Source organism: Mucilaginibacter sp. Mucisp73, assembly GCF_059491465.1.
The window spans coordinates 5,536,323-5,767,008 of the sequence record NZ_CP168507.1 but is presented as its reverse complement, the minus strand read 5'-3'; the positions used below and the strand labels follow the sequence as shown (position 1 = coordinate 5,767,008).

Genomic DNA, 230,686 nt, shown 5'->3' with positions numbered 1-230,686 from the left:
TACAAATATTGCCGGCTTATGAAGATTGAGCTTTTCAAGGATATCTTTTTGGGTAAGCTTATCGGCTGTAGCTGTAAGCGCAATAACGGGGATCTTTGGAAATTCCTCCTTAAGGCCTGCGAGCATTAAATATTCGGGCCTGAAGTCATGGCCCCAAGAGGAGATACAATGTGCCTCGTCAATAGCTATCTGTGCAACTTTCAGCGTTTTTAAAAAAGGAATAAGCTTACTTTCTTTATTTTCTTTGCTTTCGGCACTGAACAAACGTTCGGGGGCAAGGTAAAGTAGTTTGATCTCATTATTTCGGAGCCGGTTTACCAGCACCCTCGTTTCCTCGGGATTTAACGACGAATTGAGGAAAGCCGCAGGGATGCCGTTAACGTTCAGGCTATCTACCTGGTCTTTCATCAGCGCAATAAGCGGTGATATTACAATGGTCAGCCCATCGAGCAGAATAGCAGGTAACTGGTAGCACAATGATTTGCCGCCACCGGTAGGCATCAGCGCCATTACATCCTGCCCCTTAAGTATATTTTGAATGATAGCCTCCTGCTCATGCCTGAAGGTACTATAACCAAAGTATTTTTGCAGGGCCTGGATAGGTGTCATGTTTGTTAATTGCAGATATGCAAATGTGCAGATTTCAGATTATAAATGTGCGGATTTCAGATGTGCAAATTTTAAATTATAGATGTGCTAATTCCAGATGTGCGGTTCTCTTCTACCTTAACTAACTGTAATTACATTTATCATTTACATATCTGCACATCTGAAATTTGCACATCTAACAATTTGCCAATATTTTTCTGCATATTAGCTTATCTCTTTTCTCCTATATCTCTATTATTTATTTATGATAAAAAAACATTTACTCCTTTTTGTATTGGTAAGTTTTTTTTGCCCGGCCTTTGCGCAAAAGATCCAATCGCCGCAGGAGTTCCTGGGTTATAAACTGGGTGAGCATTTTACTCCACATTATCGTATCGCCGAATATTTTAGATACGTTGCGTCGGTTTCAAAAAATGTAAAACTTCAGCAGTTTGGTACTACCAACGAGGGCCGGCCTTTACTGGCGATGTTCATCGCTTCTGATGAAAATATTGGCAGGCTGGAAGAGATCCGTCATAATAACCTTAAACTGGCCGGGATTGAAAGCGGTGGCGGCAGCACTGCCATGCCTGTTGTTACCTGGCTAAGCTATAATGTACATGGTAACGAGCCTGCATCAAGCGAAGCTTCGATGTGGACTTTGTTTGACATGGTTGATCCGGCAAATGCTGCTACTAAGGCCTGGCTTAAAAATATGGTTGTTGTTATCGATCCTTGTTTAAACCCCGATGGGCGCGACCGCTATGTTAATTTTTATAATTCGGTAGTTGGCGCTGCGCCAGATCCCAGCCCAACATCTCGCGAGCACGTTGAACCATGGCCGGGAGGCAGGGTAAACCATTTTTATTTTGACCTTAACCGCGATTGGGCCTGGCAGCAGCAAAAAGAAACCCAGGCCCGCGTAGGCTTATACAACCAATGGCTGCCGCAGGTTCATGTTGACTACCATGAGCAGGGTTACAACGCACCTTATTACTTTGCCCCTGCTGCCGAGCCTTACCATAAAGATATTACCCAATGGCAACGCCAGTTCCAGATCACCATTGGTAAAAACAATGCCAAGTACTTTGACCAGAACGGCTGGATGTATTTTACAAAATACGAGTTTGATTTGCTGTACCCATCATATGGCGATACTTATCCTTTATACAATGGCTCTATCGGCATGACGTATGAACAGGGTGGCATCAGTGCCGGTTTGGCTGTGGTTACCCGCAGCGGCGATACCCTTACCTTGGTGCAACGTGTGGCCCATCACCATTCAACAAGTTTAAGCACGCTTGAAATAGCCGCGTTAAATACTCAAAAGCTTTTGGATGAGTATAAAAAGTTTTTTGACAACAGCCGGGCCAATCCCCCGGGCGATTACAAAACCTATGTTATTAAAAACGATAACAATAATAAAATTAACGCGTTGGCAAAAATGCTGGGCCGCAACGGCATCCAGTATGGTTTTGGCTTAGGTAATAAAACCGTTACCGGCTTTAACTACGTTACCCAAAAAACGGAGCAATATAATGTTGGCGCAAACGATCTGGTAGTTAATGCCTATCAGCCTAAAGCAGTATTACTGCATGTGCTTTTGGAGCCCAAAACTTTTATCCCGGACTCTAATACATATGACATCACGGCATGGTCGCTTCCGTATGCTTATGGATTGAAAGCTTACGGATTGAAGGAATCATTTAAACCTGCCAGTACCGAATGGAGCGTGGCTGAACCTAAGCCGCTGGTAAATACACATGCTTATGCTTATGTATCGGCATGGCAATCGGTTAATGATGTGAGGTTTTTGGCCGCTTTGCTTAAAAAGAAGATTAAAGTGCGTTATGCCGAGAAACCTTTTGAAGCAGGGGGAAAACAATTTACAGCAGGTTCGTTAATTGTTACCCGTGCAGGCAACGATCTTGCTGATTTTGACCAGGTGGTTACTCAAACCGCTGCATCACTTAATCAGGAGATCATCCCTATTTCAACAGGCTTTGTTGATAAAGGATCGGATATCGGTTCGGACGCGGTAAGGTATATCCATCAACCTAAAATAGCATTGATTGCCGGCGATGGTGTTAATTCGGAAGCTATGGGCGAGGTTTGGCATTTGTTTGAGGCGCAAATTGGATATCCGGTTACTTTAATAAGGTACCAGGATTTAAGTCGCACAAAACTGGGTGAGTTTGACGTAGTGATTTGCCCCGATGGTCGTTATGAAGATTTCCCTTCAGAGAAATTGCAGAACTGGATCCGTGATGGGGGCAAGCTGATAGCTGTGGATAATGCCGTATCCTTACTGGTTGATAAAAAAGGCTTCCTGATTAAGCGTAAGGAAGAGAAAAAAGAAGACAAGGATAAAGAAAAAGACAAGGATAAAACTGTTAAGTTATATGGAGATCGTGACCGCCTGGCGCTTAGCGAATCCATCCCGGGTGCAATTTATAAGCTGAACCTTGATAATACTCACCCGCTTGGCTTTGGCTTGCCTGATTATTACTATTCGTTAAAGCTGAATGACGATATCTACGATCTTTTTTCGGGCGATGACGGGTGGAACGTGGGTACCATAAAAAAGGATGGCTATGTATCGGGCTTCGTTGGTGCGGAATCAAAAAAGAAGATCAACAATGGCTTGCTGCTTGGCGTACAACCCATGGGGCGTGGTTCGGTAGTTTATATGGTTGATGACCCGCTGTTCCGCAGCTTCTGGGAAAACGGTAAGTTGTTATTCAGTAATGCCGTATTTATGGTGGGGCAGTAGCAGCTCTCGCCCCCCAGCCCCCTAAAGGGGGAGTTTTTGATTAGCATGGTCTTAATAAATACAAAAGGCCTGTTTCCCAAAATGAAAACAGGCCTTTTAATTATAAATGCGATGTAGCTGCTCCCCCTTTAGGGGGTCGGGGGGCGAGACTAATTATTCCCCTTCACCCTTCCTTTTTCATCGTCGGCGCCGCTGCGGTGCTGACGCATTTTGATGGAGCTGTTACCAAAGTTATAAGTAAAAGTAAGGCGCATTACCCGGGTATCATTTTTTTGTTTGATGACAAAGTTATTGTTCACCACCTGGCTGCTCAAATCATTGCGGCGAATGTTGAAGATGTCATCGCATGAAGCTTTGATGTTGAATTTCTTTTCCATGAATGATTTACTGACACCCATATCTACCGAGTAGCGCGGCCTGATCTTGTAAATGCCGTAGGTTAATGATGATTGATAATCGCCGGTTACTTCAAAGCGGTAGCCTGCAAACTTGAATGTTTGTGTTGTACGGCCCTGGAAAGCCCATTGCCCATCATTGAACTTTTGACCGGCAAGGGTATCCGACTTAAAGCCCAGGTAAAACGCGGTTGCGTTAACATTGCCCTCCCACCATTTGGTAATGGTGAATGGTGTGTTGATGTTGACATTGTAACCGGTTTGTGTTTGCAGGTTTTGATGTGTTTCAAATGAACGTTTGCCTTCTGTTAAAATCAGCTCTGTAATAGCATCGGTTGTGTGACTGTAACCAAGGCTTACATTGATAGTTTTATTATAAGTATAATTAAGCTCAAAATTTTGAGTGTATTGCGGGTTCAGGAATGCATTACCTTGCGAATAAGTGTAAGGGTCAAGGTAATAAACAAAAGGGTTCAGGTCGTCATAGCCCGGACGGTCGATCCGGCGGCTGTATGAAAAGCTTACCTCGTTTTTATCATTAATGGTTTGGTTAATGAATACGCTTGGGAAAAGGTTTAAATAGCTCCTCTTAACCGGAGTACTACCAATAAGGTTACCTGTAGATCGGGTTTGTTCGGCACGTAAGCCTAATTGTACAGAGAATTTTTTGAATTGCTTATTCAGGTTCAAATACCCGGCATTAATTTTTTCGGTATAAATAAACCGGTTGGTACGTGTAGTATCATTAATATAAGCACCGTTGCTGAAGATCTGCGCTTGCAGGTCATTATCGGTTTTAACACTGCTGAATTTTACCCCGGCTTCCAGTTTGATGGTTTTGGTAAGCGGTTTGGTGTAGTCAGCCTTACCGGTGTAGATGCTTATGGTTGAAGGTGTTTGGTTACGCAGCATTTGTGGTTCATGCTGTATACTTCCATCAGGTAAAAAATAATCGGTATTGTACATGGCATTGGAGTTGTTTTTGAATTTAGAGTAATCCAAATCAATGCTCAGTTCCTGGCCGCTGGTATCAAGCTTAAGCCTGTCGTTAAGGTTAAGGGCAAAGTTTTTATAGGTTTGCCTGATATCTGATGTAGTGCGCAACGATGAATCAGGCACCCCAAATTGTTTGCCGATAATTGTGCGGTTATCATTCAAGTCTTTTTCGCTGTTTGAATAACCACTTACTACAAAACCGATAGTATGTTTTGGGGTTAGGTCATAATCGGCACCTAAACGATAGTTGTTGTAATGGTTGATGCTTGGCAGGCTTGATTTCTGGTTGAAATAAGTTTTATTGCCAAGCGAATCAGTAATGATACGGTCAATGCCAATATCGTGGCCACGTTTGTTATCACCCCTGCTTAATGAGGTAAATACATTGAGATTGCCTTGTTTGTGATTAAGGTTTAGGCTGCTGTTATCGCGCCAGTATTTGCTTTTGGCACCACCTACAGTGATACTGCCGTTTGTGCCCGATTGTGTATTCTTTTTTAATTTGATGTTGATGATCCCTGAGTTGCCTGCTGCATCATATTTTGCCGATGGGTTGGTAATGATCTCGATAGATTTAATGGTATTGCCATCAGTTGAACGCAGTAAAGTAGCCAGCTGCGCTGCCGTAAGATAGGTTAGCTTGTCATTGATCATGACAGTTACGCCTTGTTTGCCTTTCAGGCTGATGTTATCGTCCTTATCAACAGTAACGCCCGGTGCACGTTCCAAAATTTCCATGGCTGTGTTGCCAGCTGCAAGTACGCTGTTTTCAACGTTCATTACCGTACGGTCAATTTTACGTTCAATGAGCGGTTTGGTAGCAGTAATAGTTACTCCCTTTAATTCGGTACTGCCTGTGTGCAGGTTTAAAGCAGGAGCTGTAACATGCGGTGTATTTGCAGGCACGGTGAAGCTTTTGCTTACAGCTTTTTGATAGCCAACAACAGTGGCTTTAATAATATAGTTGCCCGCTTTTATGTTGTCAAAAACATAAACACCGGCATCGTTACTTAAGGCTCCTTTAACCACGGTTGAATCAGATGCGCGCAAAAGGCTTACAGTTGCATAATCAAGTGGTTTGCCCTGTTCATTGAGTAAGGCCCCGGATACCTTGGCGGCAGGCGCGGCCTGCTGGGCAAAGGATACACTACAGCTGATAGCAACAAGCAGCAGTGTATAAAATATGTTGTGTATGATAGCTTTCATTTTTAGTTCGGTTTAAAAGTAAGGGCAATACAATGCCGTTAAAGGATTGCCCCTTTTTAAAAATTTGTAAATAAGTGTTTTTAGTTTCCGGCGTGCTTTTTCCGGTTTTTTAGGGTTTAGTAATTATGAGATATAGGCGATTGTTTTCATAGTATTCATGCTTTTGATTTAAATTTTTAGCAAAACAATCCCACCTGGCTTTTAGGCCATTTTTTAACGATTATTAAATTTATGTTGCCGGATCACCCGGAAATGGTAACTGTGTTGCTTTTTATAGTAAGATGCAAAAACAGGGGTGTTGGTTACAGATTATTTTCACTTTTTAATGCAGGCATTAAATTTTTTGCCATATTCTTAATAATCCGGAAGGTAATTGGCATTTCATTTTGGCGAATAATCTTTGATTTGAGGTTTGTTACCCTGCTGTTTAAAAGCGGGTTACCGCTTGTTTGAAGCAGGAAATAGAAGGGTATAATAAGCCCGCTAAAAATTAGCAGGCTTATATATTTAAAAAGTGTTTTCACAGGGAAATGGTTTATTGTGCTTTTGCTGTATCGGCGGGGCTTGCCGGTAAGGTATCCTGTTCCTGTTTGAGCGCCTTTAGGCTATCTGCTTTGAATTTGGCTGCCTTTATCGGGTCAACTTTGCATTCCAGCCCATTGGTGGTCATGATATAGGTGGCTGTGGTAATGCCATCACCATCGCTTTTGCACTCATATATGTTAAAGTTGATGTTACGGTCGAGTTTTTGATCAATGATGATCTTAGCGTTAAGCGGTACTTTTAGGGTTAGATGTAATTCCTGCCCGCGCCATAAAAAGCCTTTAGGCATTTCCAGGTGACGATCGAAATTTAAAACAGAATCTTTTTGCTCAAAACGATAGGAAGCGCTGCGGGCGTTGATCAAGGCTTCCTCAAGGTTGCTGCCACGGGCGCTGAAGGTTTCGACCAGTACAGGTTGCGGCACATCGCTTTTTTCGATATCGATAGTAACATTACGGTTCGGCATATCATTGCCATTAAAATCGTCATCTAAAATGATCATGCCTTTAAAGCGTTCATTTATTTTAAGGCGGGTGCTATCCTCATTGCTTAAATACTTGGTGTCATTCAGCTGTAGGTAATACGTGTTGTTTGTAGTTGGCTTAAGTTTAACTGTTTGCGTAAACTTACCACCCTCACGGAAGCTGGCCGCTGTTTTTACGCCATAGTATGAAACCGCGCCCAGCGAGGCCAACCAGATACATAATAAGGTAGTACCAATTGAACGGTTAAATGAAGCTTTTTTAAACAGGAAGCCTATCGTTGATAAAATAATAGCTAATAAAGGTATAGATAACACTAAAAAGCCGCTCGCCATGAAAATACCATTAGCCTGGTGATTAGTGATGTTGAATGGGAACAGGTTATAGATTCCCATATTACCTGCGGCAAATAAACCGATAAGCGAAACTATGAGCGCTATGGTCATGCCAAGGCAGGTTAATAAAATGGCTGCGGCTAATAGTTTACCCAGTAAACTGCCCGTACCTCTTAAAAAGGCGCCAAGATGTTCAAAGATATCGCTGATCAGATCGCGCACCTGGTAAATGAACGGTTTGGCTTCATGCTTAAAGTTTTGAAGGTTTTCGCGTACAGTGCTCAACTCTTCTTCAAAGTTCTTTTTAAAACCCTTCAAATCCTGCTTTTCACCCTTCATAGCCATACGGTCGGCACGGGTTATGGCTTTCGGCACAACCATCCATAATATAATATATATAACAAGGCCCATGGCGGCAAAAGGCACTAGGATAACAAAGGCCAACCTTACCCAGGCCGGGTTAATGTCAAAATAATTGGCAATGCCGGCGCATACACCACTGATGAGGTGATCGTCCGGATCGCGGAAAAGCCTGCGGCGTTCGGTATTGTACTCAAACGGATTGCCACCTGCAGTTTTGGCGTCGGTTTCGGCGGTTTCAAAATCCTGTACGCTGCCCATTTGTTCTGTAACTTCCTTAACGTCGGTCTCAACAATAACTTGTTTGGCGTCTCGTGCCAGGATCTCGTTAAACATTTCGGCAATGCGGTTTTCAATGTCGGTTGTGATCTCCAGGCTATCGGCCGAAGTAGAAAAATGACGCTTTACATCCGTCATATAGTTCTTCAACACTTCGTAGGCATCTTCTTCAATGTGAAAAACCATGCCGTTTATATTTATGATAATTGTTTTGTTCATGATTATAGTGAGTTTGTAGGTTTTTCTATTTTCTATCGCCGATAGCTGTTTGAACAGCAAATACCAGCTCCTGCCAGGTTTTATCTAATTGTTCAAGTACGGCACGGCCTTCGTCCGAGAGCACATAGTACTTTCGGGGCGGCCCTGAAATTGACTCCACCCAGTTATAGGTGAGCAGTCCGTTATTTTTTAAACGGGTTAAAAGAGGATACAGAGTACCCTCAACTACAAGCAGTTGGGCTTTCTTAAGTTCAGCAATTATGTCTGATGCATATGTTTCGCCCTTTGCTATGATGGAGAGGATGCAATACTCCAGTATGCCTTTCCTCATTTGGGTTTGGGTGTTTTCGACGATCATAATACAAAGATATATGTTTTAGATTGTATTATGCAATACATAGTACTATAATTATTATTCTTTTAGCTGAAACTTGGCTTTTTGAAAAAAAAATGACGTTTTCAAAGAAATTACTTGACTTTTTGATAACGTAACATTACTTTTATGATTAATTAACTATTAACTGATCTTATTATTAACGAAATGAAAAAACTTCTACTCGTAAGTTTGTGCTTACTTGTGTTGTCTATGACGCAAGTATTCGCGCAAAATCGTACAGTTACTGGTACAGTTACGGCCAAAGATGACGGCCTTCCCATCCCTGGGGTAACAGTAAAAGTAAAGGGTTCAACAATCGGGACCCAAACCAACGCAGCCGGTAAATTTTCTCTAAGTATCCCGGAAAATGCGGTCCTTGTTTTCTCTTTTATCAGCTACGAAAGCCAGGAAATCTCTTCAGTTCAGCGTTCTACTTTCAATGTTGTGTTGGTTAGCGCCAGCAGGCAGTTAGGTGAGGTTGTTGTGCAGGCGGCTTACGGCGTTCAAAAGCAAGCACGTGCGGTTGGTTATGCTTCAACTACTGTTGACAGCAAATTATTAACCGAATCAAAAGTAACCAACATTGCTAACGGCTTAACCGGTAAAGTAGCCGGTTTGCAGATCAACACTGTGAATAACGGTGTTAACCCCGACGTTCGTATCGTGTTACGTGGTAACAGAAGTATCAACGGTAACAACCAGGCTTTGGTTGTTGTTGACGGTACGCCGGTATCAAGCAACTTCCTTAACCAGATCAACCCTAACGATATTGATAACGTTACTGTACTGAAAGGTGCAGGCGCGTCAGCAATCTATGGTTCTGAAGGTTCAAACGGTGTGCTTTTGGTAACTACCAAACGTGGTTCTGGTGTTCCAACCATTACTTACAGTAACACTACTCAAATCGAAAACTTCTCTTACTTCCCTAAATTACAAAGGCAATTTGGTGGTGGCGCAGGTGAGGTGATCGATCCTAACACTGGTTTCTACGGTTATGTTCCTTACGAAAACCAGTCTTACGGTCCTAAATACGATGGCTCTACTGTAGATATCGGTTTACCAACAGCAGATGGCAGCCAGCAAAAAGGTGTTTATGCTTCAACAGGCAAAGATCCTCGTATGGCTTTTTTTGATACCGGTTTAACCGAGCAAAATGATATTTCGTATTCAACAGGTGATGCAAATAGTAGTTTTTACATGTCTGCTCAGGATGTTTATACTAAAGGTGTAGTTCCGAATGATAGGAATCGTAGAACAGGTCTTAGAGTGGCGGCTATGAGAAAATTCGGTATCTTCAAAACCGATTATTCAATTGGTTACACCCGTACAAATACTAACGTAGCAGGTCCCGACTTTTTCCAGGGAAGAGGTGTTTATTGGAACGTACTTAACCAGCAAGCTAACGTTGACTTAAGGAAATATCAAAACCTTACTGATAAATATTCTGATGTAAACGGTTACTATAACTCTTATTATCCAAACCCTTACTGGCAAACAGTAAACTCACGCCAGGTAACCAGGAAAGACGCGTTAGTAGGTAACGTTACTTTCTCGGTTTCTCCAACCAAATGGTTTGATGCTTCTTATAAAGTGTCTGCATCTTACGGATGGCAACAATATAGGGCTACCAACGCCGAAGTTGATTTTAGTCCGTATGCATTAAGCGATCCGGGAGGTACCCACAATATCGCTTCTCAGGTTAAATTTAAACCAGGTAGCGTAGCCGATGCTGATTATTTTGGCGATGGTGGTAATGGTTACTCTCGTTTACAAGGTGACTTTTTCTTAACCTTTAAACACAAAATCGGTGATTTTGCCGGCAACTTATTATTAGGAAATTCAATCAATACGCAATATGTTAAGTACGTATCAAACGGCTCCAACAACTTGCTTATTAAAGATTTCTATAACTTAAGCTACAGAACAGGTGAGCCATTGGCGGGGGAAGGCGAATTCAGGAAAAACCTTATCGGTTTATTTGCTGATTTGAACTTATCTTACAAAGATTGGGCATTTTTAGAGGTAACCGGTCGTAATGACTGGAGCTCTTTACTTTCAAGTGCAAATCGCTCATTCTTCTATCCATCAGCTAAATTAACTGTTGTTTTAACCGATGCTATCCCTGCATTGAAAGACAACAAATGGTTATCATATGCCAAAGTAAGAGGAAGCTATAGTAAAGTTGGTCAGGTAAATATTGATCCATACTCATTACAAAATGTATTTGCAAGTACTTTAGGTGCCCCATTCGGTTCAACACCGGCGCTTTCATTAAGCTCAAAATTGAATAACCCTAACCTTAAACCAGAGCTTTCATATGAGCAGGAATATGGTTTGGAGTTAGGCTTCCTCGACAACCGTTTTTACCTTGCGTCAACTTACTATAATACACACACTAAAAACCAAACATTCCCTGTAGCTATTTCTCCTGCTTCTGGTTATTCATCAGCAGTACAAAACTTAGGTGAAGTACAAAACAAAGGCTTTGAGTTTGAAGTAAAAGGCTCGTTGATCAAATCAACTGACTTTTCATGGGATTTAGGTGGTAACTTAGCTTTATTGCGTAACAAAGTATTATCCTTACAAGAAGGCACTACCGAATTCCAGTTATTATATAACAGTGGTGCTGCAAGTAATAGCTATGCTATTGTTGGTCAGCCATTCCCTTATATTAAAGGTTCTGACCTGGTACGTGATCCTCAGGGCCATGTTATTATCGACGCTTCAACCGGCTTACCAAGTTTAACCGCAGGTGTAGTGCCTTTGGGTAATGCTGCTCCAAAAACAATTTTGGGTGTTAATACAGCAGTGAGGTATAAATTCATTACATTATCGGCCGTTGCTGAATATCGTGGTGGTTACTTTATCAATAACATAGTAGGTCAGGCCTTAAACTTTACAGGTACTTCTTATGTATCTGCAACTGCCGGCCGTCAGCGTTTTATTTATCCTAACTCAGTTATTCAAACAGGTCCTAATACTTATGTTCCTAATACCAGTATTTCAATTCCTGATGGTAACTCTGGCTTCTGGACAAGCTCTGCATATTACAATGCTACCAGTACTTATGTAAACAGCGCTGCATTCTGGAAATTAAGGGAGGTTGCTTTAAACTTTGATTTAACCCGTTTCATCAAAGGTCAAAAGGTTATTAAAGGCTTGCAATTTGGCTTAGTGGGTCGTAACTTGTTATTGTTCAGGCCTAAGAGCAACCCATGGACAGATCCTGAGTATAGCATAGATAATTCGAATGCTGTAGGTACAACCAACGAAAATCAAACGCCGCCTACCAGGATCTACGGTGCTAACCTTACAGTTAAATTTTAATTTGTATAATCATGAAAAAATATATAGCATATTCACTGATTTTACTTACTGCCACGCTTAGCAGTTGTAAGAAAAGTTTTCTTGACCAAACCGTAAACCCTAACCAGCCAACTGTTGCTACACCTGCGTTAGTATTAACCGGTGCATTAACAACAACGGCCCGTAACATCAATACAGGTTTTACGCTTGAAGGGTATTTGATGGGGTATTGGTCGCCGGCTGCGGGTTACGCTCCAAGCAACTCATTGCTTACCTATAACTACACCACAGCCGATTACCAGGTATTTACTCCGTATTACCTGAACCTGGCTAACTACGATTATATCATTAAACAGGCATCTGCAGATAAGTCGCAGGTTTATTATGTAGCTATCGCACAAGTTATGGAGGCCTATAACTTCCAGATTTTGGTTGATAATTATAATAATGTTCCTTATAGCGATGCTTTTCAAGGGGCAAAAGGACTTACCCCTAAATATGACAAGGGTACAGATATCTATAAAAGCCTGATCGCAAAAGTTGATGCAGCTATTGCCGCTATAAACGGTGCCGACGCCTCTGTTGCAGTAACGCCTAAAGCTTCGGAAGACGTAATGTTTAAAGGTGATATGACCAAATGGAAAAAGTTTGCCAATACCTTAAAGCTACGTTTGGTAATGAGGCAGGTTCCAAATGTTATAGATGCGGCGGCAGCCAAAACTTTGATGGCCAATAACTTATCAGAAGGGTTCCTTGGAGCTGGTGAAGATGCTACTGTAAACCCAGGTTACACTAATATTGATTCTAAGCAAAGCCCTTTCTGGGAACGATATGGCGCTAACCAGGCTGGCTCTAACGCTGCACCGAATATTACTGCCGGAGATTTTGCCGTTAAATTCCTTAACAACAATAATGACCCAAGAGCTACTGCATTTTACCAGCCACTTTCAAATGGTAGTGTAGTGGGTAACGTGTTTGGTACACTTGTTCCAGTCACCGCAAGTAATATTGGTAGGGTTGATCTTTATGGAAGCAATGCCTCTAATAATATAGGTTTGTTGAAAAACCCATCTATGAACGCCGTGGTTCTTTCTGCTGCTGAAGCCTTATTTTTACAGGCAGAAGGGGTTCAACGAGGAATTATTACTTCCAGCCTTAGCGCTCAGGCTCTTTACGAGGCAGGTATCACCGCATCATTTGTTTATGCAGGTTTGACCGCAGCTCAGGCTACTACCTATTATCAACAGGCTACTACAAACGTTGGATGGAATTCGTCAACCGATAAAATTCAGGCAATCATTGTTCAAAAATGGGTTTCATTAAATGGTTATGGTAACCTTGAAGCTTACAACGAATATAGAAGAACTGGTTTTCCTAACCCTCCGGTTTCAATTTATACAGGTGTAACTACTAAAGTTATACCAAGCAGAATCCTTTATCCTTCTTCTGAGTATTCTCAAAACGCTGTTAATGTTCAGGCGCAGGGAAGTATAAATCAATTTACGTCGAAAATATTTTGGGCGAAATATTAAACTGACTTTTAATCTAAAAAGAAATGAAAAAGAAATATATAACCCTATACTCGGTACTGGCTTTTCTGACTGTGCTTTTTAGCTCATGTCTGAAAAATGAAGCTAACTACACAGATTTTAGTAAAGTAGGAGCTTTAGTGGAGTTGCCATTATCTGCATACACGGGTGCTGGAAAACTTACACCTGTAGCATTGCCTATACAAGCCGCGGCACAACCTATTTCTATAGTTGTTAACCTTGCGGCGCCACAACCACTTAAAAGCAATCTAACGGTAACTTTAGCATTAGATCCGGCTGCATTGAAAGCTTACAACGATAAGAATATAGCTCAATACAAAGCTGATAGTACTGCAGCAGCTAACGATGCTACAGGCGGTACTGCAGAGCCAACTTATCCTACAATTTATACAATGCTGCCATCAACTTTTTTTACGTTGAGCGCTCTTACCGCGGTGATTCCAGCTAATCAAAATACTGCTTCAATCACTGCAAATGTTGTTACTAAAGATTTTGACTTATCTGCTAATTATGTTTTGCCTATTAGTATTACTGACGCAAGCGGTCAAAAAATCAGCAACTATAAAACAATCTTATTTAACGTACAGGCAAAAAATAAATATGATGGTGTATACACCGTTACCGGTACGTTGAGTGATGCTAACGTCGGAACTATTACGGGTAAATATCCATTGACAGGCGTGTATCTGAAGACACAAAGCGCTACAACCGCGGTGATGTTTGATCCAGGATTGAACGGTGGTACTTACGGACACCAGATACTGAACAATGGTGCCGGAAGTTACTACGGTAATTTTGCCCCTATTTTCACATTTGGTGCTAATGATGTAATTACTACCGTAACAAATTATTATGGGCAGGGTACTAACTCTTCATCAAGAGCTGCTCAACTTGCAACCGGAAGCACTCCAACAGCAACAGGTACTCCTGGAACTACCGGATTTTCTTTCACTGTTAAATATATTATGGTACAAGGTGGTAGTCCAAGAACAACTATAACCGAAACTTGGAAATACACAGGCGCAAGACCGTAAGAATATTATTATTTCAAACTTTTACAAGCCTCACATTTTGTGGGGCTTGTTTGTTTAAACAACAACAATTGAATTTTTATATTTGATAATATCATCCTATTTTAAAGCATCTATAACTAAAATAAAATATGAAAGCAATCCTAACCTCAACGCTGGCCTTATTTATTGGCGCTAACAGCTTTGCACAATCACAAAACATTAAAGGTGTAGTAAATGATCAGCAGGGTGAACATGTGCCCTATGCTTTTTTGGTTGACGTGGAACATAAGAATGCTACTTATGCTGACTCAACCGGAGCGTTCAACATGCAGGTCGCTCCTGAGGCAAAAATCGTTGTAATTGCCGGTGGCCATAAAGAATATACGTTTAGTCCGGACAATAAAGCCAATTATAACATTGTTTTAGAAGGAAAAAATGAGGGAGCAAATAGCGATACAAAAATCAAAAGGTCTATAGTTCAAAATTTTGATACGTTCAATTCACGGGTTAACACCATGAACGCGACCGGAAATGGTACTGTATCAGTGACTACGCGTCAGGAAGCTACTCAGGGCAGCAGGTATTTATATGATTATTGGGTACACGGTTATGTGATCAGTGCTGCTGACTCAATAGTGCAAAACACGCATTACCTGTTTAACTACGACAAGATGAATGGCAGCTTAATGGTGAACAAAGACAATAACACCGTGCTTCAGATAGACGGTAACAGCTTTAAATCATTCGTATTGTTTGATAAACAGGTTAGCAACCATGTTTTTGTGAAGGTGCCTGCTATTTCGCTACAACGCTATGTTGAAGTCATTGCTGATGGCCCTAAATACAAAATATATAAAGATGTTGCTACCAAATTCCATAAGGCCGATTTTTCGACAAATGGCATTGCCTCAACAGGAAATAACTACGATGAGTATATAGATCAGAATTTTTATTATGTTATTAAAGATGGCGGACAACCTGTTAAACTTCAATTGAAAAAGAAGGCGCTTAAAGAAGCCTTTGCGGCTGATGCCGATAAATTGAACAAGTTTATGTCAGCATCGGGAGGCGGTGATATTGATGAGAATTATTTGAAACAGTTGGGAGAAGCGATGAATAAATAATGTTCATAGACTAATTTAAACAAACATGCCCGGTATTTCACCGGGCATGTTTGTTTGAATTACGATAAATCCATAGTTTGTCCTATATAGGAAAAGGTGGTACCATCTGTCCTGACAATAGTTACATTGACATTAAATATAAATTGATTTCCTGTCGCCGTGTAAGTTCCTGTTGCTGATTTGCCATCGCTCGCATTTAGCTTTGTTATATTGCCGCTAACTCCGTATATATGATAGAGTTTATTGGGATTAAGAGGGTCAGAGACACCTCCAAGAAATATCGGATTGGCAGAGGATGGAGGGGCAATTGCAGGCGTTGGGTAATCCACAGGAGCCAGAGCCAAATGTGATCCCGTAGTAACCCTGATTAATTTCCCTGTTACATTTACCATACCGGTATTGGGGTCGGTGTACGTGGGTTTAATATAATCATACGATAACGGATATGGATTAAGCGGGAAAAATGCCGGATCAACGGAATTCTTTGCATTCCAGACATCTATTGCATGGTTATATTTCTGAATATCGTCATGCAATGCCGTGATATTGGGTACCGATACCGTTGCAATAGAAAGGGTAAAAAAGTCTTCATCATAAGAGGTGTAAAAAGTTACCGTATTAGGATAGGGTGCAGAGTACCCCAGTCCAAAAGCGGGTACACCGTTGGTAAGCGTAGGGTATTTTATAGTACTCCATGAAGCTGAGCCAGTTACTGTAATTTCTGTTCCCGAAAAAACGCATTTGTAAGTGTCGTAGGTTACACCTGGTTGTCGCGGCTGTAATACAAGATCTACATAATCGTGTTGCACCACATTTACCTTAGTGCTTTTGCCTTTACCGTTTTCATCATTAACGGATTTAAAAGAGTCCTTTTGGCACGAGCTAAACCCTGCCATTAACAGCAGCATGCCCCATAATAATTGTTTTTTCATATTGATTTGTGATATATTTTTTATAAATATATGATATCAATATGTTTCGTAGCAATAGGTGTTTTAACGGTATTTGATAAATATTTAATTGATAATAGCGGAGATGGTTGCTTTAATATTAAATTAATGTAATTATTTTTTATCAACACTATATTTCCCCGGCCCAATAAATATTAAACCGGCAAACGTAACAGCATCTTCAATGGCATGAGCGGCACCGCCCAGCCCGTCGCCGGTACCCAGGTGCATTAAGGCCGCAACTATAAGGTTGATAAGCATTAGGATACAAACCGGCCTGAATGCCAGCCCGATGATCAGCAGAAAGCCTCCAAAACATTCTGTAACAGCTGCAAGTAATCCCCAAACTACAGGCCAGAAATGGATTCCTACATATTTCATTGATTCGCCAATATCTTTCCAGTTTTGGGTACCACCCATTAGTTTGGGATAGCCATGATAGATAAACATAATACCCAACCCGATGCGGATGACCAGAAGTCCAAGATTTTTGTAATTGCTTAAATTGCCTAAAAGTGCCATTTAAAGATATTTTGTTGATATGAGGGCTTAAGGTAATAAAAATGTTGGAGGGTAGTAAAATATGGGACTTAATTCCCAGGGAAATCGCGTTTAAAATAATTCGATCTGTTTTACTAATCTCATACTGAGAAATTTTTACACTAATGCATTGCAAGTTCTCTACAATTAATCGAATTACACAAATCTTAACTTAATTCAATTCGTGTAATTTGATTAATACGTAAAAATTAGTGTCAAAATTTCTCATTTATTGTTTTTCAATCCACATGTGGTTAAAAGCGATTTTCTTGACTTAATTCCGTTTTTGAACGGACATAAGCTTCTTAATGGGAGCTACGCAGTTCTGCGCTTTTTCTTCCTTAAGTTAACGGCTACCCGGCTCCGGTTCATCAACGAATTAGGTAACCCTGTGTTTTTGTTAAATGTTTGATTGTTAGTATTTTATATATTAAAAATCGAAATTGTGTTAACCCTGTTAACCCCCTTTTAGCCCTGAGTTAACGGCTATGTACTCGCATAAAAAGAATCGTGCTTGCCTGCTTTTTTGATTGTGGCTCATAGCCGGTGCCTCTCAATCTACCATATTTAAACTATTGTGCTTATATTACTATCTCCAAACAACCCGTATGAAAGCAAGCCTTATTTTATCACTATGTGTGTGTGCGCTGCAAGCTATAGCTCAAAAAAATGCCTTACGTACACAGGTAAATACCAAAGCCGATGCCCTGCAGGAACAGGTAATAACCTGGCGGCGTGATTTTCATGAACATCCCGAACTGGGTAACCATGAGGTACGCACTTCGGCCATTATCGCCAAACATTTACAATCATTAGGTATTGAGGTAAAAACAGGCATAGCCACTACCGGTGTGGTTGGGGTGTTGAAAGGCGGGCATCCGGGCCCGGTTGTGGCTCTGAGGGCGGATATGGACGGGTTGCCGGTTATTGAGCGTACACCTGTGCCATTTGCATCTAAAGTAAAAACTACTTATAACGGACAGGAGGTTGGCGTGATGCATGCCTGTGGGCACGATTCGCACATGGCCATACTGATGGCGGTTGCGCAGGTGCTATCGTCAATGAAGGCAGACTTGCACGGAACCGTAAAATTCATTTTTCAACCCGCCGAAGAGGGCGTTGAACCCGGTCAGAAAGGCGGGGCAGAGCAAATGGTAAAAGAGGGCGTGCTGGAAAACCCCAAAGTGGATGTGGTTTTTGGTTTGCACATTAATTCGCAAACAGAGGTTGGTAAAATTACCTATCGTCCAGGTGGTACCATGGCGGGGGTTAATGATATGCAGATCATCGTAAAAGGGCGGTCGGCCCACGGAGCTTATCCATGGTCGAGCGTTGACCCTATCGTAACCTCGGTCCAGATCATCAATAACCTGCAAACCATAGTGAGCCGCAATATCAATATAACCGAAAACCCGGCAGTGGTTACCATTGGTGCCATAAAGGGAGGCAACCGCTCAAACATTATCCCCGAATCTGTTGAGATGCTGGGTACGCTCCGCTCCTTCACCCCTGCCGACGAAAGATTACTGATTGCGCGGGTAACAGAAATAGCCACTAAAACTGCCGAAGCACAGGGAGCTACAGCTACGGTAAAAATACCCTACAGCAACCACTATCCAGTAACTTATAACGACCCTGAGCTCACTCAAAAAATGCTGCCGAGCCTGCAGCAAACTGCCGGTGCCGCTAATGTGTTGTTGCGCCCCCCTGTAACGGGCGCCGAAGATTTTAGCTTTTACCAGGAAAAGGTACCGGGCTTGTTCATATTTTTGGGCGGTATGCCAAAGGGGGGCGATCCGCTGAAAGCACCATCGCACCATACACCCGATTTTTATATTGATGAAAGCGGCTTTAGTTTAGGTGTAAAAGCCTTGTGTAATATGACCATTGATTACATGAACAACAAGAAATAAGTATTCAGTATCCGATAGTTCTTTTTAATTGCAGCTGAAACAATAGCGATCAAAAAGTATTTTTACAGTGGCTTATTCGTATATTGAACGGCTTTAATAGCATAGTGTGAAATCGTTAAGATCATGAAAAAGCATTTACTACCCCTTTTATGCCTGTGCATGTTTATGAGCAGTTTGCCTGGTATTGCAGCTTCGGCAAAAATGATGCTGCCTGCCGATACGGTAGCTAAATTAAAGCCCGAGGTACGCCAGGTTGTTGAAACGGTAATAAAAGCTTCCGGCACTTTCAGTATCGAAGCAGTATCCGATCTTTATGCTCCTAATGCCGTAGTGGCCGATGAACAGCCTCCTTTTTCGTGGAACGGGCAACTGGCCGGTGTGCAATGGATAAATTCGGTACAAAAAGCGGTTAAGGATTTTAAGATCAGGGATTTTAAAGTCGATTTGCAGCGTATCAAAACTTTTCAGCAAACCGACGAAATAGTTTACCTCATAGCTCCTGTTGAATATACCGGCCTTGTGAACGGTGAGCATTTTGAAGAACAGGGGGCCTTTTCGTTCGTATTAAGGATAGTGAGCGGTAAATGGCTCATTAAAAGCCAGGCCTGGGTACCGCGTAACGGCATGTAAAACACCAGTCTGTATCATAAGCCGGCCTACTTTTGCAATCTGAATTTAAAATTAAGATTGACAAACTTCCCTTTAGAAAAGGCCTTGGTTTTATTTATAACTTAGCTTTCATGAACGCTATCCTGCATATATTAAATGGCGATGCCGCGTTAGATGGTTTTGATCAAACCGGACTCGACGGGGATGTTATGGTTTGGCGCGAGATGTTTTCTGAAGGCCCTTTACAGGAAAATATCCTTTCAGGAAGTTTCTGGAGCGCACGCCGCGATTGGATTGGGAGAACATTCGATGCCCCGGCAGATGAATATCAGCATAAAGTGATAGATGAGCTTGGCAAACTAAACAGCCGGTATACCGAGATTAACCTGTGGTTTGAATTTGATTTGCATTGCCAGGTAAACCTGTTGGGCGTATTGGAAATGCTTTCGCTGAAAACCGATATGTCGCCCCCGGCCATTTACCTCATTTGCCTGGCCGATTGTGTTCAGTTTGATAATAAGAAAGGCCTGGGCGAATTAACCGGCGAACAATTTGAAGAATTGTATGATGCCCGCGAGCGCCTGAACGAATGGGAACTCGGCCTGGCCGCTGATGCCTGGAGGCTATATGTTAATAATGACCTCGCCGGGTTAGAAAAATGGCTCAATGAAAATACCTTTTGGGGCGGCCTCCCGCTGCTTAAGCCCGCACTACAGGCACACCTTAAACGGATGCAAACCAATGCGGACGGGTTGAGCTATATCGAACAAAAACTACTGGATATTTATAAGGGCGGCGCTAAAACCCCAACGGCCATTTACCACGCCTTTTGGAAAAATGAAAGTATTTTTGGCATGGGTGATAGTGAGATCGATATCTACCTCAATAAACTGAAGGACAAAGGGTTGATTGAGGTATAAATTGTGTCATTTCCTGACTGAGCAGAGAGAGGCTGAACATTGGGCGAAAGAGAAATTATATACCCGGCTTAAACGCCTTGCATAGCCGCTTGATATAGTGCATAGGAGATTTCTCACTCGTTCCTCGTTTCGAAATGACAACGGGATATTAACGTATTATGGAACCGTGACCGCTATTGTTGGCGACCTTTCACTCTCATTCTTCATCCTATCTAATGCTGTGATTACATAGAAATAGGTTTTACCCCTAATAACAGTATTATCGTCGTATCCAAGCGTGGGATCATATTTGATTTTGAGAATGTTTTTAGGATTGTCGATGTCTATCTTTTCACCATCGTTAAAGCGGTAGATCACATAGCCGTAAACCGGCTCTTCGTCTTTAGCTAAAGTTGGAGTAAGCCACCTCACTGCTACACTTTTACCTACGGCTTTGGCCGTAACCTGTTGAGGGGCGTTAGGCGGTATCGAATCGCGCCATAGCATTACCGGCGGCAGTGCAGGGTATTGATAATAATTGTCGCGGAGCGAGTCGGTAAAGCCAAGCGGGTTGCTGGTGAGCGAATTGGAACTAAAGTAAACACTGCCCTGAACCCTTGGGTTGTTGCGAATAAGTTCTATTTGCTGAGGTAGCTGAGCCGGGTTTCTGAAAGCCTGAACTTTGCGCTCATTGATGCGGTAAGCCGCCTGGCCTACATACAAATGCCTGCCATAAGTATTGTCGCCCCACCAGTCGAGCAGCTTTTGAAAATCGGCAGCACGGTTGCCTATCTGCCAGTAAAGCTGCGGATTGATATAATCTATCCAGCCTTCTTTTACCCACTTGCGGGTATCGGCGTAGTTTTCATAATATGAGGAACCGCCATTGGTTTCGGAACCTTCCTCATTTTGCGCTTTATTAGCCCAGATGCCAAAAGGACTTACGCCAAATTTGATGTTAGGATCATGCGCATGAACGCTGTCGGCAATCATATGTATCAGCAGGTCCACATTGTGGCGGCGCCAGTCTTTAATATTATCGTAACCTTCGCCGTACTTTCTAAATGTTTCCTCATCGTTTATTTTTTGACCTGCAATTGGATAGGGATAAAAATAATCGTCCATGTGTACGCCGTCTATGTCGTAATTATCTACAACATCCAGTATTACCTGTACAATATAGTCACGCACTTCGGGCAGGCCGGGGTTAAAAGTTTTAATGCCGCCGTAGGTAAAGAACCATTCAGGCTTTATTTTGGTAATATGCTGCGGACTAAGCGCTGCAAAGTTGCCGTCAAAAGTAGCACGGTAAGGGTTAAACCAGGCGTGCAGTTCCATGCCGCGTTTATGTGCTTCGGTGATGGCAAATTCAAGCGGGTCATAGTTAGGGCTTGGGGCCTGGCCCTGTTTACCGGTTAAATATTTCGACCATGGCTCACGGCTTTTGGCATAAAATGCATCGGCAGCGGGCCGCACCTGTAGCATAACCGCATTGATCCCGGTTTCCTGGTGCGAGTTTAGTATATCTATAAGCTCTTGTTTCTGCTTTTCTGAAGGGGATTTGGAGTTGGTTGGCCAGTCGATGTTAACCACGGTGGCTATCCATACTCCCCTGAATTCGCGCTTAGGCTGCATTTTTACATCAACCGGTGCCGGTACAAGATCGGCCGGCTGCGCATTAACTGTTAAACTTGTAAACAGGATTATAATCAGGAGTATGAACCGTTGGTATATATGCATCAAATAGAATTAAATTGAAAGTTGCAAAGATATAAACTCATAACGTAGCAGGTTTATTATGAAGTATAAAAATTGAAGCCTTATTGTGTTTTAAACATTTTGTAGCTATTTTAGCTCAACGCCTAAAACAATTGATGTAATAATTTTTTAAAAAATCATATTTTTAGTGTTTTAACGTTCAATATGTTAACCATTAAGGATAAACGCATCTGTATATACTTGCAGGAAAGCGCTTTACATCAATTAACAGTTGATATTTCGTTAAAAACTAAACACTATAGCTAAGCTTTTGTTATACCACTTGCTTAACTATGCTAAAACTTAACATTTAATTGCTATGGAAAACCAATCTGGGCAACAACAACCTAAGAAAAACTCAAACGTCATTTATTTTCTTATTGTAGTAGTGCTTGCTTTATTGGGTACCGATGTGTATCTGTACCTGCAAAAAAACAACTCCGATAAAAAAATAGTTTATCAGCATGATGAGCAAACAAGGCTGCAAACCGAGCTCGACAGTCTTGAATCGCAGGTTGAACAGGTCACTGCAGGCAAAGCCAAGATGACCGCGGCACTAACCGCCAAAAACGATTCGTTAAAATCTACCATTAAAGTTTTGAGGGCTAAACTGGCCAAAGGTAAACTTACCGCACAAGAACTTGCCAAAGTACAGGAGGATGTAAAACAACTCCGTTATTTTGTAACCAAGTATACTGCCGACATTGATGAGCTCAAAAAACAGAACACATCGCTCACCACCGAAAGGGACACTTTAAAAACCAATTTGGCAACGGTTGCCAAAAAGGTGGATACGCTATCCAAACAAAATGAGGATCTTGGTGCTAAGGTAAAAGTAGCCCAGGCTCTCAAGCTTGCAACTTCGGATGTGGTGGCCTATAAAATAAAAGGGAGCGGAAAAGAGGTTGACGTAACCCGTGCAAACCCAGCCAAAAAACTGAAGATCAACTTCACTGTGGCCAGCAATACTTTGGCTACAAAAACTATGCATGATATTTATGTACGCGTCATTGATCCAACCGGAAACCTGATCACAGCACCTGATTCAGGAACTTTCAGCGCCGATGGCCAGGACCTGCAATACACCTACAAAACATCCATTGATTTTAAGGATGATGGCACACAATACACCATCGACTGGATAAACCCAACCCTGCCATTCCAGAAAGGCACTTATACCATTATGCTTTATGCTGATGGTGGTACTATGGGTAAAACAGGTATTACACTTAAATAATCATCGGCACTAATTTTCGAATTAAGTCGAATTTTACGAATACACACAAAGAGGCCCGGTTTGCTGCTGCAATCCGGGCCTCTTCTTGTGTTTGATATTCCAAAAGCACGTTATTGCAATTATGGATTATTCCAATTCTTATACTTGGTCGTAATTCGAAAAATTAGGGATCATTACATTTTCATCAATGCAGGGCTTATCCTTAAATAAACTTCAAAGCCAATAGGTACGCTACCGTAAATCGGCTTTAACGCCGATGGTGAAACATTGAGCGTAGCCTGTACGCCGCCGGTAACATTGGTGTTTTTGAAGCTGCTTAAAATACGGGTTGCTCCCAGGGTTAAAGCATTGATATTAAAGTTGGGGTTAAGCGGGTAGGCATCGTGCATGTCCAGTTCTTCGGCGTCTTTTTGCACAAATTCATATCGGCCATAAACAGCGGTTTTATTGAGCTGTAAAGTATTCTCCAATAAAACGGACGGCTGCGTTTTATGATTGTCCGAATAATGGTTTTGTCCGTAAACCAGTGTAGTTGCTACATAGCTGTTTTTGCTTAGCATTTTGGTATGGATGGCTGATGCAGTGAACCTGTTGACGTTTTGCCCCGGCTCAGCTTCTTCCGCGCTGTGGATCCATCCGTCTGATACCTGCACGGCCCACTCTTTGGATGGATTATAGGATAAACGGGCCGAGTATGAGTCAAACCGCATTTTATCAAAATCATAGCGGTGCTCATCCGGCTCACGGCCGGTAAATATGGATCCTTCAAGCTTTACATTTTTGATACGGAAGCCCAATGTTGCGACACCAAAGGTGATATGTGTAGCATCCTGATAATGGTGACCAAGCGGCGCATCGGGGTCATTGATGGCCGAAAGGCGGTGCATAAACACCGGCGGACCTAAAGCCGGCTCTCCCGGGTAGCCGAACGAGAGATAGAGGTCAGCATCCTTAGCCACGCGCTGGGTATAAGCTATACTCAACTCAGCAAAGAGATCATGCGGGTGCTGTTTGTCGACCAATTTTTGTCCTTGGTATGATTCGCCGGTTTGATACAGGAGGGGATAACCGCCGTTGCCCACCAAAAAGGGATCGAACGAGAACATGGTATTAATGGAGAACAGCCCATTATTGCCTACTTTTCGTTGGGTCATGAACATAAGCCAGTTGGGTACATCAATCCTGTTACTGCCACCTCTCTTGCCCGAATTAAACAGGTCCTGGTTGTTATACCGCGCAAAAAAGCTACCATGTACCATGCTCATCCATTTTTTACCATGGATCATGTAGGCATACAGTGGAGTTTCGTCAGGCACCCATGAGGTACCCGAACCGTCGCGGTTCATGGGGAGATCGCGCGAGAACTGGCTCGTCATCATCATATGGTGCATGGACGTATCCATTTTCATATTGCCCATATCCATACCATCCATAACCATAGGTTTGGTGCTGTTCATGCGCATATTCTTTTTTGTGGTATCGCTCATCTTCATATCGTGATGGTGCTGGGCGGATGCGCCCACGACAGCTAGGCTTAAGGCAACGAACACAATATATGCTTTCATAGTAGTGTAGGGTTAAAGATTAAAAAAGTTGTACTCCAGCCTGATGAGGTACATGTTTTTAGTATTCCGTTGCATATCATTATAGATAGGTGTACGGTACGAGAAATCAAGCCGGCAGGTACTGTTAAAGATCAGTTGCAAAGCGGGTGCAACATCCAGATAACTTTCGCTATGGCCCGGGTTGGTTTTGCCCAGCAGTTCACAATACAAGTTTAAATTTACCTGCTTGTAGTCGCGATAATTACGTGGCAAAAGCAAATAGCCGCCAGATAAGGTATAAGCCGTGGCATTACGTACTCTATTGGTTGAAATTTCATAGTTACCACTGTTATTAAACGCCCGCAAATAGCTTGCCGAACCTGAAAGCGCCAGCTTATGCAGTAGCTGGGTGAAAACCACACCGCCCTGTGCACCGCTGTTATCACCTTCTAAAGTGATCTCCCGGTTCACTATAGGATTGTTAATACTTGATAGCTTGGCAAAAAATGCGCCCCTGAAATGCTTTTGAACGGTATCGATAGATAGGAACCGGTACTTGGCGTACACGCTGCCACCTTCAAAGTGCTGGCTCGAATTATAATAATCAGACATGTAAACCGAGCCATGCACCATCAAATGTCGGCTAACACCATACATGGCCTCAATAGTACTGCGGTTTTTGTACGATGGCTTAAAGTATCCCTGGTTTTCCACGCGAATGCCCAATGAGCCGGTTGCCATATTGCTGGCAGGTTCTGTATTTACATACAGTTCCTGCGCCAATACAGGGCGTGCCATTGCCATAAGGCAAACAGCCAATAATATCCTCTTCATAAAAAATGATGTTAAATGAAGAACTTAGATAGCTAAATGATAAACGCGGCCGCTTGCAGGGGCAGTATCGGTAACCTGGCTAAGGTATTTTTTTGATACCGATTTGGGTGCGAAACCGTTGTCAACCACGGTAAAGCTCACATCGCCGGTAAATGATTTATCGGCAGCGTTAAGCAGGCGGTAAGTATCGCCCCCGTAGTTAAATGTATTCTCGGTAACTTTGGTATTGGCAAAATTATAAGTAGCTTTTAAACTGTTAACCGAAAATCCCGAGCCCTGAACCTTTTTGCTGATTTGCTCGAAATTTACCGGAACGTCATTTTTAAAGGTAATGAGGTAAGTGTTACGGATCAGATCAGTTTTGATCTCGCCAATAAACGGCAGTGTGCGTAATGCTTTTTCGGTTGATTTGGCACATAAGGCGCAGGTAAGGCCGCTAACCTGGAGTTCAGCCTTGGTAAATTGAGCTTTAGCTGCTGTTACAGAAAGCGCAAATATGATGATGAATATTTTTAAAGTTTTCATGTTGATCGTGAATTAATTGTTAGAGAATAAACTGTTGATAAGGTTTACCGGGTTTAACAATTAACAGATCAAATGCGGAAGATACAGTTGCGGATAAATGTGGCGATGCCCTGAACCGATGGATCGGGAGGGCTGCGGTCATAAAATTTGTCGGAAGAAGAAGATGGCAAGGCCGGAAACAGGCTATCGAACGACCAGCTTGGCAGTTCAAAGCCAAATATCTTTGCTAAAAACGATGTTGATTCGCTCTGGTGAGCGTCTTTTACTTTTACTTCAACCTGTTTATCCTTGCAGCATTTCATTTTGCCGCCTTTTTGGTCCATTTTGCAGTTAACAGCCGGGGCATCAATTTTTACAGATGCAACATAGTCGCCGCAAATATGGAAATTAAGAGCAAAGCCCAATACTGTAACTGTGTACAGCATAGTGAGTAATATCGCTCCTGATCTTTTTACCATACTGCAAAAGTAGGTGATTAACTTGTTGATTACAAAATGTTTTTATCGGTTGGGACAACACATTGCTTAACAAATGTGCGAATAGTGATTTTGGCATATACCAAAAAGCCCCGGCTTTGCGCCGGGGACTTCTTCTTTAAACTATTAACTGATCTTATTATTAATTCACTGTGTTACTGGGCAGCTTGTTTAGCCTGCTCCTTCATTTTTTCGTTTGCCACAATGGTGATCTCAACCCTGCGGTTTTGTGCGCGGCCATCGGCAGTGGTATTATCGGCAATTGGTTCGCTTTCGCCTTTACCGGTCACTGTCATACGTGATGAAGCTACATTACCCGCAACTAAATATGATTTTACAGCATCCGCCCTCTTTACTGAAAGTGTTTGATTATAACTGTCAGATCCGGTATTATCGGTATGGCCGATGATGGTAATGTTAGTTTCAGGGTTTTTCTGTAATGAGGCAGCCAGGTTTTGCAGGTTAGTTTCCGCAGCGGGTTTCAAATCTGATTTATTGGTGTCAAATAAAATACCTGAATCAAATTTAACCAAAATGCCTTCACCTTCGCGGGTTACTGTGGCGCCAGGCACTGTTTGTTTAATCTCGGCAGCTTGCCTGTCCATGTTACGGCCGATAAAAGCACCTGCGGTACCACCTACAGCACCACCTATAATAGCACCTAAAGCGGTATTACCGGCAGCTTTACCAATAAAAGCACCTACTGTACCACCGGCACCCGCACCAATAGCAGCACCTTTTTGTGTTTTTGTAAGTGAATTACATCCTGAGCCTAATATGCCTGCTGTAGCTAATGCTATACCAAGGGTGGCTACTTTTAATTTAAGCGTTCTCATCGTACTTGTATATTATGTTATACCGTACTTTTTACAAAGCAGATGCCAAAAAAAGCGGATGGCAGTATTATGCGCCGCTTCTATCAAAAGAATATCTCCCATCAATCATAGCAACATTTTTTTAATGATAAGTAAAGTTAATTTCAATGAAGTAAAGAATACGGGATTATTGATTTTTGCAACACTGCCCGATTTTTAGTACAAAGCAGCAGTAAAATTTTTGCTACAGTACAATTTGGCATGCCTTTTTGAAGTTTAGGAAATTACTATCAACGTGGCCGGGAAAATAAGTTTAAAGGTGCTCCCTTTATCTTTTTCAGAAATTACATTGATTTCAATATCATGAAAGGCCGCTATTGATTTTACAATAGGCAGGCCCAATCCAAAGCTGTCTTGTTGTAATGACTGTCTGAATTTTTTAAAGCGGTTAAAGATCAGCGGGATGGCGTCTTCATCTATACCGATGCCGGTATCAGCTATACTGATCATATACTTATCATTTACAGCAATGCCTGTTACCTTAATGCTGCCGCCCTCATGATTGTATTTAATGGCATTGTTGATAAGATTAAAGAACAGGTTAAAGAGTAAAAATTTATTGATGTTGACAAAATGCCAGTTCTCTGGCATCAACATTTCATAGCTGATGTTTTTATCCTGCAGACGAATGGAGATCTCATCATAAACCTCTTGCAACAGTTCGGATACCGATACTTTGTCTTCTTTTAAAAACTGTTCGTTCTCTATCTGGGAAATGAGCAGCAGCGTTTTCGTAATGCTCTTCAACCGGTTCAGGATCTTTTGCATCTCCAATAACCTGCCTTTAAGCTCATCGTTGATATCCTCCTCCTCAAACATATTCTCGATTTTTGACTGAAGAATAGAGATGGGTGTCATAAGCTCATGCGATGCGTTGGAAATAAACTCCCGCTCTTTATGAAACTTATCGGCAATGGTTTCAATCATGTTATGGATACTGATATCCAGGTGCTGAAAATCTGATGTGGTAGTACGTACCTGCCGGTAGGTATGAAAATTAGGAAACTTTTGTCCTACAAGCTTAGTTTTAATAATAAGCCGTAAAGGCTTAAGTACGTAGGTTGAATATACCTGGTCGGCCAGTACGGTCAACAAGATCATTCCCAGCAATACCTGGAAAGCTATATTTTGCAGTGGGACGCTGGTTTCATCCAAAGTATCTACACTTTTGCCAATTTCCAGCAGGTAATTTTTGTTCTTAACCTTAAAGGTGTGGCTTAGTATGCGATACTCTAAAGTATCCCCTTCACTAAAAAGGCGCTTGCCTCTTTTTATAGTATCCAGGAAATAATCGGGATCAACTTCGTCCAGGCTGATATATTCCTCTTTAAGCGGGAGGTAGCTGCCGTAGCCTTCGCCGTTTTCGATGTAGGTTTCAATGCCCTTGCTTTTTACAATTTGCAGCAGCTTGTTTTTTTGTTTGATAAGCTTGCTGTCGACATAATTACGGCTGATATTTTTGATCAATACAGGAACAAGCAATACAAACAGTATCACGATAACCAGCTTGGAGATGGCGTTAAAAAGGGTAAGTTTTGTTCCTAATTTCAAATACTCAGGCGTTGATCTTTATTTTATAACCCAAACCACGTACCGTTTCCAGCCAGTCGGGCGGGGCATAGGCATTTAATTTTTTACGGATATTTTTAATATGCGCGTCAATATAATTGCTGTCATAATCATTATTTACCACGCTGCCCCAAATATGCTCGCTCAGCTGCATGCGGGTAAGCGTACGGTTTTTATGTAATATCAGATAGGCTATGAGGTCAAATTCTTTTTTGGTAATGGTATTAACAACGCTGTTATAATGGGATATAGTACGTGCGGTAAGGTCGATCAGGAAACCACCCAGTTCAACAATGTTATTTTTAACACCAAACTTACGCCTGATGATGGCCTGCATACGGCTTTGCAGCTCAAGCAATGAAAAAGGCTTAGGCAGATAATCGTCGGCGCCAAGGTCGAGGCCTTTGATCCGGTCGTTGATCTCTGCACGGGCGGTGAGTATAATACATGCCGCCTCCGAATTAGTCTTTTTTGATTCCCTAAGCAGATCAAGGCCGTCATAATCGGGCAGGCCCAGGTCTATCAATATAAAATCATACAGATTTGTGGCAATTTTTTCGGATGCCGAAGTGCCGTCAAAACAAACCTCGCAGATATAGTTATAGTTTGAAAGAAAAATTTCAAGTTCGTGGGCAAGTGCTGTTTCGTCTTCTATTATTAAAACATTCATGTATTATGACTAATAAAAAACGTAGTAAAAAGTTAAATTATAAAATGACTCGCGCCGGTTAAGCAATACTCCTTCTACGTTAACTGGGATAGAATATTTGTACGAAAATTCAAACGTATAATGTGGCCGGTTATAAGCCACCGGGATTTTGAAGCTGTAATTAAGCATGTTGAACCGGCGGTTACGGCTCGCATAACGCGGGTCATATTGTATAGAAATATTGGCGGCCTCATCCCTGAAATGATGATCAAGTGAATAGCGCTGAACAAAATTCTGCGTGCCCAAGATAAAATTAAAGGAAGGATTAAAGGAAAGAAAATCCTGGTCGTCAAAAATGCTCCAGCTGCTTTCCCAGTATTTTGAATTGCTTATCGTTAAAAAAATGTCGTTCGATTTGCCGAAAAGATAATCAAGCACAGCACTTGTTTTCAGGTAATGCCAATCGTATGAATTTTTAAAATTGATATCATTTGAGGAGGCCGACTTGATAACCTGTGCTGCATCCCTGGCAAAAAAGAACCGCGTATAACTTACTGAGCCGGAAAAGGCTTTCGAAAATTTGTAAAAATACCCTCCGCCCAAATCAACCTCATCAACAGGGGCATACCCCAAAACTTTAAAGGCCGAGCCATATAAAAAGATACCCGACTTGGTATTATAAATCAGATCGGCAGTAACAAAAGGATATTTTACCGGGCCGGTACGACCAAAAAACAGCACGTCGCTGCCATAACTTACCCCGGCCGAAATTGACCGCTTACGAATAATGGTATCAGTATCGGCTACTAAGGGGTGCTTACCGGCAAAAAGGCGCAAATCAGTATCCGCACCAAATACGGTACCGCTTGCAGCCATAAAAAAAAGTAAGCAAAAGTATTTCATCAATATGGTAAATTGTTTAACCGGTTTAACTGCCATTTCTCCTCGGTATTTCGGGCGGCCGCTCCATGCCTTCGGGGCGGCGCTGCCTTTTGGGTTTGGGCTTAGGCGGTACGGCATCATCGTCAACAGTAGCCGGCTTAGCCTGCCGCTTTGCTTTGGCTATTTCTTTGATTTTTTTCTTTTCATCCTCCAGTTGCTTTTTGGTTTTGGTAGTAGTATCAGCCGCTAATAAAGTATAAGACAACGCACCCGGTTTTTTGTTACCGGCATGAGCAAGCGCATCAATGTTTTTTGTAAGGGCATTGGCAAATGATATACGTGTTGCAAATATCAATAACAGGACAATATACGCAAACCACTTTATCATTGAGGAGAAGAAAAGGTAAAAATAAGGCTCAAATAAAGGACAATTTAAATGTTTACACCAAAATGAGAAAGGTACAACAAATAACAATTCATTTGCAGGAGCACTTGTAAAAATGCCGATGCAAATGAATTATCCGAATCACAATTATGATGAAAGGTTTATGAGTGTACTTTAATGTTTGAAAGTCAGAGAGCGATGTCTTTTGACGGATAAACCCGGTTTTGATCATCAATAATAACGCAGGCCACCTGGTTAAGCTGATTGATCATGTATAGGCCGGCGTTAACACCTATGGTGAGTATTGGTGTGGCCAAAGCGTCGGCAAATTCGGCGGTAGGGCTAAGGATGCTTACGCTTGTAATACCGCTAACCGGAAAACCTTTTTTAGGGTTAAATACGTTGGTGAATTTTTTATTGCTGATACTTGCATATTTTTCGGCATTAACCGATGTTGCAAAAGCAAGATTACTGATCTCCAAATCAGCAAAGGGTTGGTTTAGCTGGCTAATGTCGGCATCGGCAACAGTCCAGGGCTGCAGGTTTGGCTGTAAGCCCCATGCAAGCAGGTCACCACCAAAATTGATCACGCCGCTGCTTACACCGTTCATTTGCAATACATATTTGGCCCTGTCGGCGGCGTAACCTTTGCCGTTTGCGCCAAAACCTATGCGCATCCCTTTTTCTTTCAGAAAAACAGTTTGTTTTACAGCATCAAGCACTATGTTTTTATAGCTGGCCAGTGGAAGCGTACGTTTGGCGGTTTTTACCGAATTGTTTTCGGCTGTGGTTTCGTTAAACGCGTTATCAGCCAGGTAAGTAATATCAAAAGCACCGTAAGTAAGTTCTGATATTTGCAGTGCCCTGTTAATGAGCCTGAATGTTTCACCATCGGCTTTAACCGGGGCAACACCGGCATTACGGTTTATGTGGTTGATGCTGCTGTCATCGCTAAAAGCCGAAAGCAATTTTTCAACCCTGTTAATTTCATCAATGGCAATGTCAATTTGCTCATCGGCCAGCAGGGGGTTATTGCCCACTACACTAATCTCAAATTTATCGCCCATTAAACGTATGTTGCGTTTGTAGACTGTTAAATTATCGGTTAAAGTTTTTATAGCCAGCATAATAATAATCTTTTAAGTATCTAAAAATGAACACACAATGCACCGTAAATTACCTTACGCGAGTTTGATCAATTACGCTACATCACTCCTTTACAAAAACTAAAGTAGCGGCGCTTTATGAAATTGAGATGAAAAAGGCTTTTTAATTAATATAATTAACTGACTTTGACATTTTTTAACACTTAAATGATAAAAAGAGTTAAAGCGGACAGAAGCGCTAACTGAAGAGGGCAGTGTTGAAGCAACATCGAAATAAAATATCTTTTTTCCTCTGCTTTTATAAATCTTCAGCAGGATATGGTGTTGAAGATCCTGAAAGTAATATAGTCCATATAAAACCTGATTATGTCCATTTATCAGCTTGTTTTATTATCGAAAATTACGGACCAATTATCAATCAAAGAAAAGTTTATGAGAAAGAATCAAATCCTTTCAGCGATAGCTGTGACACTGGCTTGCGCTGTTTTGTCCTGTCGTAAAAATGCTGTCCCTCCTGCACAGCAACGCGTGAATCAGCCAGTTATAAATTCCGTTCAAAGCGGGGGAAGCATAACTGTAGGAATAGGAAGCCCCCTCCAGAAGATTGACCTTATAGGGGCGGGCTGCTATTTTTATAGTGGGCACCTGGTAAACGGGATAACTAATTTTACTGATGCAAGCAACTGGCTTTGGCATGACCTTAATGTAAATGTTTTTAAAATTGTACTTAGAGCTGATGGAGTGGAGGATGTGAATGATAACACAGACCCGAATAACACAGATTTTTCTAAATTTAATTTTACCGGCAATTCTAACCTGGTTGATCAGATAACAGCGTTAAAAAAAGCGCAGCTTATAAATCCGGCTATTAAAGTTTGGGCTATTGTATTATCTCCGCCTAAATATTTGAAGACTAACAATAGCGTTAATAATGGAGGAACGCTTAATGCCAGTGTAACCAATGCTTATAGCGAGTTCGGCGAATTTTTGTACGCTCATATTAAAAATCTAAAAGACAATGGAATAACTGTTAATTATTTGAGCTTAATGAATGAGCCCGATTATCCGTCTTCGGGTATAGCATATGAATCGGCGGAGTTTACCACAGCGCAAGCCCAAAGTGTATATACAAGCACTGCCGGATGGTTTAAAACTAAATTACAGTCATTGAGTATCTCTGTACCTGTTTTTGCATCTCCGGATTGTATTGATGTAACCCATACCGGATCATATGTTTCGGGGCTTAATGCCTCGGGGAACGTAAGTCTTTTCACCACTCATCAATATTTAAATAGTTCGGCTGCTAACTTTTCAGCAGCCTCTTCATCAGCGGGTGCCAAGGGCCTGTATATGACGGAGTGGCACGCTGGCTTTGGTATGGGAACTACACCGGATGAATTAACGGCTGCCCTTGACCTTGTTAATAAATTTCACGATGCCTTTAGGGGCGGAGCGAAAGGCTGGCTGTATTTTGAATGGGGTAATCCTGAAACTAATTTTGGCGGGCTGCTGTATACTCCCTGGGGAGCACCGGCGGTACGAAAGAAAAATTACTATGTTTTTCAACAATATACGGCTAACCTGCTTAACGAAAATTATATTCCTACAACCTTAACCGGCATAACTAACTTTGGAGCGGATAACGTAAGCGCTTTTACAACCTCAAACAAGGCCGATATTAATGTAGTTAACTGGAATGCCGATCCCCAAAACAGGGTTAGGCTGTACTTTGGCGGCAATATAAGTACAATAAGGATTTACAGGACCAGTGCAACGGAAAATAACGTGTTGATTTGGAGCCAGGATAATGTGAATCAAAATTATTACGATGTTGATTATGCCGGAAAATCTTTCACTACAGTAAGGGTGACATGGTAATCGGGTCATGAATTTTCCCTTTTCACGTTCAATGGTCCGTTTTTTGGGTAATTCAATTTAAGGTTTTCATAAAACAAACGCCTATAGCCCGGTAAAAACCAGGCTGTAGGCGTTTCAATAATTTGAGTAAAATTTATTCCAGCGTTATTTGCCTCCTGATACTTTCTTCAAGCGAAATGAAGGTTTCGGTACGTTGAATGCCTCTTACACCCTGGATCTGCTCGTTCAAAACTTCACGCAGGTGAGTGGTATCATGACATACAATTTTAGCAAAAATGCTCCATTCGCCGGTAGTGTAATGCAACTCGACAATTTCTTTAATTGTTTTTAATTGCTTTACAGCTTCATTATACTGTGATCCTTTTTCGAGGTAAATACCCAGGAATGCAGTGATGTCATATCCTAACTTTTGCGGATCTACCTCAAGGCTGGCCCCTTTTATTACACCCATCTCCTCTAACTTTTTCATCCGCACGTGTATGGTTCCGCCAGAAACAATCAACTCTTTAGCTATCTCGGTGTATGGAGTGGTAGCATTTTTCATTAATATTGATAAAATCTGGATGTCAAGATTATCAATTTCTAAATTTTGAGCTTTTCTGTGGGACATAAATTTGAATATCTATATTGAAATACAAGTTTAATTAAAATTCGATTAAAAATAAAATATTTTTGTTGAAATATTTGCAAGAAATAGATAGTCCTATTAAATTTGTATCAAGCAAAAGGGAAATGCTTAATGTTCTTTAAAGTAAAAACAATGTTGGGTGGTGAAATTTTTGGCAGACACACCTCCTTGTCCCGGTGGCGGAGATCATGGAAAACCCGAAGCGGGCTAACCACTCTGTGAAGGTTCGAATCCTTCCCCAACAGCGAGTTTAAGTACAAAGTCAGAAGTCTTAAGTCAAAAGACTTAGAACTTCAGACTAACGACTTAAGACTTACAACACTGTAGGATGGTGAAATTTTTGGCAGACACACCTCCTTGTCGCGGTGGCGGAGAAATTGGGAAACTTTTAGCAATAAAAATAACCACTCCGTGAAGGTTCGACTCCTTCTCCTACAGCTCTTCTCATAATTTAGGTTTATAATTGGTTAGTAAAGGCCCCTGCCCATCAGGGGCTTTGCTGTTTTTATAGCTTTTTTATTTTGCATTCGCCAAAATATTGTGATCAGCCTAAGCCAATTGCATAACCTCATCCTGATATCTTCAGGGGCATCTGTCGAAAAAAGCAGGAAAAGAAATGGCCTTTCTGTATATATGACCGGGCGCAACAAAAACCGTCAAGATTACAGTAAAAAATAATGTGTCATTTTTACACATTGGATATTGTTTCGTAAAGATTTAGTTATAAATTTGGTTGGCAACAATTTATTGCAATCGATTGTGGTATATTGCTGCCTTAAGTCCTGAAACCGATCCGAACACCAATTAACCCAATCTGCAATTAAGTCGATATGAAAAAAATCGTCCTGATGGTTCTTGTGGCATTCAGCTGCATTTACTTATCCTGTAACAAAACACGCCCCAATAAACCGCGCGTGCTTATCTTTTCAAAAACCATGGGCTTTCACCATGCATCCATCGATGCAGGCATAGCCGCTATTAAAAAGCTTGGCGCCGAAAATGGCTTTGAGGTAGACACTACAAAAAACTCGGCAATGTTTAACGAGGATACCCTCAAAAAGTATTCAACTGTTATTTTCTTGAGCACCACCGCCGATGTACTTGATTACAGGCAGGAAGCGGCTTTTGAACGTTATATTCAGGCGGGAGGCGGTTATGTAGGCATTCACGCCGCCGCCGATACAGAATATGACTGGGGGTGGTATGGTCGCCTGGTTGGCGCCTGGTTTTATGACCACCCGGGTATCCATGATAAAAACCCGAATGTACAGCCCGGCACTTATAATATAGTTGATGCCAACAACGATGCAACTAAAGATCTGCCTAAAGTATGGAAACGCACCGATGAGTTTTATAGTTTCCGCAAGCCATTAGCCACAGATGTACATGTACTCATTACCCTTGATGAAAACAGTTACAAAGGAGGGAAGCGTATGGGTAACCACCCTGCCACCTGGTATCATGATTTTGACGGGGGCCGTGCATTTTATACAGCCATGGGCCATACCGACGAAAGTTATAAAGAAACAGGCTACCTGAAAATGCTGCTTGCCGGTATTAAATATGCCATAGGCGAAAATAAGGAATTGGATTACAGCAAGGCTAAAACCCAACTGCCACCCGATGAGGATCGCTTTAAAAAGACACAATTATCAACCGGCGAATTTTTTGAGCCAACCGAGATGACCATATTGCCGAACCTGGATATTATGGTGATCCAGCGCCGCGGCGAGATCATGCTGTACAAGCACGATACCCAGAAGGTAAAGCAGGTTGGTTTTTTTGACGTGTATTGGAAAGCCCATGTGCCCAATGTAAATGCCGAAGAAGGGATGCTTGGCCTGGCCAAAGACCCTGAGTTTGAAAAAAACAACTGGATTTACATTTATTACAGTCCTGCCGATAGTTCGGTAAACCGCCTTTCAAGGTTTACGTTTAAAAACGACACACTGGATAAAAAAACCGAGAAAGTTATTTTGGAGGTAAAGGCACAGCGCGAGATCTGTTGCCACACAGGGGGCTCGATAGCCTTTGGTCCGGGACCTGATAAAACCCTGTTCTTCTCGGCCGGGGATAATTCAACTCCGTTTAATGAAAAAGGACAGAAATATGTAAGCAGTGGTTATGCTCCGCTTGATGACAGGCCGGGTCACCTGCAGTTTGATGCACGCCGCTCGGCCGGTAATACCAATGACCTTCGCGGTAAAATTATGCGTATCAACCTTAAGGATGATGGTACATATGAAATCCCCGAAGGCAACCTGTTCCCGAAAGGTACGCCAAAAACCCGCCCGGAGATTTATGTAATGGGCGACAGGAATCCATACCGGATTTCGGTAGATCAGAAAAACGGCTACCTGTACTGGGGCGAAGTGGGTCCGGATGCGCATAATGACAGCCTTGACAACCGTGGCCCCATGGGATACGACGAGGTTAACCAGGCTAAAAAAGCGGGTAACTTTGGCTGGCCATATTTTGTAGGCGATAACAAACCGTACCACCTTTATGATTATGCCACAGGCAAATCGGGCCCGGCGTTTGATCCTAAGCACCCGGTTAACAACTCGCGTAATAACACAGGTTTAACCGATCTGCCGCCGGCGCAACCTGCATTTATCTGGTACCCTTATGGTCCATCGGCAGATTTTCCGCAGGTTGGCGCAGGTGGCAGGAACGCTATGGCTGGTCCGGTTTATTATACCGATATGTTCCCCGAAGAAACCCGCCTGCCTGATTACTATAACGGCAAGTTTTTAGCATACGATTGGATGCGCGGTTGGATAAAAGCCATCACGCTAACTCCTGAAGGTGATTTTGACAAAATGGAACCTTTCTTCCCTAAATTGAAGGTAAACTCCATGATTGATATGGAAGTTGGTCCCGATGGCAGGCTTTATGGTTTGGAGTACGGCAGCGGCTGGTTCTCGCATAACCCGGATGCTGGCCTGTTCCGGATTGACTATATTTCAGGCAACCGTCCTCCCGAAATTTCATCTTTCAAGGCTGATAAAACATCTGGCGTACTGCCTTTTACTATTAAGCTGACTGCCAAAGCCGCTGATCCGGAAAAAGATAATATTTCTTACACCTGGAACCTGGGTAATGGTGTAACTAAAGAAACAACCACCCCATCGCTTAGCTATACTTACACAACAGTTGGCGATTACAAAATTACTGTTGAAGCAAAAGACGATAAAGGTGCAGCAAGCAAAAGCGCGCCGGTTAATATTTACGCGGGTAATGAGCAACCAACTGTTACTATCGCTATTACAGGCGGCAATAAGTCATTTTACCTGCCTGGTGTGCCGTTCAAATACGCGGTTAACGTAACCGATGGACCTGACACCAAAGCGATAGATCCAAAACGCATTTATGTTGGGCTTGATTATATCGAAGGCTTCGATAAAGCACAATCAGCCACGCAGCATGAGCAGGGTGAGCCCGAAAATCGTGGTAAAACCCTCATGCTAACTATGGATTGCAAAAGCTGCCATAAGGAAGACGGTAAATCAATAGGCCCGTCATTTGTACAGGTTGCCGCCAAATACAAAAAAGATCCTAATGCCATGGCCAAACTCACCCAAAAGGTAATTAAAGGTGGTGCCGGTGTTTGGGGTGAAACAGCAATGTCTGCCCATCCAAACATTAAGCAGGGCGACCTTGATCAGATCATTAACTGGGTGCTTTCCCTCGATAACAGCAATCAGAAACCTTCGTTAGCTGCATCTGGCACTATTATGCCTGCTCCGCCTGAAAAACAACAAGCGGCGGCGCTGGTACTATCGGCCAAATACACAGATGACGGCGGTAATGACATTAAGAAGTTGACCGGAAGCGCCATTGTATCATTAAACAGCAGTACTTACCAGTTTAAAGGCACCGAGAAATTCAACGGGTTTACCGCCTTTAAATACAATGGCATTAACCTGATGATCTATCCGGGTACCGACGGTTGGTTTGCATTGGAGAATATCGATTTAACAGGCGTACGCTCCATTAACCTAACCAACTTCTGGCAAGCACCACCTACTGCTCCGCTTAATTTTGAATTAAGGCTCGATTCGGAAACAGGAACCCTTGCAGGTAAAGGAAGTATGCCTGTGCCTGCTAAGGATGCTAAAGGCGGTGCTGTTCACCTGGTACTTACGCCGGTAACTGACGGTAAAACGCATAAGCTGTTCTTCATATACAAACCGGCAAGTAAAGCCGCTATGACAGCAGGGGTAACATCAGTTGTGTTTAGTGCGAAGTAGATGCCCCCTCTAAATCTCCCCCTAAAAGGGGAGACTTTAAAGAATGCAACTCTTTTTTCGGAGAGAGCCTTATAAAACAAAACGGCCCGGCAGGTTAACCTGCCGGGCCGTTTTACATTCCCAAAGTTCGTGTTCCCACGAACTCTCGATAAATCTTTAAAAAATCTTAAAGCCCACACTCAGTGCCCAAAGGTTTTGGCGTTTAGCAAAGCTATCGCTAACTTTGGTTAAACCGCCTTCGTAACGCAAATCGGCAGTGATTGAACCTATATCAACACCGGCCCCGGCTTGGAAACCAATATTGCTTTTGTTAAAATCATTGAATGCATTACCCACGTTATTACTTACGCTGGTGCTTTGATCAAGCGTGTAAGTATAAATAGGCCCTGCCATAATGCGGAAGTTCAGATCTTTTTGACCAAATGACTTACCTACCAATAACGGCACATTCAGGTTAGTGAACCTTACCTTGCCACTAAATGCGGTATTATTATCATTTGATTCAAATTTACCGCCGGTGCCGCTCAGGTAAAGCTCTGGCTGTAAGTAAACGCCGTTGCCTACGCGGGCAAATAAACCAGCCTGGTAACCGGTCAGGTTTTTGTCGTTAAAATTATCGGAGCCAATTTTTGAAAAATTGACACCCCCCTTTACGCCTAAAGAAAATTGTGCTTTTGCACTGATGCTTACAGCTATCAGCAATACTGCACTTAATAGATACTTTTTCATGATTTTCGATGTTAAATGTAAAGCCATAAACGCACGTTATCCTTTAAATTGTATACGGCCCTACGCTATTAATTTACTTTGGTTATAAATCCGGCCCATATTTGAGCCGTATTACGTATTATCAAGACACGAGCCAAACAATTAGCAGTAGCAACTTGGTATTTTTTATATTTTTGCTGAAAATAAATTGAACATGGCTGAAATCAGTATTACCAACAAGGATTGGGAACGCGTAAAAATTAAGATTCAACGTAAATACAACCACCTTACAGACGAGCAGTTAAAATACAGCGAAGGACAGGAAGAAAGCTTGATTACCAAACTGATGGACCTGGTAAACCGCGACCGCAAATACGTGGTTTTCACCCTAAAAAAGGCCCTGGTTAATATTGATACCAACCGACTGTAAAATAGACACTGCGGTTATACAAACTGGATAGCTTTTTTGTATTTTTATTTTTTTCGAGGATAAATGATGAAACAGGGTTTAGTGTTCAAAAAAGAATACAAAAGAGCAGGCTTATTTGCAGGTATTGCATTGCTGGCCGCGGGCATAGTGGGTTTTAATGACGACCTGTTCCAGATCTCGAAGAACCTTGATGTTTTTGCCTCTGTTTATAAAGAGGTTAATATCAATTATGTTGATGATATCAATTCGGCCAAGCTGGTAAAAACCGGTGTTGATGCTATGCTCGACGGTCTTGACCCTTATACCGAGTTTGTGCCCGAATCGGAAATTGAAGATTATAAGCTGCATTACGTAAGTACCCAGTATGGCGGCATTGGCGCCAGTATTTTTTTGCGTAACGGTAAAGTATTTGTATCGGAAGTGTTTGCGGGCTTCCCGGCCCAAAAAGGAGATGTACACCCCGGCGATCAACTCCTGAAGATAAACGATGTTGACCTTAACGGCAAAAATAATGACCAGGTGAGCCAGCTGCTGAAAGGCTCAAAGGGCGCAGCCATAAAACTGTTCATCAAACGGGATAACACACCTCAGCCATTTGAAAAGAACCTGGTTCGTGACGAGATCAAGCAGCCCAACGTATCATACTTTGGCATGGTTGATGGCAACATGGGGTACATTAAACTGGATAAATTCCTTGAAAATTCAGCTGCCGAAGTTACCAATGCGCTCGTCGAGCTAAAAAAGAAAAATCCCAACGGTATCATCCTTGATCTTCGCTCAAATGGCGGGGGCATACTACAGGAAGCCGTAAAAATAGTGAACCTTTTTGTGCAGAAAGATGTGGAGATCGTATCGCAAAAAGGAAAGATAAAGGAAAAGAACTTTACTTACAGCACCATCAGCGCACCGCTCGAACCCGATTTACCTTTAGTTGTATTGGTAAACAGCCATTCGGCATCGGCAAGTGAAATTGTCGCCGGCGCCCTGCAGGACCTCGACCGAGCGGTGATCATCGGGCAGCGCAGTTATGGCAAAGGCCTGGTACAGCAAACTTTCAATTTACCATACAATAGCCTGGTAAAAATTACCATCGCCAAATACTATGTGCCTTCGGGCCGTTGTATCCAGGAGCTGGATTATACCCACCGTAAGGATGATGGCAGTGTGGTAAAAGTGGCCGATTCGCTGATCCATGAATTTAAAACAAAGAACGGCCGTTCTGTTTATGACGGCAGCGGCATTTACCCGGACCTGTTTATCAAACAGGAAAAATTTGCCAATGTTACCCAGGCATTGGTGGGCAAACTGCTGATATTTGATTATGCCACCGTTTACCACGATAAGCACGCTAAAATTGCCGATGCCCGTTCGTTTACGCTATCTGACGGTGAATACAATGACTTTATAAAATACCTGGCCGATAAAAACTATAGCTACATCACCGCATCCGAAAAATTGTTAAGCTCCTTAAAAGTTGAAGCCACAAAGGATAAACAGTTCAACGATATCCAGGCCGAGTATGAAGGCTTAAAAACCAAACTTATTGCCAGCAAAAAGAATGACCTCATTCAACACAAGGACGAAATAAAACAAGTACTTGAAAACGAAATAGCGTCACGCTATTACTACGAAAAAGGACGCTACGAAACCAACTTTAAATACGATAAGGAACTTGCGCAGAGCGTAAAAACCATGCAGGACAAGGCTCAGCTGGCGTCAATACTAAAAGGCGAAGGCACCTATAAAGTTATCGGGAAACCTGTATTGGCCATGGCAGCTAAAAAAGCAGCCGATAAAGATAACGACGACGAATAGGCTGAACACCAGTCTGTTTCAATTCAAAATACACATTGTATCTAATTAGTTAACCGTTGCAACATGTAGCGGGTTAAACTTTTATGCACGGTTATTGTCATACCTACAAACAAAACAATAACACAACATGAAAAAGATAATTTTAACAGCTGCTATTTTATTAAGCAGCTTAACTGTAAAAATAGCCAGTGCCCAAATAAGCTTAAATATTAATATCGGTAGCCAACCTGCCTGGGGCCCCGTAGGTTATGACCATGTAGATTATTATTACCTGCCCGATATTGACACCTATTACGATATCAATGCCCACCAGTATGTTTATTTTGATAATAATGTTTGGGTTCATGGGGCTATGTTGCCGCCACGTTTTGGTAACTATGATGTATATCGCAGCTACAAGGTAGTAGTTAACGAGCGCACCCCTTGGGTAAGGAACGATGTTTACAAACGTAAATATGCTTCATACAAAGGCCGTCATGATCAGGCAATAATTCGCGATAGCCACGATGAAAAATACCGTAACCATTGGGTTGAACGTAAAACCGTGCGCAGGGTTGACGTAAAACAAAAATCAAATGGTAATAAACGCGGACATGATGGTCATGACAATCACGGCAATGGCCACCGCGATTAAGTTTTTATATTGTTATAATTTTGATTGTTTTTATAAAGGACTGTCCTTTTTGGGGGACAGTCCTTTTTTCTTGCAATTCCCCTTATATCTTCCCTTAGGGGCATAGTTGGCCTTCGGCACAAAAGTTGCCCGTTTATGTCACATTTGGGTTAACTTTTATAGTTTGTTTACTTAGGTTTAGCTATAAACAAACATTATATTCGTTACTTAGTTAACCGATTTATTGTTAAACGATTTAAATCAAATTACACCATGAAATACCGAATATCCATTTTGGCACTGCTTGTAACAGCAGTATTAGGCCAAAGTTGTGTAAGCAGCAAAAAGTACAAAGAACTGGATGCTAATTACACCCAATTACAAAACAGTACCAAAGACCTAAGCATTAAGTACCAAACCAGCGAACAGGCCCTTGCCGTAGCACGTAGCCGTAACAAAAGCCTTGAAGAGCAAATTGAGCAGCAAAAAACAAATGTAACCGCTTTGCAGGATGCTTTGAACAAATGTTTAAACTCAAGCAGCCAGGGCAATGTGAATATATCAAAGCTGGTTGATGAGATCAATGCTTCAAACCGCTATATACAGCAACTGGTTAACGCTAAAAACAAAAGCGATTCGCTCAATATGGTGTTGACCAACAACCTTACCCGCTCATTAACTCCGCAGGAAACCCAGGATGTTGATGTAAAGGTTTTAAAAGGAGTTGTGTACATCTCATTATCTGATAACATGTTGTATAAATCGGGCAGTTATGAAATATCTGATAAGGCAGGTGCTACTTTAAGCAAGATAGCCAAGATCATTATGGACTATAGCAATTATGACGTGCTGATTGAAGGTAACACAGATAATGTCCCTATTTCGCAGAAAAATATCCGTAACAACTGGGATTTAAGTGCTTTACGTGCCTCATCAGTAGTGCAGGCCCTGCAAACCACTTACCAGGTTGATCCTAAACGTTTAACTGCCGGTGGCCGTGGTGAGTATAATCCTATCGCGGATAATTCAACCCCGAGTGGTAAAGCACAAAACAGGCGTACTCAAATTATCATAACACCAAAATTGGATCAGTTTATGGACCTGATAGGCAAAGCACCAGCCGATCAGCCCGCGCCGCCTAAACAATAATTGTAGTTTAGCTATCAATATTTCAAGCCACCCGGTTAGGGTGGCTTTTTTTATGCAGCTATTTTCGTATGTTTTTGCATACAGTATTGCAAGGGCTGAAGCAGGGCTCGGGGAATCCCGGAAAGCTTTTATTTGCCATATAATTATTAACCGAATGATAACAAAAAAACAGTTTTTTTAATTTGGAATATTGCTCATTTAATTAAGACAGAAAATAACTAACATTTGCTGTGTTACAATTAATTGAGCTTGCTTCATTACACTAAGGTTGCCATTACAATGGCATTTGTTTTGAATAAATGGAGCAACAGATATTAAGACAGGTTAAACCATGGGCTTTAACCATAGTCATATAAATATAACTTATTACACGCGTTATGAAAAAGATGATTTTATCGGCAGTTATTTTGTTAAGCTGCTTCTCTGCAAAAATAGCTTCTGCACAGGTTAGTATTGGTTTAGGGATCAACATAGGCAGTCAGCCCGATTGGGGGCCTGTAGGCTATGATCATGTTGACTACTATTACATGCCTGACATTGATGCTTACTACGATGTGCCAACCCATAATTATATTTACTATGAAAACAACGTATGGGTACACCGCAGGTATTTACCTGTAAGGTATCGTAACTATAATGTTTACAATGGATATAAAGTTGTGGTAAATGAGCGTAACCCATGGATACGCAACGCGTACTACAGGGATCATTATTCCGGCTATCGCGGCCGTCATGATCAGGTGATCATCCGCAACAGCCGTGATGTAAGATATGCCAATCACTGGCGCGGCGGCGACCGCGGATGGCATGGCGGTAACCCAAACAGAGGCGGATGGCACGGTGGCGGTGATCATGGTCATGGTGGCGGTCACGGTGGTGACGGCGGACATGGTCACGGCGGTGGTCACGGACATCACTAATAAACATTATTATATAGCATAGGCTTCCTGAAAAGGAGGCCTATTTTGTTTCCATGGCATATCTATAAGTTCATTGAGGCTCAGTTTAAGGCATATTTACCTTCCAGCCTTCAAATGGTTTGACCGTAGCACAAATGGGACTGCCGTCTTTTGCTGTTCCCGGAAAGCTCGTTATAAGGAATGCAGTTGGATGATGGCTAAGCTGGGTTATCATGTCCCAGGTTACTCCGGAAAGTGGAATTTTAACTCTGCGGCTCCAGCCTCCCACCTGGCCTGCATATTCACCCACGTCAATATAAAGGAATTGGCTTGCGGGCTTTCCCTGTACAAACGGCCCCGAAAATCGAGGTTCATTAATCTTCTGTGGATCGCTTTTTAATTGAATCGTCAGATTAAATTGCATATCCAGCCCATCGGACCGTTGTGTTTGGATTGTCTCATATCTGTTTCCGCTACCCTTTTGAATTCCGAAATCTACCCCCACCGGAGGATTTTGAAGAAGAATACAAAGTTGAATATCCATATACAATTATAATACAAACCAATCTTCAAAAGTTTTATCCGGAGTATTTTCTTTTAAGCTGAGGCACTACCTAACGTTCAGGATGTAATAAGCGTTTTACTTTTGCTTATGTTTGTATTTTATCAAATTGAATACTGATGTATACGCTTTCGGAAGAAAACTATTTAAAAGCTATTTATCGCCTTGCATTACAAGGGAAGGATTTTAAAATAACGCCCACCGCCATTGCCGAATCACTCAGCAATAACCCAGCCTCGGTGGTAGATATGATCCGTAAGCTTACCGAAAAGCAATTGATAGAATATGATAAAAAGAATGGTGTAAGGTTAACCCAGCAGGGCTTAAAGGATGCTACATTAATTGTACGTCGCCATCGACTCTGGGAAGTTTTTTTACTGGAGAAATTAGGCTATCACTGGGATGAGATCCACGATATTGCCGAAGAACTGGAACACATTAACGACGCCACCCTTGCCGACAGGCTGGATAAATTCCTGGGCTTTCCCGAATATGACCCGCATGGCGACCCTATACCAAAGGCGAACGGTAAAGTGCCTAAATCCTATTCCGTAAGCCTTTCTGAGCTTAAACCTGGTGCCCAAAGTCATGTTGCCGCCGTGCGCGACACCAGCAGTTCATTTTTGCAATACCTTCAACGGTTGAACATCGGAATAGGCACAAAAATTCAGTTGATTGAAAAAATTCCGTACGACAGTTCGCTGGTGATAAAAATTGAAAACCGCGGGGATACCACGGTTTCGCAAAAGTTTGGCGAGAATATATTAGTAGATTAAGCTTAAAGCAGAAAGCCGAAGGCTTAAAGCTTTGGAGAAAAAGAGCAGAATGCTTAAAGCTAATCTGTAAGTTTAAAAGCTTTTAGCTTTCTGCCTTCGGCTTTCAGCTCAAACTAAGGTTTCCCCGTTACTCTTGATGATTCGGCAAGTTCACCATCAACGTCTACATCAAAGTAGAGGCGGTAGATCTCCCATTCATTTTTGGGTTTGTAAAACATAAACGTCATGCGGGCCGGTTGGCCTTCGTGTTTAAGCAGATAGCTGTACAGTACCAGGCTATTTGAAGCCTTGCGTTGCATGATCAGGTCCTTGCCGAGATATTTGCCTATTACACTTCGCATGGAATCTATTTTGACAATAATCCCGGTAAGCCGGGTTGAATCCATCTGCTTGTTGCTTTTAAAAATATCAATCACTGCACGGGCTGTGCCTTGCTTGTCGTATTCTTTAAAAAACTTATCAATAAAGGTTTGTACCCCGGTTACCGGAGCCGCAGCTGGAGCTGCGGTGGCAGCAGTCGCCTGGGTTTGTGCCGAGGCAACATTGCCAGTAAATACCAGCGCCGATACAATAAAAAATAAGGGTTTAAATGCTTTAAAGTAGGTGTATCGCATGTTCAAAAATGTTAATTTTTAAAAGTAGGTATTTTTACAGAAATACTTTTAGCGCCGGCATAAAATTTTAGTCGGGTAACACAGTAATGGCCTTTTCAAGTTCAAGAAAGAAATAATCCTCCCTTAGCTTTTTATCAAGCGTTGCCTTATCAGCCTTGAATGACGGTGCACCGGACTCAAAGTGCCATTGCCCGAGATATGTGAGTGTATTTTTATCAATCTTGAAAACAATGCGGTGCAGGTCTTCCCGTTTGATGATGCCGCTATCCACTTTGTTTTTAAGGTTGATCTCAAAATCAATACCTCTAAAAACGGGCCTTATATTATTCTCGATTCCGTACCATTTGCTTTTTGAATAGTAAAAGTTTACTATTTCATATGTGCCCGGCTTTATAAAAAAGCAAAATGGATTCTCTTTTCTTGATCTGAGTGGGGGCTTTACTTCAAATGAAAATACTTCGTTTGTTTCCAAATTTCTGACTCTGATCGTTTGCTGATAGCCTGTTTGCCAAAAGGTAAGGCGTTGGATAAAACTCCCGTAAATAATGGCTTGATTTTCTTTTAAAATAGTTCCGGGATACACATACTCCAATGGGATTATTTTTGTTTTTTGCCCGTATCCAAACAGGCCTGCTAATAAAAAAATACAAGCAAAAAGGTACTTCATAATGATAAGGAACTTTAAAATTTAGGTTGGGGGTGATGAAAAATAAAGAGCCCGGTATTCTCATATCGGGCTCTTACATATTTTATATTAAAATGATTACTTGGTAACGTACATTACTTCTTTAACCGCTTTGATCACCCTTTCAGGGTTTGGCAGGTACTCCTGGATCAAAGTTGGAGCGTAAGGAAGCGGAACATCGCCACCCATGATACGCAGGATAGGAGCGTCAAGGTAATCGAACGCATCTTTTTGAACTTTGAAAGCAACCTCGGTAGCAATTGAACCTAACGGCCAGCTTTCTTCAATAATTACCAGGCGGTTTGTTTTCTTTACCGATTCGATAACTGTAGCATAATCGATAGGGCGTACAGTACGCAGGTCGATCACTTCAGCGTGGATACCTTCTTTTTCAAGTTCGGCAGCAGCAGCGATAACCACTTTCATGATCTTGCCAAAGCCAACTAAAGTAACGTCAGCACCTTCTTTAACAACTTTTGCTTTACCCAATGGGATATAGTAAGTTTCTTCAGGCACTTCACCTTTATCGCCATACATTAATTCCGACTCCATAAAAATAACCGGATCGGGATCAAGGATGGCTGATTTTAATAAACCTTTAGCATCGTATGGGTTTGATGGTACAACCACTTTTAAGCCAGGGCAGTTGGCATACCAGTTTTCAAAGCACTGGCTGTGCTGTGAGCTAAGCATACCTGCATTACCGGTAGGGCCGCGGAAAACAATCGGCACCGAAAACTGGCCGCCGCTCATTGACATCATTTTGGCAGCGCCATTGATGATCTGGTCGATAGCCACCAGTGAAAAGTTGAAAGTCATGAACTCGATGATAGGGCGTAAGCCGTTCATTGCCGAGCCGATGCCGATACCGGCGAAACCCAATTCAGAGATGGGCGTATCTATAACACGCTTTGCGCCAAATTCGTCCAGCATTCCCTGGCTCACCTTGTACGCGCCGTTATATTCGGCAACCTCTTCACCCATCAGGTATATATTCTCGTCGCTGCGCATTTCTTCGACCATGGCCTCTCTTAGCGCTTCTCTGAATTGTATTTCTCTCATTATAGTAAAATGATGTTTTTTTGCGAACGCAAATATAAACACTAATGTGTTAAATGCAATTAACCGTGGTATTGGTTTGATTTTTAATACATATATTTTACATTTTCATCATACTGCAAGAAGTAAAACCTCAAACCGAACCTCAAAAACACAAATAAATACTACATTAGTTCCTAAACCTCACACAAATGAAATTCCCGTCATTAAAAAACCTGTTGCAAAGCGCGGTAAATACCATTAAACGTTATCCGTTTGAAACACTTTTTGCCTTAGCTGGCACCATAGCAGCTACTATAGAGATCGAACTTAATCACCTTAACCGTATAAGCGAAAACTGGTGCATGCGCACTATCATGATAGCCAGCCTTGGTTTCCTGCTTAGTCTTTCAGCTACGCTGTACACGCGAAGCAAAGGATGGAAAACAACCAAAATAGTATTAGCAAAAATTGCAGCGGCTGTGATAGCTGTACTGTTTATATTTATTATTAATCCCCCGGAGCGACAGGCTGATTATACCCGATTCTTTCTGCTTAGCCTGGCTTTTCACTTGATGGTTTCTTTTGCTGCCTTTACCGGCAAAGGCCAGATACAAGGCTTTTGGCAGTTTAATAAAACTCTTTTTTTACGCTTTTTGGCATGTATGCTGTATGGCGTAGTATTGTTTGCTGGGCTGGCCGCAGCAATAGGAGCTACCAACTTTCTGTTTAATTTTAAGTTTGAGTGGGATACTTATCAGATTTTATGGGTATGGATCACAGGGATGTTCACCACTACCTTCTTTTTAGCGGGAGTACCAACAAACACTCGCGCGCTTAATGAAGATGAAAGCTACCCCAAAGGCCTGAAGATCTTCACCCAATATGTACTCATCCCGCTATCAACAGTATATGTGCTCATTTTACTGGCTTATGAAATCAAAATTCTCATTGAATGGAAGCTCCCTAAAGGCCTTGTATCAAACCTGATATTAGGTTATGCCGTATTTGGCATATTATCGCTCCTGTTGGTATACCCCATCCGCGAGCAAAACGAAAATAAATGGCTTAAAACCTATACCCGTAGTTTCTACTTTTTGCTTATTCCTTTACAGATATTGCTATTTGTGGCCGTTGGTACAAGAGTATTTAGTTATGGCGTTACAGAGTTTAGGTATTTTTTGATAGCACTCGCTTTGTGGCTGCTGTTCATTTCGCTTTATTTTTTATTATTTAAAAAGCAGAATATTAAAATCATTCCAATCTCACTCTGTATACTAACCCTGCTTAGTATTTATGGGCCACAAAGTGCATTTACCATGAGTATGTATTCGCAAAGGGGTATGGTGATTAGCTTTTTTAAAAAGCATAATGGATTTAAAGATGGAAAGCTGATACTTGTTGATAGCACAAAAATCAACATGAAGGAAGGAAGCCTCGGCGCAAGCAGGCTCAGCTATTTCATTTATCATTACGACCTAAAGGGCTTGCAACCCTATTTTAAAAGAGATTTAAACATAGTTGCTGATTCATTAGCAAAACAAAAGGGGGAGTACAACAACCTGCTGGTTGACAGGGAGGGGTTAAGGACTTTAAAATATCAATGGGCAAAAAAACAATTGGGCCTAGGCCGTTTCAGTGATTATTATTATCCCTTTGCCGAGACAACAACCGATTTTTCAGAGAGCGAAAGCTATATGTTTAGTCAAAAAGAGAATATCACGGTTGTTAAAGGATATGATATTGAACTTGCAAGCAACCTGGGGGCAGATACTGTGATTAATAACTATAATGGCATCACTATAAAGCAAGTTCATTTTTCCGAAACACACAGGTGCAGCTTAATGCTTAATAACGATATAGTTAAATTTGATCCCATTGAGATTGTGAATAAAATGATGACCGATACTACTACCCTCGAAAAATATCGTAGCAAAAAGAATAAAGATAACCTTTATATGCCAAAAGGCTATGAGCTGCCAGCAAATATGATGCAGGTAACCAGACAAACGCCCGGTTATACTGTAGTATTTCAATTCAGCAGTATTTACTTTGATCGTTCAAAAAAAGGAAACCCAGATATAAAAAACTTTAGTGGAACATATCTCATCAAAATAAAGTAAACAGTCAGCTTATATCTTAATCCTAATATTGATTTTATCCAGCAACCCCGTGAGCCATACCATTACAAAAGCAAATACAATACACTTGATTAGGCCGCCGGTACCCTGGCTCAGGTATTCGGGGTAGCCTATCCTGCTCATTTCATATATGGGATAAAACAGGAAGGGCACTATGTAACAGGTAAAAGTGTTGGTGCCGGCGGGCTCTATCACCTTAAACCAGTTGTATTTATTTTTAACATCAACCAGAAAAATAAAGAAAGCATATACCACCAAACTAATGCCGGTACAAATGAGCACCCATGAAGGGGTATCGCGCTCTTTGGAAATGCCGCCACTAAAATAGCGCACTATAAAGCCCAGGTTAAACAAAATTATTGCAATCAGGATCATGGCCACCCAAAGCATCTTCATTTCGTTATTGGCCTTGAGGCGCATATACAATACCGAAATAAATACCCCCGCCATGGTGAACGACTGCATAGCGCCGTTGCCGGCTATCCAGATATAGCCCTGCAGCTTATCGATAAAATCAAGAAAGCCGAAGTGCACATCCAGGTTAAAGAAAATGAAGAACATCCAGGCCGCCAGTTGTACCCATAAATGCCCATCAGAATAGTAATAGATAAGCGCACAAAGCATGTATGACCATCCTATCAGGCCTAAAATACCCCACCAGGTAAAGTGAAGCCAGGTATGCCCGGGGTCGCTGGTACGATACAGAGCCGCCATGCCTGCAAGTAACAATATACCGAAGCCCTGCAACATATAGCGTTTAGTGGCTGACGTATCCTTGCTGTAATCTAAAAAAATAAAGAAGAAGCTGAATGTAACCAGGCTTTCCCAAACTGGTTTGGGTAACAGGGTGGTAGCTTCATTGTAGGTTTCCATGTTGGCATGAAAGAAACCTATAAAAATGAGCGCGAATGAGCGGCTCACTATCCGTGATAATAATTTGAAATTATCGCCCTGCTTTAACCTGTTTTGAAAAGCAAAGGGAATTGAAAGCCCGACTATAAATAAAAACGCGGGGAAAATAGTATCTGCCAAACCCAGCGCATCAACATTTGAGCCCGCGTGTTTAAGCCATGTTGGGGTATTCGGAATGCCATCCAGGTCATTCACAAATATCATGAGGAACATTGTTACAGCGCGGAATGCATCTATTGAACGTATGCGGCTAAGAAAATTATTCATTCAGTCATGTAAATGCAACAAGCAGCGTAAATGTTTTAATTTAACGGTAATTAAATTGAAACATTACTATTACAAGGCTTTTTTAATCTCTGTCGCGGCTTAGCTTGCTGAATAAAAGTGGATTTTCATTAAGTTCCAGCCCTTCCCTGCGGTTCTTTACAATGTGGATAGCTGTAAACAGCGCTTCGCGGAAGGAGACCTCAGAAGCCTGGTTTTTTCCTGCTATATCATACGCTGTGCCATGATCGGGCGAAGTGCGCACAAAGTTTAGCCCGGCTGTAAAATTAACACCTGTTTCAAAGGCGATCTGTTTAAAAGGGATCAGGCCTTGGTCGTGATACATAGCCAGTACAGCGTCAAACTGCAGGTAAGTGCCATTGGCAAAAAAGCCATCGGCCGAGTACGGGCCAAATGCCAGGATATTGTTTGTGCGGGCTTCTTCAATAGCAGGTATAATGATATCTTTTTCTTCGCTGCCGATAAGGCCGTTATCGCCGGCATGCGGGTTAAGCCCCAATACCGCAATTTTTGGCTTGCGCACCCAGAAATCATTTTGCAGGCTTGTGTTCATTAGCTTCAGCTTGGCCAATATTTTTTCGGCGGTAATGCTTTCGGCAATTTTTGATACCGGGATATGACCTGTAACCACGCCAACACGTAAAGTATCGCTCACCAGAAACATCAGCGATTCGGCAGCACCATCGTATTGCTGTAAATATTCGGTATGGCCGGGAAAGTGGAATTTATCGTTCTGTATATTATCCTTGTTAATAGGAGCCGTTACCAGGGCATCTATATAACCTTCCTTCAGGTCATAAACAGCGCGCTCCAATGATTTGAAGGCGTACTTACCGCCCGCTTCCGTAACCTGCCCTATATCAATCTTTACATCTTCCTCCCAACAGTTGATCATGTTAGGTTTGCGGAAATGAGTTTGCGAAGGATCATTGATCACCAAAAAATTAAGCTCATTAACCTGGGTTGCACGGCGGTGGAACGAAGCCACTTTGGTATGCCCGTAAACAATAGGCGTACAATAATCATAAATCTTACTATCGGCCAAAGTTTTAATAATTATCTCTAAACCGATGCCGTTTACATCGCCAATGCTGATCCCAATTTTTAATTTATCGCTCATTATTTTTTTATGATTTCACCGAGTTTTATGATTTCACCGATTTTTTTAAGCGGTGATTTCAATATTTTAACAGTGATGATTATTAATGGTTTATAAAGCTAAACGGCCTTTGGCCTTTTGCTTTTCGCCTTTAACCTTCAACTTAGGCAAACCTTTTACCTTTAACCTTTCGCCTTTAACCTATCTTTACACCTGCAAATAAAAGATTTTAAGCTTATAGTTCCTGATAAAAGCACAAATATGATTTAATTTGCTCAAATATTTGATTAATAATGACATTGGTAAGGGCAAAAAAACATTTAGGGCAACATTTTCTTACTGATAAAAACATAGCAGCAAAGATAGTGGACAGCCTGAAACCCGAAGGGCGTTTCGGCTATGTGCTTGAGGTGGGGCCGGGCATGGGTGTACTGTCTGATTTTCTGCTGCAAAAAAGCGAGTACGAAACATCACTCATTGATATTGATACCGAATCGTACGATTTTCTGAAAAAAAAATACCCGCAATTAGGTGCCCGCCTTATCAATGCGGATTTTCTGGAGCTTGATTTTAAAAGCATTTTCCCGGAAAACTTTGCCATTATCGGTAATTTCCCCTATAACATCTCATCGCAAATACTTTTTAAGGTGCTTGACAACCGCCAGCAGGTGGTTGAGGTAGTGGGCATGTTCCAGAAAGAGGTTGCTGAACGCTGTGCCGCCAAACCAGGCAGCAAGGAGTATGGTATACTCAGCGTGTTTTTACAAGCTTACTATAAAGTGGAATACCTGTTTACGGTGAAGGCCGGTGTATTTAATCCTCCGCCCAAGGTGCTTTCGGCAGTGATCAGGCTTACACGCAACGATAAGCATACGCTTGATTGCGACGAGAAACTGTTTTGGCAAATTGTAAAAGCCGGGTTTAATCAGCGCCGCAAAACCCTGCGCAACGCCATATCATCGCTCATCAACAAAGAAAAATTGACTGATGAGCCTGTCCTCGATCTGCGTGCGGAAAGATTGAGTGTGGAGGATTTTGTTAAACTTACTAACGCTGTTTCAGCGAGCAGGTAGGTAATTGATGTTTAGCCCTTTAATCTCCCATCAATTAGCGACTACTAAAGCCTGCAAACGCTGCTAAAAAATCAATGTTTATTGCCAAATCCAAACTCCCTGTATGAATTTGGTACGTCATCGGTATTACTGAAGGCAAAGGTGAAGGTAGTGCTCCAGTTTTCATAATCGGCTTTTTTATCCTGCGATGGTTCAACATGGGTTGAACTGACCATATATACCCCCTCCCGGCTCAGTTTAAAAAACACCAGGCCATTGCTGTCGCTCAATAATTTTTGCGGAACGATGGTGCCGTTCAAAGTGCGTACATATTGCATTACCACAGCGTCCTTCATAGGTTTACCTTTAAAAAGCACCTGAGCGGTAACATCATCGCCATAGCTTGATTTATAGGGATTTTGCTGTATTACAATTTCATATTCCTCACCCAGGGGTTTATCAAAGTCCTTACCGTTAGCTTTATCAACAGAAATAAGGGTTTTGCTTGACTGGTGATACTTTTCAACGAAGTATTGCTGGCTGCTGGCCCGGGCTTCTTCGGCCATTTTATCGAGGCCTTCACTTTCAAGCGCCCTGATAAATTTATTCCTTTCCGATTCTGTTTCGTCATCCCTTACCAGTTCAAAAAGGGCAAGCCCGGAGTTTTGCAACTCATAAGTAAGCAGACTGCTATCGGCGGAGTTACTGACTTTTGAAAGATCTGTTTTCTTTGAGCCTTCATACAGCATAAATTTAGTTGCCTTTGCTGTGGCAAATTTAAATTCATTTTCGGGTTTAAACTCATTGCCGCTCAACAAGTGCAGGTTAAGCTTATCGCCTTTGTGAACGTAAAAATTATGTGGCAATAAAAAAAAATCCTGCGAACTGGCCGCAAAGCCGATCATGAGCAGTAATATAATGATGAAAATAGAGGTGCGCTTCATAGTTTTTGGATAGTATCACCAAACATACAAAGTTTTAAAAACTTCAGTAGTTTTACGTTATGATTTTTGACAGGAAAAACCTCGATAATGATACTTTGCTGGCATTTTATAAAAAATTGCTGTTTCCGCGCATGGTTGAAGAGAAGATGCTGATCCTGCTGAGGCAGGGCCGCATTGGCAAATGGTTTTCGGGTATTGGCCAGGAAGCCATAGCAGTTGGCAGCGTCCTTGCTATGAATGCCGACGAATATATTTTGCCTATGCACCGCAACCTCGGTATTTTTACATCGAGAAATATCCCCTTGTCGCGGTTAATGGCGCAATGGCAGGGCAAACCTTCGGGCTTTACTAAAGGGCGCGATCGCTCCTTCCACTTCGGCACCCAAGAGTATAAGATCATTGGGATGATATCCCATCTCGGTCCGCAGCTTGCCCTGGCCGATGGCATTGCCTTAGCGGATGTATTATCGGGTAAAAAAAAATCAACCCTTGTTTTTACCGGCGAGGGTGCTACCAGTGAAGGGGATTTTCACGAAGCACTTAACATAGCCTCTGTTTGGAAACTGCCGGTAATATTTCTGATCGAAAATAATGGCTATGCCCTTTCAACCCCAACCAACGAACAATATAATTGCCGCGAACTGGTTGATAAAGCCGTAGGCTACGGTATTGAAGGCCGCCGTATTGACGGCAATAACCTGCTTGAAGTTTATAACACCATAACCTCACTTAATAAAGCTATTCGTGAAAATCCGCGCCCTGTTTTGCTGGAATGTATGACCTTCAGGATGCGTGGCCATGAGGAAGCATCAGGCACCAAATATGTTCCCACTAATTTATTTGAGTGGTGGGCAGGAAAGGACCCGGTTACAAACTTTGAAAAGTACCTGATTACCGAAGGGGTTTTGTTTAAAGACATGATCTCTCTTATCCGTAAGGAGTTCGCCGCCCTTATTGAAACCGAAATTGAAAAGGCTTATGCCGAAACAGATATTATACCGGATGTGGACACCGAAGTGCGGGATATGTACAAGCCTTACAGCTTTCCTGCTGTACAGCCAAAATCATCGCCGGTTACCAGTAAGCGCTATATCGATGCCATTAGCGACGGGCTTAAACAAGCTATGCGCAAACACCCCAACCTGGTGATCATGGGGCAGGACATTGCCGAATACGGCGGCGCATTTAAAATTACCCAGGGCTTTGTTGAGGAATTTGGTAAGGCCCGTGTACGTAATACCCCCATTTGCGAATCAGCAATTGTTGGTGCAGGCATGGGACTTGCACTTAACGGTTACAAAGCTGTGGTTGAAATGCAATTTGCCGATTTTGTTACCTGCGGCTTTAACCAGGTTATTAACAACCTGGCAAAAACGCATTATCGCTGGGGGCAGAGCGTTGATGTGGTAATACGGATGCCCGCGGGTGCAGGTACCGGGGCAGGCCCCTTCCACTCGCAAAGCAATGAAGCCTGGTTTACCAAAACTCCTGGCTTAAAAGTGGTTTATGCGGCTTTCCCGGCAGATGCCAAAGCGCTGCTGCTTGCCGCTATTGACGATCCTAACCCGGTAATTTATTTCGAACACAAATACCTGTACCGCAGTATCAGCGCCGATGTGCCTGATAATGATGTAATGATAGAGATAGGCAAGGCTAATGTGATTAAGCAAGGCGAAAAGGCCACTATAATTACATTTGGCCTTGGTGTACACTGGGCATTGGAGTATGCAAACAAACATCCCGATCAATCCATAGAGATCGTCGATCTGCGCAGTCTGCAACCCTGGGACCAGGAAGCAGTGGAAACCAGTGTTAAAAAAACAGGCCGGGTGCTGATTTTGCATGAAGATACGCTTACCAACGGTTTCGGCGCCGAAATTGCGGCCCATTTGGCCGAACATTGCTTTAAATATCTCGATGCCCCCGTAATGCGCTGTGGTAGCCTCGATACAGCCATCCCCATGAACAAAGCTTTGGAAGATCAGTTTTTGGCCAAGGCACGATTGGAAGAAAGCATGGAACGGCTGCTGGCTTATTAGGCAGGGCCCCCGAGCTATACTTCTATTCCTTTAGAGTTTCATGTTACGCTGAGCAGCACCGGAAATATTGATCTTAACTGATTATTGGCGATTAATTTGGGGTATAATGAAAGACTATACTGCTTATCCCGTTGCCTTTGGGTTTAAGTGAACCACATTGAGTTTTTAGAGGAAGCATAACTACGGTTAATATTTTAAGTGTTTCAATTATTTTTCAATAAAAAAAGATTGTTCAACGGGTATTGCTGTTTGCAGTTTAGGCTCATGGCTATTACCATATTGCCAGGCCACTACCGTAACCTTTACCGGGAAACGGCTGCGCGGGGGAATAGCTGTAATATTTAATGTATTGCCTGATAGCTCTGCAGGGCCTTCTAATACATAAAACCCTACAGGCACCTGTGCATCTGAGCTGGCATCCAATTTTATTCCCTTTGCATGTGCCTTTTGGTTGGGGACCGGTAAAAATGTAATATGCTGCTCCTTCCCCGCTGTATTGTGTGGCGGCACAAGCATCTGTGATTGCTGTACGGCCGGTTTATACTCGGCATCTCCAGGATGGGTAGCAGCAAACCACAACTCATAACTATGCGGGTTCTCCCAAAAACCGGCCTGCGGGCTCAATCTGAAAGTGGAGTCATTTAACTTAATAACCGGGCCTGTAATGCGGTTAATGGCAATAGGAATATTCCCGGCAGCATGCCCTATAGCGGAACCAACCGGCATGCCAGCCCAAACAGGTAAGCGGGGACTGCCCCCGGGTACGGTATCATAAAATGCAGCATGGAGTTTAAAAGTGATGCCATCGGCCTCAGGTTCAAATTTCAGGTTTACCTGCTGGTGCGTATTACGCTGTTCAACCATTTGGCCATGCTGTACATAACCTATTAACTGGGGTTTTTGATTGCGATGTTTTGCCTGGTAGGTTATTGTTGCCCGAGCTGTTTCTTCATCAAAATACCAAAAGGCTTTTGAAGCATCCTCCTTATACCTTCCTACAGGTGCTGCATCCGCGGCGGGCAATTCATTATAGCGCCATTTATCAACCAGCCAGCCGGTTTTTGTCGGATCGATATCAATCAATTTCGGAACATTACCCGGAGGTGCATTTTTTGGCAAGCGGTACTCCATGGCTTTTTTAATGTAGAAGGCCAGATAGCCGGTTTTTTCAGGCGTGGCAGCGAAATGCCCCTGTGCCGGGTTGGATAGCATACTCAACGGCAGCAGCGGATGTTCCTGTCTTTCTTTTAATCCCTCATCGCTCCAGGTGTTTGCAGCTTCGTATTCGCCCATTGTTTCCAAACAAGGGACATAATCCAGGCTTTGATCTTTACTCCAGATATCGGGAGCAAAAATGTTTCTTACATATGGCCATTGCCCGCTTACCGAGATGCAAGCAAGCGTACGCGAAGGGTTCCATACACCGAAATAATAAGGCGCGCTTGCCGCTGCCGAATGCCCGATAGGGATCACCGGCGCTGTTTTCAATTCGCTATAACCTGAAATATCAGCGAGGTCATTGATCAACGCGTTAAACTGATCTCCGGCGCCTTCGTTAAATAAAAACTTAAGATTGAAAGCCGGGCTAACCCAGATTTCCGCAACACCCAGCTTGCCCATCTCCCCTCTGAATTGAGGATCTTCCAATATGGATTGCTCCTCCATATTGTTTTGGGCGAATATGACGGCCTTCACTTGCTTACAATTCGGCGATATCCATAAGAAAGCCCTTGACGGGTCCCGCTTAGTACCAGCAGGCTTAACCGGCATCGACCATTGCCAAACAGCAGCTTGTGCCATCTGCCGATCCGCCAACATCAGCGAACTTAAAAAAATAAAATAAAGACAATACCTTTTCATAATTCTAATTCAATACAATTTCAGTATCGGCGCTTGCCGGCATATTAAACACCATTGTTTATTGAAGCCCTCGTTTACCGGATCGCCTTTTATCGTTACATTATTGAGTGTGATAGTATGGGGGGCAGGTAATATGAGGGTTGATATAATTCTCCGGGCGCTTTCCATTAATGCTTAACTTTATAAAATTTGGCACCGAATAAAAAGATCACTGCGTAGCAGATGATCGGAAGGTAATATGCATGAGCCACGCTATGGTTGGCTATCAGACCCATTACCATTGGAAATACCGCGCCGCCTACTACCCCCATCGCTATAAAAGATGAAGCCTGTTGTGTATGACTGCCCAGGTTTTTGATCCCCAAGCTAAAAATGGTGGGGAACATAATGCTAAAAAAGAAGTTGATCATCAGCAGGGCGATGTATGATGTCCAGCCCAGGCTCTGTGCAACTATCAGGCACATTAAGATGCTGCCGCAGGCAAATGCCGCTAATAATTTATTGGGTGCGATATAGGTCATTAACGAAGTGCCCACAATACGCCCTAACGCCATCATCCCCATAAAAATAATCATAAAGTAACCGGCCTTTTCATTACTGAAATGCATAATATCCACACCGTAGTTGATAAAATATGCCCAGGTGCCGGCCTGTGCCGCCACGTTAAAAAACTGTGCCGTAACCGCCCATACGAAATGCGAATGCTGATATAGTTTTTTTGACGGCTCCACGTCTATGTTAACCGCATCAGGATCGATGGCCGAAGTTTCTGCATGAGGATCTGTTAAAACCGGAATTTTCAAAAACATAAAAGCAACTGCTATAAGTATAATCACGCAGCCGATGGCCACATACAGCGCTTTTACTGAGCTTAGGTCGGTTGTGTGGATAGCTTTAGGTCCGAATAAAAAATACGTGCCAATACCGGGACCAATCATAGTACCCAATGCATTAAAGGTTTGCGCAAAATTTACCCGCTGGTCGCTTCGGCGCTGATCGCCCAGGGCAGCCGCAAATGGATGCGCAACAGTTTCTAAAGTAGCCATACCGCAGCCCATAATAAATAAAGCTATCCTGAAAAAAGTAAATGAAGCCGCGTTGGCCGCAGGCACAAACAGGAATAAGCCCGAGGCAAATAAAATCAGCCCCAGGATTACGCCGGGTTTATAGCCAAACTTCTTTAAAAAATATCCTGCGGGGATACTCATAATAAAATAAGCCCCAAACATGGAGAACTGGATTAAGCCGGATTGGGATTTGGAGAGATTAAGCACATTTTGAAAATGCTTGTTCAGGATATCGCTCATGGAATGCAGTAAGCCCCACATTAAAAATAGTGAGGTTACAAATACAAAGGTTACGATGAATTTTTTCTCGGTAAAAGCTGGTTTATTGGTCATATTGTTATTAAAATTAATTACCCGGATGATTGGCGTTAAATAAGATATTAAGTCCTCGCCTGCTATCAAAAGCCGTAGCAGCACCCATCAGCGCCGCGTCTTCTCCCAATAAAGCTAATTTTATTTTTAAACTTTCAGCATATGCTGTTAACCTGATGGTAAGTTCATCCAGAAACATGCCCGACGCTTTTGCAATATTGCCACCGATAACAATTACATCAGGACCTTCGGTTTGGATAATATCCCGGAGGAATAAAGACAGGTTGACCGTAAACTCATCAAAGATGTTCCGGACCACAGCGCTGTGTTTGGACATTGATATCAGCGCGCTCACCCCGGTAGCAGACAGCCCGGTTATTTCATGATATCGCCGTAAGAACCATCTTGTTGAGAAACAATCATCTGCAATGCTATCTTTATAAGGTCCGCTGCCCAGGTTTAAATCGTTCACAATACCATCAACACTCAAAGCTGAACCAAATCCTGTGCCCAGCGTAAGCCCAAGAACCTTACGGGAGCCGGTGCCTGCTCCCGCCACAACTTCCCCTTGTAAAAATGCTTCGGCATCATTTCGGAACAGGATATCTGCAGCATCTATCCTCAGCTCTTCCGACAGGTATAACTTAATATTTAAACCATAAATGGCCTCATACTTATGCAGGTCTTTGATCAGTGAAATCCCATTTTCATAATCAAATGGGCCAGGCATGGCCAGGGCAACCTGCTGAGCCGGAGATCCGAATTTTTCATAAGCCTGTGTTAATGCTTCCGCCCAGGTTTTAAGTATTTCAGTTGCCGTTCCATGGGAGTCCACAGTTAACCTGGTACGGGTATCTTCAATGATCATTTTTTTTTCCAGATCAATGACCGCTGCCGTAATATGCGTACCGCCGATATCTGCACTGATTACATAATTATTTTTATTCTGTTGGCTCATGTATGCTATATATATTATGGATTATTTTTCCGGGGTAAGATACACCGCCTCGCCGCCTGATGGCAGCAGGGCAAATTTTAATACTGTTTTACTATTAACAGTTTTACTGCTGACCCTAACATGTGTCTCAGTGTTCACCGATGGGTCATCGCTGTAAATAGTCGCTTTATACTTTTTACCGGGCTCTAAAAAATTTAGGTCAAGTTTAATTTCACGTGCATCATTGTTGGTGATAATGCCTACAAACCAATCTTTTCCGCTTCTGCGGGCTGTAGAAATGTATTCGCCGGGTGTTCCCTGCACTATTTTCGTTTCGTCCCATGTGGTTGGGATCTTGTCCCAAAATTCCAGTTCGGGCTCATTATGCTCCGCCGAAGGCTTATCATACCAATACAGCGTTTGCAGCGGGCTGTAATAAATTGCGGCCAGCGCTAATTGATGGGCATGAGTAGTTTTAATACGTTTATCAAAATAACAGATGGTATAATCGGCTGCTCCGGCAATGTACCGCGTAAAAGGCAGCACGGTATTGTGCGTAGCATCGGGCATTTCCTCGTTACCACGGATCCCTTCGGCCGACATCAGGTTTGGCCAGGTACGCTGCTCGCCGGTTGGCCGCCAGTCGTCATGAATGTTTACCATGATCTGGGCAGCTGCCGCCTGCTGAATTGCCTTTTCCACCCAGGTTGTCCAGCGGTGGGATCCCTGCTGCACAAAACCAAATTTTACGCCTTTAACTCCCCATTTATGGTAGATGGTAAATAAACTATCACTTTGAGCTAATAAACCCTGCTGATTAACATATAACCAAACACCAACACCCTTATCCTTGCCATATTTGATTATACCGGGCAGGTCAAAATGAGGTATAGCAACCTTGGTAGCATCCGAGCTGAAGCTAAACGCCGGTCCGTACCATTTCCAATCAAACAGAATATATTGCAGGTTATGCTTTACCGCGAAATCAATAGTTGTTTTTGCATCATTTGTTGTCAGGGCCATTGCCCGCATGATCTTACCGGGTTTAATCCAATTGGTATTGGCTATTGCCGATGACTCATTAAGATTCAATATCATATAATTATGTTCAATCAGGTCACCCGGTTTTTCAGCTATTATGATTGCCCGCCATGGTGTGCCTACCGGCGAGATGAGCTGCGCCCCGCCAAACATAGAGGTTACCAGGGTAGATGGTTTATCGGCACTCAGCTTAAATTTGGTGCGTGCATAATCAATTAGTTGTGCTTCCCCCAGCGCTGCAAAAAGGCCGTTAGGTAATTCGATGGTTAATGGCCGTTCGCTTTCGCCGGGCCAGTTTTTTAGCGGCAGTTTGTAATATGGCGCTTGTGCCCAATTGGCAAACCAGGCTTGGGTGCCTTCAGGCAGGTGAAACTCGGTATTTTCCGCAGTGATGTTGTAGTAGGTTCCTTTAGGGTTTTCGGGGAAATAATACCGGAATGCAACCCCCTCGTTATAAACCCTTACCTGAACCTGCATCACATAAATGGGATTGTCATCCTTTACCAGCGTAATATTCATTGCGTTGTAATGATCCCGGATCATAGCCCGCTCTCCGGTAACTGGTGCCCATGTGGTATCATGCCGGGATGAATCAACTCCGGTGGTCAACAGGTTTTCGCACCAGTTTTTATGCTGATCTACCTTCAGCGCCATTGCTTTTTCTGAAAGGTCATTATCCAGTTGCAGATCGAGGACAGACTCCAGAATTACCGGTTTGTTTTTATAATCCACGCTATAGTACACGGCACGTTTCCCGGCCTCAACTTTTTGACGGAACCTGAATGTTATATTTTTATCCGGCGACCGAAGGCTAAGTACAGAATCTGTTATTCCCTGTCCCCGAACCACACTGATAAAGCAGCTTAACCATAAACCCGTAATCAATATTATTGCGTTTTTTTTCATGTCAGCTAGTATTTATCCAGGTAAGACAAATAATTTCACGATTTATAATCATATGAAAAGCAATTAGCAGTAATAATTATAAAGAGGATTCGGATCTTACTGATAGATAGTATATTACAGATAGGTAAGGGTAGGTAAATAGGAGCTAAAAAAGTGAGAGCCTGACCTGTGCGAGCATGTGCAAATTGAACCGGACACTTTTAACCGCCCATTGGCAGCCTTCAAGGTTGAATTTCGGCCCATGGTATGATTCTCCTTCCGGAGAGTTCATCAAACTCTCATCTTAAATGCCCGGGCTTGCCATAAGCTCTTAACGTTGCAAAAGCCTAACCGGGAGGAGCGTTGTTTCATGCACGATTCAAGGTTTGCCCGATAGGTAAACGTAATGGGCAACAGTGCCACCCTTGCTTCCTGAATAAAAATAATTTGATAAGCACTTACGCAGCATTCGAAATATACTTCACCAGGCTTCTTTTGGCCACCGGCAGCAGCGTTTGCTCAAGCGGAAAAGTGATATCGCTGTGTACGTAATAAACCGCAGGATTGGGCATAAACTTGTTCCGGTTTATGAGATGCAGTTTAATGCTTTCGGGGGTATTGGTGATACTTTGCTCGTAGGCATCAACAAAAGCTACGTTAATGCCGCGGTATTTATCATCCTTGCCTTCAAAAATAGTGATCTGGTACTCGTAGATCCGGTTGGTGCGTTCCTTGCCATTCTGTAACGAAAAATAACCGTGATAGGGCATTAAAGGGATAATGCCCACCGGATCAATATTCACATGGCTTTCTACAAAATCATAAATGTCCCTGCCGGTTTTTATAGCCGGGTCCATTTTGCCTAAGGCATAGGTAATGATCTGCTCTATCTCCTGCATGCTTTGATCATCCATAATGATCTTTTGATAGGTAAGCTTTACGGCGTCGATATCAGCCTGTGTTAAGCGTTGCGGAAAAGCCTGCTGTAACAGCGATTTATTCTTTTTAAAATCGATGAGGTTATTGTAATGAAATATCAGGTCGGCCAGGTTGGGATATAACCGGCTGTTATCGAAGTGACTGTTAATCTCCTGAAGGTAACTTAACAGGATATATTTTTTGTATTCAAAATCAATATGACCTTCAATAAACCAGTTTGCGCCTAATTGCCTCATTTTTCAGACTCCTTTTGATAGCTTAAATTAAACAAAAAACACCAACTTTGCAATATGCCCTATGGAACCCTTTATTTAATTCCCGTACCGCTGGCCGATGACGCGGCTGCAAAATCATTTACACCATACCTTACTGATACCATAAACAGTATCAAGGAGTACATCGTGGAGAATGAAAAAACCGCCCGTCGCTTTTTAAAAGAGGCCGGCTTGAAAACCCCGCAAAGCGAGCTTTTGATCCATGATTATGGCAAGCATAACCGCGACATGGGTAAGGCTGACTTTTTTAAAGGCCTGCAAGCAGGTAATGATGTGGGTTTGATGAGTGAAGCTGGCTGTCCCGGTGTTGCTGATCCCGGTGCCGAGATTGTGGATAAAGCCCACCGCATGGGCATTAAGGTTGTACCCCTGGTTGGCCCAAGTTCTATTTTGCTGGCGCTGATGGCTTCAGGCTTCAGCGGACAAAGTTTTGCATTTCACGGCTATCTGCCTATTGATAAGGTGCTTCGTGCTAAAAAGATCAAAGAGCTGGAAAGCACAGCCATAAAGCTTGATCAAACCCAGCTATTTATCGAAACACCTTTCCGCAATAACCCCATGCTTGAGGAGATCCTGAAAACAGGCAATCCCAAAACCAAGCTTTGTATAGCCTGCGACCTGACCGCTGCAACCGAGTTTGTGCAAACTAAAACCATTGCCGAATGGCAAAAGAAAGTGCCTGATCTGCACAAGCGCCCAACCATCTTTTTACTCTATCACGGCAATAAATGACCATAAGCCAGCAGCATACCCCGGTTGTAATAGTAGGCGCGGGCCCATCAGGTTTGATGATGGCCGCCCAGCTTTTGCGCTATGGTGTGCAGCCGGTAATTGTTGATAGCAAGCAGGGACCAACCACCCATTCAAAGGCGCTTGCAGTTCAGGCACGGTCTATGGAGATTTACCGGCAGATGGGCATTGTCGATAAAGTGCTCAATGATGGTAAACGGGGAGGAGGTGTACAGTTTAACCAGGACGGTGAAGAGGTTGCCAGTCTTTCGCTTGCCAATGTTGGCGAAATGCAAACGGCTTTTCCATTTATCCAGATGTACCCGCAGAGCAAAAACGAGCGGTTATTGCTGGATTTTATTACCCTCAACTGCTGCCCGGTATACTGGAACACATCGCTGCTGTCACTAAGCCAGGATGCTGATAAGGTAACACTGAAACTGCAAAGCGGCGAGGATAAAGAAACCATTACCTGCGATTGGCTGGTTGCGGCAGATGGTGCCCATAGCACTGTGCGCAAGCAACTGAATATTCCTTTTAATGGGGATACCTACCAGCACCAATTTTATTTGGCCGATATAAAAATAAACGCCGACTTTGGCGATAAGGTTAACCTGTTCCTCTCAAAAAAAGGTTTCGCGGGCTTTTTTCCCATGCCCGATGAACGGAGTTATCGTGTGGTAGGCAGCCTGCCCGATGAGTTTGATAAAAAAGACGAGCTTCAAATTGGCGAGGTGTTACCTCATTTGCGGGATGTAGCCCAACAACAGATCATTGTTGAACATACCAACTGGTTCACTACCTACCGTCTGCATCACCGCATGGCCGATAAATTCAGGCAGCAGCGCTGCTTTTTAATTGGTGACGCCGCGCATATCCACTCGCCGGTTGGCGGACAGGGAATGAACACCGGCTTGCAGGACGCCTATAACCTGGCCTGGAAACTGGCAGGTGTGGTTAATAACCAGCTTAAAGTATCGGTGTTAGATAGCTATGCGCAGGAAAGGATGCCGGTAGCAAAAGAGCTCCTTAATACTACTGACCGGATCTTTAAAATGATCCTGTCGCATAACTGGTTTATTAACTTACTAAAGAAATATTTGCTGCCTATTGTTTTAAAATGGGCATGGGGGAAACCCAACCTTCGCGAAGCTTTTTTTAAACGGGTATCGCAAACCGGTATCTCCTATCGCGACAGCACCATAAACCTTAACTTAAGCCATGCCGGCCAGATCAAAGCAGGCGACAGGCTGCCTTACCTCAAAGTGTTCGACGAAAAACGGGAGGTGGAAACCGACCTGCATGAATGGTGCAGCAAACCGGGTTTTACGCTCATCTGCTTAGGCAAGCTCAAAGAGCTCGACCTGTTTACCATCGCCAAATGGATAACCCAAAACTATGGGGCCAGTCTCAACTTTTTTTACCTGCCGCCTTCGACAAAAAATCAACACATTTTCGATGCTTTCGCCATGAAAGAAAACCAAAAAAAAGCGCTCATCACCCGTCCGGATATGCATATCGGTTTTTTAAATGATGTGGTGGATATTGATATGATGGATAATTATTTGCTGAATGTAGCGGGGGTGAAGTCCATAGACGATGGTCAATAGTCCATAGCTCTTGAAGTTAAAAGTCACCTGTAGAAGTCAAAGCCTCATTTCTGTCACATTTACCATGGACTATCGACTATTGGCCATGGACTAATAAACCACCATCACCCAGCCGCTCATTACATTCCCATTCTTCAAATCTATTACATAATAATATGTTCCTGACGGAATACCCTGGCCGTTAGATCTGCCATCCCAGGCTTCAGGATAGCCTGTGCTTTTAAACACCAGTCCGCCATAGCGGTTAAATACCTGCGTTGTCGAGGTTTGGTAAGTATTCAACGCCTCTATCGCCCAGGTATCATTAACCCCGTCACCATTGGGTGTAAAAGTATTGGGGATAACTACTTTTTTATAAACACGCACAAATACCTGGTCGGTTGCTTCGTCACCGCAGCCTGAGTTTGATACCACGTGCAGGGTGTAGGTGATATCTTCCATTGGTGAAGCTGTAGGCGTAAGCTCAAGGCTGCTGCTCAGGTTATCGGTCGGTGTCCAGTAATAGCTTACGTTGGTTCCTTTGGTGCTGCCGTTAAGTGTTGTTGACTGGCCCTGGGTAATGTACCTGTTGGGCCCGGCATTGGCCACAGGCTTTTTTATAACATCTACTTGTACTGTGGCTGTCGAGATACAAGTGCCGTTACTTACTGTTACAGTATAAAGTGTATTATCTGTTGGGCTGGCTACCGGGTTAGCGATACTGGCATCTGAAAGGCCCGTTGCCGGCAACCATGAATAGGTTGAGCCTCCGCTGGCATTTAATGTAACCGAACTCCCCTCGCAAATTGGCTCAACAGCATCAACAGCCGCAACGGGCTGGGCGTTTACTACAACCGGCACCGTTGCTGTGACTTGGCAACCTGATGATGACTTAACAATAACTGAGTATGTACCCGCAGCAGCAGCAGTAACGTTATCGATAGTTGGGCTTTGAATGGCCGATGTAAAACCATTTGGCCCTGTCCATTGATAGCTCACCCCGGTTGACGCACTTAGCGTTAACGTTGTGCCTGCGCAAACCGGTGTATTGGCCGTTGCTGTTGATTGAGGTGGTGCGCCAACCGTAAGTGTAAGCACATTTGATGCAGACCGGCAAAGTGCCGAATTAATATTACCCGCCTGCGCCGTTACTGCCCGGTAGTAATAAGTACCAGCCACTGATGGCGATGTTATCTGGTAATTTGAACTGGTGCTGTTTGCTCCGGTAAGATCCGTCCAGGCCCCACTGCCGTTTTTGTATTGCCATAAAACGGTATAGCCACTGGGGATGGTCGTATTGAGTGTATAGGTCTGCGGAACATTTGAACAGGCCGATGCTGTATTGGCTGAGCTTGAAGTGCTGAAGCTGGCCTCTATCACAGGACCATAAGGTCTGAAAACAATATCATCAATGGCAAGGTCATTGGCAGGGGCACCGCCGGCGCTGTTATTGATCATTTTGATCACCACATCGCCGACACCAGCCGGTAGTGTAAAATTGAACGACTCCTGCACCCATTGATAATTGTTGCTTGTGCGGGCAATAGTGCCGGTATTAAAGCTTTGAATAATTGTTCCGTCAGTTTTTTCGATGGCGAAAGTGATGTTAGGCGGGCTGATATCATTGCTTCTTAACAAATTCACTACCCAGGCCGAAAACTGGTAAGTTGTATTAGAGCATAAACCGGTAATGGTGCGCTTATAAAAATAGTCGGTTTTGGATACGCTGGCATTTACCACCATCATATAGCCGCCTGTGTTGCCTGTATGGTCTGTGGCCGACCACCAGACATTGCCTGCACCCGCGGTAGTATTTTCAATGGTATAAGAGCCGTCGCTGGGGAAATTGGCACTGCTATATGTATAACTGGTTGAGCCTGAATCGGCAGGCAAGGCACCCGAATGTGTTGAACTGCCTGAGCCAAAGGTGATGCTCACCACAGGATCGCCAAGGCTTTGCGCGTTTGTTTTACGAACTAATAAAATGAGAAAAAAGCTGATTAGGGGGAGTAACTTTTTTGCTTCCAACGGAATACTGTTTTTAAAAAAGCGCCTGCATGTAACTACTAACATACAGACGCTACTATCGCAACTATTATGAAAAGGGGTATTAATAAACCATTTATGGGGTTATAATTGGTTTATGATATAAATATGGGGACAAAGCCGGGTTTCATCAATAATGTATCGATGAATAGCGCTTTTGTATTGGTGAATGTGAAAAGGAGTGGAAAATAGTTTAAAACGCCTGTAAATAACCGGTTAATCAGTATCTGATCCGTTTGGATAACCGTAAACAGGGCAGCTCCACCAGGCGATAAAACAGGTAAGCAAAACTGATACTCACAGCAATGCCTGTTAAAAATTCAAACGCCCTGAATCCAAATGTTTTTGGCAGGTGCATACCCATAAAAGCTACAAGACTACTCCCAACAACATCATGAGTAAGGTATAGCGAAAAAGAGATTTTGGAAAAAAACGCAATAACCGGATAGCGTTTTAACGGCAGTATTAAAAGGACAAGTGCCAGAAGGCCGGCAGCCATAGGAAGCCACCCCGCACTATAAAAACCATAAGCGCTTACAGCTACACCGTATATCGAAACTTCAGCTACCCCCTTTTTACCTGTAAGGTACAGGTAATATAATATCCCAAGAGCAAAAAAAGGAAAAACGTTTAACAGTGTTGATCCGGGCACGGGTATAAATAAAGGCAATAAGCAAATCAGGGGCAGGGAGATGGCGCCCCATTTTTTTATAATAATTGGAAAGAAAACGCCGATGAACAGGTAATATTGAAACTCAATCCCCAGCGTCCAGTAAACGGGGTTCAAATACGGGCGACCAATAAAATTGTTGATATAAGCTAAGTGGGTTAATATGTTACTGATATCAGGCCGATAATTTGCGTTTAATAAATACCCGGCCAAAATGGTCAATAATATGGAGGCTATGTAAGGGGGCTCAATGCGTGTAATTCTTTTTAAAATGTATTTGGGAAATAAGGCCCAGCTATAATTTTCAGGAATAGCCCAGCAAATTATAAAGCCTGACAGCAGGAAAAACATTTGAACGCCCAGCCAGCCATAGTGCAAGCCGGGCAATGATTTGCCGCCAAGATGAAACAAAGCTACTGCCAATGAAGCTATTGCCCTGATATAATCAACCTGCTGAATATGTTGCCTTGTTTTATTGTTTGCTAAAGTCATTTATATAAAAGCTAAATGCGTAAAGCTTAAAGTCAATTGATTAATTTTATTGATAAGCCAATCAAGAGAATTGCGTTCATTTTACTTCTGTTTTGACCAGTTGCGTGCAAAATCATTATAGCTTTCGCTTACCGGGAGCTCAACATTTGTAAGCCGCACCTTACGGTTTTGGATAGACCGGATCTTATTAACAGGTACGATATAGCTGCGGTGAATGCGCTGAAATTTGGCGGAGGGCAATTTCTCCAATACCTTTTTCATGGGTATCAGCGTAAGGACGGTTTTATCATTAGTGATATGGATCTTGATATAATCCTCCATACTTTCAATATATTCAATAGTATCCAGGTCTATTTTAACCATGCGGTATTCGGAGTATACATACAGGCTTTCTTCAGCTTCGTCGTCGGTGGGCTTGTTTTTGTACTTGTAGTAATCAATGGCCTTTTCAACGGCTTTGGTAAAGCGTTTAATATCTATCGGTTTTAAAATAAAATCAATCGCTTCCAGTTCAAAACCCTCATACGCAAACTTTTTATAGGCGGTAGTAAATATTACCATGGGTTTTGCCTGCAAAGAGCGCACAAGGTCAATGCCGGTAACATCGGGCATGTTGATATCAACAAAAAGAAGATCTATTGGGGTGTTTTTTAAAAATTCGGCGCCGGCTATAGCATCTTCAAAAGTATTAACCATTTGCAATGCCGGGAAGCGTGATACATATTCGCTTATAAGCCTTAAGGCCAGAGGTTCATCATCAATGGCGATACATTTAAGCACCATAATTTAAGTTTGTAAAGTAAGTTGAACAATATACTCATTATTCAGGCTGCTTATATTTGACAAATGCTTGCCGGGATATAAATGTTCCAGGCGCTGCTTGGTGTTGTTTATGCCGATGCTGATACGCTGGTAATCTTTGTCGTACACCAAAGACCCAGTTTTTGCAGTAAAATGAAATATTGCGTTCATTAATATTAAACCTGATATCAATAGCAGCAGGTTAGCGCTTGCTTACGCCATATTTGTACTGGCCCCGGTATTTAAAAAAACAGCGGAAAGGCCATGAACAGTCTTAAGCTAAAAGTCTGTAGTCTTAAGTAGCAAGTGAAGCTTACAGGTCAACACGTCAGAGCTTCGATTCAGACTCAAAACTTACCCATGAATAGTTTCACCCTTACCGTAGTTCTGAATTACCTGGGCTTCATACTCCAGAAATTGTTTCCAGCGGGCTTCAACATCAATTTCTTCAGCGTATTTTTTGGCCAGCCGAATAAACATGGAGTAGTGGGTTGCTTCGCTTACCATTAGTTCGTGGTAAAAAGTTGCCAGTTGTTCATCATTAATATTTTCGGACAGCACTTTGAAGCGTTCACAGCTCCTGGCTTCTATCATAGCCGAAAATAGCAGCCTGTCAATCAGCTGGGCTTCGCGGCCACCGCCTGTGATGATAAATTTTCTCAGCTCGTTCACATAGTTATCCTTCCGCTCGCGGCCGAGGAGATAACCGCGTTCCAATATAATATCATGTACGCGTTTAAAATGATCCATTTCTTCCTGCACCAGTAGGGCCATTTCCTGTACCAATTCGCTCAGGTTGGGGTTTTGAACAATAAGCGTAATGGCATTGCTGGCTGCCTTTTGTTCACAAAAAGCATGGTCGGTCAAAATTTCTTCAATATTGCTCTCGACCACGTTTTTAACCCAAAGCGGATCGGTAGGCAACTGCAGTTTTAGGATGGTTTTCTCACTCACAGCACAAAGATAGTTTTTGGAGGTGAAAGGTTAAAGGCGAAAGGTAAAAGGTATTTTTACCGTGGAGATAAAAAAAATGAAGACCATCTTTGCGGGATAGCCTTCGTTATTGGCGCTTGATCCGGTATGAGTGCCGGTTGCCGTGTTCAGCACATCATGCCGGCAGTAAAAGCCATAACGGCTAAGTTTTTCTATATCATTAATTAAATCAACTAAAACTAAGCAGATCAATTGTAAATACCAAAACCGAATTTGCGGGAATGCTTCCGGCCGCACTGTTGCCGTAGCCTTCTCTTGAGGGAATTACCAAAATAATCCGACCGCCGGTTTTTACATACGGCAGGCCCGATTGCCAACCCTTGATAAGGCCCTGCAGGCTTTGGTTAATGGTGCCCGAGTCAAATGTAGTTCCATCCAATAGTTTGCCGGTATAAGTTACTTTAACGGTCGATTTAATGGTTGGATTTGCACCTGTTCCCTGGGTTACTATTTTGTAATAAACACCAGAGCCATCAGCTGTAGCATGAAAAGCAGTGTCAGTACCGATATAAGCTTTAATAGCGGCATCATCCGTGGCTGCCTGTTTTGAGGCGTCGAATTTGTCTTTTGAGCATGAGGTGAGGATCACCAATGGGGCGAATACGAATAATAGAAATTTCTTCATTAGTTAATAGTTCTGTTTGGATTAATTTGACGCGCAAAAACTACAGAACGCTACAATAATTCAACTTATTTTGGGAAGATTAGTTAAATTCTGTTAAATCGACGGTGAATACCAATACCGAATTTTCGGGGATACGGCCTACGCCATTGGCACCATAGGCAAGGCCCGAGGGTACAATGAGCAATATGGTGCCGCCCTCTTTTACCAATGGGATGCCTATTTGCCAACCTTTGATCAAACGGTCTAACGAGCTTGAAAAACCGCTTGCTTTATCAACTGCCATATCATTTAACAATGCGGCGGTATAATTTACAGTGACTAACGAATTTTCGTTAGGATTCCTCCCCTTACCTTCGGATAAAACCTGGTAATAAATACCGGAGGGGTGTTTCTGCACTTTGAGCTGAGGGTTGGCCTTCAGGTAAACGCGGATCAGCGAGTCATCTGTTTGGGCTTGTTTAGCCCGGTTTAATTTCGCTGAGTTATCACATGACATCATCAGTGTAATGATACCCGCACTTAGCAACAAAAGAATTTTTTTCATGATGGGGGGCCAAATAAAAGCCCCCTTTGCAATAAAGGAGGCTCAATTTATGTTTTGGGTTGATTAAACCGTTGTTTTTATTTTTAGTTCGATCATTTGTGCTTCGGCAATGGTTGATGGCGAATCGATCATCACATCGCGGCCCGAATTATTTTTAGGGAATGCGATCACGTCGCGAATTGAATCCAAACCTGCAAATATCGATGCCAAACGATCGAAACCAAAAGCGATACCACCATGCGGAGGTGCTCCATATTCAAAAGCATCCATCAAAAAGCCAAACTGTTTTTGTGCTTCCTCCGGCGAGAAACCAAGGTGCTTGAACATCAATGATTGCAAGCCGCGGTCGTGGATCCGGATAGAGCCACCACCAATTTCGGTGCCATTGATCACCAGGTCATAAGCGTTAGCGCGTACTGCACCTGGTTCAGTATCTAACAAGGCAATATCCTCGGGTTTGGGTGAAGTGAACGGATGGTGCATAGCATGATAACGGCCACTTTCTTCGTCCCACTCCAGCAACGGGAAGTCAACGACCCATAGCGGCGCAAAAGTATTTTTATCGCGCAGGCCTAAACGGTTGCCCATTTCCAAACGTAGCTCATTCAGTTGTTTACGCACCTTATCAGCACCACCGGCCAGGATCAGCATCAAATCGCCTTTTTCGGCATTGAAAGCAGCAGCCCAGTTGGTCAGCTCATCTTCACTATAAAATTTATCGACTGATGACTTCAGGGTGCCATCCTCATTGTAACGGCAATAGATCATGCCGGTTACACCGATTTGCGGGCGTTTTAACCACTCGGTAAGCTCATCAACCTGTTTACGGGTATAACCTGCGCAGCCTTTGGCGTTGATGCCAACAACCAGTTCTGCATTATCAAAAATGCTAAATCCTTTGCCTTTAACAATATCATTCAATTCAACAAACTCCATCCCGAAACGCAGGTCGGGTTTGTCAGATCCGTATAAACGCATAGCCTCTGAATACAACATGCGCGGCAGTTCAACCAAATCAATACCTTTTACAGTTTTGAACAGGTGACGGGTTAGGCCTTCAAAAATATTCAGGATATCTTCCTGGCTCACAAACGAAAGCTCGCAGTCGATCTGGGTAAACTCTGGCTGGCGGTCGGCACGCAAATCCTCATCCCTGAAACATTTTACGATCTGGAAATAACGGTCAAAGCCGCTCACCATCAATAATTGCTTAAAAGTTTGAGGTGATTGTGGCAGAGCGTAAAATTCACCTGCGTTCATGCGGCTTGGCACCACAAAGTCGCGCGCACCTTCCGGGGTCGATTTGATCAGTACCGGGGTTTCAACTTCAATGAAATCAAGCTTATCTAAATATTTACGCACTTCCTGCGCCATCTTATGGCGAAGTACCAGATTGTTGCGAATAGGGTTACGGCGCAGGTCGAGGTAGCGATATTTGGCACGCAGTTCCTCGCCGCCATCGGTTTCGTCCTCAATCAGGAACGGCGGCAGCTTGGCGGCATTAAGTACTTCAATATCAGTAACGGCAATTTCAATTTCGCCGGTTGGGATTTTGGTATTCTTGCTGGCCCGTTCAATTACATCACCGGTAACTTTGATCACAAACTCACGACCAAGCCCGCGGCTTTTTTCGCGCAGGGTAGCATCTGTATCTGTGTTAAATATCAATTGGGTTAAACCATAACGGTCGCGCACGTCGATAAAAGTGGTACCGCCCAAATCGCGCGATTTTTGTACCCAACCGCATAAAGTAACGGTTTGGCCTAAATGGCTGATATTTAATTCGCCGCAGGTATGAGTTCTAAGCATAACAATGTTTTATAAAAGTCTGCAAAAGTAGGGTTTTAGTTGGAAGTCTGGAAGTCCGAAAGTCGGAAAGTCCGAAAGTAACAGGATTCTTTCTGCATAATCTATAGGATTACTGGCTTTTGAGTGCAGATATTCAGCTTTCGGACTTCCTGACCATTGACTTTCGGACTTAAATCCTATCTTTGCCTCAATAATTCTCAAGGGGTGCCTTGCTTTGGTTGCAAAACAAACTGCAGATTGTTTTACCAAACTGAAAGACGGGCTGAGATCATACCCAGGGAGTAAGTCAATAAGTACTAAGTTTTAAGCCTTAAGTCAAAGCGACTTTGGACTAACGACTTCCGGCTCACGACTTCCTCCCACACCTGATCCGGATAATGCCGGCGGAGGGATAAAGGTAAATAAGTTAAGTGTACTGCCGCGTTACCCTGGCGCGCAGATGGTTTAACTCAATTTTTGTTTTACAACATTTTGAAAAATTTATTTGTGGCTGTTATGGCCCTGTTGTTGCCTGTTATGGCATCGGCCCAGCTTTCCATTTCGGGGAAAGTGACCAATCAATCCGGCGAAGCATTGCCTGGCGCAACTATTACTATTTTAAACCCGCAGCAAAGCACCGTTACCGACGCTGCAGGTAAGTATAGTTTTAACGATCTGAAAAAAAGCAATTATACCGTTAAAGCCAGCTATATCGGCTATCAACCTTTAACCAAAAGTGTTACACTTGCTGCTAATCAATCAATCAACTTTTTATTGGGCGGCAGTACATTTACTGCTGATGAGGTTACTGTAACGGCTACCCGCGCAGGCAAAAACTCGCCTACAACCTTTACCAATCTCAGCAAAAAAGATCTCGAAAAAAACAACTTCGGCCAGGATCTGCCTTACCTGCTTAACCAAACGCCATCGGTAGTGATCAACTCTGATGCAGGTACAGGTATAGGTTATACAGGGATCCGGATCCGCGGGTCGGATGCATCGCGCATTAACGTAACCGTTAACGGCATTCCTTTAAATGACGCGGAAAGCCAGGGCGCATACTTTGTTGATCTGCCCGACTTCGCATCATCTATCAACACCCTGCAAATCCAGCGTGGTGTGGGTACCTCAACCAATGGAGCAGGTGCCTTTGGCGGTAGTATCAACGTACAAACGGCTACTCGCAGGGATACCGCCTATGCTCAGCTCGATAACTCGGCAGGTTCATACGGTTCACTAAAAAACACCGTAAGCGTAGGGACTGGCCTGCTTGGCGGCAGGTTTAGCATAGATGGTCGCTTATCTCGCATCCGTTCCGACGGGTATATCGCCCGTGCATCGTCCCGGTTAAAATCATTTTTTGTAAGCGGTGCTTATTATGGTGATAACAGTACTTTAAGATTAAACGTGTTCTCGGGCCATGAGCGTACTTACCAGGCCTGGAACGGCGTTGCCGATTATGTAATAGGCGATGATACCCGCCCGGATAACCGTACTTATAACGAACTGGGAGATATGGGTAACGGAGCCTTTTATAAAGACCAGGTTGACGATTACCTGCAAAACCATTACCAGTTGCTATACGATAAAAAGTTTTCGGATAAACTGTCGTTCAGCGGGGCCCTGCATTACACTCATGGCGAAGGATATTACGAAGAGTACAGGAAAGGAGATGCTGTGAGTAATTATGGTTTATCACCTGTTATTTATGGTACCGATACCATTTCAACCACTAATCTTGTTCGCAGGCTTTGGCTTAATAATGATTTTTATGGTGTTACTTATGCCTTAAAATATCAGCCTACTACCAAACTGAACTTCAACCTTGGCGGCGCCTATAACGAATATAAAGGTGCGCATTATGGTAATATTATTTCTGCCGAAGAAAGCATAGGCGTTGGGCCTAATTATCAATACTATCGTGATGATGCTAAAAAGAAGGACTTTAATATTTTTGGCCGCGCCGAATGGCATGTAGACAAATTTTTGTTGTATGTCGATATGCAATACCGTCACATTAATTATTCATTTTACGGTATCGACAAAAACCTGAATAATGCCCAGCAAACAGCGCAGTTAAACTTCTTTAACCCTAAAGCAGGTGTTACTTACCAGTTTAATGAGCACAGTAATGTGTATGCCTCCTTTGCGGTGGGCAACCATGAGCCCAACCGCGATGATTATGTCGACTCGCCTCCGCAAAACCGGCCGAAACCAGAAAACCTGAAAGATTTTGAGGCCGGCTACCGCTTTAGCTCACCTGTTTTTAGCGGGGAGTTGAATGGTTTCTACATGCTATATAAAAATCAGTTGGTATTAACCGGCTCATTGAATGATGTAGGCAGCCCGGTGCGTACCAACGTAAAGGACAGTTACCGAGCGGGTTTGGAGTTTAGTGGAAAAGTCAAAATCACTGATCAGTTAAACTGGAGCGTTACCGCAACGCTCAGCACTAACAAGATTAAAAACTATCACCAGTTTTTCTCTAATTATGACGATGGCTCACTGGTTGAGGAAACATTTTCCAAAACAGATATTGCCTATTCGCCGTCATTCACTGGTTCAAGCGTAATCAGTTACAGCCCTGTTAAAGGGGGAGAAATTGCTTTCATCAGCAAATATGTAGGCAAGCAATACTTAGATAATACCATGAACCGTAATCCCGAAGGTTTTGGCATAGCACCTGATAATGCTGCTAATCCTTATGCTGCCAACCGTTTGCTGAACAGCTTTTTTGTGAACGATGTGAGGTTGAGGTACAGCTTCAGTGTTCGCTCAGTTAAAAACATAACTGTTGGTCTGCAGGTTAATAATATCTTCAGCGAGAAGTATGAAAATAATGGGGCTACCTACCCGGATATTGAAGGAGGACATGTAATTAACTACAACTATTACTTCCCGCAGGCGCCCCGGAACTTTATGGCATCGTTGAGTCTGGGATTTTAATGGGCACTAATTTTATATCGACACAAATTTTACGAATTGGATCGAATTTCACGAATTGAAAATTAGGATATGCAACACTGGCTCGACCTGTTCATTGAACAAATAAAGGAAACCACCTGGCTGCAATGGCTTGCTGTTGCGCTGGGTGTTACCGAGGTGCTGCTGGCCCGCGTAAATAACATATTGTTGTACCCGGCAGGAATATTGGGTACGGCCATCTCGATATTTCTGCTGATGGAAGTTCATTTGTATGCCGAATCGGTACTGAACGGCTACTACATTGTAATGAGCGTTTATGGTTGGATCTACTGGGTAAAGAAACGGAACGAGCCTCCGGTAAAAATTACCTACTCCACCAAAAATGAATGGATAATAAGTTTGGCGATCAGCATTGTGGGTTGGGTGGTATTTTATTACATGATCAAAAACCTACCTGCTAAGTATTTTACACCGTCAAACGTGCCCGGCTGGGATGCTTTGGTATCCTCTACCGCCTGGGCAGGTATGTGGTTGCTGGCACGCCGTAAAATGGAGAATTGGATTTTTTTGAACATTTCCAACTTCTTCGCGGTGCCGCTTCTGTTTTACAAAAAGCTGCCTATGTTTGCCATGCTCACTATCTTCCTGTTTATTATAGCGATATGGGGGTATTTTGAGTGGAAGAAACAGGTAGAGGCAGAGCGGGTGGCGGTTGGAGATTAGGGGTTAGGAAAAATGTTCAATGGCCAGGTTGTACCAGGTGTTCAATTTTAAAAAGTGTAAACACCCGGCGTTTTTTGAAAAATAAACATGGTTGATAATCAACGCTTTGCGGATTGATTAAAATTCAATTTTAGTCAAATTGAATGCCTTGGTTCTGGTAATCAGTGCTTTGTGTTTTTAAGGAGCCGAAACATTGAACACCCGTTTTTCAAAAATTGAACACTGACAATATACTGTCAGTATCTTTTGTTATCCTGATGGTAAATTGAGTATTGTCTGTTACGCTTTAAGCCTTTTGCTTTCAGCTTTAAGCTAAATAAAAAATGCATCCATCACAAAATTTAAAACCCGAATGGGTTGATATCATCCGGAAAGATGCTCCTGCAGCCGAACAGGCCGGCAAGTTGCAGCCCGATCAGCTGGCGCTTATTTATGAGCAGGGCTGGTTTAAATTTTTAGTGCCGCAGGCTTATTCCGGTTTGCAATTGGCGTTGCCGCAAATGGTACGGCTGGAAGAAAGTTTGGCCTGGGCCAATGGCAGTTTGGGTTGGGTTGTGACCCTTTGTGCAGGCGCAGGTTGGTTTGGTGGATTTCTGGATCCGGCTTTAGCTGCAGAGATCATGACCAATCCGCAATTGTGCCTGGCAGGTAGCGGCGCATCAACAGGTACAGCTACCATCAGTGGTGATGGTTATATGATCAACGGTACCTGGAAATATGCCAGCGGTGCACATCATGCCACACATATCACTGCAAATTGCATCATTAAAAAAGGCGATGACACTGTTTTGAATGATGAGGGCGAACCGCTGATACTTCCTTTTGTTTTCGACAAAAAAGATGTTAGTATTTTTCCGGCCTGGAAATATGTTGGCATGATGGCTACCGGAAGTGATGCCTATGAAGTAAAAGACCTGTACGTTGATAAAAATCGTTGTTTTAAGATCGACCCGCAGTATACGGTTGTAAACGAACCTTTATACCGCTACCCCTTTCTGCAATTAGCCGAAGCAACGCTGGCCGCTAACCTTTCGGGATTAGCTGTTCATTTTCTTGACCTGTGCGGACCGGCCTTTGATGAACGGATGAAAAACCCGCGTTTAACCGAGCCGCAAAAAGGATACATTCAACAACTTCTGGCCGATCAGATCATTTTACTCGATGAAGTCCGCGCCGAATTTTACCAGGCTGTTGATAGCTCATGGAACAACTTTGACTCGGATGATAATGATGGCTTACAGGAAGTAAGTTTAATGAGCCGGAAGCTGGCCAAAGTTTCGCGCGAAAGTGTGGATAAGCTTTATACCTACTGTGGTTTATCTGCCGCCAACCCCGATACGGAAATTAACCAGGTATGGCGGGACCTGCATACCGCAGGTCAGCATTCGCTGTTAACCTTTGAATCGATTGATTAAAAGATATTCAGTTAGCTCGTTCGTAACCCCGTAAAAAAATCGGAATGACATTTGAAATTTATTTAAAGATGGTACATGGGGCTGCGTTAGGGATGGGAGCGGATACCGGCCTGTGGCTAAGGCCTTGTGCAGTATGAGCGTACAGCCCGGGCCGCAGGCAACGCCCATATTTATAAATCAATTAAAAAACGCACCCGATAATCAATAACTTACATTTACGTCATAACGTCCCTTCAGAGCCTCTCGCAGAGAGACCCTGAGGGAACATAAACTTGATTCCGGTAAAACACACCTTTCACCTTTTACCTTTATCCTTTCACCTCAAATCAAACCTTCGCAAACTTCTTCACCGTTTCGGTTACATGTGCCAAATGGTGGTTGCTGTGCCATGCGTACAGGGCCAGTCCTTTTTTCAGCGATATCGTTTCGCCCGAGGCCGGGTGAACAAATGTGCGTGCCCATTCGTTTTCGGTGAAACTTTCAAACAGGGCTACAAAATGCTGATGGATGCCTTCCAGCATTTTTAATGATGGCTCAACCGGCAGGCGATAATCTGGTAGTAGCGCCCAGTCGGCCTCTTCATATGGCTTTATAGTTGGGTTATTTTCAGTAAGGGCAAGCTTAAAGCGGGTAATGGAATTCATGTGGCTATCGGCCAAATGGTGAATCACCTGGCGTAGTGTCCAGCCGCCGGTGCGGTATGGCGTATCCAGTTCCTGGTAATTAAGGCCGGCAATTGCATGACGCAGCTTCCCCGGCAGGGTAGCAATATCTTCGATCCAGCCGCGCATATCTTCGGTAGTGTAAGAAGCCGGGGGCGCAAACTTCCCAATAGGGTATTTCATTTGTTCGTCTGTCATCATAAATGTTAAAAAAATTTAAATTAGGTATTATTTTATACTACCACAAGCTTTTGACCTATTTTAGCGTTCTGTAGATTGTTAATTTAACTAATGATAAAAAAGTTACTGGCGGTACTTTTAGTTTTTAACTGTACGCTATCCTTTGCGCAAACCATTAAAACCGATATATTAGTTGTAGGCGGAAGCGCAAGCGGAACAGCCGCCGCCATACAGGGTGCACGAAGCAAACTAAAAACCATGCTGGTTGAACAAGGCCCCTGGCTTGGCGGCAGCATGACGGCTGGCGGGATGTGTATAATTGAAGGTAACCGCAATTTACCAACAGGCATCTGGGGCGAGTTCAGGCGCAGGGTAAGGGATTTTTACAGCAAAACCCCGGGTTATGATACGGCTTACAATGCTACGCTAAGATTTGAACCTTATACCGGGGCGGCTATCCTCAAAAAAATAACCGATACGGTAAAAAACCTCACTGTAAAATTAAACACCCCATTTACAGGTATTAAAAAAGATGGCACCGGCTGGGATGTAACTATTACCCTCGACGGGAAAACCGCTACAGTAAAAGCTAAAGTAGTTATTGATGCTACCGAAACCGGCGATGTGGCTGCCAAAGCAGGCGAAACCTACGTTTATGGTTTTGAGGGTAAAAAGCAAACTAACGAAGCCCTGGCTCCTGATAATGAATCGGCACAGTTGCAGGACCTTAGCTGGATTGCTATTTTGAAAGATTTTGGTGCCGCGGCTGATAAGACCATTGCCAGGCCCGATGGCTATGATGCCGCGGCGTACACTTGTCTTAAGGGTAAGAATATTAAAAAAATGCTTGATGATGGCAGGCTGCCCAATGATAAATACATGATCAAATGGGCCGGATGCGGAAACCAGTTCCCAGTTGCCCCTGATAATTTAAAGCCGGAAAACCGGGAAGCTTTTTATGCCAAAGCACGCTTGCATACTTTAGGATTGATCTACTATCTGCAAACCGAACTGGGCTACAAAAACCTCGGTTTGGACGAAGACTTTACTACCCCCGATCATTTGCCATATCTTCCATATTTGCGCGAGGCAGGTCGCGCGACAAAAGGTTTGGTGAGGATGATGCTGGATGATGTGTACAAACCTTACGACCGCGAATCAAAACTTTACCGTACAGCCATTGCCGTTGGCGATGCCTCGCCGGGGCAGCATTATACAGATGCCAATGCTCCGAAAGTTATTTACCCGCCTTTTCCCGCCTATGGTGTGCCGCTGGGAGCTGTTGTGCTGAAGGATTTAGACAATTTACTGGTAACGGAAAAAGCTATGTCGGTAACCCATTTGGTAAATGCCAGTACCATGTACCCATCCGTACAAATGGCCATTGGTCAGGGTGCCGGCGCTACTGCCGCGTTTTGCGCCTTTTTTAAAACCACCACCCAAAACCTGAACGTGCGGATAATCCAGGGCGAGCTGCTCGACTTTAAAGCCTGGATCATGCCCTTTGCCGATATTAAACCAACTGATCCGTATTTCCGGGCCATGCAACAGATAGGGGCTTCAGGGTTATTAAAAGGTGTACAAAAAGCAGATGGCAATACCGCGCGTTTGTTATTTCAGCCTGATTCCTTAGTTGCCACAGCCGAAATCAAACCAACGCTGGAAGAGATTTATACCCGGGGCTTTTTATGGTTTAATAAAGAGAAGCCCGGCCCGGTGTTCACGGTAGGAAACCTATTATCGTTTATCAGCGAAACTACGCTAACCGATCCGCATACTTTGGAGATTGCCATGCAAAAGGCCTGGAAAGATCAATATAAATTCAGTTCTGCTTTTGATATGAAACGGCCGGTAACCCGTCGTGAATTTGCTATACTGGCCAACAGGTTTTTTAATCCTTTTGCACGGTCGGTGGATATTGCGGGGAGGATGGTGAATTGACGATCATTTAAAAATATCATTTTGACCTAAAAAGAGAAGTACTGTTCGACGTCTCTGACTTCGAATTAAGTATGCCTGTAGTCTGAGACGACAGAACCCAAAACATTTCCTGTAGTTACAAACTACAAATATAATGGTCCAAAGTCAAAGACTTCGGGCAGTGGGGGTGACATGATTGAAACGGGTGTCATGCTGAGTGATTTGAATCCGTTGGATTCTGAAGGAGCAATGACATCTCCTCCACGTCATTGCTGAGTTACGAAGCAATCTCTTATAGGCAGACAAGGTGCTTAGTGGTATTGAACTTACATCGTCGCGCTCTTGGCCGCGCGGGGCCAGATACTTTTGTCTTGACACAAAAGTATCCAAAAAGTCAAGTCAGCAGATAGGCTTCTTTGCGCTCACCCACTCCACAACCCGTCGCGCCGGCCTTTGCCCTGCAAAACGGGCAGAACCACGGGCTGCAATTATTTTGCCCCGCTACGCTCGCGCTTTCCCAATGCTTCTGCAAAAACTTGCTATGCCCCTTCCAGCGCTCAAGGCCACCATTGTTCTGCCCGCTTTCATCCGAAGCTTACCTGCTGACGGGAACATTCTTTATTTATTATGTCATGGGTAGGCTCTCGAAGCATGGTGGGCTGGGCCTCTGCGCGCGAGTCTTCGACAGGCTCAGGGTGACAGGCCCTCTTTTGTCATTTCGCTTTGAGAGCCCGCCGGATTTAAACGCTACTCATGACAAAAAACAGGTAATGATAAACTGTCTCGGCAATCGTTAACATGCCCCTGCAGAACCAAGTTTTTATAACTCCAATTCCAACTGATCTCCCGGCCCAAGCTCTTTATCATCCCGCTGCTTAACCGGCAATTCGCCAAAGTTTGAAAGCGAAATGCCCAACAGCCGCACTTTTACATCATCAACACCTGTGGCAGCCATCAATTGTTTGGCCGTATGGCTGATTGTTTCCAGATCGTTTACCGGTGTGGGGAAGGATTGATTGCGGGTGATCTGTTTAAAATCGTGGTATTTTACTTTGAGGGTAATGGTGCGGCCTTTCAATTCATATTTAAGCAGCCGGTTATGTACCGTGATCGCTATTTTATCCAGTTCAGCCTCCATTTCCTCAAGAGTTGTCAGGTCATAAGCGAAAGTATCTTCGGCGCCCAGTGATTTGGTTTCGCGGTGGGGTTGCACTTCGCGGTTATCAATGCCGCGCACTATCTGGTAGTAAAATTTGCCAACCTTGCCAAAGTGTTTTACAAGGTCACTTTCTTCCATTCGTTTCAGATCGGCTCCGGTGTGCAGGCCCATCTGTTTCATTTTTTGAGCTGTTACCTTACCCACGCCAAAGAATTTTTCGACAGGTAACTGCTCCATAAAGTTCTCGATACTTGATGGGCCGATGAATTTCAGGCCGTCTGGCTTATTAATATCAGAGGCTATTTTGGCTACAAATTTATTGATAGACACTCCTGCCGATGCGGTGAGCTGCAGTTCGTCTTTAATAGCCTGTTTGATAAGTTTGGCTATTTCGATGGCCGAGCCGATGTCCTGCTTATCGTTGGTTACATCCAGGAAAGCTTCATCTAAAGAGAGCGGTTCTATCAGGTCGGTATAACGGCTAAAGATCTCCCGGATATGCTGTGATACCTCCCGGTATACATTAAACCTTGGCCTTACAAACAAAGCATGCGGGCAAAGCTGTAATGCTTTTTTCGATGACATTGCCGACCGGATGCCAAACTTCCTGGCCTCGTAACTGGCGGTGGCCACCACACCTCCCCGACCTTCGGGCAAACCGCCCACCACCAAAGGTTTACCCCGGTATTCCGGAAAATCCCGCTGCTCAACCGACGCGTAAAACGCATCCATATCAATATGGATAATTTTACGATGGGTATTGGGTGATTGCTCGGTCATGGTGATAAGAACAAATATAGGCGGGTTGCAGGTTTGCTGCAATTGAGCTAAGGCTGCAATTGTGGGGATTGAGCAGAAAGTGGCTGGATATGCTCGAACAGCTTCCATTTTATAAACCGCTTAAAGAGCAGAAAAAAGGAAGGTCCAAAACAGGAAAATTATAATTATTTGATAATCAATATATTAAATGCTATCTTTAGGTGTAAATAAAAAGAAAGGCAGAACCCTTCACCGGTCTGCCTTTCAAAAAAATAGAAATAAAACTATGAGAGCAAAAATACATATAGTTTGCCTTTACGGGCAAACTATATTCTGCCCTCAATCTCAAAAAAACAAACTCATTTTTATTGCTTTCGCTTAAATTGACGGTTATGCCCGGAAGGGAGTTGGGTGGGGCCTTAACTCACACTCGTTACCGTTTTCTTCAGTTCTGTTTCCAGGTTTTGAAGCTCGGTATTTAACGTGCGGCGATTGGCCGTGCCTTCATCGTGGATCCGTTTTACCTCAGTAAGGGTTTCAATAAGAGATGAAGTGGTCTTTTTCAGTGTATCTAACGATACTACCGTTTTTTCATTTTCGCGGGCTACATCAATACTGTTTTGTTTCAGCATTTCGGCATTCTTTTGTAAAATTGTATTGGTGGTATCCGAGATCTTTTTCTGCATCTCCACATTCTCTTTCTGACGGTTGAGGGCAACAGCTATGGTGAGCTGGTTTTTCCAAACCGGGATTGTGGTTGATACAATAGACTGTGCTTTTTCGGCAATGGTGGTATTGTTGTTCTGCACTACACGGATCTGTGCCAGCGATTGCAGCATAATAAAGCGAACCACTTTCAGGTCGGCAAGGCGTTTATTAAGGCGGTTCACAAAATCGCGCAGATCGGCAATTTCATAGTCCTGGTAGCCTGTCGGGTTACCGTCCATCACAGCCAGTTTTTCGTTAAGCTCATTGTATTTGAGCTGCCCGGCAATGATCAGGTCTTCCATTTGCTTGATATAAGTAACGTTGCTGTCAAACATGGTTTGCAGCGAGCTGTTATCCTTTAACGAATTAACACGGCCTGCCTTGATCTTATTGGTGATCTTATCGATGTTATTAACCACGGTATCGTATTTCTGGAAAAGCTTTTTGGTATCAACCACCAGCTTTTTCATGAAGGGGATATGTGATATAAATGAGGTGAATGCGTTTTGGTTCAGCTCGTCAACGTCAATATAATTAAGCTCGGTAAGTAACTCGTTAATCAGCCCGCCTACCTCGCCAGAGTTATAGGTACGTACCGAAGTAAGGAAGTTGTTGCTGTATTTCTCCATGGAGTTTTGTACCTCAACACCATAGTTCAGTATCGAGTTAACATCGGCTGGATTGATATCTTTCCCCATTTCACCGTACTTTTGTAGGTCCTGGTTTGGTATAGCGTCAAGGTTTACATTGCCCTGCTTATCTACCTTCATAGGCACATTGCTTGTCGGTGAAGCTGCCGCCGGAAGATCCAGATTGGTTGGAGTGATCAGCGGTGGTATATTCAGATTTAGTTCATCATTGTTTGGTGCACTTTCCATAATCTTATTATTAATGATTTAGTAGTACTTAATTAGCTGATCTTAAGCGCCACCCGGCTTAATACTTAAGATCAATGAATTAAACTTTTACAAGTAGGTTGCGGTTACAGTTTTCACTGTTTCTTCCAATTTACGGTCGCGGGTTGGTTCGCCGATGGCATTAAATTTCCACTCGCCGTTCTTTTTGTAAAACACGCCCATCACCATAGATACATGGCCTGCAAAATCCTTGCTGTGCGCAATATCATAAGTAGCGAAGATTTCGTTAACGCGGGTTGGCGTACCTTCATAAATACGGATAGAGGCAAACGGTATAGTGCCAAAGTCCTGACCACGGAAGCTGTTTAACACAAAGGCTACATAGCTTATGGTTGGGCTCAGCGTAGCAAAATCAACGGTGATCACTTCATTGTCCAGGCCGTCGTTGCCGGCCATATCGCCGGTTAGGTCATCACCGCTGTGCCTTACAGCGTGGTCTTTTGAACGCAGGTTTCCGAAGTAGATTACATCAACCAAACGTTTGCTTTCATCATATAAAATGCAGCTGGCATCAAGGTCAACGGCCTCTTTGGTAGTGCCAAAGCCAAACAGGCCTTTTCTTTCTATCGCGCCCCAGTTTATCCCAACGCATACATTTTGTAATTTGCTGCCGTTACTTTTTTCAAGGCTAATCCGCTGTCCTTTTTGAAGATTGATAGCCATAATTTTAGTTGTATTTGTTTAAATAATCCTGTAAGCCGCCTTTCATACCGGCACCCACAGCTTCAAATTTCCAGTTGTTATCTTTTTTGTAGATACGGCCAAATTCAACCGCGGTTTCTATCGAAAAGTCTTCTTCCAGTTCGTATTTCAAAATATCGACGTTAGTAGCCGAGTCAAAAATGCGGACAAAAGAGTTGCGTACCTGACCAAAGTTTTGGCGGCGGCTTTCGGCCTCATGAATGGTTACCACAATGCAGATCTCAGTAGCACGTGGATCGATCTTCGAAAGATCGACAATGATCTGCTCATCGTCACCATCGCCGGCACCGGTCAGGTTATCGCCGGTATGCTCTACAGCGCCATCCGGAGATTTTGAGTTATTATAGAAAACGAAAAATTCGTCGGCCAGTATTTTCTTATTATCGCCCATGATGAACACCGAAGCGTCCAGGTCAAAGGCCGAGCCTGTTGATGAGCTGTTTGTATCCCAACCAAGGCCTATAGTAAATTTGGGGGCACCAATGGTTTCCCTTTGGCCTTTTTGCAAGTTAATTGCCATGCTGAATTAGTTTATTATTGTTTATTAATAGGTTTTGTTTAATAAAGTTTAAGTTAGGAGTATAGGCTTCAATGGTATGATAGCCATTACCCAAAGCCATATCATACAGCAAGTTTATGAAATTGCTGCCTTGATCTTGTATAAAGATGCAAAAACTTTCGTGATCGTAATTTAAAATATATTTTACTATGCGGGTGTTGATGCAAAAATTAGTGCCCTTAATGATATCATTTAAATGGTAAATGTTTTTAACATGATGATAGTTAAGATAATTCTCAATATTGGGGTGGATATTTTTGTTCACCAATTCGGCAAAGTACAGCATGTAAATATCGTTCTGTAAACCGTATTCATTTACCATTTTCATGATCATGCGCTCATGACTGCCGGTGATCTTGATGTCATCTAAAAAAAGCAGGGTTTTGTCTTTAAGAAAATCCTTATCAATATGAAACGAATCGTTACCTATTAAATTAATCCTTTGCTCGGCATCCAGCTCGCCATAATCTTCTTTGTAGGTTATGGTACGGTGAACCTTGGTTTCCTGCACTACAGGGTAACCATGATGGGCCAGCCAGCGGTTAAGCCTGCACACAAAGTGGTTTTTCATTGCAAAAGTAGCCGTAGGAATAAATGAGTATGGGCTTGATATAACTACGATCTGTTTTTCTATTGGCTGTTTAGTTAAGATTTCGCTGATAAAGCCATCGGCCAGATCGGTGCCGAAGTAGCGGGATACCTCGCCATCGCCAAATTTAAAGCGACTGTAATCATCGGCATCGAAACCAAAATGTGTTGCGCTGTTGATATGATGTAATGAGTAGGTAGCTTTCATAAACTTAATAAGGTTAAAATGGATAAGTTGTTTGAATTGATGAGCAGGCTATCAAGGCCTGCATCTTTAGCCCCCGCTATATCTGCCGCCGGGTTATCGCCTATATGTATGATACCTGACCGGTCTATCTGCTTTGGTTTATTACACTCTTTAACTTTTTGCACCATCAGCTTAAATAAATCCCCGTTTGGTTTCGACATCCCCTCCTCGTCCGAATAGATCTGAAAGTTAAAGAACGTATCCAGCCCCAATTTAACCATTACCTTGCGGAGCGTTTGTCCTTTTATAAAGCCGGTATTACTTAAAATACTCAATGAGCAATCACCTTTTTGTTTTAGATGCTGTAGCACCTCAATTGTTACAGGTGAGTAAAGCACCGGCAGATAGTAAAACAGCAGGGTTTCCATGTCGGCATACAGCTTATCTATATTAACATCGGCAAGCGGATACTGGTTATCATTAATTGCGCTGATCACCATCAGGTACATTTCATCCGCGTCAATGTTTTTACCAGTACGTTCGTTCACGGCATTGCACATGAGGTCAACCTGCCTGAAAGCCCTTGCCACATCGTCGATGCTTTTACCGCCGGGATTAAAATCCCGGTGAAAGATCTTGGTACGTTCTATCTTAAAGTACGGATTTGATTTGATGAGCGTAAGCCACAGATCAAATGAATAGTGCTGGTACATTTATGTTTAGGTAGAATTAAACTTAACCAAAATGTCATTGCGAGCGTAGCGTGGCAATCGCTTGCTATACAGAGCGGCTATGCTTACGTGCGATTGCTTCGTCGTTCCTCCTCGCAATGACATGTTTTTATATTAATAGTTCCGAAGCAATTCCGAAAGACTATCAGTACTATGCGGATCACCTATGGCACGGAATTTCCAGGTGCCGTCTTTGCGGTATACTTCCGCAAATGTCATCGAACACATACCGTTATAGGTTGAATCGCCGGAGAGACTGAACTTAGCAATCTCTTTACCATGGCTGTCAACCGCGCGGATGAAAGCATTCTCCACCATGCCAAAGTGTTGATTGTTTTTACGGCCCTGATAAATGGCTACCAGGAAAAGGATGCGGTCATATTTCGGATCGAGCGAATCAAGCTTTACGATGATCTGCTCGTCATCGCCCTCACCGGCCCCGGTGCGGTTATCGCCGGTAAGCCAGATGTGTCCCGAAGGATGGCGCATCGAGTTAAAGTAAATCACATCTCCCTCGAACATATTGATGGTACGCCCATTAGCGGTTTGTTTGGCATAGCCGCGATTCGCTACTTTACCGTTCTTGTCCAGCAAAAATGCAATCGCATCCAAATCATATTCTGCCTCTTCGGCACCGCCAAACAGCTTGCCTAAAAAGCCGCCATGGGTTTTCCTAACGTCCCAGCCCAAACCTATAGTTACTGACGACAGGTCGAAGCTTTCGCCTTTATCATTTTTACGCAGGTCAATTGTTTGACCTTTTACCAAATTTATAGCCATTGCCTTATTTGATTATTTGCCCTTTAAAATATTTACTTAAAAAGAAGGCCAGGTCTTCTTTGTAACCCACACCAGATGCTTCAAATTTCCATGCGCCACCGCGTTTGTATAATCTGCCAAACTCAATGGCTGTTTCGATAGAAAAATCCTCGCCCAATTCATACTTGCATACTTCGGCACCCGTTTGGTTATCTAAGATACGAATGTATGAGTCACGCACCTGGCCAAAATTTTGACGACGGGCTTGTGCTTCGTGAATAGTTACCACAAACAGGATCTCCTGGATGCGGGCATCTACTTTAGTGAGGTCAACAGTGATCGATTCATCATCGCCGCCGTCGCTGTTGCCGCCTGTTGGGTCATCGCCGGTATGATGTACAGATTGCTCGGGCGAGTCGACATTATTATAGAATACAAAAAATTCATCCTGGGGTACCAGTCGGTTAGCATCGATCATGATAGCCGATACGTCAAGGTCGAAGTCATAACCTGTGCCTTCGTTTGGGTTCCAGCCCAAGCCAACTGTCATTTTTGAAAGGCCGATATCAATTTTCTGCCCTTTTTGTAAGTTAATAGCCATTTTAGTATGTGTTATTTTTAGGTAAAACCTGTGTAGCCTATTGGGTTTGCGCGGCGCTGCAGGTATTGAGCCGGAGACAAACCGGCAATTAAACGCTTAATCTAAGGTAGATGTTTTATTGAGGTGATATTGTAAAATTGTCTACACAAAAATAAGACGATGACAGGGAGCGGTTGTTACAGAAGAGGGGAGATAATTTAGTTGCGTAATACGCAATTATTTAACAATGGTTGTTGCATCTGTTTTAGCTCATTCGTAATAGTACGTTGTAGTCGCCCAGTCGCTTTTTTATGTAACACGATTAATACACTTGCTTTAGCATATTAAGGGAAAGTGGTTTGGTAATTAAGTGAAAGTCATGTAAATTCCGTTTTTATAAAAACCTAAATGGTAAAAAAATCACTCCTGGCCTTAGTTATCACCTGGGGCATAATGGCAAACGGTCATGTTTCTGCACAAACGGGTCCCGATAGCACGGGTTTAGGCCTCGTAATTGCTAATTATCACACTGCTATAGGGCAACAATCACACTTATATAACGGGCCCGAATATGAGTTTTATGATCCCATAATAAAAGGTAACGCATATGTTTTTGACAATAAGTCATTTACGGCTGGAGATGTAAAATACGGGGCAGCGGTTTATCGCGATGTCCCGATGTTATATGACCTGAATAAAGATTTGGTGGTTATACTGCTTTATAATCACTTTACAAAAATTTCATTACTAAGCGAGCGTGTGCCGGAGTTCTGGCTGCTTAACCATCATTTTATACGCATTACTACCGATTCAACAGGCCAGGCCCGCCTTGTTACCGGTTTTTATGATCAATTATACCAGGGAAAAAAGATCGGGATCATTGTAAAAAGGGCCAAGAGCATCCAAATCAGCACGGGAAACAACACCATCGAATCTTTTTTTAGCGAAACCAAAGATTATTATGTTAAAAAAGGGGATAACTATTTCAGCTTTAGCGGAAAGAGCGGACTGTTAGATATTTTTAAGGATAAAAAGAAGGAGTTGCGGCAATATATAAAAGCCAATCATATCGACTTTCGCGAAAATCAGGAACAGGCTATAGTGGATGTAACTACTTATTATGATCATTTAACTAATTAATGCGGCGTGCCTTATTATTTAATAACAGGGCAAAAAATAATATAGCATTAATGTATACGGCAGGAAAATAAAATAACCGGATGAAAAAAATTTACTTTCTAAGTTTCTGTTTTTTGATTTTAATTAAACTGTGCCAGGCCCAGCAGGGTCCGGTAAAATCAATCAGCGTAAACTTTCAACAAGCTACGATTGAGCAGTTTGTAACAGAGCTGGAAGCAAAATCAGGCTTTCATTTTTTTTACGACGCCATGCAGTTTGACAGTTTGAAAGTAACTCTGCAGGCAACCAATAAACCTATTGAAACCATATTGAGCCAGGCTTTTAAAAACACCGGTTTTAGTTTCGCCATAACCAAACACCAGCAGGTGTTTTTAACTAAAGGGCGCGAAATACAAACCGGACTGGCGGTAGGTTATTTTGGCATTACAACTGCCAATGCAACTGCAGCAAATATAAGTGTATCCCCCGCTAATGCTGATCTTGATAAAGATAAAAAGATCCCCGAAGCAACAACCGAAAATAAGCTATACGAAATAGGGATCAAAACCAACACTATTGAGGCGGGTACGGCAACGCTTTCGGGGTATGTAAAGGAAGCCAAATCAGGCGAATCTGTAACAGGTGCCAGCATTTATGTAACCAATACCAAAACGGGTGTGGCTACCGACCAGTTTGGCTATTTCACTATCAAATTACCCAAAGGCAGGCAGGTTTTAAGCGTTAGGGGTGTTGGCATGCGCGATACCCGCAGGCAGATCATCCTTTATTCGGACGGTAAGATCATTATTGAAATGCAGGAGCAGGTAACCAGCCTTAAAGAGGTAAAGATCTCTGCCGAGAAAGTGGCTAATGTGCGTAATGTTCAACTGGGGGTGAACAGGCTTGATATTAAAAGCATTAAACAGGTACCTACGGTATTTGGCGAAGCCGATATATTAAGGGTAGTGCTTACCCTGCCCGGCGTTCAATCAGTAGGCGAGGCTACCACGGGTTTTAATGTACGCGGGGGCTCGGCCGATCAGAACCTGATCCTGATGAATGACGCCACCATTTATAACCCCTCGCATTTTTTCGGCTTCTTTTCATCATTTAACCCCGACATAGTTAAAGATATCGAACTATATAAAAGCAGTATCCCCGAAAGGTTCGGCGGGCGTTTATCATCGGTGTTGGATGTTACCAATCGTGAGGGTAATAAAAAGAAATTTACCGGTTCGGCAGGCATTGGTTTAATTACCAGCAGGCTTAATGTTGAAGGGCCTATCATCAAGGATAAAACCTCGTTTTCATTCGGAGGCCGTACCACGTACTCCGACTGGCTCCTTAAACTCCTGCCCGATGCCTACAAGCACAGTTCGGCTTCATTTTATGATCTTAACCTGGATATAAGCCACCAGATTGATGATAAAAACAACCTGTATCTAACCAGCTATATAAGCAGAGATAAATTCAGGCTTAATAGCGATACTGCTTATAGTTACAGCAACAGGAATATCAACCTAAAATGGAAGCATAATTTTAATAACAAACTATTCAGTGTTATTACGGCCGGGATAGACAAGTACCAATATGATGTTTCAAGCGCCGATAACCCGGTAAATGCTTATAAGCTGAATTTTGATATTAACCAAAGTAATTTTAAAACGGATTTTACCTATTACCTTAACCGCAAAAATACTGTCGATTTTGGGTTAAGTTCCATTTATTATAAGCTCCATCCGGGCAGCTTTCAGCCTCTTGGCGCCCAATCATTGGTAGCTCCTGATGTTATCTCCACCCAACAGGCGCTGGAAAGCGCCTTATACCTGGGCGATAAGTTTGACGTGACCGACGATCTGTCGATAAGCGGTGGTGTAAGGTATTCGATCTATAATTTCCTGGGGCCGCAAACAGTGTATAACTATGCGCCTAACCTACCCAAAACAAGCGCCAACCTGTTGGATAGTACCTATTACGCAAGTGGTAAGTTTATTAAAACTTATTCGGGGCCCGAAATCAGGCTTTCGGCCAGGTACCAGTTGGGCGATAACCTATCGATCAAGGGCGGCTATAACACACTCAGGCAGTATATTCACCTGTTATCAAACACAACTGCCATATCCCCCACTGATGTTTGGCAACTGAGTGATCCCAATATCAAACCTCAATATGGCGACCAGGTATCACTTGGTCTTTATCATAATTTAAAATCAAATACTATTGAAACGTCGGTCGAGGTTTATTATAAACGATTAAGGGATTATCTCGACTATAAGAGCGGTGCTAACCTCGTATTAAACCATCATATTGAAACGGATGTGGTAGGTACAAAAGGCAAAGCATATGGAATTGAGTTTTTAGTAAAAAAAGCCACCGGGAAAGCCAATGGGTGGATCAGCTATACTTATTCGCGCACGTTTTTAAGACAAAATGATCCTAATGCCGGCGATTTGATTAATGGGGGGGCTTATTATCCTGCAAATTTTGATAAGCCACATGCTTTTAATTTTATTGGTAACTACAGGTTTTCACATAGGTTCAGTGTTTCTTTAAATCTTACTTACAGCACGGGCAGGCCTATTACCCTGCCTATTGCCAAGTATGAGTATGGTGGTTCCGAGCGGGTATTTTATTCGGACAGGAACCAATACCGCATTCCGGATTATTTCAGGTCGGATTTTTCAATGAACATAGAGGGCAACCATAAAGTGCACCAATTAACCCATAACTCATTTACAATAGGGGTGTATAACTTAACCGGCAGGCAAAACGCGTATTCGACATTCTTTACAGAGCAGGGAGGGGTCATTAACGGGTATAAGCTGTCCATATTTGCCAAGCCTATTCCATTTATTAATTACAATATCAGGTTTTAATTGAAAGCGATGAAAGGAAAACGATATATATTAATTTTATTATTGCTGGGGGGCATATACAATGCCTGTAAAAAGCCTTATAACCCTAAAATTGTTGACTCTCCCAATCATTACCTGGTTGTTGAAGGGGTAATAAACAATGGCAGCGATTCAACCATAATAAAATTAAGCAGAACGGTTAACATCTCAGGCAATGTAAGCACAAGCGGAGTTGATAATTGCGCGGTATCTGTTGAAGCCGAAGGGGGAGCAGCATATTCACTTACGCCCCGGGGAAATGGGACTTATGTTATACCGGCGCTTAACCTGGATGTGTCAAAAAAGTACCGTGTGCATATTATCACTAACGATAATAAAGAGTATGCGTCTGACTATGTTGAGGTAAAAAAGACACAGCCAATTGATAGCATAGGGTTTAATATTAAAAATGGCAACATGCAGGTTTATGCAAATACGCACGATGCTTCCAATAGCTCCCGATATTATAGGTGGAGTTATGAAGAAACGTGGCGCTTTCATGCTAAATATCAATCGGCCTATATGGTTGATCCTGTGGCTAAAGCAGTTGTTTTTCGGCCACCCAGTGAGTATAATTATTACTGCTTTGCGGGGGCCAAATCCAGTACCATAGTTATAGGATCATCAGCTAAGCTGTCACAAGATGTAATATACCAGCAACCGGTAACAACCATAGCCTCAACATCTGAAAAAATTGAAATGCGTTATTCTATTTTGCTGAAGCAGTACGCTTTAACAAAAGAGGCTTATCAGTTTTGGGAAAATATGAAGAAAAACACGGAGCAATTAGGAAGTATATTTGATGCGCAGCCATCGCAGTTAACCGGGAATATCCACAATCTTAAAGATCCGGCTGAGCCTGTTATTGGCTATATAAGTGTAACCAACATTCAATCGAAAAGGGTATTTATTGACAATGCCGATCTCCCTCGCGATTGGGCGCCTACATATCCATATGATTGCGGTCCCCTTGATACTGCACTCTTTTTTAATCCCAAAACCAAACAAAATGATGTACTGGGCATCATAATTAATGGTAATGCAATACCTGTGCTTGATATAACCGAGAAAATGAACGTAATAGGTTATACTTATTCATCAATTGAATGTACCGATTGCAGGATCAGGGGACGAGTACAAACTCCTTCATTTTGGAAAGAGAGATAAAAAAGTTTATGAATGATGCCATGAAAATAAATCAATAAGGTTTGGCTATGAAAGAAATTAAAAAACTTGCTATCGTTCCGATGATTTCCGGTATGTTACTGTTGTCATTGAACGGGAAGGCACAAACTATAAGCCAAATCTCCGACAGCTTTACCAAATACAGCCAGGCTACCGTACAGGAAAAGATTTTTGTACATACTGACAAAAGCGCCTATATGACCGGCGAAATTTTATGGTTTAAAGCGTATAACGTTGACGCTACTTATCATAAGCCGCTTGGTATTAGCAAAGTTGTATATGTTGATGTATTGGACAATAAGCAAAATGCCATAATCCAAACTAAAATAGAAATGAAAAACGGCCTCGGGAGTGGCTCTGTTTATATACCGATATCAGCAAGCAATGGTAATTATAAGCTAAGGGCCTATACCAACTGGATGAAAAATTTTACTCCCGATTATTATTTCGAAAAGAATATTACCATTATTAATCCTCTAAAATCTCCCGAAGCCATAACTAAAGCACAGTCACCGGGCTACGATATTCAGTTTTTCCCGGAAGGAGGGAACCTTGTTGCGGGTATTAGCAGTAAAGTTGCTTTTAAGGTTACAGCATCAGACGGTACAGGCTTAAGTGAATGCAGAGGTTTTATTGTTGATCAGAAGCACGATACGGTAGCGCGCTTCCGGCCATTGAAGTTTGGTATTGGCAGCTTTTTATTCACCCCGATAGCCGGGAATGTTTATACGGCTGTTATTAAATCGGGCAATACCCCGGCTGTTACCAAAGAGTTACCTGCCGTTGAAAGTCGGGGTTATGTAATGGCTGTAAAAGATGCAGGTAGCACACGGGTGGAGATCACAGTAAAAGGCGCCGGCGTTGAAGCTGGCGAATTATATCTGTTTGCTCATACAGGCCAATCGGTTAAAGCCGGCATGACAGCACCTTTTAACAACGGCAGTGCCATTTTTACGCTTGATAAAGCTAAATTGGGCGAAGGAGTGTCGCACTTAACAATTTTCAATAGCGCCAGGCAACCCGTGTGCGAAAGGCTTTATTTTAAACGTCCCAAACAAAACCTCATTATCGAGGCCTCTGCTGATCAGCCTTCATATACCCGCCGTAAAAAGGTAAGTGTGGACATCGCTGCCAAAGATTTTTCGGGGCGCGTAAAACCTGCTAACCTGTCAATGTCGGTTTATAAGATTGACTCATTACAAAATATTGATGCCGGCGAAATATTCAGCTATCTGTGGCTCAAGTCAGATTTGCGTGGAAATATTGAATCGCCAGGCTACTACTTCAAAAATACCGATGCTGAAGCCGACACGGCCCTTGATAACCTCATGCTAACACAAGGATGGCGAAGGTTTCAATGGGATAATGTATTTGGTAATAAACAGGCGGCATTTAGTTTTTTGCCAGAGTATGACGGGCACCTGATTACCGGTAAAATAACCAATACGCAAACCGGTGGTATTGCCAAAGATATAGTAGCTTATTTAAGTGTCCCGGGAAAACGGGTACAGCTGTATGCCGCAAAAAGCGATTCTACAGGCAGGTTGATTTTTAATACAAGACAACTTTATGGTCCCGGCGAAATAGTAGTTCAAACCAATTCAGAACGGGATACCACCTATCATATTGATATTTTAAGCCCTTTTTCTGAACAATTCGCAAAATCCCCTATGTTAAAATTTAACCTAACCCGGGGCATGCAAAGCGCCATTGAAGAAAGAAGCCTGGGCACGCAGGTTCAAAATATTTATTTAGGCAATAAGATCAAGCACTTTTATGAGCCGCAGGTTGATAGTTCGGGTTTTTATACAACCCCCTATAAAACCTACCTTTTGGATAACTATACCCGCTTTACTACAATTGAAGAGGTGTTGAGAGAGTATGTAAGAGAAGTTTGGGTTAACAGGTCGCAAAAACGGTATCACATCAAAGTATTGAATGGTAATGGATTTTTAGATGGCGACCCCTTAGTGATGCTTGATGACGTACCTGTTTTTAACATAGATAAGGTTATGGGTATTGACCCGTTGAAAGTTCGTAAGCTGGAAGATGTTCCGTACCGGTATTATTGGGGACCATCTGTTTACGAAGGAATCTTAAGCTTTACAACTTATAAGGGCGATCTTGGCGGTGTTGAAATAGACCCCAAAGCAGTAGTGCTCGATTATGAAGGTCTGCAATTGCAGCGTGAGTTCTATTCTCCGGTATATGACACTGAACAGGGAGCTAAAAACCGGTTGCCCGATTTCAGAAACCTGCTTTATTGGGGGCCGGATATCAATACTTCAGCCGCAGGTAAAAATCAGGTGTCGTTTTATACGTCTGATCAAACAGGGAAATATATAGGAATTGTACAAGGAATTACGGTACAAGGTGACATCGCAAGCCAATATTTTAGCTTTGAAGTGAATTAACCACTATTAAATTTCTACAGGATTTATATTTTGTGATTTCCTGATTTAATGTTGAATATCAGTAATTTACAGCCACCAAAAAAGGCACACCGCGCAAAAAAGTGCTTAATTTTCAAAATAATGAACTTTTTTGAAAAAACAATTTGTGTAGAATAAAATGGTTTGTATATTTGCACACCCAAACGGAGGAGTGGTAGTTCAGCTGGTTAGAATACATGCCTGTCACGCATGGGGTCGCGGGTTCGAGTCCCGTCCATTCCGCTAAAAGCCTTACTGAAAAGTAAGGCTTTTTTGTGTTTTAAGCTTTTTTTATTTTAAGTTCTACAATTTGTGTAGATCAAAAAGGTTTGTATATTTGCAACCCCAAACGGGAGGAGTGGTAGTTCAGCTGGTTAGAATACATGCCTGTCACGCATGGGGTCGCGGGTTCGAGTCCCGTCCATTCCGCTAAAAAACATTTTAAAAATGTTCAAAGCCTTTAAATCATGCGATTTAAAGGCTTTTTATTTACCTCAAAATATTAAATTATCCCTGTTTTGACGTCTCGGTTTGATTTTTGTAACTTTGTTTTATGTCGAAAGCAGAAACACTTCAAGATTTTTATCAAAGAAAGGTTAACTGGCTGCCCGGTAACCTTCAGCAAAGCATCGGTCATTTTAATGTATTCAGGATTGAGGATTGTATTGGCCCTAATGCAAAGCAGGTAACCTACAGTCGCCGTACTTTTTATAAGATCAGCCTGATGCGCGGCGATAATATCATTCATTATGCCGATAAAAGTATCAAGCTTTCGGGTTCAACGCTGATGTTCTTCAGTGCCATGGTACCTTATACATTTGAGCACATGTCTGATGATCGTACAGGTTTCTTCTGCATATTTACTGAGGAGTTTTTTCTGGAGAAGTTCCGTACCGGATTAAGTGAGTTTCCGATGTTTGGGCTTAATGCCAAGCCGGTTTATGCCTTAAATGATGAACAGGACGCTTATGTAACCGCTCTTTTTCAGAAAATGCTGTCTGAGATTAATACCGAGTATGCTTTTAAATATGATCTGCTCCGTAATTATGTTACGGAAGTAATTTATTATGCGCTTAAAACGGAACCATCCGAAAATGTTTATAAGCATGTAGACGCTAAATCGCGCATAACATCAGTATTTACTGAGCTGCTTGAAAGGCAGTTTCCTATTGAAACCCCTTCACAGCGGTTTGTATTGCGATCGGCCAATGATTTTGCACAACGGCTTTCGGTGCATGTAAACCATCTGAACAGGGCAATTCGCGAAACTACCGGCAAAACCACTACCGATCATATTGCCGACAGGCTGCTGAGCGAAGCCAAATCATTATTAAGGCATACAGACTGGAACATTTCTGAAATTGGTTATTGCCTGGGCTTTGAGGAGCCGACACATTTTAATAACTTTTTCAAGAAACAAACCCAACAAACACCAAGCTCGTTCCGAAATGTTTGAATTTTGTAACCTTTGGTTTGATTAATGTAATGTGCCCCCTTTGTTGCTGCTGTAACTTTGTTTTATCTCAAATAAACAAAGCAAACAATTTTTATGGACAACAACAAAGTATGGTTTATTACCGGGGCTTCGAAAGGTTTTGGCCTCAGCTTAGTAAAACAACTACTGGATGCAGGACAGCTTGTTGCCGCTACTTCCAGAAATTTACAGGAATTAACCGCTGCGGTTAATACAACAAGCAATAATTTTTTACCCCTACAAGTCGATCTGGTAAACGATAGCAGTGTATCGCTTGCATTGCAACACACCTATGAAGCTTTTGGCCGTATCGATGTAGTGATCAATAATGCCGGCTATGGCATTGGTGGAGCTATTGAGGAACTTAGTGATGCCGAAACCCGTATGGCATTTGATGTAAACGTATTTGGTATGCTGAACGTGATCCGTGCGGCAATGCCATACCTGCGCAAACAGCGCTCAGGCCATATCATCAATATTTCATCTATCGCAGGTATTACAGCTAATACCGGCTGGGCAATTTATGCAGGGGCCAAATATGCCGTGATCGGTATTTCGGAAGTGCTTGCTGCTGATGTTAAGGAATTGGGCATTAAGGTAACCGTGGTCGCTCCCGGCGCTTTCCGCACCAGTTTTCTTACTGCAGGATCGCTTTCAATTACTGGCAACCAAATTGATGATTATACAGAAGTGCGCGCCATTCATAACAAATACCTCAAAATGGACGGCAAGCAAGCCGGTGACCCGGAAAAGGCTGCAACTGCTATTATCAACACAGTTTATGAAGAGAACCCGCCATTGTACCTTTTATTAGGTGGTGATGCATACAATCGCGCTTTGGCAAAGCTTGATACTTTACACAATGAAATCAGGCAGTGGGAGGATGTAACCTGCTCAACTGATTTCTAAATTTTATTCCGTTTACCCTATATCTACCTATAAACACCAAATGGAAAGTATCAAGGATAAAGTGATTGTAATAACCGGTGCCAGCAGTGGCATCGGCGCATCTGCTGCCCGCAAACTGGCACAACTTGACGCTAAAGTGGTTTTGGCTGCCCGCCGGGAAGATCAGTTGAAAGACCTGGCACAGGAAATTGGCGAGAATGCTATGTATGTAGTAACCGATGTTGCCAGGCGAACTGATCTGGATAACGTCATTCTGCAGACCATAGCCAAATTTGGCCGAGTTGACGTAATGTGGAACAATGCCGGCATCATGCCCATCTCTTTTTTTGAAGAAGGTCATGTTGATGAGTGGGATAAAATGATCGACATTAATATTAAGGGCGTATTGTACGGGATTAATGCTGTGCTGCCCCACATGCTTGAACGCGGCCAGGGGCATATCCTCTCCACGTCATCGGTTGGTGGTTTAAAAACGTCGCCGGGCATTGGCGTTTACAGCGGTACCAAGTTCGCGGTCAAGGCTATTATGGAAACCCTGCGCGAGGAAGTTGCCCAAAACATTAAGGTAACCACCATTTACCCCGGCGCAACTAAATCCGAATTAGGACATGACATTACCAGCCCTAAGATTAAGGGCTTGTACGGCAACCTTGCCAACATGCCAAAACTTGATGAGGAGGCTATAGCCAACGCGGTGATTTACGCTATAAGCCAGCCAGATAATATCTCAGTTAACGAGGTGGTGGTACGGCCGCTCGGACAAACACGATAGAGCAGGTTGAATTCATCATAAATCGGTGGAATCATAGCCTATCGGTGAAATCCCAAAAGACAAAATAGGTGAAAATCATAAACAATCATTGAAATAGTAACAAGTAAAATCAAAATCTATCAAACATAACATATGGAAAACAACAAAGTATGGTTTGTAACTGGTGCCTCAAAAGGACTGGGACTTGCCTTAGTAAAAAAACTATTGAATGAAGGCTATAAAGTAGCCGCTACATCGCGCAATTTAAGCGATTTGACCAAAGCAGTTGACACGCAAAACGAGCAGTTTTTACCCCTCTCCGTTAACTTGACCAGCGAAGACAGTGTGCAGGAAGCCGTTGAACTTACGGTAAAAACCTTCGGAAAAATTGACGTTATTGTCAACAACGCCGGTTACGGATTATTAGGCGGTATTGAAGAATTGACCGACCGCGAGGCCCGTGATAACTTTGAGGTTAACGTATTTGGATCATTGAATGTGATCCGTAAGGCGTTGCCTTATCTGCGTGCTCAAAAATCAGGTCATATTTTAAATGTATCGTCGATAGGTGGTTTCACCGGCGCGTTTGCAGGCGGAGGTATTTATTGCGCCACCAAGTTTGCCGTTAATGGTTTTTCTGAAACCCTATCGGCCGAAGTTGCACCGTTTGGCATAAAGGTTACCATTGTACAGCCGGGTTATTTCAGGACCAACTTCCTGTCGGCCGGTTCATTGGCGGTACCTCAAAACCAGATAGCCGACTATCAAAACGTTCGCGATACAGTAAATTTTCACCAAAACGACATGGACAAGCAACAAGCCGGCGACCCTGAAAAAGCAGCCGAGGCTATGATCAGCATAACTAACGAAGCTAACCCACCGCTAAATTTATTTTTGGGCGAGGATGCTTACGGTCTGGTTGAAAAGAAGCTTGCCTTCGTTCAAAACGAATTAGCAACATGGAAAGATTTAACACTTTCAACAGCAATACAACAATAAATGCTCATCATTATATAGGTGTATGGGTTACCCGCGATGGGTTTATACGTCACGAATTTTTGCCTAACGGGCGCTACACTGAGGCCCGAGGCGACAAACAAAATGCCTACACAGGTTACTACAGTGTATTAGGGAACCACGTTGAATATCTTGACGATACCGGCTTTACTGCCGAAGGCGATTTCAGGGACGGGGTGTTTTACCATGCCGGCATGGTATTGTACAAGGAAACGGCATAACGAATATATTAAATCAGTTATCATTTCTACCAACCCAGCCCGGAAATGTATCTAAACAGAAATCTCCTGCACCATGCCTTATAAAATATGCATGGCGCAGGAGATTTCTCTTTCATGTGACTTACAAGGGGCATTCCTTACACTGTCGTAATTATTAAAGATATGTGTGGTTCCGATAATCTGCCTATCCTTTCAAATCGGCCAGCTTTTCGGCCATTACCTCGCTGATCTTCCGGTATGAATCAAATGTCCAGCCGGCAACGTGAGGGCTTAACAGCACTTTGCCGCTTCGTTTTAATTCCTCAAACCATTGTTGTTCGGCAAGGGCCGGGAATTTTTCAACCTCCAATACATCCAACCCTGCCCCTAAAATTTTGCCTTCGCGTATGGCGTTTAGCACGGCACTTACTTTAGCAGTTTTGCCGCGTGAGGTGTTTAAGAAAAAGATAGGCTTTTTAAAATGGAACAGGTATTCATCATCCACCAGTCCGTTGGTTTCTGGAGTTAAAGGGATATGTAAGCTCAGTACATCGCTGTGCTTTACAATTTCTTCCATGCTTACCTCGCGCGCATATTTATCACTGAAGCCGGTTTTGTATTTATCGTAAGCAATAACATTTACCTGGAAGCCTGAAAGTTTCCTGGCAAAGCTGCTGCCCATATGGCCGTAGCCGATAATACCTACTGTTTTACCTTTTAGTTCGTAACCCCGGTTAGCCTCGCGCTGCCACTTCCCCCCGCGAATTTCGGCGTCGCCGCGGTTTAGGTTGTTCATTAATGACAGCAGTAAACCTATGGCATGTTCGCCTACGGCATCTGAGTTGCCTTCGGGCGCGTTGATGAGTTTTATGCCTTTTTGAGTAGCATAATCTTCATCAATATTATCCATACCAGCGCCGGCGCGGGCTATGAATTGTAGGTTGGTAGCTGCATCAAGCACGGCTTTATCCACCCTGAATTTTGAGCGGATCACCAACCCTGCATAGTCGCCTATGATTTGCATGGCTTCGTCAACCTTAATCAGCGGACGGTAATCGCAGGTGTAACCCTTGGCCTCGGCCATCTCCATGAAAATGGCATGCACATCATCAACAATAAGAATATTATTTTTCAACGTTGTATCGATTTTTATAAGAGGCCAAATTTACAAAATGCCGGGGTATTAGCCGGCAGGGTTTTATAACAGGGAGGTGATTTTTAAGAATATGACACTAATTCCCCGAATTAAATCGAATTACACGAATTTTATTTTTTGATGTAAGGCATCTAAGTATATCAATTCGTGAAATTCGATAAAATCCTTCTTAACCAGTAATGCATTTGTGTATAAATAAAAACGCCCGGCATCTTTCAATTCCGGGCGCTCAATATTATTAATAATTTGCTTAGTTAGCCGGTTGCGATACGCTTGTATACTTATTATCAAGGCTGATATAATCGGTCATGATTTGGCCGGCTTCGCGTTTTACAAAGTCAAGGTCTTCGTTTTTAGGTTTGGTTTGACCCTTTTTAAGGGCTGGCAAACCTAATGCTACCCGACGCAGGTTGTTACGCTCAAATGATTTCGCTTCATCATCGTCACGTTGTTTCTTCAAATCAGATTCTTTTAACGATACGCTGTCATCGGCATCATGTTTTTTGAAATCAGCAATATCTTCAAGCAGGTATTTATAGCTGTCGCTGCCGGCCATGCGTTGGTCGTGCAGTTTTTTTAGCTGTGGCAGTACGCCGGTAAAATCGCCTGTTTTGGTATAATCAGTTTTGGCAATGATGTCAAAAGGCATTGCTGATGGTTCGGTATCTTCGCCATATTTATCCAATGGAATAACCGATGGGAATGAAATATCAGGTGTTACCCCTTTGTGCTGGGTTGAATTACCGCTGATACGATAGAATTTAGCTATGGTCAAATTAAGTTGTCCGTAAGTGCTTTGGCTGCCCGTTGAGGTTGTTTTTTTACCGCCGCCAACAACGCCTGCAATTTTTTCACGAAGTGAAGAACCAATCACCCTGTCAAGATCGATAGCGCTTTGTACCGAGCCTTTACCATAAGTTTGGGTTCCCAATATTAACCCGCGGCCGTAATCCTGGATAGCGCCCGAGAAGATTTCAGAGGCCGAAGCGCTGAAACGGTCAACCAGTACCGCCATAGGGCCGCTATAGGTGATGTCCGCATCTTCGTCTTTATCAATTTCCACCTGGTCTTTAGTGTCACGCACCTGTACTACAGGGCCGGTTTTAATGAACAGACCGGTAAGCTCAATAGCTTCCATCAATGAACCACCACCGTTTTCACGCAGGTCGATCACCAGGCCGTCTACATTTTCTTTCTTTAACGAGTCAAGGATTGCCTTAACATCGTGGGTGGTGCTTTTATAGTTAGGGTTGCCTGCTTTATAGTCGTTAAAGTCAATATAGAATGCCGGGATAGATATCACACCTATCCTAACCGTTTTACCATTGCTGTTGTAAGTGCGGATCTCTTTTTTGGCCGATTGGTCTTTCAGGATGATCTTCTCACGTACCATTTCAACCACTTTGGGTTTGCTTGATGCATTTGCACCGGCAGGCAATATTTCAAGCCTTACCGTTGTGCCTTTAGTACCGCGGATGATAGCGATGGCATTATCAACACGCCATCCCACCACGTTCTGGAATTCGCCGGTTTTACCCTGTGCTACTGCAACGATACGGTCGTCGACGCTTATCTGGTGGCTTTTATCTGCAGGGCCGCCCGGTACAATGGTTTTAATGGTTACATACTCGTTTTCCACCTGTAGTGAAGCACCGATCCCCTCAACCTGGCGCGACATTTCGATATTGAAATTAGCTGCGTTTGACGGGTTAAAGTAATTAGTATGCGGATCGATAGCCTCTGTAAAGGCGTCCATAAAGTATTGAAAAACGTCCTGGTTTGATAGCTTGTTGCTTTGGGTTAACAGGTTTTCATAACGTTTTTTGAGCGTTTCCTTGTTCTTGGCCATATCAGCATTGGCCAGTTTCAGGTTTAGCAAATCGTATTTTACGCGCTTGGTCCACATGGCATCCATTTCGCTTTGCGAAGCAATCCATGGCAATTTATCGCGATCATAAACAAAGGTTTCAGTTTTATTGAAATCGAAATTTTTATTGATCTGCTCAAGCGAATATTTTACATGCTCGATATATCTTTTCTGAAAAACATTGAAGATATAAAAAGCATCGGCCAGGTTGCCGGCTTTAATATCATCATCAAGTACGGTTTTATATTTTTCAAAATCCTTGATATCAGATGCTAAAAAATAGCTGTGGTTCTCGTCGAGCGATTTGATATACCGGTCGTAAATGATGGCGGATACTGAATCGTTCAGCGGAACTTTTTTATAGTTGTAGTTAGAGATTAATGATGCTACCTGCTTACAAACAAGGCTTTGCTGTTCATCGGGCTGTAAATCATTTGAACCTGCTACTTTAACAGGTTTGGATGGTGATGCTTTACAGGCGAGGGCTGCGCCCAGCACCAATAACAAATATACTTTCTTAAACATATCTTTTACTGTAGTTAAATCGGGGTTGGTGTAAAACATCAATACTTGTGCCTATTATTAATTTGCTAATGTAAAATAAAAAAGAGACAGTCAATATGCTGTCTCTTAATTACTAATAACAATAATACGATTATGTTTTACTAATAGTATGCAGGCAGCACCATTTTACGTTTTTGTTACAAAAAAATATTATTTGTTAACTGTTTTTGTACCTGCATCGGCGGTTTCGGCAAAATGGGTTTCGGTATGCAGCGTGTTGAATTTATTGTCCTGTAAATAGCGCGTTTTTTTCTCTACAGTAGCCAGGTCAAAAGTCAAACCGCGGGCAACAGCCAGTTGCCGGGCTTCGGCCAGGTCTTGTTTGGCCTGTGCATAATCGCCGTAATCAGCTTTTACAGTCGCAAGGTCAAGCAGGTTGGCTATGGTATGCCTGTCGTCGTTTTGCTGGCGCGATATGGTGATACTTTGCAGCAGGAACCATTTGGCCTCGGCCAGGCGGTTTTGCTTCATATACATCTGGGCCAGGTCGCTAAAGTTGTAGCTGGCGGCATTGTACACATGAAAACGCATATTGTGCTGCGCGGTTTTCATAACCGATTCCTCGATCATGGCCAGTACATATGGGGTATGTTCAATAGTAAACGGGCGGATCTTTACTTTAGCCAATGCAGGAGCGGGCAGCCTTTTAATAGAGTGGCTTTGTGCATAAGCCATTTGCGGAGACCGGGTACGCTTATTGAATGGCTTGTAATACCATTGCGCTGATGCATCGAACCCAACAGCGCATAAAATAATAAGTAGGAAATATCTCATCTAATCTTTTTCCTGGGTTTAAACTGTTTATTTTTAAATTAATCAGCTTAACAAATGTAATTATTTGTTAACGGGAAAACAATACCTGTAAAAAGCAGTAAATACGTAAACGCCTAAAGGCCACCGTTATTTTACAGGTGCTTAACTTACACCCTTTCTACGGGAAAAATAAATTTAGGTTTTAGTTAAAAACTTCAATGTCTCCGTCATGCAGGGCCCATACCATGTAAGGGTGGGTGTCTGAGTGATAGATCTGCCCATCAGTAGTAATGCCTATCACACCGGCAAAGCCATCGTAAGGTTTCATTTCATCGAGGGTTTTTTCGGTAGCGGCCATAAGGGGCATGCCATCGGTTACTCGCGTAACAATTTTAACAGCTACCGAGCCACTTACAATATCTTCACCTACGCCGGTACATGAAACGCCGGCAAACTCATTGGCATAATTTCCTGCAGTAGTGGCCGAATCACTAACACGGCCGGGAATTTCAAAACCTTTGCCCCCGGTACTCGTTGCGGCTGCCAGGTTTCCATGCACATCCAATGCAACGCAGCCCACGGTGCCGAGCCTGATGGAATCGCTTAGTTTTTGTTCGTATTCGTGACGTCGCTGCGGGATTTCGGGGTTATAATATTTATGACCGTTTTCTATAGCAAAATCGCATGCTCCTTTGCCGCTCAATACACGATCATCATAGGCTTGTAGTTTTTCGGCTACACAGATAGGGTTTTTAACATCTTCAATGTTGATGACGCCCGAGAAGCGTTGGGTTTTGCCATCCATCAAAGAGGCACTGAGGCGGATCTTGCCATCGCTCTGGATCTGTGATCCCGTTCCGGCATTAAAAAGCTCGCAATCTTCAAGCAGCCTTACGGTATAAACGGCCGTTTCGGCAGCAGTGTGGTGTTGCAGGTGTTTGTATCCTAACTGCACTATGCCGTTCAGGGCTTCCTGTTTGGCCAGCTTTACTTCCTGGTTGGTATGCGATTCGCTAAAAAAACCGCCGTGAATAATTATTTTCATAATTATAAATTAAAGTAGATGTACCGCATAAATAAGGCCAGGGTATTTATAAGAACTTTATGCAGTTTAAATTATTGTAGAAGTTTGCTGCCTGGTGCATTTATAAAAACACCTTCTTCAACTTTTACGCTCTTTTTTATGATTAAACGGTGCTGCACCAGATCGTACTTATCAAATATCGACATGACGTGTACCCTCAGGTTTTCGATAGATATTGGCGAACCAAGCTCCACATCGTATATATTAGTTGATACGATGTTGCGTCCGTCAACCAAAATAATAAGGCCCGAGCCGATAGCTTCCATCATATAACCTTCGGTAATAAGTAAGCCTGTATCTTCGCCCAAACCTATCCCCAAAATGCCGGGATTAGTTGCCACGGCATACATTAACCGGCCTATGCGGCCACGCTGTACAAAGTGAGTATCAACAATCACCGAATCGATAAAGCCAAGGCCGGCGGTTATCTGCACTTCGCCTTTAACCAGGGCTTCGTTACTTTGCCCGCGGTAGATCATGTGTGTTGAAGCCGCTGCAGCGCCTGCTGACGTTCCGGCAATAACGAAATTCTCTTTTTGGTAACGCTGTTTAAGGATCTGTAAAAATTCGGTGCCTCCAAAAATGGCTGTTAACCTGAGCTGGTCGCCGCCGCTGAACATCACTACATCGGCTTTGCGGATCCGGTCGAGGTAAACTTTATTGCTTGCATCTTCGCGGCTTTTGATGTGCAGTACGTTAACATTGGTAACGTTGAGCTGACCAAACGCCTTGATATACTCGGCGCCGACAAGCTCGGGGATTTGAGAGGCGGTGGTGATCACTTCAATTTGTGAGCCTTCGTGCTTAGCAGATTCGTTAATTATGCGCCTTAATATGCCTTGTTCAAAAAATTTGATATAATCGGGCTGCAAAATATGCTCCTGGAGGGTAACATTGCTCCCCATATCAACCGCGCCGCCTATAATTATTAGCTTACCTTTCGGGACAATCATGATTATTTCACACTATCTTAATACAACTATATACAAATTACGATAAAAACATGCACAAACACAGGAACTAATAATAAATAATGGCTTTTCGCCATCAAAAATTTTATTCCCGTGTTATGTTTTATAGTTTTAAGGGGAAAATCAGACTGACAAAAAAATAGCATCCTACATAATGAAGATCGAGAATATCCAGGTACTACGCGGACCCAACATTTGGAGCATCAGGCGCAAAAAATTAATACAAATGCGGCTTGATCTGCAGGAGATGGAGCACCGCCCCTCCAACGAAATAGACGGCTTTTATGAACGGCTTGAAAAGCTGCTGCCATCGTTATACAGCCACCGCTGCTCGCCCGGTGTACCCGGCGGCTTTTTTCAGCGGGTGATTGCCGGCACCTGGATGGGACACGTTGTTGAGCACATTGCCTTAGAGATCCAGACCCTCGCAGGTATGGATACCGGCTTTGGCCGCACCCGCGAAACCAAAACAAAAGGCGTATACAATGTAGTATTTGCCTACCTGGAAGAAAAAGTTGGCGTTTTTGCAGCCGAATCGGCCGTACGCATAACCGAAGCTTTGATAAAAGGCGAGGATTACAACCTGGATGTTGATATTCAGCAAATGCGCGAGATTAGGGAAAATACCCGCCTGGGGCCAAGTACCGGGTCAATTGTAGAAGAAGCTATAGCGAGGGATATCCCATGGATCAGGCTTAACAACCAATCGTTAGTGCAATTAGGTTACGGCAAAAACCAGGTACGTTTCCGCGCTACCATGACCGAAAAAACCAGCAGCATTGCCGTTGATATTGCCAGCAACAAGGAAGAAACCAAACGACTTTTACAGGAGCAGGCCATCCCCGTTGCAAAAGGCGTAACTATTTCATCAGCATCGGCTGTGCCTGATGCTATCCGCAAAGTAGGCTTCCCGCTCGTATTTAAACCACTTGATGGCAACCACGGCCGTGGTATTTCTATCAACATAAAAACCGAAGAAGAAGCCATTGAGGCCTACGAGCACGCCGCTAAAATATCGCGCCGGGTAATTGTAGAGCGATATGTTACCGGCTTTGATTTCAGGGTGTTGGTGATCGATAATAAAATGGTTGCTGCCGCCCTTCGTAAACCGGCCCATGTTACAGGCGATGGCAGGCTAAATATCCAGGAATTGATAGACCTGGAAAACGCCGATCCGCGCCGCGGCTACGGGCATGAGAATGTGCTTACCGAGATAACGGTCGACCGTGACACCCTCGATCTGTTGGCAAAAAAAGACTACACGCTTGAAACCGTGCCCGAAAAAGATGAGGTGGTTTATGTAAAATCAACTGCTAACCTAAGCACGGGCGGTACATCGGTTGATGTTACCGACCATGTACACCCGCAAAATATTTTTATTTGCGAACGCATCTCTAAAATCATTGGTCTGGATATTTGCGGCATCGACATCATGGCGCAAAACCTTACCGAGCCGCTTACCGATACAGGTGGAGTGATACTGGAAGTTAATGCCGCACCGGGCTTCAGGATGCATATTGCGCCGAGCGAAGGCTTGCCCCGCAACGTAGCCGGACATGTGATTGATATGCTTTACCCTGCCGGTAAATCGGCCCGCATCCCTATCATAGCTATTACCGGGACTAACGGTAAAACCACTACCACCCGTTTGATAGCCCACATTGTTAAAAATAACGGTCACCGGGTGGGTTTCACCACCTCGGATGGGATCTACGTACAAAATAATATGATGCTGAAGGGCGATACAACCGGCCCGGTAAGCTCGGAGTTTATACTAAAAGATCCAACGGTTGATTTCGCGGTATTGGAAACAGCCCGCGGGGGGATCCTGCGCTCGGGCCTCGGTTTTGGCTTTTGCGATATAGGGGTAGTTACCAATATCCAGGAAGATCACCTGGGCTTATCTGACATTCATTCATTGGAAGACCTTTCGCGAGTAAAAAGCGTAGTGCTTAACTCGGTTAAAAAGGATGGCTGGGGCGTTTTAAATGCCGATAACGAGTATTGCGTACGCATTGGAAAAAAAGCCGAATGCAACATAGCTTATTTCAGCCGTAATGAAAATAACCCAATCATTAAATCGCATTGCAAAAAAGGGGGCATTGCCGCTATTTGCGAAAACGGGTTTATCACCATTTTAAAAGGCGACTGGAAGATCCGCGTACAGCGTACTATCCTGATCCCGCTTACGTTTGGCGGTACTGTGCCCTTTATGATCGAGAATGTGCTGGCCGCTACACTGGCTACGTTTTTATGGGGATTTAAGACAGAAGATATCAAAATCTCGCTCGAAACCTTTATTCCATCGGCCTCACAAACGCCTGGCCGCATGAATATTTTTGAGTTTAAAGATTTCCGTTTCATGATTGATTTTGCCCACAACCCCGATGGATACACTGGCATCAAGGAGTTTTTAAGACATATCGATTCGCCGCTTAAAATAGGTATCATAGCCGGCACCGGCGACAGGCGCGATGACGATATCCGCGAACTGGGTAAAATATCGGCCGAAATGTTTGATTATATCATCCTGCGCCAGGAAAAACACCTGCGTGGCCGCACCGCCGAAAATATTATTGGTTTACTCAGGGAGGGAATTGAATCAGTTGATCCTAACAAGCAGGTTGAGGTAGTGCCTAAAGAAGTTGATGCTATTAAACACGCCATGAGCCTGGCCCGCCCCGGAACATTTATTACGGCCCTGAGTGATGTGGTTGATAATGCCATTGAAACCGTACAGGATTACCAGGAGCAGGAGAGGAATGGGCTATTTAATGCCCCCCCCGCCCCCTAAAGGGGGTGCCTTTGATAAGCATATTTTTAATGCGTTGGCTAAGCCGGCGCATTTTTTGTTTATATGCTTTTGAGCATGGACAGCACCAACGGGGGGTTAACAGGGTTAACATAATTTCGAATATTTCAGTATAACAATCTGAATATCAATTATTTAATAGAGCAGAGGGGTTACGCGAAGGCTCTGATAAAATATTCGACTTGTATTCGGTGTTATCACTTGAGCCTCCGAAGATCTTTATTTTTTAACGCCTTGCCTGGAGGGTTTGGGTGGGGCCGGTACTCTTTGGCTCAGATAATAATGCCACAAAATCATCGCCGCTACCGTTCGGTATGGTTTCCATTTTTCGGTCACCGCTAACAACTCTTCTTTGGTAATATCTTTTGGCAGATTTTTTACCCGTTTAAGGGCATTCACTGCGGCCAGATCCCCGATAGGGAAAACATCGGTGTGCTGCAGTACAAACATCAGGTAAACATCAACCGTCCAGTTGCCAATGCCCTTGAGGGCGGTTAGTTTGGTACGGATAATATCATCAGGCATTTGTTCCATTTCGGCAAGGTTGATCTGCCCGCTTACAATGGCTTCGGCAAGGTATTTTATATAGATGGTTTTTTGGCGGCTTACATAACATGTCCTGAATTCTTCATCGGTAAGCAGTAGTACCCGTGCAGGGGTAATTTGCTGTATCCGCTCGCGCAATTTATTTAAGGCCGATAGTGCCGAAGCCAGGGACACCTGCTGTTCTAAGATAATATGCACCAGTGTTTCAAAACTATTGGGCCTTGACCATAGTGGTGGATAGCCATGATTTTGAATGATCAGGGCCAGATCAGGATCATTAGCTGCAAGATTATCACAAATGAAATGATAATTTGAATGTGAAAATTGCTCAAACATAGGTTGATATTATGTTTTGCAAGATGGGAGATTGGGTTGGTAATTGCAAAATATTCCACTGTAGAGACGCATAATCGCGTCTTCGCCTATAAATCGGCCCTGCATAGTTGGGAGACGCAATTATGCGTCTCTACGGGAAAAATGCAGGGTTTTACTCGTAACTATGCCGCTCAAAATCATAATCAGATTGCGAGGTAATGATCTTTTTTCGCCGCTCGATATCCGTATCCAGGTTGTGATCGTAAATATTATCGGTAACCGCTATATCACGTTCTTTATCACGTTCGGCAAGGTGGATATTGGCTTCGGCTGTTTTGGCGATAGCCGTATCATAAGGCCCTTTGGGCGACATCAGCTTTACAAATACCGGCAAACATTCAAACAAAATGAACAGGTAGCCGATAAACGAAATAGCGAGATAGGTGTCGAGGTCGCGCTTGCCGTTTTCAGTGTAGGTGAGCTGGCCTAATGCCCAGTTACGGTCGGAGAAGCCGGCTATGCTGGCCAAACTGTCCAGTTGATGCTCTGTAAACAAACGGGTGCTGTTCAGTCCCTCATAATCTTTACGGGCACTCAGGTATTGGTCCATCTGCCCTAAATTATCAGTAACGGATTTAAGCCGGGCTTCCTTTTCTTCCAGTATGGCCTGCTTTTGCTTTGCATAAGTGCCATAACCGGTAATGCCCGATGTTTGGTTGGTTTTATCGCCGAAAACTTCCTGGTTAAGCTGGTAACGTGAGCGGTTGATATCCCGTTCAAGCGAATCTTTTTCTTTTTTCAAATCGGTGTTTTTACCCAGTTCCATGGCATACTTCTGCATGTAGGTTTTTTCGAGGGTATCAATTTTACTGCGTTGCCCCTTTAAATAGGCGGTTTTTAGTTTCTGGCGAATTTCTTTATCAAAGATCTTGAGTTCAAGCGGGCGCGAGATTACGATACCTATCATAATAGCCAGCAAAATACGGGGCGATGCCTGCAGGATCTGCTGGTTGGTTGTGCCTTCTTTGTTGATACTGGATACAATGTAGCGGTCCATGTTAAAAATGGCCGTTCCCCACAGTAAACCAAATAGTATAGCAAAACCTACAGCAAAGGCATCGCCATTAAAAACAAAGTACATGGCATAACCGCCGGATAATGCGGCGAACAGTGCCGTGAAAAATATAGTTGCCCCAATACCAACATACTTATTATGCTCAATTGGGTACTTTTTTAAGGTATCGATATGTGCTCCTGAACAGAACCAGAAAAAGCGTGTAACTTTTTTCATCAAGTAATTATTGTGTAAACATATATGAAACGCTCATATACTTTGATTGTTACAAATAACAAGCCTAAATATTTGATTAAGAAAAAAACTACCTTTGGATTATAATTACATTTAACATGAACGAGATAACCGTACAGGAACTAAAAGAGAAAATTGACAAAGGCGAAGATTTTCAACTGATTGATGTTAGGGAAGATTTTGAATACGAAACTTCAAACCTTGGCGGGCAGCTTATACCGCTTGGCGGAGTGCTGATAGAATCGGAAAAGATAAGTAAAGACAAGCCGGTAGTAGTAATGTGCCGCAGCGGTAAACGCAGCGCGGCTGCTATTATGCAACTGGAGCAGCAGGGTTTTACCAATCTGTCAAACCTAAGAGGAGGGATCCTTGCATGGCAGGCCGAAATTGACCCTGAATTAAACGTATACTAATGGGCTTTAAACTGGTGCTCAATGTGCTTTACACCATGGGTGTAGCTTTGTGCTTTATTGTAGCTTATAAAATGTTCACCGAAAAAAACTACCTGATCATGGCCGGTGCCATGGTTGTTGGCGTAGTTGTGATTTTCATGAAGCTGAGGCTTTTGAAACAGGTAAAAGAAACCCAGCAAGCCCCGCAAAATAAAAAAGGCAAAGGGACTAAGTAACCCGATATTAATTAGGTTCCAGACTTACGAAGTTTTTAAAACTTCGTAAGTCTTCTCTACTTCTAATGGCGCAAGTTTTGTGTAAAGGGAATAAGCGCCGGCTAACTTGTGCCGTTATGCTAAGTCGGCAAAAAAAAAATACCCCCTCTCGCATCCATCTAATTCCCGGCAATAACAGCCTTAATCCCCTAAAAAACATTCTTTTATAATAGGCTTGCAGCATGCAAAAAAAGCTTAACTTCATTGCATGTTTATAGCAGTATTAGGAGTTATTGTACTCATTGTGGGTATAGTGCTCAAACGTTCGCCCGAACCGGCCGGCCGCTTTAACGGCGTGGTAACCGCGGTGGGTATCGCCATGGTGGTACTTGGTCTGTTACTCAATATATTTAAAGTTATTGAGCCGGGCAAGGTAGGGGTCCAAACCCTTTTTGGCAAGGTGCAGGACCAGGTGCTTGAAAGTGGTTTACACATTATAAACCCTGTTGTAGAGATCACAACTTTCGATGTGCAGACCCAAACCTATACCATGAGCGCGGTAAATAACGAAGGCCAAAAGGAAGGCGACGACGCTATCCGGGTGCTTTCATCAGATGGGCTTGAGGTTACTATTGACCTGTCAGTACTTTATAAGGTGAAGCCCGACAAAGCCCCTTACATTATGCAGAACATCGGCGAAAACTATGTGGATAAGATCGTTCGCCCTGTTTCGCGCACGGCCATCCGCGATAACGCGGTTGCTTATGCCGCTGTCGATCTGTATTCGACCAAGCGGCAGGAGTTCCAGGATAAAATAAACCGTTACATCACCGCCAGTTTTGAAAAACGCGGACTTGAATTGCAACAGATCCTGGTGCGCAATATTACCCTGCCCGCCTCGGTACGCGCCAGCATCGAATCAAAGATCAATGCCGAGCAGGACGCCCAAAAAATGGAGTTCGTGCTGCAAAAGGAACGCCAGGAAGCCGAGCGGAAGCGAGTGGAAGCGCAGGGTATTGCCGATTATCAGCGTATCCTTTCAACCGGGTTATCGGATAAGCAACTGCAATACGAAGCCATAAAAGCACAAAAGGAAATAGCGCTTTCGCCCAATGCCAAGGTGATTATTATTGGCGGCGGAAAGGGAGGCAACCCGATAATGATCAGCGATAAATAGTGCGTGATTAATGAACCTTTGTTTCGGGCCGGCATAAATGGATTAGTCCGCCCTGTAGGCTTTCAATACTTTCCTTTCCCTACCTTCTCCGGGCCAAAGGGTAATCTTATAGTGATCGGTACCTTCGTCCTCATCGGGATTCACGTTTTTTACAGCATACGAATAAATGCGCACGCGATATCTTGCCGGTGTAACAATGGCTTTTAAGATAATTTTGGTATCCGGAAAATTCAGGACTTCCATAATGCCCGAACTTAGTTTTACACTGCCCTCAACAACATGGTCATATTTGCTGAAATCTTTTTCTGCGTCGGCTGCGTTGAGCACATTAAGTTCGGCCTTTATGTGTCCATAACTGGCTGTTTTAATGCCAATGATATCTTCGGTCGTACCTAAACGCGCATTTTGGGCGTCGGTGTTCCAAAAGGTAGTATCACCGGTGGTACCGGTAAAGGCCGAATCGCAGAGGTAAAATTGGTTATGGGTAGTAAAAAAATCAAGATTGTATTTGCCTGAAGGACGTATGGAAAAAGCAAAGACCATAGGCAGTACCAAAAGACATATGAGTAGTACTGAATGATGTGTTTTTTGCCCTTTCATTGATAAGGCAAGTTACAAAAAAGATAAAAGTAAATTCACCAATCAAACGTAAACAAACCCTAAATATCTGCTTAAAAACCATATTCTTATTGCTTTTGCCTGGCTTTATTCACAACCTCTTTAAAATCGGCATAATAAGAATCTATTGTTTCTTTCTTGATACCGGGCCAAAGGCTTTTATCAACGCTTAACTTATCTATGTCTTCGTCTTTTACCTTATCATGTGCTGTTAAAACGTTGATCCATCGCTGATCATATAACTCGTCATTTGCAGTTACATAGGCTACAACCTGGGGAACAACCTTTTCTAAGGTATCCAGATGCTCAAAGGCATATTGGTTTATCGACATCCCGATTGGGCCGTTCCAATTGGCTGCCGATACCGTTTTATCTACACTGCGGTTTACATCGTATCTTGACCTTAATTGCGCTACATAAAACCAAAAACAGGCATCGCTATATTTTTCCTGCCCAAATAAAACCATAGCCATAGTAAATAATACCGGAGGGATATGTTTATTGGCGTTGGCCTGCACAGAGGCAATAAGTTTATTTTGAGTTTTGTTGGCGCTGGGATCATAAAATGCCATCATTACCTTCCCGTCTTCATCATTCAATATGATCTGTTCGGCCTTTGATTGTCCCGCTTTTAAAGCCGCAAAATCCTGCGCTTTAACAATACAGGTAGTTGTGATAAGTACGAAAAGTAAAAGATATTTCATGGTTTAGTGCTGATTGCTAAATGTAGGCAAAAAAGCACGTCGGATAAAATATCTAAAACAAGAAACGCATCACCCGTATCTCCTATCATAGCTAATTGATCAGCATGGCGGGAGACGCATGTGATGCGTCCCTACAAAAAAGCCCTCCCTATTGGGGAGGGTTGGGAGGGGTGTTTATTTCTCGTTACTCATTGAATAAGGCACATCGGCATCTTTGGTGCCGCGTTCTTTGTTCGGAGTTGCCTGCATATCAAAATCAAGCACAGCGCCATTTAACAAACCTTTGTGGCTTAACCAGTTGTTGGTGTACGGTTTACCATCAACAGTAAGTGTATTTACATACCTGTTTTCGTTGCTGTTTTTAGGCGCGTTAATGGTGATAGTTTTGCCGTTCTCTAAATTAACAGTTACCTTTTTAAACAGCGGTGCACCTAATACATATTGATCGCTGGCTGGGGTAACCGGGTAAAAACCCATTGCTGAGAAGATATACCATGCAGAAGTTTGACCGTTATCCTCGTCGCCGCAGTAACCATCAGGAGTTGCCCGGTAAAGCCTGTTCATAGCTTCACGAACCCAGTACTGAGTTTTCCATGGTTGATTTGCGTGATTGTAAAGATAGATCATGTGCTGGATAGGCTGGTTCCCGTGCGCGTATTGGCCCATGCCTGCAATCTGCATTTCACGAATCTCGTGGATCACGCCACCGTAGTAGCTATCATCAAACACGGGCGGCATTTCAAACACCGAATCCAGCTTGGCTGCAAATTGCTGCTTGCCGCCCATCAGGTTTATTAAACCCTGAATATCATGGAACACGCCCCAGCTATAGTGCCAGCTGTTACCTTCGGTAAAAGCATCGCCCCATTTAAACGGATTGAATGGTGTTTCAAAAGTGCCATCCTGATTTTTACCGCGCATCAGTTTAGTTTGCGGATCAAAAATATTACGGTAGTTTTGGCTGCGTTTTTTGTAGATCTCTATTTCCTTTTTAGGTTTGCCCAAAGCCTTACCCAACTGGTAAATAGCAAAATCGTCATAAGCATACTCCAAAGTACGCGCAGCATTTTCGTTGATCTTTACGTTGTATGGCACATAGCCTAAAGTGTTATAATACTGCACACCCCGGCGACCGGTAGCATTAGGCCCTTCGTTGTTGGCACCGTGTTTAAGGGCCTGGTATAAAGTCTCGATATCGTAACCGCGCAGGCCTTTCAGGTAAGCTTCAGAAACTACCGATGCAGAGTTGTTACCGATCATACAATCAGCGTAGCCCGGGCTCGACCACTCTGGCAACCAGCCGCCTTCTTTGTAATCATTGATCAGGCCTTCCTGCATTTCTTTATTGATAGACGGGTAAACCAAGTTCAGGAAAGGATACAATGCCCTGAAGGTATCCCAGAAACCGGTACCGGCAAACAGGTAACCCGGCGCAACTTTACCGTTGAAAGGGCTGTAATGTATATTTTGCCCATTGGCATCAACCTCATACATCTTGTTTGGGAAAAACAGCATACGGTAAAGGCTGCTGTAAAAAGTACGGGTTTGGTCAATAGTACCACCTTCAACATCTAAACGACTTAACGTTTTGTTCCAGGTATCTTTTGCTTTTTGGCAGGTAGCAGCAAAATCATCGTTGCCCAACTCGCGTTTCAGGTTAAGTTCGGCCTGTTCAATGCTGATGAATGACGAAGCTACTTTTAAATGAACTTTTTCGCCCTTAGCAGTTTTCAGGGTGATTACCGCTCCTGCATGATCGCCGGTGTATTCCAGTTGCCCGGCGTCTTGTTTCCAATCGTGCCATGTTGAAGCCAGCGCGAATGGTTTATCTACATAAATAACAAAATAGTTTTTAAAGTTGGCAGGTACCGCACCGCTGTTTTTAGTGCTGTAACCAATAATCTTTTGCTCGCCGGGAATGATCTTTATATATGAGCCTTTATCAAAAGCGTCGATCACAATGTGCGAGCTATCACTTTTAGGGAAAGTGAACTGGAAGCTGGCAGCGCGTTCGGTTGGCGTTATTTCGGTTGTTACGTCATAGTCGGCCAGGTAAACGCTGTAATAGTATGGTTTCGCTGTTTCAGCTTTATGCGAGAACCAACTGGCGCGATCTTTTTCGTCGAGTTTTAACTTACCAGTTTCCGGAAAAACAGAAAACATACCATAATCATTCATCCAGGGCGATGGCTGATGGGTTTGTTTAAAACCGAGGATCTTATCGGCATCATAAGTGTACTGCCACCCATCGCCCATTTTACCGGTTTGCGGTGTCCAGAAGTTCATACCCCATGGCAGTGCTACTGCCGGGTAAGTATTCCCATTGGAGAGCGATGGCTTTGATTGCGTGCCCATAAGCGGGTTGATCAGATCGACAGGTGACGACACCTTTTCTTGTGCCGAAAGTGCTGCCGGTAAAAAGGCAAACGCCAGGAGAAGTAGTTTTTTCATTTATTATTTGGGGACTTTATTTTCAAATCAATACAGTATTATCGGTACTCAAAGAAATTTAAAACAGGGATTGCGCGATTCCCTCCCTCGGGAGGATGTAGGGAGGGATTAATCACCATGCATATTCATTAGCAAAGCCTACAAACCCCTCCCCGCCACAACATTTTCCACCGCACCCCTCCCAAGGGAGGGAATTAAAAAATCTTCCGAATAGCCGTTATCAATACAAGGACAAATTTTTTGAGCGAATTACGGAATCTCTTTTCAAAAAAACTTCCGCACGCGAAATTTCGCGTACGGAAGCATAAATCAACTCTCTCTCAAAAAGACTCTTTTACCATTTAATGCTCACCTTGATACCATCGGGACTGTTGGCAAAGCCCAGGTACAGGGTTTTTGATGATTTATCCCACGAGGATTTTACATCAGCAATGGTTTTTCCTGTATTATCGGTAACTACTGTTTCTTTCGGTTGCGCCGGCAATAAGATCCGGGCGCTGTTTAATGTATTAATCGGGCTTTTGGCTACAAAACTGTAGCTGTTTTCTGTTATAACTTCATCATAAACCCTTGAGGCCGAAGCTAATACTTTTGGTTGCTTTTTATCTTCAACACGTTTAACTACGTATAACAAGGCCTGCTCATTAGGATTAATGATTTTTTTATCCAACACAGGTAACTGCGGATCAAAAAGGTCGATAACGGGGCCTTTAACAGTATATGATTTGCTGTCAGTGTTTTCGTCCATTACCGAAATAATATCATACGGGCCGCGCTCCAGGTACATGCTATTTTTAAATTTTAGCTTACCACCATCGGCATCTTTTTCATAAGCTTGTTTTACAGTTTTGATGAAATTATCATCATTATTAGCCTGCATTACATACTCTTTGGGGTTTTGCCTCAGTACATAAACCGCTCCTTTACCAACAGCAAAACGCTGATCATTCCCGGTTGGGTTTATACCCAGCAGTTTAAACAGATGTTCGGATGGAGCTTTGAAATTATTGCCCTTTGTATCCCACCATTCCATTACCGATTGATAAGGATCATCATCACGACCAGCGTAGATCAGTACACCGCCGTTTTTAACCCATTCGGCCAAATGCTCATGAACTTCAGCCGATACTGGTTTCATGTTGGAGTAGCTCATCACCAAAACTTTGATATCCTTAAGCGATGCCGCATAACCCAGGTTTTCCATGTGTACAGTTTGTACCGGAACGCCGCGTTTTACCAGTGGTAGCGTTTGACCATAGAAGTTAGAGAACTGCGGATCTTCAAAGCCGTTATGTGTTGGGAAGCGCTGGAACATCAGGGTGTTGCTCATCAGCACACCGATTCCATTAACACCAGATACTTTGTTGGTTGAAACAGGCATATCATTCAGCGCGTTTACCATGATCTGCATCTGGGTTGAGTAAAACTGAGGGATCAGTGTTTTTTCATTAGTCCCCAATACCGGGTAGGGGTGTGTATAGATCCTTTCGGGCCATGGCATTACCTCGTAATCGGCAACCATCGGGTACAACAGTTTGGCGGTAAAAGTAGCCTGATAGTTGCGTTTGTAATCGCTCCAGTCATGCACACGGTCTTCAATCGGGTCGGTAAGGAAAAATACTTTACGGCCGGTTGGGGCCGTCATGGATACTACCGAACCATATTCAAGGAAAGCATTTTCAAATACACGCTCCTTTTCTAAGCCATTAAAATAAGTAGGCTCGCGTGAGGTACCCGTCCATACCTGGGCGATGTAACCATCAATACCCGGTAGTGATGCCAGACTTGCCTCCGGACTAACGATTTGCCATGACGAATAATTTACCAGCGAGTGCGTAGCAATAAACACCTTAATGTTCATCCCTTTGCTTTTGCCATACTCCTTGGCGTATGATGATACCTGTTTGATGGTTTCATAGTACAGGTTATATTTTAGCTTGTTGGATAAGTAAGTATTTTCAGGAGATGCGTCCTGTGGTTTCCATGGGAAGCCGTAATATTTTTGCCATTGGTTTTTAAAGCCGGCGCTATACCCGGCACGGGCCCAAAACTCAGGTTCTTCTAAAAAAATGTTGGTGATCCCTACGTCTATTACCCGTTTGACGACGGCAGTTTTCATGTATTCGATAAACGAATCATCGGGCACAACATAAGGCATATCCTTCCCGTGGAAAATTGTATCGCCTCTTTGAGTTACCTGCCCTACGCCAAGGTGGTTTTTACCATCCCATTTACCTAAAAAGTAATCTTTGTAATCGCCCCAGGCAATGCCGGTCATGAAATTTACGTCATAGCCACGGTCGCGCCATGATTTAACGCGTTGCTCAAAGGTCATGTTTGGATGATCGTTGGTACCATAAACAATGGCAATGTCTGATCGTACATCAATTTCGGGCCTCCATGGGCTGCTGGTTTGAAAAGCAGTTTTTTCTTTTAGGGAAGCTGGCTTTGGGTTAGTATCCTGCGCATAAGAGCCGGCAGCAAATGCAAGTCCGCAACAAAAAAGCAGCGTGTTTTTCATAGTTATATTTTATAAAACTGTGTTGGAAGGAACCACTCCCACGGCCCCTCCCTCACACAGGTATTATTTGTTTTTACGGAACCTTTACCTCTTTAACGTCGGTATAATTATAGTAATTAAGGCCATAGGAAACCCTTGCACCTACGCGGATAAAATAGCTCCTTTTACCCGGCAATGCGCCACCAAGCGTGGTAAGACTAAGAGTTTTACCAACCGAGTTATTTGCATCATTACCGCTCAGCTTAGGTGTGTAGCGGTTATCGTAGTTATTATTGCCTACGTAGTTGTTTGAATTAACAAATACAGCCACATCACTTACGTTTTGCTGAAAATTGGGATCGGCAGTACCGCGGGTAACTTTAAAGCTGGTAGTAATGGTACCATCCGCATTTAAAACAGGATCACCAACCCACTCTATCCTTAAAAATGGCTCAACCGAAAAGTTTACGGTAGTTACATCCTTAACATCAACTGTCTGGCTTTTATCAACAATGGTTTTGCCGGCATCGTCAACCTGCACCAATGGCACAAAAGCGCCCTCTGCCGAAATTACATTTTTGCCTGCAAACAGTTTGGTGTTTTGATAAGTACCATCCTGAAATGAGGATATATAAAAAGGGGTTGGGTTAGCGCTCCAGCTTATCTCCAATAATTTGATGCGGGTGCCTGAACCTTGTTCTGTTTGCAGGCTTTTGCCTGTACCTGCATCCGTTACGGTGCCTTTTAAGGTAACATTGGGAGCGGCATAATTATCAACTTTTTTGCATGAGCTGCCTGCGGCAACCAATACACTTAATGCTATGCTATAAAATAGTTTTTTCATCTCTCTCTTAAAATTAATAACCCGGATTTTGAATTAAATTCTGGCTTTTCTGGATCTCGCCCTGCGGAATCTGCTCATAGTACCAGCGTACATCAAAAGTGTACCTTGAATTACGCTCGTCTAAGCGGGCATCAAAGAAATACTTACCATCATTGGCCGAATAGAAAGGCATCAGCGTGCGGTAAATAGTACTGTTTTGTTCTTTATCAGCTACCCTCCAGCGGCGCATATCCCAGTATTGTTTGTTTTCAAAACCAAGCTCTTTTTTGCGCTCTTTACGTACCACATTAATGGTTAGGTCGGCAGTACCGGTTAAAAGGTTGGCACCACCACGTTCACGGATAGCGTTAATTTGCGTAAAGGCATCCTGTAGATAGCTTTTATCCGACTGGCCTAACGAGTTCAACTCTACAGCAGCCTCGGCACGGTTAAGCAATACTTCGGCATAACGCAATTCTATCCAGGTTTGATCAGAACGGTTTTCCAATACTTCAGATGTTGGTTTATCCGGTACGATGTATTTACGGATAGAGAACCCGGAAACAGAATTGGTACCATCGCCTGTGAAATAACCGCTTAAACCGGCAGGGTTCATAGTTGTGCCGTTTGGCAATTTGTATGGCGTTTGGCTGGCGTTGGCCGATTGCACAATATTATCAGTAGGATAATGAGCAGTAGAACCTGCAGGCAACAGCGGGCTGATACCACCTGCCGAAGAGCCTGTATAAATCCCCCTGCGGATTTCGATGCTTACACCTTTCATTACATCACCCGGCAAAACTACGGTTGCCCTTAACCTTGGCTCGGCATTGGCAAATATATCCATGGTGTTGGTGTACAGATCGTATTTACCACCGGTTGTAGTTTTGATAGTACCATCTGCATTTTTAGGAAAGCCGTCAAACATCTCCACAAAATCCAGCGTAGGGTTAACTTCAGATGAGTAACCATTAGCACCCATCAACTGGCGTGGCACATTGTAGGCATCATAACCATGTACCGATTCAGGGTAGTGATACTGACGAACAAATATGTTTTCAGGGCTTGATGCATCAAAAAACATGTTCACGTAGTTTAGGTACTGCGCATTTTTATCACCCGCAGCCCACGCTTTTTTGTATAAGCTGTATCTACCATCAAGCAATGCCGCTGCATCATAAGCTGCTTTAAAATAAGTAACCGCTTTTGCTGCCGGGATACCACAAAGCCTGTTGCCGCTGCCATCAACCAATGTGATCTGGTTGTATTTAGCTATTGTACCGGCGTAAAGCATTGCCCTTGATTTGAAACCGGCAGCTGCATACTTGCTGGCCCTGCCTGCCTGGTTAGTTTCAGGTAGATTGGTATAAGCATAATCCAGATCGGTGCCGATAAAATCATAGATCTTTTCTTCAGACGAACGAGGTATTTTCAGTTCTTCGATGCTTTGCTCCGGATAGTTAAGCACTTTATCAACAAGCGGCACACCACCGTAACGTTTAACCAATGCAAAGTATGTAGCAGCACGAACAAACCTTGCTTCACCTAACCAGTTGTTTACCTGGTCGCTGGTGAAGTTGCTGGCGTATTTAGGCAGCGTTTCGGCAAAATAATTGGCATCCCTGATAACCCTGTAGCAATCGCCCCAGGTTGATAGGCCTGTGTTTTCCTGCATTGACCCGTTCTGATCACGGCTTAAAGCCTCGCCGGTGGTGGCGCTTGTAGGGCTGATGATCCAGAACATATTTAAACCTCTTTCGGGCGAATACCTGAAATCTTCGATAGGTAATTCACTGTACAGCCTTGACATGTAGGCCTGAATTCCCGCGGCTGTTGCAAAAACGTCATCGTCTTTAACAATACTTGGGGGCAGGGTATCCAGCTTTTTACATGCCGTTGTCCAGCAAAGTAAAAAAGCCAATATCGTATATGTGTATTTTTTCATGATCTGTAATGGATTATAGTTTAACATTTACACCGATTGAATAAATTTTATCTAAGGGGTATAAATAGCCGTAGTTGGCCGATGGGTGTTCAGGGTCAAGATATTTCAAACCTGTAATGGTTAACATGTTGTACCCGTTCACAAAGATCCTTGCGCCTTTAATACCAACCTTTTTGGCGGCTGCGGCAGGAATGCTGTAGCCAATTTCAGCAGATTTTAACCTCACATAAGCCGCACTGTGAATGTTTGACAATGAATTGGTATTGGCGGTTGTACCGGTAAGTGCGAATGTACCTGGAGTCCAAACGGTGTTCGGATCATAAGGATCGGCTTTAGGATCGGTTGGGTGATACCTGTCCATGAACATAGATAGGGCACTGCCGCCACCCCATAGCGGGATGTTCAACTGTTCGATGTAGGATACGTTAATACCCGCAGCTCCCTGCCATACGGTATTGATATCAAAGCCTTTGTATGAACCGCCCAGTGTTAAACCAAATGTAGTTGAAGGTACGCTGTAATTGTTGTTACTTACGTTTTGTGCTATCGGGTGCACGTCCTGATCGTTGATCACGCCGTCGCCGTTCCAATCCTGCAAAATGTAATCACCAACTACCGCGTTACGTGATACAAACTGCGGGCTGTTCAGGATCTGCTGATAGTTTTGGAACTGGCCATCGGCACCAAAACCCCAGAATATGTTGTTATAGCGGTTGTCGTTATTATTATGCCAATTAAGCTGTGAGTTACCGTAAGCAGAGTGAACCTTGCTAATCCATTGTGTGCGGGTATACCCGAATGTACCTTTAACAAAATAGTTAAAGCTGCCTATGTGGTAACGATGGTTTATTTCAATATCAAACCCTTGGGCACGATCGCTGTTAAGGTTTTCCTGTGGTAAACCGGCGCCTACTACGCCCGGCAGGTTATCGGCACGGGTATCAAGCAAACCGCTCCTGTCGCGCCTGAAGGCATCAACAGTTAAACCTAACAAACCATTCCAGGCCTGCAGGTCGATACCGGCATTGTATGTTTTTGCAACAAACCAAAAAATGTAAGGGTTGGGAATGCCGCGGCTTTGCGCACCGTTCACAAATGTACCGTCAAATACCGAGCCCGGAGGCAACCTATTGTTGTCGCCATCAGCAGGGTAGTTATAACCTGTAAGATATTGATAAGCGTCGAGTTTGTCATCGTCTCCCAGTTTAGCGTATGATAAACGGATCTTCAGGTCGTCAATAAACGAAAGGGCTTTAGCATTTTTCCAGAAACCTTCCTGTGAAATCCTCCAGCCTGCAGACGCACCCGGGAAGAAGCCCCAACGTTTAAGCGGCGAGTTTTTAGAGTTGGCATCATCCCTGAAGCTAAATTCAACCAGGTATTTCGATTTGTAATCGTAGTTTACACGACCAACAAATGATTTGGTTACAAAATCATAAGGCCAGCCGCCGTCAACGGTAGCAGTTTGATTTAACGCATTACCTGCCGATAGCTGATCAACAGGCAGTGAAAGCTGACGCTGTGCGTTAAAATTATCGCCTTTTCGCTCGCTTTCTTCATAAAGCGCTAAGGCCGTAACATTATGCCCACCTTTAAACTGCTTAGCATAGTTTAACGAAAGCTGCATCAAAGTGCTTGGCTTTTCATAAAACTGACGGGTGAGTGAACCCGGAGTTTGATTAGCAATAGGCGCGTAGGTATTGCTGTTGGCGTCATAGTTATACTGGTTATATGAGCGCTGATAAATTTTATTACTTGAGAAATAGTAATCGTAGTTATACAAGCCCTTAGCACTTAAACCCGGTACAAAAGGCACATTGTACGTTGCAGATACCGAAGACTGTAACCACTTGTTAGCAATTTGTTTGTAACCATCAACATTGGCATCGGCCATTGCAACAGGGTTTGAACCATCAACCTCGCCATTATTCAGGTAAGCCGGATTGTTGTTGGCATAGATACTTTGGGTAGGCACCTGTCTCCAAAACGAGCGGATAATCCACCATGCATCCTGGTAAGGTTGATTCTTTTGTTCGAGCGTACCGCTCAGGTTTACATCAACAGTAAGGTTTTTATTGATTTTGGTGGTAAGGTTGGATCGCAGGTTATATTTTTTGTAGTTCAGGTCTCCACTTTTGAAAAAGCCGTCCTGATCGGTAATACCCATACTTACAAAATAGCTGCTGTTATCGGTACCGCCTGTTGCATTCAGGTTATGCTGTTGCTGGGGAGCGCTATTAGCAAAAACAGGGCTATACCAATCTGTGCTTGTTTTTGAGCCATTTTTATAGGCTGCAAAATCAGCATCGGTATATTTAACCTGCCCGCCGTTAACGTTATGCAGCAACTGCTCGTTAACCAGGGTCATGAAATCAACAGCGCCAACAGGTTTTGGCATGTACGATGGGATTTGCCAGCCATAGGTACCTGAGTAGTTAAGATCAACCATACCTTTTTTACCTTTCTTGGTAGTTACGATAACCACACCGTTTGCAGCACGCACACCGTAGATAGCGGCCGATGCATCCTTCAGTACCGAGACACTTTCGATATCGTTAGGATCGAGGCGGCTGATGTTATCGCGGGGAATCCCGTCAATAACTACCAGCGGGTTACCAAAACCACGGATATCAAAAGCATTGCTGAATGATCCCGGCTCAGACGTGTTCTGAGTAATACGAACACCAGCCACTTTACCGGCAAGCATATTCAGCACGTTCTCGTTTTTAGTAGTCACGATTTCGCTGTTGGTAACCGATGCAACCGATCCGGTCACCGTTGCTTTACGCTGGGTACCGTAACCTACCACAACCACCTCGTTCATGTTGGTGGCGTTTGGCTCAAGCTTAATGGTGATGCTTTTCTGATTACCTACATTTACTTCCAGTGCAACGTAACCCAGGAAAGTGAAAACCAGCGTTTGGCTTGGTTCGGCATTGATGTTAAACTGGCCGTTAACATTAGTAGTTGTACCATTGGGCGTACCTTTAAGCTTAACGCTTACACCGGGCAGTGGCTGCCCATGCTCGTCATTTACTACACCGGTTATTTTGCTGCCCTGAGCAAAAGCCGAAGTACACATGGCTAAAAATAAAAGGGCGGTTATGCAGCATTGAAGCATCCCTTTAATTTTAGCACGATAACGGATGCGATGGCATCCATCATAATTGGTAAAATTTTCGTACATAAATAATTGGTTAATGGGTTTATAACTCTTGCCAAAAAGGGAAGCAAAAACCATTAAACAGGGATGGTTAAACCCGCTTAATACATATCATGTTTTCCATTTGGCACAGCAATGATATAGCGGGTGGTATTAAAACGGGGGTTAAAAAAGGGGTTAATTGGACTAAAATTTTATTAACCGTACAAAAATTAACCGCTTTTTTAAGCGGATGGAAGGGTTAATTAAAGAAAACTGCCCCAGGTTTAGCGATAGCGTAACCTGGGGTGATAGATTATAACCGGTTTATGAAATGGACAAAAAACATGTCATTGCGAGCGATAGCGCGGCAATCGCACGGAAGCAGAGCCGCCCTGTATAGCATGCGATTGCCACGTCGCGCCCTCGCTCATTTCCGTTCCGCTCCTCGCAATGACATTTTTTTATCGTATTTGAAAACCCAATATCATAAATGCCGAAGGCCTGTTTTGCTACGCAAAACAGGCCTTCGGCTAACGTTCCCCCTTTAGGGGGGGAGGGCGACTAAAACACCCGGCAAAGCAAACCTTTCAGATACTCGCCTTCGGGGAAGGAAGCACGTACCGGATGGTCTTCGGGTTGATGGAACTGGTAGATAAACTGAACCTGTTTACCCGCATCAAGCGCGGCCCAGGCAATTACCTGTTTAAAGGTTTCCATATCCATAGCACCCGAGCAGGAATAGGTTGCCAGCAAGCCTCCCTCATTAAGCAGCAGCATACCCAAACGGTTCAAATCTTTATAAGCCCTCGAAGCACGGGTGAGCGCCGAGCGTGATGGCGCATATTTAGGCGGATCGAGTACGATTACATCAAACTTCTCGCCCTCATCCCTGAATTTGCGCAGCTGCACATTCACGTCGGATTTAATAGCCGTGTGTTTGGTTGCATCCAGTTTATTCAGCCTGATATTTTCGGCCAGCGTTTCAATAGCTAACGCCGAGCTGTCTACACTGGTTACTGATGCGGCGCCTTCTTTAAGGCTGTTCAGCGTAAAGCCGCCGGTATAACAAAAGCAGTCCAGTACCTTTTTATCTTTAGTATGTACAGCCAACACATGACGATTATCGCGCTGATCACAATAAAAGCCGGATTTTTGGCCTTCGGTGATATTGATACCGTAAATAACGTTGTTTTCTATCACCTCAACCAGCTCAGGCGGCGGACTGCCAGCAAGTACTTTATTCTCAGCTTCGGCCAGCCCTTCGTGGGCACGTGAAGCATTATCACTTTTATCCGAAATACTTTCGGGATTCAGCAGTTTTTTTAGTTCATCAATAATAACAGGCATCACATTTTGAATACCCGAGGTAAGTACCTGCACGGCTAAATGCCCTGCATATTTATCAACGATAAGTCCCGGTAAATAGTCAGATTCGCTGAAGATCAACCGGCAGGTATTGGTACCGTTAGCCAATATGTTATTACGGCTTTTAACCGCGGTTGCTACTTTTTCACGGAACCAGGCTTCGTTTACCTGTACATCCTTGTCCCACTCCAGCAAGCGCAAAGTAACCCTCGACTGATCGTTATAAAAGCCATAGGCCATAAATTCGCCCTGTGTATTCACTAAGCGAACCACATCGCCATTGGCAGGTTTGCCCTTTACTTTTTCAATCGCTCCTGAAAATACCCAGGGATGCCTTTGCAGTACGGCTTTTTCTTTACCCTTCTTTAATATAACGTCAATCATGGGTGCAAAGGTAATAAAGCGCTGGCAATTTTAGCTTTGCAGCAACGCGGCCTTCATTTATTACGTATTTGTATTAAGGCTTCTAAACCTTGAAAATATTTTTAGGTCATACACAATAATATCCGCATTAAAACATTTGGTATCTTAGATTCGAAAACTATAATCATGAAAAAAACCTACGTACTCCTGTTCAGTATGCTGATAGCGTGCTGTTGTTTTAGCTCAAAGTCATACGCCCAGATACCCCGCATACCTGAGGCCAGCTCAACTCAAACCATCATCCAGGATTTCGGATTAGGGAAAATAACCATCACTTATTCCCGTCCAAATGTTAAAGACCGCAAAATATTCGGGGGCATTATCCCTTACGGCGAAGTTTGGCGTACCGGCGCCAACGCGGCAACAACCATCACTTTTACCGAAAAAGTTGTTATTGAAGGTAACCCTGTACCTGCAGGCACTTATTCGCTATTCAGCATCCCAACTAAAGGCGAATGGACTATCATCTTAAACAAAGTTGTAAAACAATGGGGTGCTTATAGTTACAAGCAAGACCAGGATTTTCTGCGTTTTAATATCAAGCCAATCCGCGTGAGCGAAAAACGCGAAACATTTACTATGGCTTTTGTTAATACAACTACCAAATCAACCGACCTTGTTTTGGTTTGGGACAAGACCGCGGCCTATATCCACATGGAAACTGATGACGACGCCAAAATTACAGCTAATATTGATGAGCTGATGAAAGGCGACCGCAAACCATACTATTTCAACGCCATACAATACTACTACGAAAACCATAAAGACGTTGATAAAGCCCTTGGCTGGGTTTACGAAGCCGAAAAAATTGAGCCTAAAGGCCCATGGTATAAGCTATGGGAGTCGCGTTTGTTACTGCGTAAAGGTGATAAAGCCGGTGCTATAGCAGCTGCAGAAGCCGGTATTGCCTTAGCCAACGCCGACAAAGATGAAGAATATGCCCGCTTAAACCAGGAAGCCCTGGACCAGGCTAAGCGATAGCCCTAAGCTCCACCCAGCCCTCGCCGGAAGGGAGGGCTTTAAAAAGAAAATCGCTGTTTTTTATAGGAAATGGCGATTTTCTTTTATGAATTGATAATATTCAGAAAGTCTCCCCAACCGGGGGAGATTTAGAGGGGGCTTTACTGATCAACCACGCAATCACAATCAATAAAACAGCACCGATAGCATTGAGCCACAAATAAGCGATTGCATCAAAATAGCCCAGGATACAAATAATTGCTTCCGTTATAACTGCCGCTATAAATACCGCAGTTCCTTTTATTTTTTTAAGATAGAAGGCCACTATGAACACTCCAAGGATGGTTCCGTAAATATAAGAGCCCAATTGGTTTACGGCTTCTAACAGATTACCTATACGGCTGGCGTAAAGGGCCATCCCAATGCAAACCAGGCCCCAGAACACCGTTGCCAGGCGCGATGCATTTAAATAATTCTGATCTGTGGCGTTGGGATTAACAATGCGTTTGTAAATATCAACCACACTGGTTGATGCTAATGAATTTAAAGCACTCGCGGTTGAGCCCATAGAGGCCAGAAAAATAATGGCCATCAGTAATCCTATCAAACCTTTGGGCAGATACTGGGTAACAAAGGTAAGGAATACGTAGTTGGTATCGTTATCATCGGCCTTGGGGTTATTTTTCTTCATCAGTTCAATAGCGTTTTGCCTGATGAGGCGGGCCTTAGTGTCGGCCACCTTTAATTGATCTTTGGCATAACCGATCCGATCTTCATTTTTACTGTCGATGGCTTTTATCAACTCGTTAGCCTTGATCTTTTTTTGCTCAAAAGCCTGGCCATATTGCTGATTGAGATGGTCGTATTCCGCAGCGTAAACGCTTTTTTGAATTTGTTTAACCTCATACTGGTTAAAAAACATTGGCGGGCGGTTAAACTGGTAAAACGCAAAAACCAGCACCCCTATCAGCAGGATCAGGAATTGCATCGGGATCTTGATCAGGCCATTCATGATTAGCCCGAGGCGGCTTTGCCCTACCGAGCTGCCTGTTAAATAACGGCCAACCTGGCTTTGATCTGTACCAAAATATGAAAGCTGTAAAAAGAAGCCCCCAATCAACCCGCTCCAAACGGTATAACGGTTATTGGGGTCGAATTTCCAGTCTATCACGTTCATACGGCCCATTTTACCGGCCATTTTGAGCGAGCTCATGAAGCTTACATTGCCGGGCAACAGGTAAACAACCAGTACTCCTGCCAAAAACATCCCCGTAAAAATAATGCTCATTTGTAATAGCTGGGTATATGACACAGCCTTACTACCGCCATAAACGGTATAAACAATTACCAGCCCACCTATAAACAGTGTAGTGTAAACCGTATTAATATTTAATATGGTTGAGAGGATGATAGACGGAGCATAAATGGTAATGCCGGTTGAAAGGCCGCGCTGAACCAGGAAGAGGAACGATGTAAGCGCCCGGGTTTTCAGATCAAAACGCTGTTCCAAAAATTCGTAAGCAGTATAAACCTTAAGGCGATGGAAAATGGGGACAAAGGTGATACAAAGTACGATCATGGCCAGGGGCAGCCCGAAGTAGAACTGCACAAAACGCATCCCGTCTGAATAAGCCTGGCCCGGCGCCGAAAGAAAGGTAATAGCACTTGCCTGGGTAGCCATTACCGATAAGCCCACATGGTACCAGGGTAAAGAACGGCTGCCCATCAAAAACTGGTCGATATTTTTATTATTGCCGCTTTTCCATATGCCATAAAGCACTATAGAAAATATGGTAAGGCCTAAAACAATCCAGTCGGTTAAACTCATTCAAAGAATTTGGTAATGAGCCAGAATACTAAAACTAAAAAAACCAGCCATGCGGCAACAATGCCGTAAAACTGGTTCCAATTTTTTATAAATGAAGGTAGGTCAGGATCAGGCCTCTTCATTACGGCCACGAACTAACACGGCGATATATGCAGCAGCAGTTAACAAGCCTAAAACACCACCTACAAAAATCCAGGTAAAGCCTTTTTCAATAATACCGCCTACAAATAAGCCAGAGATTAATCCTACCAAATAGTATATGTAATCAAAGTTTTCTTTTTCTTCTTTATGGTGTCCCATGATGTTATGTATATGATTGCAGCAAAAATAGGTGATTAATTGAATTTTACCAAAGTTTGTTTTGTAAAAGGATTGTGCGGTTTAAAAGCTCATAAATGACACCAATTATTCAGTCGGTGTCCGGTTGGTTTTAAATGCACTATCGTTGTAAATATGCCAACAACTTTGCGGTATGCATGAACCAATACCCTTTCAACTATTGTAAGGAGGCTCTTCCTGCAAGTTTTTTAACCGCTCAACATTTCCCGCCATAATTGCCTTATCATTTGCAGAAGTAGCCAGGTTCATAGCTGTTTCGTAATGCCCTAAGGCTTTTTGATTATCTATGCCGGTATACAGGTTGCCCAGCAGCGAATAATAAAAGTGGTTATTGCTCAGGTTCAGTTTTTCGGCTTCGGCTATTGCAGCCGGTTTTCCATTGGCTTTGGCAAGGGCGAAAGTACGGTTCAGCGCGGCGATGGGCGAATACTCCAGTATAAGGAGGCTATTGTAAAGCTGTAATATATTTTCCCATTTTTCGGCAGCATCTTCCTTAAAGGTATGCCAATAAGCAATGCCGGCTTCGAGGTGATATTTAGTTATTGAAGTTCCGGTTGAAGCCTGGTTCAGGTAATGGATACCTTTGTTGATCAGGTCCCTGTCCCAAAGTGATTCATCCTGATCATCATAAAGGATCATTGCGCCATGATCATTGGTGCGGGCCTCAAACCGCGACGCGTGGAAACACATCAGCGCAAAAAGTGCATTTACGGCAGGAGTGTTGGTGGCTGGATTTTCAATAAGGAGGTAATTAAGCCGCATAGCTTCAGTACAAAGATCACGGCGGAGGGTAACATTTTGGGAGATTGAGTAATATCCCTCAGAAAACAGCAGGTAAATGGTTGTTAAAACAGTTTCCAGCCTGTTGCCGATCTCGCTAAGGCCTGGCTGTTGGATCCGGATTCCGGCTTCTTTCAGTTTTTCCTTTGCGCGGTTTATCCGTTTGTATATCACCTCCTTGTTTGCTAAAAAAGCATCGGTAATTTCCTGTACGCCAAAACCGCAAAGCAGGTTAAGGGCAAGCGCCACCTGCGACTCGGCCGAAATAACCGGGTTGCAAACTGTAAAGATCATGGCCAACTGGCTATCAGCTATGTTTTTGGCAGACAGGTCGATCTCTATTTCGCCTGTGCTGTCGGTAGTATATTTTATTTCGGGCAAAAGCTTTTGCTTAAAAATCGTGTCCCGTTTCAGGTAATTTTTGGTTTTATTTTTTGCAACGGTATAAAGCCATGCCGTCGGATTATCAGGTAAACCTTTCAGGCTCCAATTTTCAGTGGCTGAAAGGAAGGTGTCGCTCACAATATCTTCGGCAATTTCAATATGTTCAATACCAAAAAGGCGGCAAAGCACAGCTGCAATTTTCCGGTACTCGGTGCGGAACAGGTGAGGTAAAAGTTCTTGGGGTTGCATAGGTTAAAATAAAAATGCCTTTGCAAAAGTACAAAGGCATTTTATTTTATACGGCAGGCACAGCCATTCGTACTTCAACGGTGGCTCCCCATTGCAATATCGGGCAGCCTTTGGCAATTTCAACGGCCTCATCGTAATCTTCGGCCCTGATTATGAACAACCCGCCTATTGATTCCTTAATTTCGGCATAAGGACCATTGATCACGGTATTTTGCTTAATTGTCCGGCCATCGCCATCCCAGCGTTTGGGAGCACCAACCAGTTTGTTTTGGGCCGCGATGCCGCCTATCCAATCCTGGAAAGGTTTTATAGCTGCCTGCATTTGTTCGGGCGAGGGACTGGCATCTTTACTTTTCAGATCCCTGTGGATCACTAACAAAAATTCATTCATAAGGCTATGTTTTAATGGCGTTAATATAAGCTGTTTATGCAAACTGGCCAACCTGGTATGTGCCGGGCGTATTTGGGAACGATAGGTTGATGCGGTTCCAGGTGTTAATGGTGGTAACGGCCAGCGTAAGGTCTATCAGTTCTTCATCACTAAACTGCGCCTTGGCTATGTTGTACACTTCGTCGGTTACATGGCAGGCGGTAACAGCTTCGGCCCAGGCGAAGGCGGCCCTTTCACGATCGGTATAGTAAGGTGATTCTTCCCAGGCGCTCAAGCCGTATAAACGTTGTTCGGTTTCGCCTTTGGCATATAGTGCATGTCAAGACAATAAGCGCATTTATTGATCTGTGATACCCTGAAGTTTACCAACTCACGAAGGGATAACTCAAGGGGCGACTTTTTAAGATAAGTATTGATACCGAATAATGGTTTTAAGGCATTTTGGCCTTTTTCCCACATGCTGATTCTCTGTTCCATTTTGTTTTAAATTTATGTTGTTAAAACCCAATGACAACCGTGCCTGGCAGATTGGACAAAATGAAAAAAATATTTTTTATTTTTTTTAAGATCGGAATTCATATCGGGAATTTGTGTTGGGCGGCATCTAATGCACCGCCCGCTTCGCGGATTTTCCGGTTTAACTACATATACATGTAATACATCTCTGTATAAAAATACCTATCTTTCCCTCATGGCCTTACCCAATATTTTCACTGCACAGGTAGCTGATGATGTAATCAGCCGGATCAACAAGCTTACGCCTCAAACCTCGCCGGGGTGGGGTAAAATGAACGTTGCACAAATGTTGGCGCACTGCTGTGTAACGTACGAAATGGTGTATGAAGATAAGCACCCCAAACCCGGCTTGTTCATGAAACTGATCCTGAAAATGCTGGTTAAAAACAAGGTGGTGAGTGAAACTCCATATAAACACAACAACCCTACAGCGCCTGCCTTTCTTATTACCGGCGAAAGGGATTTCAATACCGAAAAAAACAGGTTGATAGCCTACATCCAAAAAACACAGCAGCTGGGCGAAAAAGCTTTTGATGGCCGCGAGTCGCATTCGTTTGGTCCCTTAACCATTACCGAATGGAGCAATATGTTTTATAAACATATTGACCATCACCTCACCCAGTTTGGCTGTTAAGCGCATAGTTTGAACATACGGTTAAATTTTCCTTTCTTTACCGGCATACAGGTAAATCGATATAGTGCATGGAAAAACTAAGCCCCGCCATCCTTAAAACCAAACAGCATTTTGAAATTCTTGACGGCCTTCGGGGCATAGCAGCTATTGCAGTTGTTACTTTCCATTTTATGGAGATTGCTTATTCCGACTACAGCAAGGATTTTATAGGTCATGGCTTTTTAGCGGTTGATTTTTTCTTTTGCCTGTCGGGCTTTGTTATTGGCTATGCTTATGACGACAGGATCGGCAAAATGGGCATAAAGGAATTTTTCAAATCGAGGTTGATCAGGCTGCACCCGCTTGTTGTTTTTGGCTCGGTATTGGGCTTGTTAGGGTTTATATTTGATCCATTTAATGCCCAACCCATAGCCCGTAGTGCGGGCAGTATACTACTATTATTTCTCAGCTCCATATTAATGATTCCTAACCCGACAATGAATGAACGGTATTTTAACTTGTTTGGGTTTAATGCACCTGCCTGGTCATTGTTTTGGGAATATGTAGCTAACATTGTTTATGCACTTGTGCTTTGTCGCCTTCAGCGGCGCTACCTGATTGTCCTTGCTGCAATTTCTGCCGTAGGTATTTGCTATGTGGCAGCTCACTCAGGTAATTTAATGGGCGGTTGGAGCGGCGGAACTTTCTGGGATGGAGGTGTACGTATAGCTTATTCTTTTACTGCTGGTTTGCTGGTTTACCGTTATAACCTTATCGTCAAAAATAAGCTTGGTTTTATCGGTCTTTCTATTTTGTTGATGCTGGCTTTCCTGTCTCCGTTCTCAACATGGAACTGGCTTACAGAGCCTTTTATAGTTATCATTTATTTCCCGTTAATGGTTTCGCTGGGAGCAGGTGCTGTTCTTAACAACAGCTTACGTAAAATATGTGTTTTTTCGGGGAATATCTCTTATCCCTTATATATGACGCATTACTTTGTGATGTGGATGTTTGGCAGCTACTATGCAGCGAATAAGCCCGATGCTGCTCACCTGGCGTATATCATTATACCCGGATTAGTTGTATTAGTTACATTTGCTTACCTGGTTATGATAGGTTACGATATCCCCCTGCGTCGTTACCTAACCGAAAGAAGAAAAAAACAGGCTGTCAAATAACTGAATGGCTATTCGTTTGCTTAATTAAAGATTAAGGAGGGGGTTAGCCAACGGTTAAATTAAAACCTGTATGTTTAAAATGCCGGAAAAGTGTTTTTTATACACTAAAAATAATTATTTTTACAAATGGTTTTGTGCTGATTTTCAGTTGTTCTGTTGAAGTATGCCAACCTTTGGTACAATGAAAAAAACGTTAGTTATTGGTTGGCTTGTGATACTTTTAATCGCTGTTGGCGCTTTGTTTTGGTATAATGAGCTGCAATACCAGTTGCCTACTCCTGTACCGAAAAACTATAAAGCAGTAAAGCAGGGTACGGTAGTATCCATCAACCCCAGGCACTACCAGGATCGCAGTAAACCGCTGTTCCTGCACTTTTTTAATCCCGATTGTCCCTGTTCAAGATTTAATATCAAACAGTTTAAGGCTATTGCCCGGCAATATCACAGACAGGTGAATTTTGCCATCGTGATCATGAGCAGTAAACATTTCACCGAAAGCGAAATCCAGGACAAGTTTGGGATGAAACTCCCCGTTATATTTGATCCCTCGGTTGCTGAGGCCTGCGGGGTTTACTCAACACCCCAGGCTGCCCTTATTGACACAGGCAGCAAGCTGTATTACCGCGGCAATTATAACATAAGCCGTTACTGTACCGATGAAAAAACAAGCTTCGCCAAAGTAGCTATCAACGGTTTACTGAACGACAATACACGCCTAACATTTAATAAACTTGCATTAACCTCATACGGCTGTCGACTGCCCGACTGTCATAATTAATATTACCCCTAAATATCAATCATTGTGACCGCAGACATAGTTCAAAACATTAATTTTCAAACCGAGATCAAAGACCGCTCAGACAGGTTGATGGATTATTTCCTGCCCGTGCATTTTGTAGTTGGTTTAGCATTGGCCTATTTTTATGATACATGGCTTATTGCCTTTGGCGTTGGCGGCCTGTGTCTGCTGGCGTACTATACTGCTAAAATAGCCCTGCCTAATTCTTCCTTATACCAATATGTGCTGGCAACTGTATTAGGTATTTTTATGGCCCAGTATATTTACCAGATGCACGGCTTGTTTGAGATGCACTTTTTTGCTTTTATTTCGAGTGCGCTGCTGATCACCTACCAAAACTGGAGGCTACAATTGCCATTGCTTTTAGTTGTTATTGTACACCATGCTGTTTTCAGCTATCTGCAGGATATTGGCTATGGCGGCATATTTTTTACCCAGCTCAATTACTTTGATCTTCAAACGTTTACCATACATGTGTTGCTTACCGGGGTTATCATGTTCATATGCGGACTTTGGGCCTATCAGTTGCGCAAGTATAACGAACTAAGAATAGTACAAACCCTGCAAATGGCCGATCTGCAGCGGGAAGCTCAGTTATCGCTCGAGCGCAAACATAATGAAGAGGTTTTGGCAGCTGCAAACCAGGAACTAAACTATTCAAACCAGGAACTTCAAAAGGCACGCCTCGCGGCTGATCAGGCTAACCAGGAAAAAAGTATTTTCCTGGCCACCATGAGCCACGAAATCCGTACGCCTATGAACGGGGTTATCGGGATGTCGGCTTTATTGAATGAAACTGAGCTTAATGATGAGCAGCGTATGTTTAACGAAACCATCATCAGCTGCGGCGAAACGCTCATCCATGTGATCAATAACATTCTTGATTTTTCAAAGATAGAAGCAGGTAGTCTTGATCTTGAACAGGATGATTTTAACCTGCGGCAATGTATTGAAGATGTGATGGATATGTTTGCCATTAAAGGCGGACAAATGGGGCTCGACCTGGTTTATGAAATTGCCGAAGATATATCGCCGGGTATCATCGGCGATCCGCTGCGGCTTAAACAGGTGCTTATAAACCTGGTAAGCAACGCCATAAAATTTACGGAGAAAGGTGAGGTTGGCATTAAGGTTAGCTGTGTTGACAAACAATCTGATGGCTTGCTGAAATTAAGATTTGATGTTTGGGATACAGGCATAGGCATTCCGCATGATAAGCTGCACCGGCTGTTCAAGGCATTTTCGCAGGTCGATTCATCTACTACACGTAAATACGGAGGTACCGGTTTAGGTTTGGCCATTTGCCAAAAGCTTGTTGCACTAATGGGCGGCAGTATAGGCGTTGAAAGCAAGCCTGGTGCTGGTACCAGGTTTTTCTTTACTATAAACGCCTATCCCGGCGAGATCTCCCACCGGCAGCCTGCCAGTTTTGATCTTGAGGAATTGCGCGGCAAAAAGATACTTATAGTTGATGATAACCATACCAACCTGTCTATTTTAAACCGCCAGTTTGAAAACTGGAACCTTAAATCGGTACCGGCAGAGTCTGCCGCCGAGGCTTTAGTGATCCTGCAGAGAAACAAAGACATTGACCTGGTTATTACCGATATGAACATGCCCGTAATGGATGGGGTTATGCTGGCCCGCATCATCAGGGAAGGGTACAGCCACATTCCTATTATACTGCTAAGCTCGGTTGGCGAAGAATTTATAAAAGATCAGCGAATGCTGTTTACCTCTGTTATGAGCAAGCCGATAAAACAACAGGTACTGGGCAAACAGGTTTTTATGGCGCTCAGGAATAAACCGGTCCAAAACGATGATAAACAAACTAAGAGCAAGCTTTCGGTTGATTTTAGTGATAAATATCCCTTCAATATCCTTATTGCCGAAGATAATGAGGTTAACCAGCACGTTATTAAACACATTTTAAACAAAATGGGCTATAAGCCGGGTATGGCCCAAAACGGGCTCGAAGCAATAGAGGCCCTGTACAAAAACGATTACGGGCTTATTTTAATGGATATGCAGATGCCTGTTATGGATGGGCTTGAAGCAACCCGTGTAATCCGTAAAGACGACATTAGGCAGCCTGTTATCATTGCTTTAACAGCCAACGCCATGGCCGGCGATGAACAGGATTGTTTGCAGGCCGGTATGAATGATTACCTGAGCAAGCCTGTAAAACTGGATGAGCTGATGAATAAGCTTTCGAAATGGCACACTTTAGTTAATAAATCCGCAGTTCGTCAGGGTTGATGCAACCGCACTCCTGTTGTTAGGTGGTTCTTGGTTCGCTCATGTTTAATAAAAGAAAACGTTACTTAGAACCTCCGGAGGGCAAGACAATTACCTGGCGGGGGGGCTGCCTCAACTGAATAGTAGTGAAGTTTCCTCATCCCGGTATGCAGAATATAAATGCAACAATACTTTTGCAAAACAATTAGGTTATTTTTTTCATTTTTGTACAGCATAAGCAATATGTTGAATAAGCGAAATACTGAATTTTTGAGATCGTTGCGGATATTATCGGTAATGGCCTTTTATTTGGTCATCGCGAGCAGTCATGTTTTTTTCCTTCCCCGCTTAACGCAACCGGGCCGTACACGTTCAACAGGATTCAATTCGGTTTTTAAACGAAAGATGGAGAACCTGCACAGCAGCTTCAGCGAATCAAGCTACGTTCAAAGACCAGACAAATCAACCCTTGAGGAGAAAAAGTCTGTTACCGATTTGATCAGCGCTGTTGTAGGCAGTTTTATCCTGCTGTTTTTTGCGTTGCAGCTATGGAAATTAAATCCGAAGCAATTAATCCGAAACTTCAGGATTATACCCGGGTATCGATACTCCTATCTTTCCCTTTGCACTTTTCGCATTTGATTTGAATGATTAAAGGCGCTCTGCCTTTAGATACATCGTCGATCATTTTTTCAATTAATTATCCATCGTTTACCGGCATTTTTTGCAGTACTTACTGATCTGTAGCGATCAGTGTGCGGGCATTTCCCGGTAAGCATATTCCGTACATCAAGATATGCGAATTTCAAAGAAGTTCTGCTGCCTGTTTATAGGCCTGCTAATAACAGCCTGTACTTATGCGCAGCAACAAGGTAACACACCGGTTAGCTTAAAAACGCTGCTCAACAGCGTAAACCGAAACGCACCCACATTGCTAACCGATTCGGCAGCTATAGCGGTTAGGCAAGCCCAGGCCGCTGAAACCAGGAGCAGCTGGCTTCCTAACCTGAAACTAAATTACCAGGCAGATTATGGCACTAACAACAATGTTGCCGGCCCGTATTTTGGCTTTGGTATCATTCCTTCCAACTCCAGGGGGGTACGGCCCGAAAGCAATACCACCACCGTATCAGCGAACGTTGGGGTAGCCGCGCTCGACTGGGAGATCTACAATTTTGGTGCCTATGGTGCTCAAAATAAAGTAGCCAACTCTGATATTCAGGTACAGCAAAACCAATTTGCTGATTCCAAATATCAATTGCAGGCTTATGCCATTGGCAATTACCTGCTCCTAACGGAACTGGAAAACTTCCTCACCATCCAGGCGCGGAACATAAAACGCAATCAGGAGATCCGCCGGTCGGTACAGTCGCTCGCCAAAAGTGGGGTAAGGGCAGGCGTTGATACCAGCATTGCCGAGGCCGAACTGTCAAAAGCCCGTTTGAACTATATTGAACTGAACAACCAGGTGAAGCAGGTACAGTTACAGCTTTCGGCTGTCAGCGGCTTACCCTATCAGACAATAGTACCCGATACTGCTGCCGAAACAAATCTTATCAATACCGCAACCGGCCTCCACCCTTTGGTTATCGACACCACCGATCATCCCTTGATCAATTATTATAAATCGGTATATCAAAACAGTTTGCAGCGGGAAACACTCGTTAAAAAAAGCTACAATCCTAAAATATTATTGGAAGGCGCCGTTTGGGGCAGGGGATCAAGTGTTGATGCTAACGACCATTTTAACAGCCTAAGCAGCGGATGGGGGTTCGACAGGAATAATTACCTGGTAGGTATAGGTGTTTCCTATAACCTATTTGATATCCGTCGCCGCCAGTTAAAATTACGGACACAACGTGCCAATACCGATTACTCCCGGAAAAAGCTGGAAGAGCAAAAGCAATTGCTGGCGGTCAATGCCAACCGGTCGGGCGTGGAGCTGCAAACCGCCCGCGAACGCCTGGTTGAGATCCCTCATCAGCTTAAAGCGGCTTCTGATGGGTACCGGCAAAAGTTGTCATTATACAAAAATGGGCTAACCGATATCATTGAGCTTAACGCCGCGCTCAATATCCTTTACCGCGCCGAAACTGACTATGTACAGGCCAAATATGCCTATTCAAATGCCCTGTTCCAGCAGGCCGTTACCGGCAACCAGGTAAATACTGTATTAAACCTTTTAAAATAATTTAGCTATGTCAATGGTCACATCCGCACTTAAACGGCCCATCACAACGGTGGTGGTTACCTTGAGCCTGCTCATCTTTGCAGTGCTTAGTGCTATAAAAATACCGATAGATATTTTCCCCAAATTAAACCTGCCCACCATTTATGTTATTGAATCATATGGCGGTATGTCACCGCAGCAAATGGAGGGTTTCTTTTCAACCCGTTTGCAAGACCAGTTTCTGTATGTGAACGGCATCAAAAGTATTACCAGTAAAAACATCCAGGGTTTAACTATGGTTAAGCTGAGTTTTTACGAGAGTACAGACATGGCCGAAGCACAGGCCCAGGTGGCTTTGCAGGTAAGCCGCGTAATGAGCTTTTTCCCGCCGGGAGCACTGCCGCCGCAGGTTGTAAGGTTTGATGCTTCATCGTTGCCCGTTGGGCAATTGGTACTATCCGCCCCCAATCGCAGCCTGAAGGATATTTATGATATGGCTGCTACTAAAGTAAGGCCGATGTTTGCTACTGTTCCCGGCTTATCAGCCCCGCCGCCGTTTGGTTCAAACGCCAGGTCCATCACCTTAAACGTTGATCCAAATAAATTAAGAAGTTACGGCTTGACGCCCGATGAGGTAGTAAGTGCGTTGGCTAAGTTCAATGTGATGTCGCCTTCGGGTAATTTAAGGTTAGGCAACACTATGTTTGTAACTACAGTTAATACGCTGATCAGCCAAACAGATGAATTTGGCAATATCCCCGTAGTTACCAAAAACGGCGTACCCATTTTGGTAAAAGATGTAGCCCGTGTTGCCGATGCTACCGACGTTACGGTTGATTATGCGCTGATTAATGGCAAGCGCTCTGTTTATTTGCCGGTAGTAAAAACCGCCGATGCCAGTACCTGGAGTGTGGTACAGGCTTTGAAAAAGAAGATTCCGGAAATTCAGGGCCTTTTACCCGACGACGTTAAAATCTCGTATGAGTTTGATCAATCCATATTTGTGATAAACGCGGTAAAGAGCCTTATGACAGAAGGCGGTCTGGGCGCATTGCTCACCGGCCTGATGGTATTATTGTTTTTGCGCGACTGGCGAAGTAGTTTGATCGTGGTGATTACTATCCCGGTATCTATTTTGTTAGGTGTATTACTTTTGGGCTTATTCGGCCAAACCATCAATATCATGACATTGAGCGGGCTTGCCCTCGCCATAGGCATTTTGGTTGACCAGGCGACGGTAACCATCGAAAATATTCACCAGCACCTGGAGATGGGCAAAAGCAAAGCACAGGCTATTTATGATGCCTGCCAGGAAATCTCGTTCCCCCTATTGCTCATCCTGCTGTGTATCCTTGCAGTATTCGCGCCATCGTTTATGATGAACGGCGTGCCTAAAGCGATGTTTTTACCCCTGTCGCTATCTATTGGCTTAACGATGATCGTATCGTACATCATAGCGCAAACACTGGTGCCTATTTTATCAAACTGGCTTATCAAAGCCGAAACCTATCAGCATTATGAACATGGGAAATTGCATGCCCATGCCGGCGAAGCTTTAGACCGGCCCGAAGAAGGGCAGGTAAACCATCACCTGCAACAGGAGCAAAAACATCCCGAAAAGAATGACCTGTTTGAACGGATAAAGATCCGTTTTATACACATCATTGAACGCTGGATGCATAACAAAAAACTAATTGTGCCTGTTTATCTCGTGGTTGTTTTGGGATTGGCTGGTGTTTGCTTTGTTACCATTGGAAAAGATATGATGCCGAAGCTCAACAACGGCCAGTTTCAGATCAGGATCAAAGAGCCGGATGGCACAAGACTTGAACGTACGGAAGACGGGCTGAAACAGGTTTTGCAAATCATTGACAGCACGGTGAACCATCATGTAGCTATTACATCGGGTTATGTGGGCATTGTGCCAAGCAGCTATGGTACCAGTAATCTTTATGTATTTAATACCGGTACACATGAAGCGGTATTACAGGTTAACCTTGATGAAGATTACCACATCAATATGGATGAGCTTAAAGATGCGCTCCGTAAAAACATAGCATCGCGCATGCCCGATCTCCGCATCACTTTTGAACCTATCGACATGACCGAAAAGATCATGAGCCAGGGTGCATCCACACCTATCGAAATAAGGGTAGCGGGTAAGGATATGGCACAGATAGAAGGCTACTCGAACAAGGTTTTGGCCGGACTTAAAAAGATCAGCTACCTGAGGGATGTGCAGATCAGTCAGCCTTTAAAGTTTCCTGTGGTGGCAATAACGCTCGACAGGTTGAAAGCTGCTCAATTAGGCCTGGATATTAAAGATGTTGCCCGCTCGGTTACAGCAAGTACATCATCAAGCCGTTTTACCGAGAAAAACCTTTGGTTGGATGATAAATCGGCCTATACCTACCAGGTACAGGTGCAAATTCCAGAGTATGTAATGAATACAATGGATGAGTTGAAAGAGATCCCACTGGTGAAAGGCCAAAGTACACCTGTACTGGGTGATATCGCCAGCTTTAAGGTTAATTACGTGCCTGGTGAATATGACCGTACCGGTCCGCGCCGCTTCTTAACCGTGAGCGCCAATATTTACAAGAAGGATTTGGGCACTGCTACTGCCGCGGTGCAGCAGGTGATCAAATCTGTCGGGGCACCGCCTAAAGGCCTGATTGCTGAAGTTAAGGGTATGTCGAGCCTGTTGACAGAAACGCTCGACAGCTTGCAGAACGGTTTGATGTTTGCCATTTTGGTGATCTTTTTATTGCTGGCCGCCAATTACCAATCGTTTAAATTATCCCTTACAGTACTATCTACCGTACCGGCAGTAATATTGGGATCGCTAACAGCATTACTGCTTACCGGTTCAACACTTAACCTGCAAAGTTACATGGGCATGATCATGTCTACAGGGGTATCGGTGGCAAACGCCATCCTGATCGTAACCAATGCTGAAACCCTGAGACTGGATTATAAAGACTCTGCAAGGGCAGCCATTACCAGTGCGTCCATCAGGTTAAGACCAATCCTCATGACCAGTTTGGCGATGATGGCAGGTATGATCCCGATGGCATCAGGGATGGGTGAAGCCGGCGAGCAAACCGCACCTTTGGGCCGCGCTGTGATAGGCGGCTTATTTGCTTCAACATTAGCTGCCCTGTTTATACTACCGCAAGTATTTGCCTGGGTACAGCAAAAAACCACTTATGATTCACCGTCCTTAATGAAGGACGTAAATGTTAATGAACCTCAACAACTTGAAACCTCCAATAGCTAATATTATGAAACTAAAATATATTGTACTGCTAAGCAGTATCAGCCTGATGGCCGCATGTGCAGGCAACCAAAAGCCGGTGGACCTCACAGAAACCAAAAAAAACACCCAAAAAGCAAGCGAATATGAAACCGGGAAAGTGTCGGAAAAAGCACTGTCAAGCGAAGCCCGCCTTCCGGGCCAGTTAAAGCCTTATAACGAGGTAAACCTGTTTCCGAAAGTAAACGGGTTTGTAAAAACCGTTTTTGTTGATCGTGGTACTTTGGTTAAAAAGGGACAATTACTGGTAACCTTAGAAGCGCCGGAAATGGAATCGCAACTGCAGGCCGCCGATTCGCGGTATATGCAGGCTAAGGAAAATGCTGTTGCCAGTAAAGAAAAGTATCAGCGTTTAAAAGAGGCTGCAAAAGAACCTGGATCAGTTTCTCCGCTTGAATTAGATAATGCTTTAGCAAAAATGAAAGCTGATGACGCAATGGCCCGCTCAGAAAGCTCGATCGTGGCATCTGTACGCACCATGCAGGATTACCTGAACATTCGTGCCCCGTTTGATGGCATGATCATTCAGCGTAACGTATCTCCGGGAGCTTTGGTAGCCCCGGGTAAAGGTACAGACCTGCCTATGCTTATTTTGCAGGATACCCGCAAGCTGCGTTTAGAGGTTTATATCCCCGAAGATTTCGTAGACAAAGTTGATTTAAAGCAGCAGGTAAAATTCACTTTTAATGCTATGCCGGGGCAGGAACAAACAGCCAAAATCAGTCGCTCGGCCAATGCTTTAGGGAGTATGCGTTCTGAAGCTATCGAAATAGACGTACAAAACCAAAATGGAATACTAAAACCGGGGATGTATGCCGAAGTAAAGATCCCGATGCTTTCGGGCGCCAAATCGTTGTTAGTGCCCAACAATGCCATCATCCGGTCAACCGAGAGGGAATATGTAATAGCTGTAAAAGACGGCAAGGCAGCATTAATTGATATAAAGGAAGGATTATCCAGACATGACTCAACCGAAGTATTTGGAAACCTGAAGGCCAACGATATCATTCTTAAAAATGCCAGCGATGAGGTGAAGGACGGAGCGGATATTAATTGACGGTGTTAGAGGCAATGGCTAAGCCTAAGCGGCTTGGAACAGGACTTTTTGCATCCGGCGCCATGAGCAGAATTGTCGCGTTTCGTTATTATAACTCATCAGTTCATGATACATGACGCATTGATTTTGTTCACCAATGCCCATATCAAACCCTTTACTTAAAATTGAGGCAAGGGCAGCTTTTGGAGAAGAGCGAGAGACATATTTTTTTACCTTTGCCCGTATGGAAACCATCACCTGGCATGATTTTGAAAAAGTAGAACTGCGTGTAGGCACTGTATTGGAGGCAATTGATTTCCCCGAGGCCCGTAAGCCGGCTTTTAAAGTGAGGGTTGATTTTGGCGCTTTCGGCATCCGGTGGTCGAGCGCGCAAATCACGAAGCATTATACCAAAGAAGAGCTGGTAGGCCGGCAAATTGTGGGGGTTGTCAACTTTCCTAAAAAGCAGATCGCCAATTTCATGTCGGAGTTCCTGGTTACGGGTTTCGCCGACGAGAACGGAGACATTGTGTTAACCGCTGTTGAAAAGCCAGTGCCAAACGGCAGCAAACTTATTTAAATGAGATATATCAGTTTTGAGGATGAGGCCTCTATATCGCCCGATGAATATTTTATGGGCGAGGCGTTAAAAGAAGCCCGCTATGCATTGGAGGAAGATGAAATCCCGATAGGGGCAATTGTGGTTTACAATGGCCGCATTATAGGAAAAGGGCACAATCTTACCGAACGGCTTAACGATGTATCGGCCCATGCCGAAATGCAGGCCCTTACTGCGGCCGCTAATTTAATTGGAGGTAAATACCTGCAAGGCTGTACGCTGTACGTTACTATGGAGCCCTGCGTAATGTGTGCCGGGGCTTCATACTGGTTCCAGGTAAGTAAGATCGTTTTTGGGGCCTATGATAACAAACTCGGGTTCGGCCGCATCAACCAAAAAATAACCCATCCCAAAACAGTGATCACCGGCGGTATCCGCGAAGCTGAATGCAGCCAGCTGGTGAAAGATTTTTTTAAAAGTAAGCGGAAGTAGGGTTGATGGTTCATGGATCATAGTTCATGGTAATAAAAATAGCTATATAAGCTATGATCCATGAACCATTAACTATGAACTAAAGAAAACATGACAATTATTTAGAACAAAAACTTCAATCAACGCTTATATTTGTTACGTCACAACAAACAGTAAACTTTAAAATAAACAACTAAAATTATGGCATTTACCCTACCGGCGTTATCCTACGCTACTGATGCTCTGGAACCGCACATTGATAAACTGACCATGGAAATTCACCATGGCAAACACCACCAGGCTTATGTTACCAACTTAAACAAAGCTTTGGAAGGTAAGCCTGAGGCTGAAAGCAATATCGACGATATCATTAAAAATATCTCTAAATTCCCCGCTGCTGTGCGTAACAATGGCGGTGGTCACTACAACCATACCTTGTTCTGGACCTTGTTATCACCAAACGGTGGCGGCGAGCCTACAGGCGCTTTAGCTGATGCTATCAAAAGCACTTTCGGTTCATTTGCCGATTTCAAAACTAAAGTATCTGAAGCCGGTGCAACCCGTTTTGGTTCTGGCTGGGCATGGTTAATTGTTACTGCTGATAAAAAATTAGCTATAACTTCAACTCCTAACCAGGATAACCCATTAATGGACATCGCTGACGTTAAAGGTACCCCAATTTTAGGTATCGATGTTTGGGAGCATGCTTACTACCTGAAATATCAAAACCGTCGTCCGGATTACTTAGCAGCTATCTGGAATGTGATCAACTGGAACCACGTTGCCGAGCTTTACGCAAAAGCAACCGCTTAATATTATTTAAGCTCATAAACAAAAGCGGCAGGATCTGATGGTTCTGCCGCTTCTGTTTTAATCAACAGGCTCAAAAAATGTCATTGCGAGGAGCGAAACGGGTATAAGCCCCGGGGCGACGCGGCAATCTCGTAGCTATACAAATCGGACATGCATTGACTACGAGATTGCCGCGCTACGCTCGCAATGACATATCTTTATTTAATTCTTATTTTACCTTCTAATTATATCCCCATTCCTTACCTCTCCCATAATCTACTAACTTTGTGGACTTTTTTATATTATGATCAAAAAGCCCATAGAAACCCTGCTCCGCGAATCGAAGGAGGAGGGGGAACATTCATTAAAACGCTCGCTTGGGCCCGTTAACCTTATTTTAATTGGGATAGGCATCATTATAGGGGCTGGTTTATTTTCCTTAACCGGTATAGCGGCGGGACAGCATTCGGGGCCAGCGGTAACCATTTCTTTTTTAATTGCTGCTATTGGCTGTGCTTTCGCTGCCCTTTGTTATGCCGAGTTTTCGGCTATGATACCTGTTGCGGGGAGCGCTTACACCTATTCGTATGCTACCATGGGCGAGCTTTTTGCATGGATCATAGGCTGGGACCTTGCGCTTGAATATGCCGTTGGCGCAGCAACAGTGGCGATCAGCTGGTCGCAATACCTTACTAAGTTTTTGTCGTGGTTTGATCTGTATTTGCCTCCACAGCTTACACTTTCGCCTTTTGAAACTGCAAAAGCAGCAAATGGTGATATCATTAACGGGATCATCAATTTGCCCGCTGCGCTCATTGTGATTTTGGTTACCAGTATCATTATCCGGGGTACAAAAGGTTCGGCATTGGTTAATGCCATTATTGTAACTTTGAAAGTGGGCGTGGTGTTGGTGTTTATCGCGGTTGGGTGGTCATTTATTAACCCGCAAAACTATCACCCCTATATTCCGCAAAACACCGGTGTTTGGGGTGATTATGGCTGGTCGGGCATATTGAGAGGGGCGGGATTAGTGTTTTTTGTATTTATTGGGTTTGATGCTGTATCAACCGCGGCGCAGGAGGCCAAAAACCCGCAGCGCAATATGCCCATCGGGATCATCGGCTCGCTACTGATCTGTACGGTACTCTTTATTGTATTTGCACACGTAATGACCGGCATGGCCAATTATAAGGAATTTATAGGCTCGGGCGCACCGGTTGCCATCGCCATTGAAAAAACGCATTACCAGTGGTTGAGCAAAGCTATTGTGCTGGCTATTTTAATAGGCTATACCTCGGTAATTTTGGTCGACCTGTTAGGCCAATCGCGTGTGTTTTTCTCTATGTCGAAAGATGGTTTGCTGCCGAAGGTTTTTTCAGAAGTGCATCCCAAATTTCGCACACCCTGGAAATCGAATATTATGCTTTGCGCTTTTATAGCCCTCTTTGCCGCATTTGTTCCGATACGCGTGGTTGGTGAAATGACCAGTATTGGTACCCTGCTGGCATTTGTTATGGTTTGCGCCGGTGTGCTTATTTTACGAAAGCAGCAGCCTGATATTCACCGGCCGTTTAAAACACCCCTTGTGCCATTGGTGCCGGTGCTGGGTATCCTGACCTGTTTTGCCATGATGACGTTTCTACCCGGCGATACCTGGTTGCGTTTGGTCATTTGGCTTGCAATTGGTTTGGTTATCTACTATACTTACGGCAAAAAGAACAGCGTTATCCGCAAAATGCTTGCAGATAAACAATAACGCCATCAATTGATGACCGAAGAGATTTTAAAACTAAAAGTTGAACGCATAAAATGGGAAACCCCAGATACGGCTACATTTTATTTGAGTAGTATTGATGGTAATCTTATCCCTTATACAGCAGGGCAGTTCATCACACTGATATTTAACCACAGGCAGGAAGAGATCAGGCGCTCGTATTCGTTAAGCTCGTCGCCCGATGAACAATACCTTGCAATAACTATCAAGCGCATTACCAATGGTGAAATCTCCCGTTTTATGCTCACCAAAATAAAGGAAGGCGATGAGTTAACGGCATTAGCCCCGGCCGGTCGTTTTACCATCAGTGACCATCAGCAGGAAAAGGATCTGTTTTTATTTGCGGGCGGCAGCGGCATTACCCCTATATTTTCGCAACTGAAATATATTTTGAGCCGGGAGGGTAAAAGCAGGCTAACCCTCATCTATAGTAATCAAAATGCGGCTTCCATTTTATTTAAAAATGAGCTGGATAAACTGGCAGCCGAATACCCTGAAAGGCTGACAATCATTTACCTGCTTAGCAGCGAAGGTAACCGCCTCAACCCCGATAAGGTAGAAAAGCTGGTGAAGCAATACGGCGGCTTTAACCTGGCAAATGCTGAATTTTACCTCTGCGGCCCCTTCGCTTATATGCGTATGATCCGGTTCGACCTGGTGTATATGGGGATTGATCAGGCAAAGATCCGCCGCGAAAATTTTGTGCTCGAAACAGTTGCCGTAACAAGCAGCTTTACTAACTTTCCACCTAAAAACATCAAAATAAAATACCGTGGCGAGCTACATGATATTGTGGTGGGCGAAAACCAATCCATACTGCAGGCTGCTTTGCAAAACAATATCCCCTTACCTTATAGCTGCCGGGGAGGAATATGCTCTACCTGCATGGTTAAATGCACCGGCGGCAAAGTTGAAATGGTGAAGAATGATGTACTTACTGAAGCGGACCTTGCACAAGGATGGATATTGACCTGCACCGGGCATCCGCTGGATGATGAGGTGGTTATTGGCCCCCCAGCCCCCTAAAAGGGGAATTATACCAGGAAGCGAAAGAATATCAACGTAATCAGTGTATCAAAAATCAACGGTCGGTTAGCAAATGCTGCCTTACCGTCCTTCTATGCACCACCGTTTTTACCTTTTTTGATTTGGATTTTTTGCGTTTGCCGAGCCAGATGATAAAGCCGGTGATTGGCAAGCTTGCACAAATCAAACTGGCCAAAAAAGCGATGATCTTACCGGGAAGGCCTAATATTTGGCCTACGTGAACATCATAATTCATATTATTCATTTTCATGCCGGCACTTTTTTGCTCATGCGCGGTGCGGTTCAATAATTTGCCGGTGTATTTATCGAAGGAATAGCTATCACTTTTATAGTAGTGTAACGCTTGCGCATATGCGGTTACGCCTATGGCACCCGCTTTAGCAGCATCGTCATAAATCAAAAACATTTCGGCATTTGGCGAGGCGGCTTTGGCTGATAAATATGCTTTGTTGATAACCTGGGTAGTATCCATCTTGCCGTTCAACAACGAATCGGACTTGAAAACTACCTTTTCTTCGGGATGCGCTTTGCCCAAATTAGCGGCTGTGTAAATAGCTTCACGCATCCAGTCAAATGATATTGACAGACCTGTTATAGCCAATATGATGGCCACGCTGGTGGCATAAAAGCCCAAAACATTATGTAAGTCGTAATTAACACGGCGCCAGCGGCCCCCCCACTTAATAGTGAAGCTGCGTTTACGGTCGCTTTTACGTTTGGGCCACCAGAGTATTATGCCGGTGATCATCAGCACCACAAAAATTATAACCGATATGCCTACTACCAGGGTGCCGATATTAGCCGGGAGCAACAGGTACAGGTGAATGTATTCAACAATAATAAAAAAGTTTGAAGCGGGGCTTTCGGTATGGGTGATCTTACCTGTATAAGGATTCAGATATACAAAAAGGAGGCCCTCTTTCTTGTCCGTTACCAACACCCCCGCAGGACGACCGGTACCGTAATAGTAAACATAACTGGCCGTAGCGCCTTTACGGCCTTTCAGTGCTTCGGACTTAAGTATTGATGGTGCTATGTAGGGTTTATCTTGTACCTCAACCTTACGGTAACTGTGTATCGCATCCTGGATCTCGTCCTGAAAGCAAAAGATACAACCGGTTATACTCACTATAAATACTACCAGCCCGGATATAAATCCGAGCCAGCGATGTATAAACAACAGTGTTTTTTTAAAAGGTGTCATTCATTAAAATTTGTAACCGATACTTAAACGTACGTTTGTTGGTGCTTCTGCCTGCCAGCTATAAACAGTTTTGCCGTCGGTGCTCAACCCCTCATGACCACCTGAATAAAGGTATTTGTTAAGCACGTTATTTACATTTAACGCAAAACTCATCTTCTTGATCTGGTAGGATGCGCCTGCATCTAAACGGAAGTAGTTTGGCAGATCAGAAGTACCTGTGCCGAGACTCCATGGCAGGCGGTCAAGCTGCCACTGATAGCCGGTTGAAAAGCCCAAACCTTTTAAGCTGCCGTGCTGTAAACGGTATGTTAACCAGGCATTGGTAACATGTTTTGCAAAGCCGGGAACAGGATTGCCAACATTTGCAGGGTCGGTGTCTTTAGAAATCTTCGAATCGGTATAAGCATAGTTAACCATCAGGCTGAGGCCGGTTATGATTTCGCCGCGGGCATCAAATTCGACCCCTTTGGTTTTAGTTTGACCTAATTGCAAAACGTAATTTGCTGCAGATTCACCATGTTTATCGGGGTCGGTTACCAACTGGTTGTTTTTAAGGATCTGGTAAGCAGATAAGGTAGTATTCCACTTTCCATCAAACCAGTCGCGTTTTAAACCAAGCTCCATGTTGTTGCCTGTAATAGGCTTAACTTTTTGACCGCTGTATATTTTACCTGTTTGCGGCACAAATGATTGATCATATACCGCATAAGCAGTTGTAGCAGGATCAATGTTAACACTTAACCCAAAGCGGGGCGTAAATTTATGCCCTTTGGTATCGCCTGCGTAAGGATCGGTGGTAGTGGCATGGGTGTAACGACCGGCTACAGTTAAACGCAATTTCTGATCAAAAAAGCCCAACTCATCCTGTACATAAAATGATTGATATTTTTCGGTATTTACAGCGTTTTTACCACGTTCGCTAAGTGGCACCGATCTATCAAACACAGGTAAAGTAACAGGGCCATTATTTGGATTGTGGATATTGAAAGGGTTTGCGGGATCAGGATCAAGCGAGCCTGATTGAAAATAATCCGGAATGTAGTACTTGTCGCCAATATCAAGGCCGCTTAACAGGCGGTGAACAACTTTGCCTGTATTAAATTCGCCGTTTAAAAAAGCCTGGGCAAATTTGTTTTTGTTAACGGCATCCCATAAACCAAGGTTACGGTCAACATCGCCGTTGCTGTTGATGCTGTTTATCCAATAGCTATATGCCGTTTGCTTATAATAAAAATAAGCACCCTGCGCGGTAACTTTCCACTTGCTGTTAAAGGTATGCTCATAAGTTAAAAACGCACTTTGGTCCCGGATGCCCGATGATGGTGAATTTGAAGGCGCGTTAGTAAAGTTGCGCGGCAGTGTTGCATAGCCCTCAGTGGAGAACAGGTACGCGGTACCAAAGGCATTCATGCGCTGGTACTGGTAGGTATACTCGGCAGTGAGGGTGTTTTTGCTGTCGAATTTGTAGCGTAATACGGGAGCGATAGCCGTACGGTTGGTAAAATCATACGGGCGCCATGATTTTGAAAGCTGGCCCATCAGGTTGAGGCGGTATTGCAGTTTACCGTTTTTAGTAAGGACGCCGTCAAAATCGGCAGTGGCACGGTAGCTGTTAAAACTGCCTGCAGTAAAGCTGAATGCCTGGCTGGTAGTGCCGGTAGGCTTTTTGGTAACTACGTTATAAAAACCCGAGGGGTTGCCGTTAGCCAGCATGAATGCAGCAGGGCCTTTTACAAATTCAATCCTGTCAACAAATGACATATCCTCGGTTAGCGGGCCCCAGGTAGCTTCGATGTTCATACCGTTGCGGAAAGGTGCAAGCCTGTCGCCACGGGCATTTACACGGGCATAATTGCCCCAATGCTCCTGCATGGTTAAGCCGCTCACATTGCGCGATACGCCTTCGAGCATGTTAAAGATCTGCTGGTCCTTAATCTGGTCGGAAGATACCACCTGGATGTTTTGTGCCACTTCAAGTAAAGGCTCGTTTAACCTCAGGCTGGGTGAGGGTGCTTCGATCTTATATTTTTGTTTCCTGCCCGAAATTAAGACCTCACCAATCTGGTTTGCGTTTTCGCGCAGCATAAAGTTTACGGTAACGCGTTGTCCATCGGCCAGTTCAACTGCTTTTTCTTCAGGAGCCAGGCCCACAAACGTTACTTTGATGGTGTAGCTGCCCGGTTTTACCTTGTTAAAGGTAAACCTTCCGCTTTCGCTGGTAACCGTGCCGGCAGATATCCCATTACCGTTAAGGCTTACGGTTACACCGGGAACGATTTGGCCATCGGCAGTCGTGATTGTGCCGGTTATGGTGCCGGGTTTTACCTCGGCCAGCGCGGGTTTTATATTGAAGAGCAGCAAAACTGCCCATAATAAAAGAGGAGGAAGCTTACAGAAAGAGCGTATGGATTTGGACATTTTATTCAGGATTAACAGGAATGACAGGGTTATTAACTTAAAGCAGGAAGAGCTAATACACTCCTGCTTTTTATTTAATGGCTGTTTTAAAATTTATAGGTTGCGCTTAATGCAAAACTCCTTAGTTTTTGAGGGTTAATGGTGGTGTAACCTATCCAGTATTTTTCATTGGTGAGGTTGTCAAGCTTAGCACCAAACCGGTATTTATTAGTATCATAAAATGCTGATGCTCCTAATACGGTGTAAGCCGGTAGGGTAAATACCCCAATGGTCCGGCTGTTTACGATCTTATTATCGCTGGCATAGTTGCCGCCGAAACCCAGACCAAAACCTTTCACTGCACCTTGATGAAACTTGTAGCTTACCCAAAAATTTGCCAGATATGGCGATGAGGCGGTTGCGGGCCGAAGACCTTCAACGCCGCCATCGGCGCTTTTGGTAAGCTTTGAATCATTATATGAAAAACCTGCTACGATGTTAAGGCCGATTATTGGGTTGGCTATTATTTCGGCTTCAAAACCTTTGCTGTATTGGGTTCCGTCCTGTACCGAAAGAATGGGATTTATGGTGGAAGGGCGCACGATATCTTTCACTTTGATATCATAGTAACTTACCGTACCGCTCAATTTACCATCGAAGAGATCAAGTTTTACGCCACCTTCGATTTGATTGGCTTGCTCAGGCTTAAGCGGTTGGTTGTTTTCGGTAGTACCGGTTTTGTTGTTAAAGCTGTTTTGATAATTGGCAAACAGCGATATGTGGTCTTTAACGGGTTGGTAAACCAAACCAAATTTTGGCGAAAAGGCGGTTTGCTTATATGCCCCGGATGTGGTTTGAGTTGTTGGGTCATAGTTGCCTTTGTTGTCAAACCTGTCTACGCGTAAACCCGCCGATGCTATCAGTTGATCCGTAATATTAAACACATCAGAGATATAAGCGCTGTAGGTATTCCGTTTAAACATGGAAGGGTAGGTAAAACCATAAATGCCGGTAGCATAAAGGGCGTCCATCGCCGCTTTGTTGAAATTGCTATAGTTTTGATTGCCGGTTACAGATACAGTATCGAGCGTACTGCCAAAAAAATATTGTTGCGAGTTTTCCCTGAAAAAATCCAGGCCGCCTACAAATCGGTTACGGAATTTACCTATTTTGAAGTCGCCGTTAAAGTTTTGCTGGATCTCGATCATGTCATCTTTACTTTTGCGGGTTGACTGATCGTTACGGGAAATAGAATCGCCTGGCAACAGGTAGTAGTAAGGGCCAAAGCCGTTCGAATAGCTATGGGTTAGGCTCAGGTTGGTACGTGTTGTCCAGGCGTTGGAGATCTTGTATTTTACTTCGCCATAAAAATTCCTGTTTTGTGACGTTTGAGCCAGGTCATTTCCATGATAGCTTTGTTTGTAGTCGAGCTTGAGCTGATCGGCACGACTGTAGCCCAGGGCATCGATTGTTTGTCCGTAAGGGAAAAAGAAAATGGATTTTCCGATATTGGTGCCATATGACAATTCAGCATCGGCGCTAATGGTTAACCTGTCGGTAGGCTTATAAACAATGCTTGGGTCAATAACCAAATTCCGTGAAAAGCCGTTGTTCTGGAAACTGCCGTCATGATTAAAAGCGGTGTTTAAACGGAAGAGTACCTTTTTATCTTTATCGAGCGGGGTGTTAATATCGGCGCTGCCCCGGTAAAAACCAAAATTGCCGCCAGATAAGCTTACTTCTCCACCAAATGTATCATAAGGTTTCTTTGTAACACGGTTGATCAGGCCGCCATATGAGGTTAAAGAACTTCCGAATAAAGTGGCAGAGGGGCCTTTAATAATTTCAATCCTGTCGATGTTAGCCGCGTCAATGCCATTAGTTATAATGCCTGCAATGCCGTTACGCATGGTACTTTGTACAATAAAGCCCCTGCTGTTATAATAAGCGCCGCCATCGCCGCCACGTCCGGTAGCTTCCCACATTTTTTGGATCCCAGGGGCATTTTTAATTGCGTCATCAACAGAAAATATCAATTGTTCCTGCATCAGCTGGCTGCTTATGGTATTATAAACCTGTGGGTTTTCGAGGTTGCTTAAAGGCATTTTGGCAACATCCTCGCTTCGTGAGCGTTTAAATTTATTGGTTTTATTAGCATTTATATTTACTTCCTGCAAACCATGAATAGTATGATCAACAGTAATAACAGGCAGTACAGTTGTTTGCCCGGCTGTTACCGTTACTGATTTTTCCTGTCCTTTTGAACCAACTTCGGATACTACAAGTGTATAATTTCCTTGCGGGGCTTTAATTTCAAATAAGCCGTTTTCATCGGTTATGGTACCATACCTGGTGCCTTTAAGTACTGCTGAAACGTTTTCCGCGGGGCCATTTTTTATGGTGACAATTTTACCTTTAAGGATGCCCCTGGCTTGCTGGGCAAGGGCCGGAATGGTGCCGATTAGTAGTACTATAAATGAAAGTGAAAAGATTTTTGAGAAAGATGGTTTGGGATAATTCATTTTATTTAGACTAAATATAAATAACTGCGCAAAAGTAGTCAGGCAAGTGTTACGATGCAAATTATTTATAATAAATCTAAATAGCGTGATAGTTGTTTCTGATATTCAGGGATTTAAAGTTATATGATTGTTTTAGCAAGTATCTGAGAAATATTTTTGAGAGCGCTGAACTTGACGAAACTTCAGTTGTTTCCAATTTGGAAATAACTGCCAATGATGGTGAGAATTGAGTAACTGCATTTTAGACTTTAGATGCTATTATCGCTGTCGGTTAACGCGTTAATAGTTTCCAGGCCACTCAATTTGAAAGCGACTTTGATAAAGAAATGAAAAGAGTAAAAGGTATAAAAAAGGACTAAATATCCATCACTTCCTTTTTCTTTTTGCTTTTCATCCGCTTTGGCACAAATTCCAGGATTTCAGCTTTCAGTGCTTCAATCATGCGGCGTTTTAAAAAGTTACGCTGTATCACAATGCTTACCTCACGGGCGGGTTCGGGCGATTTAAAATACCGCACCTTATCCAGTTGTTTCTCGCTAAGCTCAGACAGGGCCAACTCGGGGAGGATGGTTGCCCCGTTATTTTGATCGACCATGCGTTTTAGGGTTTCAACACTGCCGGTATTGTATTCAAAATGCTGAAAGCCACGGGTTGATTTCCGTCGCTGGCAAATATTCAAAACCTGCTCGCGCATACAATGGCCTTCGTTCAGGATCCAGATCTCCTCCATATCTATATCATCCGGCACAATATTTTTCTTTTTAGAAAGTTTGCTGTTTTTGGATACATAGGCTACAAAATTTTCATAAAATACAGGGATTTCGGTAAGGTTGTTTTCGTGAAGCGGGGTAGAAAGGATGCCGCAGTCAAGCATACCAAGTTTTAGCTGTTGAATGATCTCTTCGGTAGTTTGTTCCCATACAATCAGTTTTACCTGCGGATATTTTTCAATAAAGCCATGGATGATTTTGGGTAATATATAGGGCGAAACAGTAGGAATAATGCCCACCCGTAATTCTCCCGAAAGTTCCTTTTGCCTGTCGGATATAATTTCTTTGATCTTTTCGCTCTCAGACAGCATTACACGTGCCTGCGTAATTATTTCAATTCCTATTTCGGTAGGTACAACGGGTTGTTTGCTTCGGTCAAAGATCTTAACACCAAGAGTATCCTCCAGTTTTTGTACCTGCATACTTAATGTTGGTTGGGTAACAAAACATTTTTCGGCTGCCAAAACAAAGCTGCGATAGGTATCAACAGCTACAATATACTCTAGTTGTGTGATAGTCATGTAATATAGATAAATGCTATGTAAAGGTAATAAATATTGATTTTATCTATTCAAATATTTCGCAAGGTCTGAAGAATTATAAAAGCAATTAATATGAAAACAAACCAAAAAGAGATGTTAAATACCCGCATTTCTGATAAACTAAATTCTCGTGAAACGGCCACTTTATTATTGTAAAACAGCTTGCCAGTCCGTCTGTTAAAATAAATTTTGCTGCCGGATTTTTGGATATTATTATTTGTTGTGCAGTTCGGTTGATCTGCCAATAATTTCTCTTAAAACAAAACCACTAAATCCTTACTTTAGGATATATGCTTCCTTTATTAATTGCCGAACAAATTCGCGAGGGCGATGCTTATACTATCGCTAATGAACCTGTTGCTTCTATTGATTTGATGGAACGCGCCTCAAAAGCGTTTGTGGGTTGGTTCGTTAACCGTTTCCCCGATAAAAACGAGCCGATAACTTTTTACTGTGGTACAGGGAATAACGGCGGCGACGGGCTTGCCATTGCGCGTATTTTATGTGATCATCATTATAATAAGCTCAACGTTGTAATAGCCCGGTTTTCTGATAAGGCATCGGAGGATTTTAACATCAATTTTGAAAGACTAAAACAAACTTGCGTATCTATAAAAGAACTTGCCAAAGATGAAGCGATCCCGGCGGATAGCAGCTCGGTAATTATTGACGCCCTGCTTGGCAGCGGCTTGAACAAACCGCTCACCGGCAATTATGAACGGCTGGTTAAGTTCATTAATGATTTGGGCCGAATAGTTGTTGCTGTTGATGTACCCACAGGTTTTTTTTCGGAAGGGGAGGTAGCCAGGGATACCATTGCAATAAAAGCCGACCTTGTAATTACTTTTCAGCAGCCTAAAATCAATTTCCTGTTACCAGAATCGGCACCTTATATCAATTGCTGGGAGGCCGTGAATATTGGCATTAATGAAAAATTTATCCAGTCGTTAAATTCACCGTATCAGCTTGTTGAAGAAAAGGATGTGAGACAAATACTAAAACCACGTCATCGTTTCAGCAATAAAGGCACATTTGGTCATGTGCTGATTATTGCAGGGCAGGCAAAAACCATGGGAGCAGCGCTATTAAGCTCATCAGCTGCAGCACACGCAGGGGCCGGCCTGACAACCGCCTGCATCCCCGAAAGTGGTTTAACCGCGCTAAACAGTTATCAGCCCGAGATTATGGCCATAGTCAGGAACGGTGATAAACTGCCTGATATTGATTGGAACAAATTTAGTTCGATAGCTGTGGGACCTGGTTTAGGCAAAGACGCTGAGGCTTTAACATTATTAAAAGCAATCATCGAAAACTATAAACAACCGTTGGTTATTGATGCCGACGCATTGAACCTGATTGCTGAAAATAAGACATTATTAACCCAGCTACCCGCGGGAAGCATCTTAACCCCGCACATGAAAGAGTTTGACAGGCTTTTTGGCGAACATACCAACTGGTGGCAGCGGCTGCAAACCGCTATAAAAAAGGCAACGGAGTTAAACTTGTGTGTCCTGCTGAAAAATGATTATACCATCGTCGCTACACCCAATGGCAAAGCTTATTTTAACTCGTCAGGAAATGCTGCTATGGCAAGCGGAGGTATGGGCGATGTACTTACCGGCGTAATAGCTGCGTTGCTTGGGCAAAAGTATCCGCCGGATCAGGCTTGCATCATTGGTGCCTACATTCACGGTAAGGCCGGCGATGAACTCGCATTGCCAAACCGGATGCATGTTGTTTTACCCGGTAAGCTCATTGCGCAATTGCCTGTTACTATGGCAAAGTTAAGGGCATAAAAAAACGGCTGCAAGTATCATACAGCCGTTTTAATTAACTATTAACTGATCTTATAAAGAACTAAATACTCAAATCCGGGGAGTTAGGTTTACCAGGTTCACTGTTTCTCGTTATGTCCTAACTAATCATAAGACGTTTGCACGTTCCTATTAGTTACAAAAAAACTAATAATTGGTTTTGGTTTTCGTTAAAAAAATGTTAAATTATTAAACCAGTGTAGTTTAGGTTTACACAAAATACAAGTAATTAACGTATAAAAATCGAAAAGCTTACATTTTTTGGGAATAAATCCGAAAAAATGTAAGCTTTTAATCATTATTGAGCCCTGGGAGGCCTTTTTCGCTTTAAAATTTGCCCATTACCACCATTTGTGATAGTGTTGGACCTGGACTACCACCTCTTGGCTCAAGCGTTACCGCGAAGGCATCGGCCGAGGCTATGGCTTTCATATTTTTGAATCCGCTTGAATCTGCCGTGGCGTCAAATACACCCAGATCAACAGGTTTACCGCCCACCAGTGCCCAAAGCTGGTATTGATGAGCCTGGTCATTTGCAGGCAATTTAAGGCCTTCCATGTCAATCACCACTTTTTGTTTGGATGGGCTAAAGGCTACGGTCATCACCGACTCAGGCGATTTTTTAGTTCCTTTCAGGCGGATCAATTTATATGAGGTATCTCTTAAAAGGTTCAGCTCGTTGTCCTTTGCGCTAACGGTAGTGCTAAAATGCTGGTTTTGCAACTGCATGGCATTTAGGCGGGTATTGGTATCATTAAGGCGGTTGTAAAGATTATACAAAGCCACCGCGCTTGCTAACAATAAAACAAGGCATGCGGCAAATGCATATTTATAAAAATTAATTTCTTTTTGTTTGTCGGGTAGCCGTGTAACCACAACATTTTCCCGTTCTGAATGGGTTTGTGTAGGAAAGTCATTATCGTCGCCAAAATTAGTAAGTAAGCTTCCTAATACACGGCTGCGTAAATGTTCAGATGGTTCAATCGCGTTTTCTCCGGCATACAGTTCCATTGAGCGTTCAATTTCGTTAAGCTCAGCCCTAATACCGGGATGCTTTGAAGCCAGTTCTTCAACCTGTAGCTTTTCGGCAGGGGTAACATCCCCCAATACGTAAAGCTCCAGTATCCCTGTTTCAATATATGCTTTTAAATCTTCCACTTCAATTAAATTGTTTTCTGAGTTCCTGGATACCCATTCTTAACCGGGTTTTAACGGTGCCCAACGGAATGCCCAATTCTTCGGCAGCTTCCACATGGGTATAGCCTTTAAAATAAACCAGCTCAATGATCAGTTTTTGCTCGGGTTTTAGTGTTTGCACTAAATTTTTAACCCCCATTAACTCAGGTTTGTAAACCGTGTTTCTTTGCTCGTCAATGAAAGTTACGTTATTTTCAATGTCCTGGTTTTTATTCTGATTCTTAAAATCTTTCGATCTGGTCTTATCTATTGCAAGGTTGCGCGCGATATTAACCATCCAGGTAAATAAACGGCCTTTTTCAGTACTGTAGCTTGAAAAGGAATGCCAGATTTTTACAAAAGTTTCCTGTAAAACATCTTCGGCTATAGTGGTGTCATTTATAATGCGTGATATTACCCCGAATAAGGAGGCCGAATACATATCATATAAAGCTTCGACGGCAATTTTTTCCCGGTGCCGCAATGATAACACCAGTTCTTCTTCCGACATCGATATTTTTCGTTTCTTACTCAACCCGATGAAGATATAAAGGAATTATCACATTTCAAACAAGTGTTTTTCTGCATGGTAAGATGAGCGTACCAGCGGCCCGCTTTCAACATACCTAAACCCTTTTTGAAGGCCAAATTCCTTATAACGTGCAAACTGATCGGGATGGATCCAGTCAATCACCGGATGATGGTTACGTGTAGGCTGTAAATACTGCCCCAGCGTAAGTATATGAACACCTGCAGCCAGCAAATCATCCATTGCTTCTAAAACATCCTCCTCGGTTTCGCCCAATCCAAGCATGATGCCCGATTTTGTACGCAAACCCGCTTCCGAAATATGTTTCAGGGCTTCAAGACTGCGGTCATATTTTGCCTGGATCCGCACCTCTTTGGTAAGGCGCCTTACAGTTTCCAGGTTGTGTGATACAACTTCGGGCCTGGTTTCCAAAACGCGGGCAAGGTTATCCCAATTGCCTTTAAAATCGGGCAGCAGGGTTTCTAAAGTAGTATCGGGGCTTTCACGGCGAATGGCATTGATGGTTTCGGCCCAGATAATGGAACCGCCGTCTTTCAAATCATCACGATCGACGGACGTAATAACGCAATGTTTTACCTGCATTAGTTTTACAGAAGTTGCTACGCGGTTTGGCTCATCAACATCAACAGCTAAAGGCCTGCCGGTTGCAACTGCACAAAACGAACACGAACGGGTGCAAATATTACCAAGGATCATGAAAGTGGCCGTGCCGGCACCCCAGCACTCGCCCATATTAGGGCAGTTACCGCTTTCGCATATGGTATGCAGTTTATGAGTATCAACAAGGCTGCGTACGTGAGCATATTCTTTTCCTGTAGGAAGCTTAACCCTAAGCCAATCAGGCTTACGTACAGGCTGGCTAACAGCAGGAACTACCGGCAATTCAATCATGGTACAAATGTAGTTAAATATTTAGTTGATGGGGAATGGTTCATAGTTCATAGTAGCAGCAAATGACTGCAAAATGGTCATCAGCATTTGCAGCAACGTAATTAATACTAAAAATACTTTATGAACCCATGAACCATGAACTATGATCCATGAACAAAATCTAAATCAGCACCTCTAAAGTTTCATCAACGGAGATGCCGCTGTGAGACTGGTCAAGAATGCATTCGCCATTTTTAATGAGTAACAGTTGGGGCGATTCGTGGTGTACCTGGAACAATTGTGCTACCTGGTTTGACAGGTCGCGATATTTGATCAGGTCTAAAAAGTAAAGGGGCATATTTTCGGGAAGATTATCCCAGTCAAGCTCAAAACGCCTTTTGGCCATCATGCTGATGGAGCAGCGCGTGCTATGTTTAAATATAAGGCTATAGCCTTCTTGTTGTTTGATCGCCATTAGCTGATCGGCCGTCTCCAACGAAATCCAGTTCATATTATTAATAGTTAAAATGCTATAACGTAATTATAACACAAAAACTGTGTAGTGTGTTTAAACAGGTTTAAAAATGACAATTAACTGTTAACGGCCTGTTTTAGGATATGAACCATAAGCCGGGCATAATTTATTTGAGCAGGATGATGCTGTTGCAACTGCCGCGGCTATAAGCGCTATGTAAACTAATTTTTTCATGTTGAGCTAAAATTAATTGCTTTAACGGGTTTTAACTGTTTAATGTTTCAGCAAGAGCTGCCATTTTAATGGCCGTGATGGCCGCTTCGTCGCCTTTATTACCATGTTTGCCGCCGGCCCTGTCAATGGCCTGTTGCTGATTATCAGTAGTTAAAACACCAAATATAACAGGTTTTGAGTATTTTATGGCAACATTACTTACTCCGTTTGCTACCGCGTTGCAAATAAAATCAAAATGCCTTGTTTCGCCCTGTATTACACATCCCAGGCAAATTACGGCATCAAGGTTGCCCTTTTTTAATAACAGCTCTGCTCCCGATGTAAGCTCAAAGCTGCCTGGTACCTGGTATGAAAAAATGTTTTCGGCCAGTGCGCCATTGCTTATCAGGCTTTGGTATGCACCCTGGTAAAGTGCATTAGTAATTTCGGCATTCCATTCGGCCACAACTATGCCAAAACGGTACGGTGCTGCAGATGGTATTTCGGTATTTGAAAAGTCGGAAAGGTTTTTAAGATGGGTAGCCATTTGATTTCGGATTTGGGAATTTCGATTTCGGATATTTTTTATTTCGAAGGTTCGATTTCGGATTTGTTAAGCCTTGTGATCGACGATCAAAATCTGCTTAAAAAAAAATCGATTCCGAATTTAAAGGTATTTAAAACCTGATAAATCCGAAATCGAAATTCTCAAATCCGATATTAAAATTATTGTTTTGCTTCGGCGCGGGCTATATACTCGTCGATATTTTGAGCCTCAGCGCTTTCAGGATATTCGGTTTTTATTCTTTTATAAGCTTCAGCAGCTTCTTTATTATTTTTTTGAGCCTCATAAGTTAAACCTAACTTCTTAAGGTAAAGCGGCGATAAAAATTTATTCTTTGCTTTATCAGCAGCTTTGCTGAAATAAGTTTCTGCTTTTTCGTAATCTTTTAGTTCAACATAAGCGTCGCCTGTGCTGCCAAAAGCTTCGGCTGCTACCATGTTATCGTCGCCGCGGTAGTTGGTAAGGTTGTCAATAGCCTTGCGGTAATCGCCTTTATTTAAATAAGCTGTACCTAAGTAAAAATAAGCAAGGTTAGCAGCTTTGGTATTGCTGTAATCGCTGATGATCTTTTCAAAACCAGGGAAGCCGGCATCGCCTTTAATGGCTTTGTCCCAGTTTTTTTGCTGCCAAAAATCCTGCGCTTTGTACATTTGGTTAGCGGCAGTAACTTCACGTGGACCTAAGTATAATTTAATGTAAATGAAATAAATAGCAATAAGGGCAATAATAGCCCCTACAATAAATAGTAAGCTTTTCTGGTTCTCGCGTACAAATTTGCCACTCTGACCAAAATTGTTTTCTGGTGCTGCAATTTTGGTGTTCGCCTGGGTTTTTGACATTGTTGTTCTAAAATTAAGTTTGCAAAAATACGGTTTTCAAATTTACTGGCAATACCTTTTGTATTAAATCTTTAAAGAGAGTGGTTCATGGTTAATAGTTCATGGTTCATAGCCGCTGGTAGCTTCTTTACACGTTAAAAAGGATGTTAATGCTTAATAGATTTAAAGATTACTATGAACTATTAACCATGAACCATGAACAACTCAAAAAAACGTAACTTTGCCATCCCATGCACCTGCAACAGCTGTCAGTTATTAACTTTAAAAATTACGATGAGGCCGAACTTGTTTTCAGCGAGGGGGTTAACGCTTTTACAGGTAATAATGGCGCCGGCAAAACCAATTTGCTTGATGCTATTCATTACCTGTCTTTATGCAAAAGCTATTTTAACCCGATAGACAGCCAGCAGATTAAGCAGGGTGCCGATTTTTTTATCATCACCGGCATCTTTAATAAAAATAACCAGCCCGACGCTGTTGCCTGTTCTGTAAAGCGTAATCAAAAGAAACAGTTTAAGCGTAATAAAAAAGATTATCAGCGCCTGGCTGATCATATCGGACTGTTACCGCTGGTAATGATATCACCAAACGATACCAGTATCATAACCGAAGGGAGCGAAGAACGCCGCAAGTTTATCGATAATGTGATATCGCAAACAGATAACCATTATTTAGATGAGTTGATCATCTATAATAAAATCCTTACCAACCGTAACGCGCTTTTAAAGCAGGTAGCGGATACAGGGCGATATGATGCCGGCTTGTTTGAAGTGATTGATGAGCAATTGAACGCTTCGGGCAATCGCATTTTTGAAAGGCGCCGGGCCTTTATGGAGGGTTTTGTTACTATATTTAATAAGCATTACAGTTTTTTGAGCGATAATGCCGAGCATGTTGACCTCGTGTATGAATCGCAACTGCTTGCCGGTGATTTAAATAATTTATTAAAAAAGAGTTTTGACCGTGACAGGGCGTTGGAGCGTACCACAGCGGGTATTCACAAAGATGATCTGCAATTCAATATCCATGGTATGGCCATGAAAAAGTTTGGGTCGCAGGGGCAGCAAAAGTCATTTTTAATTGCCCTTAAACTTGCTCAATATACTTTTTTATACCAGCAAAAAGGATTTAAACCCTTGCTTTTGCTTGATGATATTTTTGACAAGCTTGATGACGGCCGGGTTACCAAATTAATGCAAATGGTATCCAACAACGATTTTGGCCAGGTTTTTATAACCGACACCGGGGTTGAGCGGGTTGAAAGCATTTTTAATAAAATAGGGGTACCTGTTAAACTATTTAAAGTAAAGGGAGGAGCGATTGATGCGTAAAACCAACGACAAAACACTTAAGGAAGCTATTGAACAAATGCTTAATGTGTATAAGATTAAGCGGCGTTTTGACGAAACCGGCGTTATTACTGCCTGGCCCGACCTGGTAGGCAAATCAGTAGCCAATCGCACCAAAGAGTTATTTGTGCGCGATAAGAAATTATTCCTGCGGATAGAATCGTCAGTAATAAAAAATGAATTGATGCTGATGCGCAGCCAGATAATTGAAAAGATAAATAACGAAGCTAAAAGTGTGCTTGTTGAGGAAATTATCTTCCTCTAAGCATGCGTAAGCTGTTATGCTTTAATTTGATATCATCCGTAAACTTTGAATAAGCAAGAATGAACAGACCGGGAATGATAAGCGCGAGCTGGGCTTCGGGGTGTGTTCTGTAAAGCATTAGTGATCCAATAACCAACATTACCAATATAAGTACGTAAAATATGTATTTGAATAATGGTTTCATGTTTTGTGATATTATTGGTTGATTAAAATATGTAATATTGTTTAGGTGGATATTGTAAAGTTACAAAAAACGTAACCATAATTACAAAAAAAACGTAAAAATTTCGGGCGTAACTTTTAGTTTACGTAATTACACCCGAAATAAGTTGCTTAAAACCTTTCAAAAGCCGAGAAAAAGAAGCTTCCTTCAATGTCGGCATTCTCGTCAGAGTCTGAGCCATGAACGGCATTTTCACCAATTGATCTTGCATACAGGTTACGGATGGTACCTTCAGCGGCATCGGCCGGGTTAGTGGCCCCGATCAGTTTACGGAATTCGGCAATAGCGTTGTCTTTTTCAAGAATAGCTGCTACAATAGGGCCCGATGACATAAATTCAACCAATCCATTATAAAAAGGACGTTCTTTGTGCACTTCATAAAACTGGCCCGCTTTTTCGGCAGATAATTTAGTGTATTTAAGCGCCACGATTTTAAAGCCGTTTTTGGTTATAATGTCTAAAATAGCACCGATATGCCCGTCTGCAACGGCATCAGGCTTTATCATGGTAAATGTTCTGTTGTTTTTCATTGAAATAATTGTTTCTTTTTTGGGTTATTAATAGATTAAATGCCTTTGTTACGTTAGTTTTAAAATATAAGCTTACTGATGCTTATGATAACATTTAAAATTTGCGGCAAAAATAGGCTTTTGTTACTGTAAGATAAAGCTTTTTGAATTAAATTAGATGGTTTGTATTTCATTTATTTATTTAGCTTTGCAACTCTTTTTTAAGAATTGATGTTAGATTTAGCTTCGCTTACTGACCTTTTAACGAAACCTCAAAAAATAGTGATCACTACCCATCATAAACCTGATGGTGATGCTATGGGGTCGTCATTAGGCTTATATAATTATTTGATACAGCAGGGCCATCATGCCAGGGTTATTGCCCCTACAGATTATCCTGACTTTTTAAGCTGGCTGCCGGGTAACGAGAATGTTATTATTTATACCGAGCACCGCGAAGAAGCTGCCGCCCTGATAGCAGATGCGAAACTTATATTTTGCCTCGACTTTAATGCGCTGAGCCGTATCAATGACATGGGCGAGCTGGTTGGCGAGAGTAATGCCTATAAGATCATGATCGATCATCACCTGGAGCCTGCCGATTTTGACGATTACAGGCACTGGGATATCAATGCCTGTGCTACTGCGCAGTTGGTATATGATTTTATAGTAAACGAGCTTCACCACAAAGAACTTGTAAATAAGGATGTGGCAACCTGCCTTTATACAGGTATTATGACCGATTCGGCTTCATTCAGGCTTCCCAACACTACATCCGGAGTTCACCGCATAGTTGCCGATTTGATAGATGCCGGTGCGGTTAACTGGCGCATTCATGAGCTGGTGTATAATAGCGCATCTGAAAACAGGCTGCGCTTTTTAGGCCATTGCCTGGCTAATTGCCTGGAGGTATTGCCCGAATTTAATACAGCTATAATTGCGGTTAACAAACATGACCTGGAACGTTTTGATGTTGAAACAGGCGACACAGAAGGTGTGGTAAATTATGCATTATCGATGGCAAGCATCCGTTTGGCTGCTTTCATAGTTGAACGAAGCGACAGGGTAAAACTTTCATTACGCTCAAAAGGCGAGTTCCCGGCCAACGAGATTTGCAAAAAATACTTTAATGGCGGCGGTCACCGCAATGCGGCCGGCGGTCATTCTGAGAATAGTCTTGAACAGGTTATACAACAATTTAAACAAATTTTACCAGAATATAAAAAACTATTAATACAGTAAAAAAGTAATGATGAAAAGAAAACTGATGTTTCTGTCACTTGCGGCTATTGGATTTGCAAGTTGCAACGGTGGGTTTAAGCAGGGCGAAGGCGGCTTGCTTTATAATATCCACACCTCAAAAGGCAATCCTAAAGTTAAGGAAGGTGACTTTATGACACTGAACATGATCCTCAAAACCGATAAGGATTCGATTATCAATAACTCTTATGATAACGGACAGCCTATACCAACGCTGATGCCTAAACCTCAAACGAAGGGAGATATTGTTTCTGGCTTAGCATTATTGGGCGAAGGTGATAGCGCCACCTTTAAAATTGCTGCCGATTCGGTATTTAAAGGCGGTCAGCAACGCCCGCCGGGCTTTAAAGGTAAGTACCTGGTTTATACTATTAAAATTGAAAAGGTAGTTGCTAAAGGCGCACTTACCGAGCAAGTTTTCCGCGATCGCGTTACCCAATACATGAAAGGTCAAACCGACGCCCTTAAAGGTAAAGAGCCTGCTAAGATCCAGGGTTACCTGGATGCACATAAAGACCTGAAATTTGTAAAAACTGCATCAGGTTTAAATTATGCAGTTACTACACCAGGCAGTGGTGCTAACGTAGCGGTAGGTGATACAGCAGTAATTAATTATACTTTAAGGCTTGTTACTGGCAAAGTTTTGGAAACAAGTGTTAAAGCGGTAGCTGTAAAAGAAAAGATGCAGATCAACCCGATGAACCCTTATCAGCCAATCCGTATTCCGGTGGGTGAAGGTAAAGTGATCAAAGGCTGGGACGAAGCTTTTCAATTGTTTAATAAAGGGACTAAAGCGATGTTGGTTATTCCATCATCATTAGGTTATGGCGATCAGGGAAGTCAGCAAATGCAGCCTTATACGCCGCTTGTATTTGAAGTTGAGCTGGTAAATATCATCCACCCAAATCCAAATGCACCAAAACCGGTTGCACCGCAAATGCAAATGCCAACCCCGACGACTAAATAGTTATCATGTTTTACAAAGCCTTTCCTGCTTAAAACGGGAAAGGCTTTTTTATTTATAACTTATGAAAAAACATATTTTTTCTTTTTTATTGCCGGCGCTTTCCGCGCTTGCTTTAAATGCAGGTGCGCAAACGGCTGGTTTGCAGAAAACCGCTAAAGGCGCGCTTTACCAGATCTATACTGCTAACCCGGGCAACAAAGCTAAGATCAACGATGTGCTTACTTTTAACTTTATCCAGAAAACCGATAAAGATTCAGTACTGTTCAGTAGTTATAAGGCAGGGCATCCCGTACAAGCCCAGGTGCAGGCCTCGCAAAATATAGGCGATCTGATGGAAATATTCCCGCTGCTTGCAGCAAAAGACAGTGCCCTGGTTAAAATTCCAACCGATTCGGTATTTGTTGGTCATGAAGAAGCCCGTCCGCCATTTTTACCTAAAGGCAGCTTTCTTACTTTTATTTTAAAGATAGAGAAGGTGCAATCGTTAAATGATGCCATTGCCGAAAGGAATGCAGGCCTTGAAAAACTAAAACAAGCTGAAACAGCCGACAGAGAAAGCTATATTACGGCACATGGTCTTAAACCTGTTACTACAGCTTCAGGCTTAAAATACGTGATAACCAGCCCAACAACCAAAAGAAAGCCACTTAACGGCGATACCGTGCTGGTAAATTATACCGGAAAGTTGCTTAACGGTAAACTGTTTGATACCAGCATTGAAGCTAACGCCAAAGCGGCAGGGATACAACAACCAGGCCGCCCATATGAGCCTATAAGCGTTGTTTTGGGCGAGCACAGAGTAATATCAGGTTGGGATGAAGGTTTGCTTTTATTAAATGAAGGTTCAAAAGCAACATTCATCATTCCTTCAAACCTTGCCTATGGCGAACGTCCTTACGGATCGGAAATACCCGGATACAGCACATTGGTATTCGATATCGAACTGGTAAAAGTAAAACCAGGCAAACATGCCGCGGTTACCCCGAAACCGGCTGCTGGTAAAGCTCCACTAAAAAAAGCCGGCACAAAGAAACCGGCCGCTAAAAAGAACTGATAGAAGAAACCTCTCGCCAAAAGCGGGAGGTTTTTTGTTTATAAGGCGTAATTTTTAGTTAAAGTGATTTATACTTTACCGCCATAAATTCGTTATTAAGTATTCAAGGTTTATTTTTGCAGCATGGTTTTAACCGACACGCACACCCATCAATACTACGAAACCATTTCTGAAAAACGCGCGGCGTTAATGCAGCGTTGTATCGATAATAACATTACCCGTTTGTTTTTACCCAATGTTGATGCGGCTTCCGTTCCGTTGGTTTATGGTTTGGCGAACGAGTATCCTCAATATTGCTACCCGATGCTGGGCTTACACCCTTGTGATGTAAAGGAGAATTGGGAAGAAGAACTTTCGGTCATCATGAATGCCCATCAGCAAAACAGGATCTATGCCATAGGTGAGATAGGTATTGACCTTTATTGGGATAAAACGCATTTAAAGGAGCAGGTAGATGCGTTTGTAAAACAGATCAACTGGGCCAAAAGCCTTGATCTGGCCATTGTGATACACTGTCGCGATGCTTTTGATGAGGTGTACGAAGTGCTGAAGGGGGAAGCAGATGAAAAGTTACGAGGTATTTTTCATTGTTTTGGAGGTACTCTTGAACAAGCTCAAAAAATGATCGACCTTAATTTTTACCTGGGCATAGGTGGGGTAGTTACCTACAAAAACTCGGGGCTTGATAAAGTAATACCGGAAATTGACCTTAAACATATCGTTTTAGAAACAGATTCTCCGTACCTTACGCCTGTTCCGTTCAGGGGTAAACCTAACGAAAGCTCGTACCTGGTATATATAGCCCAAAAGGTGGCGGAGCTTCACCAAACAAGCATTGAAAAAGTGGCAGAGGTCACTACCGAAAATTCCAGGCTTGTATTCGGAATATAAAATTGTTTAATATTTATATACAGCATAAACTTAATTAATGAGCCAAATTTTGATCATCTATACCGGAGGGACAATAGGTATGATGAGTGATCCGGTTACAAAGGTACTCAAGCCTATCAACTTTGAGCAAATAATGGATAACGTGCCCGAGCTTGAAAAGCTTAACTGCCGTATCAAAGTACACTCGTTTGATGAGATCATTGATTCATCAAACATGAACCCCGAAATCTGGAGCGAGCTGGCCGGTTTGATCCAGTCAAACTATCATGATAATGATGGTTTCGTGATTTTGCACGGCTCGGATACGATGGCATATACCGCGTCGGCATTAAGTTTTATGTTAGAAAACTTAGGCAAGCCCATTATTTTCACAGGCTCGCAACTGCCGATAAGCGCCATCCGTACTGATGCAAAGGAAAACCTGATGACAGCTATTGAAATAGCTAAAGCTAAAAAGAATGACCGCGCCCGCGTGCCCGAGGTTTGTATCTATTTTGACTATAAACTGTTCCGTGGTAACAGGGCTTTTAAATATAATTCATCAAAGTTTGAGGCTTTCCGCTCGCCAAACTATCCTATATTGGCCGAATCGGGCGTTCATTTACGCTTTAGCGCGAACGATATCAGGCTGCCTGAAGACGAAAGCTCGTTAATTGTACACAATAACCTGGTGAATGATGTGGGCGTATTGAAGTTATACCCGGGCATAAGCCCTAAAGTGGTTGAGAACATTTTAAGCGCCGATGTGCGGGGTATAGTAATGGAAACCTTTGGGGCCGGTAATACCACAACCGACAGTTGGTTTATTGATTTGCTTAAAAACGCTATCGACAGCGGTAAGGTAATCCTTGATATTTCGCAATGTAAGGTAGGTACGGTTGAACTCGGCCGTTACGAAACCAGCAAACACCTCAAAGATATCGGCGTAGCCAACGGCTATGACATGACCTTTGAATCGGCTGTTACCAAAATGATGTACCTGCTGGGCCAAAGCGATGATCCCTTGCAGGTAAAAGAATGGCTGGAAACGGATTTGAGAGGCGAGATTACGGTATCGTAAATTCATCGGTTACTGTTGTACTGAATGAGATATCTTTGAAGACTTACGAAGTTTCAAAAACTTCGTAAGTCTGGATTCTAATGCTAAAACAGTAAGTTATGTTAAAGCCAATTAAAAGCGAAGAGCAGTATGAGGCTGCATTAGCCCATATTTATGAACTGATGCAGCAAGATATTAAGGAAGGTTCGCCTATGTCTGACGAATTGGAGGTAATGAGCATTCTTGTTAAGGAGTATGAACTCGAACATTATCCAATTCCTTCACCCAACCCTATTGATGCTATAAAGTTTCGGCTGGATCAGATGGGTTTATCTGAAAAGGAACTTGGGGAACTATTGGGCTATCGTTCACGTAAATCCGAAATACTATCAGGGAAACGTAAGCTTAGCCTTGCGATGATCCGGAAGTTAAATGAAGTTTTGCATATTCCTGCCAAGGTGCTTATCCAGGCGTATTGATAATTTATTTATCTTTCCGATAAACATCACAAACAAATTTTTTATTCATTGGCCGAGTGCAATGAATCCAGTTGCTTTAACGTTATCGTTAAAATTTCTAAAGCTCTTTTCGCATCCCTTTTTATAAGTTGCTATTGCATCGCGGATATTTTCAAAATCTAAACATTGAGTTTTGGTTAATAAGCGGAGATGTTCATGTAAGATTTAAAATATCCTTCTATTAATAAGCTTCATAAAACCATCTTTAAATTTTTCGCTTACAGGGATGTGTTTATCCGCGATATAAATATGGTTGTCCTGAATTTTTACCAGTTGTTTGGTATTTACAATATAAGAGTTGTGCACCCGCACAAAGGGGGCCGAAAGCTGCTCTTCAATATCCTTGAGCCTGCGGTAAATTAATAACTGTTCCTGACTGGTAACAAGCCGTACGTATTCCTTTTCGCCTTCAAAGTATAAGATCTCGTCCAGTAGGATCCTGCGTAACACCTTGCCCGATTTTATAAAGAAATAGCCCTCATTATTAACCGGGGTTTGTTGCATCACCGGTTCGGACTTGCCAAAATACCCTTCAATTTTTTGCATGGCTGCCAGGAAACGTTTCAGTGTGATTGGTTTCAGCAGGTAATCAATAGTTTGATAGGTATAGCTTTCGGCAGCATATTCTGAATAGGCAGTGGTAAACACAATTTTGGTTTGCGGTGGAAGCAAGCCTGCCAGCTCCATGCCCGTTAATTGCGGCATGTTGATATCCAGGAAAATAAAATCAACCTTATTGGTTTTTAAAAAGGTCAGTGCCTCAAGCGCGTTATAACATTTGGCTTTAAGCTGCCACTGCGTACTTTGCTGCACCAGGATCTCCAGCAGGTTAACCGCGTTAGGTTCGTCATCAATTATGATACAGCTTAAATTCATGCTATCGGGATCTTTAAAAACGCGGCAAAGGTGTTGTTACTTTTATCAATTTTCAGGTCAAAATTTGAACCGTACAGCATGGTTAGCCTTTTGGTTAAGTTGACAATGCCGAAACCGGCAGCGCGTTTGCTTGCTACTTTGGCATGGATAGCATTGTTGGTTTTAAAAAAAAGATAATCACCCTGCTGAACCAAAGATATACCAATAAGGTTTTGTTCGCTCGATTTGTCGATGCCGTGCTTGAAAATATTCTCCACAAAGGTCATGAGCAGCATAGGCGGGATGCGGAGATCTGAATTGAAGTTTTTTTCAAAAAAAACAACCACCTCATGCCTGATCCTGATTTTTTCTAATGCGATGTAGTTTTCAATGAACTGTACTTCGGTTCCGATGGCTACATCATCCTTGGGGCTTTCATCAACAAAATAGCGCATAATGTCCGAAAGCCGCTCAATTAATGCCGCGGTACGGGGGGCCTCACGGTAAGCTTCGTAATAGATGTTGTTAAGTGTATTGAACAAAAAGTGCGGCTGCACCTGTGATTTGAGCAGGTTTAGTTCGGCCTGGCTTTTTTGAATCATAATCTCTTCCGTTTGCTGCTTTAGCTTAAAATAAGCTATTGCTATGCGAAAGATCAGGCTCATAATGAAAATGAGCACTCCGCCCGAAACATAATTAATGATGGCTTTTTGACTGATATGCTCTGGTGTTTTTGCAAAAAAGGTATTATAAATAAGCAGGGTTGAATAACCCCGGAGCACACCCGTTGCCACTAAAAAAATGATGACAAGTAATACATACCAAATATATTTTTCTTTTTGGTAAAATACAGGATACAGGAAGAGGATGTTACCATATATGATAGCTGCGTAGAACGTAGTGTTAACAATGGTATAAACAGCCGATTGGCCTGCTCCATCCATCGGCAGATAAGAAAAAAATAGCAACAGGGACACCGCTAACCATATCAAGAGCTGGAGTTGTGTAATGGAAGGGCGGGTTTTAAATAGTTGCATTTTTAAAATTACTAAGCTTTTTGTTTGTGGATGCCGGTTTTAAATAGTTGCCGGCATTTATTCAATAAATGGCACTAAATGTTCAATAAGTTGGGCTACAGGTATATTATTGAATAAATACAGTAATAGGCTAAAAAGAACGCGGCAATGGTTTAACCGGTTTCATCGGATGGTTGATAAAAGGCAGTTTTGAATTGTTAACAGAAATGTATCCTTATCAAAGCCATCAAATTATCATGAAAACCGAACAATTAGCCGAAAAATTAGTAGCTGTAAGCCTTAGCTTGTTACTGCTGCTATCGCATACGCCTAAAGTATTTGCTCAAACTGATACCATCCGTGTAAAAGACAAACGCCTGCTAACATCGGCGCTTAAACCCGGGTTAAAGCAATACCTTGTGTATTTTCAAAATACAAAGGACAACCGAAGCTTGAAATTTTGGCTTTGGCTGCGCGATATAAACCTCGAAACCCGTAACGGTGAAAAGGTATTTACTATAACCCAGCACTGGTATGGCAGTGATAGCTTATCATATCGTTCCGTCTACTCCATTAACAAGGCGCCTGATTTCGCGCCGATTTATCATTCAGAAACCATCGGCAAAAAAACAAAAGCCTTTAACTGGGCTGCCGATAAAGTGATAAGTGCCGACACCGTTGCCAATAACGAGGCTAAGAATTTTAAGCTTGATTTTCCCTTCGCCAACTTTAATTGGAATTTAGACATTGAAACCTTCGAGATGTTACCGCTTGCCGAAGGCAAAAGTTTTGCGATCCCCTTTTATGAGGCCGGGATCCCTGCACCGCTTTATGTTTTATACAAAATAACCGGCAGCGAGTTAATTACTACATTGGACGGTAACAAAGTTGATTGCTGGAAGCTATATAACGAAAGCGATTACAATGGCCGCCATTTTACCGAAACCTACTGGATCAGTAAAAAGAACCATGAGTTTTTAAAAGAGGAGGATTCTTTTGGAGGGGGGTATCGCTACAAAATAAAAATGATGGGTGCCGCGACTAACCTGCTGCCGAGGTTTGCGAAGTAAAATACATTAAAAGAATATACCAATCCTCTGAAAAACAGCCGGGGCTATGATTTTAGTATCATAGCCCCGGCCTTTGGTATAAGCAGTTAATAGTTTACTGATTCAACCCAAATGCTTCCCAGCCCGATGCGGTAGCCCGGTTACAAGTCATGGCCTGCGTACCGTTTTCGCTGGAAATGAATTTGCCGTTGTTGCCGCGCAGCGTTATTTTTCCGTCGGTGGTAACTATCCAGTCAAATTTTTCCCAGTCGCTTGGCGTGGTGCGGTTACAGGTGATGGCTTGTGTGCCGTTTTCTGACGAAACATATTTACCCATGCTGCGCAGGTAGATTTTGCCGTTGCCTGCGTCAAGAACGGTGAAATGTTCCCAGTCGCCGGCAGTGGTGCGGGTGCAGGTCATAGCCTGCGTGCCGTTTTCGCCGCTTACATATTTGCCGTTAAAGCCTTTAAGCGATATTACAGTGCCTATTGGTGGAGCTGACGGAGGATTGGTCGTTCCGCCGGTAATAATAGTGTTCATGGCCGAAAGCAGGGAGTTGGCACCCGAAGCATCACCGCCCAAATCCCAGATCATCATGCCCCCTGCCTGGTTAAGTGCCAGGGTAGTTTTGCTCTTAATGGTTGGGATACCGTTATAGCCAAAAGTTTGAAAGGTATCCGAGTTAGGGCTACCGCCTATAGCTAAAACATCAACATAGTTCATGGTCGAATAATCGTACCGGTTATCCCTTGCATAAAACGGAACCCCCAGAATAGTTTTGGCTGCAGGCAAACCACGGTTTGCCCAATAGCTTAAACAATCAACAGCCGATTGGTAGGTAGAGTGCTGAAAGTTGTTGTCGTCATAATCCATGATGTTGATCCAATCAAGGATAGAGAACATATTGCTGGTAACGTAAGTAGCCCCAACCGAGATAGAGGCGATGGTACATAACCTGCCGCTGTTATGCATGGCAGTTGATAGTTCCTGCAGTAATAAATAAAAGTTATTGGTTTCGGTACCTGCCGAGGGGAACTCCCAGTCGATATCCACGCCATCAACGTTATACTGGTTACAAAAGTTGACCATATTATTAACAAAAGTGGTACGGTAACCGGCATTGGCTACAATAGGATGGAAGGCATCGCCGCCGCCACCACCGCCTACAGATATCATTACTTTAACATTATGGCTGTGTGCGTTTGATACCAGGCTGGTGAATTTTGAAAGGTTATCGAGCGGGTTCAGCCCTCCGGTATTGTTGGGGGTAAGAAAAGCGTAATTAATATGGGTTAGTTTGCTGTATTGTACCGTATTCACATCGCCCTGCCAGCTGGGCAGGTAACCTATTACTTTAAAGGAGGCGATAGGTACAGCATTGTTAACAGCAACAGGCTTGCTGCTGTTATCGGTGTTTGAATCGCTGCCGGTTTTAAACTGGTTCATGTTATCCTTTTTACAGGAGGATAGCACCGCGAGCGCAGCCAGGACCAGGCCAAGGAGGTAAGAGTTAAGTTTCGATCTCATAAGTTAAATTTGTTAAATGGTTTTAGATGTATTATTTGGTTTATAAATAAGCCGGGCAATAAAACACAAACCTGTTAACCAAATTCATGATACTTATGAATATCATATACTAATACCAGGAAAGGCGCGTTAATAGGTATAATAGATGTTTTTGTATTGGTAAAATTATATAAACATCTTATTATAAATACCTTATAATAACCTCAATACGATTCGATCACAAGCGTAGTAGTGCTTTTGTAGTGTGATGATATACGGAGAAAACTTGCCTTCCCGACAAAAAAATATTTTGATGATACGCTTAACTCACAGTTTATATATTATTATAGACGGGAAAAAGCGTTGAGTGGGAAAATCGCTTACCCGGTTTAAAACCAGATAAGCGGGTGCCTGATGGGTAAATTCCGGATAACTTCTTCAACCTGAGGGTTATGATCCAGTTTTTGCCAGGTTGTTAACCACACTTTTTCATGGTAGGCATTAGCGCCAAACAACAGGAAAGGCTGCGCAATTGGCCAGTTGTCCCAATACATTACGTCGGGTTTTAAAGTCCATTTACTTTTATCTGCCACGAAAGGATATAGATAACTTATTCCTTTTTTGATGGATTTACCATCCGGTGTTTCAAAGTTCCATAAATTATCCTGCGGGCTTGAAAGGATCTGGCACAGCATGGTCATGGCATCGAGGTTAAAAATAGAGTAGCCATAGGGTTTGGTACGTGCCATCTCTAAGGGGAAGCTGCCGTCGGTGCCCATTTGGCGGAGGAGCAATATCGTTTTGTATCGCACGCGAATCGAATCGAGTACTGCTTCATTTTTACAAAGTTTCGCAAAGGAGGCTACCTGCATAGCCCAGCAGGTGGCATGGTTGTTTTTAACATCCCTTTCCTGCATACCGGGTTTACTGGTCATGAGCCAGTTGGTATAATCGGTAAACCATTTTTTAACGGCGGCTGTAGTTTCGGCGTCCATAGCTTTTTCCATCACGATAATGCCTTGCGCAACTTCCATCAGGTGAATAGTATCGATAATACCATAATTACGGCCGGTAAACTGCCCCTTAACTGCCTGAGCGAACCAAAGACTTGGGTTCATCAACGTTTCGGGATCAATAAACCAAGCTTTAAGGTGGATTACAGCCTGTTTAACATATTTTACATCTCCGGTTATTTTATAGGCCGATGCCAGGGCGCCGATGATCTTGCTAAAGCGGATCATGGCTTTGCGGTGTTCTACAAAGTTATCCGGGTTGGTCATGCCATCGCGGTTGATGTAAGGGCCATCGGGGTTCTTAGGATCCGGCCAGAAATAGTCGGCTTCCGAAAAAAAGTCGTGTTTACCGCCCGCACTCCTGGGTGAAGATGACGCTGTAACTGTAACCGGCTGTTGCTGCATGGCCCAGGCAGCTTCGGTCATTATTTGCTTTTTGAGGGTTTGTTCTGCAGTGTTTTCTACAGGAGATTTATCTGGTTTTGATTGTACGGGCGTAAAAGCAAATTGCGTTAAGGTTGTAACAGCAATTAAAATTGCAGCAAATAATTTTTTCATGGCGATGGTTTATAATGGTGCCGACAAGATAACAATAGTGGATAACTGTTTTTGGTGTATGGGGGATTGACGGAGGCGTTTTTTCACGACAACGTTGAAGTAGAAAACGCTTAGCGCATTTATTCTTCATTAGGATTTGCAGGTTCTCCAGGCAAATGGCATAACTATTGATTAAATAATCTACATCAGTATGTAAAAAGCGTTATCCAGCCATAAAATTATGGTTAGGCACTATAAACATTATGCCAACGTTTTTTATGTTTACGCAAATCATTAGATATGAAAACTCTAAAAACACCTTTATTAGCTCTTGCAATAGCTGTTTTAGCTATCACTACCCAAGCCTGCAAAACCAAAAAAGCGGTTGTGCAAACGCCGCCTCCGGCTCAGCCTGCACAACAAGCTGCAACCCCTCCGCCCGCACCAAAACCGGCGCCAACCCCTCCGCCGGCACCTGCTCCTGCACCGGAGAAACCAGATTATAATTTCAGCAATATCCAGTTTGAGTTTAACTCAGCAGTGTTAAAAACTGCTTCGTACCAAACTTTAGATCATATTGTTAAAGAACTGAAAAAAGACCCGTCGGCGAAATTCGTTTTAAATGGCAATGCTTCTGCCGAAGGTACTGCCGAGCATAACATGTCATTATCTGTAGATAGGGCAAACTCTGTAAAATTGTACCTGGTAAACAGTGGTGTTAATGGCGATAACCTTACTGTAAAAGGCTGGGGCGAAAGCAAACCGATAGCTGATAACACTACCGAAGATGGCCGTGTGCTTAACCGTCGTGTTGAAGTTAAGCTGGCACAGTAAATAAAAATTTTAATAGAAACCACAGGCAGCTCATTGGGCTGCCTTTTTTGTTAGATAAAATTATTCGGCACCGTTAACCAACTGAAAAATAGTGAATAAATGATGGGCCTCATGCAATACAAAAAACTCGGCCCATTTTAAGATGGTTAGCCTGCCATATTTAGGGTGTACGCCGATACGAGATAATTCTGTGTCGCTAAGCCCCGACAACAGATCGATAATTGTTGTCCTGTCCGTATTTATCATGTCCAGCAGCTCTCTTAAACCCATTGATCTGAAAGGTATAAATTCAGGATCGAGATCTCCGGTGTAACGATCAAAAACAGGCGTATCTTTATTCAATATCAGGTGTATACGGTCTGTAAATATTTTCTGGTACCGGGCCAGGTGGGCTATGTTATCTAAAGCGCTCCATTTGCCGGGTACCGGTGGCGTAATTAATTTATCGTTGCTTATATAGGCAACCAACTGTTCTATGGTAAGATGCTGGGTTTTTAGTCTTTCGGAGAGTGATGTATATAAGCTCATATGCCTTACGGTTAATTTAAAAATTCATCACAAAAATGATACGATTTTACCAATGATTGAGCCGTTTTGTGTAAAATGATTGCTTTAATTTGGAATGTGTAAAACTGTCCGTAGTGCTATATGTTCAGGCATAAAAGCCCCGGTCATTTTTTTAACCATCCTGCTTTATTGAAAACGTAAATTTAACCGAACTGGCGCAGGTATTTTGATCACCTATGAATAAATATAAACTATATGCCGGTTTAGTTGGTGCCGGTGCAATAGCGCTTGTTTCAGTTGCGTGGCAAACTAAAGCTATGAAGCAACCTGAGCCGGCAAGGAAACGCCCGAATATTATCGTGATCCTGGCCGATGATATGGGTTTTTCTGATCTGGGCTGTTATGGCGGTGAGGTGAATACCCCCAACATCAATTACCTTGCTCAAAATGGTATCCGCTACAGGCAATTCTATAACACATCGCGTTGCTGCCCAACAAGAGCATCTTTACTTACCGGTTTATACAATCAGCAGGCAGGCATAGGCAAAATGACCGATGCCGAAGACGAACCCGGCTATCTCGGTCATATTACAGAAAATGCAGTAACCCTTGCCGAAGTCTTGAAATCCGCAGGTTACCATACCGCCATGTCGGGAAAGTGGCATGTGTCCAACACCAACGGACAGCCGAACGCGCAGGACCAGATGGCCTGGTTAAATCATCATAAAGATTTTGGCGATTTTTCGCCCATTAGCCAGTACCCGACCAGCCGCGGGTTCGAGAAATTTTTTGGAACCATTTGGGGCGTGGTCGATTTTTACGATCCTTTCAGTTTGGTTAGCGGTACTAAGCCCATTAAAACCGTCCCCCAAAACTATTATCATACAGATGCTATTAATGATACAGCGGTAGCTTATATCAAAGGCTACGCTAAATCGTTAAAGCCATTCTTTTTGTACGTTGCCGAAAATGCGCCACACTGGCCGCTGATGGCTAAGCCAGAAGATATCGCCAAATATAAAGACACGTACAAAGGTGGCTGGCAGGCAATCCGCGAAGCGAGATACAAAAAGATGGTGAAGCTTGGCCTTATCGACCCTGCAAAAACAAAGCTGTCCGATCGCTGGAAAGGTGATCTGCAATGGGAAAACAATCCTGATAAAGAATGGGACGCCATGGCTATGGCTGTTCATGCCGCTATGATCGACAGGATGGACCAGGGTATTGGCCGCATTATTAAAACGCTGAAAGAAACAGGTCAGTTGGATAACACGCTTATCGTTTTCCTGTCGGATAATGGGGCAAGTGCCGAAAACTGTGCCGCTTATGGTCCGGGTTTTGATCGCCCTAATGAAACCCGCGACGGACGGAAAATTGTTTATGCCACAAAGAAAGAAGCTTTGCCGGGCCCGGAGACTACTTATTCGTCAATCGGGCCGCGTTGGGCAAACGTAGCCAACACGCCGTATGAATATTGGAAAGCCGAATCATATGAAGGTGGTATCCATACACCGATGATTGCCTTTTGGCCAAAAGGAATTACTGCTAATAGAGGTGGCTTTAATGACCATGTGGGCCATGTGATGGATTTCATGAGCACTTTTGTTGAGCTGGCCGGGGCCAGATACCCTAAAACATATAAGGGGCACAACATTCCACCGACTACAGGTATCAGCCTGGTGTCAAGCTTTAAAGGCAAACATACTCCCGGTCATGAGGATTTGTTTAACGAGCACTTCGGTGCGCGGTATGCGCGTTCAGGAAACTGGAAGCTGGTATCGCTGAGTAATGATACTACCTGGCATTTGTACGATCTGTCGCGGGATAAAACCGAAACTGCCGATCTGAAATCGAAATACCCGGAAAAAGTGCACCAACTGGATAGCCTTTGGCATATCTGGGCAAATACGCACCAGGTTTTTCCAAAGCCGGGAAATAAGAGTAAATAATAAAAAAACCAACAATAAATTAAAACCAAAAGTAAAACGTAGTTTATGAACCGCATTTTTAAAAAAACGTACTTGCTTGTTTCCGGACTGGCAGCATCGTTTGTTGCACAAACAGCGCTGGCACAAGATAAGATGCCGTCTTATCCGCTGATCACGCACAACACTTATTTCAGCATCTGGTCAAACACCGATAAGTTAAATGAATCAACCACCAAACACTGGACCGGGAAAGACCAATCGTTACTGGGCCTCATTAAGGTTGATGGCAATTACTACCGTTTTATGGGCGCGTCGGCCGTTAATTATAAAACCATTTTAGCAGCTACCGACGAAAAATCGTACAACAGCCAATACCTGGCCGAAACTGCCCCGGCAGAAGGTTGGGAAAAGCCGGGCTTTAATGATCAAAGTTGGAAAAGCGGCGCTGCGCCTTTTGGCGACGAACGTGCAAGTAAAGGCACCGACTGGAGAGGGAAAGACATTTGGGTTCGTCGGAAATTCAATATTGCCGAATTACCGAAAGGCCGTTTAATGCTGAAAATTTATCATGATGATGAAGCCGAAGTATACCTGAACGGCCAGCGGATTGCTGCCGAAGGTGGTGCTAATGGCGATTTTGAAACTGTTGCATTGCCTGCCAGTGCAAAATCGAATCTGAAAGCAGGCGAAAACGTTTTGGCTATCCATTGTAAAAACACCGGTGGCGGCTCGTTTATTGATGCCGGTCTTGCTGAAGAAGTGTTGAGCAAGGATGACGAAGCCGTTAAACTGGCTGAGCAAACCAGCGTTAAAGTTACAGCTACCCAAACAGTATATAACTTTAAAGCAGGTGAGGTAAACCTGAAGCTTACTTTTACTTCGCCATTGGTTATGGGCGATTTGAAATTACTTACCACCCCGGTATCATACATCACTTACCAATTGAAATCAACCGATGGGAAAGCTCATGATGTTCAGATCTATCAGGGGGTATCAAGTAATCTGGCTGTAAATACACCATCACAGGAAGTTACGGTATCAAAATATAGTCAGAACGGCCTTAAGCTGTTAAAAGCCGGCACTGTGGAACAACCGGTATTACAGAAAAAAGGTGATAACCTGCGTATTGACTGGGGCTATGTTTATGTTGCTTCGTCAACCGCCGGAGCTAAACAATACATCACTCCCGAAGGTGATGCTGTTTCATCATTCCTGGGCGCCCAAAAAGGTGAAGCTACGGTTACTGGTAAACAATTCATGTTAAGCACAGTATTACCATTTGGTAAAGTGACTGCTGCGCCGGTATCTAAATTTATTTCGGTTGGGTATGATGACATCTATGCTATCCAATACTTCAAAACCAATTTAAGGCCATGGTGGAGGAATACTCCGGGTGCTACTATTGAAGGCGTACTGAGCGATGCTACCAAAGCCTACGCTAAAGTGATGGGCACTTGTGTAAAAACAGATGCTAAGATCTGGGCCGATGCGGTTAAAGCCGGTGGTGAAAAATATGCTAAGTTATGTGTAATGGCTTATCGTCAAAGTATTGCCGCGCACCAGGTAGTTAAAAGCCCGGAGGGCGAATTGTTATTTTTATCTAAAGAGAACTTTAGCAACGGCTCAATTAACACGGTTGACATTACTTACCCTTCGGCTCCAATGTACCTGCTATACAATCCTGATTTGTTGAAAGGCATGATGAACGGCATCTTCTATTTCAGCGAAAGCGGTAAATGGAACAAACCTTATTCATCGCACGATTTGGGCACCTACCCATTGGCAAACGGCCAAACTTATGGTGAAGATATGCCGGTTGAAGAAAGCGGCAACATGATCATCCTTAACGCTGCTTTAGCGAAAGTTGAAGGCAATGCCAACTACGCCAAAAAACATTGGAAAACATTAACCATCTGGACTGAGTATCTTGCCAAATCAGGTTTTGATCCGGGTAGTCAATTGTGTACTGATGATTTTGCAGGCCACCTGGCACACAATGCCAACTTATCAGTAAAAGCTATTGTAGCCATTGACGCCTACGGCGAATTAGCCGGTATGTTAGGTGATGCCGCAATCGCTAAAAAGTACAAAGCGATGGCTAAAGATATGGCCCAAAAATGGGAAGAAAAAGCCAACGCCGGCGACCACTACGGCCTGGTGTTTGACAGCAAAGATACCTGGAGCCAGAAATACAACATGGTTTGGGATAAAGTGTTGGGTTTGAAATTGTTCCCTCAAAAAGTGTATGATGCCGAACTTAAGTACTATTTAGCACACCAAAAAGAGTTTGGTTTGCCATTGGATAGCCGTAAAACCTACACCAAAAGCGATTGGATCCTTTGGACTGCATCTATGGCCGATAACAGAGCTGATTTCAACGCTTTAGTTGCTCCGGTTTACAAATTCGCTACCGAAACGTCATCACGCGTACCACTAAGCGACTGGCATGAAACTACCAACGGTAAAATGGTAGGCTTCCAGGCGCGTAGCGTAATTGGTGGCTATTATATGAAAACTTTAAGGGATAAGTTGGCTGCTAAGTAAAGCCACCAACTTTAATAATTGGAAAGGGAGTCTGCATAGCAGGCCCCTTTTTTTGTTCTGGTATATTTTTATACATTTAGATCTGACTCCACCACAAAAGATAAACGACTAAATCAATTTTAATGCGGAGAGTAATAATTGTTATATTAGGATTAGCCCTAATGGGTTTTATCGGCACTTGTATTTATTTCGTTGCTGGTGTAAGCTCTACCATCCCACCGATAAAAAAGTATGTATTCTTTGGTAATGTCAATAGCTTTTTATTGGGAATGCAAAAATATGCGGCGGCTGATTCGGAAATACTCTTTAAAATAACAGATACGACTGGAAATAAGCAAAACGGCTATGGAATTTATATGAATCTTGAGATAAGAAATTCGAACTCAGACATAGAATACAATTTAAAATGTGAAGAAAAAGACAACGAAGGTATACGAAGTACAATAGTCAAACTAATTGGGATCCACGATAAAAATAATTACAAATTAGGGGGGTATGGAATAGAGGGCATCGGAGTTAGACAAATGGTATCTGATTTTGAAACAGGCTTCTTAGTTAAATTAAAAGAAAAAGAAGGGGTTGCTGTTAAACCATATATCGACAATCACAGATAAATCAAGCTTGTTAATCGGTTTTTACCCCCCCTCCCTCATCTTTTCCTAACATTACAATCATCATAATTTGATACTTAATAATTGGGTTTTATGATTACTTTCATGCTTCGTTAGCTATAATAAGTTCTATGCCGCTCCCCTTTAAAAAAATATTGGTTAAAACGCTTAAAATAAGCGCCATCACCGTTGTTAGTTTATTGCTGTTGATGTTCCTTTTACCGTACCTTTTTCCCGAAACAGTGACTCAGAAAATAAAGCAATGGGCCGCCGGCAGCGTAAACAGCAAGCTTTCGTTTTCGAGTACGCGCTTATCATTCTTTAAAAAGTTCCCGTCGTTAACGCTTACACTGGATGATTTTGTACTGAATGGCAGCGTACCTTTTCAGGATGATACGCTGGTTTCCGCTAAAGAAATTTCACTGGCTATAGATCTTTCTTCGGTGTTTAAAAGCAAGATCAATGTAAATAAGATCTATCTTGATCATGCGTTGATCAACATCCAGGTTGACAGTGCCGGTAAAGCCAATTATAATGTTTACAAATCATCTCCTCCCAAACAGGATAATAAAGCTGATACCGCCAGTGCATCGTTAGGCATTGAACAGATCCTGATAGACAAAAGCCACCTGGTTTATGACGACCGCTCACTGCCCATGCAGATCAACGCGCGGGAACTTAACTACAAAGGCAGCGGTGATTTAAGCAAAGACATCTTTGACCTTTATAGCCACGTAGATGCCACTTCGGTAGATTTTTATTACGGCAATAAGGCCTACGTGCTCAAGAAAAAAGTAAATGCCGACCTCGTTACCAGTATCAATACCAAATCATTGGCCTTCGCATTTCAAAAAAACGACCTGCTTATTAACAAGCTCCCGGTTAAATTTAAAGGCCGGTTTGAGTTCCTGAAAGATGGTTATGATATGGATTTCAAGATCAGGAGCGATCAGAATGACCTTGGTGATGTTTTTACCGCCATTCCGGATGAATACGCCAAGTATGTTGATAACATGGATATCAGCGGTAATGGCATCATCCAGCTTGATCTTAGCGGAAAGTACATCGCCTCAAAAAATATTATGCCTAACCTGGGTATCAGCATGAAAGTGCGCGACGGTGCCATCGTTAACAAAAGCACCCCCGCTCCGGTTAAAAATCTGTACCTGAACATGGATGCCAGTTTGCCTGGCCTCAACCCCGACAGTTTAAAAGTTAATATTGATTCGGTTTATTTCAATATTGGTAAGGACTACTTTGGTTCGGTACTGAAATTAAAGGGAATCAAATCGCCATATATTTATGCTAAAGTGAATACCGAAATTGACTTGGAGCAATGGTACAAGGTTTTTGGCATTAAACCATTCCAGGTAAAAGGAAGGTATGGTTTGCATTTACTGGCCGAGGGTAAGTACACCACCGGCATCAGGAAAACTGGACTAAGGCAAAAGGTCGATACCGTGATAACCAGTATTCCCCAATTTAAACTCAGGTCAACTTTCAGAAATGGCTATTTTAAATACAGCAAGCTGCCGCAGTCTATCAACAATATCAGTTTTGACCTGGATGCCGCTTGTCCGGACCATAACATTGGCAATGCCACTGTGGATGTGCGCAACCTGAACATTAATGCACTTAATAATTACATCAAAGGCTATCTAAAATTAAGCAATAAGGCTGGTGCATTGATTGATGCCGGGTTGAATGCTAAATTTCATTTAGATGATATCAGGCAGTTTTACCCGGTTGATAGTATTGATTTCCGCGGTGATTTTGATGCCAACCTGCAAAGTAAAGGCAGGTATATTCCGGCCCGGCGCATCTTCCCGGTTACCAATGCGGAGATCAACCTGAAAAACGGATATATCCAAACCAAATACTATCCGCACCCTATGCAAAATGTACAGGTTAGCGTAAATATTTTTAACAACACCGGCTCGCTAAAAGGGCTTAAGGTGGATATTAAACCGGTATCCTTCAATTTTGAAGGCCAGCCATTTTTGTTGAGGGCCAACCTCCGCAATTTTGACGACCTTGACTATAACGTAACTTCTCGAGGTAGTCTGGACCTGGGTAAAATTTACAAAGTGTTTGCCGTAAAAGGATATGATGTGAACGGTTTTGTAAGCACCAACTTTAAACTAAAAGGTAGGCAAAGCGATGCAACTACCGGCCACTATGATAAGCTGGACAACTCCGGCAGCATGAAGGTGAAGAATATCAAACTCACTACCGAGCTGTTCCCAAAACCGTTTTTTATCACCAACGGTGTATTTAGCTTTAACCAGGACAAAATGAAGTTTGATCAGTTTAAGGCTAACTATGGTAAATCAATAGTAGCGCTTGACGGTGCTTTATCCAATGTGATAGGTTATGCCATGCAACCAAACTCGCCGTTAAAAGGTGAGTTTAATTTGAAGAGCGATTTGATCATTGCCGATGATTTTATGGCTTTTGCAGGTGTGCCTGCATCTGCCAAACCAACCAAATCATCGGGTGTGATATTGGTGCCCTCCAATCTTGATCTTAATTTTGCTGCTGATGTAAAAAAAGTTAAATATAACGGACTGGATATCAGCGACGCCAAAGGCGCAATGAATGTTACCAACGGGCAGATCGTGCTTAAGCAAACTGGTTTCAGCCTGATAGGTGCCCCTGTAGTGATGGACGCCACTTATGGCAGCATCAATCCGCAAAAAGCATTTTTTGATTATCACATCAACGCGAAAGAGTTTGATATTCAGAGGGCCTACCGCGAAATCAAGTTGTTTCATGATATGGCAACTTCGGCCGAGCATGTACAAGGTATTGTATCTTTAGACTATAAGCTTGCGGGTAAGCTTAACAGCGATATGAAACCGGTTTACCCATCATTAAAAGGCGGTGGCGTACTTTCTGTAAAACAAGTAAAAGTATACGGATTGAAATTATTAAGCGCGGTTGGCAAGCAAACCGGTCATGACAGTGTTGGCCACGGTGATGTGAAAAAGGTTGATATCAAAAGTACTATAGCTAACAACATCATGACTATAGAACGTACCAAAATGCGGATTGCCGGCTTTAGGCCACGGTTTGAAGGGCAGGTAGGTTTGGATGGCAAACTGAACCTGAAATTCAGGCTGGGGCTGCCGCCCTTCGGTATCTTCGGTATCCCGATGACTATCACCGGTACCCAGGATAAACCTATTATCCATTTGGGTAAAGGAAAAAAAGAGGATGAGCTGAAAGAAACTCAGGACGACGAGTAAAAGTGCTTGCTGATCTCATTTGTTTGAAAGAAATAAAAGCGTCGGGTTGTGTGATTCCCTCTCCTGGGAGGGTATAGGGAGGGGTTTCATTGCATTGCCTATTCCCTTGAAATAGCGGATAAACCCCTCCCTGCCACTACGCATTCCTACCACACCCCTCCCAAGGGAGGGAATTAAAAACTTTCCTATGTCTATTGCATGAATGTAAAATAGTTAACATGCGTCAGTTCGTTAACATTAAGTTCATATTGAAATGCTTTTTTTGTCTGTCATTTTATGCCCGGATAGCCCAATGGCGGCTTCTTTTGCATGACCACCTGCTCAATTTTCAGATATGACTAAGATTTATGCCTGGTTTATTCAATTAACATTGTACTTGGTTTTGTTGATAGCAGGTACGCCAGTTTGGGCACAATCAAACAAAACCGACCGGTTTCAACAGCTTCAATCGCTCTCACAGCAACATCCCGATTCGGTTCTTATCATTCTGAAAAAACTCCACGCCGATGCTGTTCAGGATAATGATAATCTTACCGCCGGCTTGAGTCTGCAGCAAATGGGGCAGATCTGTTTTGACCAGGGGCATTACGCGCAAGCCCTTGATTTTTATTTACACGCCGATAAGGTATTTGGGCAAATAGGCAACAAGGATTTATTGGCCGACAATTGGGGCAAGATGGGCATCCTGTATTATTACAACAGGCAGCCTGACAAGTCATTTCAGTTATACAACAAGGCATTGAATCTTTATAAAGCAACCAACAACAAAAAAGGCCAGGCCGAAATATTTGGCGCAATAGGGCATTTGTATGAAAAGCATCATAAGTATGATAGCTCCTTTTACTACCAGCGCCTGGCACTAAACCGCTATCAGCGCATCGGAGATGATTATGGGCAAGCAAAAATATATGAGAATCTTGGCAGTATCCATGAGGATCTGGCCAATTATGATTCATCATATTCCTGTTTCAGAAAATCATTAGAGATTTATAACAAGTACAATAATGAAGTAGCAAGTATTGAGGTTATCAATAACATTGGCGATATTTTGCGGAAAACCGGTGAATATGAAGAAGGGATCCGGCAATCGCGCAAGGCTTATGCGCTGTCATTAAAAACAGGAAACCTGTATCAGTTAGCTGCTTCCTGTCGTGACCTCGGTAAGTCGTATCAACTGCTTAACCGGATGGATAGTGCCTATCATTACCTTGAATTGAGCCGTAAATACTCGCTTGAGGTGTATTCGAGGGAGAGCATTAAGCAAACTTCATTTTTGCAGGTGTTGTATGATATGGATAAAAAGAGCGATGAAATTACCCGGCTCAATAACATCCGGAAAACTAACCAGATAGTTACCATTGCCGGCGTTACCATTTCCCTGTTGCTTGTCGTTCTCGGTTTTGTAACCTTCAGCAGGCAACGCCTCAAAATACGCGACCAGCGTGCCCTGGCCGAGCAAAACCGGTCGATTTTTGAAGCCCAACGCGATTTGATGGAGCTGGAGCTCAAGAATAAACAACTGGAAGAGGAAAGCCTTAAACAACAGCTGGAACTTAAAGGGCAGGAGCTGTCATCGCACACCTTAAACCTGATCAAGAATAACCAGTTGTTAGAGAGCATGCGCAATACATTGCAGGATATGGTGAAAGAAGATAAGCGTGATCAGAAGCGGCAGATGCAGCAAATTATCCAGCAAATAAATCAAAGCTTTAATCACGAGCAGCACTGGAAAGAGTTTACGGTAGCTTTTGAACAAGTTCACCAAAGCTTTTTTGAAAAGCTGAAACAACGCAGTACAGATCTTACCTCAACAGATCTGCGTTTGATAGCCCTGCTTAAAGTCAACATGGATTCGAAGGATATTGCCGGTTTGTTGGGCATCTCTATTGATAGTTTACGGGTTGCCCGTTACCGTTTACGCAAGAAACTCAACATTGACCAGGGCGAAAATCTTACCACTTTTATACAGGCCCTATAAGTTGGTTGTTGTTAATTTCTTCATTTTTTTTGGGCTTAACATTAGTTTAATGTAACGGTAACTGAATGATAATGGAGGTTTTTGTTTTTATTATTTTATTGAAAATCAATTAATTGTATTTTTTAGTTGCTGTTGCGTATACGCCCTGTGTAACGCTGTTTCCTTTTTGTAACGGCATATTTTAGCAGATGTATTGTGGGTTTAAACACTTTTGCGCTGTCAAAAAAGCAAATCACAATTGCATTAATCGTCGCAAAATGAAAAAATACTTACAAACATTATTGTTCATGCTTTTGTGCGTTACCGCCGCTAACGCAACAAAGCTAAAGGGTCATGTTTATGACCGCAAAACCGGCGAACCTATGGTAGGTGCTACCGTGGGCCTCGACCGAACGAAGATTGCCACGACCACCGGGCTGGACGGCTCGTTTGAATTAAAGGACGTACCAAAAGGCTCTTACACTGTTAGGGTATCTTACATCTTGTATACCACAGCAACGCAACAGGTTGAAATAACTAAAGAAGACAACCCACATCTGAAAATATACCTCGAGGAGTCGAATAAGCAATTACAGGAAATTAGTGTTGTATCTCAAAAGAACGGATCAACCGAAAGGACAGCCCGCCGAATTGAGCAGCAGGCCACACAGGTAATGAACATCGTATCGGGCAGGGCTATCGAGGTATCTCCCGATTTAACGGTGGCTAACGTTATCTCACGTGTATCTGGTGTATCTGTTGAGCGTAATACTAACGGTGATGGGCAATATGCCATTTTACGTGGTATGGATAAGCGCTATAACTATACCCTGGTAAACGGCATCAAAATCCCAAGTCCTAATAATAAATACCGTTACGTGCCGCTCGATATCTTCCCTTCAGATCTGCTATCAAGGCTGGAGGTTTATAAAACACTTACCCCAAACTTGGAAGGTGATGCTGTTGGTGGTGTTGTTAACATGGTGATGAAGGATGCCCCTGAGCGTTTTGAAATTAACGCCAACATCGCGGGCGGTTACAGTCAGCTGCTATTGGATCGTAAATTTATGAGCTATGATTATTCAAGCATTAACCACAAATCGCCTTATGAACTCAATGGTAAAACTTACCAGGCAACGCAGGCCGATTTTGGTACCGGAACTTTAAATTACTCACTTAAACACCCTGCGCCAAACCTTGTTGGTAGCTTATCATTGGGTCAGCGCTTTTTTAATAATAAATTGGGTGTGTTGGTAGCCGGTAGTTATCAAAATACCTATCGGGGTAGCAACAGTGTATTCTACAACACTAAAGTAAATCCAACGGCCGAGTATGCCGCGGTTACCAGCCGGGATGACAGGGAATATTCCGAACAGCAAAAACGTTACGGCTTATTTTCAAAAATTGATTACCTGTTAGATAGCCGCAATAAACTGAGCTTTTTTAATACCTATGTTAACTTAACCAGTATCCAGGTCCGCGACGAAAAATCCACCAGTTTTTCAACTGATTACGACCCGGATAAAGGAAATGCTCAGTTAGGTTATTCAACCCGCAGCCGTTTTACCGAGCAACAAATTTACAGCGGAACGCTGCGTGGTGATCATAAATTGTTTAACGATAAACTTAAGGTACAATGGTCGGCAGTTTATTCTTCAGCCGAAAACGAAGTGCCTAACAATACCACCATCAGCCTAAACGGTGTACGCGAAAACTTTGTCGACAGGCGCACTTATCTTACTAACGGAACTTCGCTTACCCACCGCTGGGAACGCAATACCGATGAGGATAAAGCCGGTTATTTAGACCTCACCTATACCGCGCCAATTGGCGGTGTTAATGTCGATTTCTCTGCCGGTGGTTTATACCGCGATAAAGAGCGCAGCAGCTTCTATAACAATTACAACCTTGCTGCCGCCAATCCAGGCGCATTATATGGTACCGATTTTACGAATTACACCCAACTGAATTTTAACGTTACAAATCAGGCAGGCGCAGTTGCCAATTCATTAACTAATGATGCATCTGAAAAGATAGGTGCCGGCTACGGTATGTTCAAATTTACTACAAAAACCATTCAGGTAGTTGGTGGTGCACGCGTTGAGCACACTAATCAGGGTTATCACATGCTTTTCCCCCAGGGTGAATCACGCCCTACGGGTAATCAAACATACACTGATGTATTGCCAAGCCTAACGCTCAAATACTTTTTAACCGATAAACAGCAACTGCATGCCTCTTATTTCAAATCGATTAACAGACCTGGTTTTTACGAGATTATACCAGGAACCAGGCCGGGTGAGGACTATGACGAACGTGGTAATGCCGATCTGAAACATGCTATTGCAGATAATTACGATTTAAGATATGAACTTTTCCCTGACGCAAGCATGCAATTTTTAGCCGGCGCGTTTTACAAACAGATTAAGAACCCGATAGAGTATAGTTTCCAGGCGGATGCTACACGCGGTCAGGATACTTATTATGTTCCGGGCAATTTCGGTACAGCTAAAAACTATGGATTAGAGCTTGATTTGGTTAAGTTTTTTAACAAGTTTGGCGTAAAAGCTAATTATACTTATACCCATTCACGCATCACTACCATCAAAGATACTTATATCGCCGATGCAAATGGTGATACCCACTTGACTACGGTGAATCAAACCAGACCTTTATATGGTCAGTCTGAGCATATCGCCAACCTGTCATTATTATATAAAGACACTAAGAAGGGCTGGGATGCACAAATTGCCGGAGCCTATACCGGTCCGCGCATCAACACTGTATCGCAGTTTGTGAATAATGACCTTTGGCAGCGTGGCTTTATCCAGATGGATGCATCAGCCGAAAAACGTTTTAAAAATAACCTGAGCGTATTTATCAAAGCGGGCAACCTGCTTAACACACCGGCTAAGTTGTTCCTGAAAGGTACCAACCCTGAAAATGCTACGCTGAAAGACGATAACATCGTAGCAAACGGACAAACCTTAATCCGCAGTGACTACTATAAGCAAACTTACCTGATAGGTGTTCGATACAAACTTTAAAATAATTTATCAACCATAAATAAAAGGCATTATAATGAAACTAAAACAAATATTCGCGGCAGTGCTGCTATCGGCTATAGCCTTTAGCAGTTGCAGGAAAGCCAACCTTGATGTTGACACCAGCTCAAATGATGGATCGGCAAGCGGTGAAGTATCAGGCGTTTGGGCTAAAGGCAGCACGCAGATCATTAAAGGTGATATTATTATTCCCGAAGGTAAATCACTTACTATTGAAGAGGGTGTAACCGTATTGATGGATACCATAGCTAAACCTGAATTTATAGTAAAAGGTAACCTGTACTCATTAGGTACCGCCGAAAACCCGGTTAGGATAACTGTAAACCAGGCATATCGTACCGAGGCCAAAAAATTCGGTAAAATGTGGGGCGGGATCCTTGCAGCTAAAACCTGCGCCGAGCTGGTACTTGACCATACTATTTTGGAGTATGGCGGTAATACCACTTCTGATGCTTCAACGTCGGTAAAACAAGGCCTTTACAAAGCAGTAGCCGGCGAAAATGTACCCGCATTGTGGTTTTCGAACGTTAACGGCAAACTGATTGTTGTAAACTCAACTATCCGTAACTTTCAGGAAGATTGTACTTATATAGAGGGTGGCAAGATCATTTTTGCCAACAATACTTTTTATACCACAGGGGTAACAGGCGGTGAGGCCATGAACTTTAAATCGGGCTGTTTGGCTGACGTTGGCTTTAACCTGGTTTACAGCGCCAACACCAATGCACTGAAGTTATCGAACTCAGGCGACCGTACGCCGCAGGCTTACATAATCTGTTATAATAACACCATGGTAAATACCGGCTGGCGCAGGCCATCGGCAAAGGGCGGTTCTATCTGGCTGGAAAACAACGTACATGCCGATATTTACAACAACCTGTTTGCAAACACACGTTTTGGTATCAAACGCGACACCAAATCTACCGAAGATAAGCGTACTGTGATCAGTAATAATCTTTACTACGGCTACGATCAAACTACGGTAAACCAGTTTCAGCCGTCAAAAGATATTATTGGTGGTGTTAATGAGGTCAGAGGCACAAAAGCAGGCGATAACGATCCTAAATTTGTGAACTATCCGGAATCTACGCCAGTGCTAAACGCTGTTTTTGACACCAATTGGGATTTTCATTTGCAAAGCGGTTCTCCTGCTTTAAATCATGGTATAACCAACTTCACCCGTCACCACGCTGCAGGTATCACCGTAAACGGAATAAATTACGTATCTCCTGCTCCGGCTAATTACATTGGCGCTTTCGGAACAAAATAAATTAACTCATGGCAATGATCCTGCATACTTCTGCAGGATCATTTTTTTATTAATAATAAAAGATGAATAAACTGAGCAAATTAACATTTGTACTACTTGCTATTGCCATAGGTAATACCGCCTGCGGCCAAAGCCAGATAGGCAACAAAGGGCTTACCATCCCGGGCAGCACAGCACCCGAAATAAAACCAGTAGTTGTTACCGAACCGGTGTTATACGATACCGATGATCCGGCCATATGGATCAATCCTGCCGATCCTGCGCAAAGCCTGATCATCGGCACCGATAAAAACAGCGAAGGCGCCCTTTACGTGTTCGACCTGCAGGGTAAAATTATTAAGGATAAGGTTGTTCGTGGCTTAAAGCGGCCAAACAATGTTGACCTGGCCTATGGGTTGATGCTTGGCGGCAAACCCACCGATATTGTTATTACTACCGAGCGCATGGCCCATAAACTGCGGATCTATTCGTTGCCTGATATGAAACCTGTAGATAATGGCGGCATTGACGCATTTGTTGGCGAAACGGGTTTTGAATACCGCGATTTAATGGGCATCTCCATCTATACTGCAAAAGATGGAAAAATGTATGCCGTCGCAGGTCGCAAAAATGGTCCGCAAACAGGCGGATATATTTGGCAGTATTTGCTTGAAGATGATGGTACAGGCAATGTTAAAGCTACATTGGTACGTAAGTTTGGCAAATACAGTGGCAAAAAAGAAATTGAATCAATTGCTGTTGATAATGAGCTGGGGTACATCTACTACTCAGACGAACAGGTAGGCGTTCGCCAGTATTATGCCGACCCTGAAAAAGGAGACCAGGAACTGGCGATCTTCGGTACTTCGGGTTTTAAAGCCGATCATGAAGGGATCTCGATTTATAAGTTGAACGATACAACAGGTTACATTCTCGTATCCGATCAGGGTGCCAACCGTTTCCAGGTTTTCAGCAGGGAAGGTACCAAAGCAAACCCTTTTGAACACAAGTTGCTGAAGATAGCCAACGTAGCCGCAAGACAAAGTGATGGCAGTGACGTAACTGCTACTCCTTTAAATAATACCTTTAAACATGGCATTTTTGTGGTGATGAGTACCGACAAAACTTTCCACTATTACCGCTGGGAAGATATAGCAGGCAAAGAACTTAAGGTAAAATAGTAACATAATATAAAAAGTCGTCATTGCGAGGTACGAAGCAATGACGACTTTTTATCTCTAAGTAATTCTTAGTTATTTGAAGAATACTTTTTCACCAGAATCATAATAGTTTATTTATAATATCTAAAAACTCCAGCTGAAAACTTTCACCTTTATCCTCGTTATACCATTTCTGCAATGCTATCTTTTTTTCGCTCATTTCAATATGGTCTTTCACCATTTGCAGGTATAATCGCTGGCATTCGGCCGGTCGTGGCCCCCATGTCGCAAGGTCTTGATTGCGTTCATCTGCAATAACGATCTTGGGGATTGACCGGGTGCCATTGGTAAGGTAACTTTCAATCAAAAATGGCGGCGAATCCCTTAGCTGATAATCAACTTTAATAAGCGGGTTTAGTTCCGAAAGGCGATGCAGGAACGGTATAGTATGCGAAGCATCGCCGCACCAGGCCTCGGTAATAACCGTCCATAATTGTGGTTTGCTGATCTTTTCGATGGCATTTGTCAAATCCGGGTTCAGTACGCCAATCTTTAGCCAGCGCTGCTGGCGCGACCAATTAAGCTTTGTATAATTTAAATAATCCGGGTTATCGTACGGAGTCGGTGGATTAGGGGTATTCAAAATATCGAAAAATAGCTGTTGATATGCTGTGAAATCCATAATAATTGCATTTGGCGCCATTTATGGCAATTCCTTTTACGATATGAAATTAAATAATGTGCGTCTGAATTTTGTTGATGTAGATTAATTTCGATAACCTTTACCGGGCTATGATTAATATACTATGTATTTTTGATTATCAAAGCGGGGTACATGAAAATTAAAATAAACAAACTGCTATTAACAGCAATTAGCCTGGTATGCACCGGCGCTTTATCTGCCTACAAATATTCGCCGGCTAAAAACGTTCCGGTTAAGTTTAAGCAGATCATGGGCGCCGATATTTCATTTATCCCCCAGTTGGAAGCTGAAGGGCATAAGTTTTATGATAACGGCGTAAACAAGGACCCTTTTACCATTTTGAAAGATCATGGCTTTAACTATGTACGGCTTCGTATATTCAATAATCCTAGGCCGATAGCGGATACTCGGCAAAAGGCTATTGTGGTTTGGAAGATACCAAGAAGATGGCTCTGCGTATTAAAGAAGCCGGAATGGGCTTCTTACTCGATTTTCATTACAGTGATAACTGGGCCGATCCCGGTAAGCAATACAAACCCGCCGCCTGGAAAAAGCTCAACAACCAGCAACTGCAGGATTCTATAAAGACATTTACCCGGCTTACCTTGCTGGCCCTAAAAAAGCAGGGCACGCTGCCCGATATGGTGCAGGTAGGTAACGAAATTAACCACGGCATTTTATGGCCCGACGGCCGTGTCAAAAACCTGGATACCCTGGCCGGCTTTTTAAAGGCTGGCATTAACAGTGTCAAAAGCGTGAGCAGCAATATCAGGGTAATGCTGCATATTGCCTGCGGCGGACAAAATGCAGAATCAAGATACTTTGTAGATAACATGCTCAAACGCAGCGTTAATTTCGATATCATTGGCCAATCATATTATCCCGAGTGGCATGGCACACCGGATAGTTTACGCAACAACCTTACCGACCTCACTGCCCGTTATAAACAGGATGTGATAGTGGTGGAATATTCGCAGCGCAAACGCGAGGTAAATGATATAGCTTTTTCATTACCTGGTAATAAAGTTAAAGGCACTTTTATTTGGGAGCCCTTTAGCTGGGGCGAAACCTTTGTTGATAAACAGGGGAATACTAATGCGCATATGGCTACTTATGACAGCATTAGTAAACAATATCATATTCGGCTGCCCCTTGAATAGGAGGATCATGATACGCTTTTAGCTTTATCATAGGATAAGTAAGGGCAAATCCAATTTGCAGAGTCACTATATGTAGCTTCTTAAAGCGATTTTTCTAAAAATGCTTTGCATGTAGAATAATTGTTATATTGACATCAAATTTGCGATGCCTATTTATCGCAGCCACAATAAACCACAATGAAGATATTCCGGTTCCCCCTCCCGCTTAAAACGCGAAAAGAACGATCGTTTTTGATGTTTCCTGCTGTATGTACGCTGATGTTATTTGCGGGGTGCAATCATGAACCCTCTGCCAACTCGCAACAACCCTTGTTTAAACAGTTGCAGCCGGAACAAACCCATGTTGATTTCGCCAATACCTTAACCGAAGGATTAAACACCAACGTGCTGATGTACGAGTATTTTTATAATGGTGGCGGCGTGGCTGTTGGAGACTTAAACGGCGATGGCCTGCAGGACCTTTATTTTACCGGCAATATGACCGATAATAAATTGTACCTGAACCAGGGCAATATGCAGTTTAAGGATATTACCGCAGATGCCGGAGTAGCAGGCAGGCCCGGTCCCTGGAAAACAGGTGTAACCATGGCCGATGTTGACGGTGACGGTAAGCTGGATATCTACATATGTTATTCGGGTAAAGTACGGGCCGGGAAGCGGGTTAACCAATTATTCATAAACCAGGGAAACAATGCCGCAGGAGTTCCCATGTTTAAAGACCAGACCGCTGATTTTGGCCTTGATTTCCCATCATTCAGTACACAGGCATACTTTTTTGATTATGACCGGGACGGTGACCTCGACCTGTTGTTAGTTAACCACAACCCGGGGCGGATCAGTATTATGGATGATGCCTTTGTTAAGGAGATGTCGGCCAAAAGGGATAACGAATCGGGGATCAGGCTGCTGCGGAATGACAATAATCATTTTACTGACGTTACCGTCGGTGCAGGCATTATCAATACACCGCTATCATACGGCCTTGCAGCAGGTATCGCCGATATTAACGGCGATGGATGGCCGGATATCTATGTATCCAATGATTATAGTATTCCCGACAGGTTGTACATTAATAATGGCAGGGGCAGTTTTGCCGATGAGCTCCAGAAACAAATAGGCCATAGCTCGTTTTACTCTATGGGGAATGATGTAGCCGATATTAATAACGACGGCAAACCCGATATCTACACCCTGGATATGCTTCCCGAAGATAACAAACGGCAAAAACTGCTGTTCGGTATTGATAATTATGAAGCTTTTGACCTGAACCTGAGGGTTGGCTTTTATTACCAGTATATGCGTAATATGCTGCAGATCAATAACGGCAATAACTCGTTCAGCGAGATAGGACAGCTGGCAGGCATCTCCAATACGGATTGGAGCTGGTCGCCCCTTTTTGCCGATTATGATAATGATGGCTGGAAAGACCTGTTTGTAAGTAACGGTTATACCCGTGACTACACCAATATGGATTTTTTAAAGTTTATGGGCGATAACCTTAAAGACAGGCGCGTAATGCGGCAGGACCTTCTGGATATTGTAAGCCAAATGCCATCATCGCAAATGAAAAGTTACCTGTTTAAAAATAATGGTAATACCACATTTACCAATACAAGCGAGCAATGGGGCATAACGCTGCCATCAAACAGCAACGGCGCCGCTTATGCCGATCTGGATAATGACGGTGACCTTGACCTGGTGGTAAATAATATCAATCAGCCGGCTTTTGTTTATGAAAACCAGGCCGCTAAACAAAACGACAACCATTATTTAGCCGTAAAATTAAACGGCAGCGGTGCAAACACCCAGGGTATTGGTGCTAAGGTTAGCATCTATTCGGGCAATAAAACGCAATACCTGGAGCAAATGCCAAACCGTGGTTACCAGTCAACCGTGTCAACAGTACTGCACTTTGGATTGGGAAAAGATAAGCAGGTAGATTCATTAAGGATTACCTGGCAAAGCGGTAAATCACAGGTACTTCAAAAAGTAAAAGCCGATAAACAGCTTGTTTTAAATGAAAAGGATGCCACTGGCGCAAGTCCTGTACGAGAACAGATCAATCCAATATTTAAAGAGGTACCAGCCCCTATCGCAGGCAGCGAAAGCGATAATACCACCAATGATTTTAAAAGGCAGCCGTTAATGGTTAACTCCATATCGTTTTCAGGCTCCATCCTTACTAAAGGCGATGTAAATGGCGATGGGCTTGAGGATATTTATGCCGGCGCGCATGATGGCAAAGCGGGGGTGTTATACCTGCAGCAAAAGGATGGGAAATTTATCAGCAAGGCTATTGCCGCCTTTGAAGCCGATAAAAACAGTACCGATGCCGCAGCTTTATTTTTTGATGCCAATGGCGATGGTAAGCCCGACCTGTATGTAGCCTCCGGCGGCTATGCCGATTATAAACCGGATGATGTCTTATTGCAGGACAGGCTTTATCTCAATGATGGCAAAGGAAATTTTAACAAGACAAACAACGCTTTGCCCAAAATGATCAGCAGTAAAAGCTGTGTAAAAGCAGCCGATATCAATGGCGATGGTTTTCCCGATTTATTTGTCGGCGGCAGGGTAATACCCGGGCAGTATCCCGAAGCGCCCGAAAGCTATATTTTGATCAATGATGGCAAGGGGCATTTTACCAACGAAACCGCAAAATATAACCCGGCATTGAAAAATATAGGCATGGTGACCGATGCTGCCTGGGTTGATATGAACGGTGATAAAAAGCCCGACCTGGTGCTTGCCGGCGAATGGATGCCGATTACGGTTTTTGAAAATAGCGGCACTAAGCTAACCGATGCCACAACAAAATACTTTGATAAAAAATATGCCGGCTGGTGGAACTGTTTACAGGTAAGCGACATCAACCATGACGGCCATCCGGATCTTATAGCCGGAAACATCGGTTTAAATACGCAATGTAAAGCAAGCGATGCCGAGCCTGCGGAAATGTTTTATAAAGATTTTGATGATAACGGCTCCGTTGACCCGATGCTTTGTTTTTACATTCAGCATAAAAGTTACCCCTTTGTAAGCCGCGATGAATTGCTTGACCAGATGAGTGTCATGCGCGGCCGGTTCCCCGATTATAAAAGCTATGCCGATGCTACCATGGACAAGATCTTTACTGCCGAAGAAATGAAGGATGTAAAAAAACTGACAGCCAATGAACTGGCTACAGCATGTTTTATCAGTAATGCACAAGGAAAATTAAAACAGGCGGTATTACCCTTACAGGCCCAGTATTCGCCGGTTTTTACCATTACTTCATTTGATTATGACCATGATGGCAAGGAGGATCTTTTGCTTTGCGGCAACATCAACAAGGCCCGCATCCGTTTTGGTAAATATGACGCTAATTACGGCGTATTGCTTAAGGGTGATGGCAAGGGCAACTATCAATATATAAACCAGCAGCAATCGGGCTTCAGCATCCGGGGCGATGTCAGGAGCGTGCTTCAATTAAATAATGTTTTACTGTTTGCCCTTGATAAAGGCAAACTAAAGGCATACAAGCAATAATACAAAGGCAATGAAAAAACTGTTAATGCTAATACCTGCCTCTGGCTTATTTGCGATGATAAGCTGCAGCCCGAAAAAGCAACCCGAACTAACCAACCAGGACGTGAGCAAAGTCGTTGGCCATATGACCAGCGTAATGATTCATGATGTTACTAACCCGCCATTGGCCGCCCGTTTTTTTGCTTATACCTGCCTTGCCGGGTATGAGGTAGTTGCCGAAAACGACAAACAGATCCATAGTATGCGCGGTGTACTGAATCAATATCCGGATATCAAACACCCCAAACAAAATACCGGTTATAATTATCAGCTAAGCGCAGTACTGGCCATGTTTGAAACATCTGCCAGGCTGTTGCCATCGGGTACCTTAATGCTGGGCTACGAGTCTTCCTTTATTGATTCGTGCAAAAACATCGGCTTCAGCAGCGAGGTGATCGACAGCTCAAAAAGTTATGCCAAAACTATCAGTAAACAGATCCTGGCTTATGCCAGGGCCGATGGTTACCGGAAAATAAGTAACTATCCACGCTATAAGCTTAAGCAAACACCCGGCAGTTGGGACTTGACCCCGCCTGCTTACATGCTACCTGTCGAGCCTTATTTTAACACCATCCGTCCCATGACGCTTGATTCGGCCGCACAATTTGTGCCTGATGCGCCCATTCCATTTTCAACGGATAAAAACTCAACTTTTTATAAATACCTCCAAATGAGCTACGCCAAAAGTGGCAATGCTTTAAAGCAGGAAGAAAAAGATATTGCCAATTTTTGGGATTGTAACCCTTTTGCGGTTCAAAATGACGGGCACATGCTTATCGGCCTAAAAAAGATCTCGCCGGGGGCACATTGGATGGGGATAACGGCTATTGCCTGTAAGCAGGCCAAAACCGGTTTCTCTAAAACGGTGCAGATCAATACCGCTGTAGCCATAGGCCTGCTGGATGGTTTCATTTGCTGCTGGGAAGATAAATACCGCACCAACCGCATCAGGCCCGAAACGGCCATCCGCAGGTACATCGATCCGCATTGGAAACCCCTGCTGCAAACCCCGCCATTCCCGGAGTATATCAGCGGGCATTCGGTGGTTTCAACAACGGCTGCGGTTATCCTTACGCATTACCTGGGCGATAATTTTAAATATACCGATGATGTGGAAGTAAGTTATGGCATCCCGCCAAGGCATTTCAACTCGTTTATACAGGCAGCCAAAGAAGCTGCTATTTCAAGGTTTTGGGGTGGTATACATTTTATGGATGCTATTGATAACGGTATCGTTCAGGGAAATAAAGTTGGCAACCTGGTTGTTGCTAAAATGAGCGGGCAAAAGAAGTTGTAGATATAAGCATGGTTGTTATGAGCGGTGGCGAAAGGGTTTTTCGATAAGTGGAGTTGCTATACAGGGCGAAGATGGTGCTTTCATCTCTCATGACAACGAAAAAAAATGGGTGTCATACTGAGTGTTTAAATCCGGCGGCCTCTGAAGGTAGTATGACATCTCTCCTTAGTCATGCCGAACTTGTTTCACTGTTGTCCGGTAAAAGATTTTTTAGGGAAAAAGGAAGGGATAGCCGAAAGACTACCCCTTTGTGTTGATATTTGAGTTACCACACTTAAATACGCAACATGAGCAAAAGTACTTTTTTTACCGGACAGCCGGTCCTGAATCAGTTATTAGGTTTAATAGATCGTAATAATGTTCGATCATTAGCAAGACGTGGGGATCACGATCTCTACTACCGTTACTTTGATACCTATACACATCTTGTAACGATGCTTTACTGCGTTTTTAACAGATGCACCAGCAGCAGAGAAGTAATCAGCGGCATGAAAGCAAGCTTGCATAAGCTTTATCATATCGGTATAAGTAAATGCCCGGCCAGAAGCACCTTATGTGATGCTAATGCCCAGCGTAGCTTTGAAGTATTCGCCCGTATTTATGATAACCTGTATAGGCGGCATAAGCAACTTTTACCGGACAGCCGATTAAAGATCGATCCTAAGCTATTCATTGCCGATTCTTCAACAATTACCTTATTTCAGCAAATATTGAAAGCCCCAAGCCCGGGAAAGGCCAACGGTAAGAGAAAAGGCGGGATCAAAGTTCATACGCTCATTAAGGCAGCAGATGATGTACCGCTGAAAATCAGCTTCACGGCAGCCAGTGCTAACGATATGCCTTTCCTTAAAGAAATCAAACTCGAACCAGGGTCCTTTATCGTTTTCGATAAAGGTTACGTAGACTATTCTGAATATCAAAGAATGACAAATGAAGGCGTATTCTTTGTCACCAGGCAGAAAAAAGATGCCAAATACTCAACAATGTGGCTGAATGAGCTTAGCGAACAAAGCAAGGCACACGGTGTCATCGAAGATAAACTACTCCTCCAGGGCACACGTACTCAAAAAGAGGGTATCCAGTTGGAGATTCGCCTGGTTACTTTCTTTGACAAAGAAACCGAAAGGACATTTGAGTTTTTAACCAATAATTTCTCGTTACTTCCTGAAGCTATTGCCGATCTTTATAAGAAACGATGGCTTATTGAAATACTATTTAAGCGGGTAAAGCAAAATTTCCCGCTTAAATACTTCCTGGGGGATAATGAGAATGCAATCAAAATACAGATATGGTGCGCTTTTATTGCCGATCTTCTAATCAAAATTGTCCAGGTACAACTCAAAAGACAATGGTCTTTCTCTAATCTGAGTTCAATTATAAGACTCCATCTGATGAGTTATATCCACCTATTTAACTTTCTGAACGATCCGGAGAAACTGTCCGTCATGTCAACAAATCACTCACGGCAACTAAAATTGGGGGCCTTGGACATCCGCTTTAAAACCTAAACCCTTCTTTTTATATCATAATGCAGTCTTTTTATAACAATAACAAACTTTACCGGACAACAGTGAACTTGTTTCGGCACCTCACAAGAAAAGTGGCAAATTTGATTAGCATGGTTGCTTAGCGAGTGGGGTGCTGAAACAAGTTCAGCATGACCTTAATTTTATTATGTCATGGGTAGGCCCTCGAAGCATGGTGGGCTGGCCTCTGCGCGCGACCCTTCGACAAGCTCAGGATGACGGGCCATCTTTTGTCATTTCTTCTTCAAAGCCCAAAGGATGTTTGCTTAAATATCATCCCTTACTGATACCCCGCAGCCTGCAAACTAAATAACTCGGCGTAACGGCCATTGTTTGCCATGAGCTCCTGGTGTGTGCCGGCTTCAAGGATCTTGCCTTTTTCCAATACGATAATCCGGTCGGCAAGCCTTGCTGTTGAAAACCGGTGTGAAATAAGCACAGCCGATTTACCCTGGGTTAATGATGAAAAGCGCTGAAATACCTCATATTCCGCCCGGGCATCGAGCGCTGCAGTTGGCTCGTCAAGGATGAGCACCTGTGCATCTTTCATATAGGCTCTTGCCAGTGCAACTTTCTGCCATTCGCCGCCCGATAATTCAACACCTTCGTTAAACCGCCTGCCCAGCCATTGTTCGTATCCCAGCGGAAGTTTGGCCGCAAGCGCGTCTGCAAGGCTTTCCTGGGCAGCTTTACGGATTAGTTCGGTATTGTCCTGCTCATCAATGTTTCCTACCGCAATATTCTGCGAAAAGCTCATCTGGTAACGGATATAATTCTGGAAAATAATGCCCAGGTTTAACCGGAGATCGGTAAGGTCGTACTCCCTCAAATCTGTACCATCCAGCAGGATGCGCCCTTCTGTAGGATCGTACAGGCGGGCCAATAATTTGACAAGTGTAGTTTTGCCTGCACCGTTCTCGCCTACCAGCGCAATTTTTTCGCCAGGGTGAAGGGTGAAGTTCAGGTGCCTGTTGGCCCATGATTCGGCGTTGTTATATTTAAATCCAACATCCTCAAAAATAAATCCCTGCTTTATTGGATTTGGAAATGGCAAAGGAGAATCGACAACTTTGATCTTTGGTTTGATCTCAAAAAACTCATGAAAGTCGTTGAGGTAGATAGCCCCCTGTGAAACTGATGTAAACCGGTTCAGCGAATTTTCCATCAGGCTGCTCAACTGCCTGAATGAACCGGCCAGGAAGGTAAGCGTACCTACAGAAGACTTGCCCGTAACAGTTTGATAAATAATAAAACCATATGCGGCATAGTAACCAACACTGCCTAAAACAGAAAAGAAGGTACCCCAGGCCGAACGCCTCACAGCCAGTTTGCTGTTATCGGCATAAAATTTATCTGATAACGTTTTGAAGCGGTTAATAATAAAATCAGACAGGCCAAAGATCTTGACTTCCTTAGCTGTTTCGTCGCTTGCACCAAGGTAGCGTACATAATCCAGCTCTCTTCGTTCGGGTGTCTGGCTACGGGTGAGTGCGTAATTCTGGCTGTTGAAATAGCTTTCGCCCAGAAACGAAGGGATGATTGAAATGAGTAGTAACAGGATCAGCCAGGGATTTAAGGTCAGTAAACCGGTAAGCAGGAAAGCCATGGATATAAAATCCTGGATCTGGCTCATTACCTGTGACAACAGAACAGTACGCCCAACGGTTTGCTGCCGGGCACGCTCCAGTTTATCATAAAAAACAGAATCTTCAAATTGCTCCAGGTCCAGCGTGGCCGCATGCCGCATGATGCGCATGGAGGTATAGTTGGCAAAAAGATCGCCCAGCAGGTTGTCCATCAGGCTGATCATCCGGTTTAGGCCGTCAGTTGCCACAGCCAGCAAAAATTCAATGATAACCAGTTTCCATAATTCATGCTGGCTCCCGCCGTGGCGGTTGAGCAATACCACCTGGTCAATGATCAACTTACCTACATACAACAAAGCAACCGGCATGGCCGAACGTATAATACGTAACAAAAAGCTTGCTGTTGTTTTACCAGGACTGCTTTGCCATACCAGCCTGAAAAACCCAGGGAGATTGCTTAATGCCGACAAGCGCTCTCTGAATGAGATCTTTTGTTCTGGTTTGATATTTCTTGTTTTAGCCATCTTCCAGTTTTGATAAATGCGATTTTAAACAAAAAAATGTTCATTGCTACTGCGTTGCAGGACTATGAACACATTTATGATCGTTTACTGACTAATCAGGAATTAAAATGAAAAAGATTTGTGCAATCGATTGCGCAAATCTTTTTTTATTTGTTACTTAGTCAAATAAACCATCAATAAATATTTCGGAGTTATGAGGTCGGTGAAGCTATTACTTGTCGCGCTGTTCGCTTGTTTAATATTACCGTGTTATGGAATAGTGCGCCTGCCGCAACTGGTTGCCGATGGCATGGTATTACAGCGCGATGCCAAAGTGAAGATCTGGGGATGGGCCGATGCAAGCGAAAAGATCACCGTTAATTTTCAGCATAAAACATACCGCACCGTTACTGACGAAAGCGGTTCCTGGAAAATTGCCCTTCAGCCAATGAAAGCCGGGGGGCCGTATACTATGGAAATCACCGGTAATAATCGTATTACTATCCGGGACATTTTAATTGGCGATGTATGGTTTTGTTCGGGGCAATCGAATATGGTTTTGCCTATGGAGCGGGTTAAGGAAAAATATCCTGATGAAATAGCAAAAGCCAATTATCCGCAGATCAGGAATTTTTTCGTTAAAACGGAATCTGACGTAACCAGGCAACATTCGGATCTGTTACCTGGTAAATGGGTTAAGGCAGATTCTGTAACCGTTTTAGGTTTTGGTGCCACATCATGGTTTTTTGCTAAACAGCTTTATCAAAAATATCATGTGCCTATAGGTATCATCAACTCAAGTGTGGGCGGCACGCCCATAGAGGCCTGGATCAGCAGCGAGGGCTTAAAGAACATTCAATCATATCATAACAGGATTGCCCGGTTCAGCAATACGGCATTTATGGATAGTGTGTTGAAAAAGCACCCGGAACCAGTGGAACCGCTTGACGCAGATAAAGGCTTAAATGAGCCTAAACCATGGTATGATACCACCTATCAGCCGCATAACTGGCACCGTTTCTGGCTGCCGGGCTACTGGGCCGATCAGGGAGTAAAAGGCCTGAATGGTGTGGTATGGTTCAGGAAAGAAATCACACTGCCCGCATCGGTACAGGGCAAGACTGCTAAGTTGTATTTAGGTAGGATAGTGGATGCCGATCAAACCTATTTCAATGGCAAGCTGGTAGGAAACATTACTTATCAATACCCTCCAAGGCGCTATACATTGCCTGCCGGATTATTAAAGCCGGGTAAAAATATTATTGTGGTTCGCATTACCAATACATCGGGCAAAGGCGGTTTTGTGCCTGATAAACGGTACTATTTGGCAATAGCCGGTGATACTATCGATCTTCGCGGCGATTGGCAATACAAAGTTGGGCAGGTGTTTGAACCCGTTAGGATGAAACCGGAATTTTCGGCCCAGAATGAACCTACCGGTCTTTACAACACCATGGTAGCGCCCGTTATTAATTATACCATTAAAGGTATGGTTTGGTACCAGGGCGAAAGTAATTCCAGCCGCGTATCCGAATATGGAACCTTGTTAAAGGCTCTTATTGCCGACTGGCGGAATCGCTGGCAACAAGGTAATCTTCCCTTTATTTACGCCCAGCTTCCAAACTTTAACGAGGTACAGTATTCGCCTACAGAAAGCGACTGGGCGCAATTACGCGCCGGTCAGCTTGAGGCCCTTGAAGTGCCCAATACTGGTATGGCGGTAACCATTGATGCCGGCGAGTGGAATGATATCCACCCTCTTAATAAAAAAACAGTGGGTGAGAGGCTTGCCCGCGCTGCCGAAAATGTTGCTTATGGCGATGTGAATGTAGTACCATCCGGCCCGATTTACCAATCGGCTAAAATTGAGGGGAATAAGATTGAGATTGCTTTTAAAAATACAGGTGCGGGGCTTGTCGCTATTGATGGCGAGGAACTGTCACAATTTGCCATCGCCGGGGCCGATAAAAAGTTTGTTTGGGCAAAGGCTATTATTAAAGGAGATAAAGTGCTGGTTTGGACCGATAAAATCTCAGCGCCACTGTATGTAAGGTATGCCTGGGCAGATAATCCGGAGGGGGCAAATCTTTACAATAAGGAAGGCCTCCCCGCATCACCGTTTCAAACAGAGAAGCTACCATAACCATAAACCTATGTAAACCCACGAGCAATGAAAAGTACTGCCTTCTTTTTCTTACTCACATGCGCTATCGCGGCAAAAGCCCAAAATGCTGCACCGGTAAACTTTACTGCCGATCAGGATCACCAGAATATGATGAAGCAGTTAGGTATTAAAACATTACGTAACGGCCCCAGCGGTGACGAATCGGCGCCTAACCATGCCAACTATGATGAGGCTCTGGCTAACCCTTATCCGGATTTGCCCGATGTGCTTACATTAAAAAATGGTAAAAAAGTGACCACCGCCGAAATGTGGTGGAAGCAGCGCCGCCCCGAAATTGCGGAGGATATGGAGCGCGAGGTTTACGGTCGCATTCCTGCTAATGTGCCCAAGGTAACCTGGACAGTTAAAGTAACCGATAAAGAGCGGGTTGGCTTTTATCCGGTGATTGCCAAACAACTGATAGGCCATGTTGATAATACGGCTTATCCGCTTATCAACGTCAATATCGAAATGACCTTAGTGCTCCCCGCAAATGCCAAAGGACCGGTACCGGTATTGATGATGTTTGGCCGAAGCGCGCTACCGGCGCCGGCGCAGCCCCCCGCTGCTGATGTGGAAAAAATCAACGCTGCTTTGAAAGAACTTCTTTTAAAAGAACATCCCGAGTTTAAAACTATTTTTGAGCAATATCCCGCTTATAATCCTATTGCCGAACGATCTCCCTTTGGTCCCGATGGTTTTCCAGTGATGAAAGGCGACCCTCCGACTGCCACGCAACTAATTGCCAATGGATGGGGGTATGTACTTATAGATCCGTCGTCTATCCAGGCAGATAATGGCGAAGGTTTAACCAAAGGGATCATCGGTTTGGTGAACAAAGGCCAGCCCCGTAAGCCGGAGGATTGGGGCGCTTTACGTGCCTGGTCGTGGGGAGCGGCACGCGCATTGGATTACCTGGAAACAGAACCTGCGGTTGATGCCAAACATGTAGGTATTGAAGGCGTTTCCCGCTATGGAAAGGCAGCGCTGGTGACACTTGCTTTTGAACAAAGGTTTGCCATGGGGTTGATAGGTTCGTCCGGTGAGGGAGGGGCCAAGCTGCATCGCCGGAACTTTGGGGAAGCGGTTGAAAGCCTCACAGGTGGCGAATATTATTGGATGGCCGGTAACTTTATAAAATATGGCGCGTCGGATGCTGTGTTTGGTGGCAAAACAGCCAAAGATCTTCCAGTAGATGCACATGAGCTGATTGCCTTGTGTGCCCCGCGGTATACTTTTATAAGCTATGGTATCCCCGGGCAAGGAGACGCCAAATGGCTAGATCAGCAGGGGAGCTACATGGCAACTGTGGCTGCGGGTTCTGTATTTAAACTGCTTGGTGCAAATGACCTCGGCGTTTCAAACGATTATAAAACCGAAAAAATGCCGCCTGTTAATACTGGCTTGCTTGATGGCGAGCTCGCCTGGCGTCAGCATGATGGGGGGCATACCGATGCTCCAAACGTAAAATATTTTATCGCCTGGGCCAATAAATTGATGCATTATGGAAAAGCAGGAAGCGGGAAATGACGTCTCCTTCACGTCATGCCGAATTTATTAAAACCCTATCGAATTACCACCATCAACCTGTAAAACAATCCCGGTTACGTATTTGGCGGTATCTGTCGCTAAATAATAAACGGCTTCGGCCACATCGGCAGGTTCACCTAATTTGCCCATTGGGGTACGGCCCATCACTTTTTGCTTGCGGGCAGGATCATTATCCAGCGCCTTTGCCGACATATCTGTAGCTATAAAGCCCGGAGCAACGCAGTTAACCCTGATGCCTTGCGGCGAAAGTTCGGTAGCCATGGCTTTTGTCATGCCTTCGATGGCGGTTTTAGATGCGGTATAGGCAATAACATACGGTATGCCGTATTGTGCAGCCATCGAACTGATGTTAATTATGCTCCCACTGCCAGCTTTCAACATGATTTTTACTACCTCGCGGCTTATCGCAAATACCGAAGTAAGATTGGTTTGGATCACTCTGGCGAACTCTTCATCGGTTACCTCGGCGAAAGCTTTTTTATGGTTAATGCCGGCATTATTAACCAAAATATCAGGTGCGCCAAATTCAGCTTCAATTTCTGCTACCAGTTGCGGTATACCGGTTGTATCACTCAGATCATATTGCCTGTAACTGCAAAGATCGCCAAACTGCTTTACTGCCGTAATGAGTTTTGCCTCGTCGCGGCCTATGATGATGGTTTTGATGCCTTGCTCTGTGAATTTTTTGGTGGTAGCAAGGCCAAGGCCCGAGGCACCGCCGGTTACGATAGCAAGTTTGGTCTTTGAGTTCATGGATTTTTTAAGTTATTTTCTTCTGGAGGATTCACGTATTATCAATTCCGATCTGAGGATGAGGCTATGCGTTTGTTGCAGATCCTGCCTGTTTGCCAAATGATTGATAAGCATATTGGCGGCAACCTCACCCATTTCATAGCCTTTATAATTTACTGTAGTGAGATTGGGCTCAATCACACAGGCTGCCGGGTCATTATTGAAGCCCGCAACTGCTATCTGTTCGGGAATTTTGATGCCTGCCTTTTTCAGTACTTGTATACAGCTAACGGCACTGACATCATTAACTGTAAATATGCCATCGGGCAGCGGATCCATTTGTAAAATGGTTTCTGCCGCTACCGCAGCTTCTTTAGCGCTCAGGTCGTTGATGATCACCAATTGCCCATCAAAATCAATTTGGTGTTCTTCAAGAGCTTTTTTATACCCGCGCAGGCGTTCGGCGTAAACATTGCGCAATTGATTTCCGGTAATATGTACTATCCGTTTGCAGCCCTGTTCAAGCAGGTGCTTAGTTACCTCATAAGCGGCTTTGAAGTTATCGATATAGATTTGTGGATACTGCTCGTGCTCAAAAATCCTGTCGAAGAAAAGCACCGGGATATTGCGTTTGATAAATGGTTCAAAATGCTCAATGCTGGTGGTATCATAAGCTAATGAAACCAACAAGCCGTCAACCCGGTTATTCAGCATGGCCCTCGCGTTGCTGATCTCTTTCTTCATCGTTTCTAACGACTGGCTGATGATGAGGTTGTAGTTATTGTCGTTCACCACTTTTTCGATACCTGCAATCACATCCGACATGAAGCTGCTGTTGAGCCGCGGTACAATAACGCCGATGATGTTGCTGTTTTTACGGCGTAAATTGCTGGCGAATGAATTGGAGCGGTAACCCATTTCTTCGGCTGCCTTAATAATCTTCTTTTTGGTATTTTTATTAACCCGCGGGTGGTCTTTGAGCGCACGGCTAACCGTAGCTGCCGAAACCTTTAATTTTTCGGCAATGTCATATATGGTTATCTCTTTTCCGCTGTCCGGCATATAGTTAATCTAAAATACATAAACGATGTTGCAGGTTCGATAATAACCGCAGCCAAATTGTTCAGGGATAAAAGTATAAAATTATTACAGATTATTTAAAATTTATGCAATCGATTGTATAAATTTATCGCGTTGATAGCAATTCGTTTTTAAATAATATGGTACCAGATTTAAAACAAACTTTCAGGTGGTTTGGCCCCGGCGACCCGGTAACTTTAAGCGCAATAAAACAAACGGGAGCAGGCGGGATAGTTACCGCGCTTCATCATATACCTTGCCGGGACGTTTGGGACCGTGAAGAAATCAGGCGGCGGAAAGCGGTAATTGAAAGCGCAGGCTTTAACTGGGCGGTTGTGGAGAGCGTAAATATTCATGAAAGTATCAAAGTTGGCAGTGCGGAACGCGACCGCTACATTGATAATTATATTCAAACACTGCAAAATTTAGCGCAGGAGGAAATCTTTACGGTGTGTTACAACTTTATGCCCGTATTGGACTGGACCCGCACGCATCTTGATTATCGATTAGCAAACGGTGCTTCGGCCTTGCTTTACAACGCTCCGGCTTTAGCAGCCTTTGACTTGTATATTTTAGAACGGGAGAATGCCTTTAACGAATTTACCACCGAACAACAGGCAACTGCAAAGCATTACTTTGATGGGCTGAACGACGAAGACAGAACCCTGTTAACCAATACAATATTGGCAGGCTTACCCGGTACGGATGAGATTTTTACCATTGCGGAATTTAAAGAGCATCTTAATAAATACAGTGAGGTAAACGTGCAAGCATTAAAGGAAAATCTGTTTTATTTTTTACGGGCGATAATCCCATATGCCGAAAAACTGGGCATTAAAATGTGTATCCACCCTGATGATCCCCCGTTTCCTATCCTGGGGCTGCCCCGTGTAGCATCGTCCTTAAATGATCTTACTGATATTGTAAATAGTTATCCTTCAGTTGCCAATGGTATCACGCTTTGTACCGGCTCGTTAGGTGCATCGGGCAAAAATGATCTTCCTGAAATTATAAGCCGCCTGGGTGATAAGATCCACTTTTTACACCTGCGCAACGTGGCCCGGCAGCCGGATGGCAGCTTTTATGAGGCCGATCATTTAACAGGCAGTGTTGATATGTACGCCGTGATGAAAGCCATTATCAATGAACAGATGACCCGTAAAAATGCAGGCCGGAGCGATATGGCTATCCCCATGCGGCCTGATCACGGGCATAAACTACTTGATGACTTTAATTATGATACCTATCCCGGCTATTCGGTAATTGGCAGGTTAAAGGGCCTGGCCGAGTTACGCGGATTGGAGATGGGGATTAAACGAATACTGCACGACGAGCAATAGCTACAATAAATAAGGTAGCTTAAATAAGGAATCAATAATTAAATTCCTATTGTTAAAAGTCATAAAAGTTTTTATCTTGCAATCGATTGCATAAAGCTAAAACTTTATAAACCATACTAAATGAAGCGGGATTTACCCGTTTCATTCATGAATTTTTCAACAGATCAATTATGTGTTTTTATAAACCGCCTACAGGTTTATAAAGCTTGAATTTAATAACGCCATGGCCAAATACTCATTAACGAACAGGTGTTTACTGGTGCTGCTTTTCATGGCGGCGATAAATAAAGTTTATGCAGATAATGGCTATAAATTATGGCTTGAATATAATAAGGTGAGCAACAGGCAACTGGCAAACATTTACAGGCAACAGTTGCAAAACATGATCTTCCTGGCACAGTCTGACCAGCTTAAAGCTGCAAAGGCCGAGCTCTTAACTGGCCTTGATGGAATGCTGGCCCTAAAGCCACGAGATACTAAAAGCATAACCAATGGGCAAACTATTATAATAGGTACGCCGCAATCAATAAAGGCTTTTTCGATAACTGCCCCCGATAGCATCGGCAGCGAAGGGTATGTTATCAAAACTACCCTTGTCAATCAAAAGAAATGTATCATCATAACGGCCAACACCGATGCAGGGGTTATGTACGGTGTTTTTAATTTTTTAAAGCTGATCCAAACCAATCAATCTATTAATAAACTGGATCTTTCAGATCACCCAAGGATGATGTACCGGGTACTGGATCACTGGGATAACCTGAACCGTACCGTGGAGCGGGGCTACGCGGGCTCATCCATCTGGAACTGGCACAAGCTGCCAGGTGTGGTTGACCAGCGTTATATTGATTATGCGCGGGCCAATGCTTCGGTAGGGATCAATGGCTCAGTTGTAAACAATGTAAATGCCGATGCACTGATCCTTTCGCCCCAATATTTGTTAAAAGTGCAGGCTTTGGCCAATGTATTCAGAACATACGGCATCAGGATTTACCTGTCGGTAAAATTCAGCAGCCCGGTTGAGCTGGGAGGCTTAAAAACTGCCGATCCGCTTGATCCCGCGGTAAAAAAATGGTGGGCCGATAAGGCTGATGAAATTTATCGCTACATCCCTGATTTCGGCGGGTTTTTAGTGAAGGCTAATTCGGAGGGACAACCCGGTCCGCAAAGCTATGGCCGTACCCATGCCGATGGAGCAAATATGCTCGCCGATGCTTTAGCTCCTCATCATGGTATAGTGATGTGGCGTGCCTTTGTTTATGATAATAAAGTACCCGACGATCGCTTTAAGCAGGCTTATAATGAATTTAAACCTTTTGATGGAAAGTTTAGGGATAATGTGATCATCCAGGTAAAAAATGGTCCGATAGATTTTCAGCCGAGGGAGCCATTTCACCCATTGTTTGGGGCTACGCCCAATACTCCGCTGATGATGGAGTTCCAGCTTACCCAGGAATATCTTGGCTTTTCAACCCATTTGGTTTATGAAGCGCCTTTGTTTGCCGAATGCCTGCAATCAGATACTTATGCACATGGCATAGGTTCAACGGTTGCGCGGGTTATTAAAGGTGATTTCAATAAAAAACTGATAACCGGCATGGCGGGCGTAGCCAACATCGGCACCGATTTAACCTGGTGCGGGCATCCATTTGCACAGGCTAACTGGTATGCCTTCGGCCGGATGGCCTGGAACCCTGACCAGTCTCCAGGTGTAATTGCCGCCGATTGGCTCAAAATGACTTTTACTACTGATGAAAGTTTTTTATCGCCGGTAAAAAACTTCATGCTGCAATCGAGGGAAAATACAGTTAATTACATGACGCCGCTCGGGTTGCACCATATTATGGGGGTATCAACTCATTATGGCCCCGGTCCCTGGGTTGATAATGCCGGTCGTCCTGATTGGAATGCCACTTATTACCATAAAGCCGATTCGGCAGGGATAGGCTTTGACCGTACCGGAACAGGCAGTAATGCGCTATTACAATATGCACCCGAGGTTAAGGCACACTGGGGAAACCTGCAAACCTGCCCTGATGAATACCTGTTGTGGTTTCATCATTTAAGCTGGACCTATAAAATGCGCTCCGGGAGATCATTGTGGGATGAACTGGTTCATCATTACTATATAGGAGCTGATTCTGTTAAACAAATGGGCCTTACCTGGGATAAAATGCAGGGCAGGATAGATGCCGAACGTTTTACGGAAGTAAAACAACTGATGCAGGTTCAGTTAAACGAGGCAATAACCTGGCGCGATGCCTGTGTTTTATATTTCCAAACATTTTCAAAAATGCCTGTCGAATCTGCTTATCCCAAGCCGCAGCACCCGCTTGAATATTATAAAAAAATGAAGTTTTATTATGTGCCGGGCATAGGAGGCAATAACTACATGACCAATTAATCACTACCATAAACCAAACGTCAATGAGCAAGCAATTTACCACAGCAAAATTAGTCCCCGCACTTTTTGCATCCTTATGCATTTTGAGTGCATGTGACTCATCAACTAAAAATACAGCTGATACAGCAGATAGTACAAAAACAGATACCGGCAAAAAAGTAAAATATCTTTCCGAGCCGCTCATCAGTTCCATTTACACGGCCGATCCATCGGCGCATGTATTTAACGGCAAAATTTATATCTATCCATCGCATGATATCGATGCGGGCATCCCCGAAAATGATAACGGCGACCATTTTGCCATGAAAGATTATCACATCCTGTCGATGGATAGTATTGGCGGCAAGGTTACAGATAATGGTGTGGCACTTGATATCAAGGATATCCCCTGGGCTGGTCGGCAGCTGTGGGCGCCTGATGCAGCTTTTAAAAACGGTACTTATTACCTGTACTTCCCGGTAAAAGATAAAAAAGATGTGTTCCATATCGGCGTGGCAACTTCTGCAAGCCCGGTTGGCCCGTTCAAAGCCGAACCCGAACCAATAGCAGGAAGTTACAGTATTGACCCTGCCGTTTTTACGGATACCGATGGTAAAACCTACATGTATTTCGGTGGGATCTGGGGTGGTCAGCTTCAGCGCTGGATCTCCGGTAAATACGAGGCAGATGGATCAAAGACCGATTCGAAACAGGAAGATGCCCCGGCCATAAGCTGTAAGGTAGCTTTGCTTAAACCAGATATGAAAACTTTTGACGGTGCTGTAAAAGATGCTGTTATTTTAGATAGCCTGGGTAAACCGCTGTTGACCAAAGATCACGACCGTCGCTTTTTTGAAGGTTCATGGATGCATAAATACAATGGTAAATATTACTTCACTTATTCAACCGGCGATACACATTTGCTTTGCTATGCAATGGGTGATAGTCCGCTTGGGCCATTTACTTATAAGGGCGTATTTATGAAACCGGTAGAGGGCTGGACAACCCACCATTCCATCATCGAAATAAAAGGCAAATGGTATATATTTTATCATGATACCCAACTATCGGGCAAAACACACCTGCGGAACGTGAAGGTAACCGAACTGCAGCATAACGCTGATGGATCTATTAAACTGATCGATCCGTTTTTGTAATCTCATCGATATGAAAATCCTTAAAGCTTTAACCCTGTTACTGCTATTGCTTGATTTGTTGGGGACGCATGGTTTTGCGCAGCAGGTTAAGCCGGTTACTATCCCCAACTCCGAACACCGGCAAATGCACTCTGAACTGGCCGGTAATGATTATGATATTTATATTCATTACCCGGCCGGTTATGATACCGCCAAACAAAAATTTCCGGTATTGTATGTGGTTGATGGTGATAACGACTTTTCACCATCGCTGGAGTATTTGGGACTATTGATGGCCGAATATCATATTCCTGAACCTATATTGGTGGCCATTGGCGATGGCGGCCTGATTGGTACGCCCGGCAACAAACGTAACCGTGATTTCACACCGGTTGCATTTCCCAATGTGGCCGAAAGCGGTGGTGCGCCGGCATTCCTTGCTTTTATTGAGAAGGAATTGATCCCAGCGATAGATGCCAGTTTAAAGGCAGACCCTACAAACCGTACGCTTTATGGATATTCAATGGGTGGCTTATTTGCTACTTACACCTTGTTTGAAAAGCCCACGCTGTTTAAAAATATCCTGATAGGCAGCCCTGCATTGGGTTATGGTAACGAAGCTGTATTTGAAACTGAAAAGCAATATGCTGTCAAACATAAAAGCTTGCCCGTAAGTGTATTTATGGAAGTGGGCGGATTGGAAACTCCGGGACAGGTTGTGCCTAACAAACAATTGGCGGCGTTATTGGAAAGCCGTCATTATGAAAATCTTGTTTTTAAGCATATCATTATTGATGATGTTACTCATTTATCGGGTAAACCTGTTACCATGCTCAAGGCTTTGGCATGGGCGTATGTACGTAAGTAACAGATAAGATTGTTTTTTATATCCGCGTATTCAAAAAGAGTTATGAAGGCTCGCATATTGATATTTGTTTTGTGCTGTTTGGTAGCCTTTAAACCTAAGGCACAAAATACCGTAAAAGCAATACCACATTTACAATATTATGGCGGTAATGCTGAATTATTGGTAGATGGAGCGCCGTACTTAATGACAGGCGGTGAACTTGGAAACTCGAGCGCCTCAAGCGCGGCCTACACGACCCCAATTTGGCCCAAACTGCAAAAAATGCACCTTAACACAGTGATAGCGCCGGTTTATTGGGAACTATTGGAGCCACAAGAGGGCAAGTTTAATTTTACACTGGTTGATGATTTGATTAAAAGTGCCCGGCAGTACCACATGAAACTGGTGCTGCTTTGGTTTGGCACCTGGAAAAACAGCATGAGCTGTTATGCGCCAGGTTGGGTTAAAACCAATGAAAACCGTTTTCCGCGCGTTGCCAACAGTGTGGGTGGTGCTGAAGAGATTATTACGCCGTTCTCCAAAGATGCTTTGCAGGCAGATATTAAAGCTTTTAGTGTGTTAATGCGGCATATTAAGCAAACCGATAGTAAGCTTCGCACTGTGCTGATGGTGCAGGTTGAAAACGAGATAGGCATGCTGCCGGATGCCCGCGATCATTCGAAACTGGCCGATGAAGCTTTTAACCGGCCAGTCCCGACAAAGCTAATCTCCTGGTTAAATTCGCACAAAGACAAGCTTGTACCCGAAATGCAAAAAATATGGCAGGATGGAGGAAGTAAAACTTCAGGTAACTGGGAATCGGTTTTTGGCAAAAGCCCGGCTACCGACGAGCTGTTTATGGCCTGGTACTTTGCCGGATACACTGACGCTGTAGCTAAAGCAGGTAAGGCCGTTTACCCGCTGCCGATGTATGTGAACGCAGCCCTTAACGCTCCGGGTAAAAAGCCGGGACAGTACCCTTCTGCAGGCCCCTTGCCGCATTTGATTGACGTATGGAAAGCAGCAGCACCGGATATTGACTTGCTGTCGCCCGATTTTTATAACCCTAACTTTAAGTACTGGAATGACCGTTATACCCGGCCTGATAATGCCCTGTTTATCCCCGAGCATCGTTTTGAGGATGGAGTGGATGCCAAAGCCTTTTATGCCATCGGCCATTACAAAGCGCTGGGCTTTTCTCCTTTTTCTATCGAAATTGATAACAAAACGGCAGGAGAGCCACTTTCCCAATCGTACAATATCATTCATCAGTTATCAGGTGAGATTAGTAAGGCTAAACGCAAGGGAACTATGGATGGTGTATTGTTAAGTAAGGATGCGGATACCATACGGCTGCAAATGGGCGATTACATGCTCACGGTTTCGCATGATTTAACCCTGGGCTGGTCGCCTAAAGCAAAGGATGCAAACTGGCCGTTAACCGGAGGTATTATAACAGCTTTGGCTAATGATGAGTTTTATGTAGCCGGCACAGGTTTGGTCATTAGTTTTAAGCCGGTAAAAGATGGACTACATGCAGGTATTTTACAGGTAGACGAAGGGATATTTATTAACGGAAAGTGGCAGCCGGGACGCCGTTTAAATGGCGATGAAGATCACCAGGGAAGGCACTTAAGGATCCCGTTGGGCGAATATGGGATCCAGCGGATTAAGCTTTATAATTATAAGTGATCCATACAAAAACAGAGCGGGTTAATTTCGGCATGTTGGGAATAATTTCAGTTATATATTTTGCGGATGCTGCTCACCGTTAATGCAGAAGTCAATCTGTATGAAGCAAAAAAAGCCGCTCCGTTAAATGAGGTCAGTCAAAAACGGAGCAGCCGGGATAAAATTTTTATTAAGCGAATGCTTTATTAAAATGTGGTTGGCACATTGTTATGGGTGTAGTTTGTCCAGCATAGGAAACCGATATCTCCATTAGGCAGGCCGTTACTGTCGCATACATAATTGCTGGCGATGTAACTGGTTTCGGTAGTGCCGTAATGACGATTAGCCACTTCAATTCCCGGCCAGATGGGGTTGTTTACATTACCGTTAGGTGAGCATGGCGGCGATACTGTGCCGTGCATCAGCTTGTATTGGTAATTAAACCCGGTTAACAGGCGACTGCTGCTTGCCGAGTAAATTGACAAATCCCCCTGGATGCCTGCAATGTTGGCGGCATAGCTTAAACCGGTAAGTGAGTACTGATAATGCACATAATCATTGTGCGAGCCGCAGATCTCGCCGTTCATCGAGCCATCTGAGGCAATTACATTGGGCAATACAGTTTTTACAGCAGTAATGCCGTTTTGGTATACAGTTTGGCTATCTTCAAACACACCGATAGCCATTTTTGCATATCCGGCAGATACGTTCCAGTTGTTGTTAAAGTTGGGCACGTTATTGATGTAATTATCTTTCATGTTGTTCAGAAAGTTTACAAACTGGGTATTTTCGGCTGTAGTCCAGCCGCCGCCAACGCCACTGGCCGGGATATAATATTTGATGATTTCGGCTGCTGCAGCAAATGTCGGTGCTGCCCATGAAGCCTCAAGCGAAGCCTGGTTAGGCTGTGAGCCGGTTACGCTGAAGTTTTGAAAGCTATTGGCCCAGCCATCGAGTATTTGTTTTACGGTAGTTGCATATGAAGCGTTACCGGTTTTAGCCCAGCGTAGTGCCAGGGCATAGCTTAACAAAGCATCGCCTTTAAAAGCAATTTCATCGGGCGTGGTAACGCCGCCGGCAACCTGTACAGTGGCTTTGTAGGCGCCGCTGGGGCTGTGGTTGTTGCAATAGTTGAGCACAAACTGGTAAGCCGCAAGCCGGTTCGCATCATTTGAATTGGCTTGCTGCCCCACATAATCAAGCGTTTGCTGCGTGTTGAGAATGCCGGGATGGATAAAGCCGGTAGCCTGGGTTTTTAATGCCGGTGAGGTAGCATCGTTGCTTGTCGCCGCCGGCGAGACTTGTTTTTTAGTGCAATAAGTAAAAAATAACGCCACAAAAAAGGCCAGGCCCAGCAGGGTTGCAAAGGTAGTTTTTGGTTTGCTGTTCATAAATTGGTTTTTAATTTACAATTGGTTTCACCGGCATAACTTATAAAACAAAAAGCTTAAGGTTACGAGGCGTGTTATTGCCTTGCATTAGGTTTTACCGTTGTTTTAAGAAGGTGCCGGATAATTGGTTTGATGAAACAAAATTATTGTAAAGTATTGATTAAAAGCAAGATGTGATGATGTCGATACGCTTTGTCCGCAATGGCACTTCGCGGTTGGAGGAGCTGTTTTAATGGAAAAAAAAATTTAATTTTTTTTTCCTGATACGGTTTATCCGCATAATAAATGGTGGGTTGGGGCCCGATTGAGAGTAGATTAAAAACAAAAGCCTGCAATTGATTACAGGCTTTTGATAAATTGATATCAGGATCAGTAAAGAACTGGCGTACGAATATTTAAGCTTTAGGCTTTCTGCCTTTCGCTTTCCTGTTACTCATTGGTGAGAAATCCTCCTTTGCCACGATAAAGGTCAAGCTTGCCGTTAAGCTCAATTTTTATTACCGACATATATTTATCCTGCTGGTTTTCGGGAATTGGGATGTACAATAAGCCCGGTACCGCACTCCATGAAATTTTGCCGACGATTTTATACGTTAGCGGCGTATCGCTCCCAAGAACCGTTATTTTTTTGATGTTGTTTTTTAAGCCTTTCACCAATACCGGCGCACTTGTTTTAGCCGGAACAAACAAGTATACAGTGGTCGAATCTTTTGACAGGGTACTTGCACCATAGTAATGCCCTTGTGGCATGCCTGCTATGGTATTAAAAACGCCTTCGCCGTTTTTCTTGTTCCATGCACCCAGTTCTTTAAGCATGTTCACTTCCTGCGGAGGGATACTGCCATCGCCCTTAGGGCCAATATCCAGTAGTAAATTTCCACCGTAGCTTACGGCATCAGTAAAAATGCTGATGATCTCATAAGGGGTTTTAAAATTCGTGTCCTGTGGCTGATAGCCCCAGTTATCGTTAATGGTCATACAAAGTTCCCACCATTTGTAATTAGGCCTTGATACAGGGAAGTTTTGCTCAGGGGTATCATAATCACCGAATCCCTGCAAGCGTCCGTTTATGATCGCGTTGGGATTGTAGCTTAACAGTTTTTGTCTGATGGCTGATGCGTTCCATTCTTGGGCACTATGTTCCCAATCGCCGTCAAACCACCAAAGGTCGGGGTTATATTGTTTGGCCAGTTCATCCAGTTGTCCGTTCATAAAGGTTAAATATTTTGCCCATTTCGCCGGCTGCGCATTTACCTGGTACCTGCTGCTATCTTTCAAAAAGCCCGGATAATCGGCATGGCTCCAATCTATCAGCGAAAAGTAGGCGCCAGCTTTTACACCACGTGCACGCAAGGCATCGTACAACGGTTTTAACAGGTCTTTTTTGGCGGGAGTCTTTTTTACTACATTCAGCGGACCGTATTTGCTGTTCCATAAAGCTACACCATCATGATGTTTAGTAGTCATTACAGCATAGCGGGCACCACTTTCTTTAATCAGCTCTGCCAGCTCATCTGGATGATATTGATTTGCCGTAAAGCCTTTTAGCTGGTTCATATAATCAGGATAGCTGATCTTTTTGTTATGAAAACTCCAGCTTTCATCTATCCCTTTTACAGAATAAATGCCGTAATGAATAAATATGCCCAGCTTACCATCGGCGAACCATTGCATTTTTTCTTTGATCTCATCAGGATTTACACGGTGTTGCGCCTGCGCGTAACCACTGTATAACATGGTAAAAAATACCATAAAAAGGCGTGATAGATTTCTTCTCATTTTCAAAAGTAATTATTGCTTTTATAAATCTATTAGATACTTTTTAAAAAAAATAAAAAGTTTTCTTTCTTTATTAAATTAATTTATTTAAATATGCAGATATAAACCCCTGCCGCATGTTTCTTAAGCATATTGACCTCATCAAAGGGCTGTATTACAGTAAAACAGCTTCTCTTAACGACCTGAGTATTTATACTGGCCGAAGCATTCCTTATGTGACCAAAGGGATAGCCGATTTGATGAAGTTGGATATTGTAAAGGAAGTAGGTATAAGGGCGTCAAGCGGGGGCAGAAAGCCCGCAACTTATTCATTGATAGCTGATACCGGCTTTATTATTTCGGCAGCTATGAACCAGTTTTTGACAAGAATTGTAATTGTCAATATGAATAATGAGTTTGTGGGAGAGGTGCAGGAGTTTGAATTAAAACTGGGCGATAACAAGGATGCTATCCATTCATTGATAGCCTGTATCAAAGCTGTAGTTGTTAATTCAGGATTGCCACAAGATAAATTTTTGGCTATAGGGATTACCATGCCTGGGTTTATTGACGCGTTTTTGGGTAATAACCTGAGCTTTCTTAAAGCTCCGGAAGAAACATTGGTAACCTACATTGCCAAACAAGCCGGACTACCTGTGTTTATTGAAAACGACTCGACGGCCATAGCCCTGGCCGAGCAAAAATTTGGGCTCCCTATTGCCCGTAATAATTCCATGATCATTAACCTGGGCTGGGGCGTTGGTTTGGGGATGATCATCAATAAAGAGATATTTAAAGGGCACAGTGGTTTTGCGGGAGAGTTTAGCCATTTGCCGCTTCATAAAAACGGAAAACTATGCTCATGCGGTAAGCAGGGCTGCCTGGAAACAGAAGCTTCTTTGCTGGCTATTGAAGCTAAAGCTGCTGAAGGCCTGAAACACGGGCAGGTTAGCAGCCTCCTAAAATACGATACCGTATCGGCAGATAATATCATTGATGAAGCACTTAAAGGTGATGCCTTTGCAATAAAAATTATTGCCGAGGCAGCTTATTTTATTGGTCAGGGCCTGGCGATATTGCTGCATTTAATGAATCCCGAGAGCATCATTTTAAGCGGGAAGGGGAGCGTTATCGGCAAATTATGGCTCAGCCCCATTCAGCAGGCCATGAACGAGCACTGCATTCCCCACTTAACCACCTACACCCAATTGGCGGTTTCAAACCTGGGCAATAACGCGCAACTGTTAGGAGGCGTAACCACGGTGATTGAAAATCTATATAAACTTAATCCGCAGGCCAATATTTCCGAGCCGACATAAACATATTCAAGGTCTTTTTTTTAACTCAATTAATCAATTTTCATGCAACAATTTTATCTAAACTTGAAAAGGTGGGTGGTCCTGCTACTGCCCCTTTTTATCTCGGCAAATTTATTTGCCCAAACCAATGTTACGGGAGTGGTGCGCGATGACGCCGGGCCTTTACCGGGTGTAACCGTGTTGGTTGTTGGTACAACAACCGGTGTACAAACCAACATAAACGGTGCATACAGCATTAAAGTGGCTAAAGGTGCAGTGCTTAAATTTTCATCTGTAGGCTATACAGCAAAAGAAGTTACCGTTGGCGACAACGCCGTGATCAACGTAACACTGGCTGCAGGTAAAGGCGAATTAAATGAAGTGGTAGTTACCTCATTCGGTATCAAACGCCAGGAAAAATCCCTGGGTTATGCTACTACCACCATTACAGCGAAGCAGTTAACTGAGGCCGGTAATACTAACTTTGCTTCGGCATTGTACGGTAAAGCTCCTGGTGTTAAAATCACTACGGCCCCGGGTGGTTCAAGCAGTGCGGTGAACGTGCAGATCCGCGGTATCAACTCACTTAACTATAACACGCAACCCCTGTACGTTGTAGATGGTGTTATTATCCGTAATAACAGCGAGACAGGTGCAGGTGGTTCAAATAACGATGGTTACTGGTCTGATCAGCGGATCAGGGGTAACGGGATCCTGGATATTAACCCACAGGATATTGAAAGCCTTACCGTGTTAAAAGGCGCGAGTGCGACAGCGCTTTACGGATCTGACGCTACGAGCGGTGCTATCGTGATCACAACCAAAAAAGGTTCAAAATCAAGAGGCCTTGGTGTTGATTTCAACTATGTAGGTACTGCAGAGCAAGTGGCTTTCACTCCAAATTTTCAAAATGTTTACGGTCCTGGTTATGACCGTGCTACCAACCTTGCCGGCGGTTTCACTGAAGATGGCTGGTTAGCTGATCCTAATTCACCAACCGGTTACAGGCCGCGTTTTAGCTCATATGCACAATTTGGCCCTAAAATGGAAGGTCAGAAAATCAGGTGGTGGGATGGCGAGATCAGGGATTACAGCCCTCAGCCTAATAACTACAAAGATCTATTTCAAACAGGTTATAGCTCAAACGCCAACATCGCTATCTCAAACCAAACAGATAATATTAACTACCGTTTGTCGGCAACCCGTTTGGATTATACAGGCATACAGCGCGGTCAAAAACAACAAAAAAACTCGTTTAACTTAAATACCACTGTTAAGTTAAGTAATAAGATCAGCGCAGATATCGTTGCGAGCTACGTAAATACTTTAACTCATAACCGCCCGTATCAGTTGGGCCGCGTTTTAGCCAACTTTGGTGGCTTCTTAAACCGTTCGGAAAAAGCTGATGTATTGCTGGATAACTACCAAACATCTGAAGGTTATAAATACGTAACCCTTGCCAACGCAGCGAGGAACCCGGCCGAGGCTTTCAAATACAATATGAGCGGCGCGGATATTATGGACTTTTTCTGGACACAGTTAAAGAACAGCGAAGATGAAAACGAAAACCGTTTGATCACCAGCGCTACTTTAAACTGGGACGTACTTAAAAATGTAAAGTTCCGTGGACGTATCGGCAGTGATTATACCGGCCGTAATACAGAATCACAACAATACAACGAATATCCTACTGCATTTAACGGTTCATCAAGCACTGGTTATTATGGTGTTTCTAAGGCGCAATATTCGGGTACTTACGGTGACTTATTGTTAACCTATTCTCCAAAATTGACCAAGGACCTGAGCATGTCCGTTAGTGGTGGTTATACTTCGCGCACCGAAACTTACCGCGACCAATCTTCTGGTACTAATGGTGGTTTGGTTACCGAAAACTTCTTTTCTATCTCTAACTCATACGGTGTGCCAAATACAAGTGCAACCCGTGGTTACCTGAAAAGCCAGGCATTTTTCGGAATCTTGAACTTTAACTACAAAAACTACTTGTTTTTAGAAGGTACTGCACGTAACGAATCAGCTTCAACACTTCCAACACAAAACAACACCTATTTTTATCCATCGGTAAACGCGGGCTTCATATTTACAGACGCGTTTAAAATGCCTGAATTTATCAGCTATGGAAAATTAAGGGCATCATACGGTGTGGTTGGTAACAAAGCACCAAGATATGTTCCTAACGTGTTGTATAACCAATCATCATTACAAACACAAAATGGTTCAGTAACTCAGCTTACTTTTGATGCTACTTATGGTAACCTGCAGTTAAAACCAGAGATGAAATACGAACAGGAATATGGCCTGGAGGCCCGTTTCCTAAGAGACCGCTTGGGCTTTGATTTCACTTACTATAGTAACCAGGTTAAAAACGTAATCATGGCGCTTAACGTTGCGCCAACAACAGGTGCTTCAAGCTTATTAGCTAATGCTGCAACCTTACACAGCGATGGTTTGGAAGTTGGCTTCAGCGGTAAACCGATAACCGGTAAATTTAACTGGGATGTGCGTTTAAATTTTGCTGTTAACCACTCTAAAGTAAATAACCTCGCACCAGGTTTTGATAGGCTTACCTTCTACACAGGTGATCAATCTGCATTATTGGTTGTGGCCCAGCCAAATCAGCCTATAGGTAACATATTGGTTTACCCGATAGCCAAAGACGCTAATGGCAACAAGATTGTGAACAGCGATGGTTTATACACTATTGATAAATCAAAATATGTGAACGTAGGTAATATACAGCCAAAAATTGTAGGTGGTATTGCCAACACTTTCAACTATAAAGGTTTCTCTTTGGATGTATTGGTTGATTACCGTTTTGGCGGTAAAATGGTGTCAAACCCATTAAAATATGGTACTGCTGCAGGTATGTATGAAAGTACTTTACAGTATCGTGATGCCGCTCATGGCGGTTTAGCTTATTACATTGATGGCAATGGCGGTAAACATTTAGGAACTGCGCCAAACGGTGGCAAAACCTATAACGACGGTGTTATACTGCCGGGCGTAAATGAAAACGGAGAGAAAAACACTACGATTGTGGACGCTGCTTCATACTACCTGAATACTTATGACTGGGGCGAAAACTCTGTAAACGAGAATGCAGTATTTAAAAACAACTATGTGAAATTGCGCGAAGTTGTGTTGGGTTACAGATTGCCTGCAAGCGTAAACAAAGCGCTGCACCTGAACAACTTAAGGTTCTCTTTAGTAGGAAGAAACTTATTGTATGTATACCGCACACTTAAAAACCTTGACCCGGAAGCGCCGATTGGTGATAAATGGTACAGGCAAGGTGTGGATGAAGGTTCATCACCTGCTACCAGGAGTTTTGGTTTTTCATTAAACGCGAATTTTTAATAGTACAAGTCATTAATTATGAAAAAGAATTTTAAAAATATAGGATACGCGTTTTTGCTTGCTTTATCATTGGGAAGCTGCAAAAAAAGCATCGACGAGAAATTTAACAACCCGGAAAAAACATCAGTGGTAACTATCCCGTACATGTTTACCGGTATGTTGAATAATACCAGGGTAAGGGCTGAGTACTGGCATTACAGAACGTTTGTGTTAACGGCCACAGCTGATTTTTCACAAACATGTTTCCTGCCTAATACCAATACCGTATATCAGCCTAATGACGGATACATGGGCAACCGCTGGGAAGATTTTTATCATCCAAATGGTTCGGCTAATGGTGTAATGGCTTTATACCGCACCATGGAAATTACCTATAACCAAATGTCGGCAACGGATAAGGCAACTAATGATGTGATCATGAATGCTGCCCGAGTGGTTTTATATGATCAGGCATCAGAAATGGTTGATTGCTGGGGTGATATCCCATTCAGCGAGGCAGGAAGTCTTGAAACAAGCGCTGCTGTGAAAAATCCTAAATTTGACGACCAGATAGCGCTTTACAAAAGCTTCATTGCTGGTTTGGATGCTGCTTCAACATATTTTAAAACTGCTACTTTATCTGGCCAGTCAAGCAAGGCATTTACACAACAGGATATCTTGTTAGGTGGCAGTGTTGATAAATGGAGAAGGTATGCTAACTCTATCCGCTTGCGTATGCTGATGCGTATGTCTTTTTATGACGAAGCTGGTTCAAAAGCTGAGGTAGCCAAAATGCTGGCTGATCCAACATCGTATCCATTGATTGATGGCGGTAACGTTGCAGCTTACAGCCCGGCGGCTACTGACGTTTTATTAACACCATTAACTACTTACACCGGGTCGTTACAAAACGCGCTTACCGAAGGTGGCAGTAACTATGCGCCAGATTACCTGTTAAATACCGTATTGTTACCGGCTAATGATCCAAGGATCCCGGTATTGTACGATAAAAACGGCAACAAAACATACCAGGCAATGCCAGTAACTTTTACAAGCGAACAGGCATCAACTGAAGCTGCGAAATATTCAGTAGTTGATTCAACCACTTTCTTAACCAATAACAAACTTCCGGGTATCGTAATAACTGCGCCTGAAGTTAACTTCCTGAAAGCTGAGGCTTTTGAGCGTTGGGGCGGCGGTGATGCTAAAGCTGCTTATGAAACAGCGGTAAGTCAGTCTGTCTACTACTATTTTTATCTGAACAGCTTAGGTACCGGTAGTAAGCCAACTTTAAACGCAGCTGATATCACTGCTTTGCTGAGCTCGGCTTCTGTAGCTTATACAGGTACACAAACCCAAAAGCTGGCAAAAATATGGACACAGAAATGGGCGCATTTCGGCTTTATGCAAGGCACTCAGGCCTGGAGCGAATACAGGCGTACAAAATATCCGGTATTGAATTTCCCAACTACAGGTAAACTTTCTAACTATACTACGCCGCCAACCCGCTTGGTATATCCAAGTATCGAAACTGGTTTTAACAGTCATTATAATGATGTAAAAGCAAAAGATACACGTACAACAAAGATCTTCTGGGATGTAAAGTGAGATACCAGATAATAGTTGATTGAGGAGCCGCCCACGCTTGTGGGCGGCTTTTTTTGTGCTTGTATATCGTCGCCTGATGCGATGGTATAGCTTGCAGTCAATTATCTCTTTAATCGCAAAATATTTATGACTTAAAACCCAACACATGTTGATATAAACTTATCCGGAAAGTTGAGCAGAACGGTAACGTTTTGAAAAATGAAACGTCTTTAATCCACCATATGAAGAGATTAATTATCCTGCTCCTTATCGGCACGAACGCTGTTTTAAGCGAAGCCCAGTCTTTAACACAACGTATAGATTCTGTAATGCAGCTGGCCTATCAGCGAGGCATTTATAATGGCAACATCCTGGTTGCAAAGGGCGGCAATATCATTTACCGCCATTCATTGGGTTTTGCCAACGGCAACAAAACTACCCCGCTGCATGATTCCCTGCGGTTTGATATCGGTTCGGTTAGCAAAGAGTTTAACGGTGCGGGTATCATGATACTAAAAGAAAAGGGCAAGCTTTCGCTGGATGATCCCTTGTCCGCCTATTTTCCCGAATTTCCGAACTGGGCCAGGCAGGTAAAGATCAGGCACATTATTAATTATACCAGCGGCATTCCGCTGCCGCCGTCAACAGCAGGCGATACAGATTCGGCCTTATATAACTATCTCCGGTCTGTGAAAGAACTTGCGCTTGCTCCGGGCACCGGCTACATCTACAATCACGCCAATGTTTACCTGCAAATGCGCATTATTGAAAAGGTTAGCAAAAATAGCTATGCCCAATTCCTGGCAAAAAACATTTTTGAACCGGCAGGTATGAGCCATGCAGTGGTAGATTATCCTGTAGGTTCGCCGGGGATGGCGCAGGCTTTTGACAACAACGGACAAAATACACCTTACGGCCAGGTAATGAGCGGTTGGGTGCGTCTGCCTATAGACGATTTGTACAAATGGACACAAGCGCTGGAGCATTACAGGATTTTGTCAGAGAAATCTTTAGCCGAACTGGCAGTTAATTTTCCGGGCGGAGAAAGCAGTCTGGGTTCAACCGGTTTTAAGAATGGCAAACTCATCTGGCATCAGCATCAGGGCTCCAACAGCAACTATGAGGCTACTATTTACAGCTGGCTGCCCGATAGCATCACCATTGTGATGATGACAAATAACCAGCAGATGAAAGTGCTCCCACTTAAAACCGCACTGATGAATGTTCTGCAAAACAAACCGGTAATCGTGCCTAAGAAATCTTTTTACCTGGAGATCAGGGAGAAGATGCTGACCAGCGCCGACAGCGGTTTAGCTTACTATCATGAACTGAAAGCATATCATCAGGACAAATATGATTTTAGCTTCGAGATAGGCGATCTCATTAGCACCGGAAAATATGTGGGCCGCCGTGCGCACTATGATGATGCCATCCGCATCTACCGCCTGGTAGCCGAATTGCCGGCAAGGGCTGGAGATAAATCTTATGCATATGAACTTATCGGGCAAGCTTTTCAAAGCAAGAATGATAAAGAACAGGCTTTGCTTAACTATAAAAAAGCACTGGAAATCGATCCTGAAAATAAGAACGCAGCAGGGATGATTGAGGCGCTCAGGCGTTGAGGAGCAATCGCTTAAATGTCTATTTTTGGTGTTTCCAAAACCTGCCTTTTCCTTCAGCAATCCATTCTAACGCTTCATTGATTCTTTTTTGCCGTGTTTCGTCGGTTTTTGCATCGGTAATCCAAACAATATACTCCTTGCGGAAAGAGTTAGATTTACTTTCAAAAATCTCTTTTGCTTCGGGCTTAGATGCTAACGCGGCAAGCAGGTAATCGGGTATTTCCAAAACCCTTGGTTTATCAGATCCCGGCTTCTCTCTCTTTATTTTAATACCTTTTTGGTTTATCTGTATGGCTTCTTTAAGCATAGCTATAAGTTCATCATCAGGCGGCAGATCCGATAGCTTTGTTATCTTACCCAAAAATCTTTGGACCGGCTTTAAGTCTTTATTCGCCTTTAGGCGCGGATCAGTCATCAGTTCCGCCTTCAGGAATGTGAAAGAGCAATGATTTTTATAGGAAGCCGCTACACACATATTGTCACCATTGTAATCAAAATGAGGCAAGCTCCATTTTATTGTTTCTTTAACACCCGGGCAATTTTCATGAATAAGCCTTCGTAAATGCTCAAGGATCGGTTTTGCAAAATCTTCTGAGTTAGCTATGTAAACATCCACAGCCGAATTATGGTCCATAAAGTTAAATTTTTAATGTTAACGATTGCGAGAACAAAAAAACTAAAACTGATGCAGACGATTTAGTCGAAAACTTGGATAAACTGGTCAATTTAATTCCTGCGTCGTTTCCGGAATTCTGAAGCCGACACACCTACCTGCTTTTTGAAGAATTTGCCAAAATTAGTTGGGTCTGAAAAGTTGAGTTGATAGGCAATTTCAGCGACCGAAAAGTCGGTGTATTGAATAAGCGATCTGGCTTCGCCGGCCAGGCGTTCGGCAATAA

The 230,686-nt window shown here is 43.3% G+C and carries 179 protein-coding genes, 3 tRNA genes and 2 pseudogenes (2 of these 184 only partly in view); 90 read left to right on the top strand and 94 right to left on the bottom strand.

Annotated features, from left to right (window positions below):
- Positions 1 to 609: the start of a DNA helicase RecQ gene (gene recQ / locus ACEN82_RS23745; protein ID WP_413321875.1), read on the bottom strand. The gene continues 1,569 nt to the left of window position 1, outside the view; the window shows 609 of its 2,178 coding nt (coding positions 1-609); its start codon is at positions 607 to 609; its stop codon lies off the left edge, out of view.
- Between the two features lie 244 nt (positions 610 to 853).
- Between recQ and ACEN82_RS23740 the strand changes: the two genes are divergently transcribed.
- A complete protein-coding gene (locus ACEN82_RS23740) occupies positions 854 to 3,361 on the top strand; it encodes a M14 metallopeptidase family protein (protein ID WP_413321876.1) in 2,508 nt (835 codons plus the stop codon).
- 149 nt (positions 3,362 to 3,510) lie between these two features.
- On the opposite strand, the gene ACEN82_RS23735 is transcribed toward ACEN82_RS23740, so the two are convergent.
- From ACEN82_RS23735 to ACEN82_RS23725, 3 genes are all read right to left on the bottom strand, one after another.
- Positions 3,511 to 5,958, bottom strand: coding sequence for an outer membrane beta-barrel protein (locus ACEN82_RS23735; RefSeq protein ID WP_413321877.1), 2,448 nt, complete (start codon positions 5,956 to 5,958; stop codon positions 3,511 to 3,513).
- Between the two features lie 535 nt (positions 5,959 to 6,493).
- Complete coding sequence (locus ACEN82_RS23730; RefSeq protein ID WP_090532191.1) at positions 6,494 to 8,176, bottom strand: PspC domain-containing protein; 1,683 nt, start codon at positions 8,174 to 8,176, stop codon at positions 6,494 to 6,496.
- A 25-nt stretch (positions 8,177 to 8,201) separates the two neighbouring features.
- Positions 8,202 to 8,534, bottom strand: a complete 333-nt coding sequence (locus ACEN82_RS23725) for a PadR family transcriptional regulator (RefSeq protein WP_090532189.1) — start codon at positions 8,532 to 8,534, stop codon at positions 8,202 to 8,204.
- Between the two features lie 228 nt (positions 8,535 to 8,762).
- Between ACEN82_RS23725 and ACEN82_RS23720 the strand changes: the two genes are divergently transcribed.
- The 4 genes from ACEN82_RS23720 (at position 8,763) to ACEN82_RS23705 (ending at position 15,545) form a co-directional block, all read left to right on the top strand.
- Positions 8,763 to 11,879, top strand: coding sequence for a SusC/RagA family TonB-linked outer membrane protein (locus ACEN82_RS23720; protein WP_413321878.1), 3,117 nt, complete (start codon positions 8,763 to 8,765; stop codon positions 11,877 to 11,879).
- 11 nt (positions 11,880 to 11,890) lie between these two features.
- Positions 11,891 to 13,390, top strand: a complete 1,500-nt coding sequence (locus ACEN82_RS23715) for a SusD/RagB family nutrient-binding outer membrane lipoprotein (protein WP_090532186.1) — start codon at positions 11,891 to 11,893, stop codon at positions 13,388 to 13,390.
- A 23-nt stretch (positions 13,391 to 13,413) separates the two neighbouring features.
- On the top strand, positions 13,414 to 14,442 hold the full coding sequence (locus tag ACEN82_RS23710; RefSeq protein ID WP_090532184.1) for a DUF1735 domain-containing protein: 1,029 nt from the start codon (positions 13,414 to 13,416) through the stop codon (positions 14,440 to 14,442).
- 128 nt (positions 14,443 to 14,570) lie between these two features.
- A complete protein-coding gene (locus tag ACEN82_RS23705) occupies positions 14,571 to 15,545 on the top strand; it encodes a hypothetical protein (RefSeq protein WP_413321879.1) in 975 nt (324 codons plus the stop codon).
- 59 nt (positions 15,546 to 15,604) lie between these two features.
- On the opposite strand, the gene ACEN82_RS23700 is transcribed toward ACEN82_RS23705, so the two are convergent.
- Positions 15,605 to 16,477, bottom strand: coding sequence for a hypothetical protein (locus tag ACEN82_RS23700; RefSeq protein WP_413321880.1), 873 nt, complete (start codon positions 16,475 to 16,477; stop codon positions 15,605 to 15,607).
- Between the two features lie 132 nt (positions 16,478 to 16,609).
- Positions 16,610 to 17,017: a DoxX family protein gene (locus ACEN82_RS23695; RefSeq protein WP_090532177.1), complete on the bottom strand. Its 408-nt coding sequence runs from the start codon at positions 17,015 to 17,017 to the stop codon at positions 16,610 to 16,612.
- Positions 17,018 to 17,643: 626 nt separating this feature from the next.
- Here ACEN82_RS23695 and ACEN82_RS23690 point away from each other — a divergent pair.
- The 3 genes from ACEN82_RS23690 (at position 17,644) to ACEN82_RS23680 (ending at position 20,477) form a co-directional block, all read left to right on the top strand.
- Entirely contained in the window at positions 17,644 to 18,948 is a 1,305-nt protein-coding gene (locus ACEN82_RS23690) for an amidohydrolase (RefSeq protein ID WP_413321881.1), read from the top strand.
- Positions 18,949 to 19,071: 123 nt separating this feature from the next.
- Complete coding sequence (locus ACEN82_RS23685) at positions 19,072 to 19,578, top strand: Cif family virulence factor (protein WP_112656106.1); 507 nt, start codon at positions 19,072 to 19,074, stop codon at positions 19,576 to 19,578.
- A 110-nt stretch (positions 19,579 to 19,688) separates the two neighbouring features.
- Positions 19,689 to 20,477: a DUF1835 domain-containing protein gene (locus tag ACEN82_RS23680; RefSeq protein ID WP_413321882.1), complete on the top strand. Its 789-nt coding sequence runs from the start codon at positions 19,689 to 19,691 to the stop codon at positions 20,475 to 20,477.
- A gap of 156 nt (positions 20,478 to 20,633) precedes the next feature.
- Here the strand turns inward: ACEN82_RS23680 and ACEN82_RS23675 are convergent, their stop codons facing one another.
- The gene (locus ACEN82_RS23675) at positions 20,634 to 22,196 is read right to left on the bottom strand and encodes a glycoside hydrolase family 10-like protein (protein ID WP_413321883.1); all 1,563 of its coding nucleotides are present in this window, start codon (positions 22,194 to 22,196) and stop codon (positions 20,634 to 20,636) included.
- A gap of 337 nt (positions 22,197 to 22,533) precedes the next feature.
- Between ACEN82_RS23675 and ACEN82_RS23670 the strand changes: the two genes are divergently transcribed.
- Positions 22,534 to 23,451, top strand: coding sequence for a DUF8428 domain-containing protein (locus tag ACEN82_RS23670; RefSeq protein ID WP_112656112.1), 918 nt, complete (start codon positions 22,534 to 22,536; stop codon positions 23,449 to 23,451).
- 173 nt (positions 23,452 to 23,624) lie between these two features.
- Here ACEN82_RS23670 and ACEN82_RS23665 read toward each other — a convergent pair whose 3' ends face one another.
- The 10 genes from ACEN82_RS23665 to ACEN82_RS23620 form a co-directional block, all read right to left on the bottom strand.
- On the bottom strand, positions 23,625 to 25,016 hold the full coding sequence (locus tag ACEN82_RS23665; protein ID WP_413321884.1) for a hypothetical protein: 1,392 nt from the start codon (positions 25,014 to 25,016) through the stop codon (positions 23,625 to 23,627).
- Positions 25,017 to 25,028: 12 nt separating this feature from the next.
- Entirely contained in the window at positions 25,029 to 25,829 is an 801-nt protein-coding gene (locus ACEN82_RS23660) for a hypothetical protein (protein WP_413321885.1), read from the bottom strand.
- Positions 25,830 to 25,853: 24 nt separating this feature from the next.
- A complete protein-coding gene (locus ACEN82_RS23655) occupies positions 25,854 to 26,354 on the bottom strand; it encodes a heavy-metal-associated domain-containing protein (protein WP_413321886.1) in 501 nt (166 codons plus the stop codon).
- Between the two features lie 68 nt (positions 26,355 to 26,422).
- The gene (locus tag ACEN82_RS23650) at positions 26,423 to 26,812 is read right to left on the bottom strand and encodes an HYC_CC_PP family protein (RefSeq protein ID WP_413321887.1); all 390 of its coding nucleotides are present in this window, start codon (positions 26,810 to 26,812) and stop codon (positions 26,423 to 26,425) included.
- 173 nt (positions 26,813 to 26,985) lie between these two features.
- Positions 26,986 to 27,666 carry a YiaD family glycine zipper/OmpA-like lipoprotein gene (locus tag ACEN82_RS23645; protein WP_112656120.1) on the bottom strand — a complete coding sequence of 227 codons (681 nt, stop codon included), beginning with the start codon at positions 27,664 to 27,666 and terminating at the stop codon, positions 26,986 to 26,988.
- A 255-nt stretch (positions 27,667 to 27,921) separates the two neighbouring features.
- On the bottom strand, positions 27,922 to 29,256 hold the full coding sequence (locus ACEN82_RS23640; protein WP_354484656.1) for a sensor histidine kinase: 1,335 nt from the start codon (positions 29,254 to 29,256) through the stop codon (positions 27,922 to 27,924).
- A 4-nt stretch (positions 29,257 to 29,260) separates the two neighbouring features.
- Positions 29,261 to 29,944, bottom strand: coding sequence for a response regulator transcription factor (locus tag ACEN82_RS23635; protein ID WP_413321888.1), 684 nt, complete (start codon positions 29,942 to 29,944; stop codon positions 29,261 to 29,263).
- A gap of 9 nt (positions 29,945 to 29,953) precedes the next feature.
- A complete protein-coding gene (locus ACEN82_RS23630) occupies positions 29,954 to 30,862 on the bottom strand; it encodes a hypothetical protein (RefSeq protein WP_413321889.1) in 909 nt (302 codons plus the stop codon).
- Positions 30,852 to 31,193: a hypothetical protein gene (locus ACEN82_RS23625; protein WP_090532147.1), complete on the bottom strand. Its 342-nt coding sequence runs from the start codon at positions 31,191 to 31,193 to the stop codon at positions 30,852 to 30,854. Before ACEN82_RS23625 ends, ACEN82_RS23630 begins: the two co-directional genes overlap by 11 nt.
- 185 nt (positions 31,194 to 31,378) lie before the next feature.
- Positions 31,379 to 32,317, bottom strand: coding sequence for an FAD:protein FMN transferase (locus ACEN82_RS23620; protein WP_090532145.1), 939 nt, complete (start codon positions 32,315 to 32,317; stop codon positions 31,379 to 31,381).
- A gap of 411 nt (positions 32,318 to 32,728) precedes the next feature.
- Between ACEN82_RS23620 and ACEN82_RS23615 the strand changes: the two genes are divergently transcribed.
- Entirely contained in the window at positions 32,729 to 34,174 is a 1,446-nt protein-coding gene (locus ACEN82_RS23615) for a glycoside hydrolase (RefSeq protein WP_413321890.1), read from the top strand.
- A 133-nt stretch (positions 34,175 to 34,307) separates the two neighbouring features.
- Here the strand turns inward: ACEN82_RS23615 and ACEN82_RS23610 are convergent, their stop codons facing one another.
- Positions 34,308 to 34,784, bottom strand: coding sequence for an Lrp/AsnC ligand binding domain-containing protein (locus ACEN82_RS23610; protein WP_090532141.1), 477 nt, complete (start codon positions 34,782 to 34,784; stop codon positions 34,308 to 34,310).
- A 151-nt stretch (positions 34,785 to 34,935) separates the two neighbouring features.
- Between ACEN82_RS23610 and ACEN82_RS23605 the strand changes: the two genes are divergently transcribed.
- Both ACEN82_RS23605 and ACEN82_RS23600 read left to right on the top strand, forming a co-directional pair.
- Positions 34,936 to 35,047 (top strand) — tRNA-Asp (locus ACEN82_RS23605).
- Positions 35,048 to 35,632: 585 nt separating this feature from the next.
- Positions 35,633 to 39,055 (top strand): ThuA domain-containing protein, encoded by a 3,423-nt coding sequence (locus ACEN82_RS23600; RefSeq protein ID WP_413321339.1) that lies wholly within the window; start codon positions 35,633 to 35,635, stop codon positions 39,053 to 39,055.
- 156 nt (positions 39,056 to 39,211) lie between these two features.
- On the opposite strand, the gene ACEN82_RS23595 is transcribed toward ACEN82_RS23600, so the two are convergent.
- Positions 39,212 to 39,784, bottom strand: coding sequence for a porin family protein (locus tag ACEN82_RS23595; protein ID WP_091167635.1), 573 nt, complete (start codon positions 39,782 to 39,784; stop codon positions 39,212 to 39,214).
- Positions 39,785 to 39,977: 193 nt separating this feature from the next.
- On the opposite strand from ACEN82_RS23595, the gene ACEN82_RS23590 reads away from it, so the two are divergent.
- The 5 genes from ACEN82_RS23590 to ACEN82_RS23570 all read left to right on the top strand — a co-directional run bounded on the left by ACEN82_RS23590 (position 39,978) and on the right by ACEN82_RS23570 (position 44,690).
- The gene (locus ACEN82_RS23590) at positions 39,978 to 40,193 is read left to right on the top strand and encodes a hypothetical protein (protein WP_090532134.1); all 216 of its coding nucleotides are present in this window, start codon (positions 39,978 to 39,980) and stop codon (positions 40,191 to 40,193) included.
- A gap of 63 nt (positions 40,194 to 40,256) precedes the next feature.
- Entirely contained in the window at positions 40,257 to 42,008 is a 1,752-nt protein-coding gene (locus ACEN82_RS23585) for a S41 family peptidase (protein WP_413321340.1), read from the top strand.
- 127 nt (positions 42,009 to 42,135) lie between these two features.
- Entirely contained in the window at positions 42,136 to 42,642 is a 507-nt protein-coding gene (locus ACEN82_RS23580) for a hypothetical protein (RefSeq protein ID WP_413321341.1), read from the top strand.
- Positions 42,643 to 42,894: 252 nt separating this feature from the next.
- Positions 42,895 to 43,770, top strand: a complete 876-nt coding sequence (locus ACEN82_RS23575; RefSeq protein ID WP_112653550.1) for an OmpA/MotB family protein — start codon at positions 42,895 to 42,897, stop codon at positions 43,768 to 43,770.
- 377 nt (positions 43,771 to 44,147) lie between these two features.
- A complete protein-coding gene (locus ACEN82_RS23570; RefSeq protein WP_208057663.1) occupies positions 44,148 to 44,690 on the top strand; it encodes a hypothetical protein in 543 nt (180 codons plus the stop codon).
- An 85-nt stretch (positions 44,691 to 44,775) separates the two neighbouring features.
- On the opposite strand, the gene ACEN82_RS23565 is transcribed toward ACEN82_RS23570, so the two are convergent.
- Complete coding sequence (locus ACEN82_RS23565) at positions 44,776 to 45,213, bottom strand: DUF5990 family protein (protein ID WP_413321342.1); 438 nt, start codon at positions 45,211 to 45,213, stop codon at positions 44,776 to 44,778.
- Between the two features lie 137 nt (positions 45,214 to 45,350).
- Between ACEN82_RS23565 and ACEN82_RS23560 the strand changes: the two genes are divergently transcribed.
- Positions 45,351 to 46,007 carry a metal-dependent transcriptional regulator gene (locus tag ACEN82_RS23560; protein ID WP_090532127.1) on the top strand — a complete coding sequence of 219 codons (657 nt, stop codon included), beginning with the start codon at positions 45,351 to 45,353 and terminating at the stop codon, positions 46,005 to 46,007.
- 113 nt (positions 46,008 to 46,120) lie between these two features.
- Here ACEN82_RS23560 and ACEN82_RS23555 read toward each other — a convergent pair whose 3' ends face one another.
- The 3 genes from ACEN82_RS23555 to ACEN82_RS23545 form a co-directional block, all read right to left on the bottom strand.
- Positions 46,121 to 46,621 carry a hypothetical protein gene (locus ACEN82_RS23555; protein WP_413321343.1) on the bottom strand — a complete coding sequence of 167 codons (501 nt, stop codon included), beginning with the start codon at positions 46,619 to 46,621 and terminating at the stop codon, positions 46,121 to 46,123.
- Positions 46,622 to 46,688: 67 nt separating this feature from the next.
- Positions 46,689 to 47,288, bottom strand: coding sequence for a hypothetical protein (locus tag ACEN82_RS23550; protein ID WP_413321344.1), 600 nt, complete (start codon positions 47,286 to 47,288; stop codon positions 46,689 to 46,691).
- A gap of 96 nt (positions 47,289 to 47,384) precedes the next feature.
- Positions 47,385 to 48,368 carry a pyruvate dehydrogenase complex E1 component subunit beta gene (locus ACEN82_RS23545; protein WP_091167637.1) on the bottom strand — a complete coding sequence of 328 codons (984 nt, stop codon included), beginning with the start codon at positions 48,366 to 48,368 and terminating at the stop codon, positions 47,385 to 47,387.
- A 188-nt stretch (positions 48,369 to 48,556) separates the two neighbouring features.
- Here ACEN82_RS23545 and ACEN82_RS23540 point away from each other — a divergent pair, with 188 nt between their 5' ends.
- Positions 48,557 to 50,467, top strand: coding sequence for a DUF4153 domain-containing protein (locus ACEN82_RS23540; RefSeq protein ID WP_413321345.1), 1,911 nt, complete (start codon positions 48,557 to 48,559; stop codon positions 50,465 to 50,467).
- 9 nt (positions 50,468 to 50,476) lie between these two features.
- Here ACEN82_RS23540 and ACEN82_RS23535 read toward each other — a convergent pair whose 3' ends face one another.
- Complete coding sequence (locus ACEN82_RS23535; protein WP_413321346.1) at positions 50,477 to 51,664, bottom strand: DUF5009 domain-containing protein; 1,188 nt, start codon at positions 51,662 to 51,664, stop codon at positions 50,477 to 50,479.
- An 82-nt stretch (positions 51,665 to 51,746) separates the two neighbouring features.
- Positions 51,747 to 52,802 carry a 4-hydroxythreonine-4-phosphate dehydrogenase PdxA gene (pdxA, locus tag ACEN82_RS23530; RefSeq protein WP_413321347.1) on the bottom strand — a complete coding sequence of 352 codons (1,056 nt, stop codon included), beginning with the start codon at positions 52,800 to 52,802 and terminating at the stop codon, positions 51,747 to 51,749.
- 272 nt (positions 52,803 to 53,074) lie between these two features.
- On the opposite strand from pdxA, the gene rsmA reads away from it, so the two are divergent.
- Positions 53,075 to 53,854 carry a 16S rRNA (adenine(1518)-N(6)/adenine(1519)-N(6))-dimethyltransferase RsmA gene (rsmA, locus tag ACEN82_RS23525; protein ID WP_413321348.1) on the top strand — a complete coding sequence of 260 codons (780 nt, stop codon included), beginning with the start codon at positions 53,075 to 53,077 and terminating at the stop codon, positions 53,852 to 53,854.
- 71 nt (positions 53,855 to 53,925) lie between these two features.
- On the opposite strand, the gene ACEN82_RS23520 is transcribed toward rsmA, so the two are convergent.
- The gene (locus ACEN82_RS23520; RefSeq protein ID WP_413321349.1) at positions 53,926 to 54,777 is read right to left on the bottom strand and encodes a DUF4198 domain-containing protein; all 852 of its coding nucleotides are present in this window, start codon (positions 54,775 to 54,777) and stop codon (positions 53,926 to 53,928) included.
- A gap of 59 nt (positions 54,778 to 54,836) precedes the next feature.
- Here ACEN82_RS23520 and ACEN82_RS23515 point away from each other — a divergent pair, with 59 nt between their 5' ends.
- Positions 54,837 to 56,816 (top strand): alpha-ketoacid dehydrogenase subunit alpha/beta, encoded by a 1,980-nt coding sequence (locus ACEN82_RS23515; RefSeq protein WP_413321350.1) that lies wholly within the window; start codon positions 54,837 to 54,839, stop codon positions 56,814 to 56,816.
- A 207-nt stretch (positions 56,817 to 57,023) separates the two neighbouring features.
- Here ACEN82_RS23515 and ACEN82_RS23510 read toward each other — a convergent pair whose 3' ends face one another.
- The 5 genes from ACEN82_RS23510 to ACEN82_RS23490 all read right to left on the bottom strand — a co-directional run bounded on the left by ACEN82_RS23510 (position 57,024) and on the right by ACEN82_RS23490 (position 64,093).
- On the bottom strand, positions 57,024 to 58,676 hold the full coding sequence (locus tag ACEN82_RS23510) for a hypothetical protein (RefSeq protein ID WP_413321351.1): 1,653 nt from the start codon (positions 58,674 to 58,676) through the stop codon (positions 57,024 to 57,026).
- Positions 58,677 to 58,843: 167 nt separating this feature from the next.
- A complete protein-coding gene (fucP, locus tag ACEN82_RS23505; RefSeq protein ID WP_413321352.1) occupies positions 58,844 to 60,076 on the bottom strand; it encodes an L-fucose:H+ symporter permease in 1,233 nt (410 codons plus the stop codon).
- Positions 60,077 to 60,089: 13 nt separating this feature from the next.
- A complete protein-coding gene (locus ACEN82_RS23500) occupies positions 60,090 to 61,013 on the bottom strand; it encodes an ROK family protein (protein WP_413321353.1) in 924 nt (307 codons plus the stop codon).
- 21 nt (positions 61,014 to 61,034) lie between these two features.
- The gene (locus tag ACEN82_RS23495) at positions 61,035 to 62,939 is read right to left on the bottom strand and encodes a glycoside hydrolase family 97 protein (protein ID WP_413321354.1); all 1,905 of its coding nucleotides are present in this window, start codon (positions 62,937 to 62,939) and stop codon (positions 61,035 to 61,037) included.
- Between the two features lie 437 nt (positions 62,940 to 63,376).
- Positions 63,377 to 64,093, bottom strand: a complete 717-nt coding sequence (locus ACEN82_RS23490) for a hypothetical protein (protein ID WP_354484628.1) — start codon at positions 64,091 to 64,093, stop codon at positions 63,377 to 63,379.
- A 54-nt stretch (positions 64,094 to 64,147) separates the two neighbouring features.
- Between ACEN82_RS23490 and ACEN82_RS23485 the strand changes: the two genes are divergently transcribed.
- On the top strand, positions 64,148 to 64,864 hold the full coding sequence (locus ACEN82_RS23485; protein WP_129567934.1) for an SAM-dependent methyltransferase: 717 nt from the start codon (positions 64,148 to 64,150) through the stop codon (positions 64,862 to 64,864).
- On the top strand, positions 64,861 to 66,471 hold the full coding sequence (locus tag ACEN82_RS23480; RefSeq protein WP_413321355.1) for an FAD-dependent oxidoreductase: 1,611 nt from the start codon (positions 64,861 to 64,863) through the stop codon (positions 66,469 to 66,471). The genes ACEN82_RS23485 and ACEN82_RS23480 overlap by 4 nt, the downstream gene beginning before the upstream one ends.
- Before the next feature lie 90 nt (positions 66,472 to 66,561).
- On the opposite strand, the gene ACEN82_RS23475 is transcribed toward ACEN82_RS23480, so the two are convergent.
- From ACEN82_RS23475 to aspS, 8 genes are all read right to left on the bottom strand, one after another.
- Positions 66,562 to 68,523: a T9SS type B sorting domain-containing protein gene (locus ACEN82_RS23475; protein ID WP_495644026.1), complete on the bottom strand. Its 1,962-nt coding sequence runs from the start codon at positions 68,521 to 68,523 to the stop codon at positions 66,562 to 66,564.
- A gap of 193 nt (positions 68,524 to 68,716) precedes the next feature.
- Positions 68,717 to 69,658 (bottom strand): acyltransferase family protein, encoded by a 942-nt coding sequence (locus tag ACEN82_RS23470; RefSeq protein WP_413321357.1) that lies wholly within the window; start codon positions 69,656 to 69,658, stop codon positions 68,717 to 68,719.
- Positions 69,659 to 69,739: 81 nt separating this feature from the next.
- Positions 69,740 to 70,441: a LytR/AlgR family response regulator transcription factor gene (locus ACEN82_RS23465; RefSeq protein WP_413321358.1), complete on the bottom strand. Its 702-nt coding sequence runs from the start codon at positions 70,439 to 70,441 to the stop codon at positions 69,740 to 69,742.
- 3 nt (positions 70,442 to 70,444) lie between these two features.
- On the bottom strand, positions 70,445 to 70,630 hold the full coding sequence (locus ACEN82_RS23460; protein ID WP_413321359.1) for a hypothetical protein: 186 nt from the start codon (positions 70,628 to 70,630) through the stop codon (positions 70,445 to 70,447).
- Between the two features lie 183 nt (positions 70,631 to 70,813).
- A complete protein-coding gene (locus tag ACEN82_RS23455; RefSeq protein ID WP_413321360.1) occupies positions 70,814 to 71,413 on the bottom strand; it encodes a MiaE family protein in 600 nt (199 codons plus the stop codon).
- A gap of 208 nt (positions 71,414 to 71,621) precedes the next feature.
- On the bottom strand, positions 71,622 to 72,077 hold the full coding sequence (locus ACEN82_RS23450) for an FKBP-type peptidyl-prolyl cis-trans isomerase (protein WP_413321361.1): 456 nt from the start codon (positions 72,075 to 72,077) through the stop codon (positions 71,622 to 71,624).
- A 79-nt stretch (positions 72,078 to 72,156) separates the two neighbouring features.
- Positions 72,157 to 72,621 carry an FKBP-type peptidyl-prolyl cis-trans isomerase gene (locus tag ACEN82_RS23445; protein WP_413321362.1) on the bottom strand — a complete coding sequence of 155 codons (465 nt, stop codon included), beginning with the start codon at positions 72,619 to 72,621 and terminating at the stop codon, positions 72,157 to 72,159.
- A gap of 63 nt (positions 72,622 to 72,684) precedes the next feature.
- Positions 72,685 to 74,430, bottom strand: coding sequence for an aspartate--tRNA ligase (aspS, locus tag ACEN82_RS23440; RefSeq protein ID WP_413321363.1), 1,746 nt, complete (start codon positions 74,428 to 74,430; stop codon positions 72,685 to 72,687).
- 471 nt (positions 74,431 to 74,901) lie between these two features.
- On the opposite strand from aspS, the gene ACEN82_RS23435 reads away from it, so the two are divergent.
- The 3 genes from ACEN82_RS23435 to ACEN82_RS23425 all read left to right on the top strand — a co-directional run bounded on the left by ACEN82_RS23435 (position 74,902) and on the right by ACEN82_RS23425 (position 79,472).
- Complete coding sequence (locus ACEN82_RS23435; protein WP_413321364.1) at positions 74,902 to 77,355, top strand: TonB-dependent receptor; 2,454 nt, start codon at positions 74,902 to 74,904, stop codon at positions 77,353 to 77,355.
- Between the two features lie 69 nt (positions 77,356 to 77,424).
- Positions 77,425 to 78,057: a nicotinamide riboside transporter PnuC gene (pnuC, locus tag ACEN82_RS23430; RefSeq protein ID WP_413321365.1), complete on the top strand. Its 633-nt coding sequence runs from the start codon at positions 77,425 to 77,427 to the stop codon at positions 78,055 to 78,057.
- 323 nt (positions 78,058 to 78,380) lie between these two features.
- Positions 78,381 to 79,472: an acyl-CoA dehydrogenase family protein gene (locus ACEN82_RS23425; protein WP_413321366.1), complete on the top strand. Its 1,092-nt coding sequence runs from the start codon at positions 78,381 to 78,383 to the stop codon at positions 79,470 to 79,472.
- A gap of 326 nt (positions 79,473 to 79,798) precedes the next feature.
- On the opposite strand, the gene ACEN82_RS23420 is transcribed toward ACEN82_RS23425, so the two are convergent.
- Positions 79,799 to 80,335: a YfiT family bacillithiol transferase gene (locus ACEN82_RS23420; protein ID WP_090532080.1), complete on the bottom strand. Its 537-nt coding sequence runs from the start codon at positions 80,333 to 80,335 to the stop codon at positions 79,799 to 79,801.
- Between the two features lie 90 nt (positions 80,336 to 80,425).
- On the opposite strand from ACEN82_RS23420, the gene ACEN82_RS23415 reads away from it, so the two are divergent.
- Positions 80,426 to 82,255 (top strand): FAD-dependent oxidoreductase, encoded by a 1,830-nt coding sequence (locus ACEN82_RS23415; RefSeq protein ID WP_413321367.1) that lies wholly within the window; start codon positions 80,426 to 80,428, stop codon positions 82,253 to 82,255.
- 799 nt (positions 82,256 to 83,054) lie between these two features.
- On the opposite strand, the gene dinB is transcribed toward ACEN82_RS23415, so the two are convergent.
- From dinB to ACEN82_RS23375, 8 genes are all read right to left on the bottom strand, one after another.
- Positions 83,055 to 84,173 carry a DNA polymerase IV gene (gene dinB / locus ACEN82_RS23410; protein WP_090532825.1) on the bottom strand — a complete coding sequence of 373 codons (1,119 nt, stop codon included), beginning with the start codon at positions 84,171 to 84,173 and terminating at the stop codon, positions 83,055 to 83,057.
- Between the two features lie 398 nt (positions 84,174 to 84,571).
- The gene (locus ACEN82_RS23405) at positions 84,572 to 85,738 is read right to left on the bottom strand and encodes a toxic anion resistance protein (protein WP_413321368.1); all 1,167 of its coding nucleotides are present in this window, start codon (positions 85,736 to 85,738) and stop codon (positions 84,572 to 84,574) included.
- An 87-nt stretch (positions 85,739 to 85,825) separates the two neighbouring features.
- Complete coding sequence (locus tag ACEN82_RS23400) at positions 85,826 to 86,440, bottom strand: TerD family protein (protein ID WP_090531247.1); 615 nt, start codon at positions 86,438 to 86,440, stop codon at positions 85,826 to 85,828.
- 4 nt (positions 86,441 to 86,444) lie between these two features.
- Positions 86,445 to 86,999 (bottom strand): TerD family protein, encoded by a 555-nt coding sequence (locus ACEN82_RS23395; RefSeq protein WP_090531242.1) that lies wholly within the window; start codon positions 86,997 to 86,999, stop codon positions 86,445 to 86,447.
- On the bottom strand, positions 86,989 to 87,834 hold the full coding sequence (locus tag ACEN82_RS23390) for a phosphoribosyltransferase family protein (RefSeq protein WP_090531238.1): 846 nt from the start codon (positions 87,832 to 87,834) through the stop codon (positions 86,989 to 86,991). Before ACEN82_RS23390 ends, ACEN82_RS23395 begins: the two co-directional genes overlap by 11 nt.
- Positions 87,831 to 88,526, bottom strand: coding sequence for an HAD family hydrolase (locus ACEN82_RS23385; protein ID WP_413321369.1), 696 nt, complete (start codon positions 88,524 to 88,526; stop codon positions 87,831 to 87,833). The genes ACEN82_RS23390 and ACEN82_RS23385 overlap by 4 nt, the downstream gene beginning before the upstream one ends.
- 132 nt (positions 88,527 to 88,658) lie before the next feature.
- The gene (locus ACEN82_RS23380; protein ID WP_090531234.1) at positions 88,659 to 89,324 is read right to left on the bottom strand and encodes a TerD family protein; all 666 of its coding nucleotides are present in this window, start codon (positions 89,322 to 89,324) and stop codon (positions 88,659 to 88,661) included.
- Between the two features lie 4 nt (positions 89,325 to 89,328).
- Positions 89,329 to 89,904: a TerD family protein gene (locus ACEN82_RS23375; protein WP_090531232.1), complete on the bottom strand. Its 576-nt coding sequence runs from the start codon at positions 89,902 to 89,904 to the stop codon at positions 89,329 to 89,331.
- 387 nt (positions 89,905 to 90,291) lie between these two features.
- On the opposite strand from ACEN82_RS23375, the gene ACEN82_RS23370 reads away from it, so the two are divergent.
- The 11 genes from ACEN82_RS23370 to ACEN82_RS23320 all read left to right on the top strand — a co-directional run bounded on the left by ACEN82_RS23370 (position 90,292) and on the right by ACEN82_RS23320 (position 101,885).
- Positions 90,292 to 91,023 (top strand): hypothetical protein, encoded by a 732-nt coding sequence (locus tag ACEN82_RS23370; protein WP_413321370.1) that lies wholly within the window; start codon positions 90,292 to 90,294, stop codon positions 91,021 to 91,023.
- Positions 91,024 to 91,136: 113 nt separating this feature from the next.
- On the top strand, positions 91,137 to 93,878 hold the full coding sequence (locus tag ACEN82_RS23365; protein WP_413321371.1) for a TonB-dependent receptor domain-containing protein: 2,742 nt from the start codon (positions 91,137 to 91,139) through the stop codon (positions 93,876 to 93,878).
- Between the two features lie 9 nt (positions 93,879 to 93,887).
- Positions 93,888 to 95,063, top strand: coding sequence for a DUF4249 domain-containing protein (locus tag ACEN82_RS23360; protein ID WP_413321372.1), 1,176 nt, complete (start codon positions 93,888 to 93,890; stop codon positions 95,061 to 95,063).
- A gap of 47 nt (positions 95,064 to 95,110) precedes the next feature.
- A complete protein-coding gene (locus ACEN82_RS23355) occupies positions 95,111 to 97,495 on the top strand; it encodes a hypothetical protein (RefSeq protein ID WP_413321373.1) in 2,385 nt (794 codons plus the stop codon).
- Between the two features lie 187 nt (positions 97,496 to 97,682).
- Positions 97,683 to 97,756 (top strand) — tRNA-Asp (locus ACEN82_RS23350).
- 112 nt (positions 97,757 to 97,868) lie between these two features.
- A tRNA-Asp gene (locus tag ACEN82_RS23345) sits at positions 97,869 to 97,942 on the top strand.
- Positions 97,943 to 98,066: 124 nt separating this feature from the next.
- On the top strand, positions 98,067 to 98,969 hold the full coding sequence (locus ACEN82_RS23340; RefSeq protein ID WP_090531134.1) for a helix-turn-helix domain-containing protein: 903 nt from the start codon (positions 98,067 to 98,069) through the stop codon (positions 98,967 to 98,969).
- A 93-nt stretch (positions 98,970 to 99,062) separates the two neighbouring features.
- Positions 99,063 to 99,896 (top strand): oxidoreductase, encoded by an 834-nt coding sequence (locus tag ACEN82_RS23335; protein ID WP_090531131.1) that lies wholly within the window; start codon positions 99,063 to 99,065, stop codon positions 99,894 to 99,896.
- 40 nt (positions 99,897 to 99,936) lie between these two features.
- The gene (locus ACEN82_RS23330) at positions 99,937 to 100,668 is read left to right on the top strand and encodes an SDR family oxidoreductase (protein WP_413321374.1); all 732 of its coding nucleotides are present in this window, start codon (positions 99,937 to 99,939) and stop codon (positions 100,666 to 100,668) included.
- 132 nt (positions 100,669 to 100,800) lie between these two features.
- On the top strand, positions 100,801 to 101,646 hold the full coding sequence (locus ACEN82_RS23325) for an oxidoreductase (RefSeq protein ID WP_413321375.1): 846 nt from the start codon (positions 100,801 to 100,803) through the stop codon (positions 101,644 to 101,646).
- Entirely contained in the window at positions 101,607 to 101,885 is a 279-nt protein-coding gene (locus ACEN82_RS23320) for an Atu4866 domain-containing protein (protein ID WP_112651662.1), read from the top strand. Before ACEN82_RS23325 ends, ACEN82_RS23320 begins: the two co-directional genes overlap by 40 nt.
- Positions 101,886 to 102,069: 184 nt before the next feature.
- On the opposite strand, the gene ACEN82_RS23315 is transcribed toward ACEN82_RS23320, so the two are convergent.
- The 5 genes from ACEN82_RS23315 to ACEN82_RS23295 all read right to left on the bottom strand — a co-directional run bounded on the left by ACEN82_RS23315 (position 102,070) and on the right by ACEN82_RS23295 (position 108,241).
- A complete protein-coding gene (locus ACEN82_RS23315; RefSeq protein ID WP_413321376.1) occupies positions 102,070 to 102,999 on the bottom strand; it encodes an NAD(P)-dependent oxidoreductase in 930 nt (309 codons plus the stop codon).
- Positions 103,000 to 103,270: 271 nt separating this feature from the next.
- The gene (locus tag ACEN82_RS23310) at positions 103,271 to 105,412 is read right to left on the bottom strand and encodes a carboxy terminal-processing peptidase (protein WP_413321377.1); all 2,142 of its coding nucleotides are present in this window, start codon (positions 105,410 to 105,412) and stop codon (positions 103,271 to 103,273) included.
- Positions 105,413 to 105,601: 189 nt separating this feature from the next.
- Positions 105,602 to 106,225 carry a hypothetical protein gene (locus ACEN82_RS23305; protein ID WP_413321378.1) on the bottom strand — a complete coding sequence of 208 codons (624 nt, stop codon included), beginning with the start codon at positions 106,223 to 106,225 and terminating at the stop codon, positions 105,602 to 105,604.
- Positions 106,226 to 106,406: 181 nt separating this feature from the next.
- Positions 106,407 to 107,249, bottom strand: coding sequence for an isoaspartyl peptidase/L-asparaginase (locus ACEN82_RS23300; protein ID WP_091172868.1), 843 nt, complete (start codon positions 107,247 to 107,249; stop codon positions 106,407 to 106,409).
- A gap of 71 nt (positions 107,250 to 107,320) precedes the next feature.
- On the bottom strand, positions 107,321 to 108,241 hold the full coding sequence (locus ACEN82_RS23295; RefSeq protein WP_413321379.1) for a cyanophycinase: 921 nt from the start codon (positions 108,239 to 108,241) through the stop codon (positions 107,321 to 107,323).
- A gap of 172 nt (positions 108,242 to 108,413) precedes the next feature.
- On the opposite strand from ACEN82_RS23295, the gene cphA reads away from it, so the two are divergent.
- Positions 108,414 to 111,053, top strand: coding sequence for a cyanophycin synthetase (gene cphA, locus ACEN82_RS23290; RefSeq protein WP_495644025.1), 2,640 nt, complete (start codon positions 108,414 to 108,416; stop codon positions 111,051 to 111,053).
- 237 nt (positions 111,054 to 111,290) lie between these two features.
- Here cphA and ACEN82_RS23285 read toward each other — a convergent pair whose 3' ends face one another.
- Both ACEN82_RS23285 and ACEN82_RS23280 read right to left on the bottom strand, forming a co-directional pair.
- Entirely contained in the window at positions 111,291 to 111,953 is a 663-nt protein-coding gene (locus ACEN82_RS23285; protein WP_413321132.1) for a DNA-3-methyladenine glycosylase family protein, read from the bottom strand.
- Positions 111,954 to 112,104: 151 nt separating this feature from the next.
- Positions 112,105 to 113,223, bottom strand: coding sequence for a DUF4407 domain-containing protein (locus ACEN82_RS23280; protein ID WP_090531102.1), 1,119 nt, complete (start codon positions 113,221 to 113,223; stop codon positions 112,105 to 112,107).
- 116 nt (positions 113,224 to 113,339) lie between these two features.
- Between ACEN82_RS23280 and ACEN82_RS23275 the strand changes: the two genes are divergently transcribed.
- From ACEN82_RS23275 to ACEN82_RS23265, 3 genes are all read left to right on the top strand, one after another.
- Positions 113,340 to 113,654, top strand: coding sequence for a rhodanese-like domain-containing protein (locus tag ACEN82_RS23275; protein WP_090531100.1), 315 nt, complete (start codon positions 113,340 to 113,342; stop codon positions 113,652 to 113,654).
- Positions 113,654 to 113,869, top strand: coding sequence for a DUF6358 family protein (locus ACEN82_RS23270; protein WP_176625608.1), 216 nt, complete (start codon positions 113,654 to 113,656; stop codon positions 113,867 to 113,869). The genes ACEN82_RS23275 and ACEN82_RS23270 overlap by 1 nt, the downstream gene beginning before the upstream one ends.
- A 247-nt stretch (positions 113,870 to 114,116) precedes the next feature.
- Positions 114,117 to 115,025: a prohibitin family protein gene (locus ACEN82_RS23265; RefSeq protein ID WP_090531094.1), complete on the top strand. Its 909-nt coding sequence runs from the start codon at positions 114,117 to 114,119 to the stop codon at positions 115,023 to 115,025.
- A gap of 42 nt (positions 115,026 to 115,067) precedes the next feature.
- Here ACEN82_RS23265 and ACEN82_RS23260 read toward each other — a convergent pair whose 3' ends face one another.
- The 8 genes from ACEN82_RS23260 to ACEN82_RS23225 form a co-directional block, all read right to left on the bottom strand.
- Positions 115,068 to 115,625, bottom strand: coding sequence for a hypothetical protein (locus tag ACEN82_RS23260; protein ID WP_413321133.1), 558 nt, complete (start codon positions 115,623 to 115,625; stop codon positions 115,068 to 115,070).
- An 86-nt stretch (positions 115,626 to 115,711) separates the two neighbouring features.
- A complete protein-coding gene (locus tag ACEN82_RS23255; protein ID WP_413321134.1) occupies positions 115,712 to 116,347 on the bottom strand; it encodes a hypothetical protein in 636 nt (211 codons plus the stop codon).
- 174 nt (positions 116,348 to 116,521) lie between these two features.
- A complete protein-coding gene (locus tag ACEN82_RS23250; protein WP_413321135.1) occupies positions 116,522 to 118,798 on the bottom strand; it encodes a GH92 family glycosyl hydrolase in 2,277 nt (758 codons plus the stop codon).
- A 334-nt stretch (positions 118,799 to 119,132) separates the two neighbouring features.
- Entirely contained in the window at positions 119,133 to 121,319 is a 2,187-nt protein-coding gene (locus ACEN82_RS23245; RefSeq protein WP_413321136.1) for a hypothetical protein, read from the bottom strand.
- Between the two features lie 73 nt (positions 121,320 to 121,392).
- Positions 121,393 to 122,142: a DUF3823 domain-containing protein gene (locus ACEN82_RS23240; protein WP_090531079.1), complete on the bottom strand. Its 750-nt coding sequence runs from the start codon at positions 122,140 to 122,142 to the stop codon at positions 121,393 to 121,395.
- 13 nt (positions 122,143 to 122,155) lie between these two features.
- Positions 122,156 to 124,066 carry a RagB/SusD family nutrient uptake outer membrane protein gene (locus tag ACEN82_RS23235; RefSeq protein WP_413321137.1) on the bottom strand — a complete coding sequence of 637 codons (1,911 nt, stop codon included), beginning with the start codon at positions 124,064 to 124,066 and terminating at the stop codon, positions 122,156 to 122,158.
- A gap of 13 nt (positions 124,067 to 124,079) precedes the next feature.
- A complete protein-coding gene (locus tag ACEN82_RS23230; protein ID WP_413321138.1) occupies positions 124,080 to 127,253 on the bottom strand; it encodes a SusC/RagA family TonB-linked outer membrane protein in 3,174 nt (1,057 codons plus the stop codon).
- 519 nt (positions 127,254 to 127,772) lie between these two features.
- Positions 127,773 to 128,960 carry a class I SAM-dependent rRNA methyltransferase gene (locus tag ACEN82_RS23225; protein ID WP_413321139.1) on the bottom strand — a complete coding sequence of 396 codons (1,188 nt, stop codon included), beginning with the start codon at positions 128,958 to 128,960 and terminating at the stop codon, positions 127,773 to 127,775.
- Between the two features lie 165 nt (positions 128,961 to 129,125).
- Here ACEN82_RS23225 and ACEN82_RS23220 point away from each other — a divergent pair, with 165 nt between their 5' ends.
- Positions 129,126 to 129,980 (top strand): DUF2911 domain-containing protein, encoded by an 855-nt coding sequence (locus ACEN82_RS23220; protein ID WP_129569848.1) that lies wholly within the window; start codon positions 129,126 to 129,128, stop codon positions 129,978 to 129,980.
- Between the two features lie 100 nt (positions 129,981 to 130,080).
- Here the strand turns inward: ACEN82_RS23220 and ACEN82_RS23215 are convergent, their stop codons facing one another.
- From ACEN82_RS23215 to ACEN82_RS23190, 6 genes are all read right to left on the bottom strand, one after another.
- Complete coding sequence (locus ACEN82_RS23215; RefSeq protein ID WP_413321140.1) at positions 130,081 to 131,787, bottom strand: sodium:solute symporter family protein; 1,707 nt, start codon at positions 131,785 to 131,787, stop codon at positions 130,081 to 130,083.
- Between the two features lie 108 nt (positions 131,788 to 131,895).
- Positions 131,896 to 132,087 carry a hypothetical protein gene (locus ACEN82_RS23210; RefSeq protein ID WP_090531057.1) on the bottom strand — a complete coding sequence of 64 codons (192 nt, stop codon included), beginning with the start codon at positions 132,085 to 132,087 and terminating at the stop codon, positions 131,896 to 131,898.
- 192 nt (positions 132,088 to 132,279) lie between these two features.
- Positions 132,280 to 133,539 (bottom strand): RNA polymerase sigma factor, encoded by a 1,260-nt coding sequence (locus ACEN82_RS23205; RefSeq protein ID WP_413321141.1) that lies wholly within the window; start codon positions 133,537 to 133,539, stop codon positions 132,280 to 132,282.
- Between the two features lie 46 nt (positions 133,540 to 133,585).
- Positions 133,586 to 133,930, bottom strand: coding sequence for a YciI family protein (locus ACEN82_RS23200; protein WP_090531052.1), 345 nt, complete (start codon positions 133,928 to 133,930; stop codon positions 133,586 to 133,588).
- A gap of 34 nt (positions 133,931 to 133,964) precedes the next feature.
- Complete coding sequence (locus ACEN82_RS23195) at positions 133,965 to 134,204, bottom strand: carboxymuconolactone decarboxylase family protein (protein ID WP_413321142.1); 240 nt, start codon at positions 134,202 to 134,204, stop codon at positions 133,965 to 133,967.
- A complete protein-coding gene (locus ACEN82_RS23190; RefSeq protein WP_413321143.1) occupies positions 134,201 to 134,407 on the bottom strand; it encodes a carboxymuconolactone decarboxylase family protein in 207 nt (68 codons plus the stop codon). Before ACEN82_RS23190 ends, ACEN82_RS23195 begins: the two co-directional genes overlap by 4 nt.
- Positions 134,408 to 134,621: 214 nt before the next feature.
- Here ACEN82_RS23190 and ACEN82_RS23185 point away from each other — a divergent pair, with 214 nt between their 5' ends.
- From ACEN82_RS23185 to ACEN82_RS23130, 12 genes are all read left to right on the top strand, one after another.
- Complete coding sequence (locus ACEN82_RS23185; RefSeq protein ID WP_413321144.1) at positions 134,622 to 135,080, top strand: DUF1569 domain-containing protein; 459 nt, start codon at positions 134,622 to 134,624, stop codon at positions 135,078 to 135,080.
- Positions 135,081 to 135,148: 68 nt separating this feature from the next.
- The gene (locus ACEN82_RS23180) at positions 135,149 to 136,237 is read left to right on the top strand and encodes an acyltransferase family protein (protein ID WP_413321145.1); all 1,089 of its coding nucleotides are present in this window, start codon (positions 135,149 to 135,151) and stop codon (positions 136,235 to 136,237) included.
- Between the two features lie 181 nt (positions 136,238 to 136,418).
- Complete coding sequence (locus tag ACEN82_RS23175; protein ID WP_413321146.1) at positions 136,419 to 137,015, top strand: DUF6436 domain-containing protein; 597 nt, start codon at positions 136,419 to 136,421, stop codon at positions 137,013 to 137,015.
- 24 nt (positions 137,016 to 137,039) lie between these two features.
- On the top strand, positions 137,040 to 139,295 hold the full coding sequence (locus ACEN82_RS23170) for a response regulator (protein WP_413321147.1): 2,256 nt from the start codon (positions 137,040 to 137,042) through the stop codon (positions 139,293 to 139,295).
- A gap of 775 nt (positions 139,296 to 140,070) precedes the next feature.
- A complete protein-coding gene (locus ACEN82_RS23165) occupies positions 140,071 to 141,465 on the top strand; it encodes a TolC family protein (RefSeq protein ID WP_413321148.1) in 1,395 nt (464 codons plus the stop codon).
- A gap of 7 nt (positions 141,466 to 141,472) precedes the next feature.
- The gene (locus ACEN82_RS23160) at positions 141,473 to 144,724 is read left to right on the top strand and encodes an efflux RND transporter permease subunit (RefSeq protein ID WP_413321149.1); all 3,252 of its coding nucleotides are present in this window, start codon (positions 141,473 to 141,475) and stop codon (positions 144,722 to 144,724) included.
- 4 nt (positions 144,725 to 144,728) lie between these two features.
- The gene (locus ACEN82_RS23155) at positions 144,729 to 145,817 is read left to right on the top strand and encodes an efflux RND transporter periplasmic adaptor subunit (protein WP_413321150.1); all 1,089 of its coding nucleotides are present in this window, start codon (positions 144,729 to 144,731) and stop codon (positions 145,815 to 145,817) included.
- Positions 145,818 to 146,040: 223 nt separating this feature from the next.
- Positions 146,041 to 146,376: a tRNA-binding protein gene (locus ACEN82_RS23150; protein ID WP_413321184.1), complete on the top strand. Its 336-nt coding sequence runs from the start codon at positions 146,041 to 146,043 to the stop codon at positions 146,374 to 146,376.
- The gene (locus tag ACEN82_RS23145) at positions 146,377 to 146,847 is read left to right on the top strand and encodes a nucleoside deaminase (RefSeq protein ID WP_176844544.1); all 471 of its coding nucleotides are present in this window, start codon (positions 146,377 to 146,379) and stop codon (positions 146,845 to 146,847) included.
- A 180-nt stretch (positions 146,848 to 147,027) separates the two neighbouring features.
- Positions 147,028 to 147,639: a superoxide dismutase gene (locus tag ACEN82_RS23140; protein ID WP_413321151.1), complete on the top strand. Its 612-nt coding sequence runs from the start codon at positions 147,028 to 147,030 to the stop codon at positions 147,637 to 147,639.
- Between the two features lie 283 nt (positions 147,640 to 147,922).
- Positions 147,923 to 149,374, top strand: coding sequence for an amino acid permease (locus ACEN82_RS23135; RefSeq protein ID WP_413321152.1), 1,452 nt, complete (start codon positions 147,923 to 147,925; stop codon positions 149,372 to 149,374).
- A gap of 12 nt (positions 149,375 to 149,386) precedes the next feature.
- Positions 149,387 to 150,418, top strand: a complete 1,032-nt coding sequence (locus ACEN82_RS23130) for a 2Fe-2S iron-sulfur cluster-binding protein (RefSeq protein WP_413321153.1) — start codon at positions 149,387 to 149,389, stop codon at positions 150,416 to 150,418.
- Positions 150,419 to 150,473: 55 nt separating this feature from the next.
- Here ACEN82_RS23130 and ACEN82_RS23125 read toward each other — a convergent pair whose 3' ends face one another.
- The 4 genes from ACEN82_RS23125 to ACEN82_RS23110 form a co-directional block, all read right to left on the bottom strand.
- Positions 150,474 to 151,643 (bottom strand): PepSY-associated TM helix domain-containing protein, encoded by a 1,170-nt coding sequence (locus ACEN82_RS23125; protein WP_413321154.1) that lies wholly within the window; start codon positions 151,641 to 151,643, stop codon positions 150,474 to 150,476.
- 3 nt (positions 151,644 to 151,646) lie between these two features.
- The gene (locus ACEN82_RS23120) at positions 151,647 to 154,061 is read right to left on the bottom strand and encodes a TonB-dependent siderophore receptor (protein ID WP_413321155.1); all 2,415 of its coding nucleotides are present in this window, start codon (positions 154,059 to 154,061) and stop codon (positions 151,647 to 151,649) included.
- Positions 154,062 to 154,147: 86 nt separating this feature from the next.
- Positions 154,148 to 156,562 carry a TonB-dependent siderophore receptor gene (locus ACEN82_RS23115; RefSeq protein ID WP_413321156.1) on the bottom strand — a complete coding sequence of 805 codons (2,415 nt, stop codon included), beginning with the start codon at positions 156,560 to 156,562 and terminating at the stop codon, positions 154,148 to 154,150.
- A gap of 355 nt (positions 156,563 to 156,917) precedes the next feature.
- The gene (locus tag ACEN82_RS23110) at positions 156,918 to 157,853 is read right to left on the bottom strand and encodes a hydrogen peroxide-inducible genes activator (RefSeq protein ID WP_091172769.1); all 936 of its coding nucleotides are present in this window, start codon (positions 157,851 to 157,853) and stop codon (positions 156,918 to 156,920) included.
- 311 nt (positions 157,854 to 158,164) lie between these two features.
- Between ACEN82_RS23110 and ACEN82_RS23105 the strand changes: the two genes are divergently transcribed.
- Positions 158,165 to 159,670, top strand: a complete 1,506-nt coding sequence (locus ACEN82_RS23105; RefSeq protein WP_413321157.1) for an NAD(P)H-hydrate dehydratase — start codon at positions 158,165 to 158,167, stop codon at positions 159,668 to 159,670.
- 345 nt (positions 159,671 to 160,015) lie between these two features.
- Here the strand turns inward: ACEN82_RS23105 and ACEN82_RS23100 are convergent, their stop codons facing one another.
- From ACEN82_RS23100 to ACEN82_RS23075, 6 genes are all read right to left on the bottom strand, one after another.
- A complete protein-coding gene (locus tag ACEN82_RS23100; RefSeq protein ID WP_413321158.1) occupies positions 160,016 to 160,846 on the bottom strand; it encodes an anti-sigma factor in 831 nt (276 codons plus the stop codon).
- Position 160,847: 1 nt separating this feature from the next.
- On the bottom strand, positions 160,848 to 161,375 hold the full coding sequence (locus tag ACEN82_RS23095; protein ID WP_413321159.1) for an RNA polymerase sigma factor: 528 nt from the start codon (positions 161,373 to 161,375) through the stop codon (positions 160,848 to 160,850).
- A gap of 48 nt (positions 161,376 to 161,423) precedes the next feature.
- On the bottom strand, positions 161,424 to 162,305 hold the full coding sequence (gene lipA / locus ACEN82_RS23090; RefSeq protein WP_090530990.1) for a lipoyl synthase: 882 nt from the start codon (positions 162,303 to 162,305) through the stop codon (positions 161,424 to 161,426).
- Between the two features lie 160 nt (positions 162,306 to 162,465).
- Positions 162,466 to 162,795 carry a bacillithiol system redox-active protein YtxJ gene (gene ytxJ, locus ACEN82_RS23085; RefSeq protein ID WP_090530987.1) on the bottom strand — a complete coding sequence of 110 codons (330 nt, stop codon included), beginning with the start codon at positions 162,793 to 162,795 and terminating at the stop codon, positions 162,466 to 162,468.
- A 229-nt stretch (positions 162,796 to 163,024) separates the two neighbouring features.
- Positions 163,025 to 163,519, bottom strand: coding sequence for a 6,7-dimethyl-8-ribityllumazine synthase (gene ribH / locus ACEN82_RS23080; protein ID WP_413321160.1), 495 nt, complete (start codon positions 163,517 to 163,519; stop codon positions 163,025 to 163,027).
- Positions 163,520 to 163,698: 179 nt separating this feature from the next.
- Positions 163,699 to 164,376, bottom strand: coding sequence for a tetratricopeptide repeat protein (locus ACEN82_RS23075; RefSeq protein ID WP_090530982.1), 678 nt, complete (start codon positions 164,374 to 164,376; stop codon positions 163,699 to 163,701).
- Positions 164,377 to 164,606: 230 nt separating this feature from the next.
- Between ACEN82_RS23075 and recF the strand changes: the two genes are divergently transcribed.
- Together recF and ACEN82_RS23065 are read left to right on the top strand one after the other, a co-directional pair.
- Entirely contained in the window at positions 164,607 to 165,707 is a 1,101-nt protein-coding gene (gene recF, locus ACEN82_RS23070; RefSeq protein WP_413321161.1) for a DNA replication/repair protein RecF, read from the top strand.
- On the top strand, positions 165,700 to 165,990 hold the full coding sequence (locus tag ACEN82_RS23065; RefSeq protein ID WP_090530976.1) for a DciA family protein: 291 nt from the start codon (positions 165,700 to 165,702) through the stop codon (positions 165,988 to 165,990). Before recF ends, ACEN82_RS23065 begins: the two co-directional genes overlap by 8 nt.
- Here the strand turns inward: ACEN82_RS23065 and ACEN82_RS23060 are convergent.
- Together ACEN82_RS23060 and ACEN82_RS23055 are read right to left on the bottom strand one after the other, a co-directional pair.
- Entirely contained in the window at positions 165,977 to 166,174 is a 198-nt protein-coding gene (locus ACEN82_RS23060; protein WP_413321162.1) for a hypothetical protein, read from the bottom strand. The two genes, ACEN82_RS23065 and ACEN82_RS23060, sit on opposite strands and share 14 nt — an antisense overlap.
- A 149-nt stretch (positions 166,175 to 166,323) precedes the next feature.
- On the bottom strand, positions 166,324 to 166,743 hold the full coding sequence (locus tag ACEN82_RS23055; protein WP_188834249.1) for a nucleoside-diphosphate kinase: 420 nt from the start codon (positions 166,741 to 166,743) through the stop codon (positions 166,324 to 166,326).
- 210 nt (positions 166,744 to 166,953) lie between these two features.
- Here ACEN82_RS23055 and ACEN82_RS23050 point away from each other — a divergent pair, with 210 nt between their 5' ends.
- The 6 genes from ACEN82_RS23050 (at position 166,954) to ACEN82_RS23025 (ending at position 172,412) form a co-directional block, all read left to right on the top strand.
- Complete coding sequence (locus ACEN82_RS23050) at positions 166,954 to 167,964, top strand: DHH family phosphoesterase (RefSeq protein ID WP_413321185.1); 1,011 nt, start codon at positions 166,954 to 166,956, stop codon at positions 167,962 to 167,964.
- A 7-nt stretch (positions 167,965 to 167,971) separates the two neighbouring features.
- Entirely contained in the window at positions 167,972 to 168,949 is a 978-nt protein-coding gene (locus tag ACEN82_RS23045; protein WP_090530965.1) for an FKBP-type peptidyl-prolyl cis-trans isomerase, read from the top strand.
- A 61-nt stretch (positions 168,950 to 169,010) separates the two neighbouring features.
- Complete coding sequence (locus ACEN82_RS23040) at positions 169,011 to 170,003, top strand: FKBP-type peptidyl-prolyl cis-trans isomerase (RefSeq protein WP_413321163.1); 993 nt, start codon at positions 169,011 to 169,013, stop codon at positions 170,001 to 170,003.
- Between the two features lie 123 nt (positions 170,004 to 170,126).
- Positions 170,127 to 170,894 carry a TatD family hydrolase gene (locus tag ACEN82_RS23035; RefSeq protein WP_413321164.1) on the top strand — a complete coding sequence of 256 codons (768 nt, stop codon included), beginning with the start codon at positions 170,127 to 170,129 and terminating at the stop codon, positions 170,892 to 170,894.
- 37 nt (positions 170,895 to 170,931) lie between these two features.
- Positions 170,932 to 171,954, top strand: coding sequence for an asparaginase (locus tag ACEN82_RS23030; RefSeq protein WP_090530955.1), 1,023 nt, complete (start codon positions 170,932 to 170,934; stop codon positions 171,952 to 171,954).
- 98 nt (positions 171,955 to 172,052) lie between these two features.
- Positions 172,053 to 172,412: a helix-turn-helix domain-containing protein gene (locus ACEN82_RS23025; protein ID WP_413321165.1), complete on the top strand. Its 360-nt coding sequence runs from the start codon at positions 172,053 to 172,055 to the stop codon at positions 172,410 to 172,412.
- A gap of 204 nt (positions 172,413 to 172,616) precedes the next feature.
- Here the strand turns inward: ACEN82_RS23025 and ACEN82_RS23020 are convergent, their stop codons facing one another.
- Together ACEN82_RS23020 and ACEN82_RS23015 are read right to left on the bottom strand one after the other, a co-directional pair.
- The gene (locus tag ACEN82_RS23020; RefSeq protein ID WP_413321166.1) at positions 172,617 to 173,327 is read right to left on the bottom strand and encodes a LytR/AlgR family response regulator transcription factor; all 711 of its coding nucleotides are present in this window, start codon (positions 173,325 to 173,327) and stop codon (positions 172,617 to 172,619) included.
- Positions 173,324 to 174,343 carry a sensor histidine kinase gene (locus ACEN82_RS23015; protein ID WP_413321167.1) on the bottom strand — a complete coding sequence of 340 codons (1,020 nt, stop codon included), beginning with the start codon at positions 174,341 to 174,343 and terminating at the stop codon, positions 173,324 to 173,326. The genes ACEN82_RS23020 and ACEN82_RS23015 overlap by 4 nt, the downstream gene beginning before the upstream one ends.
- Before the next feature lie 236 nt (positions 174,344 to 174,579).
- On the opposite strand from ACEN82_RS23015, the gene ACEN82_RS23010 reads away from it, so the two are divergent.
- Complete coding sequence (locus ACEN82_RS23010; protein WP_413321168.1) at positions 174,580 to 175,392, top strand: DUF3108 domain-containing protein; 813 nt, start codon at positions 174,580 to 174,582, stop codon at positions 175,390 to 175,392.
- Positions 175,393 to 175,486: 94 nt separating this feature from the next.
- Here ACEN82_RS23010 and ACEN82_RS23005 read toward each other — a convergent pair whose 3' ends face one another.
- Complete coding sequence (locus ACEN82_RS23005; RefSeq protein ID WP_413321169.1) at positions 175,487 to 176,899, bottom strand: glycosyl hydrolase family 18 protein; 1,413 nt, start codon at positions 176,897 to 176,899, stop codon at positions 175,487 to 175,489.
- 368 nt (positions 176,900 to 177,267) lie between these two features.
- Positions 177,268 to 178,449: an alginate lyase family protein gene (locus ACEN82_RS23000; RefSeq protein ID WP_413321170.1), complete on the bottom strand. Its 1,182-nt coding sequence runs from the start codon at positions 178,447 to 178,449 to the stop codon at positions 177,268 to 177,270.
- A gap of 279 nt (positions 178,450 to 178,728) precedes the next feature.
- Between ACEN82_RS23000 and ACEN82_RS22995 the strand changes: the two genes are divergently transcribed.
- The gene (locus tag ACEN82_RS22995) at positions 178,729 to 179,262 is read left to right on the top strand and encodes an OmpA family protein (protein ID WP_129569882.1); all 534 of its coding nucleotides are present in this window, start codon (positions 178,729 to 178,731) and stop codon (positions 179,260 to 179,262) included.
- A 60-nt stretch (positions 179,263 to 179,322) separates the two neighbouring features.
- Here ACEN82_RS22995 and ACEN82_RS22990 read toward each other — a convergent pair whose 3' ends face one another.
- Positions 179,323 to 179,790 (bottom strand): DinB family protein, encoded by a 468-nt coding sequence (locus ACEN82_RS22990; RefSeq protein ID WP_413321171.1) that lies wholly within the window; start codon positions 179,788 to 179,790, stop codon positions 179,323 to 179,325.
- 215 nt (positions 179,791 to 180,005) lie between these two features.
- On the opposite strand from ACEN82_RS22990, the gene ACEN82_RS22985 reads away from it, so the two are divergent.
- From ACEN82_RS22985 to ACEN82_RS22950, 8 genes are all read left to right on the top strand, one after another.
- A complete protein-coding gene (locus ACEN82_RS22985; RefSeq protein ID WP_413321172.1) occupies positions 180,006 to 181,718 on the top strand; it encodes an arylsulfatase in 1,713 nt (570 codons plus the stop codon).
- A 45-nt stretch (positions 181,719 to 181,763) separates the two neighbouring features.
- The gene (locus tag ACEN82_RS22980) at positions 181,764 to 184,241 is read left to right on the top strand and encodes a glutaminase family protein (RefSeq protein WP_413321173.1); all 2,478 of its coding nucleotides are present in this window, start codon (positions 181,764 to 181,766) and stop codon (positions 184,239 to 184,241) included.
- Between the two features lie 122 nt (positions 184,242 to 184,363).
- Positions 184,364 to 184,855 carry a hypothetical protein gene (locus tag ACEN82_RS22975; RefSeq protein ID WP_413321174.1) on the top strand — a complete coding sequence of 164 codons (492 nt, stop codon included), beginning with the start codon at positions 184,364 to 184,366 and terminating at the stop codon, positions 184,853 to 184,855.
- A gap of 128 nt (positions 184,856 to 184,983) precedes the next feature.
- Positions 184,984 to 188,100, top strand: a complete 3,117-nt coding sequence (locus ACEN82_RS22970; RefSeq protein WP_413321175.1) for an AsmA family protein — start codon at positions 184,984 to 184,986, stop codon at positions 188,098 to 188,100.
- 334 nt (positions 188,101 to 188,434) lie between these two features.
- Positions 188,435 to 190,078, top strand: a complete 1,644-nt coding sequence (locus tag ACEN82_RS22965; protein WP_413321176.1) for a tetratricopeptide repeat protein — start codon at positions 188,435 to 188,437, stop codon at positions 190,076 to 190,078.
- A gap of 257 nt (positions 190,079 to 190,335) precedes the next feature.
- Positions 190,336 to 193,104, top strand: a complete 2,769-nt coding sequence (locus ACEN82_RS22960) for a TonB-dependent receptor (RefSeq protein WP_413321177.1) — start codon at positions 190,336 to 190,338, stop codon at positions 193,102 to 193,104.
- Positions 193,105 to 193,138: 34 nt separating this feature from the next.
- Positions 193,139 to 194,392 carry a right-handed parallel beta-helix repeat-containing protein gene (locus ACEN82_RS22955; protein WP_413321178.1) on the top strand — a complete coding sequence of 418 codons (1,254 nt, stop codon included), beginning with the start codon at positions 193,139 to 193,141 and terminating at the stop codon, positions 194,390 to 194,392.
- Between the two features lie 62 nt (positions 194,393 to 194,454).
- A complete protein-coding gene (locus ACEN82_RS22950; protein ID WP_413321179.1) occupies positions 194,455 to 195,552 on the top strand; it encodes a phytase in 1,098 nt (365 codons plus the stop codon).
- Positions 195,553 to 195,652: 100 nt separating this feature from the next.
- Here the strand turns inward: ACEN82_RS22950 and ACEN82_RS22945 are convergent, their stop codons facing one another.
- Complete coding sequence (locus tag ACEN82_RS22945; protein ID WP_413321180.1) at positions 195,653 to 196,213, bottom strand: thioredoxin family protein; 561 nt, start codon at positions 196,211 to 196,213, stop codon at positions 195,653 to 195,655.
- 153 nt (positions 196,214 to 196,366) lie between these two features.
- Here ACEN82_RS22945 and ACEN82_RS22940 point away from each other — a divergent pair.
- From ACEN82_RS22940 to ACEN82_RS22920, 5 genes and pseudogenes are all read left to right on the top strand, one after another.
- Positions 196,367 to 196,618, top strand: a pseudogene (locus ACEN82_RS22940) (glycosyl hydrolase 53 family protein); the annotation flags it as partial.
- 38 nt (positions 196,619 to 196,656) lie between these two features.
- Positions 196,657 to 197,394, top strand: a pseudogene (locus tag ACEN82_RS22935) (glycosyl hydrolase 53 family protein); the annotation flags it as partial.
- Positions 197,395 to 197,571: 177 nt separating this feature from the next.
- Positions 197,572 to 200,922 (top strand): VCBS repeat-containing protein, encoded by a 3,351-nt coding sequence (locus ACEN82_RS22930; protein ID WP_413321182.1) that lies wholly within the window; start codon positions 197,572 to 197,574, stop codon positions 200,920 to 200,922.
- 10 nt (positions 200,923 to 200,932) lie between these two features.
- Positions 200,933 to 202,258 carry a vanadium-dependent haloperoxidase gene (locus ACEN82_RS22925; protein WP_413321183.1) on the top strand — a complete coding sequence of 442 codons (1,326 nt, stop codon included), beginning with the start codon at positions 200,933 to 200,935 and terminating at the stop codon, positions 202,256 to 202,258.
- 287 nt (positions 202,259 to 202,545) lie between these two features.
- Complete coding sequence (locus ACEN82_RS22920; RefSeq protein WP_413323213.1) at positions 202,546 to 203,766, top strand: IS4 family transposase; 1,221 nt, start codon at positions 202,546 to 202,548, stop codon at positions 203,764 to 203,766.
- A 298-nt stretch (positions 203,767 to 204,064) separates the two neighbouring features.
- Here ACEN82_RS22920 and ACEN82_RS22915 read toward each other — a convergent pair whose 3' ends face one another.
- Positions 204,065 to 205,894 (bottom strand): ABC transporter ATP-binding protein, encoded by a 1,830-nt coding sequence (locus ACEN82_RS22915; RefSeq protein WP_413320065.1) that lies wholly within the window; start codon positions 205,892 to 205,894, stop codon positions 204,065 to 204,067.
- A 193-nt stretch (positions 205,895 to 206,087) separates the two neighbouring features.
- Between ACEN82_RS22915 and ACEN82_RS22910 the strand changes: the two genes are divergently transcribed.
- Positions 206,088 to 208,016 (top strand): sialate O-acetylesterase, encoded by a 1,929-nt coding sequence (locus ACEN82_RS22910; protein WP_413320067.1) that lies wholly within the window; start codon positions 206,088 to 206,090, stop codon positions 208,014 to 208,016.
- Positions 208,017 to 208,043: 27 nt separating this feature from the next.
- Positions 208,044 to 209,567 carry a glucuronyl esterase domain-containing protein gene (locus ACEN82_RS22905; protein ID WP_413320069.1) on the top strand — a complete coding sequence of 508 codons (1,524 nt, stop codon included), beginning with the start codon at positions 208,044 to 208,046 and terminating at the stop codon, positions 209,565 to 209,567.
- 27 nt (positions 209,568 to 209,594) lie between these two features.
- Here the strand turns inward: ACEN82_RS22905 and ACEN82_RS22900 are convergent, their stop codons facing one another.
- Both ACEN82_RS22900 and ACEN82_RS22895 read right to left on the bottom strand, forming a co-directional pair.
- On the bottom strand, positions 209,595 to 210,341 hold the full coding sequence (locus ACEN82_RS22900; protein WP_413320071.1) for an SDR family NAD(P)-dependent oxidoreductase: 747 nt from the start codon (positions 210,339 to 210,341) through the stop codon (positions 209,595 to 209,597).
- A 12-nt stretch (positions 210,342 to 210,353) separates the two neighbouring features.
- Entirely contained in the window at positions 210,354 to 211,382 is a 1,029-nt protein-coding gene (locus ACEN82_RS22895) for a LacI family DNA-binding transcriptional regulator (RefSeq protein WP_188834268.1), read from the bottom strand.
- Positions 211,383 to 211,540: 158 nt separating this feature from the next.
- On the opposite strand from ACEN82_RS22895, the gene uxuA reads away from it, so the two are divergent.
- The 5 genes from uxuA (at position 211,541) to ACEN82_RS22870 (ending at position 218,798) form a co-directional block, all read left to right on the top strand.
- Positions 211,541 to 212,740: a mannonate dehydratase gene (gene uxuA / locus ACEN82_RS22890; protein WP_413320073.1), complete on the top strand. Its 1,200-nt coding sequence runs from the start codon at positions 211,541 to 211,543 to the stop codon at positions 212,738 to 212,740.
- A 223-nt stretch (positions 212,741 to 212,963) separates the two neighbouring features.
- On the top strand, positions 212,964 to 215,144 hold the full coding sequence (locus ACEN82_RS22885; protein ID WP_413320075.1) for an alpha-glucuronidase family glycosyl hydrolase: 2,181 nt from the start codon (positions 212,964 to 212,966) through the stop codon (positions 215,142 to 215,144).
- 23 nt (positions 215,145 to 215,167) lie between these two features.
- Positions 215,168 to 216,280: a glycoside hydrolase family 43 protein gene (locus ACEN82_RS22880; RefSeq protein ID WP_413320077.1), complete on the top strand. Its 1,113-nt coding sequence runs from the start codon at positions 215,168 to 215,170 to the stop codon at positions 216,278 to 216,280.
- Between the two features lie 10 nt (positions 216,281 to 216,290).
- Positions 216,291 to 217,127, top strand: a complete 837-nt coding sequence (locus ACEN82_RS22875; protein ID WP_413320079.1) for an alpha/beta hydrolase — start codon at positions 216,291 to 216,293, stop codon at positions 217,125 to 217,127.
- Between the two features lie 42 nt (positions 217,128 to 217,169).
- On the top strand, positions 217,170 to 218,798 hold the full coding sequence (locus ACEN82_RS22870) for a GH35 family beta-galactosidase (protein ID WP_413320081.1): 1,629 nt from the start codon (positions 217,170 to 217,172) through the stop codon (positions 218,796 to 218,798).
- A gap of 185 nt (positions 218,799 to 218,983) precedes the next feature.
- Here ACEN82_RS22870 and ACEN82_RS22865 read toward each other — a convergent pair whose 3' ends face one another.
- Together ACEN82_RS22865 and ACEN82_RS22860 are read right to left on the bottom strand one after the other, a co-directional pair.
- Positions 218,984 to 220,168 (bottom strand): alginate lyase family protein, encoded by a 1,185-nt coding sequence (locus ACEN82_RS22865; protein WP_413320083.1) that lies wholly within the window; start codon positions 220,166 to 220,168, stop codon positions 218,984 to 218,986.
- Positions 220,169 to 220,597: 429 nt separating this feature from the next.
- On the bottom strand, positions 220,598 to 221,947 hold the full coding sequence (locus ACEN82_RS22860; protein WP_413320085.1) for an alpha-L-fucosidase: 1,350 nt from the start codon (positions 221,945 to 221,947) through the stop codon (positions 220,598 to 220,600).
- A gap of 116 nt (positions 221,948 to 222,063) precedes the next feature.
- Between ACEN82_RS22860 and ACEN82_RS22855 the strand changes: the two genes are divergently transcribed.
- The 4 genes from ACEN82_RS22855 to ACEN82_RS22840 all read left to right on the top strand — a co-directional run bounded on the left by ACEN82_RS22855 (position 222,064) and on the right by ACEN82_RS22840 (position 229,787).
- On the top strand, positions 222,064 to 223,245 hold the full coding sequence (locus tag ACEN82_RS22855) for an ROK family protein (protein ID WP_413320087.1): 1,182 nt from the start codon (positions 222,064 to 222,066) through the stop codon (positions 223,243 to 223,245).
- Positions 223,246 to 223,287: 42 nt separating this feature from the next.
- Complete coding sequence (locus ACEN82_RS22850) at positions 223,288 to 226,599, top strand: SusC/RagA family TonB-linked outer membrane protein (protein ID WP_413320089.1); 3,312 nt, start codon at positions 223,288 to 223,290, stop codon at positions 226,597 to 226,599.
- A gap of 18 nt (positions 226,600 to 226,617) precedes the next feature.
- On the top strand, positions 226,618 to 228,186 hold the full coding sequence (locus ACEN82_RS22845) for a SusD/RagB family nutrient-binding outer membrane lipoprotein (RefSeq protein ID WP_413320091.1): 1,569 nt from the start codon (positions 226,618 to 226,620) through the stop codon (positions 228,184 to 228,186).
- A 221-nt stretch (positions 228,187 to 228,407) separates the two neighbouring features.
- Complete coding sequence (locus ACEN82_RS22840) at positions 228,408 to 229,787, top strand: serine hydrolase domain-containing protein (RefSeq protein WP_413320093.1); 1,380 nt, start codon at positions 228,408 to 228,410, stop codon at positions 229,785 to 229,787.
- Between the two features lie 19 nt (positions 229,788 to 229,806).
- Here the strand turns inward: ACEN82_RS22840 and ACEN82_RS22835 are convergent, their stop codons facing one another.
- The gene (locus ACEN82_RS22835; RefSeq protein WP_090530852.1) at positions 229,807 to 230,421 is read right to left on the bottom strand and encodes a YdeI/OmpD-associated family protein; all 615 of its coding nucleotides are present in this window, start codon (positions 230,419 to 230,421) and stop codon (positions 229,807 to 229,809) included.
- A gap of 92 nt (positions 230,422 to 230,513) precedes the next feature.
- Positions 230,514 to 230,686: the 3' end of a helix-turn-helix domain-containing protein gene (locus tag ACEN82_RS22830; protein ID WP_090530848.1), read on the bottom strand. The gene runs 730 nt beyond the window's last position; the window shows 173 of its 903 coding nt (coding positions 731-903); its start codon lies off the right edge, out of view; its stop codon occupies positions 230,514 to 230,516.

Excerpts from the sequence above, each read along its gene's own strand:
- ACEN82_RS23740 (WP_413321876.1), top strand. The coding sequence starts at position 854 with ATGATAAAAAAACATTTACTCCTTTTTGTATTGGTAAGTTTTTTTTGC.
- ACEN82_RS23735 (WP_413321877.1), bottom strand. The coding sequence starts at position 5,958 with ATGAAAGCTATCATACACAACATATTTTATACACTGCTGCTTGTTGCT.
- ACEN82_RS23730 (WP_090532191.1), bottom strand. The coding sequence starts at position 8,176 with ATGAACAAAACAATTATCATAAATATAAACGGCATGGTTTTTCACATT.
- ACEN82_RS23725 (WP_090532189.1), bottom strand. The coding sequence starts at position 8,534 with ATGATCGTCGAAAACACCCAAACCCAAATGAGGAAAGGCATACTGGAG.
- ACEN82_RS23720 (WP_413321878.1), top strand. The coding sequence starts at position 8,763 with ATGACGCAAGTATTCGCGCAAAATCGTACAGTTACTGGTACAGTTACG.
- ACEN82_RS23715 (WP_090532186.1), top strand. The coding sequence starts at position 11,891 with ATGAAAAAATATATAGCATATTCACTGATTTTACTTACTGCCACGCTT.
- ACEN82_RS23710 (WP_090532184.1), top strand. The coding sequence starts at position 13,414 with ATGAAAAAGAAATATATAACCCTATACTCGGTACTGGCTTTTCTGACT.
- ACEN82_RS23705 (WP_413321879.1), top strand. The coding sequence starts at position 14,571 with ATGAAAGCAATCCTAACCTCAACGCTGGCCTTATTTATTGGCGCTAAC.
- ACEN82_RS23700 (WP_413321880.1), bottom strand. The coding sequence starts at position 16,477 with ATGAAAAAACAATTATTATGGGGCATGCTGCTGTTAATGGCAGGGTTT.
- ACEN82_RS23695 (WP_090532177.1), bottom strand. The coding sequence starts at position 17,017 with ATGGCACTTTTAGGCAATTTAAGCAATTACAAAAATCTTGGACTTCTG.
- ACEN82_RS23690 (WP_413321881.1), top strand. The coding sequence starts at position 17,644 with ATGAAAGCAAGCCTTATTTTATCACTATGTGTGTGTGCGCTGCAAGCT.
- ACEN82_RS23685 (WP_112656106.1), top strand. The coding sequence starts at position 19,072 with ATGAAAAAGCATTTACTACCCCTTTTATGCCTGTGCATGTTTATGAGC.
- ACEN82_RS23680 (WP_413321882.1), top strand. The coding sequence starts at position 19,689 with ATGAACGCTATCCTGCATATATTAAATGGCGATGCCGCGTTAGATGGT.
- ACEN82_RS23675 (WP_413321883.1), bottom strand. The coding sequence starts at position 22,196 with ATGCATATATACCAACGGTTCATACTCCTGATTATAATCCTGTTTACA.
- ACEN82_RS23670 (WP_112656112.1), top strand. The coding sequence starts at position 22,534 with ATGGAAAACCAATCTGGGCAACAACAACCTAAGAAAAACTCAAACGTC.
- ACEN82_RS23665 (WP_413321884.1), bottom strand. The coding sequence starts at position 25,016 with ATGAAAGCATATATTGTGTTCGTTGCCTTAAGCCTAGCTGTCGTGGGC.
- ACEN82_RS23660 (WP_413321885.1), bottom strand. The coding sequence starts at position 25,829 with ATGAAGAGGATATTATTGGCTGTTTGCCTTATGGCAATGGCACGCCCT.
- ACEN82_RS23655 (WP_413321886.1), bottom strand. The coding sequence starts at position 26,354 with ATGAAAACTTTAAAAATATTCATCATCATATTTGCGCTTTCTGTAACA.
- ACEN82_RS23650 (WP_413321887.1), bottom strand. The coding sequence starts at position 26,812 with ATGGTAAAAAGATCAGGAGCGATATTACTCACTATGCTGTACACAGTT.
- ACEN82_RS23645 (WP_112656120.1), bottom strand. The coding sequence starts at position 27,666 with ATGAGAACGCTTAAATTAAAAGTAGCCACCCTTGGTATAGCATTAGCT.
- ACEN82_RS23635 (WP_413321888.1), bottom strand. The coding sequence starts at position 29,944 with ATGAATGTTTTAATAATAGAAGACGAAACAGCACTTGCCCACGAACTT.
- ACEN82_RS23630 (WP_413321889.1), bottom strand. The coding sequence starts at position 30,862 with ATGGCAGTTAAACCGGTTAAACAATTTACCATATTGATGAAATACTTT.
- ACEN82_RS23625 (WP_090532147.1), bottom strand. The coding sequence starts at position 31,193 with ATGATAAAGTGGTTTGCGTATATTGTCCTGTTATTGATATTTGCAACA.
- ACEN82_RS23620 (WP_090532145.1), bottom strand. The coding sequence starts at position 32,317 with ATGCTGGCTATAAAAACTTTAACCGATAATTTAACAGTCTACAAACGC.
- ACEN82_RS23615 (WP_413321890.1), top strand. The coding sequence starts at position 32,729 with ATGAGAAAGAATCAAATCCTTTCAGCGATAGCTGTGACACTGGCTTGC.
- ACEN82_RS23610 (WP_090532141.1), bottom strand. The coding sequence starts at position 34,784 with ATGTCCCACAGAAAAGCTCAAAATTTAGAAATTGATAATCTTGACATC.
- ACEN82_RS23600 (WP_413321339.1), top strand. The coding sequence starts at position 35,633 with ATGAAAAAAATCGTCCTGATGGTTCTTGTGGCATTCAGCTGCATTTAC.
- ACEN82_RS23595 (WP_091167635.1), bottom strand. The coding sequence starts at position 39,784 with ATGAAAAAGTATCTATTAAGTGCAGTATTGCTGATAGCTGTAAGCATC.
- ACEN82_RS23590 (WP_090532134.1), top strand. The coding sequence starts at position 39,978 with ATGGCTGAAATCAGTATTACCAACAAGGATTGGGAACGCGTAAAAATT.
- ACEN82_RS23585 (WP_413321340.1), top strand. The coding sequence starts at position 40,257 with ATGATGAAACAGGGTTTAGTGTTCAAAAAAGAATACAAAAGAGCAGGC.
- ACEN82_RS23580 (WP_413321341.1), top strand. The coding sequence starts at position 42,136 with ATGAAAAAGATAATTTTAACAGCTGCTATTTTATTAAGCAGCTTAACT.
- ACEN82_RS23575 (WP_112653550.1), top strand. The coding sequence starts at position 42,895 with ATGAAATACCGAATATCCATTTTGGCACTGCTTGTAACAGCAGTATTA.
- ACEN82_RS23570 (WP_208057663.1), top strand. The coding sequence starts at position 44,148 with ATGAAAAAGATGATTTTATCGGCAGTTATTTTGTTAAGCTGCTTCTCT.
- ACEN82_RS23565 (WP_413321342.1), bottom strand. The coding sequence starts at position 45,213 with ATGGATATTCAACTTTGTATTCTTCTTCAAAATCCTCCGGTGGGGGTA.
- ACEN82_RS23560 (WP_090532127.1), top strand. The coding sequence starts at position 45,351 with ATGTATACGCTTTCGGAAGAAAACTATTTAAAAGCTATTTATCGCCTT.
- ACEN82_RS23555 (WP_413321343.1), bottom strand. The coding sequence starts at position 46,621 with ATGCGATACACCTACTTTAAAGCATTTAAACCCTTATTTTTTATTGTA.
- ACEN82_RS23550 (WP_413321344.1), bottom strand. The coding sequence starts at position 47,288 with ATGAAGTACCTTTTTGCTTGTATTTTTTTATTAGCAGGCCTGTTTGGA.
- ACEN82_RS23545 (WP_091167637.1), bottom strand. The coding sequence starts at position 48,368 with ATGAGAGAAATACAATTCAGAGAAGCGCTAAGAGAGGCCATGGTCGAA.
- ACEN82_RS23540 (WP_413321345.1), top strand. The coding sequence starts at position 48,557 with ATGAAATTCCCGTCATTAAAAAACCTGTTGCAAAGCGCGGTAAATACC.
- ACEN82_RS23535 (WP_413321346.1), bottom strand. The coding sequence starts at position 51,664 with ATGAATAATTTTCTTAGCCGCATACGTTCAATAGATGCATTCCGCGCT.
- pdxA (WP_413321347.1), bottom strand. The coding sequence starts at position 52,802 with ATGAGCGATAAATTAAAAATTGGGATCAGCATTGGCGATGTAAACGGC.
- rsmA (WP_413321348.1), top strand. The coding sequence starts at position 53,075 with ATGACATTGGTAAGGGCAAAAAAACATTTAGGGCAACATTTTCTTACT.
- ACEN82_RS23520 (WP_413321349.1), bottom strand. The coding sequence starts at position 54,777 with ATGAAGCGCACCTCTATTTTCATCATTATATTACTGCTCATGATCGGC.
- ACEN82_RS23515 (WP_413321350.1), top strand. The coding sequence starts at position 54,837 with ATGATTTTTGACAGGAAAAACCTCGATAATGATACTTTGCTGGCATTT.
- ACEN82_RS23510 (WP_413321351.1), bottom strand. The coding sequence starts at position 58,676 with ATGAAAAGGTATTGTCTTTATTTTATTTTTTTAAGTTCGCTGATGTTG.
- fucP (WP_413321352.1), bottom strand. The coding sequence starts at position 60,076 with ATGACCAATAAACCAGCTTTTACCGAGAAAAAATTCATCGTAACCTTT.
- ACEN82_RS23500 (WP_413321353.1), bottom strand. The coding sequence starts at position 61,013 with ATGAGCCAACAGAATAAAAATAATTATGTAATCAGTGCAGATATCGGC.
- ACEN82_RS23495 (WP_413321354.1), bottom strand. The coding sequence starts at position 62,939 with ATGAAAAAAAACGCAATAATATTGATTACGGGTTTATGGTTAAGCTGC.
- ACEN82_RS23490 (WP_354484628.1), bottom strand. The coding sequence starts at position 64,093 with ATGAGGCAATTAGGCGCAAACTGGTTTATTGAAGGTCATATTGATTTT.
- ACEN82_RS23485 (WP_129567934.1), top strand. The coding sequence starts at position 64,148 with ATGCCCTATGGAACCCTTTATTTAATTCCCGTACCGCTGGCCGATGAC.
- ACEN82_RS23480 (WP_413321355.1), top strand. The coding sequence starts at position 64,861 with ATGACCATAAGCCAGCAGCATACCCCGGTTGTAATAGTAGGCGCGGGC.
- ACEN82_RS23475 (WP_495644026.1), bottom strand. The coding sequence starts at position 68,523 with ATGTTAGTAGTTACATGCAGGCGCTTTTTTAAAAACAGTATTCCGTTG.
- ACEN82_RS23470 (WP_413321357.1), bottom strand. The coding sequence starts at position 69,658 with ATGACTTTAGCAAACAATAAAACAAGGCAACATATTCAGCAGGTTGAT.
- ACEN82_RS23465 (WP_413321358.1), bottom strand. The coding sequence starts at position 70,441 with ATGGTGCTTAAATGTATCGCCATTGATGATGAACCTCTGGCCTTAAGG.
- ACEN82_RS23460 (WP_413321359.1), bottom strand. The coding sequence starts at position 70,630 with ATGAACGCAATATTTCATTTTACTGCAAAAACTGGGTCTTTGGTGTAC.
- ACEN82_RS23450 (WP_413321361.1), bottom strand. The coding sequence starts at position 72,077 with ATGAAGAAATTTCTATTATTCGTATTCGCCCCATTGGTGATCCTCACC.
- ACEN82_RS23445 (WP_413321362.1), bottom strand. The coding sequence starts at position 72,621 with ATGAAAAAAATTCTTTTGTTGCTAAGTGCGGGTATCATTACACTGATG.
- aspS (WP_413321363.1), bottom strand. The coding sequence starts at position 74,430 with ATGCTTAGAACTCATACCTGCGGCGAATTAAATATCAGCCATTTAGGC.
- pnuC (WP_413321365.1), top strand. The coding sequence starts at position 77,425 with ATGCAACACTGGCTCGACCTGTTCATTGAACAAATAAAGGAAACCACC.
- ACEN82_RS23425 (WP_413321366.1), top strand. The coding sequence starts at position 78,381 with ATGCATCCATCACAAAATTTAAAACCCGAATGGGTTGATATCATCCGG.
- ACEN82_RS23420 (WP_090532080.1), bottom strand. The coding sequence starts at position 80,335 with ATGATGACAGACGAACAAATGAAATACCCTATTGGGAAGTTTGCGCCC.
- ACEN82_RS23415 (WP_413321367.1), top strand. The coding sequence starts at position 80,426 with ATGATAAAAAAGTTACTGGCGGTACTTTTAGTTTTTAACTGTACGCTA.
- dinB (WP_090532825.1), bottom strand. The coding sequence starts at position 84,173 with ATGACCGAGCAATCACCCAATACCCATCGTAAAATTATCCATATTGAT.
- ACEN82_RS23405 (WP_413321368.1), bottom strand. The coding sequence starts at position 85,738 with ATGGAAAGTGCACCAAACAATGATGAACTAAATCTGAATATACCACCG.
- ACEN82_RS23400 (WP_090531247.1), bottom strand. The coding sequence starts at position 86,440 with ATGGCTATCAATCTTCAAAAAGGACAGCGGATTAGCCTTGAAAAAAGT.
- ACEN82_RS23395 (WP_090531242.1), bottom strand. The coding sequence starts at position 86,999 with ATGGCAATTAACTTGCAAAAAGGCCAAAGGGAAACCATTGGTGCCCCC.
- ACEN82_RS23390 (WP_090531238.1), bottom strand. The coding sequence starts at position 87,834 with ATGAAAGCTACCTACTCATTACATCATATCAACAGCGCAACACATTTT.
- ACEN82_RS23385 (WP_413321369.1), bottom strand. The coding sequence starts at position 88,526 with ATGTACCAGCACTATTCATTTGATCTGTGGCTTACGCTCATCAAATCA.
- ACEN82_RS23380 (WP_090531234.1), bottom strand. The coding sequence starts at position 89,324 with ATGGCTATAAATTTGGTAAAAGGTCAAACAATTGACCTGCGTAAAAAT.
- ACEN82_RS23375 (WP_090531232.1), bottom strand. The coding sequence starts at position 89,904 with ATGGCTATTAACTTACAAAAAGGGCAGAAAATTGATATCGGCCTTTCA.
- ACEN82_RS23370 (WP_413321370.1), top strand. The coding sequence starts at position 90,292 with ATGGTAAAAAAATCACTCCTGGCCTTAGTTATCACCTGGGGCATAATG.
- ACEN82_RS23360 (WP_413321372.1), top strand. The coding sequence starts at position 93,888 with ATGAAAGGAAAACGATATATATTAATTTTATTATTGCTGGGGGGCATA.
- ACEN82_RS23355 (WP_413321373.1), top strand. The coding sequence starts at position 95,111 with ATGAAAGAAATTAAAAAACTTGCTATCGTTCCGATGATTTCCGGTATG.
- ACEN82_RS23340 (WP_090531134.1), top strand. The coding sequence starts at position 98,067 with ATGTCGAAAGCAGAAACACTTCAAGATTTTTATCAAAGAAAGGTTAAC.
- ACEN82_RS23335 (WP_090531131.1), top strand. The coding sequence starts at position 99,063 with ATGGACAACAACAAAGTATGGTTTATTACCGGGGCTTCGAAAGGTTTT.
- ACEN82_RS23330 (WP_413321374.1), top strand. The coding sequence starts at position 99,937 with ATGGAAAGTATCAAGGATAAAGTGATTGTAATAACCGGTGCCAGCAGT.
- ACEN82_RS23325 (WP_413321375.1), top strand. The coding sequence starts at position 100,801 with ATGGAAAACAACAAAGTATGGTTTGTAACTGGTGCCTCAAAAGGACTG.
- ACEN82_RS23320 (WP_112651662.1), top strand. The coding sequence starts at position 101,607 with ATGGAAAGATTTAACACTTTCAACAGCAATACAACAATAAATGCTCAT.
- ACEN82_RS23310 (WP_413321377.1), bottom strand. The coding sequence starts at position 105,412 with ATGTTTAAGAAAGTATATTTGTTATTGGTGCTGGGCGCAGCCCTCGCC.
- ACEN82_RS23305 (WP_413321378.1), bottom strand. The coding sequence starts at position 106,225 with ATGAGATATTTCCTACTTATTATTTTATGCGCTGTTGGGTTCGATGCA.
- ACEN82_RS23300 (WP_091172868.1), bottom strand. The coding sequence starts at position 107,249 with ATGAAAATAATTATTCACGGCGGTTTTTTTAGCGAATCGCATACCAAC.
- ACEN82_RS23295 (WP_413321379.1), bottom strand. The coding sequence starts at position 108,241 with ATGATTGTCCCGAAAGGTAAGCTAATAATTATAGGCGGCGCGGTTGAT.
- cphA (WP_495644025.1), top strand. The coding sequence starts at position 108,414 with ATGAAGATCGAGAATATCCAGGTACTACGCGGACCCAACATTTGGAGC.
- ACEN82_RS23285 (WP_413321132.1), bottom strand. The coding sequence starts at position 111,953 with ATGTTTGAGCAATTTTCACATTCAAATTATCATTTCATTTGTGATAAT.
- ACEN82_RS23280 (WP_090531102.1), bottom strand. The coding sequence starts at position 113,223 with ATGAAAAAAGTTACACGCTTTTTCTGGTTCTGTTCAGGAGCACATATC.
- ACEN82_RS23275 (WP_090531100.1), top strand. The coding sequence starts at position 113,340 with ATGAACGAGATAACCGTACAGGAACTAAAAGAGAAAATTGACAAAGGC.
- ACEN82_RS23270 (WP_176625608.1), top strand. The coding sequence starts at position 113,654 with ATGGGCTTTAAACTGGTGCTCAATGTGCTTTACACCATGGGTGTAGCT.
- ACEN82_RS23265 (WP_090531094.1), top strand. The coding sequence starts at position 114,117 with ATGTTTATAGCAGTATTAGGAGTTATTGTACTCATTGTGGGTATAGTG.
- ACEN82_RS23260 (WP_413321133.1), bottom strand. The coding sequence starts at position 115,625 with ATGAAAGGGCAAAAAACACATCATTCAGTACTACTCATATGTCTTTTG.
- ACEN82_RS23255 (WP_413321134.1), bottom strand. The coding sequence starts at position 116,347 with ATGAAATATCTTTTACTTTTCGTACTTATCACAACTACCTGTATTGTT.
- ACEN82_RS23250 (WP_413321135.1), bottom strand. The coding sequence starts at position 118,798 with ATGAAAAAACTACTTCTCCTGGCGTTTGCCTTTTTACCGGCAGCACTT.
- ACEN82_RS23245 (WP_413321136.1), bottom strand. The coding sequence starts at position 121,319 with ATGAAAAACACGCTGCTTTTTTGTTGCGGACTTGCATTTGCTGCCGGC.
- ACEN82_RS23240 (WP_090531079.1), bottom strand. The coding sequence starts at position 122,142 with ATGAAAAAACTATTTTATAGCATAGCATTAAGTGTATTGGTTGCCGCA.
- ACEN82_RS23235 (WP_413321137.1), bottom strand. The coding sequence starts at position 124,066 with ATGAAAAAATACACATATACGATATTGGCTTTTTTACTTTGCTGGACA.
- ACEN82_RS23230 (WP_413321138.1), bottom strand. The coding sequence starts at position 127,253 with ATGTACGAAAATTTTACCAATTATGATGGATGCCATCGCATCCGTTAT.
- ACEN82_RS23225 (WP_413321139.1), bottom strand. The coding sequence starts at position 128,960 with ATGATTGACGTTATATTAAAGAAGGGTAAAGAAAAAGCCGTACTGCAA.
- ACEN82_RS23220 (WP_129569848.1), top strand. The coding sequence starts at position 129,126 with ATGAAAAAAACCTACGTACTCCTGTTCAGTATGCTGATAGCGTGCTGT.
- ACEN82_RS23215 (WP_413321140.1), bottom strand. The coding sequence starts at position 131,787 with ATGAGTTTAACCGACTGGATTGTTTTAGGCCTTACCATATTTTCTATA.
- ACEN82_RS23210 (WP_090531057.1), bottom strand. The coding sequence starts at position 132,087 with ATGGGACACCATAAAGAAGAAAAAGAAAACTTTGATTACATATACTAT.
- ACEN82_RS23205 (WP_413321141.1), bottom strand. The coding sequence starts at position 133,539 with ATGCAACCCCAAGAACTTTTACCTCACCTGTTCCGCACCGAGTACCGG.
- ACEN82_RS23200 (WP_090531052.1), bottom strand. The coding sequence starts at position 133,930 with ATGAATGAATTTTTGTTAGTGATCCACAGGGATCTGAAAAGTAAAGAT.
- ACEN82_RS23190 (WP_413321143.1), bottom strand. The coding sequence starts at position 134,407 with ATGGAACAGAGAATCAGCATGTGGGAAAAAGGCCAAAATGCCTTAAAA.
- ACEN82_RS23185 (WP_413321144.1), top strand. The coding sequence starts at position 134,622 with ATGGCCTTACCCAATATTTTCACTGCACAGGTAGCTGATGATGTAATC.
- ACEN82_RS23180 (WP_413321145.1), top strand. The coding sequence starts at position 135,149 with ATGGAAAAACTAAGCCCCGCCATCCTTAAAACCAAACAGCATTTTGAA.
- ACEN82_RS23175 (WP_413321146.1), top strand. The coding sequence starts at position 136,419 with ATGAAAAAAACGTTAGTTATTGGTTGGCTTGTGATACTTTTAATCGCT.
- ACEN82_RS23165 (WP_413321148.1), top strand. The coding sequence starts at position 140,071 with ATGCGAATTTCAAAGAAGTTCTGCTGCCTGTTTATAGGCCTGCTAATA.
- ACEN82_RS23160 (WP_413321149.1), top strand. The coding sequence starts at position 141,473 with ATGTCAATGGTCACATCCGCACTTAAACGGCCCATCACAACGGTGGTG.
- ACEN82_RS23155 (WP_413321150.1), top strand. The coding sequence starts at position 144,729 with ATGAAACTAAAATATATTGTACTGCTAAGCAGTATCAGCCTGATGGCC.
- ACEN82_RS23150 (WP_413321184.1), top strand. The coding sequence starts at position 146,041 with ATGGAAACCATCACCTGGCATGATTTTGAAAAAGTAGAACTGCGTGTA.
- ACEN82_RS23145 (WP_176844544.1), top strand. The coding sequence starts at position 146,377 with ATGAGATATATCAGTTTTGAGGATGAGGCCTCTATATCGCCCGATGAA.
- ACEN82_RS23140 (WP_413321151.1), top strand. The coding sequence starts at position 147,028 with ATGGCATTTACCCTACCGGCGTTATCCTACGCTACTGATGCTCTGGAA.
- ACEN82_RS23135 (WP_413321152.1), top strand. The coding sequence starts at position 147,923 with ATGATCAAAAAGCCCATAGAAACCCTGCTCCGCGAATCGAAGGAGGAG.
- ACEN82_RS23130 (WP_413321153.1), top strand. The coding sequence starts at position 149,387 with ATGACCGAAGAGATTTTAAAACTAAAAGTTGAACGCATAAAATGGGAA.
- ACEN82_RS23125 (WP_413321154.1), bottom strand. The coding sequence starts at position 151,643 with ATGACACCTTTTAAAAAAACACTGTTGTTTATACATCGCTGGCTCGGA.
- ACEN82_RS23120 (WP_413321155.1), bottom strand. The coding sequence starts at position 154,061 with ATGTCCAAATCCATACGCTCTTTCTGTAAGCTTCCTCCTCTTTTATTA.
- ACEN82_RS23115 (WP_413321156.1), bottom strand. The coding sequence starts at position 156,562 with ATGAATTATCCCAAACCATCTTTCTCAAAAATCTTTTCACTTTCATTT.
- ACEN82_RS23110 (WP_091172769.1), bottom strand. The coding sequence starts at position 157,853 with ATGACTATCACACAACTAGAGTATATTGTAGCTGTTGATACCTATCGC.
- ACEN82_RS23105 (WP_413321157.1), top strand. The coding sequence starts at position 158,165 with ATGCTTCCTTTATTAATTGCCGAACAAATTCGCGAGGGCGATGCTTAT.
- ACEN82_RS23095 (WP_413321159.1), bottom strand. The coding sequence starts at position 161,375 with ATGTCGGAAGAAGAACTGGTGTTATCATTGCGGCACCGGGAAAAAATT.
- lipA (WP_090530990.1), bottom strand. The coding sequence starts at position 162,305 with ATGATTGAATTGCCGGTAGTTCCTGCTGTTAGCCAGCCTGTACGTAAG.
- ytxJ (WP_090530987.1), bottom strand. The coding sequence starts at position 162,795 with ATGAACTGGATTTCGTTGGAGACGGCCGATCAGCTAATGGCGATCAAA.
- ribH (WP_413321160.1), bottom strand. The coding sequence starts at position 163,519 with ATGGCTACCCATCTTAAAAACCTTTCCGACTTTTCAAATACCGAAATA.
- ACEN82_RS23075 (WP_090530982.1), bottom strand. The coding sequence starts at position 164,376 with ATGTCAAAAACCCAGGCGAACACCAAAATTGCAGCACCAGAAAACAAT.
- recF (WP_413321161.1), top strand. The coding sequence starts at position 164,607 with ATGCACCTGCAACAGCTGTCAGTTATTAACTTTAAAAATTACGATGAG.
- ACEN82_RS23065 (WP_090530976.1), top strand. The coding sequence starts at position 165,700 with ATGCGTAAAACCAACGACAAAACACTTAAGGAAGCTATTGAACAAATG.
- ACEN82_RS23060 (WP_413321162.1), bottom strand. The coding sequence starts at position 166,174 with ATGAAACCATTATTCAAATACATATTTTACGTACTTATATTGGTAATG.
- ACEN82_RS23055 (WP_188834249.1), bottom strand. The coding sequence starts at position 166,743 with ATGAAAAACAACAGAACATTTACCATGATAAAGCCTGATGCCGTTGCA.
- ACEN82_RS23050 (WP_413321185.1), top strand. The coding sequence starts at position 166,954 with ATGTTAGATTTAGCTTCGCTTACTGACCTTTTAACGAAACCTCAAAAA.
- ACEN82_RS23045 (WP_090530965.1), top strand. The coding sequence starts at position 167,972 with ATGATGAAAAGAAAACTGATGTTTCTGTCACTTGCGGCTATTGGATTT.
- ACEN82_RS23040 (WP_413321163.1), top strand. The coding sequence starts at position 169,011 with ATGAAAAAACATATTTTTTCTTTTTTATTGCCGGCGCTTTCCGCGCTT.
- ACEN82_RS23035 (WP_413321164.1), top strand. The coding sequence starts at position 170,127 with ATGGTTTTAACCGACACGCACACCCATCAATACTACGAAACCATTTCT.
- ACEN82_RS23030 (WP_090530955.1), top strand. The coding sequence starts at position 170,932 with ATGAGCCAAATTTTGATCATCTATACCGGAGGGACAATAGGTATGATG.
- ACEN82_RS23025 (WP_413321165.1), top strand. The coding sequence starts at position 172,053 with ATGTTAAAGCCAATTAAAAGCGAAGAGCAGTATGAGGCTGCATTAGCC.
- ACEN82_RS23020 (WP_413321166.1), bottom strand. The coding sequence starts at position 173,327 with ATGAATTTAAGCTGTATCATAATTGATGACGAACCTAACGCGGTTAAC.
- ACEN82_RS23015 (WP_413321167.1), bottom strand. The coding sequence starts at position 174,343 with ATGCAACTATTTAAAACCCGCCCTTCCATTACACAACTCCAGCTCTTG.
- ACEN82_RS23010 (WP_413321168.1), top strand. The coding sequence starts at position 174,580 with ATGAAAACCGAACAATTAGCCGAAAAATTAGTAGCTGTAAGCCTTAGC.
- ACEN82_RS23005 (WP_413321169.1), bottom strand. The coding sequence starts at position 176,899 with ATGAGATCGAAACTTAACTCTTACCTCCTTGGCCTGGTCCTGGCTGCG.
- ACEN82_RS23000 (WP_413321170.1), bottom strand. The coding sequence starts at position 178,449 with ATGAAAAAATTATTTGCTGCAATTTTAATTGCTGTTACAACCTTAACG.
- ACEN82_RS22995 (WP_129569882.1), top strand. The coding sequence starts at position 178,729 with ATGAAAACTCTAAAAACACCTTTATTAGCTCTTGCAATAGCTGTTTTA.
- ACEN82_RS22990 (WP_413321171.1), bottom strand. The coding sequence starts at position 179,790 with ATGAGCTTATATACATCACTCTCCGAAAGACTAAAAACCCAGCATCTT.
- ACEN82_RS22985 (WP_413321172.1), top strand. The coding sequence starts at position 180,006 with ATGAATAAATATAAACTATATGCCGGTTTAGTTGGTGCCGGTGCAATA.
- ACEN82_RS22980 (WP_413321173.1), top strand. The coding sequence starts at position 181,764 with ATGAACCGCATTTTTAAAAAAACGTACTTGCTTGTTTCCGGACTGGCA.
- ACEN82_RS22975 (WP_413321174.1), top strand. The coding sequence starts at position 184,364 with ATGCGGAGAGTAATAATTGTTATATTAGGATTAGCCCTAATGGGTTTT.
- ACEN82_RS22970 (WP_413321175.1), top strand. The coding sequence starts at position 184,984 with ATGCCGCTCCCCTTTAAAAAAATATTGGTTAAAACGCTTAAAATAAGC.
- ACEN82_RS22965 (WP_413321176.1), top strand. The coding sequence starts at position 188,435 with ATGACTAAGATTTATGCCTGGTTTATTCAATTAACATTGTACTTGGTT.
- ACEN82_RS22960 (WP_413321177.1), top strand. The coding sequence starts at position 190,336 with ATGAAAAAATACTTACAAACATTATTGTTCATGCTTTTGTGCGTTACC.
- ACEN82_RS22955 (WP_413321178.1), top strand. The coding sequence starts at position 193,139 with ATGAAACTAAAACAAATATTCGCGGCAGTGCTGCTATCGGCTATAGCC.
- ACEN82_RS22950 (WP_413321179.1), top strand. The coding sequence starts at position 194,455 with ATGAATAAACTGAGCAAATTAACATTTGTACTACTTGCTATTGCCATA.
- ACEN82_RS22945 (WP_413321180.1), bottom strand. The coding sequence starts at position 196,213 with ATGGATTTCACAGCATATCAACAGCTATTTTTCGATATTTTGAATACC.
- ACEN82_RS22930 (WP_413321182.1), top strand. The coding sequence starts at position 197,572 with ATGAAGATATTCCGGTTCCCCCTCCCGCTTAAAACGCGAAAAGAACGA.
- ACEN82_RS22925 (WP_413321183.1), top strand. The coding sequence starts at position 200,933 with ATGAAAAAACTGTTAATGCTAATACCTGCCTCTGGCTTATTTGCGATG.
- ACEN82_RS22920 (WP_413323213.1), top strand. The coding sequence starts at position 202,546 with ATGAGCAAAAGTACTTTTTTTACCGGACAGCCGGTCCTGAATCAGTTA.
- ACEN82_RS22915 (WP_413320065.1), bottom strand. The coding sequence starts at position 205,894 with ATGGCTAAAACAAGAAATATCAAACCAGAACAAAAGATCTCATTCAGA.
- ACEN82_RS22910 (WP_413320067.1), top strand. The coding sequence starts at position 206,088 with ATGAGGTCGGTGAAGCTATTACTTGTCGCGCTGTTCGCTTGTTTAATA.
- ACEN82_RS22905 (WP_413320069.1), top strand. The coding sequence starts at position 208,044 with ATGAAAAGTACTGCCTTCTTTTTCTTACTCACATGCGCTATCGCGGCA.
- ACEN82_RS22900 (WP_413320071.1), bottom strand. The coding sequence starts at position 210,341 with ATGAACTCAAAGACCAAACTTGCTATCGTAACCGGCGGTGCCTCGGGC.
- ACEN82_RS22895 (WP_188834268.1), bottom strand. The coding sequence starts at position 211,382 with ATGCCGGACAGCGGAAAAGAGATAACCATATATGACATTGCCGAAAAA.
- uxuA (WP_413320073.1), top strand. The coding sequence starts at position 211,541 with ATGGTACCAGATTTAAAACAAACTTTCAGGTGGTTTGGCCCCGGCGAC.
- ACEN82_RS22885 (WP_413320075.1), top strand. The coding sequence starts at position 212,964 with ATGGCCAAATACTCATTAACGAACAGGTGTTTACTGGTGCTGCTTTTC.
- ACEN82_RS22880 (WP_413320077.1), top strand. The coding sequence starts at position 215,168 with ATGAGCAAGCAATTTACCACAGCAAAATTAGTCCCCGCACTTTTTGCA.
- ACEN82_RS22875 (WP_413320079.1), top strand. The coding sequence starts at position 216,291 with ATGAAAATCCTTAAAGCTTTAACCCTGTTACTGCTATTGCTTGATTTG.
- ACEN82_RS22870 (WP_413320081.1), top strand. The coding sequence starts at position 217,170 with ATGAAGGCTCGCATATTGATATTTGTTTTGTGCTGTTTGGTAGCCTTT.
- ACEN82_RS22865 (WP_413320083.1), bottom strand. The coding sequence starts at position 220,168 with ATGAACAGCAAACCAAAAACTACCTTTGCAACCCTGCTGGGCCTGGCC.
- ACEN82_RS22860 (WP_413320085.1), bottom strand. The coding sequence starts at position 221,947 with ATGAGAAGAAATCTATCACGCCTTTTTATGGTATTTTTTACCATGTTA.
- ACEN82_RS22855 (WP_413320087.1), top strand. The coding sequence starts at position 222,064 with ATGTTTCTTAAGCATATTGACCTCATCAAAGGGCTGTATTACAGTAAA.
- ACEN82_RS22850 (WP_413320089.1), top strand. The coding sequence starts at position 223,288 with ATGCAACAATTTTATCTAAACTTGAAAAGGTGGGTGGTCCTGCTACTG.
- ACEN82_RS22845 (WP_413320091.1), top strand. The coding sequence starts at position 226,618 with ATGAAAAAGAATTTTAAAAATATAGGATACGCGTTTTTGCTTGCTTTA.
- ACEN82_RS22840 (WP_413320093.1), top strand. The coding sequence starts at position 228,408 with ATGAAGAGATTAATTATCCTGCTCCTTATCGGCACGAACGCTGTTTTA.
- ACEN82_RS22835 (WP_090530852.1), bottom strand. The coding sequence starts at position 230,421 with ATGGACCATAATTCGGCTGTGGATGTTTACATAGCTAACTCAGAAGAT.